This window comes from Novosphingobium sp. SG751A, from assembly GCF_013149295.1.
In the GTDB taxonomy this organism is placed as follows: domain Bacteria; phylum Pseudomonadota; class Alphaproteobacteria; order Sphingomonadales; family Sphingomonadaceae; genus Novosphingobium.
Genome location: NZ_JABGCB010000002.1, coordinates 114464 through 345149, shown reverse-complemented (window position 1 = coordinate 345149; position 230686 = coordinate 114464). Strand labels below are relative to the sequence as shown.

Sequence of the window (230686 nt, the reverse complement as noted above, 5' to 3'; positions counted from 1 at the left end):
TGCCCCCGGTGCAGCAGATGAATCTGGGCCGCGAAGAAATCATGTCGCGCGGCGGGCAGATCCCGCCTGCCGTCGCGCTGTTCTTCGGCATGGCGCCGGGCACGACCAAGCTGATCCCGATTGCGGGCAACAAGGGCTTCATGGCCGTTCAATTGAAAGCCATCACGCCAGGCAGCGTGGCCGCCAATGACCCGCTGATCGGGCAGGTCAAGGGCGAGCTGGGCAATCTGGCCGCGCGCGAACAGGCCGAAAGCCTGCGCCGCGCGATCCGCACCGAAGTCAAGGTGGAGCGCAACGAAAGCACCATCAGGACCGTCACCAGCACGCTTGCTGGCGGCAACTGACGTTCAATCCAAAAAGCGAAAGACCAATGACCGACAACACCCATCGCCCAGAAAACTGGGACGCCGCCCTTTCCTTGCTGTCTGGCGGGAATCCGGCGCTGGTGTGGCGTCGCGTCATTGCGGACACGGAGACACCCGTTGGCGCGGCGGTAAAGCTGTTCGCTGGCGAGCGGGGGGATTTCCTGCTCGAATCGGTCGAGGGCGGCGAGGTGCGCGGGCGTTACAGCCTGCTGGGTCTGGCCCCCGATCTGGTGTTCCGCGCCACGGGCCATGCCGCCGAAATCAACCGCGTCTGGGCGCAGGACCGCGAGGCCTTCGAACCGCTGGCGGGCGATGCTCTCAATGAACTGCGCGCTCTGGTGGAAAGCTGCCGGATGGATGTGCCTTCCGCGCTGCCGCCCGCGCTGGCCTGCATCGTGGGCTATTTCGGCTATGAGACCTTTGGCCTTGTCGAAAAGCTGCCCCGTGCGCCGCAAAGCGCGCTGGAATTGCCCGACATGCTGTTTGTTCGCCCGACGGTGATCCTTGTGTTCGACCGACTGGGTGATGAATTGTTTGCGGTCGCGCCGGTATGGCCTTCGGATCGGGCGCCCGACGCCGCGTTGGAAGTGGCACAGGAACGGATCGACGAGGCGCTGCGCGCTCTGGCCGCTCCCGCGCCCGAACCGGTGCGCGCAGGGCCGGACATGCCCATGCCCCAGCCCACCCCGGTGATGGCGCCGGGCGATTATGGCAACATGGTCGAGGCCGCAAAACAGTTCATCGAGGCGGGCGACATCTTTCAGGTCGTGCTGGCCCAGCGTTTCACCGCGCCCTTCACCCTGCCGCCGCTCTCGCTTTATCGCAGCTTGCGCCGGGTCAATCCCTCGCCGTTCCTCTATTTCCTCGACCTGCCCGGCTTTGCCGTGGTGGGGTCCAGCCCGGAAATTCTGGTGCGCGTGCGTGCCAAAGAAGATGGAGAGCGCGAAGTCACCATCCGCCCCATTGCGGGCACCCGCCCGCGCGGCAAGACACCGGCCGAGGACAAGGCCAATGAGATCAGCCTGCTGGAAGATCAGAAGGAGCGCGCCGAACATCTGATGCTGCTCGATCTGGGCCGCAACGATGTGGGCCGCGTGGCCGCCAAAGGCACGGTCAAGGTCACCGAAAGCTACACTATCGAGCGTTACAGCCATGTGATGCATATTGTCTCGAATGTGGTGGGCGAATTGGACACCAACCGCGCCGATGCGATCGATGCGGTCTTTGCCGGTTTCCCGGCGGGCACCGTGTCTGGCGCGCCCAAGGTGCGGGCGGGCCAGATCATTGCGGGGCTGGAACCTGAAACGCGCGGCGCCTATGCGGGCGGGGTGGGCTATTTCGGGCCGGACGGCAATCTGGACAGTTGCATCGTGCTGCGCACAGGCATCGTCAAGGATGGCGTGCTGCACGTACAGGCGGGCGCGGGCATCGTGGCCGACAGCGATCCGGTCTATGAACAGCGCGAATGCGAACATAAATCCGGCGCCCTCTTTGCCGCCGCCCGTGAGGCGGTGCGCGTGGCGCAGGAAGCGGGGTTTGGGCAATGAATAATAAAATCCTCGTCATCGACAATTATGACAGCTTCACCTGGAACCTGGTCCATTATATCATGGAACTGGGCGCCGAGGTGGAAGTGGTGCGCAACGATGCGCTGACCGCCGCGCAGGCGATTGAGACGGGCGCGGCCGGTTTCCTGCTGTCGCCCGGCCCCTGCACGCCGAACGAGGCAGGGATCAGCCTCGATCTGGTCGGCGCGGCGGCGGATGCGGGCAAGCCCTTGCTGGGCGTGTGTCTTGGCCATCAGTCCATCGGGCAATATTTCGGCGGCACGGTGCAGCGCGGCGGCTTGATGCATGGCAAGACGTCGTCTGTCACCCATGACAGCAGCGGCGTGTTTGAAGGCATCCCCTCGCCCTTCATCGCCACGCGCTATCACTCGCTGATCGTGACCGATATTCCGGCCTGCCTGCATGTGAATGCGCGCAGCGACGATGGGCATGTGATGGGCTTTCGCCATGTCAGCCTGCCGATCCACGGGGTACAGTTCCACCCCGAAAGCATCGCCACCGAGCATGGCCATGCGATGCTGGCCAATTACCTGAAGCTGTGCGGGATCGACGCCCGCCTTTCGGCATGAACGCCCTGCCCGAAGTCTCGGCCCATCCCTTTGACGAGGGTGAGGCAGAGAGCATTTTCGGCGCGATCCTTGACCGGAAAGTTTCCGACGAAGCGATTGCCGCTTTTCTTGTCGCCCTTTCGGCGCGGGGGGAAACATCGAGCGAAATCGCGGGCGCGGCGCGGGCCATGCGTGCGCGGATGATCACGGTCCATGCGCCCGAAGGCGCCATCGATGTGTGCGGCACCGGCGGCGACGGGCATCATACGCTCAACGTGTCCACCGCCGTATCGCTGGTGGTCGCGGCCTGCGGCGTGCCGGTGGCCAAGCATGGCAATCGCGCGGCTTCGTCCAAGGCGGGGGCGGCCGACACGCTGGAAGCGCTGGGCCTCAATCTGGCCCATGCCGGAGAGCGCGCAGAAAGCACACTGGGCGAGATCGGCATCGCGTTCCTGTTTGCGCAGGCACACCATCCCAGCCTCAAGCACATCGCCCCGATCCGGCGGGCGCTGGGCACCCGCACGATCTTCAATCTGATGGGACCGCTGGCCAATCCGGCCAATGTGCGCCATCAACTGGTCGGCATCGCGCGCCCGGCCTATGTGCCGATCTATGCCGAAGCGATCCGCCGTCTTGGCACCGAGCGCAGCTTTGTCATTTCGGGCGACGAGGGGCTGGACGAACTCAGCCTTGCGGGGGGCAATGAAGTGGCCGATGTGCGCGGCGACGGCGTGGCGATGAAACGGGTGGTGCCTGCCGACGCCGGCCTGCCCGAATATCCGGTCGAGGCGATCAAGGGCGGCGATCCGGCCTATAATGCCGATGCTTTGCACCGCCTGCTGATGGGCGAGCATGGGGCCTACCGCGATGCGGTGCTGCTGAATGCCGCCGGCGCGCTGATGGTGGCGGGCGAGGTTTCCGACTGGCGCGAGGGCGCCGAAGAGGCCGCAGAGGCCATTGACAAGGGGCTGGCCAAGGGCCTGCTCGATTGCTGGATCAAGGCTTGCGAATAATGGATAAATTGACTGAAATCTGTGACACCAAGCACGAAGAGGTTGCCGCGCGCAAGCCTTTGGCCAGCCTGGCCGATCTTGACGCGCGCGCCAGCGAGCAGACCCCCACGCGCGGGTTTGAAGCGGCGCTGCGCGCAAAGGCTGCGGATGGTTTCGCCCTGATCGCCGAAATCAAGAAGGCCAGCCCGTCCAAGGGGCTGATCCGGGCCGATTTCGATCCGCCAGCGCACGCCCGCGCCTATCAGGCGGGCGGGGCCGCGTGCCTGTCAATCCTGACCGATGCGCCCTATTTTCAGGGGCATGAGGATTACCTGATCGCGGCGCGCGCCGCCTGCGACCTGCCGGTCCTACGCAAGGATTTCATGGTCGATCCGTGGCAGGTGGCCGAGGCCCGCGCCATCGGTGCGGACGCGATCCTGATCATCGTGGCCGCGCTGTCGGACGCCCAGATGGCAGAAATCGAGGCCGCCGCCATCGAACGCCGGATGTCGGTTCTGGTCGAGGTGCATGACGAGGAAGAGATGGCGCGCGCCGCCAATCTCCACTCGCGTCTGATCGGGGTGAACAACCGCAATCTCAAAACTTTCAAAACCGACATCGCCACCACCGAGCGCCTTGCCCCGTTGGCGCCCGAGGGGACTTTGCTGGTGGCAGAAAGCGGGATCAACACCCATGCGGATCTGCTGCGCCTTGCCCCTTGCGGCGCGCGCACCTTCCTTGTGGGCGAAAGCCTGATGCGGCAAGATGACGTGACGGCGGCGACAAAGGCCCTGCTGTTCGGATCGGACCAGTGAAACTGCGGATATGGGGTCTGACCGCGCTGATGCTGGCTACGGGCGCGCAGGCGCAGCCGGAGTTCAAAAACTACACCGCGCCGGGCAATCTGGAATCCACCGTCAAACTCGGCTGCATCGCGCAATCCGAAATCAAGACCAGCTATAATCCCGTTGATCTCTACATCGGCGCAAGAGCCTGTATGGATGCGGACAATTATGAAAGGGCGGTCGAGCTGTTTCAGATGGCCAACATCTTTGGCCGTTATGATATGTAGCGCGTGGCCGACAAGACCGCGCATCAGGCCATCATTGTCGGACGGGTGCAGATCTTAGGCAGCCTTCCTCCTGAAAAGATTGCAAAATTCCAGTCGACCGCAAAGACCGCGGTGGAAGACGCGGCCAAAACTCAGGTCTTGTGTAAATATCTTCGTCATATCGGCCCGCCCACCTATTACCCGCGCTATATGATTCAGCACGGCATGAACGCCTTTACCGGCGGTGGTAAGGAACTTGTTCCCGACTTCTCCGCCGCCAAAGGCTGGGATGACGTGCTGAACACCTACGTACACTGTCCGGCGGACTAGACCCAGAGTTCAGGGTGGCGCAACATCAGGGCCTGCGCCAGAATCAGCGTCTTGGCATCCTCCAGCGTGCTGGCCATCACCCGGTCGCGCAGAACGTCAAGGCTGACCTCGACAACGCTGATATGCTCGTCCTCATCCTGCGCCCCGCCGCCCGCACCCACGCGGTCGGCGGCGGTATATTCGGCCAGATAGAGCATCACCCTTTCGGTCGAAACCGGCGGAATGGGCCATATATTGGCCAGCGGCTCAAGCGCGGAAAGGCGAATTCCGCCCTCCTCCATCGCTTCCTCGTGAATGCGCTCCTCCGGGCTGGCCCCATCCAGCCCGCCCGCGATCGCCTCCAGTAAGGGCGGATGGCCCGCGTCCAGCACCGCCGCGCGCGGCTGCGTCACCAGCATCGCAACCCGCCGCGCCCTGTCAAACGGCAGCACCGCCACCGCCTGACCATTGTCGAGCAGATGCCGTTCGGACACAGTGCCATCGGGCATCCGCAGTTCCAGCCGCGAAAAGCGGTACCAGCCATCATAGATCAGATGCCGGGCAATAATTTCGGCCATATTTCCCCACTTCCTCAAAATCTTGGCAACAGCCTACACTATCGCGCGCATTTCTTCGTTGCCTGATGCCTCCGCTTTGGCAAGAGAGAAGCATGAGCGAATTGACCCATCTCGATGCCCAAGGCCATGCACACATGGTCGATGTCGGCGCCAAGGCCGAAACCGCGCGCGTGGCGATTGCCGCAGGCCGCATCCGCATGAGCGCGGCGGCGCTCAGCGCAATCCGCGATGGCGATGTGCCCAAGGGCGACGTTCTGGCCGCCGCGCGCATTGCCGGGATCATGGCGGCCAAGAAAACCTCCGATCTGATCCCTTTGTGCCATCCGTTGCCGCTGCACAGCGTAAGCGTCGATTTTACCATCGAGGAAGGCGCGATTCTGGCTAGGGCCACAGCCAGCCTGACCGGCAAGACCGGGGTGGAAATGGAGGCTTTAACAGCGGTTTCGCTCGCGCTCTTGACGATTTACGACATGGCCAAAGCCATCGACAAGGGCATGGTGATCGAGGAAGTGCGTCTGATCGAAAAGCGCGGCGGCAAGTCGGGCCACTGGAAAGCGGAAGGATGAGCCGCGCGCCCCTGCCGCTGGACGAGGCGCAGGCGCGCGTCCTTGCTCTTGCCAGCCTGACGCAGGCCGAGGATACGCCCATCGAGGCCGCGCTGGGCCGCTATCTGGCCGCGCCGCTGCCGGCCCGCCGGACGCAGCCCGCTGCCGATCTGTCTGCCATGGACGGCTATGCGCTGGCGCCGGGCGATCTGGCGGGCCCTTGGGAAATTGTGGGCGAAAGCGCGGCGGGCCATCCCTTTGCGGGCGGCGTTCGCCCCGGACAGGCAGTGCGTATTTCGACCGGCGCGCTGGTGCCCGATGGCGCAGGCGTGGTGCTGTGTCAGGAGGACGCCACCCGTGATGGCGACCGCCTGACCCTGACCGGAACCCCGCCCAAGCCGGAGGGGCGGCATATCCGCCGCAGGGGTCTGGATTTCCGTGATGGCGACGCGGTTTTGCCCGCAGGCACGCGGATCGGTCCGGCGCAACTGGCGCTGGCCATCGCGGCGGGGCATGGCGCGCTGTCGGTGCATCGCCGCCCGCGTCTGGCGATCCTCGACAGCGGGGATGAGCTGATCGCGCCGGGCCTGCCCTGCCCGCCCGACCGGCTGCCCGCCAGCAACGGCGCGATGCTGGGGGCGATGGTGGCCGGATTAGCCGGAGAAATACTGCGGCTGGGGCCGGTGGCTGATGATCTGGACGCGCTGGACGCCGCGCTGGCGCGCGCGGGTGATGCCGATGTGATCGTGACCAGTGGCGGGGCCTCGGTGGGCGATCATGACCTGATCCAGCCCGCGCTGGCCCGCTGGGGGGCGCAGGTTGATTTCTGGAAGGTCGCGATCCGGCCCGGCAAACCCTTGCTGGTGGCCACGCGCGGGCCACAGGTGGTGATCGGCCTGCCCGGCAATCCGGTGTCGAGCTTTGTCACCGCCCATCTGTTCCTGCTGCCGCTGCTGCGCGCGATGCAGGGGGCGGGCAACCCGCTGCCGCGCACAGCCCTGGCGCATCTGAGCGAACCGCTGGGGCCGGGCGCGGACCGGCGCGAGTTCATTCGAGGCTGGTGGGACGGGCGCGATGTGATGCCGCGCCCGATGCGTGATTCCTCGGCACTGGCGGCAATGGCGGCCAGCAATTGCCTGATCGAACACGATGCTCATGCCTTGGCCAAGGCAGCCGGTGATCCGGTGCGCATCCATTTGATCGAAAATGGCGGAAGCGCTTGACGAAAGGGTAATGGTTGCGTAATTGTTCCGCAATTGTTCACGCAACACCCCCGTTGGGAGGTCTCTATGCTCACCCGCAAACAGCACGAATTGCTGCGCTTCATCCAATCCAGCCTCGAAGAGTCCGGCGTTTCGCCCAGCTTTGAGGAAATGAAGGAAGCGCTGGATCTCAAGTCGAAATCGGGGGTGCATCGGCTGATCTCCGCGTTGGAAGAGCGCGGGTTCATCCGCCGCCTGCCCAACCGCGCCCGCGCGCTGGAGGTTTTGCGGCAGCCTGAGGATGTGACGCCCCCGGTGGCGGCCAAGCCCGCCGCGCCGAAAAAGCCGGTTGAACTGGCAAGACCGACGGCGCCCGCACCCGCCAATGATGTGGTGGAAATCCCGCTGCATGGCCGGATCGCGGCAGGCGTGCCGATCGAGGCGCTTGAGGGGCAGACGATGCTGCCGGTGCCTGCGGCGCTGCTGGGCGCGGGCGATCATTATGCGCTGGAAGTTTCCGGCGATTCCATGGTCGAGGCCGGGATACTGGATGGCGATCTGGCTTTGATCCGCAAGACCGATGTGGCGCGCGAAGGTGAAATCGTCGTGGCGCTGGTGCGCGGCGAGGAAGCAACGCTCAAATATCTGCGGCGCGAACGCGGCATGGTGCGGCTCGATCCGGCCAATGCGGCCTATGATCCGCAATATTATCAGCCCGGAGAGGTTCAGGTGCAGGGCAAACTGGCCGGATTGCTGCGCCGCTATCACTGATCCGGGGATATGGTGGGAGGGGGCTCGATGCTCCCTTCCTGCGGTTTCAGGCTCTCTTGTGCCTTAAGACTGGGCGCGCGCCACCATGGATGCTGGCCCTGGCTTTGCGCTACGGTGACAGTCCGGCCCTGTGCCAGATAGAGCGCGATGCCCCCCGTGCGATAGAGCACAGGCTCATCGGCCCGGAGCAGGCGGGGGCGACACGAGGGCGAGAGCGCCACGCGCGACACGACAATATCGACATAAGCGCAGGCCGCCGCCATGGCCTGCTCCTCGACCATCCCCCCGCTCCGCGCGGCCAGAATGCGCCAGTCACGACCCCCTTGCCGGATCGTGATCCGGCAAAAGCTCTCGTTGCACTCCGCCCCGCGCCATTGCTCGATGGGCATGGCCTCGCCGCTGGCCCCCATCGCCTCCTGCATCATGTCGCGGGCATAGGTTGAACGGCCCTGCCCCAGTATCAGCAATTGGCGGCTTTGCGGGTCGATCAGGCCCAATTGCCGCCCATCCCCGGTGATCAGCACATCAGGCGGTGTCAACAGCGCCAACCACAGACACCCCGCCACCGCCGGAACCAATCCCAATAAGCGAACATTGCCTCGCCACAACGCCAGCCACAGCATCCCCAGCACCATGAACGCGTAGGCAGCGCCGCCCATCACCGGCAATTGCGCCACCGCATCGGGCCGCCCCGCCACCCATCGCGCCAGCGCCAACAAGGCATCAAGCGACCATCCGCACAAATGCCAAAATGGCGCCCCGACCCCGATCAGGTCGAAGGCCAACCCCGCCCCGATCAGCGGCATGGAAATAAAGGTTGTCAACGGGATGGCGACCAGATTGGCCAGCGAGCCATAGATCCCGGCGCGGTGAAAATGGAAAAAGGCCACCGGCATCAGCGCCAGTTCGATCACCAACCCAGTCAGCAACAGCATCGCCAGATCGCGCCCCAGTCGGATCCACCAACCTTCCCGACGCCGGGCGAGGAAGGCGCGCACAGGCGCAGCCTCATGCAAGGCAACAATCGCCAGCACCGAGCCAAAGCTCATCTGAAAGCTAGGGCCCACCACCGCTTCGGGCCATAGCAGCATGACAAACCCCGCCGCCAGTGCCAGCAGGCGCACAGAAAAGGGCCGCCGCCCCGCAGCGACCGCCGCCAGAGCCAGCAGCGCGCCAAGGCAGGAGCGCACCGTCGGCACCTCCGCCCCGGTCAGCAGCGTATAGCCCACCGCCGCCAGCCCCCCCATCCCGCTGGCCAGCACCGGCAGACGCACGCGCAGCACCAGCCATGGCCACAGGCCCAGCAGGCGCAGGGCGAGAAAATAGGTCGCGGCCACCACCGCGCTGACATGCAGGCCCGATACCGACAGCAGATGCGCCAGCCCCGCATCGCGCATCGCGGCCTCGTCGGCGGGCGTGATGCCGCCGCGTTCGCCGCTGGCAAAGGCCGCCGCCATGCCGCCCGCTGATCCCGGCACCGCCGCGCGCACATGGGCCGCCAGCGCATGGCGCCACGGGGCAAGGCCAGATTCCGCGCCCTGCGACTCGACCTGAACCGGGCCAAGCGCACTGCCCGTAGCGGCAAGACCATCAAACCAAGCCGCACGGGCGAAATCATAGCCCCCCGGCAGGCGCGGCGAGGCCGGAGGAAACAGGCGGGCGCGCAAGCGGACCACCGCACCTTCGCGGGCGGCCGGGGCCAAATCATTCGGTTTCAAAGAGATTCGTGCCTTGATCGCGCGATTATCCCCCGGCAGGCGCAGACCCACGACGAGACGAATCCGCGATTGGGCGGTCAATTCCTGCCGCTCGATCACCACGGCGCGCAGGTCCAGCACCATCGGGCCGGGAATCGCGGGCGTACCGACCAAGGTGGATTTGCCCCAGACCAGCGCGCAGCCCAGCCCAATCGCCAGAGCCAGCGAGACAATCGCTCGCGACAGGCACAGGAAACGCCCATCCCGGCGCGAGATGAAACCGCCCGCGAGCGCCGCCAATAAAGATAATATTATCAATAATATCCATTGCCGAGCACCGTCCAAGACGAACCACCCGGCCACCCCCGCCGCCATGCCCACCGCCAGCCATGGCGCAAGGGTCGGTCCGGCGGCCAACAGAAAATGATCTAAGACCAAAGCAAAACTTGCCAAGCGCGCGCGGCTGCGCCAAGGGCCATGTTGCGTTGCAGCGCTATCCCCCCCCAAAGAGGCGGGACGCTCTGCCGATTGGGTGTTGCTGTGGGTCACTGGAACCATGGGCCCTATAGGACAGAAAGGACAAGGGAATGACAAGTTCGGGGTTGGCTGGCAGCAATAGCACCGGCAAACGCCCTGTTGTCACCCGTTTTGCGCCTTCGCCCACAGGTTTTCTGCATATTGGCGGCGCGCGCACGGCTCTGTTCAACTGGCTCTATGCCCGCGCGACAGGCGGCCAATATCTGCTGCGCATCGAGGATACCGACCGCGCGCGTTCGACCGATGCCGCCATTGATGCGATCTTTGATGGTCTGCGCTGGTTGGGCCTTGATGGCGATCAGCCTGCGGTGATGCAGTTCGAACGCTCGCCCCGCCATGCCGAGGTCGCGCATAAGCTGCTCGACGCGGGCCATGCCTATCGCTGCTATCTGACGCAGGAAGAGCTGAGCGCGATGCGCGAGGCGGCGCAGGCCGAGAAGCGCCCGTTCCGTATTCAGTCGCCCTGGCGCGACGCTACGCCCGATCAATGGCCCGCCGATCTGCCCTATGTGGTGCGCATGAAGGCGCCCCGCGACGGCGCGACCGTGATCGACGATCTGGTTCAGGGCAGCATCACCGTGCAGAATGTCGAGCTGGATGATTTCATCATCCTGCGCAGCGACGGCACGCCGACCTATATGCTGGCCGTGGTGGTGGACGATCACGATATGGGCGTGACCCATGTGATCCGCGGCGACGACCATATCAACAATGCCTTCCGCCAGTTGGTCATCATCCGCGCGATGGGCGCCATTGAAGGTGGCTGGCCTGATCCGGAATACGGCCATATCCCGCTGATCCACGGCGCGGACGGGGCGAAGCTGTCCAAGCGTCACGGCGCGCTGGGCGTGGATGCCTATCGCGACGATATGGGCCTGCTGCCTGAGGCAGTGCTCAACTATCTGATGCGTCTTGGCTGGGGCCATGGGGATGAGGAAATCATCTCGATTGCCCAAGCCATCGAATGGTTCGACATCAAGGATGTGAACAAGGGCGCCTCGCGTTTCGACTTCGCCAAGCTGGCCAATCTCAACGGCCATTACCTGCGCGAGGCCGATGATGCGCGTCTGGCCGAACTGGTGGCTGCGCGGATCACCGATCTGCCCGTGAACCTCGACCTGCTGGCCCGCGCCATGCCGGTCTTGAAGGTTCGCGCTAAGGATCTCAATGAGTTGGCAGGAGCCGCGCGCTTCCTGTTCGTGTCGCGCCCGCTGGCGCTGGAAGAAAAGGCCGCCGCGCTGCTGAGTGATGAAGCGCGCGCCATTCTCCATAAAATACACGCAACGCTGTTGCAGGAAACGCACTGGACAATCGAGCCCCTGGAGGCCACGGTCAAATCACTGGCCGGCGAGCTTGGGCTCGGTCTTGGTAAACTGGCGCAGCCGCTTCGCGCGGCGCTGACCGGGCAAACCACGTCTCCGGGCATTTTCGACGTTTTGATCCTACTTGGGCGAGAGGAAAGCCTCGCGCGCATCGCGGAGCAAATGGAAACCACAAACATTTGAGCCCATATTTAGAGCCAAAGTACAAGGAGTGTTGCGGTGGGTGATACGGCAAAGTTCATCGTCGAGGGCAAGGAAGTTGAATCCCCGATCCTGAAGGGTAGCGTGGGTCCGGATGTTATCGACATCCGCAAGCTCTATGCCCAGACCGGCGCATTCACCTATGACCCCGGCTTCACTTCGACGGCATCGTGCGAAAGCGCGCTGACCTATATTGACGGCGACGAAGGTGTGCTGCTGCATCGCGGCTATCCCATCGGTCAGCTGGCCGAAAATTCGTCCTTCATGGAAGTGTGCTACCTCCTGCTGAACGGCGAACTGCCCAGCGGCGCCGAATTGGACACGTTCTCGCGCACGATCACGCGCCACACGATGGTCCATGAACAGCTTTCCAGCTTCTTCAAGGGCTTCCGTCGCGATGCGCACCCGATGGCCATCATGGTCGGCGTGGTCGGCGCGCTCTCGGCCTTCTATCATGACAGCACGGACATCTCCGATCCGGTGCAGCGCCGCATCTCGGCCCACCGCCTGATCGCCAAGATCCCGACCATTGCCGCCATGGCGTACAAGTATTCGGTGGGTCAGCCCTTCGTCTATCCCGACAACAAGCTGTCCTATGCCGGTAATTTCCTGCGCATGACCTTTGGCGTTCCGGCCGAAGAATATGAAGTCGTGCCCGCCGTCGAAAAGGCGATGGACCGCATCTTCATCCTGCACGCCGACCACGAGCAGAACGCCTCGACCTCGACCGTGCGTCTTGCCGGTTCGTCGGGCGCCAACCCGTTTGCCTGCGTCGCCGCCGGCATCGCCTGCCTGTGGGGCCCGGCACACGGCGGCGCGAACGAAGCCTGCCTTAACATGCTGCGCGAAATCGGCACGCCCGACAAGATCCCGCACTATATCGAGCGCGCCAAGGACAAGAACGATCCGTTCCGCCTGATGGGCTTTGGCCACCGCGTGTACAAGAACCGCGACCCGCGCGCGACCGTGATGCAGAAGACCGTGCGCGAAGTGTTCGATGCCCTGAACGTGCAGGATCCGCTGTTCGAAACCGCGCTGCGCCTTGAAGAGATCGCGCTGAACGATCCCTACTTCGTCGAAAAGAAGCTGTTCCCCAACGTCGACTTCTATTCGGGCATCATCCTTTCGGCCATCGGCTTCCCCACCACCATGTTCACCGTGCTCTTCGCCCTGGCGCGCACTGTGGGCTGGGTGGCCCAGTGGAACGAAATGATCGAAGATCCCAGCCAGAAGATCGGCCGTCCGCGCCAGCTCTACACCGGCCCGACGCAGCGCGACTACGTGCCCGTTGGCCAGCGTTAAGCCTTAGGCCTGACACTTCAGACCAGCCATTCAGGAACGCGGGGGGAAGGGAAACTTTCCCCCGCGTTTTTGTTTGCGTTTTTGGTGTGAAGAGAAGGGGGTGGATGCGAGGGTCTGGCCCCTCGCACTCCCGTTACTGCCTGCGTTGCGGATGGGGTTTAGCCTTGAGTGTCGGACGCGGCCTTGGAAAAATGAAAGCCTGCGGCGCCTTTATCAGCGCCGCAGGCTTTCATAATTATCGCGCAACACCTCAAACCCACGCCTATTATCGGGATTGCAAAGGGCCCCCGCCCTTTGCCCGCCGGAGGCATTCTTCCCCTTTAACCCTGCGGCAATTCCAGCACAAACCGCGCCCCCTGCCCCTCATGCCCCTCGACGCTGAGTTCCCCCCCCATCGCCCGCGCCAGACGCCGCGAGATATAGAGCCCCAGCCCCGATCCACCATCCCCGCTGCGCCCCAGCCGCTCGAACTTGTCGAACACGCGCGCGGTGTCCTGCGGCGAGAGGCCCGGCCCCTGATCCGCGATAGTGATCCGCGCGCGCCCCGCGCCGGCGGTCAGCAGCACCGAGATAGCCGAGTTTTCCGGGCTGTAGCGAATGGCATTGCCGACCAGATTTAGCAGCACCTGAAGCACCCGGCGAAATTCACCCACCGCGCCCAGATGCATGGTTTCGTCGGGCGCGTGGATTGTAATGTTCTTTTCACGCGCCCGCACGCCCAGAATGCCCGCCGCCCGCCGCGCCACATCGGCCAGATCGATGCGGTCCGCCGCAGGCGTAAAGCCCTCGGCCTCGATGATCTCCATATCGGACAGATCCTCGATCAGCGTCAGCAAATGCTGGCCCGCGGCCGCAATATCGCCCGCATAACCGGCATATTCCTCGGTCAACGGCCCCGCCCGGCGGGTTCGGATGGTTTCCGCGTTCGCGATGATCCGCGCGATAGGCTGGCGCAGAACAGGGGCCATCTCGCGCCCGATCACCGAACTGGCCTTGGCGGGCGGAATGTCCGCCTCCGCCTCAGGCTCCACCGGGACAGGCAAAGGCTGATCGCTGGTCAGGCACAGGTCAAAGCCCAGCGTCTCACCCTCCGGACCGGTTTGCGGCAGGATCGTCGCGCGCCACGCACGCTGCGATCCCGGCACCACCACCGTCGCGCCATCGAGCAGGCGCCAGTGCAGAGGTTGCCGCAGCCCGCTGCCGGGCAATTCGACGAAATCGGTCCATGGCCGCCCCAGCCCGCCGCGCATCGCCTGCGCCACCTGCGCCAGATCGCCCGCCGAGACATCAACCGTCATCAAACGCTGATGCGGATCTAGCCGCGCGGTCAGTTCGGCCAGTGCCCGGTCGATTTCCACCCGGCGGCGGTTGGCCAGATCGGCCGGTTCGGGCGGCAGGCTGCTGGCCTGCCAATGGCGCAGGATGATGAGGCAGCCGCCCTCTTGCGGGGTTACCTCGATCCAGGCGCGGATGGTTTCCTGCCCGTCCTGCGCGATAATCGGCCGCGCCAGTTTCAGGCCAAAGCCGCGCGCCTTGCTGACCAGTTCGCGCAGTTCGGGCACGGCAATCGCGCCCGGAATCGTCCCGCCGCAGCGGATTTGCAGCGCCGACAGCGGTTCGTCCGCCCGCAGCAGCCGATCTTCGCCATCACTTTGCGCTTCGACCTGAATGCGCTCGGGGGCGCTCATGCAAGCCGCCCCAAGGCCTGCGCCGCCTCAACCAGCAATTCGCCCGCGCGCTCGACGCTCAGCCGGGCCAAACCATCGGGGCGGATCGTTTGCGGATGCAGGATCAGCAGGTTTTCCTCGATCACGCCCAGCTTGGCCCCGCCCGCGCGCAGCGCCACCGACAGGCGCGCCTGTTGGCCATCGCGCATCGAGAGCAGCACCGATTCGCGCGACCCATCGCCCGCCAACGCCAGGGCCGAGGCAAACATCGCCACCCCGCCATGCGCCAGCGCCAGCGCCGCAACCGAACCCGCCCCCATCGCCGCCACCAGCCGAGCCAACAGGCCAAGCCGGGTGGAAGCCTCATCATAATTCTGGCGCAACGCATCGGCGGCGCGCGCGGCGGCCTCGCCGTCCTCCTCAATCGCCACATGCAGCGCGACCAACACGCCATGGAGCAATTCGGCGGGCAATTCGTTCAAGGGCAACTGCATCCGGCGCTGATTCTGGGCAAAGCGGGCCTGCGCGGCCAGCAATTTCATGCCCCGCGCCGAGGTTTCCGCCTCGCTCGATGCGATAAGCGCCTGTAACAAAGGCGAAACCACCGGGTCCACCCCCAGCCGGTCGGCCAAACGCTGAGTCATCTGCCATTCCAGCGCCAGCGCGTGCAGATGCGCCAACAGGCCCGGAACCTCGGGCAATTGTTCCATCAGCATATCGATAACGCCGCCGCGCCCGCCCGCGTCGAGCAGGGCACCTTCAAGCTGATTCGCCAGATCGTCAAGCATCGCGCGCAACCGCGCCAGCACATCGTCGCCAAACAGGCCCTGATCGCCGCAGACCAGCAAATGCCGCAAAACCGGCACCACCGATCCCACCACAGCGTCGCCCCGCGCCAGTTGCAGGCGCAGCGAGGAATCACTCGAATCCCTGCCAGGAGCTTCAGACATACGGTCGGTCATGCGCCTACCATAGTGGATAGGGAGTTAAGTTGACGTTAGCCGATTTTGCCGCCCGGCCATAATTATGCCGCCCAGCAACAGCGCGACCGCCAGCACAGCCAGCCCATTGCGCAACAAACCGAAGAGCGAAAGCAGCGAAAGCACCAGCGCCAGCAGCGCCCGGTCTTCCATCCACGCCGCTTTGCGATTCGCCACCACAGCAGGCACGAGGCGGATCAGGCCCAGCAGCATCAACGGCTCAAACAGGCCCGCGACATAGGTCCGCTCGCCATGAGCCAGCCCCAACAGGGCCAGCAACACGCCATCGACAATCCAGCGATACGTTACCGCAGGAGCCAGGCGTGGCCGGGGCAAACGCAGCGAACGCCGCTCAAAACGGCCAAACATCGAGGCGCAGGCAAAGCCCAGCCATGCCAGCGCAACAAGCAACAGGCCCAACGTCAGCGCGCCAAAGCCACCCGCAACCAGCCCCAGCGCGGCCAGCACGCCCGCCGCCATGGCCACCACCGTTCCGCCCGATCCGGCCTCAAGCAAAGCAGGTCCGGCCACACGCACAACCTGTCCAGCCAGCCATTCGGAGGGTTGGAGCAGCCCGTCCTCGAACAAATGGTGGCTGATCCAGTCCGGTTCGACCGCCTGAATTTCGCGTTCATTATGGAGCAGGTTCCACCGCCCCTGCGCGATCACCTCATCAGGCACCGAGCGCTGGGGCACACCACCCTGCAAAGCGATTCGCTGAAGGCAGGCGAAAGGTTCGACATCACCCGGCAATTCGGAAAGCCGTTCGACCAGACGCCCCGGAAAACGCATCGCCCCGGCCGAGGCATAGTTGAAATCGAGCCGCTCGAAACCGGCGGCCACCCCCTGCTCAACCGGCTGTACCAGCACGGTGGGGGTCGCCAGCAATTCCTGCGCCAGATCGGGCCATGCCAGCACGCCATCGCCCAGCGCAATCACCTCGTCCTGCGCGCTGACCAGCCCCATGACGCCATGCGCCCCCGAAACACGGTGAAACAGCGCGCCCGCGCTCTCGGCAGCATGTTGCAAGGGCAGCAAGCCATCGAGCCCGCCCGGCGCCACGACGATCACCCGGTCGCATCCCAGCGCCAGCGCAATCGCCAGTTGATGCCGCGCCAGCGTATGCCCGCCAAGCCGCATCAGACCGCGCGGCGAAATGGGAGACGCGCCGCCGAGGGCGCCGCCTGCCCCGCCACTATCGCCGGTGACGGGCGCAATCAGGGATAAAAGCGCAACGCGCAAGACCTTCTCCGGAAATGCCAATCTGGCCGAACCGGGCGAGTTGTAATCAAGGCCAACGATTATGCCAAGCCGCTATAGGCGGGATGAAGCCGGAAGGGTCAACCCAGCGGAAATTCATCCAGAAACGCCTGCAACTGGCGCAGGACGACCGGATCGCCCGGTGCGCCATCCAGTGCCTGCTCTGCCAGAGCAATCAGCGGCCACACCTGAAAACTGGCGGCAAGGCCCTTGAGGCGCATTGCGGCAACCTCCCAATTGCCATCACAGCGCGCGCGGCGCAGCAGGTCGATCTGCCGCGCGAGGCTTTCATGAAAGCTCGCGCGCAGTTCGCGCATCAATACCGGATCGTCGCCAGCGGCGGCGGCGAGGGTCGCGTCAAGGGCACCTGCTTCATAAGCCATGTCTCACACACTACACCGCAGAAGTTAAAGCAGTGTTTCCCCAAACGCGGCTTGTGCGCTATCAAGGAAGGATGGCGAGCGGAACACCCATTTACAGCATCGAGGCCCAGCTATCTTCCGAGGAAGAAGTAAATAAGGGCATACCCTTAGACGCGCTGACCGGGGGCGAGGAAGAGGCCGGCTGGGATGAAGCCGGGCCTGCGCCGCGCCGAATGCCCGAATGGCTGTCGCCCGTGGTGGCGCTGGTTTTGGTGTTGGGATGGAGTGCGCTGTTCGGTGCCGGCCGCGCCGGAGCGATAGCTGCGGCGCGCGCGCCTGAGGCGTGGAGCGCGCTGGCGCTGCAATGGTCGCCGCCGGTGTTGCTGATCGCGCTGGTCTATCTGATCGTGCAGAGGTCGAGCCGCCGCGAGGCCGGGCGTTTTGGCGATGCCGCCGCGCTGCTGCGCCGCGAATCGCAGGCGCTGGAGCATCGGCTGACCTCGCTGAACCGCGAATTGAGTCTGGCCCGCGAATTTCTGGCCGCACAGACGCGCGAACTGGATGCGCTGGGGCGCACCGCCGTCGATCGCATCGGCCAAAGCGCCGGGCGGATCGATTCACTGGTGCGCGACAACGGCGCGCAGGTCGATATGATCGGCACGGTCAGCGCCGCCGCGCTGGCCAATATGGAACAGTTGCGCGTCCATCTGCCCGTCATCACCAATGCGGCCAAGGATGTCACCAGCAACATCGGCAATGCGGGCCGAATCGCCCATGCCCATCTTCAGGACATGGTCAAAGGTCTGGAACGTTTGCAGGATTTTGGCCAGTCGAGCGAACAGCAGGTCATTGCCCTGCGCGAGCGGATCGAGAGCGGTCTGAGCGCGCTGGAGAGCCGGACGCAGCAGTTGGATGCGGTGATCACCGGGCGTTTCGAAGCGCTGGAGGCCCGCTCGACCGGCTTTGCGCTGGATCTGGAGCGGCATGAGGCCGAGGCGCGCGAAGCGCTGCATCTGCGGGCGGCGGCGATGGGCGACGAAATCGCGGCTACCCGCGCCCAGCTCGATTCCCATGAGGCCGAGGCGCTGACTTCGCTGCGCGCGCGCCTGTCGGCTCTGCGTGACGAGGCGGCGACGATTGGCCGTTCGCTGCGCGAGAATGAGGCCGTGGCGCTGGGCGACTGGCAGGCGGCAACGGCACGCCTGACCAATGACCTGTCACGCATCGACCGCGAATTGGCCCAGCGCCACGATGCCGCCATCGAGCGCGCGGGCAAGCTGGGCGTGATGAGCGAGGCGACCAGCCTGCGTCTTGCGCAGGCTGAAGCGCGGCTGGAGGCTATTGCGGCGGCCGATGCGGCAGTATCGGGCGCGATGGAGCAGCGGCTCGAGGGGCTGGAGCGCCGTCTGGGCGAGACCGACAGGAGCCTTGAAAAGCTGACCGAATCGAGTGTTCGCCTGCTCGAATTGATCCAGTCTTCGGCGCATCACAGCCGGGAAACGCTGCCCCCCGCGCTGGCGCAGAGCGAGGAGCAACTGGCCGGGTTTGAAACGCGGCTTCACGCTTTGCGCAGCATCGTGGTCGAAGCGGGGGCGCAGGGCGAGATGCTGGCCCAGCGGATGGACCAGGCGCAAGGCGTGGCCTTGGGCGTCGGCCATGCGCTGAGCGCGCAGGATACGGCCGTGGGCCTGCTGCGCGATCATCTGGCGCAGGTGGAAAGCGAGGCGCAGCGCATCGCCAGCGACGCGCAGGGCGAATTGGGCGAAGCGATCCGCCAATTGGGCGGCAGCGTAATGCAAACCCTCGCCCTGATCGAGAGCGATGGCGCGGCACGCGTCACCGCGCTGGTCGATCAATTGTCGAGCGAGAGCGGAGCGGCGCTGGAACGCGCGATGCGCCTCAAGGCTGGCGAGATCAGCGGGCAGTTGGAGCAGGCCGCCGCCCATGCATTGGGCATCAGCCGCGAAGCCGCGCATCAATTGCGCGATCAGCTGCGCGAGGTGGAAAGCGTGATCGACCATCTCGAAACCCGCGTGGCCGAGGCGCGCGACAAGGCCGAGGATCGCATGGACGGCGATTTCTCACGCCGGATGGCGATCATCACCGACACGCTGCAATCCAAGGCCGTGGACATCACCCGCGCGCTGGACAGCGAAGTGGCCGACACCGCATGGGCGGCCTATCTGCGCGGCGACCGGGGCATTTTCACCCGCCGCGCGGTACGCCTGCTCGATACGGGCGATGCGCGCCATGTGCTTAGCCTGTATGAAAGCGATGGCGCGTTTCAGGCCCATGTGAACCGCTATATCCATGATTTCGAGGCGATGCTGCGCCATCTGCTCTCGACGCGCGATGGTCATGCGATCTCGGTGACGTTGCTGTCCTCGGATATGGGCAAGCTCTATGTCGCGCTGGCGCAGGCGATCGAACGCCTGAGGGCTTAATTGTCCTGCGCCAGCGAAGCGGGCATGTGAAAGGGTGCGAGATCCTCGATCCGCACCCAATCATAGACATAATTGGCGTAAAACAGCGCGAACAGGATGGCCGAAACCACCGTTGCGCGGACCGCCACGCGGCCGGGGCGGAAATTGCCCGGCGCGCTGGTGGCCTGTCCCTTGACCAGCTCCTCGCCTGTCTCATCGGGCGTGCGGATGCCGAAGGGCAGCACCAGAAATGCCGAAATGACCCAAAAAAGCAGATAGATGGCAAGGATGGAGGCCGGTTTCACCGATCCAGCCCCTCCACCATCATCATCACCTTGACCTGCGGCTTCTTGCCGCACCAGCGCCCTGCGGCCCGTCGCGCCGCCAGACGCGCCGCCTCGGCCATCGCGCTTTCGTTGCGCTTATCAGGCCCGCGCAGCTTGCCCAGCGCCTCAATCACATCATTCTGCGCCTCGGTCACAAAGGCGTCGTAATCCTCGACCAGCGGCAGACCGAGGCCCGCCACCTGCGCGGCATATTCGTGATGCTTGGCCCGACCCGACACCGCCACCATCAACACGCCATGCCACGCCAAACGACGACGCATGGCCACCGCCTCGCCATCAGCGGGCGCAATAATATCGCCATCCAGCACAAGGCGCCCATTGGGCACTTCGGCAAATTTACCCGGACGCCCCGGCGCCAGACGCACCAGATCGCCGTTCTTCTGCACGACCTGTGTGGGAATGCCGCTTTCTTTGCCCACCTTGGCCTGCTCGCGCATATGGCGCATTTCGCCATGCACGGGCATCAGGATCTGTGGCCGCAGCCAGCCATAGATCGCCTCAAGCTCGGGCCGCCCCGGATGGCCGGAAACGTGGATGTCGGCCTGACGGTCGGTGACGACTGTGATGCCATCGCCCGCCAATTGGTTCTGGATACGCCCGATGGCAATTTCGTTGCCGGGGATCTGGCGGCTGGAGAACAGCACGACATCGCCCGCATCCAGCTTGATCGGATGGTTGCTCTCGGCAATCCGGGCCAGCGCGGCGCGGGGCTCACCCTGCCCGCCGGTCGCCACGATCAGCACCTGCCCGCGCGGCAGACTCATCGCGGTTTCCGGGTCGATAATATCGGGCAATTTGCCCAAATAACCGCAGCCCTCGGCCGCCTGAATGATCCGGTCGAGCGAGCGGCCCGAGACGCAAAGGCGCCGGTTGGTCGCCTTGGCCACCTCGCCCAGCGTGTGCAGACGCGCGACATTGCTGGCAAAGGTCGTGACCAGCACGCGCTTGCCCTTATGACGCGCGACCTCCTCTTTCATCGCGCGGGCCACTTCACCCTCGCTGCCCGAAGGTGCGGGGTTGAACACATTGGTGCTGTCACACACCAGCGCCAGCACGCCCTCATCGCCAATCGCGGTCAATTGCGCAGGCGTGGCGGGCGTGCCGATGATCGGCTCATCATCCAGCTTCCAGTCGCCGGTGTGGAACACCCTGCCATAGGGCGTATCGATCAGCAGCGCGTGCCCCTCGGCAATCGAGTGCGCCAGCGGCACATAGCGGATGCCGAAAGGCCCCAGTTCGAATTGGTCGAAATGGTCGATGACGTTCAGTTCGACGTCCCGCTCGATCCCCGCCTCGGCCAGTTTTGCCGCCACCAGCTTGGCCGTGAACGGCGTGGCATAAAGCGGCACGTCCAGATCGGCAGCGAAATAGGGCACCGCGCCGATATGATCCTCATGCGCATGGGTCAGCACGATGCCGACCAGATCCTCGCGCCGCTCCTCGATAAAGGCCAGATCGGCAAAGACCAGTTCGCTGCCCGGATATTCATTCCCGGCAAACGTCATGCCCAGATCGACCATCAGCCACTTGCCATGCGCGCCATAGAGATTGACATTCATGCCAATCTCGCCCGACCCGCCCAGCGCGCAAAACAGCAATTCCTTGCCGGGCGTGAACGGATCCTTGTTGTCAGACTTGCGCGCTATCGTACTTCTCCAATTATCGTGTGACAATTTATCGTATGCCAATTTATCGAGTGGCAGCGCGCTCGGCGAGCAACGCCAGGCCGTTAAGAGTGAGGTCGTGTTCGACCACGTCAAACAATCCGGGCTGATGATCGAACAAAACGGCCAGCCCCCCGGTGGCGATCACCGTGACCGGCCGCGCAATCTGCGCCCGCATCCGCGCGATCAACCCCTCGATCATCGCAACATAGCCCCAATAGACCCCGATCAACATCTGATCCTCGGTATTGGTGCCGATCACGCCAGGTTTTTCGGGCACTGCAATCGCGATCCGCGGCAATTTGGCCGTATTGCCCACCAGCGCGTCAAGCGAAAGATTGATGCCCGGCGCGATGATCCCGCCCTTATAGGCCCCTCGTCCATCGATATGATCGATCGTGGTGGCCGTGCCGAAATCGACGACGATCAGATCGCCGGGAAATTTCTCATGCGCGCCAATTGCATTGACGGCGCGGTCCGCGCCCAGCGATTTGGGAGAATCCACATCGACATCAATGCCGTAATCGGCCTTGCCCATGCCCGCGACCAGCAATTCGGTGTCGAAATATTTGGTGGCCAGCACCTGAAGATTATGCAGCGCGCGCGGCACCACGGTCGAAACGATCATCCCGGCAATCTGATCGCGGGTATAACCCTCAATCGTCATCAATTGCAGCAGCCAGACCGCGAATTCATCGGCCGTGCGGCGCGGATCGGTGGCAATGCGCCAACGCGTCTTCATCTCGCGCCCATCATAGAGCGCAAAGACGACATTGGTATTGCCCACATCAATGGCCAGCAGCATGCCGCCTCTCTCCGCTTGTTTTATATCAGGCGAGTTCGACATCGCCTGCGTGAATGGTTTGGACCGTGCCGCCCGAAAGCTGCAACCGCAAGGCCCCATCCTCGCTTAGCCCGCAAAAATTGCCGCTGATGACCTGCCCGCCGGCCTCGCGGACCAGCAAGGGGGTGCCGATGGGATGGGCCGCGGCCAGCCAGCGATACACCAGTGCCGAAAGGCCATATTGCCGCCAATGCGCCAGTTCCTGCGCAAAGCGCGCAGCCAGTTTCATGGCAAAGGCATCGCGGTCAGGCGCCGGGCCATAATGGCTGAGCGCCGTCGTCTCGCGGTCGGGCAATTGCGGCGCGCCAGCCAGATTGACCCCGATGCCAACGATGACAAAACCGGCCACCGCCTCCAGCAGGATCCCAGCCACCTTGGCCTGCCCCACCAGCACATCATTGGGCCATTTCAGCAAGGCGCAGCGCGGCGGCGGCACCAGATCGGCGACACAGGCCTGAACGGCAACGCCCGCCACCAGCGCGAGGCTGGGAGCAGGCGGTTGATGCGCATCGATACGGACTACGGTCGAGCCCATGAAGTTGCCAAGCCCGTCATTCCAGACCCGGCCCAACCGCCCCCGCCCTGCATTTTGGCGGTCGGCGATCAGCCAATGTCCTTCAGCAACCGGCTCGCCCGATATCAGCCTTTGCGCAAGGTCTGCATTGGTCGAGCCGGTCAGGCCGATGATTTCCATCAAAGCACAGGTTCTCAGGCCGCGTGGAACAGCGCCGCCGCCGCCGACTGAGCCAGACCGCCCAGCCAACCGGTGAACAGATAGCCGATGGGCGAGATCACGATGGCGCTGCCATAGAGCAGAACCGCATGAACGCCGTCCATCGAACCCACAACCTTGTCAGCCGGTTCGTCGAAATACAGCACCTTGACCACCTTGAGGTAGTAGAAAGCACCGATCACCGAAGCGGCGATGCCCACCGTGGCGAGCGGAACCAGACCGGCGGCGACCGCCGACTGGAACACCACGAACTTGCCCCAGAAGCCGAAGAGCGGCGGAATGCCGGCCAGGCTGAACATCACCATCGCCAACACGAAGGCCAGACCCGGCTTGCTGCGCGAAAGACCCGCAAGATCGGCGATCTTTTCCACCGAATTGCCTTCGGCGTCGCGCAGCGACAGGATCGCCACGAAACCACCAATCGACATCACGACATAGATAGACAGGTAAACCAGCATCGAAGCCGCGCCGCCCGGCGTGGCAGCAGCCAGACCGATCAGCATGAAGCCGACGTTGTTGATCGAAGAATAAGCCATCAGGCGCTTGATATTGCCTTGGCCGATGGCGCCCAGCGCGCCCACGACAATCGAGAGCAGCGAAATGGCGACAACGATCTGCTGCCATGCCTGCGCCTGCATGCCAAAAGCAAACAGCGTCACACGCATGGTCAGCGCCAGAGCGGCAACCTTGGGCGCGGTGGCGAAGAAGGTGGTCACCGGGGTCGGCGCGCCTTCATAAACGTCAGGCGTCCACATATGGAACGGCACGGCGCTGATCTTGAAGGACAGGCCGACAAGGATGAACACCAGACCAAACAACGAGCCGGTCGACATCTTGCCCACCAGCGCGGTGTGGATGGCGTCAAAGCTCGTGCTGCCGGCAAAGCCATAGGTGAGGCTGATGCCGAAAAGCAGAATGCCCGAGGCCAGCGAACCCAGCACGAAATACTTCAGACCCGCTTCAGGCGAACGATCGTCCGAGCGCGACATGGCCGCCAACACATAGGCCGCCAGCGAGTTCATTTCGAGCCCGACATAGAGCGTGAGCATGTCGGTGGCCGACACCATCAGACCCATGCCCAGCGCAGCGAACAACGCCAGCACCGGATATTCCGCCCGATAGCCGCCCTGACGTTCAAAGAAGCCGGGCGCCACCAGCAGCGATGCGCCCGCCGCGCCATAGATCAGCAGCTTGGCAAAGGAAGAGAAGCTGTCCGCTGCATACTGGCCATAAAAGGCAGAAGCCTCGGCGCCGAAAACGCCGCCGCACAGCGCAGGCGCTACCAGCACGCCCGCCACGGCCAGAGCCGCGACCGCCAACCAGGTCACCAGGCGGGCGGATTTATCACCCGCCCACGCGCAAACCAGCAGGAGCACCAGCCCGGAGACGCTGAGGAATTCCTCAGCGGCCACCAGGCGAAGGGAAGATGCCCAGTTCATTACTTTTCACTCCCTTCGCCGTTATGCTCGGCGCTTTCATGAGTCTCGGCCACAGGGTGGCCCGGCGTCACCTGCGCATCGCCTGCCGGACGGGCCGCCGCAAGGCGGGCGTCGAGATGGGCGATATCGGCACGGATCGGCGCGATGAAGCTTTCGGGATAGATGCCCATCCAAAGTGTTGCGATCACCAGCGGCGTCAGCAGCAGATATTCGCGAACGGTCAGGTCAGGCATGGCGGCGGCATCGGCATTCTTCTGCTCGCCAAAGGCAACCCGGCGATAGAGATACAGCATATAGGCCGCACCCAGAATGATGCCCGTGCCCGCAATCAGCGCGGTCCAGCTCGACGCCTTGTAGATGCCCTGAAGCGACAGGAATTCACCCACGAAGTTGGCCGTAGCGGGCAGACCCACCGAAGCCATGGTGAAGAACATGAAGAACAGAGCATAATAGGGCATGTTGATCGCAAGACCGCCGTAACGGCTGATTTCGCGGGTGTGCAGGCGGTCATAGATGACGCCAACGCAAAGGAAGAGCGCGCCCGACACCAGACCGTGGGCCAGCATCACCACCATCGAACCTTCAAGGCCCTGACGGTTGAACGCGAACAGGCCCAGCGTCACGATGGCCATATGCGCCACCGACGAATAGGCGATCAGCTTCTTCATGTCCGACTGAACCAGCGCCACCAGCGAGGTGTAAACCACCGCGACAATCGAGAGGCCCCACACCAGCGGCGCGAAATAGGCGCTGGCTTCGGGGAAGAAGGGCAGGCTGAAGCGGATGAAACCATAGCCGCCCATCTTGAGCAGCACGCCCGCCAGAATGACCGAACCAGCGGTCGGCGCCTGAACGTGCGCGTCGGGAAGCCAGGTATGCACCGGCCACATCGGCATCTTCACCGCAAACGAGGCGAAGAAGGCCAGCCACAGCAAATACTGCGCCTGCACCGGGAAGTTATATTCCATCAGCACGGGGATCGAGGTCGTACCCGTCAGGTTCACGATCCACAGCATGGCGATCAGCATCAGCACCGAGCCAAGCAGCGTATAGAGGAAGAACTTGTAGCTGGCGTAGATACGATCCGCGCCGCCCCAGATACCGATGATCAGATACATCGGGATCAGGCCTGCCTCGAACAGAATGTAGAACAGGAAGAGATCCTGCGCCGCGAAAACGCCGATCATCAGCGTTTCCATGAACAGGAACGCGGCCATATATTCAGGCACACGCTTCTCGATCGCATCCCAGCTGGCGCCGATACAGATCGGCATCAGAAAGACGGACAGGACGATCAGCACAAGTGCGATGCCGTCAATGCCAAGCGCCCAGCTGAAACCGCTGAACAATTGGGCGTGTTCGACGAATTGCCACTGGGGCCCGCCGATCTGGTAATTGGCCCAGAGATCGAGGCCCAGCGCCAGGTCGATCAACGTCGCCACCAACGCGATGGTGCGCGCGGCCCCGGCTGAGGCGAACAAAGCCGCCACAGCCGCAACCGCTGGCACCGCCAGCATCAGCGAAAGGATGGGAAAACCGGTCATTGCCATAAAACCTTTTCGCTGCCCGCCTTTATCGAGTGAGAACCCAGCTGACCGCAGCCACCAGGCCGATCAGCATCCACAGCGCATAGCTGGTGAGCAGACCAGATTGGAGACGACGAGCCAGACCCGTGCCCTGAACCACAACCCAGGCCGCACCATTGGGGCCAAAGCGGTCGATGAAGCCAACGTCGCCCACCTTCCAGAACAACCGACCCAGCGCGAAGGCAGGACGGACGAACAGGAAGTTGTAGAGCTCGTCAAAGAACCACTTGTTGTAAACGAAAGTGTGGATCGGCTTGATCGCGCGGACAAAGGCCGCCGGGAAGCCGGGATTGATGATGTAAGCGTAGATTGCGCCCAGCAGGCCGGTGACCATCACGCCGAACGGAGCCCATTTCACCCACACCGGCACTTCGTGCATGTGGTGGATGAGATGTTCGGAGAACACGAGGCTGCCCTTCCAGAACTCGCCCTCGCCTTCGGAGATGAAGGCATGGTTGAAGACGAAACCGGCAAAGATCGCGCCCATGCTCAGGATGATGAGCGGGAGCAGCATGACCAGCGGGCTTTCATGCGGATGATAGCCGGCGGTGCCGTCGTCATCATGGGCGTGACCGTGATGATGGTCATGCGCGTGATCATGGCCATGGCCGTGATCGTCATGAACGGCGTGCTGGATATGCTCCGACTGCGACCAGCGGGCCTTGCCGAAGAAGGTCAGGAACACCAGACGCCACGAGTAGAACGAGGTCAGCAAAGCGGCGGTGATGCCCATGAAGAAGGCAAAGTGGCCAACGCCCGTGCCGGTGCCATAGGCGGCTTCGAGGATCGAGTCCTTCGAATAGAAGCCTGCGAAACCGAACACGTCGACGATACCCACCCCGGTGATCGCCAGCGTGCCGGCCATCATCGCCCAATAGGTGAGCGGGATCTTCTTACGCAGCGCGCCGTAATAGCGCATGTCCTGCTCGTGATGCATCGCATGGATCACCGAGCCAGCGCCAAGGAACAACAGCGCTTTGAAGAAAGCGTGCGTGAACAGGTGGAACATGGCCGCGCCGAAAGCGCCCGAACCAGCCGCAAAGAACATATAGCCCAGCTGCGAACAGGTCGAATAAGCGATCACACGCTTGATATCCCACTGCGTCGTGCCGATCGTGGCGGCAAAGAAGCAGGTGGCCGCGCCAACGATGGTGACGAAAGTCATCGCATCGGGGCTGGCCGCGAACAGCGGCGAAAGGCGGCAGGTCATGAACACGCCTGCGGTCACCATCGTGGCCGCGTGGATCAGCGCCGACACAGGCGTCGGGCCTTCCATCGCGTCGGGGAGCCAGGTGTGGAGGCCAAGCTGCGCCGACTTACCCATCGCGCCGATGAACAGCAGGATCGAGAGGATCGTCAGCGTATCAAAGCGGTGGCCGAGGAAGCCGATCGTGCTGCCCGCATGGTTGGGAACATTGGCGAGAATTTCGGGGATCGAAACCGTGCCGAACACCAGAAACACGCCGAAAATGCCCAGCATGAAGCCAAGGTCGCCCACGCGGTTGACCACGAAAGCCTTGATCGCGGCCGCGCCGGCAGAAGGCTTGCGAAACCAGAAGCCAATCAGCAGGTACGAAGCCAGACCCACGCCTTCCCAGCCGAAGAACATCTGAACCAGATTGTTCGCGGTCACCAGCATGAGCATGGCGAAGGTGAAGAGCGAGAGATAGGCGAAGAAGCGCGGCTGATCCGGCTCCTCGTCCATATAACCCCAGCTATAGAGGTGGACCAGCGCCGATACGCTGGTGATCACCACCAGCATCACCGCCGTCAGCGTGTCGACGCGCAATTCCCAGTCAAAGCTGAGATCGCCCGACTGCACCCACTTGAGCACAGGAACGACGGTGGCTTCGGCATTACCCGTCAGGAAGCCGATGAAGATCGGCCACGACAGAGCGCAGGCTGCGAAAAGCCCGCCTGTCGTCACCACCTTGGCCGGGAACTTGCCCAGCGCCTTGTTGCCAAGCCCGGCGATAACCGAGGCCAGCAACGGCAGGAAAACAATGAAGAGGATCGAATGCACAGGTCTTACCCCTTCATCCGGTTGGCGTCGTCCACCGCGATCGTGCCGCGGCTGCGGAAGTAGATCACGAGGATGGCCAGGCCCACGGCTGCTTCACCCGCGGCCACCGTCAACACGAACATCGCGAAGATCTGACCGGCCAGGTCATGCAGGAAGGCGCTGAAGGCCACGAGGTTGATGTTCACCGAGAGCAGAATAAGCTCGATGGCCATCAACACGATGATGATGTTCTTGCGGTTGAGCACGATGCCCAGCACGCCCAGCCCGAAGAGGATCGAGCTGACAACGATATAATGTTCGATACCGATCATGGCCGCCCCCTTACAGCTTCACGCCGCCGCCCACTTCGGGACGGGTGTTGATGGTGGCATCTTCCGGACGGCGCTTGACCTGTTCGGAGATATTCTGCGGACGCACGTCATTACGCTGGCGATGGGTCAGCACGATGGCGCCGATCATGGCTACCAGCAGCACAACACCAGCCGCTTCGAACAGGAACAGGTAGTGCCCGTAAAGCACCGCACCGATCGCCTGAATATTGGGCACATTGGCCGCAGGAGCCGTCGCCGCATCGGGCGTGCCCAGCACAAGGCCACCGGCCGAATGAGCGCCAAGACCAAACAGAAGTTCGGCCAGCAGGATGCCCGCAATCGCCAGACCCAGCGGAAAGTTCTTCACAAAACCGGCCCGCAGCGTGGCAAAGTCGATGTCGAGCATCATCACCACAAAGAGGAACAGCACCGCCACCGCGCCGACATAGACGATGACAAGAAGCATCGCGATGAATTCGGCGCCGATCAGGATCATCAGACCCGCAGCGTTGAAAAATGCCAGGATCAGCCAAAGCACGGAATGCACCGGATTGCGCGCCGTGATGGTCATCACGGCCGAGGCAATCACCAGCGCGGCGAACAGATAAAAGGCAAGCGTTTGGATCATCTCTTGTCTCCGGCCCGCGCCTTAACGGTAGGGCGCGTCGGCTTCAAGGTTCGCGGCAATCGCCCGCTCCCACTTGTCCCCGTTCGCCAACAGCTTGTTCTTGTCATAGAGCAGTTCGGCACGCGTTTCGGTCGCGTATTCGAAATTCGGCCCTTCGACGACGGCGTCGACCGGACATGCTTCCTGACAAAAGCCGCAGAAGATGCACTTGGTCATGTCAATATCGTAGCGCGTCGTGCGGCGGCTGCCGTCTTCGCGCGGTTCGGCCTCGATAGTGATGGCCTGTGCGGGACAGATCGCCTCGCACAATTTACAAGCGATGCAGCGCTCTTCCCCATTGGGATAGCGGCGCAGCGCATGTTCACCACGGAAACGGGGCGAAAGCGGGTTCTTCTCATAGGGATAGTTGATGGTCGCCTTTTCCTTGAAGAAATACTTCAAGGTCAGGGCGTGAGCCTTCACGAACTCCCAGAGGGTGAAACTCTTGATGAGATGGGCGACGCTCATGCAAAATGTCCCGTAGCCATGAGGTAACCGCTGACGAGGAAAACGAACAGCAGCGAGAGCGGCAGGAAGATTTTCCAGCCCAGACGCATCAGCTGGTCATAACGATAGCGCGGCACGGTGGCCTTCACCCAGCTGAACACAAAGAAGAAGAAGAAGATCTTGAGCAGCAGCCAGATCACGCCCGGCACGGCATAAAGCACCGGAATATCCAGCGGCGGCAGATAACCGCCCCAGAACAGCGTGGCATTAAGCGCGCACATCAGGAGCACGTTGCCGTATTCGCCGAGCCAGAACAGCGCAAAGGCCATCGAGGAATATTCGGTCTGATAACCGGCAACCAGTTCGCTTTCCGCTTCGCAAAGGTCAAACGGAGCGCGCTGGGTTTCGGCCATGCCCGAGATCAGGAACAGCACCCACATCGGGAACAGCAGCGGATTGAAACCAAAGCCGTTCAGAATGCCGAACACATGGCCCTTCTGCGCCGAAACGATCGTGCCCAGATTGAACGAGCCAGCCCACAGCACCACACAGATGAGGATGAAGCCGATCGAGACTTCATAAGAAATCATCTGAGCAGAGGCGCGCATCGCACTGAAAAACGGATATTTCGAGTTCGATGCCCAACCGGCCATGATCGTGCCGTAAACGCCCAGCGACGAAATCGCCAGAACATAGAGCAGGCCCACGTTAATGTCGGCCAGGATCGCGCCCGAGTTGAACGGGATCACCGCCCAGGCCAGCAGCGTGACCGTGAAGGTCACCACCGGGCCGATCAGGAAGATGCCCTTGTTGGCGGCGGTCGGAACGATGGTTTCCTGAAGGAAAACCTTCAGACCGTCGGCAAACGACTGAAGCAGGCCCAGCGGGCCGACAACGTTCGGGCCGCGACGCAGCGCCATGGCCGCCCAGATCTTGCGGTCGACATAGATGATCATCGCGACGCTGAGCATCAGCGGCAGCGCGATCAGCAAGATCCCCGCAATGGTGGAAATCAGCCATGCCGCTTCGAACGGCAGGCCAAGCGATTGGAAGAAGGCGGTCATTCCGCAGCCTCCGCTTGGGGTTGCGACCCGTGCAGCAATTCTGCCGAGCACTTGGCAAGCGTTTCACTCGCCCGTGCAATCGGGTTCGTCAGATAGAAATCCTTGATCGGATAGGCGATTTCGCCAGCAGCCGAACCCGAAACACCGGTGGGCAGCGGACCGAAATCGATCAAACCACCATCAACCAGCAGCGCCGGATATTCAGCAAACAGCGCGCTGCGCAGTTCGTCAAAGCTGTCAAAGCCGACGTTCACGTTCAGCACCTGCGCAATGGCACGCAGGATCGCCCAGTCTTCACGCGCATCACCGGGCGCAAACACAGCCTTTTCGGCGAACTGCACGCGACCTTCGGTGTTGACGTAAATGCCGACCTTTTCGGTGAAGGCCGAAGCGGGCAGGATCACGTCGGCGGCATGCGCGCCCTTGTCGCCATGATGGCCGACATAGACGATCATGCTGTCGGCGAACTTAGTGTAATCCACCTCATCCGCGCCCAGCGAAAGCAGCAGCTTGGGCTTGGCGGCGGCGACATCACTGATACCGCCCTTTTGAGCATAGCCCAGCACCAGCCCGCCCATGCGCGAAGCAGCCATGTGCAGAACGTTGAATCCGTTCCATACCGAGCCATCTTCCAGCGTGCGCACGAACCCAAGCTGTTCGCTGATCGCCAGACCGGCTTCGAGCGCGCCCTTGGCCAGCCCTGCCCCACCGATGATCAGCGCGGGACGCTTGGCACCCTGCAAAGCCGACCAGACATGCGCGGGAAGGTTGTTCAGAACCGAGGCATCCGAACCCAGGAATTCGGCCGGATAGGTCGTTGCCCATTCGGGGCCGATGATGAACACCTTGGCGCCATGCTTGACCGCCTTGCGCAGGCGAGCGTTGAGCACAGCCGCTTCCCAGCGGACATGGCTGCCCACGATCAGGATCGCATCGGCGCTTTCAATCCCGGCAAGGCCCGAATTGAAATTGACCGCCGCCAGATTGGCTGTGTCATAGGCCAGACCCGTCTGACGCCCTTCGAGCACCGACGAGCCGAGGCCCGACAGCAGCTTCTTGGCGGCATACATGGTTTCAACGTCGACGAGATCGCCGGCCACCGCCGCAATCGAATTGCCCGGCGCGATCTTGGCGACAGCGGCAAGCGCTTCGTCCCACGACACAGCCTTGAGCTTGCCGTCGAGACGGATGAACGGGCGGTCGAGACGGCGCTTGGACAGGCCATCGACCATATAGCGGCCCTTGTCGGACAGCCATTCCTCGTTCACGTCATCATTGACGCGCGGCAGGATACGCATGGCTTCGCGGCCGCGCGCATCGACGCGGATGTTCGAGCCGATGGCGTCCGAAACGTCGATCGAGATCGTCTTCTTCAATTCCCACGGACGAGCTTCAAACGCGTAAGGACGCGAGGTCAGCGCGCCAACCGGGCACAGATCGATGACATTGGCCGACAGCTCGTGCGTCGAGGCCTTTTCCAGATAGGTGCTGATCTGCATGTTTTCGCCGCGATACAGCGCGCCGATCTCATCCACACCCGCGATTTCCTCGCTGAAACGGACGCAGCGCGTGCACTGGATGCAACGCGTCATCACCGTCTTGATCAGCGGACCCATGTACTTCTCGGTCACCGCGCGCTTATGCTCGTGATAACGCGAAGAACCGCGGCCATAGGCCACGCTTTGGTCCTGAAGGTCGCATTCGCCGCCCTGATCGCAGATCGGGCAGTCGAGCGGGTGGTTGATGAGGAGAAACTCCATCACCCCTTCACGCGCCTTCTTGACCATCTCGCTGTCGGTGCGGATTTCCTGACCTTCGGCGGCCGGAAGCGCGCAGGAAGCCTGCGGCTTGGGCGGCCCAGGCTTCACCTCGACTAGGCACATGCGGCAATTGCCTGCAATGCTCAGACGCTCGTGATAACAGAAGCGCGGAATTTCCTTCCCCGCCATCTCGCAGGCTTGCAGAACAGTGGCACCGGCAGGCACCTCAAGTTCCACGCCGTCAACTTTGACCTTAGGCATTACTCAGCGGCCTCCCGCAGCGCACCGCCCTTTTCGGCAATGCGACGCTCAATTTCGGGGCGGAAATGACGGATCAGGCCCTGAATCGGCCATGCCGCCGCATCACCCAGCGCGCAGATCGTGTGACCTTCAACCTGCTTGGTGACGTTCCAGAGCATGTCGATTTCCTGCACATCGGCATCGCCCTTGCGCAGACGCTCCATCACGCGCCACATCCAGCCGGTGCCTTCGCGGCAGGGCGTGCATTGGCCGCAGCTTTCGTGCTTGTAGAAGTACGAAAGGCGGCTGATCGCGCGCACGATGTCGGTCGACTTGTCCATGACAATCACCGCCGCCGTGCCCAGACCCGAGCCGACCGCACGCAGACCGTCAAAGTCCATCGGCGCGTCCCAGATCTGTTCGGCAGGCACCAGCGGGACCGACGAACCGCCGGGGATCACCGCCAGCAGATTGTCCTTGCCGCCGCGAATGCCGCCGCAATGCTTCTCGATCAGTTCGCTGAACGGGATCGACATTTCTTCTTCGACCACGCAGGGCTTGTTCACATGGCCCGAGATCTGGAAGAGCTTGGTGCCCTTATTGTTCTCACGCCCGAACGAAGCGAACCAGCTCGCGCCGCGACGCAGGATGGTGGGGGCCACGGCAATCGATTCGACATTGTTCACCGTGGTCGGGCAGCCATAAAGACCGGCACCGGCAGGGAACGGAGGCTTGAGGCGGGGCTGGCCCTTCTTACCTTCGATGCTCTCGATCATCGCGGTTTCTTCGCCGCAGATATAAGCGCCAGCGCCGCGGTGGACGAAGACGTCGAAATCATAGCCCGAACCGCTGGCGTTCTTGCCCACCAGACCGGCGTCATAAGCCTCGGCAACAGCGGCAAACAGCGTTTCGGCTTCGCGGATATATTCGCCGCGAATATAGATGTAGGCCGCACGGGCCCCCATCGCAAAACCGGCAACCAGCGCGCCTTCGATCAGCTTATGCGGATCGTGGCGGATGATTTCGCGGTCTTTGCACGAACCCGGTTCGGATTCGTCGGCATTGATGACCAGGAAGCTGGGACGACCGTCCTTGCTTTCCTTGGGCATGAAGCTCCATTTCATGCCTGTGGGGAAACCCGCACCGCCACGACCGCGAAGGCCCGAATCCTTGATTTCCTGAATGATCGCGTCGCGGCCGCGCTCCATCAGCGCCTTGGTGTTGTCCCAATCGCCGCGAGCGCGCGCCGCTGCCAGATTCCACGGCTGATAGCCGTAGAGGTTGGTGAAGATACGATCCTTGTCCTGAAGGGCCATGACTTACCACTCCCCCCGATAATCGTGATTTTCGCCCACCATCGCGTGCAGGTTCGAGAGCGCACCGGCCGGTTCAACCGTGTGACGACCCGGTTCCTGCGTCCCCGTCTTGGGGCTCTCGCCGCGCGCCAGAGCATCCAGAATGCCCTCGAAACGATCGGCGGTCAGGTCTTCGTAATTGTCGTCATTGATCTGCACCATCGGCGCTGACGAGCAATTGCCCATGCATTCCACCTCGGTGAAGGTCCAGAGACCATCCTCCGAGACGCCGCCGGTCGGCATCTTCTTGGCCTTGCAGACCGAGATCAGATCGTCCGAGCCACGCAGCATGCAGGGCGTAGTGCCGCAGACCTGCACATGGAACTTTCCGACCGGAACCAGATTATACATGGTATAGAAGGTGGCGACCTCGACCACGCGGATGATCGGCATGTCGAGATAATTCGCGACATATTCCATCACCGGGATCGGCAGCCAGCCCTGCGTGTTCGTTTCCGCGCCCACCTGACGCTGGGCCAGATCGAGCAGAGGCATCGAAGCAGAACGCTGACGCCCCTCGGGGTAACGCGCGACGATTTCCTTAGCCTTGGCCGCATTGGCCTCGGTCCACGCGAAATTGCCCCAACGCGCGCGCAGCTCGGGGCTATCGGGATAGATATGACGATCAGCCATTAGCGGATGAACTCCACGCGAGAGCATTTGTCGCCCTCGAACGAATAGACGGCGATGACTTCGAACGGCTCAACCAGTTCCGAACCATCGCTGGCCGGGCCGCGCGTGACATATTCGCGGAACAGCACATAATTGCCGATGGCCTGCTTTTCGCGGATCTCGGCATGGTTGTGCGGCCACTTGGCAAAAGCGGCGGCCAGACCCGTGCGGGTGCCTTCTTTGCCTTCACGCACCACAGCCCCGCGATAACCCGCTTCGCAGGCATCATCGGTCATATAGGAGACGTAAAGGTCGGCATCCTGCGCGTTATAGGCGGCAATCATCGCCTCGGCGGTTGCGAGATGGCTCACCGGTCGCACTCCCCGAACACGATATCCATCGCGCCAAGGATGGCGGTGATATCGGGCAGCATGTGGCCTTTGGTCATGAAGTCCATCGCCTGAAGGTGCGAGAACGCCGTCGGGCGGATCTTGCAGCGATAGGGCTTGTTCGAGCCGTCCGACACCAGATAGACGCCGAATTCGCCCTTGGGGCTTTCGGTCGCTACATAGACTTCGCCCGCCGGAACGTGGAAGCCTTCGGTGTAGAGCTTGAAGTGATGGATCAGGCTTTCCATGTCCTGCTTCATCTCGGCGCGCTTGGGCGGAGCCACCTTGCGGTCGCTGCTCAGCACCGGGCCGGCAGGCATCTTGGCGATGCACTGCTTGATGATGAGGGCCGACTGGCGCACTTCCTCAACACGGACCATGAAGCGATCATAGCAGTCGCCGCGCGTGCCCACGGGCACTTCGAAATCGACCTGATCATAGGCGTCATAGGGCTGCGACTTGCGCAGATCCCAGGCGATGCCGCTGCCCCGGATCATCGGGCCGGAAAAGCCCCATGCCAGCGCGTCTTCCTTGCTGACCGTGGCGATATCGACGTTGCGCTGCTTGAAGATGCGGTTGTCGCACACCAGGCTCATCGCATCCTCGAACAATTCGGGCATACGCTTGTCGAGCCAGACGCTGATGTCGTCGATCAACTTCTGCGGCACATCCTGATGGACGCCGCCGGGGCGGAACCATGCCGAGTGCATACGGGCACCCGAAGCGCGCTCGAAGAAGTTGAGGCAATCCTCGCGGATTTCAAACAGCCACAGGTTCGGCGTCATCGCGCCCACGTCCATGACGTGCGAGCCGATGTTGAGCATGTGGTTGCAGATGCGGGTCAACTCCGCAAACAGCGTGCGCAGCCACTTGGCGCGCTCGGGCACTTCGATGTTCAGCAGCTTTTCCACCGCCAGAACGTACGAATGCTCCATGCCGAGCGGCGAACAATAGTCCAGCCGGTCGAAATAGGGCAGCGCCTGCAGATAGGTCTTGTATTCGATCAGCTTCTCGGTGCCGCGATGCAGCAGGCCGATGTGCGGATCGATACGCGTGACAATTTCACCGTCCAGCTCGGTGACCATGCGCAACACGCCATGGGCGGCGGGGTGCTGAGGGCCGAAGTTGATAGTGTAATTGGTGATGATTTCATCGCCTGTGGTCGGCGATTCTTCGAGGATCAGACCGCTCATTTGCCTTCCCCAGCTTTCTCGTCGCCCGGCAGCACATAGTCTGCGCCTTCCCACGGCGAGGTGAAGTCGAACTGACGCAGATCCTGCGCCAGACGCACCGGCTCATAAACCACGCGCTTCTCTTCGTTCGAGTAGCGCAGTTCCTGATAGCCCGTCAGCGGGAAGTCCTTGCGGAAAGGATGCCCTTCAAAGCCATAGTCGGTCAGGATGCGGCGCAGGTCCGCATTGCCCGCAAAGACCACGCCATACAGGTCGAACACTTCGCGTTCGAGCCAGCCAGCCACCGGCCAAAGCGTCGTCACGGTCGGAACCGGGGCGACTTCATCGGTGGTGGTCTTGACGATGATGCGGTGATTTTTGGTCAGCGAGAGCAGCATGTAGACGACTTCAAACCGCTCGGGGCGGTTGGGATAGTCGGCGCCGGCGATTTCCACCAGCTGCTGATATTCATGCTTGTCGCGCAGGATGCGCAGCGCATCCTCGACATGCTCGCGCGTCACCGTGATGACGATTTCGCCATGCTCTTCCTTGGACGACTCAACGCGGTGGGCCAGAGCCGCCACCAGCTTGTCGAGAACGCCCTCGTTCGAGCTCCACTTGGGGGCGGAATGCAGAACAGCCATTCGTCCCTCCCTCAACGCTCGATGGTGCCGACGCGGCGGATCTTCCGCTGCAGCTGCATGATGCCATAGAGCAAGGCTTCGGCGGTCGGCGGGCAGCCGGGAACATAGATGTCGACCGGAACGATGCGGTCACAACCACGAACCACCGAATAGGAATAGTGGTAATAGCCACCACCATTTGCACATGATCCCATCGAGATCACATACTTCGGGTTCGACATCTGGTCATAGACCTTGCGCAGCGCCGGGGCCATCTTGTTGCACAGCGTGCCGGCCACGATCATCACGTCCGACTGACGCGGGGATGCACGCGGAGCAGCACCAAAGCGCTCCATGTCATAACGCGGCATATTGACGTGGATCATTTCCACGGCGCAGCAGGCCAGGCCAAAGGTCATCCACCACAGCGAGCCGGTACGGGCCCACTGAAACAGTTCCTCGGTGCTGGTTACCAGAAAGCCCTTGTCGGACACTTCGCTCGACAGGTCGTTAAAGAAACCCTGATCGGGGGCGACCAACTTGCCGTTGGCCGCCATGATCGGTTCAAAGGAGGGATTTGTACTCATTCCCAGTCCAACGCTCCCTTCTTCCACGCATAGGCAAAGCCGATCACGAGTTCGGCAAGAAACACCATCATCGTCAACCAGCCGGCCCAGCCGGTTTCCTTAAGGCTGACCGCCCAGGGAAACAGGAAAGCTGCTTCGAGATCGAAGATGATGAAGAGGATCGCCACGAGATAGAACCGCACGTCAAACTGACTGCGCGGTTCTTCAAAGGCGGGGAAGCCGCATTCATATTCCGAAAGCTTGTCAGCATCCGGCTTGTACGAACCCGTAAGGCGCGACACGAGAATGGGCAAAATGACGAAGGCCGAAGACAGACCAAGCGCGATCCCGAGAAAGATCAGGATAGGAAGGTAGTTCGACAGGTAGTGCGACAGGTCGATCAAGAGCTGACTCGCAGATAAAGTTGAGCTTTGGCGGCCCTAGTCCCCCTTTCCGGGGTGCGCAAGTCTCCTAAAGCCTCAAACTGTGCAGGAGCGAAAAGAAGCTGCCAGAATATCTGCAAGTGCTTCGCAATAGCGTATTTTTCACCTATTTGCGCCACTTCGGGCCATAGACCTATCCCTGATTGCCTTTGCTGCATGGCGACACTATCTCTTGATTCAACAGGCACGCACGCCTGTAACCTCAGGCGCCTATGCGCCTTGCAGCATCAGGCGCAGCACGCGCCTCACATACCGGAGGGTCCAAGTTTCATGGCACAGATTTCCGCTGCTGATCCGATCGTCATTCTTTCTTATGCCCGCACGCCGATGGGCGCGATGCAGGGCAGCCTCTCCGAAGTTTCCGCCACCGAACTTGGCGCCACTGCCGTCAAGGCCGCCGTCGAACGCTCCGGCATCGCTGGTGAGGAATTCGAACGTGCCTATATGGGCTGCGTCCTTCCCGCCGGTCTGGGTCAGGCGCCTGCCCGTCAGGCCGTCATCAAGGCCGGTCTGCCCAAGTCGGTTCAGGCCACCACCGTCAACAAGGTCTGCGGATCGGGCATGCAGACGGTCATCATGGCCTCCGAAGCGCTGGCTGCGGGCAGCGTCGATTTCGTCATTGCGGGCGGCATGGAAAGCATGACCAACGCGCCCTATCTGCTCAAAAAGCATCGCTCGGGCGCACGCATCGGCCATGACACCGCCTATGATCACATGTTCCTCGACGGTCTGGAAGACGCCTATGAAGGCGCCGCAATGGGCAGCTTTGCGCAGGTGACGGCCAATGATTACGGCCTGACACGCGAGGGTATGGACGCCTATTCCATCGAATCGCTGGCCCGCGCCAAGGCTGCCGTGACCGAAGGCCGCTTCATCGACGAAATCGCCCCCGTGACGATCAAGACCCGTGCGGGCGAAGTGGTGGTCGACACCGACGAAGCCCCCGGCAAAGGACGCCCGGACAAGATCCCGGCCCTGAAACCCGCCTTTGCCAAGGACGGCACGATCACGGCGGCCTCCTCGTCCTCGATCTCGGACGGCGCGGCGGCCATGGTGCTGACCCGCCAGAGCGTGGCCGACGCCAAGGGCGCCAAGCCCGTCGCCATCGTCAAGGCCGTTGCCGCCCACGCGCATGACCCCAAGCTGTTCACCACCGCCCCTGTCGGCGCGATCCAGAAAGCGCTGGATCAGGCAGGCTGGACCGTCGCCGATGTCGATCTCTTCGAAGTCAACGAAGCCTTTGCCTGCGTCGCTATGTTCGCGATCCACGACCTTGGCCTCGATCACGCCAAGGTGAACGTTAATGGCGGCGCGACCGCTCTGGGCCACCCCATCGGCTGTTCGGGCGCGCGCATTCTCGTCACGCTGATCGCGGCGCTCAAGGCGCGCGGGCTGAAGAAGGGCGTGGCCGCGCTCTGCATCGGCGGCGGCGAAGGTACGGCCGTGGCGGTTGAACTCGTTTAATTCACCGGCATTTGTTTAAGGGGAGCGCTCTGACGGGGACGTTGGGGCGCTTCTTTTTTGGGCGCTGGGTTTGAATGCCTCCGGCGGGCAAAGGGACTTGTCCCTTTGCAATCCCGATAATGGGGTGGCGCTATGATTGCGGGCGCAGTTGCGGCGGAATGGCTTGCAAGCCTGCCGCACAACGCGAACAGTATCGGGAGCGCGAGGATCTAGACCCTCGCATCTACCCGAAACCTTTAAGGCTTCCCCGCCCCCCACAAACGTCCCTCAGGCACAAACCCCACATGGCGCTCGACATCGATCTGGCACCAGCCATCCTTGCAGCCGCCCAGCCGCCCGACCAAGCCCGGCGCCAGTTTCCACAACAGCGGCGTCCCTTCGCCCGGCCCGGCGTGCATCTCCACAGGCCCCTTGCCCCGGATCAGCGCGGTGGGCGTCTTGTTGAGAAAGCGCATCATCATCCAGCCGCGCGCGCCATCGGGATCCTCAACCAGATACCAGCCCTGAAACAAGCGCAGCACCTTGATCGGCAGGAACTGGCGACGATAAACGAAACGGATCGCATAATCCTCGCCCGGCCCGGTGCGCATATTGACCACCGGATCGCGCAGCGAGCGCCACGCCGGAAATTGCGGGGTCTCGGCCCCCGCCGGACTGGCCGAAAGTGCGGCCACCATAAGGCCCGCCAGCGAGCCGGCGCGGCCAAACTTATTCCAGAATTCATGCAACATAGGTCAACTATAGCCACCTTGGCCCCGCTGCGGCAAGGTGCGCCATACGCAATCTGCCGCAAGGCCGGGCATAAGCGGGCAAGAAAAAGCCCGGCCACGCCTGCGCATGACCGGGCCATTTCGGGTTTGGGCCAATTCGGGTTTGAGCCAAAGGGCCGCCGATCAATCGCCGGTCAGGATGCGATCCACCAACTGCTTCACCGTGGGGGTGAAATTGTTCGAATAGAACGGGTCCTGCTTGAAGCGATAGGCCGCGTGGCCCGCAAACATCAGATTTTCGTTGATGTCACCGCCATGGGCGATGTTCTGCAGGCTCTTCTGGATGCAGAAGCTGCGCGGATCGGCCATGCGGCCCGTGGTCCAGTCGTCATGGTCCTTCCAGCTGGAAAAACCGCAATGCGACAGACAACCCATGCAATCGGCCTGATCCTTGCGAATTTCCTCGCGCTCGGCCTTGGTCACAAAGATCACCGTGTCGTCGGGCGTGCGCAGCGCTTCGACATAGCCCTCGTTCACCCACTGATGCGCGCGGGCGCGGTCGCAGGGCGTGACCCAGAAGTTCTTGCCCTTGACGCCCACGTCAAGCTGCACCGTATGATCGCCCGCTTCCACCTTGGAATAGGGGATCTGGCGCTCGCTGCGCGCAACCAGGCTCATCAGGAAGGGATTCTTGACCGCCGAGGAATAGAAGCCGGTGGGCGAGAACTTGTGCAACAGCACATCGCCCGGCTCGATGGTGCGCAGATGATCCTTCCACGCCTGCGGAATCGGACTTTCCTCGGTCAGCAGCGGACGAGTGCCGAACTGAAACAGGATCGCGCCAAGTTCCGGATTATCAATCCAGTTTTCCCATTCGCGCAGGAACCAGACGCCGCCCGCCATCACGATGGGAACCGTGTCGGGCACGCCCTCGGCACGCATGGTTTCGCGAAGTTGCTTAACGCGGGGATAAGGATCCTGAGGCTTGGTCGGGTCTTCCGCGTTCGACAAACCATTGTGCCCGCCCGCCAGCCAAGGGTCTTCATAGACCACCGCCGCCATCAGTTCGGCCACCTTGTGATAGGCCCGCTTCCACAGCGCGCGGAACGCGCGGCCCGACGACACGATCGGCAGGTAATGCACATTGAAGCGCGCCGCGATTTCCGACAGCTTATAGGGCATGCCCGCCCCGCAGGTCACGCCCGTCACCAGCCCCTTGGTGCGTTCGAGCACGCCTTCGAGAACCTGCTGCGCGCCACCCATTTCCCACAGGACGTTGATGTTGATCGCACCGCGGCCCGAAGCGATGTCATAGGCGCGCTTGACCTGTTCCACCGCGCCATCAATGGCATAGCGGATCAGCTCCTCATGGCGCCCCTGACGGGTCAGCTCATGATAGAGCTGGGGAACGATTTTGCCTTCAGGATCATAGCTGTCGGCGTTAACCGCGCTGACGGTGCCAATGCCGCCTGCGGCCGCCCATGCGCCCGAGCTGGCATGGTTGGTCGCCGCCACACCCTTGCCGCCTTCCACCAGCGGCCAAACCTCGCGACCACCATAAAGGATCGGCTGCAAACCCTTGAAACTCATTGCCTGTAACTTTCACCACAAACCCCGACACACCGCAGAAAGAGAAGCACCCTCCCTCCCCTCTGCGGCCCCGGACTATCCGATCGGGGCTGACCGGATCTTCCAATTGTTCAAATAGCGTTCATAAACCTTTCGGCCAAGCATGCGACTAAAATCCGCATAGCTCGATAGCATTTTGCCTCATTTCCCTTGCAACACAATGGTCTGTGCAACAATCCGCCCGACCTGCGCCAGCACCTCCTCGGCATGCGAATCACCATCGGGCGTAGGCTTGGACGGCCGATAGAAAGCGGCCATTGCAAAGGGCGCGCTCTGCGGCGGCTCCACCCAGGCCAGATCGACATAGGTGCCCGGAATATCCGCGGGCAGGCCCGTTCCGGTCTTGTCTCCGGCCCACCATTCTGCGGGCAACCCCGCGCGAAGGCGTTTGGCGCCGGTGGCGGTCTCATGCATCCAGCCTTTGAGCTTGCCTGCAACCGCAGGCGACAAGGCCCCATGCCTGAACATCTTGAGCAAATTGCCCGTCATCGCCTCGGGCGTGGTGGTATTACGCAAGCTGCCCAAGGGCACGCGATTAAGCGCGGTTTCATAATCGTCGAGCCTGCTGACCGTATCGCCAAGGCTCAACCAAAACCGGTTAACCCGATCGAACCCACCGATCCGCCGCATCAACAGATTGGCCGCGCCATTGTCGGACAGCTTCTGCACCGCCTCGGCGGCTTCTTCCATTGAGATCGCCCCCTGCCCCAGCCGCACCTGCAAGGCAGGCGAATTGGACAGAACATCATCCTTGCCAAAGCGCAGCTTCTCATCGAGCCGCCACTCGCCCTTTTCCGCCCCGCTCAGCACCAGCGCCGCAAGGCTCAGCTTGAAGGATGAGCAAAATGCAAAACGCTCGTTTCCACGCCAATTCACGATGTCGCCTGACGAGAAAGCCACAGCGAAGCCAAGACGCCCGCCATACCGCTGCTCAATATCGCCGCCGAACTGAAGGGTCCATTGCTCGGGCAAAGGTGATAGCGCCCCCGCGCGCGCGCCGGCCAAAGCCCCCGCCGCCAGAGCGCCACCCATAAAATGCCGGCGCCCCAGCACAGGGGTCATCAGTCCACGTCCTCGACGCTGACCTTTTCGCCCGTCACGCGCTGCGACAGGGCGGCGGCCATGAAGGCGTCCACATCGCCGTCCAGCACATCGGCAGGCGTCGGGCTGGTCACGCCCGTGCGCAGATCCTTCACCATCTGATAAGGCTGCAACACATAGGAGCGGATCTGGTGACCCCATCCGATGTCGCTCTTCGAGGCATGTTCTGCATTGGCCGCTTCCTCGCGGCGCTGCATTTCGGCCTCGTACAAACGCGCCTTCAGCATGTTCATCGCTGTTTCGCGGTTCTTGTGCTGGCTGCGGTCGATCTGCGACGCCACGATGATGCCGCTGGGCACGTGGGTGATACGCACGGCCGAATCGGTGGTGTTCACGTGCTGACCACCCGCGCCCGACGCGCGATACGTGTCGATCTTCAGATCCGAGGGATTGATGTCGATTGTAAAGCTGTCGTCGATCACCGGATAGACCCAGACCGAGCTGAACGAGGTATGCCGCCGCGCGCTGCTGTCATAGGGGCTGATGCGGACGAGGCGATGCACGCCGCTTTCGGTCTTGGCATAGCCATAGGCGTTCTCACCCTTGCACAGGATGGTCGCGCTCTTGATCCCGGCCGTATCGCCCGCCTGAAACTCGATCAGATCGACCTTGAAGCCCCGCTTTTCGGCCCAGCGCGTGTACATGCGCAGCAGCATCGAGGCCCAGTCCTGCGATTCGGTACCGCCCGCGCCCGCGTGGATTTCGATATAGGTGTCCATGCCGTCGGCCTCGCCGGCCAACAGCGCCTGCACCTTGTCGCGATCGGCGCGATCGGCCAGAGCGGCCAGAGTCGAGAGACCTTCCTCAACGGTGGCCTCATCGTCCTCCATCTCGCCCAGTTCGATGAACTCGATGGCGTCCTTCATTTCGGCCGAAATCTGGTTCACCGCGCCGATGGAGGCTTCCAGGCGGCGGCGCTCCTTCATCACCTTTTCGGCTTCCTTCGGATTGTCCCAGAGCTTGGGGTCCTCGACGCGCGCGTTCAGCTCGTCAAAGCGGCGCAGCGCGCGCTCCCAGTCGAGAAACTTGCGGACGAGCGCCAGCGCTGCATCGATCCGGTCAATATGGGCCTGCCCTTCGGCACGCATCGTCAATACCCTTAGCTTATATCCAAACCACGGCGCGTTAGCCGGATTGAGGGGAAAGTAAAGGGAAAGCGTCAGAGCCCCCTTGCGTTATTCGCCGCAGGCGCCCCGGCCCGCGCGACCCCATCGCGATCAATGCCTGCCCGGCGTGATCAGCGGCGCCAGCATCAACAGGGAAATCAACGAGGTGCGCAGCGTCAGATTGTTAAACACAGCTTGCATCATTGCGAGCCTCCATGGTCGGTTTCCAGAAAATCAAACGCCCGTAATCAGACGCAAAACCCTCATGACCCAAACCGGCCCGCGCGCCCATTCGCACAATGCGAAGGTCCCAAAACGGGATGGCCGGGCGAAGAAATCTTAATCCCCCCGCCCGGTTCCTGCCTCAATGCTTGGCCAGACCCTGCACGGTTGCCAGCGTCTTGGACACGTGATCCTTGTAATCCATGTCGGTGAAGGCCAGCTTGATCTTGCCATCCTTGCCGATGACATAAGAAGTGCGCTTGGTCACCGCCGCCGAGAGGCCGGGAATGGAAAGCGCTACGTCATAATTCTTGATGATGCCGGCGTCGGCAATCGCCACCGGGAATTTGTCGCGGCATTCCATCGTCGAAAACTTTTCCAGCGTGGGCAGATCGTCCGCCGACATGCCGATCACCATCGCGCCCGCCTTGGCGAAATCTTCGGTGGCCTCGGCAAAGGCATGGGCCTCCAGCGTGCAGCCCTTGGTAAAGGCCTTGGGATAGAAATAGACCACGACCGGCCCGTTCTTCAGCGCCTTTTTCAGGTCGAAAGTGAAGGGCTTGCCCGCCTTTGCCCCCTGCGTCACAAAGGCCGGGGCAGCAGCCCCCACGGCCAGTTCGGCATGGGCCGGGGCGGACAACATGGCGGCGGCGGCAAAAGCGGCCAGCGCCGGGGCGAGCAGGTTGCGGGGGTGCATCATGGCGGCGGAGAATGTCCCACATGCCCCCTTCTGTCCAGAGCACGCGCAGGATATCTTGCCAGCGGGGCGATAATCGGCAAATCCTGTACATTATGAAAAAACAAAACCTGATTGCGCTCTCGCTCGTCCCTGTACTTGGGTCCGCCCTTCTGCCTTCTGCGGCATTTGCGAGCGCCCCCTATGTCGCCATGGGCAGTTCCTATGCCGCAGGCCCCAACATCGGCCAGAGCGCCGATACGCCGCCCAACCGCTGCGCCCGCTCGGCCAGCAATGCGGCGCATATTTTCGCGCAAAAGGCCGGGCTGGCCTTGCAGGACGTTTCGTGCAGCGGGGCAACCACCGCGCATATTCTGGGTCCGTGGAATGAATTGCCCGCACAGGTCGATGCGCTGGACGCCGGCACGCGATTGGTGACGGTGACAATCGGCGGCAATGATCTGGGCTATATGACCGCCATCGGCAAATTGCGCTGTCCGGCTCTGAGCGCTGAGGAACGCGGACGTTATTTCCCCAATGGCTGCACGCCCTTTGCACCGCTGACCGAGGAGGCCAAGGCCAAGCTGGCCGGCGACATGGACCGGATGATCGCCACCATCCACCAGCGCTCGCCCAAGGCGCGCGTGCTGATCGTGCAATATTTCTCGCTGATGCCCGCCAAGGGCAATTGCCCCGCCACCGGCCTGTCGGACGAGGGAGTGGCCCAGATCCGCCCCATCGCCAAAACGCTCAGCGCCATCACTGAGGCCTCGGTACGCCCGTATCGCAGCTTTGCCCGCACCGTCGCGCTCGACCGCGCCTCGGCGGATCACGGCATTTGCGGTGCGGCGCCTTGGTCGAACGGCGGCAGCCCCGATATGGCCAAAAAGGACGGGGTCAATTATCACCCCAATCAGGCCGGAATGGCGGCCGCGGCCGCGCTGATCGGGGCGGCCTATCGCGCGCGGTAACATGCATTTCGCGGCCGTTTCCGACATTCACGGCAATCTGCCCGCGCTCGAGGCGGTGATTGCCGACATCGCCGCGCGCGGAATCGGGCAGGTCGTCAATCTGGGCGACAGTCTCTCCGGCCCGCTCTGGCCGCGCGAAACGGCGTTACTGTTGATGGCGCTGAACTGGCCCACTCTGGCGGGCAATCATGAGCGGCAATTGCTGACCATCGACCCGGCCGAAATGGGGCCGACCGACGCTGCCGCTCATGCCGCCATTGACGATGACATCCGGGCATGGATGGCCGCCATGCCCGGCACGATGGAATGGCCCGGCCCCAACCCTTCAAGCAATGTTTTGCTGTGCCATGCCACGCCTGATAGCGACGACACCTACTGGCTCCACCGTCGCCGAAAAGGCAGTCGCGGGCGGATGCGCGAATCCACACATGAGGAGATCATGCCCCATGCCAGCCATCATGCGCTGACGCTCTGCGGCCATACGCATATGCCGCGAGCCGTCACCCTGCCCGATGGCCGCCAGATCGCCAATGCGGGCAGCGTGGGCCTGCCCGCCTATGAGGACAATGTGCCATCATGGCATGTGGTGGAAACCGGCACGCCCGATGCGCGATACTTAAGCGCGCAATTGGCCGATGGGCGCTGGCACGTCACGCTGCACGCGGTCGCCTATGACCACGAAAGCGCGGCGCGGCGGGCCGAGGCGATGGGCCGCGCCGGATGGGCGCGGGCCCTGCGGACCGGCAAGATGGGCTGATTACTGCTCGACCACCACGTCCTCGCCATCGCTGTGCTGGAACACACGGCCGCCCAGAGCGTCAAACCCGCGCCGGATTGCCTCCAGCAATTCGCTGCGCTTGGCCGCGACCTGCTCCTGACGGCCCACGCGCTGCGGCTCGGTTTCCGGCTTGAAGGCCTCCCAGATGACTTCCGCCTTGGGATCATCGCCCGGCGTGCCGCCAAACACGCGCTGGCCGGTGGCGCGGCTGATCTTCATCATGCGAATGCCCGGCGGGGCCACAAAGGGCGTGTGATCCCAGCGCGTCTTGGTCAATTGCACGAATTGCTTGAAGATCGGCGCAGCATAAGTGCCGCCCTGCGCATAGCCACCCAATGACTTGGGCTGGTCATAGCCAATATAGACGCCGCCCACGATCTTGGGCGATCCGCCCACAAACCACACATTGGTAGGCCCCGTGGTCGTGCCGGTCTTGCCGAACAGGGGCAGGCCCAGATCGCGCAGCGTCACCGCCGTGCCGCGCTGAACCACGCCTTCGAGCATATGGACCGTCTGATAGGCGGTGCGCGCATCCATCACCTGATGCCCGCGCGGGGCAAAGCGCGGCATCGGCTTGCCGTCCCAGTCGGGCATGTTGCAGCCGTTGCAGGCCCGCTCGTCGGCGCGCCAGACGACCTTGCCGTTGCGGTCCTGAATAAAGTCCACAAAGGTCTGTTCGTGCTGAACCCCGTTCGAGGCCAGCGCCGAATAGGCATTGACCATCTGGGCCACGGTGGTTTCGCCCGCGCCCAGCGCAAAGCCGAAATAGGGCGGATATTTGCCGATGCCCATATTGGCAAAGGTCTTGACCACCTTGTCCATGCCCACATCATTGGCGATGTGAACCGTCATCAGGTTGCGCGACTGTTCAAGGCCCCAGCGCATCGTGTGGATGCCGCCCACGCCCCGGCTGTCAAAGTTGCGGAAGCATTTTTCGCCCAGATTGGCGCCCTGATAGACGCAGAAGGACTGGTCGGCGACCATGCTGGCGGGCGTCATGCCATTGTCGAGGCCGGTGGCATAGACGAAGGGCTTGATGGTCGAGCCGGGCTGGCGCTGGGCCTGTGTGGCGCGGTTGAAAGCGTCGAGCCCATCGTCGAACCCGCCCGCGACGGCCAGCACGCGGCCCGTGCCGGGTTGTTCGACCATCATGCCGCCGCCAACGCCGGGCAGCAGGCGCAGGCCATAGGCCCCGCCGCCAACGGGTGCGGCCGTCACGACATCGCCAACCCGCACCGGATCGAGCAGACCCGTCAGCGTTGCGGTGCTGCCGTCGGTAAAGCCGATCTGGCCATTGCCGCCCCGACGCAGGACCACGCCAACGCGCCAGTCCTTGTACGCAATCGTCTTGTTCAATCCGATCAACTGGCTCTGCCAATGTTCGGGGTCAAGCTCGATATGAGCGATCGGCCCGTGCCAACCCTTGCCGGCCGAATAGCGCAACAGGCCCCCGCGCAGGGATTCCTGCGCCGCTTTCTGCAATTCGGAATCGAGCGAGGTGCGCACCCACAGCCCGCCCGCATAGACGCTGTTGGGGCCATTTTCGGCGTTCTCGCCATATTTGGCGATCAGCTGGCGGCGCACTTCCTCGACGAAATAGCCCACAGATGGGTCATAGGTTTCCACCCGGCGCTGGATCAGGCCCAAAGGCTGCGCCTTGGCATTGGCGGCGGCGGCGGCATCGGCGGCGCCATTCTTGACCATCTGGTCCAGCACCCAGTTGCGGCGCGCAATCGCCTTTTCGGCGAATTTGGCGCGGCCATAGACTTCGGGCGCCTTGGGCAGGATGGCGAGGAAAGCGGCCTCATGCAGCTCCAGCTTGTCCACGTCTTTGCCGAAATAGGCGCGCGCGGCGGCCTGTACGCCAAAACTCTGGCGGCCCAGCGGGATTTCGTTGAGGTAAAGCTCAAGGATCTGCTGCTTGTTCAGCACGCCCTCGATGCGAAAGGCGACGATCATTTCCTTGAGCTTGCGGCTGACCGAATATTCATCGCCGATCAGGATGTTCTTGGCCACTTGCTGCGTGATGGTCGAACCGCCGCGCGCACGCTCGCCACTGCCATATTTCAGCGCGTAATCGACCACCGCCTGACCCAGGCCGATGAAATCGACCCCGCTGTGATGGAAGAAATTCTTGTCCTCGGCCGAGAGGAACGCATTCACCAATTGCTTGGGGAAATCGACATAGCGCAATTGGACGCGCCGCTCGCGGGCATAGGAATAGACGATGCCGCCATCATTACCGCGCACCATCGTGGGCAAAGGCGGCTGATAGGTCAGCAAAGTATCCGCCGAGGGCAGCGTGCGCAGCACCGTTACATAGAGCAGCAGCCAAAAAGCCACGGCCAGCCCCAGCACCAGCGCACCGATGCGAAACAGCCGCCCGCTTTGCCAGCGCGCGCCGAACCACGCGCCAAAACGCCCCGTTATCGGCCCCAGAAAAGCCAGCGCCCCCAGAAAAGACAATGGGCGCGCCAGCATGCGGCGCCATGCCCCGCCCGCCTGACGGCGGATACGCAGGTGAGAGTTTTCATTCTGATCGGGCGAATTGTTCGGATCAGAACCGGGCTGGGAAGGATCGCTGGGCGCCATAGACTTGCGCCCCTAGCATGGGCAGGCAGGGTTTTGCCAGCGGTTAAGGCGTTGCAAGCGCGCCGGGCGTTTCGCCCTGCATCGGCGCCTCGCTCGGCATTGGCCTTTCGCTTTGCGTTGGCGTTTCGCTTTGTATCGGCGTTTCACGCTGGCGGGCAAAGTAAACGCGGATGGCCTGCGCGGTGGCATGGGCGAAATCGCGCCGCCCGGCGGGCGAGGACAGGCGCGCGGCGTCCTCGGCGTTGGAAATATAGCCCGCCTCATACAGAACCGAGGGCACATCGGGCGATTTGAGCACGACAAAGGCCGCTGATTGCAGCGCGCGCTCGCGGAAATCGATTCGCGCGCCGCCCTCCTCGCCCTGCCCTTCGCGCAGGATCAGACGGGCAAGGTTGGTCGACATTTCCGCCGCATGGCGTTGCGACAAATCAACCAGAATGGCCGAAACCGAACTGCTGGTATTGGCCAGTGACACGCCATTGACCGTATCGGCGCGGTTTTCCGAGGCGGCCAGATGCTCGGCTTCCTGGCTGCTGCCCCGGTCGGACAGAGTGTAAACAGTCGCGCCGTGCGCGCCGGGCGTATCGGCGCTGTCGGCGTGGATCGAGATGAAAAGGTCCGCCTTCATCCGCCGCGCAATGTCCGAACGCTCCTCCAGCAACAGATAGCGATCATCCATCCGCGTCAGCGCCACGCGGATGCCGCCCACCTCCAGCAGACGTTGACGCAGCGCCAGAGCCAGCGAGAGGGTCAACTCCTTTTCCGCCTGATGCTCGCCATGCGCGCCCGGATCATGGCCGCCATGCCCGGCATCGATCACCACCAGCGGGCTGTGCGGATCCTTAGGCCCGGCAATTTCAGGCAAAGCCGCCAGAGCGCCTGCCGGGGGCAGATCAAAGCGCACCACATAATCGCGTGTAAAGCCCGGCGCGCCCATCCAGCCGTCCACCAGCAACATCGCCACCAACAGCAGCAGAGGCGCAAACAGCGCAAAGATCAGCAGACCAAGCCCCCAACCGCGTCGGGGGGCCTCTTGCGGCTCGATGGGGTCGACAACAGGATCGGACGGGGCTTCGGGCATTGCGTGGGGCTATGGGGTCCATCGGGGCGAAAGCGTAATCTTTGGTAAGCGCTGCCCCTTATGGGTGCAATGGGGTTAACGGCGCGTTCGCATTAATCGCGCGCAGACCGTGAAAAAAGGGTAGAATCACGCATCGCATGGAACTTGCCCGGAAAGACAAGGGGTGCTAGCAGGGAAAGACCGGGGGCAGTCTATTCCCCGCGCCCCTGCCTTTTTCACAAGGTTCGCCCGACAAGCCAACAGGTAAAGCGGCGGACCGGTTCAAGGCAATGCCGCTCGCCAGTCGCCCCGATGCGATATGGCCGGGCCAAGCAAAAGGGAAGCGCGATAAAACCTGCCCTTGGCCCCGGTCGTGTTTTCTGGCCGGACGTACAGGTTGATGCAGGTATGATGAGTTGTGTTCCGTCCCAGAATCCGCAGCCGCAAGGCGGCTTTGCGGCGTGGGCGGAAGACTTGTCGATGGCAAAATGCTTCACGACAAATTGGTCGCCTATCAAGAAGCAGCCCGCGGTTTCCATTCGGGAATCAGCGGGTTTCGTTTCGATGAAGCAACATGCCATCGCCGCGCGCAGCACTTCGCGGCGCCTCCCTTGCCTTGCAGACACGAAAAACGCCGGCGGCCCTGATGGCGCCTCCGGCCTTTCCACTCATGCCCGGCGCGCGATGAACGCGCCAGGCCTGTCGATCCTCGCGCAGACGGCCATGGCCCCAACAGGGCCATATGTCGCGCCGCCGCGCGAACCACACCACAATTGCCGCGCCCCATTGCCGGGCCTTTCGCCACTGGGCACAGCCCGGACCGCGCGCGGCTGGAGAAATCATAATGTCAACGCGCATGCTGATCGATGCGCGCCACTCGGAAGAAACCCGGGTGGCGGTGCTCAAGGGCAACCGTATTGAAGAATTCGACTTTGACTCTGCCGATCACAAGCAGATCAAGGGTAACATCTATCTGGCCAAGGTGACGCGCGTCGAGCCGTCGCTTCAGGCCGCTTTTGTCGATTTCGGGGGCAACCGCCACGGTTTCCTGGCGTTTTCCGAAATCCACCCCGATTATTATCAGATCCCCAAGGAAGACCGCGAAGCTCTTCTGGCCGAAGAGGCTGCCCACGCCGAGGAAGAAGCCGCGCTGCGCGCTGTGGCCGAAGGCGAGGAAGATTTCGTCGGTGACGATGAACTGGGCGAAGGCCTTGCCGATGATTTCGCGGGCGGTGCCGTTGAGGACGCCGGTTCGCTGATCGAGGTGGACACGTCCGAAAAGGGCAGCGTGGCCACCATCGAGGCCGGTCATATCGAAGACGGTTTCGACGGCGACCACGAAGCCGAAGAAGCATCGGAAAGCGAAGATGGCGGCGAACGCCGGGGCCGTCGCGGCCGCCGTCAGGGCGGGCGCAACGCCACCCACGCCAAGGAAGCCGAAGAACTGCGCGCCAAGCGCATGGCGCTGCGCCGCCGTTACAAGATTCAGGACGTGATCCACCGCCGTCAGGTGCTGCTGGTTCAGGTGGTGAAGGAAGAGCGCGGCAACAAGGGTGCGGCGCTGACCTCGTACCTGTCGCTTGCGGGCCGCTATTGCGTGCTGATGCCCAATTCCAGCCACGGCGGCGGTATCTCGCGCAAGATCAGCAGCTTTGCCGACCGCAAGCGTTTGAAGACCATCATCGCCGAAATGGACCTGCCCAAAAGCATGGGCTGCATCGTGCGCACCGCGGGCCTTCAGCGCACCAAGACCGAGATCAAGCGCGACTTCGACTATCTGGCCCGCCTGTGGGACGATATTCGCGAAAGCACGCTGAAGTCGGCCGCGCCCGCGCTGATCCATTCGGACAGCGATCTGATCAAGCGCGCGATCCGCGACATCTATAACCGCGACATCGAGGAAGTGATTGTCGAGGGCGACGATGGCTACCGCGCAGCGCGTGACTTCATGAAGCTGCTGATGCCCAGCCATGCGCGCCGGGTGAAGCATTATGCCGATCCGGTCCCCCTGTTCCAGCGCTTTGGCGCCGAGGATCAGTTGACCGCGATGTATGATCCGGTGGTTCAGTTGAAGTCGGGCGGCTATATCGTCATCAACCCGACCGAGGCGCTGGTGTCGATCGACATCAACTCGGGCCGCTCCACCAAGGAGCATGGCATTGAGCAGACGGCGGTTGCCACCAACCTTGAAGCCGCCCGCGAAATCGCCCGGCAGCTCCGCCTGCGCGACATGGCTGGTCTGGTCGTGATCGACTTCATCGACATGGAATATGGCTCGAACGTCCGCAAGGTCGAGAAGGCCATGAAGGAAGCGTTGAAGAACGACCGCGCTCGCATTCAGGTCGGCCGCATCAGTTCCTTCGGCCTGATGGAAATGAGCCGCCAGCGCCTGCGCACGGGCGTGCTGGAGGCCACCACGCGCGGTTGCCCGCATTGCGACGGCACGGGTCTGGTGCGTACCGCAGGCTCGGCGGGCCTGTCGGCGCTGCGCCTGATCGAGGAAGAAGCGGCCAAGGGCAAGGGCACGGTCATCACCCTGTTCGCCAGCCAGGAAGCCTCGATCTATCTGCTCAATGCCAAGCGCCTTGATCTGGGCGAGATTGAGCATCGCTATGGTGTCTCGGTCGAAGTGATCCCCGAAGGCGAGAATGAAGGCGCCAAGATGCGCGTCGTCTCGTCGGGTCCGCGCAACGAATTCGTGCCCAAGTTCGAACCGCTGGTGCTGGAGGAAGACCTCGAGGATCTGCCGGAAGAGGACTTTGAGGACGAGATCGAGGAAGAAGCCGAGGAAGCCGAAGGCGAGAGCGGCGGCGAAAACGGTGGCGAAAGCGCCGATGGCCGTCGCAAGCGTCGTAAGCGCCGCCGTGGCCGTGGCCGTGACCGCCGCGAGGATGGCGCCGCCGAGGAAGGCGTGAGCGCAGAAACCGCCGAGCCGATCGAGGCCGAAGAAGGCGATGAGGCCGAGGAAGGCGAAGCCGAAGCGCAGTCCGAAACCGCCGAAGCGGGCGAAGATGGTCCGCGCAAGCGCCGCCGTCGCAAGCGTCGCCGCAGCCGCAACCGTGGCGAAGGCGAAGAAGGCGCAAGCGAGGAACAGGCCGACGAGGACGAGGCCGAAGCGGTGGCGGAAGCCGCCCCGGCGGTCGAAGCGGTTGAGGTTGCTCCGGTTGAAGTGGTCGTCGAGGCTGCTCCGGTCGAAGCCGCTCCGGCTGAACCCGTTGCCGAGGAAGCCCCGGCCAAGCCCAAGCGCGTCCGCCGCAAAAAGGCCGACGCCGCGCCGGTCGAAGCCGCTGTGGTGGAAGCCGCTCCGGCCGAGCCCGTTGCGGAAGAAGCCCCGGCCAAGCCCAAGCGCGTCCGCCGCAAAAAGGCCGATGCCGCGCCGGTCGAAGCCGCTCCGGCTGAACCCGTTGCCGAGGAAGCCCCGGCCAAGCCCAAGCGCGTCCGCCGCAAAAAGGCCGATGCCGCGCCGGTCGAAGCCGTTCCGGCTGAAGCGGCCCCGGTTGAGGTTGCTTCGGCAGCCCCCGTCGAGGCCCCTGCCGAAGCCGCTTCGGAAGGCGAAGATGACGCTTCTGCCGCGCCGCGTCGCGGCTGGTGGCAGCGCACCTTTGGCGAATAAGCCTTTGGGCGGCCAATAAGCCGGTTGGCCTCAAGGCCGGCCAAGCATCAAGCCGGGGAGCCCAGCGCTCTCCGGCTTTTTGCATAGGAGCACTTTTCCCCCGGATAGGACGCCAAAGCCTGCGACTTTCGCCGCAGTGCAAAAATCTCTGCTTGCTCCTGACCCACAAGACACTAGACAGGCGGGCAAGCAGGGGGCTATGCGCCCCTCACAGAATCTGTTCAGAGATGGAAGCAGCGGAAAATGGCCCAGTTCTCCCTCCCCGCCAATAGCAAGATCAGCAAGAATGGCATCGTCCATAAGGCAGAGGGCGCGACCAAGGTGAAGAAATTCACCGTGTATCGCTATGATCCCGACAGCGGCGAAAACCCTCGCTATGACAGTTTCGAGATCGATCTCGACGCTTGCGGCCCGATGGTTCTGGACGCGCTGCTCAAGATCAAGAACGAGATGGACTCGACGCTGACCTTCCGCCGTTCGTGCCGTGAAGGCATTTGCGGTTCCTGCGCGATGAACATCAATGGCCGCAACGGCCTTGCCTGCACCACCGCGATCGAAGACCTTTCGGGCAATGTGCGCATCACGCCGCTGCCGCATATGGAAGTCATCAAGGACCTCGTCCCCGATTTCACGCATTTCTATGCGCAATATGCCTCGATCCGTCCTTGGCTTCAGACCGTTTCGACCACGCCTTCGGGCAAGGAACGCCTGCAGAGCCCCGAACAGCGCGAAAAGCTCGACGGTCTTTATGAGTGCATTCTGTGCGCCTGCTGCTCGACCTCATGCCCTTCGTACTGGTGGAACAGCGACAAGTTCCTTGGCCCGGCGATCCTGCTTCAGGCCTATCGCTGGCTGGCCGACAGCCGCGACGAATTCACCGGCGAGCGTCTGGACGAGCTGGAAGATCCGTTCCGCCTCTATCGCTGCCACACGATCATGAACTGCGCCAATGTGTGCCCGAAGGGCCTGAGCCCCGCCCGCGCCATTGCCGAAATCAAGAAGATGCAGGCCGAACGCCACGTTTAAGGCCAAGGCCCCGAACGCAAAAAGCACCGCCCGGTTCCCGCCCGGCGGTGCTTTTTTGTATCCGATTTCCGCGCAAACTCTTGATGCGACCCTTACGAATAGGTTAGCGACAGGTAAACGGTCGCAATCTGCGCTTGACCCTCGGGATAATACGATGCTCCGCACCTCGCTTGCCTGCCTTGTCGCCCTCGCCGCCCTTGCCACGGGGGCGCAGGATGCGCATGCGCAGGCCCGCCGCCAGATTTTTGTCCAGAACGCCTGCTCGCGCCCCTTGCGCGTCCTGCTGGATTATACCGATCACAAGGGGCTCCACGATCAGGGGTGGTATTATTTCAACCCGCGCGAAAGCTCGTATCTGCGCTCGCCCGCCGGGGACAAGCTGACCCAGATTGAAGATATCCCGCTTTACGCCTATGCCGAAACGACCGACATGGGCCGCAAACTGCATTGGCAGGGCAACGGCCCGGAAATGAAGCGTGACGGCGGCATCTATCGCTCGATGCCCTTGACCACCAAGGTCGACGGCGATGGCGATATTCTGGCCCGCATCACCTGCGATTGAGAGTTAAAAAGACGCTACGATGGTCAAGCCTGCGACTGTGATTGAACGCTATCGGGCGTTGATCAATACCCATGAATTGCGCGTCGATCGGGAACAGGCGGCGGCGGCGGAGCGGTTGAACACACTGCAACAGGAACTGGAGGCCACGCCTTCCGGGGGCGGGTTCTTTGGCCGCCTGCTCGGGCGCAAGCAGGTTCGCGCGCGCGGCGTCTATATGTGGGGCGGGGTCGGGCGCGGCAAATCCATGCTGATGGACCTGTTTCACGACACGCTGAACATCACCGAAAAGCGCCGCGTGCATTTCCATGCCTTTATGCAGGAAGTCCACGCGATCATGCGCGATGTCCGTCAGGGCGAAACGGGTGATCCCATCCCGCTGGTCGCCGCGCGCATTGCCGAGGGGCTGCGCGTGCTGGCCTTTGACGAGATGGTCGTCAACAATTCGGCCGATGCGATGATTATGAGCCGACTGTTCACCGCGTTGATCCACGACCACAATCTGACGCTGGTCACCACCAGCAATCGCGCGCCGTCCGAACTCTACAAGAACGGCCTCAACCGCGAACATTTCCTGCCCTTCATCGCGCTGATCGAGGGCGAGTTGGATGTGCTGACGCTCAACGGGCCGGTCGATTACCGACTCGAACGTCTGGCCGGTATCCGCAGTTGGCATTGCCCGTTGGGCCTGCCCGCGACCGAGCGGGTCCGCGAGGTATTCTTCCGCCTGACCGACTTTCCGCCCGAGGATGCGCGCCATGTGCCATCAGCGGATCTGGATGTGGGCGGCGGACGGATGCTGCATGTGCCCAAGAGCCTGAAAGGCGTGGCCGTGTTCAGCTTTAAAAAGCTGTGCGGCGATGCGCGAGGGGCGGCCGATTATCTGGCGGTGGCGCGGGCCTATCACACGGTCATTCTGGTGGGGATCCCGCGCCTTGGCGTGGACACGCGCAACGAGGCGGCGCGCTTCGTCACCCTGATTGACGCGCTCTATGAGCATAAGGTCAAATTGTTCGTGACGGCGGACGCCCCGCTCGACCGGCTTTATGATTCGGGCGACAAGGACACCGACACCGGCAGCTTTGAATTCGACCGCACGATCAGCCGCCTGACCGAGATGCAGAGCCAGGATTACATGGCCAAGGGGCACGGTGAAGAATAAGTGGGTGAAAGAATAATGAGGGGGCGCCCGTAAAGCGCCCCTGCCCCCTTTACGCTGCCGCCGTATGATTGCGCGATTGCGCCCCGGCCAGACGCGACATCAGCTTCAGATCGCTCTCCGACAGGCCCAGCGCAGCCTCGGCCCACAGATCGACAATGTCGTTCAATTCCTGCAATTCAAGCGGAGCGGCCCGCCGGATCGCCTTTTGCGCGGCCACCAGCCCGCCATGGCGGCGCTGATTCTTGGCGATGAAGTCCTGAACATAGGCAACGCCCTCACCCTTTTCGGCCAGATGCGTCACCACGCCCAGATCGTACATTTCCTGTGCGCTATAGGTGCGGTTCGACAGGATGATTCGCTGCGCCGCCGCCGTGCCCAGCTTGCGCGCCAAAATCGCATGCGCGCCCATGCCGGGGAACAGGCCGAACATTACCTCGGGCAGGCCAAAGGTCGCGCCCTTTTCCGCCACCAGATAATCGAACGACAGCACCGCCTCGAAGCCGCCGCCCAGCGCCTGCCCCTGAACCAGCCCGATCGTGACAATCGGCAGTTCCAGCGCACGCCGGTTGCGGTCCAGAATGGCCACACAGCGATGGCCATAGGCAGCCAGCCCTTCGCGGTCCTGTGAGCGGATCAGGCTCTGAAACAGCTCCAGATCGCCGCCAAAGCCAAACACGCCCGGCGTCCGGCTGCCCAGCACCAGATAGCGCAGGGGGATCTTGTCCGGCCCGAAATTGGCCGCGATCAGATCCTGCCAGTTTTCGAAATCGCGCAGGAACGAGGGGGTAAAGCTGGGGCGGCCCGAAGGACGCATGAAGGTCCAGATCGTGCCTGCCGCATCGTCATACAGGACGTCGAGTTGTTCAAGATCGGTCAGCGCCTCAGGAACGGCAAGCCGGTTCTTCGCCGCCTGGACAGGGTCCTCTTGCGGAAAGAAGATGCCATGATTGCCCCCGTTGTCCCCATAGGGAGGCAAATTGCCCATTTCACCGGTGATCCGGTCCATTGTCGTCACGACCCTTTCCGATCACGGGAAGTGCCGCGCGATTGCGTCATCCCGTTCTCTTGTATCGGGTAAAGTTTAGGCATGCTAAGCCACGGATTGCAAAGACTTTTTACATCAATGCGTCCCAAAATGAAACAATTTTTTTCGATTAATCCCGGCGCCGGTTGTAAAGCGTATCAGGCAATTCCCAGATGGACAAGCGACCTGTCGAGCATCAACAGCTGCCACAGGAGCCGCGAGTGGTCAGAAAGCCCGGAAATATGCGCTTCTGCGATTTCGTTGAGGTTAACGGGATTTAACCAACCCATGCGCCCCAGCGCCCCGCCGCCATCTTTGGCCTGCGCTGCGATTTTTCGCGCTTCGCCCGCCAAAGGCCCGCGCAGCCATTGCGCGATGGGGGTAACGAATCCCTGTTTGGGGCGAAACAGAATGTCATCAGGCAGATAGCGCCGCATCGAGTCTTTGAGCAGCCACTTGCCCTGCCCGCCCGCCACGCGCAGATTCTCCGGCAGGGTGGCGGCGAATTCGATCAGTCGGTGGTCGAGTAAAGGCTCGCGCGCCTCAAGGCTGACCGCCATGCTGGCCCGGTCCACCTTGGTCAGAATATCGCCGGGCAACCAGAATTTGAGATCGGCATATTGCGCCCGGTCCAGCCCGGAACGCGCAGGCGCGCGGGCCATACAGTCCAGAAAGGCCCGTTCCGCCCGGTAATCGCCGCGCAGCCGCCGATATTCCTCGGTATAGAGCCGGTCGCGCAAAGCAGGCCCCGTTACGCTGATCGCGTCTGTATAGGCCTCCTCGCTCGTCCGCGCGAGGTTGAGCAGCGTGGTCTTGGCCCGCAGCGGTCGCGGCGCCCAGTCCGCCTTGGGATAGAGCCGCCCCAGAGTGCCGAACACGCCCTGACGCAGCCCGGCCGGGATCATGCCCCTCACCCGGTCCTCGCCATGCTGAAACACATGGCGGCGGTATCCGGCGAAAGCCTCATCGGCCCCATCGCCCGACAGCGCCACGGTCACCGTTTCGCGCGCCAATTGGCACACGCGCCATGTCGGCAGGGCGCTGGCATCGGCAAAGGGTTCGTCGAACATCGCGGTCAGATGATCGACCGCCTCGAAATCATTGGGCGACACTATACGGCTTTGATGATCGGTGCCGAATTGCTCGGCGATGCGCCGGGCATAATTGCTCTCGTCCAACGCCTTGACGTCAAACCCGATGGAGCAGGTCTTGACCGGCGAATTGCTCGCCTCGGCCATCAGCGCGACCACAGAGGAGGAATCGACCCCGCCCGACAGAAACGCGCCCAAAGGCACATCGGCCACCATCCGGCTGGTGACGGCATCGCGCATCAGATGGATGAGTTCGGCCGACAGATCCGCCGCGCTGCCCTTGCGCCGCTCGGCAAAGCTGACATCCCACCATTCACGCGGAGCCGGTTTGGGCGCGCCATGCTTCAGGATCATCAGATGCCCGGCGGGCAATTTCTCCACCCCGCGCAGCATCGAGCGATGATCAGGCACATAGCCCCAGGCCAGATAATCCTCGACCGCCAGCGGGTCGATCTCGCGCCGCAAGCCGGGATGCGCCATCAGCGCCTTCAGTTCTGACCCAAAAATCAGACTGCCATCCGACAGCTCGGCCAGAAACAGCGGCTTGACCCCCAACCTGTCGCGCACCAGCAGCAGCGAGCGCGCATCGAGATCATAGATGGCAAAGGCAAACATGCCCGACAGGCGCGACACGCAATCGGCACCCCAGCGCTGATAAGCTGCAAGGATCACCTCGCTGTCGCCATCGGTATGGAATACCGCCCCCTGCGCCGCCAGTTCGGCGCGCAATTCGCGGTAATTATAGATCTCGCCGTTGAACAACAGCATGGCCCGACCATCGGTGGACGCCATCGGCTGGGGCGAACCGGCAATGTCGATGATCGAGAGGCGGCGATGCCCCATGCCGATGCCTGGTGCCGTCCACACCCCAAAGCCATCAGGCCCGCGATGGGCAATGGCATCGCACATCCGCTCAACCCGCGCCGGATCGACCGGCTTGGGGGTCTCAAGGTGAAAGATTCCAGCAAAACCACACATATGAGAACCCCTTACAAACCCTTGGCCGCCGCGTCCATCCAGTCGCCGATCGGCCCCGCGCCGGCCCTGAACGCCGCAAGCGAATCCGCCGCCCGAAACGCCCCGCCCTCTTCGGCCGAGAGAATCAGCAGCATCGTCGCGCGGCGGCGCAGCAAAAGGCGGTCGATGATATTGGCCAGTTTCAGCCGCGCATTGCTGCCCGTCACCAAGTCGCCGGTCTTATAGCTGGTCTGGGCCAACCTCTCGGTCGGGCCACCGGCGAGCAGGCGGTCGCTATGCGCGCCCGCCACATCCGGCCCCGGCGCCTGCCATGACCATCCGGTTTCGGGGCGCAGCGCACCTTCGCCAAAGCCGCCCGCCTTCTTGCCCGGCCCTTGCGAGGCGTAGAGCGCGAAGAACACGTCCACCTCATGCCCCTGCGCATCGGCATAGCGGCCCAGCAGGCGATGATCGGCCCCGCCCGCGCGCGGCTCCCACGCATGGCGCGGCGCGTAATCGACCCGGTGCCAGCCCGCCACCTCGGGCAGGGCAATGCGCGCAGGCATGGGCGCCGCCAGACGATCCGCCGCCATCACCCAACCTTGCGCGGCGAGCACCATTGCCGCCAGCGCGCCAAAGCACGCCCCCGCCGAAATCCCGCGCACCGCAGGCAGACGCAGCGCCATCACCGCGTCCGCATCGAGCATCGGCGCACCCGCCGCCCGGTCGAAAAACCGCCAGCCCAGCGCGATCACTCCGGCAATCACAGCCGCAAAGAAGAACCAGCCATAAATGATATGATCGACCCCGCCCGCCACCGCCGCGCCGTAATATTGCGCGACATAGACCGTGCCCCACGCCCGCACGCCATTGGCCAGAATGGGCGCGGCCACGCACAGCGCCATAAACGCCGCCCGTCGTCCCCATGAAACAAAGCACACATGCGCCGCCAGCGCGCCAAAGGCGATCATCGCGACAAGGAACTTCACGCCCGAACAGGCCTCGGCCACCTCGAACAGGCCCGCAGGCGTGGCGATGAACACGCCGTCGATCCGCGCCGGAATGCCGCTGATATGGACAAGAGCAATGGTGATCTTGGCGGTAATCGTCTGAAGCAGCGGGATAGCCTCATCGCCAAAGGGCACCAGAAAGCCCATATAGGCCAGCGGAAACAGCAGGCCCAGCGCAGCGCGCAGCCCCAGTACCAAAGGCACCGCCGCGATCAGCATCGCCACCGCCGCAATCTGGGTGATCTGCGCCACACTGGCCAGCGCGCCCAGCGCCCAGAGCAGCAGCGCCCCACCCATCAGCCCCAGCCCGCCGCGCCACATGCCCACCGGCAGGCGCAACAAATCGGGCAACCTTTGCGCCACCAGCCAGCCCAGAATGGCCGGAACCATCAGAATGTGATTATAGGTGGAACTGTCCCACCACTGATGCCCCATCGCGGCCCAATCGCGCCAGAACAGCGCGATCAGCCCGACCCAGACCAGCGCCAGCCTTGCCAACGCCCCGCGCCATGCCTGATCCACCGCCCATCCCAGGCGGCCCTGTTCAGACAGGCTAAGGCTCACGCCGCATCGCGCCACTTGCGCAACGGCGCCGAGAGCATATCGGCCAGCGGCGCCAGCGTGCTTTGCCAACTGGCCCGTTCGACCACAAGGCGGCGCGCATCAATGCCCATCGCCTTGCCCGCCTGCGGCCTGTCAGCCAGATTATTGACCAGCGCGATGAGCGCCTCGTCGCTGTCGGCCACGGCGAAATGATGGCCCGCCACCGCGTTGATGCCATTGGCCGCCGCGCTGGTCAGCACCACCGGCAATTCCATTGCCATGGCCTCAAGCACCTTGTTCTGAACCCCGCGCGCAATGTCGAGCGGCACCAGCGCCATATCCGCCGCCTTGAGCCATGGGCGAATGTCATCCACCCGGCCCCAGACATGCACGCCCGGAACACTGCTCAACGCCTTGACCGCATCGGTCGGGCTGCGGCCCACGATGTGGAATGTGGCGCCGGGATGGCGCTGGCGCACCTGGGGCAGGATATGGCGCGCCGCGCGAATGGCGGCGGCCACATTGGGTTGATAATCCATCTGGCCGGTAAAGATCAGGCGCGGCCCCGGCATCGTGGCCATCCGGCATTCCGGGCCGACCTGCAAAGGATCGAAATATTCCGAATCGATACCATTGCCCAAAACCTCGATCCGCACCTGACGCGCCAGCGCGCCCAGCCTTTGGGCAAAAAGATCCGCCTCGGCCCGGCTGATCAGCAGGTTGAAATCGGCGCGGGCGGCAAGGCGGGCTTCCTCGGCGGCCAGCAACCGCCCCTCGCGGCCATTGACCCAGCCCATCGGCCCACGTGATTTTTCCGCATAGGCGTCGAATTTGGCCGAATCGACATCGACGAAATCCATGATGACCCGCCCCGCGAAATCATCGGGCACATATTGGCCCATCTGGCTCGAAAACACGTAGATCGTGCCGATCCGCCCACTGGCCAGCTTTTCGCGCACATAATTGGCCATGCTGGCATCGCGAAAAGCGGTCAGGCTGATCGGCTTACCTTGTTTGAGCGCCTGAAACCCGGCCAGCACCAGAGGCTTGGTCCGGCGCGCCAGACGATAGGAATGGGCCAGCGAGGCCAGTTCGACCTCTTCGGCCAGATCGGCGTGATCGTCGGCAAAACAGCCCACATGCAGCGGCGCCATCCGCGCCAGACGGCGCAGGATATGGTGCGAGCGGATCTTGTCGCCCCTGTTGGGCGGGAAAGGGATCCGATGCGAAAGAAAGAGGATTTCCGTGCTCATTCCAGCCTTCCCCTATCCCAGCCCCCGCGCAATCCATGGCCCGATCAGATTGGCCACCGGCAAGGGCAGCTTCTTCCACAGGTCGATCCGGCGCGAATGGGTCGCGCTGGTGGGATCGGCATCGCGTTTGGGCGCGCCCGGCGCGGTCCATACGCCATAGGAAAGCGGCTGCGGATCAAAGCCCCAGTTGCGCTTGAAATCATAGGCGCCGCTGTTCGTCTTGCTGCGCCCGAAATCGAAATGGGTGCATCCCCGGCGGCGGGCATGCAGCATCAGCTCGTAATACATACGGTCATTGGCCCGCAGCCGCCGCGCGTCCCACGTGCCGCCGCCCCAATAAGGCATGACCGCGCCCTTGTGATAGACCGACAGCACGCTGGCCACCGGGGCGCCATCGTGGCGGATGGTCAGAATATCGGCATCATCGCCAAAGAGGTCCAGCACCGCATCGAACAGCGCGCGCGGAAAAACCGGCGTGCCCAGATTGCGCACGCTTTGCGCATAGACGCCGTAATGGGCCAAGCGGCTGGCGGGGCCATTGCCGGTTTCCACGGTCAGGTCGCCCGCAAGGCTCTTGCGCACCTCGGCGCGCTGCTTGCGCGGGATGGCGGTCAGTTCTGCCTCGTCGCTTTCGGCCAGCGGGCGGATGAAGCCGCAATGGCTCTCGCGCTTGATCGCCCAGCCCTTGCGGGTTTCGGGCAGCGGCCCGCCGCGCAATTCGACGGACGGGCTGGACCGACGCAGCGCCAGTTCCTCCACCGCCGCGAACAGAGGCGCAGGATCTACATCGGGCGCAACCAGCACGCCCCCACCCACGGCAAAGCCGCTCGACGCCAGCACCCGGCCAAAGATCGGGGAATGCACCTGCGTCAGCGGCAGATAGCCCTCGACCACGCCGCAGCGGGTCAGCGCCAGCGCCAGCGCATCATTGCCTGTGCCACGCGCCACGGCCTGCAACCAGACGGGGCGGTGGAAAGGCGTGGCATCGGGATGCACGGCCAGAAAAGCCTCGATCGAGCGCACCGCGTCCGGGGCATTCAGATCGACCAGCCCCACGCGCAGATCCACATCAATACGAAAGGGCGCGTTCACCGCTCGAACTCCACCACCCGCAAAGCTTCGGTTGCCGCCACGTTGTCCATACGCCCCCATGCGAATTCTTTGAGCATTCGCTGTAACTTAGCCTCCATTCCGTCAATATTTGTATAATGACGCAGGCGACTTTTCAGCGGAGCATTGGCAACGCGGGGCTGATCTGTGTCCACTTCCCACGGGTGAAAGTAAAAGATGATCGGGCGTTCGTCTTGTTCATTGACGCGGCGCATCGCCCATTGACTGAAGGCATAGGGCAGCACGCGGAAAAAGCCGCCACCGCCCGCCGCCATACGTCGCCCCATCGCCTCGACCGTGGTGACCGGGATCTCGATCAGATCGGCCCCCGCCACCGGGCGGAACGCGAAACGCGGGGCCTGCCGCCAGCCATAATGGTCATGGGCAATCGGGGCCACGCTGCTGGAATAGAGATAGCCTTGGCTGGCCAGAATTTCGTGTGCCCATGGGGTGCGTGTGTCGATGGAGAAGCTGGGCGCGCGATAGCCGATGACGCGCGCGCCCGAGGCATCCTCCAGCGCCTTGCGCGCATCGCCAATGTCGCGGGCAAAACCGGCGCCGTCCATCGTGAACACGCGGGCATGGGCCCAGCCATGGCTGGCCAGCTCATGCCCCTGCTCCACGATCCGCCGCATCAACGCCGGGTGGCGCGCAGCCACCCAGCCCAATGTGAAGAACGTGGCCTTCACGCCAAGATCCGCGCACATATCGAGCAGGCGGTTGGTATTGACATCAACCCGGCAGGCCAGACTGTCCCAATCGGCTGGGTCGATCACCTTTTCAAAGGCGCCGACCTGAAACCAATCCTCAACATCGACCGAAAACGCGTTGACCAAGCGGGCCTTTACCAGCGGCGTTGCGGCCACCATACATCTGTCTCCCGGCGAGAAGGGGATCAGGCGGCGACGCGCTGCGCCTCGTCGCGCTCGATCCATTCGATCAGCATGGTCAACGTGTGGCGGATCGTGCGGTCCTGCTCGATCAACCGGCTTTCCAGCTTGGCCAGACGTTCCTGCATCACCTCGATGGCGGCCTTATGCGCGGCATCCGCGCCTTCCAGCCCCGAGGTGTCGCCCTGATTGGCCAGTTCGATCACGGCCTGCTGCAATTCGGCAATCTGGCTGTCGCGCTGGGCCAGAGCGGCCTGAAGCTGGGTCAGGCCCTCAGCAGCAAACTGCGCCGGAATGGCCTGCGGCTGCGCCGATGTGGGCAGCGTCAGCCCCTGCGCGGCGGCCGTGGCCGGCGTAGGCTGGCTGGGCGCGGGGGCGATCTGCAAACCGCCATCCGCCGTCAGTTCGGCCAGCACCTGCGCCAGCATCACGCCGTCGATATGCTGGCGCTGTTCCACCGCGCCAAGGATCAGCAGGCGGTTGACGATCTGGTTGATCCGGCGCGGCACACCGCCCGTGGCGGTGTAAAGTTCGGCAAAGACGCGCGGATCGAATTGCGGATTACCGTTCCAGCCCACCAGACGCAGCCGGTGCATGATATAGGGCTCCATTTCGCCCGGCTCCATCGCGTCGAGGTGATGGGCCGCGATCACGCGCTGGCGCAATTGTTCAAGGCCGGGGTGGCCCTGCAGGCTGTCGCGGAATTCGGGCTGGCCCAGCAGCAGGATTTGCAGCAGCGGGTGGCTGCCCAATTGGAAATTGGACAACATGCGCAATTCTTCGAGCGCGCCCAGCGCAAGATTCTGCGATTCGTCCACCACCAGCAGACAGCGGCGGCCCGCACGGGCCTCGTCATGCAGGAATTTTTCGATCGCGCCCAGTGCGCTGGCCTTGTCCTGCCCCGGCACGCTCAGCCCAAAGGCCTGCGCCACGACATGGACCAGTTCGCCGCTGTCCAGACGGCTGGTGACGATCTGCGCCGCGGTCAGCCGGTTGCGGTCGATGGTGGCCATCAGATGGGCCACCAGCGTCGATTTGCCCGCGCCCACCTCGCCGGTGATGACAATGAAGCCTTCGCCCTGCGCCAGACCATAGCCCAGATAGGACAAAGCCTTGCGATGGGTCAGGCTCTCGAAATAAAACGCCGGATCGGGGGTGAGCTGAAACGGGCGCCCGGTGAAACCATAGAAATTATCGAACATTCTTGCTCTCCCCAATGGGATCAGAAGGTGTAACGCATACCAAGCGCGGCCGCCGTGCTCCACAGGTCATCGGCCTTTTCGCGGGTAATTCCGTCCAAAGCCAAGGATGCGGTCGCCGTCAGATGGCGCGACATGTAATACTGATAAAGGCCCACGGCGCGAATGGCGTTGATGTCGCCCTGCGCGGTGTTGAGCCCGCTGATATATTTATACCCGTCCAGCGTGGCGCCAAAGGTCGAACGCGGAGTCACGTGATAGCCCAGATAGGTCGAGACCCAGTAATACTGGTCCACCTTGCCGTTGATATTGGCCAGAATGGTGTTGGGGGCCGTGATGTACTGGCGGCGCTCATAGCCAAAGCCGATGCCGCCGCGCAGACGGCTGCGGTCAAACGAATAGCCGGCCGAGAAGCCATTGCCGCGATAGACCGTCGAGTTGACCGAACCGATGGAGCCGGCAAGGCAATTGCCCGAAGTCGCCGCCGCAACGCAGCTCGACAGATTGCCGGTGATCGCATCGCGCACCGTCGAAAATTGCGTGGGCAGGTTGAAGAGCGAATTGGTCAACGCCCCGCCAAAGCCCGTCACGCCCTGATAGACCACCAGATTGAAGCTGGAGTGATCGTCGGGCTGATAATTGATGAAACCATAGCCGCCCAGACGGCCATAGCGTTCGCCGACATGGAACTCCATGTTGGTGCGGCGGCTGGGGCGCCATACCACGCCCGCGTCCCAGATCAGGCCCTCGGTGTCGAAGGCGATCTGGCGGCCCTGCGAATAATCGGTGACATAGCGGCCATTGGCATCGACAATGACATTGCCCGCGCTGTCAAATTTGGCGTTGCGCGCCGAAACCCGCACATGTTCATAGCCTGCGCCGCCCACCAGCGACACGTCTTCGGCCACCGGGATCGTCACCGAACCGCGCACATGCTTGTCGCTGACACGCTGGGTCAGGTTCGATACGTCTTCCTGATAGATGCCCGCGTCCACGCCAAGACCAACGGGAAGCCCCTCGCCCGGACGGTTGCCGATGGCAATGCGGCCTTCCTGCACGGTCGAATGGTCCAGCCGGTCAACACCCGCCGAAACGCCGTTGGCGTTGACATTGCCCTGCGAATTGAGCGCAGTGTAACCGGCATGATAATGCGCGGTCACGGCCACATCGCCCTTTTGCGTGGCAAGGGTCGGCCCGGCATAGACCGAGTAAACCTGAGTCAGCGAATCCGCCCCCACCGCGCTGGAGCCAAAGGCCGCGCCGGTTTCGGTCACATAAGTGCGATTGGCAAAGCCGCCGTAATCGACGCGCAGCGCATTGGGCACGATCGAGGAGGACATGCGCGCAATGCCGGTCACGCCATCGGTGTTGCTCTTGCGGTTCCAGGTGAAGCGGCGCTCGTAACGGGCGGAAATCACGCCCTGATTGTTGCGTCCGTTGATCGTCGCGTCCGCGCCCGCCGCCAATGTTGAATAGGTGACGACATCGTCATTATAGGCAAGGCCGCTGCGCGAGCCGAGGTTGGCCTGCACCACCTGTGCGGCCTCGATATAGGGGCGGATCGCCAGACGGCGCTTGTCCACCGTGCCCTGATCGAACACGCCAAGACGACGCGGCTTCATCGTGGTCTTGCCGCGGGTCGAATTATAATCGTCGTCCGAATAGGCCGCCGAGGCCAGATCGCCGCTGCTGTAGGCCGCGCCGTAATAGCGGCCCGCGCGGTCCGCGGGGGTTTCGCGGCGGTTGGTGTTGCTGGTGCGCAAACCATCGGCCTGCGTATAGGTTACGTCATTGTCATAGGAGAAAGGCGTATAGGGATTGGCCCCGATCGCCTCATCCTGCTGGACCACGCCCTGCGCGCCATTGTCACGACTGTTGTCGGTGGTCTGGATAGTATTATCGGCAAGATTGGGGGCGATGGCCTGCATCGCCGCATCGTTCAGACCCTGTGTCTGGGCGGCAGTCTGGCGGGGCTGGGCGGCGGCCACCTGCGGCAAAGCCGCAAGCACCACGCCCAGAGCCAGAACAGAAATCCGATGAGGCATCGCCCGCATAATCTTTACCCGCGATAGTTGTGATAGGTGCCGAAGCGACGGCCGCTGGGGCTGAATTGCACCCCGTTGAGCAGCGCCTGCACATTGGGACAGCCCGCCGACAACAGGCCCGCGGCATCCTGTACCGCGCTGCCTGAGGTCTTTTCTGCCTTCACCACCAGCACGGTCTGGGCCGACAGCTTGGCGACCTCGACCGCAAGAGCAGCGGCCAGAACCGGCGGGGTGTCGAACACGACCACCCGGTTGGGATGCCCTTCGACAAGGCGGGCAATGACCGCCTTGGCACGGGCCGAGGCCAGATATTCGGAGTCCGAAGCCGTCGGACGGCCGCCCGGCAACACCGAAAGCCCGCCCAGATCGGTCTTGATCACCAGATCGCGCACGTCGATGCGCGGATCGGCAATCGCATCGACCAGACCGGGGCCAGAAGGCAGACCCAGCGTCGAAAGCACCGAGGAGCGCGCCATGTCGAGATCGACCAGCACGACTTCGCTGTCCTTTTCCGCCGCGATCGACATGGCAAGGTTGATCGCCACAAAGGTCTTGCCTTCCTCGGGCAAAGCCGAAGTCACAAGGATCGCCTGAGCCTCGACGCCCGCGCCCTGACGGCGCAGATCCTCGACCTGTTCGAGAAGCTGGCGCTTGACGATGCGGAATTCCTCGACCTGCGCATTGGCCGCGCCTCCCGGCACCGCGAAACCTTCCAGCGCGAGGCGCTGGTGGTTGATGCGATGGAAGGAGGGCGCCGGAGCAGCGGGCGCGACGGCAGGCTGCTGGGGCGCGAACTGGGGCGTATGGGCGGCCTGTTCGCCATACATCGGCGGCGGCGCAACCGGGGCCACGATGGGCGCCGGAGCATAAGCCTGCGCCGGAGCCTGCGGCGTCAGCGAGGGCGGCAGCAGATCGGCCGGACCCGAAGGCGGCACGAACTGGCCGCGATCGAAGGCCTGCATCGCGCGCTGGATCAGCGAGCTGTGCGATTCTTCCGGCTTTTGCGGAAAGTCCTGATTCTTGAGAGGTTCGTTCATGTCATCCTCCTCAGGCGATCGTGCCGCGCTGGATGAATTCCATCGCCAGCAACAGGGCAAACACGCCGCCCAGAGCCGCCGATGCAGCGTAGAAGTTGCGGGTACGGCGCGCCTTGCTGGCAACGCCCTCGGCGGTCAGCGTCTGCGAAATGGCGCCCAGCACCGGCAGACCCGTCGAACGCTCCAGCTTGCTCGTGGTCGAGAAGCTCGACTGGAGTTCGCCGGCGGCGAAGGCCACACCAATGCCGGCCACGATGCCACCAGCCAGAACGATCAGCAGCAACAGCGGACGGTTTGGCGCGGTGGGCGCACGGGGCAGAACCGGCGGGTCCAGCACATCGACCTTGGCGGTGCCGCGGGCCGAGACGACCTGACCCTTGAGGCGCAGGTTTTCACGGTCAGTCAGCATCTTGTCATACTGACTCTTCAGCACGTCATAGTCGCGGCTGATGTTCTGCGCTTCCTGCATCAGTTCGGGATTGGTGAACTGCTGCGAGGTGATCTGGGCGATCTCGCCTTCGGCGGCCGTACGGCGGGCCTGCAGCGATTGCAGATTGGCCTGACGTTCGGCGCGGATCGATTCGAGCGAGCTGTAGGCCGGGTTCGGCGTGCCCGAAGCCACGCCCGAATTGCCTTCCGCCTTGATCTGCTGACGCAGCGAGACGATTTGGTTGCGAGCGGTGATCACGTCAGGGTGGTTTTCGGTGAGCCCGCGAGCGCGCATCATCGCCAGATCCGACTGAACCTGAGCCAGCTGACCACGCAGGCCACCAGTGGGGCCCGAAACGGCCACGGTCTGGGGCGTGCTGGCCACCTGCGCCTGAATGGCGGCAAGCGAGCTTTGCGCGGCGGCAATGTCAGCATCCAGGCCACGGATCGAAGCGCGGCTCTGTTCCAGACGCTGGATCAGCGAAACGCCGCCCTGCGCCAGTTCAGGATGCTGCGATTCAAAGGCCAGACGGCGCTGTTCGGCGGCCTGAAGCTCGCCCTGACGATTGGCCAGTTGCTGATCGAGGAATTGAAGCGTCTGCTTCATTTCGCCCTGACCGCCGTTCTGGTTCTCCTCGCGGAAAATGTCGATCAGCTTCTGGACGACATCGCGCGACAAGCGGGCGTTTTCGCCATCGGAATAGCGCATCGAGGCCGAACGCGCGGTGATCGTGAACAGATTGTCCTGATCGGCGTTGATCTTGATCGCCTTGCCAAGGCCCGCCACGGCGCCGTCCATCTGCTTGCGCGTGGTGATGTTCTCGCCCAGACGGGTCGAGCGGATCACGCGCTCCAGATTGAGCGTGCCGGTCAGCGAATCGCGCACCTTGTCGATAGCGGCCTTGCGGTCGGTGTCGTTGATGCCGACCTGCGTTGCCAGCGGATCGTAGAGCTGAACAAAGATGCGCGCGCGCGATTCATAGGTGTTGGGCACCATCGAAACGCCCAGCCAACCCAGAACGCACACCACCCACGCTACAGCGAGCGCGAGCCAGCGGCGTTGCCAGATGCTGTGCAACGTTGCCCGGAAATCTTCCAGAAGCGTATTCATCGGATGGCCCCCTGCTTAGAAGATGCTTTCGGGGATGATGATCACATCGCCCGGCATCAGCATCACGTTGGCCTTGGAGTCGCCCTTCTTGAAAAGGTCGCCAAGACGCAGCGAAAATTCCTTCTGCTTGCCGGTGGCCTTGTCGAAGCGAACGAGCTTCGAGCGGTTACCGGCCGCAAATTCATTCATCCCGCCCACCGCAATCATCGCGTCCAGAATAGTCATGTTCGCGCGATAGGGGATGGAGGCGGGGCGCCCGGTGGCGCCGACGATGCGGATCTGTTCGGAGAACGTGCCTGCAAAGCGGTTGACGATCACCGAGACCAGCGGGTCCTGAATATACTGGCTGAGCTGAAGCTGGATGTCCTGAGCCAGCATGCTGGGCGTCTTGCCCGTGGCGGGCAGGTCGGCGATCAGCGGCGTGGTGATGCGGCCATCGGGGCGGACCTGGACGCGCGCGCCCAGTTCAGGGTTGCGCCAGACGAACACGGTCAGTTCGTCCATCGGCCCGATCACGTAATCCTCGCCCGGCCCTTCCTGAAGCGCCACAAAATTGGCGGAGGGCAAACGCGGTGCGGTTCTGGCGTCGGCGCAGCCCGCCATGGCGACGCTGGCCAGCGCAGCTCCGCCAAGCAGCGTTGCAAAACTCTTGCTCGACATGGTCCTTTTCCTCGACGGCGCCGTCCGGTTGGCCAGCAGGATGCATTCCTGATGGAAGGTACGGCAGTTCAAGGTGCGGTATGGGCAAGAAGGGTAAAGATCCGGTTAGCCATTGTGGCACACAACCGGCCAATTCCGGCCTTTTTGAAGTGTGGTCCCAGATGGGGACAATTGCCGGAAACTTCTTAACAGCCGCGATTCTTGCGGCGTCTTGGCGCGTCTTGCGCAAAACTTTGCCCGAGGCCGAACGGGCAAAGTAAAGCCATATTGGTAAAGATGAAGGAGTCTAGACTAGGTAACACGCCTTATATCAGCATCTCGCGCGCCGGCCCCTGCCCCAGAAAGGCCGAAGGGCTGGCGCTGGCACCATAGGCACCGGCGCAAAACACCGCGACCAGATCGCCCACATCGGCATGGGGAAAGCCCGCCTTGTCGGCCAGCCGGTCCAGAGGGGTGCAAAGACAGCCCACGACGCTGGCCTCCTCGACCGATTCGCGGCCGAATTTCGTGGCGATCGCAACGGGATAGTTGCGCCGCACCACCGTGCCGAAATTACCGCTGGCCGCCAGCTGGTGATGCAAACCGCCATCGGTGATCAGATAGATTTCGCCATGGCTGATCTTGCGATCGACAATACGGGTCAAGTAAACCCCCGCCTCGCCTACCAGATAGCGGCCCAGTTCGATGCAGAACTGGGTTTCGGCCAGAACGTCAGGCATCTGTTCAAATTCACGCGCCAGCGCCTCGCCCACGCGGGGGGCGTCGACCGGCGTGTCACCGGGGAAATAGGGAATGCCCATCCCCCCGCCCAGATTGCAGTGCGGCAGGCCCACGCCCGCCTCCTGCGCCAGCCGGGCGGCCAGCTTGATAGTCTGGGCCTGAGTCTCGATGATCGCGTCGGTATAGAGCGATTGCGACCCGGCGAAGATGTGAAATCCGCGCCACTCGGCCCCGGCCCCGACGATTCGTCGCGCCAGTTCAGGCACGCGCTCGGCATCCACACCAAAGGGTTTGGCCCCGCCGCCCATCTTCATGCCCGATCCCGCAAGGCCGAAATCGGGGTTTACCCGGATGGCCAGCCTAGGGACCTTACCGATTCGCTCGGCAATCTTGAGCGCGCGTTCGGCCTCGCCTTCGGATTCCAGATTGAGCGTGACGCCGCGCATGATCGCGGCCTGCAATTCCATGTCGCGTTTGCCCGGCCCGGCAAAGCTGATCCGTTCAGGGTCCAGCCCCGCCGCCAGCGCCATGCCCAACTCGCCGCCGCTGGCGATGTCGAACCCGTCCACCAATCCGCCCATCAGTCGCAGCAGGGGCGCAAAGGGGTTGGCCTTCATCGCGTAATGGATCGCCAGCCGGTCCGGCATGGCCGCGCGCAGATCGGCCACCCGCGCGCGCAGCATGGTGCCCGAATAGACGAACAGAGGCGTCGCCCCCCCGCTCTGCGCGATCAGTTCGGTGACCTTGGCTCCATCAATCGTGAGAATGCCATCGCGCGCGGCAAAACCTGCCGGTATTGGCCCCAAAGGCTTCATGCATCACGCTCCCGCGAGGTGGCCTGATCGACGGCAATCTTCCATTCCAGCATTTCCTGATACAATCCTGCTCGGTCCAATTTGCCATTGGGGCTGATGGGCATAGCCTCCTTCCAGTGGATCACCGAAGGCTGCATGAAATTGGGCAGATCGGCCTTGAGCCGCTGCGGCAGGACCTCGCGCGCCTGATCAGCCCCCGGCGCCACGCGCACCACCAGATGCACCGCCTGCCCCAGCCGGTCATCGGGCAGGCCCAGCGCCACCGCCTCGGCCACCAGCCCGGTGGCGACGGCGGCATCCTCGATCTCCTGCGGGCTGATGCGGTTGCCCGCTGTTTTAATCATCGCATCGCGCCGCCCGACGAAATAGAGCAGACCGTCCGCATCGCGCCACACGCGGTCGCCGCTCCACACCGCCATGCCGCCATAGACGCTGCCCTGCGGCGCGGGCTTGTAACGCTCGGCGGTGCGGGCCTCATCCTGCCAATAGCCTTGCGCCACCAGCGGGCCGCAATGGACCAGTTCGCCTTCTTCATCATCACCGACGATCCGTCCCGCATCATCGACCACCAGAATTTCGGCATGGGGGATCGCCTTGCCCATGCTGGTGGGATGGGTGTCGATCAGCGCGGGGTCGAGAAAGGTCGAACGAAACGCCTCGGTCAGGCCATACATGGCAAACAGCCGCGCCGCGGGAAAGATCGCGCGCAGCCGATGCACCAAATCGACCGTCAGCGCTCCTCCGCTGTTGGTCAGCCGCCGCAATTTGGCGGCCACATGGGTGGGCCATTCCAGTTCCGTCAACTGCACCCAGAGCGGCGGCACGCAGGCCAGCGTGGTCACATCATGGCGGTCGATGGCCTTTACCACATCGCGCGGCATCAGATAATCGAGCGGCACCGCGCTGGCCCCGGCGTACCAGTGCGAAAGCAACTGGTTCTGGCCATAGTCAAAGCTGAGAGGCAGCACCGCCAGGGCCCGGTCATCCTCGCGCAGATCCAGATAGGAAGCCACGCTCTGCGCTCCCAGCCACATATTGGCATGGGACAGCATCACCCCCTTGGGCCGCCCGGTCGAGCCGCTGGTATAAAGAATCGCAGCCAGAGCATCAGGACCGGCATCGCTAGGCCCCAGCGGATCATACGCTCGGCTCTCCTCAACCGCCCCGCCCTCGGCCATCACCGGGCAAGGCGCATCACCCACCTCCAGCGAAGCCAGCCGCGCGGGCGTGGCGATCAGCAGCGCCGCGCCGCTGTCAGCCAGAATATGCGCCACCTGCGCCCGCTTGAGCAGCGGATTGATCGGCACATGCACCATGCCCGCCCGCGCCGCCGCCAAAGGCATCAGGCATGTCAGCTCGCCCTTGGCCGCCCATGTGGCGATGCGCGCGCCCTTTTCCGCACGCGCGGCCAGCCATGCCGCCATCGCACCGACACGCTCTGTTAAATCCTTATAGCTAAGAACGCCTTCGCGCAGCACCAACGCAGGAGCCTCATCCCTGCCCCGGATCGCCAGATGGTCCAGCGGCAAAGGAGCGGTTTCGAGCGGAATACTGTGCTGTACCATGGATTTTCCCGATTTCGGACAGGCTTGTGACCCGGCTCAGCTATCACGCTAACCTTAACGAACTGCAAGGCGATTATGCGCTTGGCGCGCTGCTGCGTGCCCCTGTCGCGCCGGGACCTTTCGACCGGCTGGAATGGTTTGCCGCTCTAGCCGAGATGGGCGGGGTACGCCCGATGTTGGGCGTTGCGCGCGATGGGGATGATGTCGCGGTGCTGCCTCTGGCGCATCGGGATGATGGGCTGGGGCCACTGGCGAACTGGTATGCCTTTACGGTGCGCCCGCGTGTGTCGGCGGGGGCCGATGGGCTGGGGCTGCTTGTCGCGCTGGCGCGCGATCTGCGGGGGCGCACGGGGCGGGTCACGCTCTGGCCGGTGCCCGATGAGGATGGCGAGGCCGGCATGATCGAGGCCGCCTTTGCCCGCGCGGGCTGGTTTGTCGAACGCGCGCCTTGCGACACCAACCATTTCCTGCGCCTGGGCGGGCGGTCCTATGCGGAATATCTCGCCGCTCGCCCCGGCCCTTTGCGCACCACATTGAAGCGTAAGGCCAAGAAGGTGTCGATCACCCTCCATGACAGCTTCAGCGATGCGGCATGGGCGGATTACGAAGCCATCTATGCGCAAAGCTGGAAGCCGGAGGAAGGATCACCTGCCCTGCTGCGCCGTTTCGCGCAGGAAGAGGGCGCAGCGGGCCGTTTGCGCATGGGTGTGGCCCATGGCGAGATCGAGGGCGTGAACCAGCCCGTTGCTGCGCAGATGTGGACCGTCGAAAACGGCACCGCCTATATTCACAAGCTGGCCTATATCGAGGCGGCCAAGCCGATCTCGCCGGGCACCAGCCTGTCGGCGGCCCTGTTTGAACGGGTGATCGACGGCGACCATGTGCATACCGTCGATTTCGGCACGGGCGATGATCTCTATAAGCGCGACTGGATGGAGGAAGCCCGCCCGCGTTATCGAATCACCGCCTATCATCCGCTGCGCCCCGGCCAGTGGAAGCCAATCGCCAAATCGCTGCTGCGCCACTTGCTTGCCGGATTGCCTGAACGCCCTAGATAATTTGGAAACCAAATGCCGCTATGCAGCCAAGGCTTGAGGCAAACCAGTGAGGCGGCTACCGGGGCAAGGTGAATTAAACATACAGGAATGCCATGCAAGACGATACCGACCAATTGCTCCGCGCCATCCTGCGCGATGTGCTGGGGCTGAAACCGGGCCAGGCCGAGGCTTTTACCGCGCAAACCGGCCTGTTTGGCCATCTGCCAGAATTGGATTCGATGGCGGTGGCCGGGCTGTTGACGGAAATCGAGGACCGTCTGGGCATCATCGTCGAGGATGAAGATGTCGATGGCGATATGCTGTCTGATTATGGCTCGCTGCTGAATTTCGTGACGGAGCGCCGGGGCGCAGCCTGAAACGATAGGCAGAAGCAGCCTGAACCTATGTAAGGAATTGCAGGTTGCGAGAAATGACCCAATGGCCCTGCCCGCTGCCCGGCGGCGGAACGGTTGAGGAATGGGCCTTGATGGAGCGGCCAGAAGCCGCGCCCAAGGCCTGCGTCCTGATCGTCCCGGCGCTGTTTGACGAGGGCAACAAGCTGCGTCGCTTTACCGTCGAGGTAATGCGACGGCTTTCGGCCAGTGGGATCGCCTGCATACTGCCCGATCTGCCGGGGTTTAACGAAAGCATCCTGCCGCTGGAGGCGCAGACGCCCGGCGATTGGCAGGTGGCGATGGAAGGCGCGGCGCGCCATTTCGCGGCCAGCCATGTGCTGACCATTCGCGGCGGGGCGCTGGCCGCGCCGCGCGGGCTGCCGGGATGGTATTACGCCCCGGTGGCCGGGGCCAGCCAGATGCGCCAGATGCTGCGCGCGCGCATCCTTGCCGCGCGTGAGGCCGGGCGCAGCGAGACGCAGGACAGCCTGCTCGAAGCCGGGCGCGTACATGGGCTGGAATTGGCCGGATACCGGCTGGGGGCCGATTTTATCGCGGAATTTGGCGGATTGGTGGCGCGCGAGGAGCCGGCCGTGCAGGCCATCACGCAGGATAGGCTGGGCGGTCCTGGATTATGGCTGCGCCCCGAACCGGGCGAGGATACAGGCCAGGCCGATGCTTTGGCCGCGATCATTGCGGTCGCTCTGGCCCAGAAGGAGACGGCGTGATGCGCCGGATGCTGAGTTTCCCCTGCGAGGGCGCGATGCTTTGCGCCACGCTAGATCTGCCTGATCTTGGCGGGCCTGATGGCGCGCCCACGACCGGCCTGCTGATCGTTTCAGGCGGCAATGAAATCCGCAGCGGCGCATGGGGCAGCCATGCCCGCATCGCCGAAAGAGCCGTGGCGCAAGGCTATGCCGCGTTTCGTTTCGACCGGCGCGGCGTGGGCGAGAGCGAGGGGGCCAATGGCGGGTTCAAATCCTCCGCTCCCGATCTGGCCGCGGCCATTGCCGCCTTTCGCGCGGCGGTGCCGTCCATGTCTCGTGTGATCGCGCTGGGCAATTGCGATGCGGCCAGCGCGCTGATGCTGTCCTCGGGCGCGGGGGTCGATGGGCTGGTGCTGTCCAACCCATGGACGTTTGAAGAGGAGAATGCCGGGCCTTCGGTGCAGGCCCTGCGTGCGCATTATCGCAAGCGACTGGTCAATACCGATGCCTTGATGCGGCTGCTGACGGGAAAAGTCTCGCTGGCCGGCCTGTTTGGCTCACTGCTGCGCCTGGCCCGGCCCGCGCCGCCGCCAGCGCCGCTGGTGCAGCAGATGCGCGATGGGCTGGCCGCTTTTGCCGGGCCTGTGCGGCTGCTGCTGGCGGGCAATGATTCGACCGCGCAGGCCTTTGCGGGCGTGTGGGATGGGAAAGATCCGCGTCTGTCCACGTGTGACGGGGCCAGCCATTCCTTTGTCGAGCCCCATGCGCGGGAATGGCTGATGGATCAGATCATCGGGGCGTTAAAGGGCGGCGAGTAAACCCGCCGCCCCTTGCGCCATCAGGCGTCGGCCCCAGCGACATTAGCAGCGGCCTGCGCGGCAAAGTCGAGCGCGCCGACAAAGCGTTCGGCATCCAGCGCCGCCATGCAGCCCGTGCCCGCCGCCGTCACGGCCTGACGATAGGTGTGATCCATCACGTCGCCCGCCGCAAACACGCCGGGGATCGCGGTCTTGGGCGTGCCGGGCTGAACCACGATATAGCCGCTCTCGTCCAGCTCCAGCTTGCCCTTGAACAATTCGGTGGCAGGCGCATGGCCGATGGCCACGAAAGCGCCCTGCGCCGGTTCGACCGAAGCCTCGCCCGTCACCGTATCGACCAGAGCAAGGCCCGTCAGACCCGCGCCGCCGATAGCGCCGTCGCCGATGAATTCGGCCACTTCCTTGTTCCACAGCACCTTGATGTTCGGGTGCGCGAACAGGCGGTCCTGAAGGATCTTTTCCGCGCGCAGCGAATCGCGGCGGTGGATCAGCGTCACGTCCTGCGAATGGTTGGTCAGGTAAAGCGCTTCCTCGACCGCCGTATTGCCGCCGCCGATCACCACGACCTTCTTGCCGCGATAGAAAAAGCCGTCGCAGGTGGCACAGGCCGAAACGCCCTTGCCCGAAAATTCCTGCTCGCCCTTGGTGCCCAGCCACTTGGCCTGCGCGCCGGTGCAGATGACCAGCGTGTCGCCTTCATAGACATCGCCCGAATCGCCAATCGCGCGGAAAGGAGGCCCCGACAGGTCGATATCGACAATCGTGTCCCACATCATCCGCGTGCCCACATGCTCGGCCTGCGCCTGCATTTCCTGCACCAGCCAGGGGCCCTGCACCGCCTCGCGGAAACCGGGATAGTTTTCAACGTCGGTGGTGATGGTCAATTGCCCGCCGGGCTGAAGCCCCTGCACCACGATGGGGTTCAAACCCGCCCGCGCGCCATAGATCGCCGCGGTCAGCCCGGCCGGGCCGGAACCAATGATGAGCATCCGAGTAGTATGCGTTGCCATGCGATTCTCACTTTCCTAACCGCGCCGAGATAGGCAGGAGTTGCAAGGAAAGCCAGTATGGCGCTCTGTTCCTTGCCCCAATATTCGCTATAGTATGGCCAAGTCTGGATTTTGCTCGCGACCCTTTGAACCGACCATGCCCTATCGCCCCCTCCTTCTTGGGCTTTGCGCCCTGTTTCCGGCCGCCGCCATGTTTCCGGCCACCTATGCCTGCGCGCAGGATATGGCCGCGCCCACGGTCGCCGCTGTCGAATGGCCGGTGGCCTTGAATGACACCTTGGACATGCGCGAAGGCTCATCGGCCAATGAAACCGCCATGGCCGTTGCCGATGAACTGGGGCCGGAGCTGGAGCGGGCGATGGATGCGGCGCTGGCTATCAACATCGCGGCCACCGGGCATTATACCGGCTTTTCGCCCGACAGTTGGGGCGGAACTGTGAATGGCCGCGCCATCGTGGTCAACGGGGCCACGCATGGCAAAAACAACATGTTTCCCGATCCGGGCGTCCGGTTTCAGGATCTGGGCACATACAAGCTGGGCGATCCCAGTCTTCTGGCGGTGGGCGTCGAGCAACGCTTTGCCGATGCACGCAATATGGCCACCAATGTGAAGCTGCGCCATATGTCCGGCCCGGTCGATCTTCAGGTCGATGTGAAGGGCAACAAATCGCTGGCCAACCCTAATCCCATGCATTTTACCTATAATTCCAGTGCGTTTTATCGGCTCAATTCGGCGCTGGCGCTGGGTATGGTGGCGCGGGGCGATCTGGGGACGTTCGACAATTTCGCCCCTCTGGCCCGCCATGATGCGGGCGCGGTGGCCCGGCTCAAGCTGCTGGGCAAGGACAAGTCGCTCTCGGCCGAAACCGGCTATGACATGCGTCTGGGGCCGGGCAGCGCGAACCAGCCGAACCGGACCTATGTCAATCTGAACTTCAACTGGAAACTGTAAGGGGCAGGAGTTTCCCCCCGCCCCCATGAGCTTTACACCGGCCCTATCTCAAACAGGAAGCCCGACGTAATTTTCGGCAATGCTGGTCTGGGCCGCCTTGCTGGTGGCGATATAGTCCAGTTCGGCCACCTGCATCGCGCGCTCGAACGGGCCATCCTCGGGGAAGCGGTGCATCAGCTTGGTCAGCGACCAGCTAAAGCGCTCCGACTTCCACACCCGGGCCAGCGCCTTGGCCGAATAGCCGATCACCGCGTCATTATCCGCGCGGCGGAAGAAGCCGACCAGCGCGTCAGCCGCATAATGCACGTCCGATGCGGCGAGGTTCAGCCCCTTGGCACCGGTGGGCGGCACGATATGGGCGGCGTCACCGCAGAGCAGCAGGCTGCCGTGGCGCATCGGTTCGAACACATAGGAGCGCAGCGGAGCAATGCTCTTTTCGATGCTGGGGCCACGCGTGATATTGGCGGCGGCATCCGGGCCAAGGCGGATCGCCAGCTCGTCCCACACGCGATCATCCGACCAATCCTCGATCTTTTCGGTCAGCGGCACGTCGACATAATAGCGACTGCGCGTGTGCGAACGCATCGAGGCCAGCGCGAAACCGCGCTCGTGATTGGCATAGATCAGCTCATGGTTGCAGGGCGGCACATCGGCAAGAATGCCCAGCCAGCCGAAGGGATAGACCCGCTCGAACTCGCGCGCAACGCTGGTCGGAATCGCCTTGCGGCTGGGGCCGTGGAAGCCGTCGCAGCCCACGATGAAGCGCGCGTCGATCCGCTCTTCCTTGCCGTCCTTGGTATAGGTGACATAGGGCGCTTCGGATTCGATGTCGTGCAGCCCAACGTCGCCTGCCTGATAGATCACTTCCAGACCGCGCGAGGGGGCGGCATCCATCAAGTCCTTTGTGATCTCGGTCTGGCCGTAAACCACCACGGTCTTGCCCGTCAGATTGGCCACGTCGATGCGGATCAGGCGTTCGCCATCGGCCAGATTAAAGCCTTCCTCGACAAGGCCCTCGGCCTTAAGGCGCGCGTCCAGACCAAGGCGCTCCATCAGGCCAACGGTGATCTGTTCCAGCACGCCCGCACGGATACGGCCCAGCACATAATCGCCGGTCTGGCGCTCCAGCACCACGCAGTCGACGCCTTCGGATTTCAGCAAATGGCCCAGCAGCAAGCCCGCAGGCCCGGCGCCAATGATGGCGACCTGAGTTTTCATGGTTTTATTCTCCCACATTCCACCTTCAGCCTACGTTGCGGGGGCAGGCCGATTGGCGCGGATATTGACATTGGCGCGGCTTTGCGAAAAGGGATGGGTCGGTCATTCTATTGGCACTTTTCGGACATGCGAGACACATCCCCTGCCATTCCCGTCTACGGCCTGTTTGGCGAGAGCAATACGCCATCGCCCGCCGGTTTTGCCCATATCGAGACGATTGCCGAACGATCCAGCCTGCATGACTGGGAAATCTCGCCACACCGCCACGAACGCGGGATTCAGGTACTTATCGTTAGCGCAGGGCAAGCCGAGGTAACGCTGGACGGCGCGCGTTTCGCGCTGGTGCCGCCCGCCTATGTCGTGCTGCCCGCAGGCAGCGTGCATGGCTTTCGCTTCAGCCCCGGCACGCATGGCCATGTGCTGACGCTGTCGCTCGATTTTGCGGGGCGCGCGCGGGGGGCCGACGATCCGCTGCGGCGCCTGCTGGCCAAGGGCGGGCATGGCACGATGGGCGAAAGCGCGGCGCGGCGCGTGGGCCTGCTGGCAGGGGAAATGGACGCGCTGGCGCAGGAATGGCAGGCCGGCGCGCATCTGTTTCTCGCTCTGGCCGAGGCCTTGGCGCGATCCCTGCCCGATGCGGAGGAAACTGCGCAGAGCGTGGACGATCGCCGCCTCGCGCAATTCCGCCATCTGGTCGAAGTGCATCTGCGCGAACATCGCGGTCTGGAATTTTATGCCGATGCCATCGGCTGCACCCCGCGCACGCTGGGGCGGCTGTGCCATGCCCGTCTGGGGGGAAGTCCGCTGGAGGTGATCCACCGCCGTCTGGGCGTCGAGGCGCAGCGCCTGCTGCGCTATACCAATGCCAGCGTGAACCAGATCGCGCAGGAACTGGGTTTTGCCGACCCGTCCTATTTCTCACGCTTTTACCTGCGCGTGATGGGCCAGCGGCCTCAGGCGGAGCGAGATCGCTCCACCTGAGATCACCGATTATTTCACCAGCATAAGGGCATCGAGCGACACAACGCCCTCACCCACAGGATGCAGGATGACCGGGTTAAGGTCCATTTCGGCAATGCTGGGTTCGGCCAGCAAGACCGCGCTGATCTGACGGATCAGCTTGGCCAGCGCCGCCACGTCGAGCGCGGGCGACCCGCGATAGCCCTTGAGCAAAGCGGCCTGCTTCAACCCATAGAGCTTCTCGATGATCGCGTCCTCGGACAGATCGGGCGTAATCAAGGCCACGTCGGCCAGAATTTCCGCCGTCACCCCGCCAAACCCGGCCAGCACCACCGGACCCCATTCGGGATCGTTCTTGGCGCCCACGATCATTTCCAGACCGCGCTTGCCCATCTTCTCGATCAGCACACCGTCAAGCGTGATGGAGGCATCATAGGCCGCGACATTGGCCACCATCTTGGGGAAAGCCGCGCGCACCGCATCAGCATCGGCCAGATTGAGCATCACGCCGCCCGCATCCGACTTATGCCCCAAGGCGGCGGCCTGCGCCTTCATCGCCACCGGATAGCCCACAGCCTCCGCCGCCGCGACAGCGGCCTCGGCATCCGCTGCGAACTGGCCCGAGGGGAAGCTGATGCCCAGCGGGCCCAGCAGCGCCTTGGCCTGATATTCGGCCACCACGCCCGCATAATCGCCAAGCCCCGCCACCGACAGAGGCGCCGGAGCCGCATTGGTCAGATCCAGCGCCGCGCGCCGCGTCAGCGCGGCCAGAGCGCGAAACGCCCGCTCGGTGGTGGGGAACCATGGAATGCCGCGAGCGCGCAGATCCGCGATATAATGCGCGGGCATATCCGCGCCTTCATCGAGGCCTGCAAACACCAGCGGCTTGGAGATCTCACGCCCGTCCAGCGCCGCAACGATTGCGGGAACCTTGATCTTGGCGGTAATCGGATCGGACTGGATGATCCCGGCCACCACCGCGCCCACGCGCGCATCATCCATCAGCGCGCCCAGCGACTGGGTGTAGATGATCGGCTGCGACAGGCCCTGCGCGGTAATGTCCAGCGGGTTCGACACCGGCACGAAGGGCGGCAGGGCCGCGCGCAGTTCCGGGCTGTCCTCATCATGCAGATCGGCCAGCGGCAGGCCCAGTTCCTCGGCCAGATCGAGGGTCAGTGCCTTGAACGCGCCGCTCTCGCCCAGCACAGCGGCCGAAGGATGGTTCATCCCCGCGCAACGCACGAGGATCTCGGCAATATCGCCCAGTTCCTGAAGCGTTTCGGCAAAGATCACGCCGGTGCGTTCCACCTTGGCGCGCATCAGCTTGTAATCGCCCGCCATGGCGCCGGTATGGGTGGCCGCCGATTCCCGCGCCGCCGAGGACTTGCCGGGGTGCAGCAGGACAATGGGCTTGCCCGCCGCGCGCGCCCGGTCCGCCGCCGCGATGAAACGCGCCGGATCGCGGAACTGCTCGACGATCATCGCGATCACCGAGGTGTCGGCATCATCGACCAGCCAGTCGAGATAATCCTCCACGCCCGAGGCCGCCTCATTGCCGGTGCTGACGGAATAAGAACAGGCCAGTTCGCGCGCCAGCAGCGTGGTGCAAAGCACCGCCGCCATCGCGCCCGACTGCGACACCACCGAGACCGAGCGACGACCCGCGGGCGGCACAATCGCCGTTTCCACAAAGGTCAGCGGCACGCCATCGACATGGTTGACCATGCCAAGGCAGTTCGGCCCTTCAATCACCATGCCGCTCTCGGCGGCGATGCGGCCGATCTCGGCCTGTTCGGCCATGCCCGCTTCGCCATCCTCGGCAAAGCCGGCGGCAAAGATGATCGCGCTGCCCACGCCGCGCGCGGCAAGGCCCTTGATCGTATCCAGCACGAAGGCGCGGGGAATGGCGAGCACCGCCACATCCACGCCATCGGGCAAAGCATCCACCGAGGGCAGGCAGGCGCGCTCCCCGATCTTTTCCCGGTTGGGATTGATCGGGTAAATCGCGCCTGCATATCCGGCACGGTCCAGATTGCTGATCAGCGTTGCGCCCAAGGCGCCCGGCTTGTCGCTTGCGCCGACAACCGCCACGCTGCGCGGCTTGAGCAGGCGAGCAATGCTCGCCCGTTCCAGTCTTGCCATCTTAACTGCCCTCTCCGAGTGGAAGATTACTTGTTGATCTTGGTGATGTCGAACGTGCCCAGACCCGGCTTGAAGGTCTTTTCGTCAAGGAACTGCTTGGTCGCTTCCTTGCGCGCGGCCAGACCGCCAAAACCGTTCAATGCTTCCTGCGCACGGATCAGGTAATCCTCGGCATTGTCATAGGTCATTTCGACCATGCGGCGCATCGCCCACTTGGTGGCGCGCAGAGCATTGGCGTCCTTCTTGAGCAGCGCCTCGGCAATCTCGGTCACGCGGGCGACGAGCTGGTCATGCGGCACGCTCTCGGTCACCAGACCCTGCGCTTCGGCCTGCTTGCCGGTCAGGTTCTCGCCCATCATCGCGTGATACATCGCCTTGCGCAGAGGCATCAGTTCCTGAGCCACCTTCGAGGCGCCGCCGCCGGGCAGGATGCCCCAGTTGATTTCCGACAGACCGAACTTGGCATCGTCCGACGAGATCGCGATGTCCACGGCAAACAGCGGACCATAGGCGCCGCCAAAGCACCAGCCGTTGATCATGCCGATGGTCGGCTTTTCATACCAGCGCAGACGGTTCCACCAGTTATAGGCTTCGCGCTGGGCCTTGCGGGTGGCCCACAGGCCCTTCTGTTCGTTTTCGCGGAAATATTCCTGAAGATCCATGCCCGCCGAGAAAGCCGAGCCTTCGCCCGTCAGCACGACCACGCCCACGTCATCGCGGAATTCCAGATCTTCCAGCACGCGCGTCATCTGACGGTTCAGCTTGGGGCTCATGCAATTGCGCTTCTCGGGGCGGTTGTACTTCACCCAGGCGATGCGATTCTCGATGTGGACGGCAACGGTATCTTCTTCTGCGCGATCAATCGTCTGCTCGGTCATGACAGGCTCCTCTGTTCGAATGGCGTGCCCCCGTCCGGGGTGGCATATGCTATTATTCATAACATTTATCCGGGGCGCGTCAAGCCGCTCTGCAAGCCCTCTCAACATGGCCATAAAAACGGCCCGCCCCGGCATCATGCCAGAGCGGGCCACCCGGAGCCGCCATCGTCGATTGGAAAATTCAAGCTATACTATCAACCACATCCGAACGCGCATATTCCAGCAGGACCTTCATCGCGCGCCGCGCGCCGTCCGGGTCGCCCGCCGCAATGGCCTGATGCACCGCCTCATGCTCGGGCAACGAATTGCGCGGCACGGGCGAATTGCTCTGCTTGAAATGCGTGGTCCAGCGCACCGCCGCGCCCACCGATCCGATCAGCGAGGTCAGCGCATCATTGCCCGCCGCCTCCAGCATGGTGGAGTGGAAATCCTGATCCGCCGCCTGCCCCTCGCCGCAAGCCAGCCCATGGACGCGCATCCCGTCGAGCGCCTGTCGCATCAGCGCCAGATGGCCGTCATGGCGCCGCGCCGCCGCCAGCGCCGCCGCCTCCGGCTCGATAATCCCGCGCAACTCGAACAGGTCGCGCACGAAATCACGGTCGGGCTTTTCCGAAAACATCCATGCCAGAATATCCGGGTCCAGCAGGTTCCACCGCCGCCGGGGCAGTACATGCGTCCCCGCCTTAGGGCGGCTCTCGATCAGCCCCTTGGCGATCAGGATGCGGATCGCCTCGCGATAGGCGGTGCGCGATACGCCCAAACGCTCAGACGCCTCGATCTCTCCGCCCAGCGACGAACCCGGCTCATACGTACCATTGAGGATGGCAATGCCCAGCTTGCGCGCGATGGCCTGATGGATGCGCAGCCCCTCGCCCCCCTTGCGCTTGCGCGATCTGGTGGCGGGTGGCGGCGTGGCTGTAGATGACATTATGACAAAATCTCCCTGAACCTTTGTGTAAGCCCGCAGGGGCCGGGGCGCAACGCCTGCCGTACAATGCTGCGCACAAAGAACAGGGTTTTTCCTCAGGGTTTCCCGCTCTGCGGCCTGTTCTGCGCCTCACCGGAAAACAGACCTTTCTCAGCCGCAAAGGCATCGTTGAGCACATCGATCACCGCCCGGATGCGCGGCATGTGGCGCAAATCGGCATGCACCCCCAGCCATACTTCGCGCGATGGCCCCAGCCCCGCGTCCAGCCGCACCACGCCGGGGTCTCGATCGGCCAGATAGCAGGGCAGATAGACCACCCCCACCCCCGCCCGCGCCGCCGCCAGTTGTCCATCGCGGCTGTTGCTGCGCATGGCCACGCGCGCATGGGGCAGCATTTCGGCCAGCCAGCGCGCCTCGGGCTGATGGGCCTGATCCTCCAGCACGGTGATGATCGCATGATCCGCGCTGGCCAGATCCTGTCCATGCTCGGCCAGATAATCGGGGCTGGCATAAAGCGCGCCCGCCGCCGTGGTCATACGCCGGGTGATGACGTCATGGCTGTCAAACCGGGTCATGCGGATGGCAATGTCCGCCTCGCGCTTGGACAGGCTGAGCGAGCGGCTGTCGGTCAGCACGTCCAGCGTGATCGCCGGATAGCGCGCCTGCAACGCCTTGACCGCGCCGGGCAGCAGCAGGTTTGACAAAACCTCCACCGTGGTCAGCCGCACCACGCCCGAAAGCGCCACATCGCGCCCCTGCACCATGCGCTCGACCGCGATGGCCTCGGCCTCCATCCGCTCGGCATTGCCCAACACCGCCTCGCCCAGCGCGGTCAGTTCATAGCCATTGGTGGTGCGCTGCAACAGGCGGGCGCCATTGCGCGCCTCCATCGCTTCCAACCGGCGGCTCATGGTGGACTGGCGCACGCCCAGTTCGCGCGCGGCGCCCGACAGGCTGCGCGTGCGGGCAATGGCCAGAAAGCTGCGAACGTCATCCCAATCCATCTACACCTATCCGTTTTCGCATGGATGATCTGCAACATTGACCAATTGGAATGCAAAAGTCATTAGCCTATTTAGCTCTCAACGCCGAGCAAGCCTCGGCACGGAGAACACCCATGCAGCCCACCCTCTATCTCTCACACGGTTCGCCGATGCTGGCGCTGCAGGACCACCCGGCGCGCCATTTCATCGCCGGGCTTGGCGGTCAGTTGGAACGCCCCGACGCCATCGTGGTCATCTCGGCCCATTGGGAAACGGACGTTCCCGCCGTCAACGCGGTCGAGGTCAACGAGACGATCCATGATTTCTACGGCTTTCCACCCGCGCTCTATGCCTTGGACTATCCCGCCCCCGGATCGCCCGATCTGGCCGCGCGCGTGGTGGATCTGCTGGGCGACGCGGGGCTGCGCGCCGGGATCGACACGCGGCGCGGGCTGGACCATGGCGCATGGACCCCGCTGCTGCTGATGTGGCCCGAACATGATATTCCGGTGGTGCAGCTCTCGATCCAGAGCCGCCTTGGGCCGGGCCATCATGTGCAACTGGGCAGGGCGCTGAGCGAATTGCGCAAGGAGAATATCCTCGTGCTGGCCTCGGGCAGCTTTACCCATAATCTGCGCGCCATCAGCCGCCATCTGGGCGATGGACCCAGCCCGGAATGGGTAACCAGTTTTGCCGACTGGATGCACGAAGCGCTGATGAACGGGCGGACTTGCGATCTGGTATCCTATCGCCGCCTTGCTCCCTATGCGGTGGAAAATCACCCCACCGACGAACATCTGCTGCCCCTGTTTGTCGCGCTGGGCGCGGCGGGCGAAGGGGCAAAGCCGACCCGCATTCACCAATCCACCGATCTGGGCATCCTGCGCATGGATGCCTACCGTTTCGACTAAACCCCTCTCTTTCCCCCGTACTGGAGTATATCCCATGGCTAATGTTCTTGTGATCCGTTCGGCCGCCACTGGCGAAGCTTCGGTCAGCAACAAGCTGATCAACGCCTATCTGGCCGCCCACCCCGAAGCCAATGTCGTCGAGCGCGACCTCGACGCCAACCCGGTGCCGCATGTGGACTCGGCCAGCCTCGCCGGGATCGGTCGTCAGGCCCCCGAAGGCGATCAGTTCGCTGCCGCCCGCGCGCTTCAGGACGAGATCATCGGCGAAGTCTTTGCCGCCGACATCATCGTGATCGGCGTGCCGGTCTATAACTTCGGCATGCCCTCGACGCTCAAGGCCTGGTTTGACTATGTCGGCCGCGCCGGCACCACCTTCCAGTACACCGCCGAAGGCCCCGAAGGTCTGGTCAAGGGCAAGAAGGCCATTCTGGCTCAGGCCCGCGCCGGCAAGTATGACGACGCCACCGGCTTCCCCTTCGCCGTGCCCCATACCAAGAGCCTGCTCAGCTTTGTCGGCATCGATGATGTCACCGTCGTCACCGCCGAAGGTCTGGCCTTTGGCCCCGAAGCCGCAGCCGAAGCCATCTCGGGCGCGGTTGCCGAAATCAGCGCTTTGTAAGGAACCATCGCCATGTTTCGCTCTCTGATCGCCGCCGCCCTGATCGTTGCCCCGGTTGCCGCCTATGCGCAGTCGCCGGTCGCCAATCCCGCCCCTGCCGCCGTGCAGGCGGGCAATTACACGGTCGAAACCACCCACACCCGCGTACAGTTCGCCGTCAGCCATATGGGCTTTTCGGACTGGTACGGCGATTTGACCGGCGTTACCGGCACGCTCAGCCTTGATCCCAAGGCGCCCGCAGCGGCCAAGGTGGACATCACCATCCCGGTGAGCAGCGTTTCGACCACGAATGCCACACTGGACGGCGAATTGAAGAGCGAAGCATGGCTGGATGCGGGCAAATACCCCGAAATCCGCTTCACCTCGACCAGCGTGACGCCGACCGGACCGCGCACCGCCAATATCGCGGGCAACCTGACGTTCCACGGCGTGACCCGCCCGGTGGTGCTGAAGGCCGCGTTTCTGGCCAGCGGCGTGAACCCGCTGAGCAAGGGCTATACGGTGGGCTTCAACGCCACCGCCTCGCTCAAGCGGACAGATTACGGGGTCAAGACCTATATCCCGCTGATCGGTGATGAAGTGACTTTGCGCATCAGCGCGGCCTTTGAAAAGGCCAAGTAAGAGCGCCCCCACAACCCTTGCCCCCAAGGGTTGCAAACCCCCGTCCGGCATCACGCCGGGCGGGGGTTTTCGCATCAGGGGTTCAGCGCATTGGCCCAATCATGGGCGGCGCTGGCATAGACATAGTTCGCATCGCAAATCTTCAGATCGGCTTCGGTGATTGTCGCCAGGACGGGACCGGCGGCGGAGACTTCAGGAATTGCGGCAGCGTGATCTGCGGCGGAGCGGGCTGGATCGGCCGCGGATGGGCGCAGGCGGTGAGCGGCAATATAGGCAGCAAGGCGAGCATCCCCTTGCGCCAGCGCGGCGTCATGTCGGGCATCGGCATCATCGGCAAGGCTCCTGTAGCGGGTTTCGGCGGCGGTCTTGGCGGCGGCGGCGGCCTTGCGCTCGGCATCCCATGCCGATTGGGTGGCGCGGGCGGCGGCGGCCCAATGCGCCGCGCGATGGAATTGCCACCCCGCGACGCCCAGCGCGACCAATGCCACAGCCGCCCAGATCCGCAGAGCGGAGGCGCCCAGCCATCGGGCCAGCCCGCCCAACCAACGCAAGGCCCCGCTCATGCTCAGAAAAAGCGCGTTAAAGACCATGAGAACAACTCCCTGAGACCGGACATTCTCGCATTTTGCGAATCGCCCGACCCGGCAGAGTTATCAGTGCCTTGATCCTGTAGGACAGGATATTAACCCAAACGGTTAATCACAATTGCACCCGCAGCCCCACCTCAAACCGCCGCGGTGCAGCAGGGGCAAGGAATGTGCTGTGCAGCAAAGGCCGCTCGCCATCGATCACCGGCCCGCTGAACGGGCGGGCGACAAAGGCGCCATTGGTGTCGAAACCGCTGGCCCCCAATTGCGCCGCCGTGGCGTAATGGGCATTCATCAGATTGCTGACCCCGGCAGTGATGATCATCCCCTTGCGCGGCCGGACCTCGACCGAGGCATTGACCACGGCATAGGCATCGGTCCGTCCCGCGCCCAGATAATAGGCGCCGTCCGCCTGATGCAGATTGTTCTCATTGCCCCGCGCATAAACACCGCTGGCCGCAACCATTTCGGCGCGCAGGGTCAGCCATGATGCGGCCTCAAACCCAGCCTGCGCCTTGAACAGATGGCGCGGCAGGAGCGGCAGACGGTCGCCGGGGCGCACAGCGATCTCGCCGTCGAAACCTGGGGCGGCGCCATCATTGCGGCTGTTCGCATCGCCGTTCAGCGTCAAGGGTGTGCGATAGGTGGCGTCGAGCAAGGTGTAGCTGGCCCCCACCTGCCAGCCGCCCCAATGCGCCGCGCCGCTGGCCTCAATGCCCTGACGCCGCGTGGTGCCGACATTGGCGAAATAGCCAAAGCCCGAGGCGCCGCCCGCAATGAATTGAATATCATCGCGATTGTCGCTGCGAAACGCGGTCAGGCGCAGGTTCCACGCCTTGCGCTCAATCCGCACGCCCAGCGAGAAACTGCGCGCCACCACCTGTCGCAGCGGCGGATCGCCGGCCATCGCATTGGGCAGGCGGCAGGGCGAGGCCGGGTCCGAACAGCCCAGTTCCACCGCCGAGGGCGCACGCGAACTCTCACCCGCCTGCGCGGTGATGGTCAGCCCATGGGCCGCATGCCAATCAACCATGGCCGAGGGGTTGAACCGTGCGAACACCGGATCGGCGTCGAGCGAACCCGTGCCGCCGCCCGGCGTGATCTGATCGCGATTGTGCAATTGCGTGCGATCATACCGCCCCGCCAACGTCATCGTGACGCGCGACCCCAGAGCGAAGACATCGGCCGCATAGAGGCCAAGGCTGGACATCGCGCTATGCAGATCGACGCGGGCGTCAAAGGCGTTCTCGCTGTCCTGCGTGCCATCGGCAAAGGCCCCCGGCCCCGGCACGGCGACCACCGAATGATCGGGCAGCAAATAACCAAACTGGCTGCTTTGAATAAACCGCGCCCGCGCCTGCGCATAGCTGGCGCCGACGATCAGATGCTGGCCCATGCCGGTCCAGCCCAGTTCAACCGCCCCGCCCCATTCCTGCTGACGCGTCGAGGAGCGGGTCAGCAGGCCGTTGCATTTCTCATTGGGTTCGTCGTTCAGCAGGACATTGGCGATGCAGCGCCATTTGGGAAAGGCAGTGTTGGCCTGCGTCTCGCCGCTGGTGGGAAAGCCAGTATAGCCCGCCGCAGAAAGAGCCGTGCGTTCGGTCGCATTGGGCTGATACAGGCTCTCACCCAGCGCGCCTTCGTTCATGTCGCCATTGACGCTGCGCGTGACGATGCTGCGCCAGAAGGCATTGGCCGAAAGGGTGAGGTTTTCCGACAGGCGATGATGGCCCGACAGGGTGATCTGGCTGGCGATGTTGCGGGTGTTGTCGGGCGTGGTGTAGGTGCTGCGCCAGTCGCGCTCCAGCAGGCGATAATCCTGCAACCCATTGCCGTTGAGATCGGATTGCGCGCGGTTGAAACTCAGGCTCACCCCGCTGCCCGCCCCTTCCCAGCCCGCCTTGGCAAAGCCCTTCCACGCCTTGCTGGCCGAGGCATAGCGCCAGCCATCCTCCTGAAACCCTTCGAGCGCGCCATACCAGTGGAAGCCATTGCCCGCCCTGCTGCCCCCCATACTGCCGCCCGCCTCGATGCTGCCGCGCAGCCGCCCATAGGAGCCGCCCGTCAACGAGGCCGCCACCCCCGGCGCGCTGCGCCCGTCCTTGGTGCGGATGCTCAGCGCCCCGCCCAGCGCATTGCGCCCGAACTGCGGCGCGGCGCCCTCGATCAAGGCCACCTGATCCACCGCCGCCTGCGGCAACAGATCCCAGCTCACCACCTCGCCAAAGGGCTGATTGGCGCGCACGCCATCGACATAGACCGCAATCCCCTGCGGCGTGCCCAGCAGCGGCGAGGCGGTATAGCCGCGAAACGACAGATCAGCTTGCAGCGGATTGCCCTGCACCTCGTTGATGACCACGCCGGGCGCCTGACGCGCCAGCGCATCGCCCACCGTCACGGCCTGCATCGCGCGCAAGGCCTTGGCATCAACCAGCACCCGCCCATTATCCGCCGCCGCCGACAAAGGCGTGCTGGCGCTGACGACAATGGCCGCATCTTCGGCCTGTGCCACAGCGGGCATTGCCATAGCCGCAACCATCAACGTAAAACGCCCCTGCATGAACCTCTTTCCCCTGTACGCGCCCGTTGATCGGGCCGCCTGATGGGTTCTGGCTATCAGAGGTTGCGCCGGGAAAACCTTAGAAAGGCCTCAGACTGGCAAAGGTATAAGATCGAGCATCATCCCCGTGCCGCGCACCGTGCGGACCTGCACTTCCGGGGCGGCCTGGGCCAGCCTTTTGCGCAGCGAGGACAGCACCACATCGAGCGCATTATCCGTCACTGCCGCATCGCCCCACACCGCATCCATCAGCGCCCGGCGCGACACTACGCCCCCGCGCGCGCGCAGCAATTCGCCCAGCACAAGGATGCCCTTTGGCTCCAGATCCAGCCTATGCCCCGCCCATCGCGCTTCGCCCGCCAGCGGATCAACCTCGAGCGCGCCCAACACCAGCGGGTCGGGGCGGCGCTGCTGCGCATGCCGGACCATCACCCGCACGCGGGCCAGCAATTCGGCAAAGGCAAAGGGTTTGGCCAGATAATCGTCGGCCCCGGCCGCAAAGCCGTCGAGCCGGTCATCCAGCCCGCCCCGCGCGGTCAGCATCAGCACCGGCAGGCGGTGGCCCTGTTCGCGCAGGGCCCGGCACACCTCAAGCCCATCGCCATCGGGCAGGCCAAGGTCGAGCACCAGCGCCTCCACATCGCCCTGCGCCACCAGCGGGGCAACCTGTGCCCCCCGCCGCAGCCAGCGCACATTGAAACCAGCAGCGGCAAGCCCCTGCGCCAGCGTGCGGCCAATGGTCACATCATCCTCGACGATCAGGATCATCACGCCTCCTCCAATGGCAGCATCAGGACGATGCGCGCGCCGCCCATTGGCCGGTTTTCCGCGCGGATCGTGCCGCCATGCTGATCGGCCACCCACCGCGCAAGGGCAAGGCCAAGCCCGGTGCCGCCGCGATGGCGACCTTCCTCGCTCTGGTAATAGGCCTCGAAGATCAAAGGCAAATCCGCCTCGCCCATGCCGGGTCCATGGTCGGCAATGGACAGGATGGCATTGGCATCATCGCGCATGAGCATAATTTCCAGCGCCGCGCCGGGGTCGGATATTTTCAGCCCATTGTCGATGATGGCCAGCAAAGCCTGACCCAGCCAGCGCCGATCGGCCCGCACCCGCACCGGATCGGCGGGCGGATCATAGGTCAGTTCAACCTCGACCAGCCGCGCGAAAGGCTCCGCCGCAGCCAACGCCCCGGCCACAATTTCGCGCAGATCGCAAGGGGCCGGCGAGAGCACCGGCTTGCCCTCTTGCGCGCTGGCAAGGCTGAGCATTTCATCGATGCGGTGCGAGAGGAATTGTGCCTGCGCCACCACATCATGCAGCGCCGCGCCTTGATCGCCCCCGGTGGCCAGCGTCACCTCGGCCAGCGAACGCATCGCGGCAACCGGGGTGCGCAGTTCATGGCTGGCCTTGGCAAAGAACAGGCGGCGCGAGCGGTCCACGGCCTGCAATTGCGCGCTGCGGGCGGCCACTTCGCGTTCGAGCGCGCGATTGGCCCAGACCAGCCGCCACAGCCCCGCCCCCGCCGAGGCCAGCGCCAAGAGCGTGAGCATCCCGCCCAGCATGAGCATCCGGTTGCGGCTGTGATCGAGCGCAGCGCGGGCGGCGCTCACCTCGGCCCGCTCGCCCGCCATCATCGTGGCCAGCAGGGCCTCACGCCGGACCGGATCGGTCATAGTGGGCAGGCGGTTGATGCGGGCCAGTTCGTCGCTATGCGCGGGCGAACCCAGCGCGCTTTCCTGCGCCACCAAGGCGCGATATTCGGCCAGACGCGGCGGGATCTTCGCCAGAGGCTGGCCAGAAAGGCCTGCGATCAGGCCCGCCTGCCGCTCGGCCAGCAGGGCGATCTCGAATTGCCGCGCGCTGGCCCTCAGGCTGAACACAAAGCCCGCCATCAAAGCCGCCAGCGCCGCCGCCATCACCAGCCATCCGGCAAAGCCGCGCGCAATAGGCATGGAGGTGGGCGTGGGTTCAGGCGTGGGTTCAGGCATAGGCTTTGGGTTCTCACGCCTCGACCATCGCTGCAAGTCCCCCTTATGCCAAAGTCCCATTCGCCAGATCGGTGAAAAACGTGGCATAGATGCGCGATGACCAGCACGCGCCAGATCCCGATCACCCCCGCCGCCCATGCCGCACTCGACCGGCTACGAGCGCAGCACGGGCGGCTGGTGCTGCATGTGACGGGGGGCTGTTGCGACGCGGGCACGCCTCTGTGTCTGGCCGAAGGAGACATCATCCTTGGCCAGCGCGACCAGTTGCAGGGGGTGTGCGATGGTGTGCCGCTCTACCGCATGAGCGACGAGGCGGATCAATGCCCAGTCTCGCTGGAGCTGGACGTGGAGCCGGGGCGCGCGGTGGGCTTTTCGCTGGATATTGGCGACGGCACGCGGTTCGTGCTGAAAGGCTAAATCCGCAATGCGGCTTCAAAAATTGGCGGAAAGCCACCGGCGCATTTAACGCGCAACCCCATAATGGGATTGTCCCTTTGCCCGCCGGAGGCCCCCTAAATCCTTATTCCTCGCCCATCCGCAACGCAGCGATAAACGCCTCCTGCGGGATCTGCACATTGCCATATTCGCGCATCCGGGCCTTGCCCTTCTTCTGTTTGTCGAGCAGCTTCTTCTTGCGGCTGATGTCGCCGCCATAGCACTTGGCGGTCACGTCCTTGCGCATGGCGGCGATGGTTTCGCGCGCGATGACCTTGCCGCCGATGGCCGCCTGAATCGGGATCTTGAACAGGTGGCGCGGGATCAGGTCTTTCAGACGCTCGCACATATGGCGCCCGCGTTCCTCGGCCACACTGCGGTGGACGATCATCGAGAGCGCATCGACCGGCTCGTTGTTGACAAGGATGCCCATCTTGACCAGGTCGCCCTCGCGCAGGCCGATCTGTTCATAGTCGAAGGACGCATAACCGCGCGAAATCGACTTCAACCGATCATAGAAATCGAACACCACTTCGTTGAGCGGCAATTCATAATTCACCTGAGCGCGCCCGCCGACATAGGTCAGGCCCGTCTGGATACCGCGACGGTCCTGACACAGCTTCAGGATGCTGCCCAGATATTCGTCGGGCGTGTAGATGGTCGCCTTGATCCACGGCTCATCGATCTGTTCGATGCGGCTGGGATCGGGATAATCGGCGGGGTTGTGCAGCATGATTTCGCCCGCATCATCGGTGCGGCTGGCGCGCAACTGGATGCGATAGACCACCGAAGGCGACGTGGTGATCAGGTCGAGGTCATATTCGCGGCTCAGGCGTTCCTGAATGATTTCAAGGTGCAACAGGCCCAGGAACCCGCAGCGATAGCCAAAGCCCAGCGCGGCGGACGTTTCCATCTCAAAGCTGAAAGACGCATCGTTCAAACGCAGCTTGGCAATGCTCTCGCGCAGTTTTTCAAAATCGGCCGCGTCCACCGGGAAGAGGCCGCAGAACACCACCGGCTGCACTTCTTTATAGCCCGGCAGAGCCTCGGTCGCGCCGCCCTTGACCGTGGTGATCGTGTCACCGACCTTGGCCAGTTCGACTTCCTTGATCTGGGCGGTGACAAAGCCGATCTCGCCCGGCCCCAGTTCGGCCAGTTCCTCACGCTTGGGCGTAAAGCAGCCCACGCGGTCGATCAGATGTTCGGTGCCGCCCTGCATGAACTTGACGTTCAGGCCCTTGTTGATGACGCCGTCGATCACGCGCACCAGAATGACCACGCCCAGATAGGGGTCATACCAAGAGTCCACCAGCATCGCCTTCAACGGCGCATTGCGGTCGCCCTTGGGCGCGGGGATCTTGCGCACCACAGCCTCAAGGATTTCCTCGATGCCGATGCCCGACTTCGCGCTGGCCAGCACCGCCTCGCTGGCGTCCAGACCGATCACTTCCTCGATCTCGGCCTTGACCTTTTCCGGCTCGGCGGCGGGCAGGTCGATCTTGTTGATAACGGGCACGATCTCGTGGTCATGCTCGATCGACTGATAGACGTTGGCCAGCGTCTGGGCCTCCACGCCCTGCGCCGCATCGACCACCAGCAGCGCGCCCTCGCAGGCCGCCAGCGACCGGCTGACCTCATAGGCAAAGTCCACATGCCCCGGCGTGTCCATCAGGTTCAGCTCATAGACCTCGCCGTCATGCGCCTTGTAATTCAGGCGGACGGTCTGGGCCTTGATGGTGATCCCGCGCTCTTTCTCGATGTCCATATTGTCCAGCACCTGCGCGCTCATCTCGCGCTCGGTCAGCCCGCCGGTGAACTGGATCAGCCGGTCGGCCAGCGTGCTTTTGCCGTGGTCGATGTGGGCGATGATGGAGAAATTGCGGATCTTGGACTGGTCGGTCATGGAATGTCTTTATCAAAAGGCGGGCCAAAAGGGCGGCAAAACCCCACCCCACATAGAATCGCAGCCGTTAGCAGCACCGGCCCGCCCTGTCACGTTATGATGGTCGGCAAATCGCCTGCGCAATTTGCCACGGCACGGATGTATCACGCCAATATCAAAGCTCGCCGCAAGCCTTAGCCGGATCGCCAAGGCGTACCGAATAAAACCTCCTATCCCACCTGTCGGTAGATCGGCGCCTCGCCGTCGCGGTCCTGCGGGCCGAACAGACTGGCGCGGGTGATCGCGCCGCTGCCGTCAAAGGCCACGGGTTCGGCGAAAACCACGCCCGTGCGGCCATAGCGGCTCCAGCGTACCGTGGCCCCCACGCTCAATTCATCGGACAGCTCGATCAGCATTTCCATGCCCATCGGCACATCCATCAGCCCTTCGAACATCGCGCCATTTTCCGAAATGTTGCGGATCGTGGCGGGATAGCGGCGGCCCTGTGCCTCCATCATCACCTTGCGCAGCATCGTGCGGCGCGGCGCGCGGGCCGAGCGCGGCCCCCTCGCCTCGATAATGCCGCCCTCGCTCAGCCGCATGTCGGCCTCGTCGCGCGGCAGGGGCTTGGAGAAGATATAGCCCTGCACATGGCTGCAACCCAGTTCGCGCACCAGATCGAGTTCGTCGAGCGTCTCTACGCCTTCTGCCGTCGTCTCCATGCCAAGCGCATCGGCAAGGCTGACGATCGAGGCGATGATCGCACCATTGCGGCTGCCCGGCATGGTCGCGCCGCGCACAAAACTCTGGTCGATCTTGATCTTGTCGAAAGGCGCCTTTTTCAGATAGCCGAGCGAAGAATAGCCGGTGCCGAAATCATCGAGCGCCAGACGCACGCCGATCCGCTTGAGCGCGGTGAACATCGCGTCCGTATTGGCGCTGTCGTTCAAAAACACGCTTTCGGTGATTTCCAGTTCCAACCGCGCAGGATCGACGCCTGCGGCCGCCAGCGCATTGGTGATGATCGTGGGCAGCGCCGGATTTGCAAATTGCAAAGGCGAGACATTGACCGCCACCCGCACATGCTCGGGCCAGCGGGCCAGATCGTGGCAGGCCGTGCGCAGCGCCCACTCGCCGATCTGGGTGATGAGACCGGTATCCTCGGCCACCTCGACGAATTTGGCGGGCGACAGGCGCCCCATCGTCGGATGGTTCCAACGCAGCAGCGCCTCGAAACCGGTGATCTTCTGCTGGCTCAACGCCACCGAGGGCTGATAATACAATTCCAGCCCGCCATGCGAGAGCGCATCGCGCAGGTCATGTTCAAGCTGGCGGCGCTCCTCGGCGTCGGAATGCAGTTCCTCGTCATAGAAGTGATAGACCCCGCGCCCGCGATCCTTGGCGGCATAAAGCGCAAGGTCAGCATTGCGGATGATCGCCTCGCTGGTCACCCCATCGTCGGGAGCCATGGCAATACCGATGCTGGCCCCGATCACCACGCGCGCGCCGTCAATCGAATAGGGCTGAGACAGATTCTCGATGATACTGGTGGCCAGCATGGCCAGCTTGTCGCGCGCGATGCGCCCCGGCAGGATGACCTTGAACTCATCCCCGCCCAAACGGCCCACACGGCCCATCTCGCCCACGGTGCGCTGCAAACGCTGGGACACCTGTTTCAGCAGCGCATCGCCCGCCGGATGGCCCATTGTATCGTTGACCTGCTTGAACCGGTCGAGATCGAGCAGGAACACCGCGCAATCGCGATGATCGACCTTGGGCGCCGACAGGATCTTTTCCAGCGTCTGGCTCATCTGGAACCGATTGGCCAGCCCGGTCAGCGAATCGAAATGGGCCAGGCGCGTGGCATGCTGCTCGCTGCGCCGCTTTTCGGTCAGATCGCTGCCCGCGCCGCGAAAGCCCAGGAAATTGTTGAAGGCGTCATAGACCGGACGACCGTTGACCGCCCACCATTGCTCATCCCCATCCTTGGCCGCGCGCAGCGCCAGATCGGTAAAACCCGAACGCGCGTTGAGATGGAACAGCAAGGTGCGCTCGCCCACCTGCTCCTGCTCCTGCATCACGAACAGATCGGTCAGCGGGCGACCGATCAGATCACTCTCCTCGCGGCCCAGCAAGGCGATGATATTGGGCGACACATAGGTCAGCGCCCCCTTGCGGTCCGTTTCCCAGAACCAGCCCTGCCCGGTCTTTTCAAATTCGTTCAGCAATTCTTCGGCGCGCATCTGGGCATGGCGCATCTCACGCTGTTCGGCCTGTCCCGCGCGGTCGATGGCCAATTGGCGCAGCGCCGCCACCAGACCGATCGCTCCGCCTAACACCAGCGTCACCAGCGTATAGACCGAGCCCAGCGCCAGCGCGATAGGGGTCCACAGCGCCAGCTTGGCCGCCACCATCGTGAACAACCGCCCCGACAGCGTGACCGCCATCACCAGCCCCACCACCAGCAAAGCGCCGACCAGCAGGACCGGCTCGTCCATCATCCCCGATTTGATCCACAGCGCCATGCCGCCGCCATAAAGCAGCATAGGCACGACCACCCCGGCTACCATCGCGACCACGCGCAGCCCCAGCGGGCGGCGACTGGTGCGTTCAAACGAAACGAACAGGCGCGCGGCCGCCACCATCGCCACCGCCGCTCCCAGCAGACCCAGCACCACCGGCCCCGGCATCCGAAACTGATTGAGCCAGAGCATCATGGCCGCGATGCCCATCGCAATCGCGGTCATCGGCCAGCCTTCGGAAATCATGAAATAGCCCAGATAGGGCTCACTCTCGCGCCGGACCGGATCGCTTTTGCGGCGCAGATGCGTGACATCGACCGGGCTCGACTCAGGCTCTGGCGGCGGGCTGGCGCGGCGGCGCTCCATCGCCGGGGCGGGTGCAGGCGTTTCGGCTTTTCGCAGCAGGGCTTGCGCCCGATTGGACTTGGTCACGCCTGATTTGCCCCTGTGGGAATTGGTGAAGTCATGCAACCCGAACTGCCCGAAATGCTTTTAAATCGCGTTAAGGACATCTGCGGAGCCGCGCGCGCATCCGGGCTTGCAACCGGGGGCAAACAGGTATGTGATAAGAATCAACGCGAGAATGCCCGTAACGCGACAAAAGAAAGCGCCCGCTGGCGCCAGAAAGGGAGAGCATCAGACCCATGCTGCATCTTGCCATCATCGGTTCCGGCCCCGCCGGATATTACACCGCCGAAGCCGCGCTCAAGCGCTGGGGCGAGGAGGTGCATGTCGATATCTTCGATCTTCAGCCGGTGCCCTTTGGCCTGATCCGCAGCGGGGTGGCCCCCGATCACCAATCGATCAAGGGCGTTGCAAAACGCTATGATGCGGTGGCGCAGGCCCCCAATGTGCGCTTTGTCGGCAAGGTGGCGGTGGGGCGCGATATCTCGATTGCCGAATTGCAGGAATTGTATGACGCGGTGGTGCTGGCCACGGGCGCGCCATCGGATCGCACGCTGGAAATTCCCGGCAGCGATCTGGGCAATGTGTTCGGCAGCGCGGCCTTTGTCGGCTGGTATAATGGCCATCCCCATTTTGCCGATTTGGCCCCTGATTTTGCCGGAGGCCATGCGGTGGTCATCGGCAACGGCAATGTCGCGCTCGATATTGCGCGTATTCTGGCCAAGGTGCCGCAAGAGTTTGAGGGCGCCGATATTGTCGCCCACGCGCTCGATGCGCTCAGAGCGTCCAAACTGACCTCGGTCACGATCCTTGGCCGACGCGGCCCGCATCAGATCGCGATGACCCCCAAGGAACTGGGCGAACTGGGCAGTCTGGAACGCGCCCGCCCGCGCGTCGATCCCGCCGATCTGCCGCCCGAGGCCGAGGATGCCGCGCTCGATCCGGGTATGCGCAAATCGATCCAGCATCTGCGCGCTTTTGCCGCCGATACGCCCTCGGACAAGCCCTTTACCATCAACTTCGACTTCTTCGCCGCCCCGCATGCTTTGATCGGCGATGATAACGGGGGCGGCGCGGTACAGGCGATAGAGGTCGAACGCACCGCTCTGGTCGATGGCCGCGCGGGGGGCACGGGCGAGTTCTATCAGGTCCCGGCCGATCTGGTGATCTCGGCCATCGGCTATCGCACCAACCCCATCGAGGGCGTGCCTTATGACACCGCCGCCGGGCGATTCGCCAATGAGGAAGGACGCATCCTGCCCGGCCTTTATTGCGTGGGCTGGGCGCGGCGCGGGCCGTCCGGCACGATCGGCACCAACCGCCCCGACGGCTTCGCCATCGTCGACCGCATCGCAGAAGATTTCCCCGCCCCCGGCAACAAGCGGGGCCGCGCCGGCTTCGAGGCTCTGGCCGCCGCGCGCGGGGTCGATTTCGTTACTTTCCGCGATTGGCGAAAGATTGACGAAGCCGAAGTAGCCCGCGCCCGCGATGGCGCCCCGCGTGAGAAATTCGTAGCCTTCGATCAAATGCTTGCTGCTGCGGGTAAGCATTAAAAGCTTGTTAGCTTAACTCTGAATTAGTCATTTCCACTTAACTCTGGTGTCAGCAGAGATAGGGGGAGTGACAAATTGCCGGTCGATCCAAAACGGAATTTGTCAGACCGCTCTGCGCGCGGGCGATGGCCTGTCTTGCGTCGCCGCCTGTTTTGCCCTTTCACCGCCGCCGTGCCGCCCCGTGTGGCCGGCGCGATGGTGCGCCTGCAATATCAGCGCGTCAGCGCCCACCTGCCATGGCTGTGCCTGTTGCTGGGCATTCATTCGCTGGCCACGGCGCTGGCGCTGCGCGGCAATTTGCCGCAGTGGCAGCAATGGGGCCCCGCCGGGCTGATTTCGGCCATCTGTCTCTATGTCCTGATCCGCAACCGCCGCCGCAATCGCGGCCCCGGCCCCATCCCGCGCGCCCAGATCTATCGCCACCTGCGCCGCGCCAGCATGATGAGCGCGCCGGTCGGGCTGATCGCCGGGATCTGGGCCGCCAACGCGTTTACTCATGCCTCGCACCAATATTGCATGGTCGCGCCGGTTTTCATCTCCATTGCCGCGCTGACCAGCGCCTCCTGCCTGCTGGGCGTGCCGCGCGCGGCCATAGCCGGGATGGTCGGCGCGGTCGCCCCGATTGCGCTGAAACTGGCGCTCTATGATTCGCTGGGTATGCGCGCGCTGGCGCTGATGCTGGTGCTGATGACGGCGATGCAAATCCATGTCGTGCTGGCCAAATTCAACGAAACGCTGGCCATGCTGACGCAGCAGCATCAGGCGATCCGCGCCTCGCTGACCGATCCGCTGACGGGGCTGGACAACCGGCTGGCCTTTATGCGCATGCTGAAGGACAGGCTGCACCGCGACCGGCCGATGATGCTGGTGCTGGCCGATCTGGACGGGCTGAAGCAGGCCAATGACACCCACGGCCATCTGGCAGGCGACGCCATCCTGGCCGAAGTGGCCCACCGGATGCAGCGCCTCGGCGCGCGCGCGCTCTGCGTGGCCCGGTTGGGCGGCGACGAATTCGCCATGCTCTACGACATCTCACGCGGCCAGCAGCTCGCGCTGGGCGAAATCGCTGCGGTGCGCGCGGGCCTCTCGCTGCCCATCGTGTGGAACGGCATCATCGTGCCCATCGGCGCCAGCTTCGGCACCGCCATCGCCCCCCTCGAAGGCGCCGATGCCGCCGCCCTCATCCAATCCGCCGACTGCCGCCTCTATGCCGACAAGGCGGCCCGCAAGAGCGTTGCCCCCGCGCGTATGGTGGCACAGCGGGTTTGGCGGTTCTGATCCGGGTTTTCGGGGGGTTTTATGCCTCCGGCGGGCAAAGGGACTTGTCCCTTTGCAATCCCGTTACTGTCGGCGTTGCGCTCTAGATTTAGCGCGGCATTTTGGGGCGAGGTGGCAGGTTTTGTTGCCTGCGGCGCTAATAGTTTATGTCGGCAAAGTTAGGGCTAACCGATCCCATGCGCTGGGCGATTGACCTCCTCCCATTGAGCGAGAATATTGCGTTCGCTCCCTTCTTGAAGCCCCTCAATCAATATTTTAGCCCGGGCGACATAATGGTCACACCACTCTCGACCATCTTCTTGGTAGAGACGTATCGCGTTGCTCAGATGCAGCAGCGCATTGGGTGTATCGCCACCAGTTGCCGCCGCGACACCACGTTGGAAGCTCAAGTGATGGGCTGCTCCCCATTGTTCGTTGGCCAAAAGCGCCGCGAAACCTTCGATCGACCTAATTTTTTCGAAATAGGGCAGCGCCTCAACACGAATCGCTTTAAGCACTGAATCTAAAGAGTTTTCCGCCTTCTCTTTCGTATTTGAAGGCAGCCAATTACCTCCGCCATTGCTATCGTATTTCAGCCGAAAGCCGGGCTGAAGTGCCACAAATTCATTGGCGGCGACGAGGTTCGCAGAAATGTTTACACAAAAATCTCGCCCGCCCCAGCCGTTAAGCTGAAAATCCAGCCTCTGAACAATGCTGTTCTCGGCGCGGATGAACACATGCCTTCGGGCTCTGCGGAATCCCTCTGTCAGAAGGATCGGGCAAATAATTTTGGTGATCGCTTTCGCCAGTTCGTTCGCCATTCCTCTCAATTGCCGTGAATGCTCAATGTCGGCAATAGCACCGTCTCCGGACAGTCCCTTTTCTTCCCGCGAAGCGGCTTATCCACCCTTCACCCCAGCCCAAAACACATCGCCGCCCACGAACCACGACGCCGACAGTAACGGGATTGCAAAGGGGCCCGCCCTTTGCCCGCCGGAGGCAAAACAACAAAAAAGGCGGGAAAGCCCGAAAGCCCCCGCCCCTTTTCAACCAAAAATCAATCGGCCCATCACACCCGCATCGGCATCAGCACATAGAGCGCAGGGCTCTTGTCGCTCTGACGGATCAGGGTCGGCGCACCGGCATCGGCCAGATGCAGCTCCACATTATCGCCATCGATCTGGTTCAGGATGTCCTTGAGATAGGTCGCGTTAAAACCGATCTCAAAGCCGGTCGAACCGTAATCGGCAGGCAGTTCTTCGGCCGCCGTACCATTGTCGGGAGAGGTCACGGACAGCGTCACGCGGTCGGTTTCCAGCGCCATTTTCACCGCGCGGGTCTTTTCCGTGGCGATAGTGGCCACGCGGTCCACCGCTTCATAGAAGCTCTTGGGGTCCAGCCGCAGCAGCTTGTCATTGCCGGTCGGGATCACGCGGTTGTAATCGGGGAACGTGCCGTCGATCAGCTTGCTGGTCAGCACCACTCCCTCTTCGCCGCCCAGCGAGAAGCGGATCTTGCTGGCCGACAGGTCGATGCTGACGTTGCTGTCGGCATGTTCGTCGAGCAGCTTGCGCAATTCGCCCACACATTTGCGCGGCACGATCACGTCGGGCATGCCATCGGCGCCTTCCGGCTTGGCCAGCGTGAAGCGCGCCAGACGGTGGCCATCGGTGGCCGCAGCCTTCAGCTCTTCCTCGGAGACATGGAGGAAGATGCCGTTGAGATAGTAACGTGTTTCCTCGGTGCTGATGGCAAAGCGAGTACGGTCGATCAACTGCGCGAGCGTGGCGGCGGGCACTTCGAAGCTGGTCGGCAGATCGCCCTCGATAATCACGGGGAAATCGTCACGCGGCAGGGTCGGCAGTTGGAACCGGCTGCGCCCGGCCTTGATGACAAGGCGGTTCTCGGCGGTTTGCAGCGAGACCTGCGAGCCATCGGGCAGCTTGCGCGCGATGTCGAAAAGCAGATGGGCCGAAACCGTGATCGCGCCGGGCGCCTCGACGCTGACGGCGGGCAGATGCTCGACCACCTGAAGATCAAGGTCGGTGGCCATCAGGCGGACCGAACCGCTGCCGCTGGCCTCGATCAGAACGTTGGAGAGGATGGGGATGGTATTGCGCCGTTCCACCACCGATTGCACATGGCTCAAACAACGCAGCAAGGTCGCGCGTTCGATCGTGGCTTTCATGGCGTTTCTGTTCCCAAACTGTGTGGAGGTCCCCAGCGGCAATCGACAGCGGACCCCAAGCGTAAAACCGGTCCGAACCGGCGGGACAGCGCGGATTCGACCAAACATCCGCCAATTCGGATCACCTTCCTAACGCACCATCGGCGCGCAGCAAGAGTTTCATAACGTCAGGGAAGCGATTCTGGGGATAAATCCGGGGGTTTCGCGCGATTGGCCTGTTTTGCCTTCCTGTTTCACGGCTTTGCGACCCCTTAAACCCCGGACACCACCCGCCGCAGCCGCCCCTGCGCCATCCGCGCCCACACCAAAGGCCCGCCGATCCGCGCCTGCCCCTGCGCCATACGGTCCACCACCATCTCAACCGGGCAAGGCAGCCGCGTGACCGGATCGAGATAGCGCGGATAGAGGATCAGCGCGGCAGCCACCATTTCCTCAATGCTGCACCCCCGCCCCCGGCGCGGCATGGGCGGCCCCAGATCGCGCGTCAGCCCCCATCCGGCATAGAACGGCTGGCCATGGGTGATGACCTCCACCCCGCGCAGCAGCGCCTCAAACCCGGCCAGCGAGGAAATGACATGGAGTGCATCGACCTGCCCCAGCAGGCCCGCAATCGAGGCCTTGCGCTCGATCCGGTCGGCATGGCGCAGGATTTCGGCATCGGGAATCGCGCCCTTGCGATGCCCCGCCTCAACATCGGGATGAGGCTTATAGATGATCTCGGCCCCCGGCTCTTCATGCCGCGCCCGCGCCAGCAAGGCACGATTGTCGCAGCCCGCCCCGCCCAGCAGCACCGCGCGGTCATCCTCCACCTGCCCCGTCACCAGCACTCGGCGGCGCGTTTGGGGCAGCAGCGCGGCGCCCACCGCGCCCGCGCCATATTTGCAGATCCCTCCGTCAATCAGGCGGGATCGCAGATCCGCCGCGCGGGCCAGCACATCAGGCGCAAAGCCGCCCCTCGCCAGCATCGCCTCCAGCCCGTTTTCCCGCGCCGGATCGACATAGGAGCCCATCGGATCGACAATCACCGAGAGCGGCGGCACGCAATGCGCGCCAAGCCCGCTCGACCGGATAAAGCCGTCCTCGATCTCGCCCGACATCACTCCCCGCGCCGCCAGATCGCGGCCCAACCCGCCCCCGCATCGCGCCACCCAAGCCAGCACGCGATCCCCCGCGCCCAGCCCCGCACCTGTCCGCCGATAGGGCACCCCCGCCCCATCCCAGAGCAAGGCGTCCAGCGTCTCGCGCTTCCACCCGGCAATGCCGAAAATCGCAGCGGTCCGGCGATTGCCTTCGATCATCCGCCGCCATCCGCCCAGCATCCGCGCCGCCGCGACAAAGCCCATCGGCGCGCCGGTAAACGGATCGCGCGGCGCGCCCTGCGCCATTACCTTTTCCGCGCGCCCCTCGCGCAATTGCTCCACCAACGCCCGCTCGGCCGGATCGCCCTGCCCGCTCCACGGATCGCCCCCCGGCGCCCAGAACGCGCCCCCCACACGCTCCTCCACCAAGGCGCGGGCGACCTCGCGCGGATCCTCGTCGCACCGCCCCCCCGGCCTCACCAGATCTCCAGCGCGATGGCGCGGAAACGGAGGGATGCGCAGGAAAACCATTACGCGGCCGGCAATTTCACCGCATCGTCAATCGCCTGAATATCGCGCAAAAACGGCTCAAGATCGTGCAGAGGCAACGCGCAAGGCCCATCGCATTTCGCCACCGCCGGATCGGGATGCGCCTCAAGAAACAGGCCCGCTATGCCCACCGCCATGCCCGCCCGCGCCAGCGCGCCCACCTGAGAACCCCGCCCATCGGCGCTGTCGGCGCGGCCGCCGGGGCGCTGCAACGCATGGGTTACGTCAAAGACCACCGGGGCATAGTCCTTCATCAGGTCCATCCCCAGCATATCGACCACCAGATTGTTATAGCCAAAGCACGATCCTCGCTCGCACAGCAGCACACGCGCATTGCCCGCCTCCTCACATTTGGCGATGATATGGCGCATTTCGTGGGGCGCGAGGAATTGCGGCTTTTTCACATTGACCACAGCGCCCGTGGCCGCGATTGCCTCGACAAGATCGCTCTGCCGCGCGAGGAAGGCGGGCAATTGCAGAATATCGGCCACCTGAGCCACCTGCGCGGCCTGATAAGGTTCATGCACATCGGTCAGCACCGGCACGCCAAAAGTCTGCCGCACCTCCTCCAGCATGCGCAGTCCCGCCTCCAGCCCCGGCCCGCGAAACGAGCGCAGCGAGGATCGGTTGGCCTTGTCAAAGCTGGCCTTGAACACATAGGGGATGCGCAGACGCCCGGTGACTGTGACAAAGTGCTCGGCCAAGCGCATCAGTTGATCGCGGTCCTCGATCACATTCATGCCCCCGATCAGCACAAAGGGCCGGTCATTGGCAAAGACGATGCTCTCATTCAGGCGTAGCTTGCCCGCCCCGCGTTTGGGGGCATCGGCGGCGAAGGTCTGACTTTCATGCGACATACGATCTTTGTAACCGATGCGGTCCATCAGTCCATCGAACGCTGCGCCAAAATGGCCTCAATTGCCGGAACATCCTCCGGGTTGTTCAGCTCGACACAATCCCATTCGGGCGCATCATGGCTCTGCACGATCACGGGCGCGTCGCCTTCCAGAAAGCGCAATTGCTCCAGCCCCTCCAGTGCCTCCAACGGCGAAACCGGCTGGGCCGCATACCAGCGCAGGGCCTCGGGCCGATAGGCGTAAAGCCCCAGATGCAGCCGCACCGCGCGATGCGGCGCCCCATCGCCATCCGGCACAAAAGGCAGCAACCGCTTGGAAAAATACAACGCCCGCCCATCCTGCGCGCAGACCGCCGTGGTGCCCCCCACGCGCCCGGCCGCCGCATCCCCGGCCAGATGGGCATAGGCCCCCGCGCTGGCGCGAAAGGCCGCCGTGGCCATGGCCGCATCGGGCCGCGCGGCCAGTGCCTGCACCAGATCGGGGATCAGCCCGGCAGGCGTTAACGGCGCGTCCCCCTGCAAATTGACCACAACATCGACCGGCGGCAATTGCGCCATAGCCTCGGCGCAGCGCTCCGTGCCATTGCGGCAAGAGGGCGAGGTCATCACCACCTTTGCTCCAAACCCGCGCGCGGCCTCGGCGATCCGCGCATCATCAGTGGCCACCCATACGCCCGCCAGCCCCGGCGCGCGCACCGCCATAGCCGCGCGCCAGCTCCGCTCGATCAGCGACCTTGCCCGCCCCCGCCCCCCGCGCAGCATGGCCAGCGGCTTGCCCGGATAGCGCGTCGAGGCAAAGCGCGCCGGGATCACAATCGCAAAACGGATCATGCCGGTTCCAGCCCCATCGGCAACAGATCATGCATATGCACGATGCCCAAAGGCACGCCCTCGCCCCCCGCCATGGGTGCGACGACAAAGGCGGCCGTGATCTTGGCCTCGTTCATCCATTTCAGCGCATCGACCGCCACCATATCGGCGCAAAGCGAAAGCGGATCGCGCGTCATCACCTCGCCCGCTGTTCTCTCGGCCAGAGTGCTGAAATGCCGCCGCAGATCGCCGTCGGAGATCACCCCCAGCAACCGCCCCGCCCCGTCCACCACCCCGGCCAGCCCATAGCGATGATCGCTGATCACCGGCACCACATCGGACATCGGCGCATCGGGCGCCACCAGCGGCAATCCCGTACGGTGCATCACCTCGCCCACCGGGGTCAGCCGCTGGCCTATCGCGCCGCCCGGATGCAGAGCGCGGATCTGGCCCCGCCCCACCCCGCGCGCCTCCATCACCGAGAGCGCCAGCGCATCACCCAGCGCCAGCTGCATCACCGTCGAAGTCGTGGGCGCAAAACTGTCCTGGCAAGCCTCGGGCCGGTCGGGCAGCAACAGCAGCACATCGGCCATATTACCCACCATCGAGCGCGAACACGCCACCATGCCGATGATTGCCACCCCCAACGCCCGCGCATGGCGCAGCACCGACCCCAATTCGCCCGTATTGCCCGAATTGGAAAGCACCAGCAGCACGTCTCCGGCCATCATCATGCCCAGATCGCCGTGCGAGGCCTCCGCCGGATGCAGGAACAGCGCCGCCGTGCCCGTGGCGGAAAATGAGGCGGCGATCTTGCGCCCGATATGTCCCGATTTGCCCATGCCCGACACCACCAGCCGCCGCCGCGCCCCCGCGATCAGCCAGCAGGCCCGCGCGAAACTGTCATCCAGCCCCTCGCCCAGATGGCGCAGCGCCTCGGCCTCATGTGCGATGATGGCGCGGCCCCGGCCCCGGATCGTGGCGATCTGCGCCGGGCTGGGCATAGCGGCGGTCAGGGCGGGGGATAGAGCGGGGTAATTCATGCGATCCGGCAACCCTTTGGGCGGCATCCGGCCCGTTCGGGGCCGGGAGCGGACCGTTAATGCCCGCCCTTCAGATCTATGTGTTTACTCTGAGACAGGCTGGGCGACGAGCCAAAGCGCATCGCTTTCCCAGCTAATCTCCTCCAAACCGGCAGCTTTTGCGCAGGCGCCCGCCGGCACCGTCTCGCCCCTGACCATCACCAGCCCCGAGATCGGCACCACCAGCAGCGGCCCTTGCGGATAACGCGCCAGCAAATTCTGATCGGCCACGCCATTGACCCGGTCCAGCCGGAAATAGGGCCCATCGACCAGCGCCACCGTGCCCGTTTCGGGCAGGCGCTTGTGCCAGCGCGCCAGATCGTAAACCTCGCCCAGCGAAACGGCCAGACCCTCGTCCAGATGCAATTCGCGCGGGCGACCATAATCGAACAGGCGATAGGTGATATCGCTGTTCTGCTGGATTTCGATCACACTGACGCCCGCGCCGATGGCATGGACGGTGTTGGCCGGAATATAGAAGAAATCGCCCGGCGAGACCTTATGCCAGACCAGCATATCCTCGATCCGCCCATCAAGCGCGGCGGCGCGCAAGGTTTCGGTGTCGACCGCGCGGTCAAACCCGATGCCAAGGCGCGCATCCTGCTCGGCGGCGATCACCAGCCAGCATTCCTCCTTGCCCTGACGGCCCAGTCCCTTGGCCATCGTCTGGCGGTCGCTGGGGTGAACCTGAACCGAGAGCTTATCGCTGGTGAAGATATATTTCACCAGAAGTTCAGGCAGTTGTGCAGGCGGTTCGAACCAGATTTCGCCGATGCGCGCCCCTTTAGGCGCGACAAAGGGACGCGGCAGAACTTCGCAACCCCAAGGCTTTTCCACCTGTCTGATGGGCAGCAGAATCTCGCTCAAAACCGCCTCCTGCGTCATGATCGGCCGATTACTGATTCACCGCGCCCAGCAATTTGCCGACCTTCTGCACGCCCGGCACACTGGTCACCAGCACGTCGCTGCCATCGACCACCACCATGACGCCTTCAAGGCCGACCACCGAAACCTTCGGCCCGTCGCTTTCCACCAGAACGTTGCGACAGCCGACAAGTTCCGCCTCGCCGATCACGCTGTTGCCCGCTTCGTCCTTGTCGCGCGCCTCCCACAGGGCGTGCCAGTTGCCGATGTCGGACCATGCCATATTGGCAGGGACCACCGCAGCGCGGTCGGTCTTTTCCATCACCGCATAGTCGATCGAATCGCTTTCCACCGCGTTGAAGGCGGCGGCATCGGGATGGAAACGTCGGCCATCGACGGTCCCGTTGGCCACCGCCTGCGCCACGCCTTCAAGAATGGCGGGGCGATGAGTGCCCAGTTCCTTGAGGAAATCGCCCGCGCGCATCGCAAAGATGCCACCATTCCATGCATAGGAACCTTCGGCCAGAAATTCCATCGCGCGTTCCAGATGGGGCTTTTCGACAAAGCGGTCGACCTTGAAGCCATCCGCGCTGATCGCCTCGCCACGCTTGACGTAACCAAATCCGGTTTCCGGCGCGGTGGCCGTAATGCCAAATGCGACAAGCCAACCTTCCTGCGCCAGCCGCCCGGCGGCCTGCGCGGCGGTCACAAAACTGGCAGGATCACCGATATGGTGATCGCTGGGGCAGACCAGCATCACATCATCGGGGGCCATGCGCAAAGCGGCCAAAGCAATCGCCGCCGCCGTGTTGCGCGCCGAAGGTTCCACCAGAATTCGCGCATCAGGAGCGCCGCCCAACTGGCTTTCAACATGATCGAGATGTTTGGTGCCGGTCACGATCATAGGCGCATCGAAAATGGCGCGATCACTGGCCCGTGCAATGCCCTGTTCGAACAGGGTCACATTCCCCACGAGCGGCAGGAACGGCTTGGGCTTCACCGCACGGCTGCGCGGCCACAAACGGGTGCCACTACCGCCGCACAGAATAACCGGGGTAATCTTCTGCATGTTGCCCTTTCACCGCTGAATCACGAGAATTGAATTGGCGAGTGCCACAGCAAGGCACGTAAATCCACCCATATCGACCATGATCCCAGTTTATTGCATTTCGCACAGTGCCTCAAAATAAAATCCGGTTTTTGGCTGGAAGACGCCGTTTCATACGAAAACGCAGAAGTCGGAAATATGCCCGTTTGCCGGGCTGTCCGGGACGACAGACAGGGTAAAAGTCGCGCCGAAATGCCTGCTGCAAGTGGGAAATACAGCATCGGGACCGAGCCGCGAGAAATCGACGCATCAAAATGGAAGAGAGGAAATTACCTTATAGGATATTATATTTTTACATGGATGCCGATTTGGCTCAATTCTTCTGTCCCTCAGCTACGCTGGGGCCGCCCATCACACCCAAACATCATTAATTCCAATACGGAGGAGTTACTAATAGAAAAAGCGGAAAAATCGCTCTATTTTCTAGACTTACAGCCAATAAACAACCACATTACAAAAAGATCATCGTTAACTATTCCCCATAATGGGATGCCCATGTCAAACTCCGGCGTCTTTCGACTCAATGTGCAGGCAAGGCCCGCAAACTCTTTTCAGCGTGAAAGCGCGGTGGCGCTATTACCGCACCGCCCTTTCATTCCGGCGGGTCGGCAAGATCACCAGTTTGCCCAGCCCGCGGCCAAGGATGTTCGCCGCTTCCTGTTTTTACAGGGACCGCCGGGCCCGTTCTTCTATCAACTGGCTCAAACCCTTGCCAAAAACGGGCAAGAAGTGCGTCGCATCAACCTGAATGGAGGTGACGAGCATGACTGGCCCGGCGTAATTGCCGCCCCCTCCGGGGCTCATCGCGCCACAAACTATCGCGGCACGCAGGGAGGATGGCCGCTGTTCATTGACCATTATCTGCGCCGGTCAGGAATAACCGATCTGGTGCTGTTCGGCGATTGCCGCCCCATGCACATGGCGGCCCACCAGATGGCGCGCCTTATCGGGGTGCGGGTCCATGTGTTCGAAGAGGGTTATATCCGCCCCAACTGGCTGACGCTGGAGCGCGACGGGGTCAATGGCCACTCTCCCCTGCCGCGCAGCCCGCAGGATATTCTGGTCGCCGCACACAATCTGCCCAGCCCTGCGCCCCAGCCGTCTATTGGCGCTTCATTGGGGCGGCGGGTACGCGATACATGGGGCTATTTCGGCCATATGGTGCTGGGCGCGATAACCCTGCGCTATCCCTTCTACCGCTCGCACCGGCCCGGCTCGATCATGCTGGAAGGATTGGGCTGGGTCGCCAAATATCTGACACGCGGGCAACGAGCAGCACAAACGCAGACCGCGCTCAAGATGTTGAAGGAGAGCGATTATTTCCTCTTCCCCCTGCAATTATCCTCGGATTATCAAATCCGCGTCCACTCCCCCTTTTCCTCGATGCGTCAAGCCGCCGACTATGTGCTTGCCAGCTTTGCCGCCCATGCTCCGCCCGAAACCAGCCTTGTCATCAAGGAGCATCCGCTCGACGCCACGCTGGGAGGATGGGGCGCCTATGTGCGCGACCGCGCACGCGCGATGGGGCTGGGCAACCGGCTGATCCATCTGGCGGGCGGCGATCTCAATACGCTGGCGCAAGGTGCGCGGGCAATGGTCGTGGTCAATTCCACCTCGGCCACCTTTGCACTGGCGGGCGGTATCCCGGTCAAGGCGCTGGGCCGGGCGGTCTATGCCATCCCCGGCATCGTTGATGAGCAACCGCTGGCGCAATTCTGGACCGCCCCCACGCCGCCCGATGGCGTGATCTATGACGCCTTCTGCCGGGTGCTGCACCGCCACTGCCTCGTGCGCGGCGGGCTGGCCAGCGAGTCTGCCACGCGGATCCTGATCGCCAATGCGGTGGAACGGTTGATGGGGTGAGGTTCGTTTTGCCTCCGGTGGGCAAAACTCAAAACCCTACCTCACCACCCCGGTGTTCACCAAAGCCCCCTGCACCGCAATGATCGGGCTGAACAACTGGCTTACCAACTGGATCAGCTTGCCGGGCTGATTGGCGGCGGCATTGCCGATATAGAGGACATCCTTGTCGCGCATAACAAAACGCTGGGCCAAAAAGACGCTGCCAGGGTTCATCATGTTGATGTGATAGACGGTGGGCGCCTCCGCCGCCCCCGCTCCACCAGCGTCAAAGCGGAAGATGAACACCGCTTTGGCATCGCCCAGATTGGGATTGGGGCCGCCCGCCGCCGACAGCGCCTCGGCCAAGCTGACCGAGGGGGCGGAAAAAGGCAGTTGTTCTACCCGGCCCGCCGCGCCCAGAACGGCAAAGGTCTGCGGTTTCTTGATGATCTCGATCTGGTCGCCGGGGCGGATGCGCCAATCGCGCGCCGCGCCCTGCATCGCTTCGGCAAGGCGAAATTCCTGCGCCCGCGCCCCGCGCGTCACCTGCACGGCCAGATCCTTTGCCTCGCCCCGATAGCCGCCCGAAAGCGCGATCACCTCGGGCAGGGTTTCACGGTTGCTGGTCAGCACCAGTCGTCCGGGCCGCGCCACTTCGCCGCCCAGAATGACGCTGTTGGTCACCGACTGGGCAATGCCCACCACCACCTGCGGATTTTGCGACAGACCCTTCAGAGCACCCCGAATCGCCCCGGCCAGTTGCGTCGATGTCATCCCGCCCGCGCGCATCCGCCCGACAAACGGCACAAAGATCTCGCCCCTATCATCCACGCGCATCATGGGCAGCCGCTCGGCCTGCGCCGCGCCATTAATGGCGGCGGTCGCCGGGTGCGTGCCGGCAAACAGGCTGACGCCTGCCTCATAGATCTGGATATCGAGCATATCGCCCGGCCCGATCATATCGGTGGGCGGGGCCGCGCCATCATCGCCCGCCGCCCCGGCCAGAACCGGCGCCACCGGCAGAGCGGCCTGCGAATCCACCGCGACGATTCGAAAGGATTTCTCCTCCTGCCCCGCCGCATGGGCCATCACCTGCCGTCCGGTCGGCCCGCTGACCGGCAGGGTGGCGCAGGCGCCCAGCATCATGGGCAAAGCCGCCACCAATTGCCTCACGCTCATCCTGTTCATGCCGACCTCAGATCCCGCGCGCGGCCCCTTGCCCCGCTCTTTTGCGCATATCACCGGCCCGGCCCCCTCCGCACGAACAGTTGGCTCCAGATTACGGCGCAATACGGATGCATCCGCGATACTCAAGGCGGCAGAGCGGGGATAATCAACGCCCATCTGAAAACGAAAAGCCGGAGCCTATGGCCATCCCCACCAATCGCGCGATTGGCCGCATTTCCCATTTCGACGCCTTTCTGGCCGATCATGGTCGAGCGCTGGTCGGCTGGGGGCGCAAGCCTTCGGGACGGCGGGCGGAAATGGCGGCGCGGCTGTTGCGGCTGCCCTTTGCGCTGCTGGAGGATGGGTTTCTACGCTCGGTGGCGCGCAATGATCCGCCGCTCTCGCTGATCGTCGATGATCTTGGCTGTTACTACGATGCCTCGCGCCCAAGCCGGATCGAGATCGCCACCGCGCGGGGGGCAACCCCGGATCAGGCCCCGCGCGCGCGCGCGCTGATCGCGCTTTGGCGGAACAGCGGCCTGTCGAAATACAACCATGCGCGCGACTATGCCGGGCCCCTGCCCGAACGCTATGTTCTGGTGGCCGACCAATGCCATGGCGATCTGTCGGTGGCGATGGGGCTGGGCCAAGGCGCGGATTTTGCCGCCATGCTGCGCGCCGCGCTGCAAGACTGGCCCGGCCATGACGTGCTGGTCAAGGTGCATCCCGATGTACGCACCCATGGAAAGGCGGGCTGGATCCCGACGGATGCGCTCGATCATCCACGCATCCGGGTGATCGACGATGGATGCCATCCGGTGCGCCTGATCCGGGGGGCTTCGGCGGTCTATACGGTCACCTCGCTGATCGGGTTTGAAGCGTTGATGCACGGGCGGGCGGTCCATTGTTTCGGCATGCCCTTTTATGCCGGATGGGGCCTGACGCAGGACGCCATGGCCGCCCCGGCGCGGCGGCGCGCAGCAGGCATCGAGGATCTGGTCCATGCCGCGATGGTTGAGGCGGCGCGCTATGTCGATCCGCAGGGCGGGGCGATCTGGCCGGTGGAGCGCGCGATTGCCCATGCCTGCCAACAGCGCGCCCGCTGGCTTGGCGCATGAACCGCCTGCCCTCCACCGACCTCTATTTTCGCAATGCCATGGCGCCATGGGTGCGCCCATGTTTAGGATGGGGCAAGAGGCCGATCCGGGCGGCAGGGGCCAATGCCTTTATCGCGGGCGATGCCTTCGTGCTGATTCGACAGGACAGGCCGAAGGTGATGCGCATGGCGCTGAACTGGCGCGGGCCGATGGTCTATGTGATCGACGATGATGTGGCGGCGGGGGCGGTCTGCCCGCTTTTGCCGGATACCTATCGGGCGCGGCTGGCCTGGTTCCAGCAGGCGTTTCACCGCGATCTGCTGGCGCGGGCCGATATTGTGCTGGCCGCCTCGGAAGTGCTGGCGCAAAGGCTGGCTCGGAATCGCGCCGGGCCGATCATGCGGATTGATCCGGCGTGGCGGCAACCCTTGGCCGATGGCGCGCATTTTGCCCCGCTGGCGCGCGGCGCGCCTTTACAGGTCGTGCAACTGGGCAGCGGCAGCCATCGCGGCGCTCTGGCCGCCATCGCGCCGATCATGCGCGATCTGCTCGACCGGCATCAGAATCTGCGTTTCACCTATTTTTCGCCTCGCACCATCGATCAAGGGCTGGAGCGCCACAGCCGCGCCCGTAGGATCGAACCGATGACATGGCCCGAATATCAACGCTGGATGGCGCGCAACCGGTTCCACCTGGCGCTTTACCCTCTGACGCAGACCGCGTTTGACCGCGCGCGCTCGGCCAGCAAACTGACCGAACATGCGATCATGGGCGCGGCGGGGCTCTATCCGCAGGGCTGGCCCCCCGCGCAAGGGCACGAGGGCGCGTTAATGGCGCCCGACCGGCCAGAGGAATGGGGTGAAACGATCACCCAATGCATCCATCGGCGCTATGAATTGCAATGGATAGCACAGAGTTTTAGCAAAAGCCTGCCTTGCGTCCAACGTTTTGCAGTGCAACAAGAGATGTGGCAAAGGATTTTACCCATCGAGCAATGGTGAATTTTTACAAAATCTTGTTTTATACGGCCCTGCGCCGGCCCAAACTTGCCGCAGAGGCGCTTTATTGGCGCCTGACGGGTAAGAAAGCGCGCGCCCGAAATCGGCTGCGCGCCTGTCTGGAACAGGGCCCCAATGCCTATCGCGACTGGATCGCTCTGGTCGAACGGCGCCCTGAAATGCTGGCCAAGGCCGCGCTGGACTGGCCCGAATGGCCGGTGCGGCCGCGTATTTCGGTGCTGGTCTATCACGCGCCGGGCGAAACCACCGCCGATGTCGAACGCCGCATCGCCGCGCTTGAGGCGCAGACCTATGGCGAATGGGAAATGGTGCTGGCCCAATCGCGCGAGGCGATGCCCACCCGCACCCCGGTGGTGCCGCGCCTGACGCTGGTGCCCGGGCGTACCGACAATCCGGCCAAAGCGCTGATGCAGGGCATAGAAGGCGCGACCGGCGACTATGTTCTGCCGCTGGGCGCCGATACGCTGCTGGCGCCCGATGCGCTTTACCATCTGGCCAAGGCGGTGGTGGCCAATCCCGAAGCCGGTGTGCTCTATGGCGACGAGGACCGCATCAACCGCAAGGGTCTGCGCAGCCATCCATGGTTCAAACCGCGATGGAACCCGGACCTGTTTCTGGCGCATGATTACCTGTCAACGGCCTGTCTGGTCCGGCGTGAAGATGCGCTGGCGACGCCGCCGATCCATCCCGCGCTCTCGGCGGCGGGGCTTTATGCGATGCTGATCAACATCACCGCCCAGGCAGAGGTTGTCCATGTGCCCCGCGTGATCGCCCATCGCCAGGCGGTGGACGCGCATGACCCCGATGCGCTGGCTGCGCGGGCGGCGGCGGTGGCCCACCATGTCGCGCCGCTGGGCGCATCGACGCGGATCGGCGCGCATGGCACCGTGGCGATCGACTGGCCGATGCCCGAAATGCAACCGCTGATCTCGATTATCATTCCCACCCGTGATCAGGTCCAGTTTTTGCGCAAATGCGTGACCGGGGTTCTGAATGGCACGCGGTATCGCAATATCGAAATCCTGATCATCGACAATGGCAGCGTCGAGGCCGAGACGCTGGACTATTTCGCGCGCGTTTCGGGCAATCCGCGGGTGCGCGTGATCCGGCATGACGTGCCTTTCAACTGGTCGGCGCTCAACAATCTGGGCGCGCGCGAAGCGCGGGGCGAATATCTGTGCCTGCTCAATAATGATATTGAGATCATGGATGAAAACTGGCTCTCGACGATGGTGCGTCAGGTGGTGCGGCGCGGCGTCGGGGCGGTAGGGGCCAAATTGCTCTATCCCGATGGCACGATCCAGCATGCCGGCGTGGTGATCGGGCTGGGTCAGGCGGCGGGCCATGCGCATAGGTTTCAGCGCAATGGCGATCCGGGCTATTTCGCCCGCGCCCATGTGCCCCATCGCGTATCGGCGGTGACGGGGGCCTGTATGCTGGTCAGCAAGGCGCTGTTCCGGTCGGTGGGCGGGCTGGACGAATCCGGCTTTGCGGTGGCTTTCAACGATGTCGATCTGTGCATGAAGCTGCAAGCTGCGGGCTATTACAATATGTACGAGCCGCGCGCGGTGCTGGTCCATCATGAAAGCAAGAGCCGCGCGCGCGACACCCATGCCACGCAGGTCGAACGCTATCGGCGCGAGCTGGCGCTGTTGCAGGAGCGCTGGGGCACGGCAACCTATGTCGACCCGCTGCACCACCCCGCGCTGGACCCGACCTCGGAAACTTATCGCATCGCGCTATAAGATAGCCATCCCCGTCGGATCGTGATCGCGGCGCGCGGGCGGCGGCACATGGTCCAGCGAGAAAGGCTGGAAATGGCCCGGTTTACGCAGGACCACATCAAAGCTGCCCTTATAGGGGATCGTGGCCAGCGCCTCCAATATGCAGATCCCGGCCAGATGGCGATGATAGGCCCCCAGCATCACATCGGGGCATGAATTCCATTTGTGGCCGTAGAGGCTGACATCATTGCGCGCATCCCATTGATAACGCCAGTCCGGCAGCACCAGCCCGATCCCCCCGCCCGGACGCAGCAGATCCAGCCAGTAGCGGATCGTCGCCACCGGATCGTGGATATGTTCCAGCACATGCAGCGCGACGATATAATCGACCGTTCCGGCCCGAAAGGGCAGATTGTCAGGGCTGGCCAGCCATGCGTTCTGGCTGGCCATGGCATGGCCGCCATCGACCGCATCGCGCGCAATATCCACCGGGGTCAGATGGGGCGTAATCAGGCGATTGCCGCAGCCGACATTGATGCCATTAAGCGCGGCCGGTTCAAATCCGACTGGTCGCGCGCGCAGGGCAGCCTCCTCCTCGGCCTTGCGCACCTTGTCCACTTCCTCGCCCAGATAGACCACCCGCGTGCCCGTCTGGCGCGCCAGCAATTCGCGCTCGCCCAGCGTCAGGCCGCGCAATTGCGGGACCATGTCCATCACATTGCTGCGGTTGATCCGGGCTTTGATCTCTTGGTAAAATTCCATGATAACCTCGCTTACAAATTGGAATAAAGCGCGATGGCCTCTTCAATATCGCCTTTGACGCTGGCCGATCCCCGGTCGATCAGCAAAGCCATGTCGCAATATTGCCGGATCGTCTCGACACTGTGCGAGGCCAGGATCAGCGCGCGGTCGCGCCGTTTGACGAAGATTTCCTCATGGCATTTGCGCTGGAAATTCTGATCGCCCACCATGATGACCTCGTCGATCAGATAGCAGTCAAATTCGATGGCCAGACTGAGCGCAAAGGCCAGACGCGCGCGCATCCCGGAGGAATAGGTTTTGACCGGCATCGCCAATTGCCGCCCAAGCTCGGTAAAATCCTCAAGAAAATCCTGAATTTCACGATAGTCGCGGCCATAGATGCGCGCGATGAAGCGGGCATTGTCATAGCCGGTCAGGCTGCCCTGAAACCCACCGCCAAAGCCCAGCGGCCATGATACGGTCATCTTGCGCTCGATCCGCCCGGCGGTGGGCATTTCCACGCCCCCGATCATCTTGATCAGCGTGGTCTTGCCCGCGCCATTGCGCCCCAGCACGCCCAGCTTTTGCCCCCGCCCGATGGTCAAATCCACTCCGCCCAGCACGAGTTTGCGCCCATGCCCGGCCGGATAGGATTTGACGAGGCCCGAACAGCGGATCATTCGACCACCATCACCCGGCGCACATGCCGGCACAGCATCAGCCCCACCATCAGCACAGGCAAACACCATGCCGGCGTATAGGTCAGGCTGAAATGAGGATAGACCGCATCGCCGAACACGCCATAGCGCATCATCTCCATCGCATGAACCGGCGGCGACCACAGCACCGCCGCCTTGATATTGGGGGCCAGCCAATCGGCCATGAAAAAGGCGCCGGAAAAGGGCACCATCAGATAGGTCGTAACCGGCATGACCTTTTCCAGCACCTCGGACATTTCGGACAAAGGCGCGACAATCGTGGCCAGCGTCAGCGTGAAGAGCGCATAATAGGACCAGCCGAGCAGCAGATAGCCAAGATCGTGCGGCCACGGAAATTCATCCAGCGCATACAGTACCGTACCGATGAACAGATAGGCCATCATATGCCCGATCATCTCAACGAAAAAGCGCACGAGGATCAGGTCGAGGATCTTGACCTGTCGGTGATACATCAGGCTGGAATTGGCCGCGAAACTGCCCATCGCGCGCAGCACGGTGCTGCGAAACATCACCAAGGGCAGATAGCCTGTGGCGACAAAGGCGATGATGGAGACCCCATGCTCCTGCGGCCCCTTTTCAAAGCGCCAGAGCAGGCCCACCAGCACCGCAAAAAGCAAAGGCTCGGCCATCACCCAGAGGAAGCCGATATTTTCCCGCCCGAAGCGCGTGGTCAATTCGCGGATGATCAGCGCCTGTATCACCCGCGTCTGGATAGCCCAGCCCTGATGAAGTGCCGCCATGGTCAGTCCTCCGGCGCATGTTCAAGGATGCCCACGATGAACATCCACGCCACAAAATAGAGACATAGCGAGGCGCCCAGCACCGTCAGCACGATCTTGATCCGATGCGGCAGCGCCGGTTCATCGGGCAGCGCGGGATCGACCACGCGTTCAAGATAATATTGCTGGCGCAGCGTTTCCACCCGCGCCTGTTCCAGCGCGGCATTGGCGACATTGAGGTTTTGCGCGGCAAATTCCTGCTCCTGCGCCAGCCGTTCATAGCCCGCCATTTTCGAGGCAATCGCGCCGGGCGGGCCCATCACCCGGCCATTCTGTCCGGCAACCGCGCGGCCCATCGCAGCGATCTTTTCCTGAAGCGCGGGGATCATCGGATTGCGCGGCGTGGCCTCGCGGATCTGGTCCAGTTGTGCCTGCGCGGCGGCTTGTTCGGACACCAGCCGGTTGGCCACCTCGAGCGCGCCTTGCGCCTGACGCGCCGGGTCGATCAAGGCCTCGTTGTTGCGATAGACGCCCAGCGCTGCGCGCGCCTTTTGCACCCGTATCTCGGCGGCGGCCACCCGGCGCTCGGCCTCGGCCACCTGTTTTCCCTCGGCCCGAGCGTTCAGGACATTAACCAGATCCTCGCTCAACCCCAGCAATTGCTGGTTGAGACGCTGGGCATCGCCGGGATCAAACGCCTTGACCTTCAACACTACCAGCCCGGTCTCATGGTTCATCGCCACATTGATCATCGCGCTGTAATAGCGGAACAAATGCTCCCGCCCCGGACGGGCCAGCACGCCTGGATAGCGCGCCAGCGCATCCACCCCCGCCCGACCAAACATCGCCGCCACCGCCCCGCCCCGGTTCACCGCCGCCAGCGCCGAGCGCGAGCGTATATAGTCGATCACCTCATTGGCCTGTTCCTGCCCCCCCGATAGGCCGGTGGTTTGAATCAGATTGGCCAGCGTAGAGACCTGCGCCGATTTCTGCGCCGGTGCCTTGATGACGAACCGGCTTTCCGAAACATAGATGTCCGAGGCAAACAGCCCCTCATAGGCCGCCGTGGCCAGCGTGGGCAAAACCACCATCGCCGCGATCCAGCGCTGCCGCCAAAGCCATTGAATCGACAGGATTTTCATAGCACCTCTCCCGCCGTAATCAGGACCATTTGGCCCGCCATTGTTCGACCAGATCGAATTGCCCGCGATAGCGCCCGCACACGGCGGCGCGGTTCAGCACCTGCTGATGGGCCAGCACATCGGGCGCCACGCCCGCAACGGCCGCATCGCGCGTGTTCAGATAATCCACGCTGGCCTTCACGCCTTCAGGATGTTTTTCAAAGCGATAGTTGAAATAGCGCAGCCAGTAATCCCCCTCGATCCGCGAGACTTTATCCTGCGCCGCCTCGCTCAAATTGTGCGAATGGGTGACAAAGGCGTCCGGCGCATAGGCCTTCTGATAGCCCTGCTTGATCACCTCCCACGCCCAGACCTGATCCTCGCCCCATGGAATGTCGGGATAGGGAATCTTGTCCCAGACGCAGCGGCGCAGGGCCGCATTGTTGTCCGAAAAATAATGCAGCCATTGCTGCCAGTTGATCCCGCCCCATTCCATGCTCGGCGGGGTCACGCTCCATTGCGCAACATGGGGCATCGCGCCCAGATGGGCGAAATGCCCCTCCTGCCCATTGCGGACAAAGCTCGTGGCATCGGCATAGGCCAGATGGCCGCCAAACACGCCCGCGACCTGGTCCCCTTTGTCAAAAGCGCTGATCATATTGGCCAGCCAATGTGGCGTGGCGGGCGTGGCATCCTGCGTCAGCACTGCGACGAATTCGGCATCGGTCATCGAAATCGCCAGATTGCGTGTGCGCCCATGCGAAAACTCGGCATTGGGGATCTGATGCAGCCGCACGCCCCGGTGGCTGAATTCGCGGATGATCTCCAGCGTGTTGTCGCTCGATCCGCTGTCCACAACCATCACGTCAAAGGCCCAGTCGGTCTGCTGCGTCACCAGCGCCTGCAACACGCCGCGAAAAAGATCACCGCCATTCCACGTCGGGATGATAACCGCCGCCTTGTGGGCATAGTCGCGCGTAGAAAACAGCGCGCGCGGGGTCACCGGCTCATTGTTCTGACTCAGCCCCTCGATCAGCGCCCCCTCCAGCGCCCTTGCGCTCTTTTCCCAGCTCAGCCCCGCGACAAAAGCCGCGCCGCCTGCCCGCAACCTCTCCCGCTCCGCCGCGCTTTCGATCAGGCGCCGCAACACGTCGGCCATGCCATGGGGCGTTGGCGGGGCAAAGGCGACCGATCCTTCGGGAAACACAGCGCGCGTACTTTCCGCGTCCAGCTCGACCACCGGCAGGCCGCAGGCCATCATTTCCATCGGGATCAGCGAATAATTGCTGGCCGAAAAGACCATGCCGATGTCGGTCGAACGATAAAGATCGCCCAATTGCGCGGGGCTGAGCAACCCATGGTTGACATGCTCATAGGGCAGCGCGCCGCCCAAATCATCCTGACCGAACAGATCGACCCGGAAACGCACCCCCCGGTCATGCAGGATCAACAGCGCCTCGCGCCCCAGTTCGACCGCGCGGCGCGGCGTGGAGGCGCGGGCGTAAAAGGCGATGCGCGGCGGGTCATGCTCAATCTTTTCGCCGCGATAATAATACATGGGATCATAGGCCAGTTCCCAGGCCCGCGTCCAAAGCCCATACCGCTCCTCGCAGATCGACTTCAGCCAGGCCCCGGCGCAGACCGCCTTGAACCCCATGCGATAGGTCATGTCCGCCACATAGGTGAACGTGCCATGCGTGTGAAACAGAGCCTCATAATCCTGCACCAGATAGAAACGCTCCTTCATCAGCGTCATCTGCGCGGCGGGAAAGGTCGTCCACATATCGGTGGCGATCACCAGATCGCCCGAAATCCCCTCCACCTCTTCGGGCAGGAAGCGCACGATCACGCGGTCAATGAGCTGATACCATGCGCGGATATGTTCCCACGCCTGTCGCTCATCGTGATGCACGGTGGGGTTCTGGATCCAGATCGTCTGGCGATGGCCGAAACTTTCCAGATAGCGGACCATGCGAAAGATCGACATATGCCCGCCGCCGCCGGGGCCGAAATCGGGGATGATCCAATGGATGTTCATCGATTCCGGGTTAAAGCTACGCGTCAGCGGCGCCAGCGCCTGTGCCCGGTTGCGGGCGATGGCGGCGGTATTATGCACCCATCGGTTGGGCCGGTCCGGATGCACCGGCAGATCGTTCCACCCCGGTTCGCCCTTGGCCCGCGCCTGCGCAGGCACCGATGCCGCCGTATCGGCCAGCCCGCTGTCCGGACCCGACCGGCGCCCCAGCCGTCGCCCGATCCAAAGGTAATGTTGCGCCGGATCTATGCCCGACATCGCCACGTCGGCATAACGGTTGGCATACCACGCCGCGTCAAACTGCCCCGACTGGCGCAATTGCCCGATCGCCTCGGGGGAAACGCTTGTTTGCAAAACCATTTTATTCAGCCCCTCACCCGGCCCTCGGCCATGCCGAACAGGATATAATGGCGCAGCGGATCATGCCCCTGCGCAGCCACATCAGGATAGCGGGCCAGATAGGCCTCCTCATCGAACAGCCCTGCCTCCGCCAGGTTTTGCGCCATCCGCGCGCTTTGCCAGCGCCGGGGCATCGCCAGCCACCAGCGCGGCCGCCGCGCCGTCACGCGATGCACCTCGCGCAGCCATTCGATCTGCGCTGCGCTGCGCATGGCACGCTCGCTCTCGGTCGATAACAGGCCCGACATCGTGGCCAGTTCGCCAAAGCGCTCGCTCAATTGCTGCTCCAGTCGGACCTTCTCGGCCTGCAATCCCTGCGTTTGTTCGACCGCCCTGCCCCGCGCCTGCTCCAATTCGGCCGCGCGCTGTTCAAGGCGGCGCGCCTGTTCGCCCCGTGCCTGCTCGGCCTCAGCATGGCGGATGACCAGGGCGGCCCGGTTTTGCTCGCCCTCCTGCCAACGGCCTTGCCAGAGCGCGGCCTCACCCTCGGCCTCCTGCAACAGACGGGCCAGTTCGGCTATCTCGCGCGCGGTTTCTTGCTGCCGGTCCAGCGCGGCCGCTTTCGCTTCGCGTGCCTCGGCGGCCCATGCGGCCTGCGTCGCCCGCGCCGCCGCCAGTTCCTCGCCCCGATCGGCAAAATCCCCGCGCAGCACCGTCAGCATTTCGGCCATCGCAGCCACCTGCTCCATCGCGATGCGCAATTGTTCGGCCTGATCCTGCAGCAGCGCCTGCGTTTCGGCCAATTCTCCCGCCAGTTCCAGCCCGCATCGCTGCTCGATCTCCAGCTCAGCGGTCAAGCGGTCAATCCGCTCCCTTTCCTGCTCCAGTGCCTCATTCAGCCCTGCACAATGCCCGCGCTCCTGCTCCAACGCGATCCGGGTCTGCTCCACCTCATCCTGTCGGCTGGTAAGCGTTATTTCCAGTTCGCCCAGACGCTGCCGATGCTCGTCGAGAGCGGCCCGCAATGCCCCAGCCTCCTGCTCCATCATCGCCACGCGGGCCTGCGCCTCCTGCGCCCGCTGCTCCTGCACCGGGCCCTGCGCGCGCAAATGCTCGATCTCGCGGGCCATCGCCGCGCGCTCATCCCCGCCGCGCCCTTCATTCAGCGCCATTTCGTCCAGCCGCGCCTGCGCTGCCTGATAGGCCCGCGCCAGTTCGGCCAGACCATCGACCGCCTCCTGCCGCTCGCGCCCGCGCTGCGCCAATTCGCCGTTCAACGCCTCTACCCGCGCCTCCAGGCCGGCCTTTTGCGCATTCAGTTCCTCCAGCCCCCGCTGCTGCTGTGCAATCCGGCGCAGCGGCCGCGCAAACCCCGGCCCCGCCTCATCCAGCGCCGCGCGCACCGCATCCAGCTCGCCATAATCGCCCGCCCGTTCGCCACCCTCGGCCCAGCCCAGCAGTACCCCATAGGTCCGCCGCACCCATCCCGACACCAGCGGATTATCCACTACCGCCCCATCCGCCCGGCGATGATGGCGCAAATCCGGCGAGAGAAAGGCCTCCACCTCCGCGCCCACGCCCAACGGCGTGCGCGGCCACACAACGCCCAGCTCGCGCTCCGCCCGGTCGGCCACCTGCGCCCAATGGTTCAACACCTGATCATAGCTGACCACCAGCCGCGCCCGTCCGCGCGTGGCCGCCTCGGCCTCCAGCACATGGCGCAGCCACACCAGCAATGCGATCTGCGCATCCACCCCATCGCGCCGCGCCAATGAATCGGCCACCTCCAACGGGTTACGCAGCGGCATGACAATCGCCGCTTCCACCCCTTCGGCCTCCAGCACATCCAGCCAGAACCGCGCCAGCCGGCAAATCCGCGGATCTTTCAGCGCAAAGAGCGGCGCCTCGCCAAATTCGGCCCGCAGCACCGCGCGTGCGCGCTCGACATAGCCGCGATAGGCCAGAGAGCGCGACCAACCCTCATTCACCGCCAGCCAGTCGAACCAGTCGCTGCCCATCGCCGCCAGCGTGGCGTCATTAAAACCGCGCACGGCGTCCGATTCCCAATGGCCGGTGGGATTGGTCGGATTGCCCCCCAGCAAGGTTGCGGGCAATCCCGCGCCCAGCAAGGCAAACACCCGCGTCAACGCGCTTGTGCCCGAACGATGCATGCCCAGCACCAACAGCGCCATCCGCCGCGCGCCCTGCGGCTGCACTCGTTCCGTCTGCCAGATCGGCCCACCCGTTCCCGGTGCAACTTCCGGCCCAACTCCCAACAGGGGCCGCAGCTTTGTTTCCCCCATGGCTTGCGTGGCTATGTTCATCTTTGCCTGCCCCTTGCACTGGCATGTGCCTCGCGGGGGGATCATCCCCCTTGGCTCGTGCCTCATGCCAAAGGGCTAAAACCGGGGCCCGTGGCGCGCAACAAAGGCTCTATCCATTTCGGCGGCGATTACGCATTCGCCCGTGATCAACTTACGATCATCGTTTACTTTCATGGCGTTGAGGTCCGCCCCGCGCCATCCGTTCACGCAGCAATTGGCGCGTTTCAGATCGCCCCATCGGCAATATTCGTGCCCGCCAGATAGGCGCGCAGGCGCTCTCGCATCGCCTCATCCACCGGCCCGCCCCGAGCCAGATGGGCCACCGAAAATTCCGCGCCCGTGCCGATCCGCCCCTCACGGCTGATGATCCCGGCCCATCCGTCAAACACGCTGCCCATATCCAGCGCCACCGCCCCGCGCCGCGCCGCGCTCGCCACATAGGCCTTGCCCAGCACGCCCCCGCCCACCAGCACCAGATCGCCCGGCCCCAACCCCTCGATCCGCGCCATCATCCGCGCATAGCCGGTGGGCCAGTGCGGCTCGTCCACAAGGCCCGGAAATCGCGCCTCTCCGCGCAGCAGCCATTGGACCACCGGCACATCAAAATGGGCGGCAAATGACCCCGCCACATCGCGGCATCCGATCAGCACCAGCCGCCGCGCATCGCGCACAAGCGCCCCCAACGCACCCGACCATTGCAGATAGAAATGCAGCGCCATATCGCCCACCACCGGGCGCCGCGCGCCAAACACTCGCCCCAGATTGGCAAAGACCTCGTGATAGCGCGTCGAGACCTGCAACTGGGTGCGGCGGGGGATTCCCAGCACATCGGCCTCGCGCATCGCCCGTTCCAGCCCGCGCGCCATGGCCCGCCGATCATCTCCGGAAATCGCCTGATCGCCAAACCAGATGCGCAGACAAAATTCGACCTCTTCGCTCATATGTGGCGCATCATGGCTCAGCATCGCCCCCTCGCCATCGCCCAGCCGGACCAGCGAAAAGCCCCGCCCCTGCGCCAGTGCGGCCTGCGCGGCCCGCACCACCGGCAACAGGCCGACGCGGGGCCAATCGAGAGCTGTCTCCATCATGGCCCCGCCTTGACAGACAGGCCCAGCCCCCCGCCAGCACGATTGCCACGCAAATGGAGCCGATATCAGCCCTTGGGCAGCGCGCCCGCGACCTTGTCCACGGTCGCGCTCACCATCGCCTCGACGCCCTTGTCGGTGGGGTGGATGTGGTCGGGCAATTGCAGGGCGGGCTGGTTGAAAATCGCCTTGAGGAAGAAAGGCTCCAGCACGGCATGGTGCCGCGCGGCAACGGCGGGAAAGATCGCATTGAATTCCCGCGCATAATCAGGCCCCATATTGGGCGCGGCCAGCATCCCCATCACGACGGTCCTGATCTTGCGCTTTTCCAATTCGGCCAGAATGGCGTCGAGATTGTCCTTGGTCTGGGGCAGCGGCAGCCCGCGCAGCATGTCATTACCGCCCAGGCTGATGACCACCAGATCGGGCGGCGTCCCTTGCGCCAGCGTGAAATCCAGCCGCGCGCGGCCATCCTGCGTGGTGTCGCCCGAAACCCCGGCATTGACCACCTGCGCATTGATCCCGCGCGCGCGCAACGCCGCCTCCAGCCGCACCGGATAGGCCTGTTCGGGGCGCAATCCATATCCGGCAAACAGACTGTCGCCCAGGGCTATGACGCGCACCGCCGGACCTTGGGGCGCGGGCGCGGTGGTTGCCGAGGCGCTGGGCGCGGGAGCGGGCGCCTTGTCCCCACCGCATCCCGCCAGCATCAAAACCGGCGCAAAAACCGCCAGCATCCCACCCAAAGCCCTCATCAACATGCCCTTTCGACCCGGCCCTCCTTGCCGAATCCGACAGGGCCACCCATAAACATATCGTGACCCAATCCCATGACCGCAAGAGCGCGATCCTCGCCCGCAACCTCACTCTCACCTTGGGCGCCAATGGTCCTGGGGGCGATGGCGCCACCTCAATCCTCAAAGGCGTCGATCTGACCGTGCCCGATGGTCAGGTCGTGGCGCTGCTTGGCCCTTCGGGGTCGGGCAAATCCTCGCTGATGGCGGTGCTGTCCGGGCTGGAGCGCGCCAGCGGGGGCGAATTGAGCGTGGCGGGCGCGGATTTCATGGGCCTGTCCGAAGATCAACTGGCACTGGCGCGGCGGGGCCGGATCGGTGTGGTGCTTCAGGCGTTCCACCTGCTGCCCACGATGACGGCGCAGGAAAATGTGATGACCGCGCTCGAACTGGCGGGCGTTGCGGATGCGGCGGCGCGGGCGGCACAGGAACTGGCCGCGGTAGGCCTTGGGCACCGACTGCACCATTATCCCAGCCAGCTTTCGGGCGGCGAGCAGCAGCGCGTGGCCATCGCCCGCGCTCTGGCCCCGCGCCCCGCGCTGCTGTTTGCCGATGAACCGACCGGCAATCTGGACGGCGCGACCGGGGCGGCGATCATCGATCTCATTCTGACCCGCCGCGCCGAGACCGGGGCCACGCTGGTCATCATCACCCATGACGAGGCTCTGGCGCAAAAGGCGGAGCGGATCATTCGCATTGCCGACGGGCGCATCGCTTCGGATGAAATGGCGTGAACTGGGCAACAGCGTGGCGCATTGCGCGGCGGGAATTGTCGGCGCGTTTTCGCGGGCTTCGCCTGTTGCTCGCCTGCCTGTTTCTGGGCGTGGGGGCGCTGGCGGCCATCGGTTCGCTGACGCGGGCGATCAATGACGGGCTGGCCGCCAAGGGGCGCCAGATTCTGGGCGGCGATGTGCAGATCACGGTCTGGCAACGCCCGATTTCGGCGGATGAACGCGCCGTGCTGGCCCGCTATGGTCGCCTCTCCGATGGTCAGCGATTGCAGGCGATGGCCTCGAATGGGGACACCACCGCCCCGGTGCAGTTGAAGGCGGTCGATGCGCTCTGGCCGCTGGTCGGGCGGCTGGAGCTGGCCGATGGGCGGCATGTAGGCGCCCCGGCAACGGGTACGGCATGGATCGCGCGCGGGGCGGCCGAAAGGCTGGGCATCAAACCCGGCGACACATTCACCATCGCGGGCAAACCGCTGCGCGTGGGCGGGATCATCGCGGCCGAACCCGATGGGCTTGGCGAAGGTTTCGCGCTGGGGCCGACGGTGATCGTGCCGCTGGGCTTTCCCGATGGCGCGGGCCTGACTGCGCCGGGAGCCATGTATCGCAGCCGCTTGCGCATGGATTGTGCCGGGGCCTGCGACGCCGCCGCGATTGCCGATGGGCTGACCAAGCGCTTTCCCGAAAACGGGCTAGATGTGCGCACCCGCGACAAGGCCTCGCCGGGCACCGAGACTTTCATTGCGCGCATGGGCGATTTCCTCGTGCTGGTGGGGCTGGCCGCGCTGCTGATCGCCGGGATCGGGATTGGCGGGGGCACGGCCTCCTATCTTGAGGCGCGGCGCGGAGTGATCGCCACGTTAAAAGTCATGGGCGCGACCAGCGGCGATATTGCGCGGATCTATGTGCTGCAGATTGCGGCGGCGGCGGCGGTTGGCGCCTTTGCGGGCCTGATTGCCGGGGTGGCGATGCTGCCTCTGGTGGTAAAGGCATTGGCGGGTGTGTTGCCGGTGGTGGACGGTTTTGTGCTGGCACCATGGGCGCTGGCGCGGGCGGCGCTGTGGGGCTTGCTGGTGGCGCTGGTCTTTGCGGCGGGGCCCTTGCTGGCGGCGCGGACTTATCCGGCCATGGCGCTGCTGCGCGCGCGGGTTGCCCCTGTGTCGGCGCGGCAGAGCTGGCGCTGGGTGGGCGCGGGGCTGGCCGGGATTATCGCTCTGGCGTTCCTCGGCGATGGTTCGGCGCGCACGACCGCGATTTTCCTTGGCGGGGCGGCGGGAGCCTTTGTGCTGCTCTCGGGCCTTGGCTGGGGCTTGGCGCGCATGGCCGCGCATCTGCCCCGCCCGCGCAGCCCGATCCTGCGCCTTGCGCTGGGCAATATTCACCGCCCCGGCAATCAGACCGCACGGCTGGTAACGGCGCTGGGCTTTGGCCTGACGGCCTTTGTCGTGCTGGCCGTGGTGCAGACCAGTCTGGACGCGAACATCGCCGCGCGCGTGCCGCAAAAGGCGCCCGACTATTTCGCCATCGACCTGCAGCCGGGCGATGAGGCCGGTTTCCGCGCCACCGTGGCCGGGGCCGCGCCGGGGGCCAAAGTGCGCACGGTGCCGACGCTGCGCGGCGCAATTCTGGCCTATGGGCCTGCCAATGCGCAGACCCGCGTGGCCGACATGAAGGATATTCCCGAGGACGCCTGGCAATTAAAGGGCGAGCGCGGGCTGACCTTTGCCGATGATGTGCCCGATGGCAATGTGGTCACCGATGGCGCATGGTGGCCGCATGATTATCAGGGCGAACCGCTGGTTTCGGTCGATGAGAAACTGGCCAAGGTCACGGGCCTGAAGGTGGGCGACAGCGTGACGGTGGGCCTGCTGGGCGTGGAGCGGACGGCCAAGGTGGCATCTTTGCGGCGGATCGATTGGGATTCGTTCGGGTTCAATTATGTGCTGGTATTTTCGCCCAATGCGCTGGCGGGAGCGCCCTTCAAGCTGGCCGCCACGATCAACCTTGCCGGCAAGCGCGAGCATGGCTTGCTGCGCGCGGTGACGCGGGCCTATCCCACCGCCTCGGTGGTCGAGGTGGGGCCGCTGCTGCGCGATGCGCGGGGGCTGTTGGGGCAGATGAGCGCGGCGATCCTGTCGGCGGCGGGCGTGGCCGTGCTGGCGGGCGTGGCGGTCTTGCTGGGCGCGATTGCGGCGGCGCGGGCCTCGCGCGCTTATGACAACACGATCCTGCGCGTCCTGGGCGCGGGACAGCGGCAGTTGCTGGGCCTGCTATTGGCCGAATATGGCGTGCTGGCGGGCCTTTTGGCGCTGGTCGCGCTGGCGCTTGGCACGGGGCTTGGCTGGCTGATCGTGGTGCAGCTTTTCAGCTTCGATTTTCTGCCGTCATGGACCTATGTGCTGGGTGTGCTGGGCGGCGGGCTGGCGCTGGTGCTGGCCTTTGCGCTGGGCGGGTCGCTGCCTTTGCTGCGTACCCGCCCGGCTGAAGCGCTCAGAGAGCTTTAACGGAACACCTCCGCCATGCCGCGGCCGCGTGGGTCATTGCCATAGCGGTTGCGGCCATAGGTTCCGTCGAGACAGAAGAAGATCAGCAGGACGAACCAGCCGACAAAGGGCACCAGCCACACCAGCAACCACCAGCCCGACCGGTCGATGTCATGCAGACGGCGGACAGAGAGCGTATAGGACGGGATCAGGGTAAACAGGCCGATGAGACCGACCAGAAACTGGCCCGTCAGGCTGGTCTGGGTGGCCCAATAGAAATTCATGCCGTTGGTATAGGAGACAGGCGAGCCGAAGAGCGCCATGATCGCCCCGTTCACCACCCACAGGCCGATGAAGAACAGCCAGAACTCACGCCTTTGCGAACGGCCCGAAATCTCGAAATAGCGCCGCAGCGGCAGGAACATCCAATTCATCGGCCAAACCTTTTTCCCTTGTGCCTGACCTGATTAACGCCTGCCCGCAAAAAAGGCGCCATGAAAAAAGCGAGGCGCATCACACGCCCCGCTCCTTCATCATCCGCTGCGCTAAAAATTTCGCGCCTCAGAACTTGGCCAGCGCCGCCGCGCCAAAGGTGCGCGGCGTGTTGACATAGCCCGAAATCGAGCCCGATTGCGCCGGGCTGTCGAAGATCACCGTGATATAGCGATTGTCGGTCAGATTGCGGCCCCACAGGCTCAGCTCGAATTTCTTCGAGATCTGCCATGTGGCCGAAGCGTCCACTTCGGACACCGTGCGCTTGAACGGGCGCGCCGCGTCCAGCCCGGTCTGATAGGAAATGATCGCCCCGGTCAGCGGGTTCTTGGTGATGAAGCCGGGCATGCCGTCCTGATTTTGCACCGGCGATTCGTAATGCCAGTTGCCGCGCAGGATGATGTGCTGCTCGCCCCCGATCGGCTTGTCCCACGTGGCCGACATGGTGGTGGAGAGCGGGGCGATGCCCGCAGGCGTCGCGCCCGAAATGTCGCCAAAACTGGAATTGGTGAAGCGATTATACTTGGGCACCAGATAGGTGACGGCGGCGGCCAGCGTCAGTTCCGGGGTGGGCCGCACCGATCCTTCGAACTCGAAACCATAGACCGATTCCTTATCCGCATTGAGCAGGTCGAAACCGATGCCGGTAAAGATGTTCGACTGGAAGTCCTTGATCGACTGATAGAAGGCCGCAACATTGAGCGTGGCCACCGACCAGTTGGCCTTCATGCCCACTTCATAGACGGTGGACTTTTCCGGCCGGGCAAAACGCCCGCCATAGCGCAGGTTGGTTGTGGCCAGACCGCTGGCGGCAATCGCGGCCGCATCGCTCAAGGCCGGGCGACTGTCGCGTGACAGGTTGATCGAACTGGCCTTGAAGCCGGTACCGATGCTGGCATAAAAATTCATATGCTTGCTGGCCTCATAGGCCACGCGCGCGGTAAAGGACAGGTTGCCGTCATTGGTCCGCCCGCTCTCCACCCCATTGGGAACATTGAGGAAAGGCGGCATGAATTGCAGCGCGCGCAGCGCCAGCAATTGCGCGGTCTGGTTCGACACGCCCGTCACCACCGAATTATAGGCGGTGGGGTTGGCGCTGGCAAAACCGGCAATCTGGGCCGGCGAGGCAAAGCCGCCCGGAACGGAAAGCAGCCCGCCGATGGTTTGCGAAATGCCCGCATTGGTGGCCGCCGTGCGCATCGCATTCAGGTCGATGCCTGAAAACACATCGCTCGACACCACACCCGTGGCATAATGCTTATTGTCCTTGGTGTAATTCAGCCCGCCCGTCAGCGTCACGCGCGGCGCGATTTTCCAGTCCATCTGGCCAAAGATCGAAATCGCCTCATTGGCCAGATGATAGGCTTCCGACAGGCCGCTGCCCTGTTTGAAGAACTGGCCGGTATATTTGGCCGGATTGCCCTGAAGCGTGCCGAACGTGCCCTCGAGCGAGGCGACGTTGAGCGTGTTGGCGCTGGCGCCGCGGATCAGCAGGTCGGCATAGGAGCGCATCTGCGAACCATAGAGCAGCGCACCGGTCTGGTTGATCTTCTCATTGAAATAATAGGCGCCCAGCAACAGGTTGACCTTATCCCCCAGCTTGGCGGCGGCGCGCAATTCCTGGGTAAAGGTGTTGATCGTCACATTGGCGCTGTTTTGCCCCAACAGGTCGGCGCTGGTGAAGTCGCTGTCCTGATTGTTGTAATTGGTATTGTGGCGATAGGCGGTGATCGAGGTCAGTTTCACCCCGTGGATCTCATGGTCGATCTGGGCCGAAAAGCCATAGTCGCGGATGCGGTTGGTCGAGGCGAAATTGTTATAGACATCACTATAAGGATTGCCGGGCGCATTGACCTTGCCCCCCACCGCCTGAATGGCCGCCGTGCTGGATGAAGACAACAGGTTGACCACCGCGCAACAGGTTTCATCGATGCGCGAATAATCGGCGATGATCCGCACGCGCGGCCCATTGTCGGGCACCCAGAGCAATTGCCCGCGCGCGAACCAGCGGTTGCGGTTGTTGGTGTTGCCCCCCGTGGCGCCGTCATGGACAAAGCCGTCGCGCCGGTTGTATCCGCCCGCAACGCTGACGGCCACCGTGTCGCTCAAAGGCGTGGTATACATGCCCTTGACCACCAGGGCGTTGTAATTGCCATAGGAAATTTCCGCGCTGCCGCCCGGCTTGAACTGCGGCTCCAGCGTGGAAATCGAGACGACGCCCGCGCTGGCATTCTTGCCGAACAGGGTCGATTGCGGGCCGCGCAGCACTTCCACGCGCTTTACATCGGGAAAGTCGGCGATCTGCGCCGCGCTGCGCGAACGATAGACGCTGTCGATGAACACGCCCACGCTGGGCTCGATGCCCGCATTGTTGGCGCCATTGCCAAAACCGCGGATGAGAAAATCGGTCTGCGCGCTCGATTGATGCTCCGACACGCGCAGGGAAGGCACCACGCTGGTCAGATCCTTGATGTCGCGGATCTTGGCGCGGTTGATGACATCGGCGGTGGTCACCGTCACGGCCACGGGCACCTGCTGCAAGGTCTGCTCGCGCTTGGTGGCGGTGACCACGATCTCATTGTTGACCTGATCATCGCCCCCTGCATCCGATGCAGCCAGCGCAGGCGTTGCCCATGCCGTTGCGACCGCCAGGGCCAGTCCTGCCCCGCCCGCCGCCAACGCCATACGGCGGCCAAAAGAGAAAATGTGACCCGCGCGCGATGCCCCCGCACGCGATGTCGACGGGCCATACGCGCGCAAAACCGATGTCTGGTTCATGAAAACCTCATCCTTCCCACGAACCGGCATGCCAACAAGCCCCCCGCCTGTCGTACCCCCGGTTTCCTTTTTATCGTGCCCTGTGTTATGCCCTGTCGGCATGAGGCTCAATCCTTTAACGATCCATGCCTCGGTTTATCCCACAAAATCTTATCAAAAACGCAAAGACCGCCTCAAATTCCCATAAATGGCCAACGCCCTTCGCACAGCAACTCTCCTGTCGAGTCTTGCCCAAAGCCGCTGTGTAAGCTAGGGGCGCGCGCATGTTGCGGCGCAAACAAGCGCCACCCCCAAAACGGGCCTTGCCGCCCGCTGTTGCAGAAAGCCCTTTTGATGTCCGGCCCGCTTCCGCTTCGCAATATCGCGATTATCGCCCACGTTGACCATGGCAAAACCACGCTGGTCGACCAGCTCTTCCGCCAGTCCGGCACGTTCCGCGACAACCAGCGCGTCGAAGAACGCGCGATGGACAGCAACGATCTGGAAAAGGAACGCGGGATCACCATCCTTGCCAAGCCGACCAGCATCGAATGGAACGGCACGCGCATCAACATCGTCGATACCCCCGGCCACGCCGACTTCGGCGGCGAGGTGGAGCGTATCCTCTCGATGGTCGATGGCGTTGTGCTGCTGGTTGACTCGTCGGAAGGCGCGATGCCGCAGACCAAGTTCGTGACCGGCAAGGCGCTGGCGCTGGGCCTCAAGCCTATCGTCGTCGTCAACAAGGTCGACCGTCCCGACGAGCGCATTCAGGAAGTGCTGGACGAAGTGTTCGACCTCTTCGTCAGCCTCGAAGCCGACGACGAACAGCTTGATTTCCCCGTGCTTTACGCCTCGGGCCGCAATGGCTACGCTTCGGACGACCCAACCCGCCGCGAAGGCACGCTCGAGCCGCTGTTCCAGAAGATCGTCGACCACGTGCCGCCCCCGGCGCTGGAAGTCGATGCCCCCTTCACCTTCCTCGTCACCCTGCTCGACCGCGACAACTTCCTTGGCCGCGTGCTGACCGGCCGCGTCACTTCGGGCGTGGTCAAGGTCAATCAGGCGATCCACGCGCTGGACGCCGATGGCAAGGTGATCGAAACCGGCCGCGCCTCCAAGATCATGTCGTTCCAGGGCCTGGACCGCGTGCCTGTAGACGAAGCCAAGGCGGGCGACATCATCAGCCTGGCGGGCCTTTCGGTCGCCACGGTGGCCAACACCATCGCCGACACCTCGGTTTCCGTTCCGATCAAGGCTCAGCCGATCGATCCGCCGACCCTGTCGATGCGCTTTGCCGTGAACGATTCGCCCATGGCCGGCCGCGAAGGCACCAAGGTGACCAGCCGCATGATCCGCGACCGTCTGGAGCGCGAAGCCGAATCGAACGTGGCCATCAAGATCACCGAATCGGCCGACAAGGACAGCTTCGAAGTCGCCGGTCGCGGTGAACTTCAGTTGGGCGTTCTGATCGAAACCATGCGCCGCGAAGGCTTCGAACTGGGCATCAGCCGCCCGCGCGTGCTGTTCGGCACCGATGAAAACGGCAACCGCACCGAGCCCTACGAAACCGTTCTGGTCGATGTGGACGAAGAATTTTCGGGCACGGTCGTGGAAAAGATGGCCAACCGTAAGGGCGAAATGACCGACATGCGCCCCTCGGGCGGCGGCAAGACCCGCATCAGCTTCATCGCGCCCTCGCGCGGGCTGATCGGCTATCACGGCGAATTCCTGTCCGACACGCGCGGCACGGGCATCATGAACCGCCTGTTCGACAAGTATGGCCCCTACAAGGGCAAGATCGAAGGCCGCAAGAACGGCGTGCTGATCTCGAACGGCGCGGGCGAAGCCAACTCCTATGCTCTGGGCCCGCTCGAAGAACGCGGCATCCTGTTCGTGGGCGTGGGCGAGGCGTTGTATGAAGGCATGATCGTTGGCGAAAACGCCAAGCCCGAAGACCTCGAAGTCAACCCGATGAAGTCCAAGCAGCTCACCAACTTCCGCGCCAGCGGAAAGGATGACGCTGTACGCCTGACCCCGCCCAAGGTCATGACGCTGGAACAGGCCATCGCCTATATCGACGAAGACGAAATGGTCGAAGTCACCCCCAAGAACATCCGTCTCCGTAAGGCGATCCTCGATCCCAACGAGCGCAAGAAAGCCTCGCGCAAGAAGGATTGATCTTTCGGATTGATCGGACATGAAAAAGGCCGGGGGTTATGCCCTCGGCCTTTTTGTTTGGCGGGTTTGGTGGTTGTGCATGCCTACGGCGGGCAAAGGGTCTCGACCCTTTACAATCCCATTGATGGGGTGATGAGGCGCGTGGCGATCTGGCCCATCGCACCTATCCCCCTCCAAACACCGCCTTCTTCATCAGCAGCCCGGCATAATCATTGCTCCCGCCCGGCCCCAGACTGCGCAATTCCAGATCGACGAAACACCGCCCCATGATCGGGGCAAAGCGCAAGGCGATGGGCACGCTGGCCTTGCGCGAGACGCGGGTGGTGAAACCGGCCACGACACGCTCACCCTCGCGGATGGTCATCGACAATTCGACATCGGGCGCGGCGGCATGTTCAAGCGCCAGTTCGGTGGAAAATCCCGCCTGCCCCTGCGCCAGAAAATCGGCCGAAGCGATCCGCAAAGCCCCCTCGCGGCCATGGGGCGGGTGCAGAAACAGGCCGTCCTCCTGCATCTTGACCGTGTCGCCCACCGTGCCGCCCTCGATCCTCTGGGCATTGGACGTGCGCAGCACATCGGCCAGCAGCACCGGCGCCGCAGACTCGGCCGACGCAACAGGGCCCGCCACCCCCTCCATCGCCGCCATTCGGCCGCACCAATGGGTGCTGATCACATCATAGAGCACCGCGTCATAGCGGGTCAGCGCCATCATCGCCTGCAATTCGGGCCGCGACAGCGTCAGCACGCTTTGCCCCTTGGCCGGATTGGTCATCAGCCGGGGCAGCCCCCCGCCCCTGTTCAACCCCAGCGCCCCCATCACCGCCGCCACCGATTCGCCCAACCGCTCAAACAGGATCACCCCGTCGAACCGCCCCATGACCGCAATCGCCTCCCGCGCATCGGCCAGCGTGACCGGCCCTTCTTTCTTGTTCAGGATCATGCGGATCTGGGGATTGTCGAACAGCACATCAAACCCGTCGAGGCCCCGCGCTCGCCCGCTCATCCATTCCAGCAGGCTCATGCCGCCCGCTGCATCCTTCAACGCCTGCATCCGCTGGTCGCCCGCCAGCGCGGCCCCGGCAAAGGCCTGAATATGGTAATACTGGCTCAGCACATGATCGACCGGATTGCGCAGGCTGGTCAGCTTATAGGCCTCCAGCCCGGTCCGCTCGATCGCCCCCAGCACGCTGGCATGGCTCAGATGCCCGGCCAGCATCGCGCAATCGCGGATCGCGCCGGCCAGATCGGTCCGCCCATCCTCCTGCTCATAGACATCAAGCGCGTGTGGCCCCGGCCAATTGTCGCGCAACAGCCGCGTTACCGAGGAACCAGCGGTTTTCGGCACATGGCAAAAGACCAGCCGTGAAGCATGCATTTTCATCTGTCGTCTTTGACCCCGAGAGCCAGACACGGCCCTTGATGTATCCCCAGCCACGCCGGGCTAATCCATCCCCCCGCCCGCGCCCAGCCCGATAACCTCCAATTATGATCCAGTTGGCCGGGGCGATATTTCAGACAAGCCGATCAATTCTGAACAACACCTGCAAAACACATCCCGATTCCGTTCAGCAAGCAAGGCGTAGAAAACGAATCAACGGTGACACGGAGTTTCCCGAAGCTTTCCGTAAAACCCAAAAATTCAGCGAGGTGTACCATGAGCCAGTTCACGAAAAAGACGATCACTGCGGTGGCCCTGGCCGCCAGCGCTTTTGCCAGCTTTGCCGCCACCCCTGCCATGGCCGATCCTTACGGGCGCGGCGGTTATTACGGCGGCGGTCGTCGCGGCGGCGGCGGCGATGCGGTTGCGGCCGGTGTTATCGGCGGCGTGATCGGACTGGCCCTTGGCGCCGCCATCGCTTCGGACCGCCCGCGCCGCCAGGTCTATGCTCCGGTCTATGCCCCGCCTCCGCCGCCGGTGGCCTACGCGCCCGCTTATGCGCCCGCCTATGCCCCGGCCCCGGTCTATGTGGTGGATCGCAGCTGGGCCTGGCGCGATGGCTATTACTGGGATCATCGCGGCAATCGCTATTACCGTGATGGGCGCCCTTGCGATGATTACGGCCGTCGCGGCTATTACGAAGGCCCCCGTGGCTTTTACGAAGGCCGCCGCGGTTGGTAAGATCTGACTGAATTGGCGGGGTGCCGACCTTCCCCCCTTACGTAATCGGCATCCCGCCATACATCCTCTCCCAGAGCCCCGCCGGCAATCCTCTGCAGCATGGCGGGGCCAACCTTGGGGGCGCATGGCTGGGCATCCTCGACCCCCGACAGGACGGTCGCCCACCATGCGCCCTTTTTGTCGAGCCTTTTTGTCGAGAACGCCCCTTTTGGCCCTTAACTGCGCAGCCTCTCGCCAAAACCCGCAGGCTTCGCTATGGCGCGCTCAATGACACTCCCTTCCAAAACCAGTGACCTGCGCGTTGCCCTGTTCAGCGGCAATTACAACATGGTCACCGATGGCGCGAACAAGGCGCTCAACCGTCTGGTCGGCTATCTGCTGGCGCAGGGCGCGCAGGTGCGCGTCTATTCGCCTACCGTTGATGCGCCCGCTTTCGAACCCGCCGGCGATCTCATCAGCCTGCCCAGTTTCGCCATTCCCGGCCGCGCCGAATATCGGGTGGCCACCGGCCTGCCGCGCGCCGTGCGCCGCGATCTTGAGGCTTTTGCCCCCAATATCGTCCATGTCTCCAGCCCCGACCCATCGGCCCACCGCGCCGTGACATGGGCCCGGGCAAAAGGCCTGCCGGTGCTGGGCAGCGTCCATACGCGCTTTGACACCTATCCGCGCTATTACAATCTGGCATGGGTCGAACCGATCCTGACGGCCATCCTGCGCCGGTTCTATCGCCGCTGCGACGGGCTGGTCGCGCCTTCGGAATCCATGGCGCAGGTGCTGCGCGAACAGCGGATGAATTACGACATCTCGCTGTGGAGCCGAGGCGTCGATCGCTATATCTTCGACGCCTCGCGCCGCGATATGGCATGGCGGCGCAGCCTTGGCATCGAGGATCATGAAGTGGTCGTGGGCCTGTTCTCGCGCCTCGTCATGGAAAAGGGCCTTGATGTCTTTGCCGACACCATTGACCAACTGGTGGCGCGCGGCGTGCCGCATCGCGTGCTGATCGTGGGCGATGGCCCGGCGCGCGAATGGTTCGAAAACCGCCTGCCCGCCAATGCCGTCTTTGCCGGATATCAGGCCGGGACCGACCTTGGCCGCGCGGTGGCCAGCATGGACGTACTGTTCTTCCCCTCGATCACCGAAACCTTCGGCAATGTCACGCTCGAGGCCATGGCCTGCTCGCTGCCGGTGGTCTGCGCCGAGGCGACCGGATCGGAAAGCCTTGTGGACAACGGTAATTCGGGCCGCCTGATCCGCCCCGGCCATGTCCACGCCTTTGCCCAGGCCGTGCGCGCCTATATCGAGGACCCCGCCCTGCGCGCCGCCCATGGCGCAGCGGGCGAGGCGCGCAGCCGCGATTTCTCGTGGGATCGGATCAATCAATCCGTGGCGGATACTTATCTGCGCCTGATCCGGCAGAAGGCGCGGGTGGGGAAGTAAGGTTTCAGGGATTTCAGAAGGAAGATGATGCGAGGGACTCGTCCCTCGCGCTCCCATTATTGTCTTTGTTGCGCCACAGGCTCGGCCAACAGGTGTCGGACGCAGCGTTTGAGATTTTAAAGCCTGCGGCGCTAATTTACTTGAGCCGCAGGCTTTCAAACATCTGACCACAGCGCAAGCTATCGCCCCCCATTATCGGGATTGCAAAGGGCCCCCGCCCTTTGCCCGCCGGAGGCAAACCTTCCTTTTCCTTTCATTCCCTCCTACATACCCTCCATGCCCGACCTCTTCGCCGCCGACGAACCCGCGCCAACGCCCCGCGCCATTCCGGCGGGCGCGATTCCTCTGGCCGAACGCCTGCGCCCGACCGAGTTGAGCGAGGTGATCGGGCAAGAACATTTGACAGGCGCGAATGGCGCGATCGGGCGGATGGTGGCGGCGGGCAGCCTGTCGAGCATGATCCTGTGGGGTCCGCCCGGCACCGGCAAGACGAGCATCGCCCGCCTGCTGGCCGCCGCTGTGGGGATGCGTTACGCAGCGATCAGCGCAGTGTTTTCCGGCGTTGCCGACCTCAAACGCATGTTTGCCGAGGCCGAGGGCGCTCTATCGCTGTCTGGCCGCCGCACGCTGTTGTTCGTGGACGAGATCCACCGTTTCAATCGGGCGCAGCAGGACGGCTTCCTGCCCTATGTCGAACAGGGCGTGGTAACGCTGGTGGGGGCGACGACCGAGAATCCTTCCTTCGCGCTCAACGCCGCTTTGCTCTCGCGGGCGCAGGTCTTGATCCTGCATCGCCTCTCGCCCGAAGCTCTGGCCCATCTGCTGGCCCGCGCCGAGGAGGCCGAGGGCGTGCCCCTGCCTCTGACGCCGCCTGCGCGTGAGGCGCTGATCGCCAGCGCGGATGGCGATGGCCGGTTCCTGCTGGGTCAGGCCGAGACGCTGTATAACGCGCAAGTTCCCGCCCCGCTCGATCCTGCCGAACTGGGCCAGTTTCTGCAGCGCCGCGTGGCCGTTTATGACAAGGACCGCGATGGCCATTACAATCTGATTTCCGCGCTGCATAAATCGGTGCGCGGCTCCGATCCGCAGGCCGCGCTCTATTATCTGGCCCGGATGCTGACGGCGGGTGAAGATCCGCTGTTCCTGCTGCGCCGCCTTGTCCGCATGGCGTCCGAGGACATCGGTTTGGCCGATCCGATGGCGCTGCAGCAATGCCTTGCCGCCAAAGATGCCTATGAATTCCTCGGCAGCCCGGAGGGCGAGTTGGCCATCGCGCAGGCCTGTTTGTATGTGGCCAGCGCGCCCAAATCAAACGCGGCTTACAAGGGCTGGAAAGAGGCCGCCGCCAGCGCCAAGGCCACAGGGTCGCTGATTCCCCCTGCCAATATCCTGAACGCGCCGACCAAGCTGATGAAAGACATCGGTTATGGCGCCAATTACGCCTATGACCACGACGCGCCCGATGCCTTTTCCGGCGCGAATTACTGGCCCGAGGGCATGGCGCCCCAGCAATTCTACCGCCCGGTCGAGCGCGGTTTCGAGCGCGAGATCCTCAAGCGTCTGGAATGGTGGGAGCGCAAAAGGCGCGAACGCTCCGAGTGATCCCCCGCTTCACCCATTTCGCCGCCATCGACTGGTCCGGCGCGGCGGGCGAGCGCCATCGCGGCATTGCCGTGGCGATGATGGCGGCGAATGATCGCGCCCCTCATCTGGTGCGCCCCAGCCATGTCTGGTCGCGCGGCGAGGTGCTGGAATGGCTGGTCGAGGAAGCGCCCGCGCAAACGATCTTCGGCTTCGATATGGGCCAGTCACTGCCCTTTGCCGATGCCGGGGCCTTCTTTCCCGGCTGGGCCGACAGCCCGCCGGACGCCCGCACCCTCTGGGCAATGGTCGATGCGATCTGCGCCGATGATCCGCATCTGGGCGTTTCATCCTTCGTCGATCACCCCGAGATCGCCCGCCATTTCCGCCGGCCCCGAACAAAACTGGAGGGCGCGCGCGAGGGCGATCTGTTCGGCGGCGGGCGCGGCCGTTTCCGCGTGACCGAGGCGGCGCAGGCCACAATGGGCTGCAGCCCCACCAGCAATTTCAACCTCGTGGGCGCGGCGCAAGTGGGCAAGGGTTCGCTTTCGGGCATGCGCCTGCTGCACCGCCTGCCGCGCGAAATTGCGGTCTGGCCGATGGACCCTTTGCCCGCATCCGGCAAGGTTGTGGTCGAAATCTATACCACCATCGCCGCTCTTGCCGCCGGACGCACCGCCCGCGCCAGCAAGATTCGCGATAGCCTCGCTTTGGCGCAGGCTCTGGCTGGGCTCGACTGCGCGCCATCGCTACTGCCCGAAGTCATCACCGATCACGCGGCCGACGCCCTGATCACCGCCGCTTGGCTGCGCAACCACGCCGGGCGGGGCGAATTGTGGCATCCAACCGGCATGAAACCGAAAATTGCCCAAACCGAGGGCTGGACCTTCGGCGCTTTTTAGGGCTATGGGGCTTTCGCGCCCGATGCGGCGCCATCCATGGGCCGGATTAGCACAGCGGTAGTGCAGCGGTTTTGTAAACCGAAGGTCGGGGGTTCGATCCCCTCATCCGGCACCATTTTACAAACCAGTGACGTTCATTCACGGTTGCAGAAACCCCAGAAAACCGGCATATTTTACCCATAACGAGGCCAGAGGCGTTCACTCCTGTTCGCTGCCAGCCACCTCGCATTGGGGGTATGTTCGGGGGTATGTCGATATACCCCCACCCAAGATACCCCCAATCTAGCAGAATGGGGAATCAGCCATGGCGCTTACCGAAGTTTCAGTTCGCAATGCCAAGCCAAAGGACAAACCCTATAAGCTGGGCGATGCGGGCGGCCTTTTCCTCTATGTGACCCCGGCAGGCGGCAGGCTTTGGCGCGTCAAATTCCGGGTAAACGGCAAAGAGAAACTGCTATCGCTGGGCGCATGGCCCGAAATCAGCTTGGCCAACGCGCGCAAGGAGCGGGACAAGGCCAAGGAAGCGCTGGCAACCGGCATTGATCCGGCGCGCGACAAGCAACAGGCCAAGCATCGCGCCAAAGTGGCGGCGGCCAACACCTTTGCCGAAATCGGCGCCGAATATCTCGACAAGCGCAAACGCGAGGGGCTTTCAGACAGCACCAGCGGCAAGGCTGACTATTACCTTTCGCGCCTTACCCCTGCCCTTGGCCGCCTGCCCATTGGCGAAGTCACCGCATCGGACGTTCTGGCTGTGCTGCGCGCCTTTGAAAAACAGGGCAAGCACGAGACAGCCAACCGCCTGCTGCAACTGGCAAGCCGCATCTTTCGCTATGCAGTGGCAACCGCCCGCCTAACCTCCGACCCTACCCGCGACCTGCGCGGGGCGATCACCACGCCCAAGGTAACGCATTATGGCGCGATCACCGATGCCGTGGGCGCGGGCAAATTGCTGCGCGCGATAGACGGCTATGAAGGCGGCGGCATTACCCGGCTGGCGATGCAGATTGCCCCGCATGTTTTCGTGCGCCCCGGCGAATTGCGTCATGCCGAATGGGGCGAGATTGATCTGGAGGGCGCGCTCTGGATCATCCCGGCGGAAAAGATGAAAATGCGCAAGGCCCACCACGTCCCCCTGTCCCGCCAAGCCGTGGACCTGTTCAAAGAGGTGCGCGCGGTGACTGGCCCGGCTGGCTATGTTTTCCCATCCGTTCGCACCCGCGCCCGCCCGATGAGCGAAAACACCATCAATGCCGGTTTGCGGCGGCTGGGCTATGCCAGCGATGAAATGACCGCCCATGGTTTCCGCTCAATGGCATCAACCTTGCTCAATGAAAGCGGAAAATTCTCGCCCGATGCGATTGAGCGCGCCCTCGCCCATGCCGATACAGACAGTGTGCGGGCGGCTTATCATCGCGGCGCCCATTGGAAAGAGCGCGTGGAAATGGCGCAATGGTGGAGCGATTATCTGGATGCCTTGCGCAAGGGGGCGCAGGTGGTGCCCTTTCCCGATCGCGCGGCGGGGTGAAAACCCTCTTGGGGGTAACTGACAAAACTGACGAAACCAACGTAGGGCGTGACTAGACGTTACCCCGCGTCAACATGCGTCAAGTCGCCCTGTTTCCACCGTCAAGCGACAGCAGCCCTTGGCGCCCGTCTGCGAACGGGTTAAGCCCATACCTTGCAAGAAGTTGGGCGGGGCTTTCCATGGATATTACGGGCTATTTGAACGAAATCCGCAAACTCTATGCCAGCGGCCAATCCACCGAACACAGCTTTCGCCCGGCACTGTTCACGCTGTTTCAATCCATCGGTTCTGATCTGACCATCATCAATGAACCCAAGCATCTGACCGATGTTGGCGCGCCCGATTTCGTGTTCAACCGTGGAGAGGTGGCCATTGGCTGGTGTGAAGCCAAGGACATTGGCAAGGACATCAAGAAATTCGCGGCCAATGATTACAGCAAGGCGCAAAAAGAGCGCTACAAAAAGGGTCTGCCCAATCTGATCTACACCAACGGGCTGGACTTTGAATTTCTGCGCGATGGCGAGGTGGTCGATTTCATCACCATCGCCGAGCTTGTCCCGACTATGCCCGCGCGCACGGAAAACTTCGCAGCGCTGGAGAACCGGCTGCGCGATTTTGTCAGTGTCACACCGCTTAGTATCACCTCATCATCCAAGCTGGCGGCGATGATGGCGGGCAAGGCGGCCATCATCAAGGACATCATGGGCAATGCTCTGGTGGCCGATATGAAGGCGCGCGAGGCCACAGGGCGGGCCACCGATCTCATCGGCCAATATGAGGCGTTCAAGGCCAGCCTCATCCATGACATCACCGTGGCCGACTTTGCCGATATCTATGCCGAAACCATTGCCTATGGTCTGTTTGCCGCGCGGCTGCATGACGAGACGCCCGACACGTTCAGCCGTGCCGAAGCGCTGGACCTTTTGCCCAAGACCAACCCGTTCCTGCGCGAATTGTTCATCTACATCGCTGGCCCCAATCTGGATGAGCGCCTGCGCCGGGTGATTGACGAATTGTGCAACGTTTTCTGCGCCACGAATATGGAGCGGGTGCTGCGCAATTTTGGCAGGATCACCGCGCGCCAAGACCCCTTTTTGCATTTCTACGAGGACTTTCTGGCCGAATATAACCCCGCCAAGCGCAAGGCGCGCGGGGTTTGGTACACGCCCGAGCCGGTGGTGAATTTCATTGTGCGCGCGGTGGATGAGGTATTGAAATCCGAATTTGGTTTGGCCGATGGCTTGGCCGACACCAGCAAGATCACGATTGATTGGGACACCGGCCAGAATGACGCCAAGGGCAAGGCGGCCACGGTCAAGAAAGAGGTTCACCGGGTTCAGATTCTTGACCCTGCCACCGGCACCGGCACATTCCTTACCGAGGTGGTCAAGCTGGTTTCAGAGCGCATCAAGGGCGTGGCGCCGGGGCAATTGTCGGCCTATATCGAGCGCGATCTGATCCCGCGCCTGCATGGGTTCGAGCTGTTGATGGCTTCCTATGCCATGTGCCATATGAAGCTGGATATGATCCTCACCCGGCTTGGCTATAAGCCATCGGCCAACCCGCCGCGCCTTGGGGTCTATCTCACCAACAGCCTTGAGGAAGGCGAGCGGGTGGAGCAGACGCTGTTTGGCCTTTCGCGCGCCATTGCCGAGGAAGCCAAGGCCGCCAGCGACATCAAGCGTCAGACGCCGATCATGTGCGTGATTGGCAACCCGCCTTATTCTGGCGAAAGCGCCAATAAGGGCGATTGGATCATGGGCCTGATGGAGGCTTATAAGAAAGAGCCGGGCGGCAAGCAGAAGTTGCAGGAGCGCAACCCCAAGTGGATCAATGATGACTATGTGAAGTTCATCCGCCTTGCCGAACATATGATCGACAAGACCGGCGAGGGCGTGCTGGGCTTCATCACCAACCACGGCTATCTCGACAACCCCACCTTTCGGGGCATGCGCTGGCAGTTGATGAGCAGCTTTGACCGCATCCATGTGCTGGATCTGCATGGCAATGCCAAAAAGAAAGAGGTTTGCCCGGACGGTTCGCCCGACAAGAATGTGTTTGATATTCAGCAGGGCGTAGCGATCATCGTGGCGGTGAAACATCGGCGCGATGGCAAGGAGGCCAAGGGGCTGGCGCAAGTCTATCACGGCGAATTGTGGGGCAACCGCGAGGCCAAGAGCGAGGCTTTATGGGAGAGCCCCTTGCCCGCGCTGTCTGGCACGTTGCTGCCGCATAAGGCGCCGCAATATCCCTTTGTGGCCCGCGATTATGATGTGGAAGAGGTCTATTCCAAGGGCTTTTCGGTGGCGGAGTTGATGCCGGTTAATTCGGTGGGCATTGTCACCGCACGCGATGAACTGACGATTGATATGAACCGCGAGGCGCTTTGGAAGCGGGTTGAGGATTTCACCCAGACTGATCCAGAGACGCTGCGCAATCGATATGCTTTAGGCAAGGATGTGCGCGACTGGACTGTGGCGGGTGCCAAGGCCGATGTGATTGCTCATTTCACACAATCACGCCTCGTTCCCGTTGCTTATCGGCCATTCGATACGCGCTGGACATTCTACACCGGCAAGTCGCGGGGGTTTCATTGCTATCCGCGTAATGAGGTGATGAAGCACTTCATGGCCGGGCCAAATTTTGGCGGGTGCTACACTCGCACCGTAGAAGGAGATCGGCACTTCGCGGACTTCCTTGTTTCAGCTCTGCCGATTACGCACCACACCTTGAGTATCAAAGAGGTGAACGCAACAGCCCCCCTCTACCTCTACCCAGAGGAAGACACGTTAGACCAATCCATCCGCGTCAATTTCGACCCCAAACTTTATGCCCGGATCCGCGAAGCGGCTGGCCTCACCGGCGCCCAAACCGCGCCCGATGGCACAGATGCTTTCCGCCGTGCCAAGGGCGATGCCCGCCCCGATGAGGTGAAACTGTTCGACTATATCTATGGCGTGCTGCATTGCCCCGCCTATCGGGAAACCTATGCCGAGTTTCTGAAAATCGACTTCCCGCGCATCCCCTTCCCCGCCAGCCCGGACGCCTTCCGCGCCATCAGCGAAAAGGGCGAGGCCCTGCGCCGCCTGCATCTGATGGAGGACGCCGCCATCGGCGCCACGCCCTATCCATTTCATGGGGACGGCAACAGCGAGGTGGACAAGCCCCGCTTGGAAGGCGGGCCGGAAACCGGAAAGGTCTGGATCAATGCCGACCAATATTTTGACGGCGTGCCCCTGCTGGCTTGGGAGTTCCATATCGGCGGCTATCAGCCAGCGCAAAAATGGCTCAAAGACCGCAAGGGCCGCCAACTGACCTATGATGACATTCGCCACTATCAGAAGATCATCAAAATCCTGACCGAAACAGGCCGCATCATGGCCGAAATCACCATGCCGATGGAGCAGGCCCAATGACAAAAGTATGGGGCGTTCACATGCCCGTATGGGTGGGCGATGAGCCGGTGGAAAGAGGCTATGCCGCCATCGGCTGGCCCCGCCTTGGCGACATCCGCCAAATCGCCCCCAGCCGCGAGGCTTTCAAGGAAGCGCTCTTGGCCGCCTATCCCGGCAAAAAGCCCGGCGCGATTCCGGTGGACGCGGGCACGCTTTATCGCTTTGTCCATGAGGTAAAGGCGGGCGATCTGATCGCTTATCCTTCCAAGCACAACCGCATGGTGAACATCGGGCGCGCGAACGGCAAGAGGTGGTTTGAGCGAAGCGCCGAGGCGGGTGAGGACGATATTCCCAATTGCCTTGGCGTGGACTGGCTGGGCGCCTTTCCGCGCAACGAGTTTTCACAATCGGCGCTCAATGAACTTGGCGCCTATATCACGCTGTTTCTGCTGCGGGCCTCGGCGGTGGAATATGCCGCCAAGGTGGATTTGGGGCAGACCACGCCCGCCATGCCAGCCGATGAACCCGCGCAGGACGATGACGGGGCTTCCGTGGCCGCATCGCAAGTGGCGCAGGAAAGCGCCGCCGATTTCGTCATCCGCCGTCTGCACAGCGAATTGACCGGCTATGATTTTGAGCATTTCGTGGCCCATCTCATGGAGTGCATGGGCTATACCGCCCGCGTGACGCAAATGTCGGGCGATGGCGGCGTGGATGTCATCGCCCATACCGACCCCATGGGCTTTCAGCCGCCGATCATCAAAATCCAATGCAAGCGCCAGACCGGCCAGATTGGCGAACCCGAAGTGAGCCAATTATTGGGCACGCTGGGCGATGGGGAATATGCGCTGTTTGTCACGCTAGGCTCATACAGCCGCCAAGCCAGAATCCGCGAGCGCAACAACCCCCGCCTGCGCCTGATTGATGGCGAGCAACTGGTGGAGATGGTACAGGCCAACTATGCCCAGTTATCGCCGCGCTACAGGCATACGCTGCCTTTGAAGCAGATTTATGTCCCTGATCTTTGATCGCGGTTTTTGGGATTTCGGGCGGGGCGCCGGGCAGGCCAGTCGCGATGATCTCCGCTCCTTTCCAATCGTGGCGCCGCCCGCTGGGGCCGCCATCCCACCCGCGAACCGGCCCTTGCATGGATCAACGCCCTGATGGCCGGAAAGCCTGATGCGGAGGTGGCGGGGTGAACACCCGCCTAAATTGATAAAGTGCTCGCGAACGCCATTGACCGTTCCCGAATTGTTCCCAATCTAAGCCGACTTGATTGATGACGCAGCTTTTAACGGTGCTGCGTTTGCTTTGATGGTGCAACCTATTACCCTAGGGCAGGCTTATGTCAGACGGTGAAATTCAGGATTGGGAAATAGCCAGAGACAATTATCGATATATTATTAACAAAAGCAATATAAACTATAAGAAATTAATTCAGAAAAATCCATCAATATTGATTATGACGGTAAATTTATTTTTATTACCATTAATTATATTACTCCATAATATTTTCTATGAAAGAAATGAATTTTACGGTAAATTTTATTATTATTCTCTAAATATCGTTTTTTGCGATTTTTATGGAATTTTTTCCTGTGCTTTTGGTACATGGAGTTATTTCAAATATATGAGAGTTTCTCAATGCGAAGCTCAGGCATGGAAATATGCTGTATATTTTCGGTCAAAATTGGCAAAAGATGAGGGTCAATCAACCCAAGATAACGGGGAGGAAACCCTGCCAAAAATTAGGCGCAAGGTTGGCAAGCCGCGTGAGTGGGATTGGGATGGTGCACTACTTCATCTTGCAGCTTTGTCGCATGGTTCAAATGATGGCCTTTTTAGGCAAGACGGCAGCGATCCAAACCAATCCGACATCGCTCGGATTTTGAGCAATTGGTTCATAGATCAAACGGATGATTCTCCGTCTGATAGTCAACTTCGCGCGTATGGTGCAAGATTTTGGCAAGCGCTTGATGGTGTACGAAAGGCCTCTGCCGAAAATACCAATGGCAGCTAGAGGGGATTGCTGACAATTCTTGCCAATTATCGGCAGCATGAATGGCAAGGGAAATCAACAATCGGCCCCGGACCAAATCGTACGGAGCCGAACTCATGAATCCCCATTCTCCCACCCCTCTCGCCTATTCCGTGGCGGACGCCTGCCGCGCTTTGAGCCTCGGAAAAACCCGCATTTACCAGCTTATCAATGAGGGCAAACTTCAATCCCGCAAGGTGGGCAAGCGTAGGCTGATCCCTGCCGAGAGCCTGCGCCGCCTGATCGCGGGGGAGGTTTGATCCCCATGCAACAGGCAAACAAAACCCCGGCTGGCATTGCGGGCCAGACCGGGGCTTCGCGCGATAGCTTGGCTGGCGTGTCGCAACTTCCCCTTAACTTGGATGCCCATCGGGCGCAATTTCTGATGCTGGCTTATGCCGTGCGCCCGGAGATTGCCGCCATGCTGGCCGCCGCTGCCTTTGGGGGTGGCCATGGCTGATTGGCTCGATGCAGAAATGCAGGTGGCGGCGGGTAACATTCGCCAGCCGCATCTTGATCGCCTGCGCGCGCTGGGCTGCACCCATGGCGCTTTGGCCAAGGTGACGCGGGATTACCCAGCCTTTGGCGCCATGAGGGTGCAGCGCCGATCTGGCGGCCTTTATGAGCCTTGCGAGGCGGGCCATCCCGCGTTGATCCTGCCGGTGTGCTACCCGTCCCACCATGCCGGGCTTGTCACCCCCACCATTACGCTTTGGCATACGCTGGACCTGATCGCCTTTCGGGCGGACAATCCGGCCAACTGGTTTTGGCGTACCGGCCAAGGCTGGGCGCTGGGCGCGGCTGCTTTGGAGAATTGGGAGGGCCAGCCGGTGCCGGTGGTGGCAACCCCGCTTGATTGGCTGCGCGCCGGGGGCGATGCGGTTTGTGTTCTCGATTGGCAGGACGATAGCCCGGTGTGGCCGCTGCTGCGCTGCGTGTCCGAAATCGTGGCCAGCGATGATCTGTTGGCGCGCAAGCTGGCGCAGGCAATCGCGCGCAACACCCCGCGCCCGCGTATCATGGTGGAGGCGCTGCGCCATGCCGCGTAATCTGGCCGCCATGGGAGGCGATGAAACCGGGGCCGCTTGGCCCGACCCGCTGCCATTTAATGATGAATTGCTGCCGGTGCAGCCTTTTGCGCCCGAATTGCTGCCCTCTCAATTGTGCCCATGGGTGCAGGACATTGCCGAAAGGATGAATTACCCGCTTGATCTGGTGGCCATCCCGGCGATGGTGGCAGCGGCTGGACTGTTGGGGCGGCGCATCGGCATTCGTCCGCAACAGTACACCACTTGGCTGGAGGTGTCGAACCTCTGGGGCGCGGTGGTGGCCAATCCGGGGCAATTGAAAAGCCCGGCGGCGGCTGAAGCGTTGGCGCCGATCAAGCGGCTAGAGGCCATCGCAGCCAAGGCCAATGCCGAGGCGCAGGAGCGGTTCAAGGCTCAGGAGGCTTTGCACAAGCTTCAGGCGCGCGAGGCCGAGGGCGAGGCCAAGAAGATTCTCAAGACAGGAGGCGCAAAGGCGGCGCTTGCCACGCTGGAGGCCGCCCAAGCGCCTGAACCGCCCATGGAGCGCCGCTATCTGACCAATGATGCCACCGTGGAGAAACTGGGCGAGATTTGCCGGGCAAACCCCTTTGGCCTGATGGTTCACCGCGATGAACTGCTGACCTTGTTTGCCGATCTGGACCAACCGGACAAAGCGCCCGCGCGCGGCTTTTTTATGGCCGGATGGGGAGGACAGGAAAGCTACACCTTCGACCGCATCGGACGCGGGACGGTTCGCATTCCGGCGGTCAATTTCTCGCTGTTTGGCACGACCCAACCGCATCGGCTGGCGGGCTATATGCGCGAAAGTTTGCGCCGCCATGATGATGGGATGGTGCAGCGGATTCAGCTTTTGGCTTGGCCGGATATGTCGGCCAACTTTGCGGAGGTGGACCGCTACCCCAACAGCGCGGCGCGGCAAGAGGCTTTCGCCTGCTATGAAGAATTGGCCCGTTTGAACGTTAACGAGATTGGCGCGCAGCGCGATGATTTCGGTGGGGATGACGCCGTGCCTTTCCTGCGCTTTGCGCCCGATGCCCAAGAGGTGTTCAGCCATTGGTGGGCAGGGCTGGAAGGCAAGGTTAGGGGCGGCGATCTGGCGCCTGTCTTGGCGGCGCATCTTGCCAAATATCGCGGGCTGATCCCCCGGCTGGCGCTGATGTGTCATTTGGCCAGCAATGGTTTGGGGGCGGTGACGATTGAGGCGACCATGCAAGCCCTGCGCTGGGCGGACTATCTGGAGAGCCATGCGCGGCGGGTTTATGCCAGCATGGGGCTGGATAATGCCGAGGCGGCGCGGGCGATCTGGCGGCGCATCCGCAAGGGCGATCTGGCCGATGGTTTCACCGCGCGCGACATTCGCCGAAAGGGCTGGGCCGGACTGGGCGACAGGGGGCGCATCACGGCGGGGCTGGAAAGGCTGGTGGACGCCGATTGGCTGGCCGCCAATGAAACGCCCGCCGGGCCGCAAGGGGGCAGGCCATCGGCGCCCTATCGTATCAACCCCAAAGCCCTTTCCCGATTTGGCCCGTGATGAGCGACTGACAAAACTGCCGAAACGTGGGTTTTGTCGGTTTTGTCAGTGACCCTTGGGGGCATTTAAGCATTTTTGAACAGGCCAAAGGATATTGCCATGCCGCGAGCCAAGAAGGCCAAACCTGCCGCCAGTGAGCCGCGCAATGATACAATGACCGTGGCCAAGGAAAAGGACGAGAAAGACAGGATTGCTACCGCCAAGACCTTGCTTGGGCCGGGCTTTCGCCATGCCTCTGCCCTTGCTGGCCTGCATGGCAAGCAATTTGGGCAGGCAGATTTTATGCCGGGGCTGGGCGATTATGCCGATGCCTTGCGCGATCTGGGCGAAAAGGCGGCCAAGGGTGATCTGGCTTTGGCCAGCCGATTGCTGGCGGCGCAGGCTTTGACGCTGGATTCCATCTTTGCCGAAACCGCACGGCGAATGGCCAGCAATATGGGGGAGCATTTGCCCGCCATGGAAATTTATGCCCGCATCGCCATGAAGGCGCAGGCCAACAGCCGGGCGACGCTGGAGGCTTTGGCCAAGCTGCACGCCCCGCGCGAGCAGACCGTGCGCCACGTTCACGTCAATGAAGGCGGCCAAGCGGTGATTGCCGATCAATTCCACCATCACGCAGGCCAGCCGACAGGGGGACAAGAGAATGGACAGCCAAGCGAACAACCCCATGCACCCGATCATCACGCCAGAGCCATTGGAGGCGCGTCTGGCCAAGGCGCCGCGCTGCCATGCCCGGACGCGGGCGGGCGAGCCTTGCCAATCGCCAGCGGTGAACGGGGCGAAGCGGTGCCGGATGCACGGCGGGGGCAGGAATAAGCAAGGCCGGGGCAGCGGCGCCCCGGCTGGCAATAGCAATGCGCTCAAACATGGTGCCCGATCTGCCGAGACGCGCGAACTGATGGCGATGGTAAGGGCATGGGGCAGGCTGGCGGACAAGGGCTGAACCGCCGGAGGATCGCAGGACAGACCGGATCGCCTCTTTAAGGACGGGCGGACAAGCTACCCCGTCCCGGCGGCGAGGTGGATAATAGGCGGCAAAAGCCTTTAATCCAAGAATAGGATTTGTCGCCCTGCCCGCTGCCGTTCGCCTGCAACCGGGGTATTTGGGGGTATAATTGGGGGTACATCCCAAAATGGAAATGACAGGAATGGCGTAAAACGGCCATTTTTCGACCATTTTTCGATCCCCTCATCGACCATATTCCCGATATTGCGCCTGCGCCGCCTTACGGCAGGCCCGTTTCCCCTATCGTATCATTATCGGCATAATCGGGGACTTTATTGCCTCGAAACCGCACATATCGCATCCAATGGATGCAGCATCGGTTGATATATTCAGCGAATGAATTCAAACATTCGGGGCAATGATCTCCGGTATGGGAGATCAGCTTATTATCGCCAGGGTCTATGAACTCCCACCCGTCGGGAAGTCCATCTTCATATAGGTCGTGAAATGGATTGTAATTTGCCCGGCAGTATACTGTCTTGCCGCAGAAATCACAAATACATGCCACTAACATGTGCCTAACCATATGGCTCTCCAAACCCATTATTGGTTATGCAGATTCAGTATGGCTCCTGAATCGCTATGGTATCATATGGCGACCACACCCAAAACGTAAGACTTCTGTCATTCTTTGGAAAAATATTCAGAATAAAATATAAGCTCTATTTTTCCAAAACTTGCATCCCGTCATTAATTAACTCTTACAATATTTCCAACAGAACCGAATTTTTCTCTAAAAACACAAATTCATAACGGAAAAGCCCGCCCCGCAAGATGCGGGACGGGCTTTTCCAAACCGATCCTGTCGGATCAGAAATTGATCGCAGCGTCGATACCGAAGGTGCGCGGCGCGTTGAAGTTGCCGTAGTCACCCAGGACGTTGTTGATGCTGCCCGTGGTGGTGCTGGTGGTCGGCGTGCCCGGCAGGCTGTTCGAGGGATCGCGACGGAACACATACTGGGTGTTGAACAGGTTGCGCGACCAGATCGTCACAGTCAGCTTCTGACCGGTGTCGCTGACCGGGATGTCGGCCAGAGCGAGGCGACCGTTGAACACCAGCGAGGCGTCATTGTGGGTGGCGAACTGGTCGAAAGCCTGCGTCGACTGCGAGTAGTTCGCATCGATATGCAGCTTGGCCAGAGCGCCCGCGCCGCCCAGCGGAACTTCATAGTCAGCCGAAGCCGAAGCCGCGTTGCGGGGCGTATAGACGATGTAGAACTTCTGATAGACCTGCGTTTCCGGGATCAGGATCGAAGGAATATCGGTGTACGTATAGGCATAAGAAGCGTTCAGCGTCAGACCCTGCGCCACGCGGGCGGTGATGTCGGCCTCGATACCGCGGATCTTGGTGATCCCCGGCGCGTTCAGCGTCTTGAGGATGTTGATGCTGGTGCCGGTCGAGGTGTCGGTCTGGATCGAGCTGACGTCAACCTGGCTGTTCTTGCGGTCCATGATGTAACCGGCGATGTTCAGGCGAACCTTGCGGTCGAACAGGTCGGTCTTGAGGCCCAGTTCATAGGCGGTCACGTCTTCCGGGTTGAAGGGAAGATAGTTGGCGGTACGCGACGAGGCGCCGCCGGCGCGGTAACCGGTCGAGAACTTGGCATAGGCGTGAGCGTTCGAAGTCACGTCCCAGGCCAGCGTTGCCATCGGGTTGAAACGGTTCCAGCTCTTGTTGAGCGGGGTATAGCCATTGTTGGTGGCAACCGTGGTGTTCAGGTCATAATTGACGTTGCGGAACGTGTGGAGCACGCCGCGCTTCTTGTCATTGGTATAGCGACCGCCAACCGTAAGGTGCAGCGCGTCGGTCAGGTGATAGGTGCCCTGGCCATAGACGGCGTAGCTCTTCGACCAGACTTCCGAAGCGCGGTCGATCGAAGCGAAGGGGTTGGTGAAGATGTTCGAGTTGACGGTGTAGCCGGTCACATTGCCCGAGCTGTCCGTGGTCCAGGTGTTCGAGTTGGGCGTGGCGGCATTGTCGCTCACGTGCTCGTTAAAGTAGAACAGGCCACCCACGTAATCGAGCTTGCCGACATTACCCACAGCCTGGAATTCCTGGCTGAACTGGGCCTGCCACAGGTTGGCAAGGCTGTAGCGGCTGAAGCCGCCATTGGCGGTGTAAACCGGAACGCGGTGGGCGCCGCCCGAGTTGTCCCACTGGGTTGCCGTCACCTGGCGCCATGCGGTGATCGAGCGGATTTCCAGATCCGGCGAAACCTTCCACTTGAGCGAGTTGGTGTAGCCGCGCGTGGTGTCGACCGAGGCCTGCTGCGGCACGCCGATGTCGGCGGTGCTCATGCGGCTGGTGCCGTTGACGGTGACGAGGCTGGGCAGAGCCTTAACCGTGCCGGACAGCGTGGTGTAGGCGGTGCCGGGCAGCGAGCAGGCGGCCGTGGCAGCACCGGCAACGCAACCGTTGGGGTTGTAGTTCAGCAGCTGGCTGTAGAACGGGGTGTTCTTGTCCTGGCTGACATCGAACGAGAAATCGTTGGTGATGTTGGCGGCCGGCTTCCAGCGCACGGCAGCGCGCAGACCCTTGCGGTCATAATAGCCCCAGCCAAGCTGACCCGGCATCGGGTTCTTGGTGATCGGCTCCTGATACTGCATCACGCCGTCGAGCTTGACCGAGAAATTGTGATATTCAGGCAGGTCGAGGTGGAGTTCGGCATTGTGCGAACCATAATTGCCGATGCCGCCCTGAATGCGACCGCCGAACTTGCCCGAGGGGGCCTTGGCCACGATCGAAAGCGCGCCGCCTTCGGTGTTGCGGCCGAACAGCGTGCCCTGCGGACCCTTGAGCACTTCGATGCGCTCCAGATCGAACAGCGCGGCGTTCACGCCATGCTGACGGCCAAGGTACACGCCGTCGATGTAGATGCCCACGCCCTGTTCACGGGCGGGCTGGTTGGCGTCGAGGGGAACGATGCCGCGGATACCGATGGTCAGCGCCGAAACGCGCGCTTCGAAGGGAGCCACGCGCAGCGAAGGCACCGCACCGTCGCCCAGGTCGAACAGGCTCTGGACGTGACGCTTCTTGATTTCTTCAGCGTTCACCACGCTGATCGAGATCGGCGTCTTTTGCAGGTTGGTTTCGCGCTTGGTCGCGGTCACCACGATGTCGGTCAGGCCCGAGGTGTCACCCGTGGGCGGAGCGGCGTCTTCGGCGGCGAAGGCCGGAGCGGACAACGCAAGCAGGCTCGCCGCAGCGAGGAAACGAGAAGCAGAGAACATATAACCCCCATCAAAGGTAGACCGGCGGGAGGGAAGGGAGAGGAATTCCCATCCGGTCTTAGGTAATCGGTGCAGACTTGAAGCCGCCAATAGGTTGAGGGGGTTGCACTTTTTTGACGGGATTATGACACATCCATGACAGCGCGAAGTGATGCCCAAATGACACACAATGATCGGTGCAGGGCCGACGAATCGCCGGAAATCCGCGATTTGCGCTTGGCATCGCGGCCTGTTTCAGCATCCTTTCCGGCCGATTTTCTTACCTCGAAGATAGAAAAATGACGGCGGGTTAATCGCAAAACCGGCCCCGCCCCGGTCCAACGGGACGATTCCGTGGCGTCTTTTCCACGGCTTGGCGCGATAAAAAGATGACCGGGCGTAAAACCTGTCGCGGTATTAACCAGGGCATGTAACCAAAGGCGCAAAACACTATCTTCAGTCCGTGTGAAGTAAATATCGTCGCGCCGGGAACCAAGCGCTGATTCTGCGGTATTGCGGATCACATGGTCCACGGGGGAGGATTGCCATGCGCCGCCTTGCTTGTGCTGCAACTTTTGGGCTGGTCGCAATGCTCGCTTGCGGGCTGGCGCCGGTCTGCGTTCATGCGGGCATTTTGCATCGGGCGCTGCACGGCGCCCGCCTGTCGACCGATATCATCAGCGAAACCGCAATGACCGCGCTGGCCCATGACGGCACGGAAACGCCGCTCAACCGGCGGATGGACGTGGCGGTCATCACGCTCGAACGCCCGGTCCTGCCCCCCACGATGCAGGGGCGCGCGCTGTTAGGGCTGGATTTTCAACATGCCGGGGTCAAGCTGATCGACGCCAATGACGGTGCCAACAACTGGGCAGGCAATCCGCAGGACCATTTCAGCATGGCCCTCACCCGTGAGATCTTTGTGGGCGCGCATCTGGCCTATCCGCTGGCGCTGGCGGCCTTGCCGATGGGCACGCGGCTGTTTGCGGGCGCCGGCGCCTTGCGCACCGAATTGTATGACCGCGCGGTCATCGGCCCTGCCCTGCGCAACCGCGACCGGGTGATGGAGGGCTGGCGCCTGTCGGCCGGGGCCGATGCGCCGATGGGGCCGGGCCATCTGCGGCTGGAATACCGCCTTGCGCGCAGCAGCGACACCGCGCCGGGCGAGGCCGCCGCGCTGGCCGGCAGCGCGCGCGACCGTCTCATGCTTAGCTATAGCGCCAATTTTTAAGCCACTTTCGCGCTGTCCTGCCGGATCACGCTTTCGATCCCTGCCGGGATAGCCGGATCATCGATCGTGGGCGGACAGGTCCATGCCTCGCCATTGGCGATCTTGCGCAGCAGATTGCGCAGGATCTTGCCCGAACGCGTCTTGGGCAGCGCGCCCACCACATAGGCGGTCTTGAGCGCGGCCACCGCGCCCAGCTCGCCGCGCACCCCGCCGATCACCCGCGCGGGCAGGCTGGCATCGGCGTCAAACCCAGCGCGCGGCACGACAAAGGCGATGGGCACCATGCCCTTGATCGCATCATCAGCGCCTATCACCGCGCATTCGGCCACGCCGTCCTGCGCCGCCACGATCTGCTCCATCTGGCCGGTGGAAAGGCGATGGCCCGCGACATTGATGATGTCATCGGTGCGGCCCATGATATGCACAAAGCCGTCCGCGTCGATATAGCCCGCGTCCCCCGTCTCATACCATCCGGGGAAAGCGGCAAAGTTCTTTTCCCAGCCCGCCTTGTTGTTCCACAACGTGCGGAAAGCGCCCGGCGGCAAAGGCTCACGCACCGCGACAAAGCCCGACTGATCGCGCCCCAGTTCCCTGCCGTCATCGCCCAGAATCGCGAACTCATAGCCCGGCACGGGGAAGCCCGCGCTGCCCGCGCGCCGCCGCGTATCGCCCAGCGCATGACAGGTGGCCACACCGGGCCAGCCCAATTCGGTCTGCCACCAATGGTCGATCACCGGCAGAGCGGAGTGTTCCTCAAGCCAGTGGATCGTATCGGGATCGGCGCGCTCGCCCGCAAGGAACACCGCCTCCAGCGGCCCGGTGCCGATCTCGCGCAGGAAGGAGGCCGAAGGGTCCTCCTTGCGGATGGCGCGGATGGCGGTGGGGGCGGTGAAGAAGATCTTGACCCCGTGGCGCTGGATGGTGCGCCAGAAGGTGCCCGCGTCGGGCGTGCCCACCGGCTTGCCCTCGAACAGGACCGTCGTGGCCCCCACCAGCAGGGGCGCATAGACGATATAGGAATGGCCCACCACCCAGCCCACATCGCTGGCCGCCCAGAACACATCGCCCGGCCCCACGCCATAGATGTTGGCCATGCTCCATGTGAGAGCAACCGCATGGCCGCCATGCTCGCGCACCACGCCCTTGGGGGTGCCGGTGGTGCCGCTGGTGTAGAGGATGTAGAGCGGATCGTCGGCCGCCATATCGGCAGGCTGCGGCACGGGATCGGCGCTTGTTTCCTCGATCATCGCGGCCCAGTCAATGTCACGCGGGGCGACCAGATCGGCGGCCAGCACATCGCGCTGAAACAGCACCACATGATCGGGCTGATGGCTGGATGTGCGCAGCGCCTCGTCCACCATCGGCTTATAGGCGATCTTGCGGCTGCCTTCGACGCCTGCACTGGCGGTCAGGATCAGGCGCGGGGTGGCGTCATCAATCCGCTTGGCTAGTTCATGCGCGGCAAAGCCGCCAAACACCACCGAATGCACCGCGCCCAATCGCGCGCAGGCCAGCATGGCAAACATCGTCTGGGGGATCATCGGCATATAGAGGATCACGCGATCCCCCCGCCCTACGCCAAGGCGCGCCAGCATCGCGGCCACGCGGCCCACCTCGTCGGCAAGGCGGGCATAGCTGTAGGTTTCAACTGTATCAGTGACCGGGCTGTCATAGATGATGGCAGCGGCCTCGCCGCGCCCGGCGGCAATGTGGCGGTCAATCGCGTTGACGGCGGTGTTCAAGGATCCATCAGGAAACCAGCCGCGCGCATCATCCCATGCGCGCGACGGCTTCTTGTTCCATTCAACAGATCCGGCAGCCCGGCTCCAGAAGCTTTCGCGGTTCTCGATGCTTTCTTGCCAGGCTGAAGTATAGAGTTCGCTCACGGCCATCCTCACCTTTATGGTTTCTGGCCATGACTATCGCCTTATCGGAAGGTTTTCGATAGAACGACCAAAGTCGGATCGCCCTCGAAAGCTTCGGGGGTAAAGCCCTTGTCGCGCTCCACCTCGATGGCGGCATGGTTGTCGCGGCTCTCGATCGAGATCACGCGGCGCACGCCCCGGCGCTCGCCTTCGCGCGCCAGCAGGTCGAGCAAAGCCCAGCCCACGCCGCGCCCGCGATAATCGGCATGGACCGAGACAGCCACTTCGCCCGTGTCCATCTTGCCGTCGCAGGCCAGCAGGCCCGAGCCGACCAGTTCGCCCGTGGCATGGTCAAAGGCGATATAGCTTTCGCTGCGAAAATGATCGGCGTGGATCAAAGGGTCGAGCTGATCATGGCTGACATGCTCGCCCGCGGCAAAGAAGCGGAAACGGCGGTCGTCCTCGGACACCGCATCGAAAAATGCGGAGAGCGCGGCCTCGTCGGCCTCGGTGGCGGGACGCACGTCCAGCACCACGCCATCGCGGGTGGTGAGCTGTTGGCTGGTAGCGGCTTGGGTGGTCATCGGGAATCTCCGTGAGAGGAAGAATGCAGCCCCCTTGGGCGCAAAAGAAAAGTCGCGCCTTGATTTGGGCCAAATAGGCCAGATCAGGGCGCGACATTCAAGGGAGTAAGACTTAAGTATCAGCCATCGATGTTACGGCGGAAAGTCTCGGGCAGGAAGAACAGGCCAAAGAAGAAGGTGGCCGCCGCCACGATCACCGGATACCAGAAGCCATAGTAGATATCCCCATTGGCCGCGACCATGGCAAAGCCGATCGCGGGCAGCAGGCCGCCCAGCCAGCCATTGCCGATATGATAGGGCAGCGACATGGACGAGTAGCGGATACGGCTGGGGAAGAGTTCGACCAACATGGCCGCAATCGGACCATAGACCATGGTGACCAGCAGCACGAGATAGAACAGGATCGCCACGACCTTGGGCTTGTCAATCTGGTCCGGGTCGGCCTTGGTGGGATAGCCCACCTTGGTCAGTTCGCCCACCACGGCGGGCTTGGCTTCGACCGCAGGCTTGTCACCCTCTGCCGCCTTGGCGAGCGTTGCCGGTTTGCCGACCAGCGCGGTGGTGAATTCGGCAATCGCCTTCTTCTTGTCCTCGCCCGAAATCTGGGCCGGATCGGGGGCGATGATGGTCTTGCCGCCGATCGAAACGCTGGCCACCGAGCCGGAAGGTGCGGCCACGTTTTCGTAATTGATCGCCGCCTTGGCCAGAGCGTTCTTCACGATGTCGCAACTGGTGGTGTCAAACTTGTTGGCGCCCACAGGGTCGAATTGCGAGGAACATTCGCCCGGATAGGCCATGACCTTGACCGGGGCATTGGCCTGCGCATGGGCCAGAGCCGGATTGGCCGCCTCGGTCAGCGCATGGAACACCGGGAACATGGTGAGAGCGGCCAGCGCGCAACCGGTCAGGATGATGGGCTTGCGGCCGATCTTGTCCGACAGGGCGCCGAAGAAGAGGAAGAAAGGCGTGGCCAGCAGCAGCGCGGTGATGATCAGCGTGTTGGCGGTCAGACCGTCAACCTTGAGCATCTTTTCAAGGAAATACATCGCATAGAGCTGGCCCGTGTACCACACGACAGCCTGACCCGCGATGGCGCCGAAGAAGGCGATCAGCACGATCTTCAGGTTCGACCACTTGCCGAAGGCGTCCTTCAGAGGAGCCTTAGAGCCGCTGCCTTCCGACTTGATCTTCTGGAACACCGGGCTTTCATGCAGCTTCAGGCGCAGCCACAGGCCCAGCACCAGAAACAGGCCTGACACCAGATAAGGAATGCGCCAGCCCCATTGCTTGAAGGCTTCCTCGCCAACGCCGGTAATGGGCGAGCGCACCGCAATCACGATCAGCAGCGCCATGGCAAGCCCGGCGGTGGCCGTGATCTGGATCCAGCTGGTGTAAAGCCCGCGCTTACCCGCAGGCGCATGTTCGGCAACATAGGTGGCAGCGCCCCCATATTCGCCGCCCAGCGCCAGCCCCTGAAACATGCGCAGCACCACCAGCATGATGGGCGCAGCAACGCCCACCTGCTTATAGGTGGGCAGGCAGCCGACGAGGAAAGTTGACAGGCCCATCACCGTGAGCGTGATGATGAACGTATAGCGGCGCCCGAACAGATCGCCGATATGGCCGAACACCAGCGCGCCGAAGGGCCGCACGATGAACCCCGCCGCAAACACCAGCAGCGCCATGATAAAGGACGTGGTCTGATTAAGCCCGGTCAGGAATTGCGCCGCGATGATCGCGGTCAGCAGGCCGTAGAGATAGAAATCATACCATTCGAACACCGTGCCCAGCGAGCTGGCGGTAATCACCAGTTTCTCGTCATGGGTGGCGACATGATGCTTTGGCAGTCTGGCTAGATCCTCTGCCGTTTCATGCAATACAGACATGACAGGCGCTCCCGTTATGGGTCGTTTTCGACCCGTTATGATTTGATTAGATCAGAAATTATAGCGTGCGGCAAATTCGACCCGGTCGATGTTGCCCTTCTGGCCATTGACCAGTTCGCGCTGGCCGTGGCGATATTCGATGCCAAGGTCGATGGCCTTGACCGGCGAATAGAACAGGTTGACCGCGCCCGACCACGCCTTCTTGTTATAGGCGGCAATCGCGGCGGGGCTGAGCGAGCCATCATAGTCGGCGCTTTGCATCGAACCGATGACATTGACGCGCAGAGTCGGCGTGATCGCGATTCGTGCAGCGGCCAAAGCGGCAAACACCCGGACATCAGCCAAAGCGTTGCCGGCCGCGACATAGACCGCATCGGGGGCAAAGTTCAGGCCGACATAGCGCCCGATGTTCTGGCCATAGGTGGCCGAGAAACGCAGGTCGCTGGTGCGCTTTTCATTGAGGAAGATCTTGCCCGCAACCGATCCGCCAAAGCCCGCGCGGGTGATCCCCGCTCCGGCCGTTTCAGTGCGCACCTGACGGCCCAGCGCGGCAAAGCTGATCTCGCCCCGCCGTGTCACATAGTTCAGGCGGGCGGCAAAATCAGGCAGATGATCGGTGCCGTTTTCCACCAGCGCGGCAGACCCTGCATTGGCCGTCGCGCTCTCCGGGTTTTCAACCGAGATATGCAGCGTAGCCGCCTTGGACAGCGGGGTGGAATAGCGCACCAAAGGCTGGCGCACGAAAACGGTGCCTTCGGTCGCGCCGACGAAATCGGTCGATTCGGGCAGGACGGCGGTGTTCTGGAACGTGGTCCAGTCCTGCCCAAAGGTCCATTTGTCGAGCTGAACAAAGGCGCGGCGCAGCGCAAGCGTATAGCCATTGGTGGTGCGCTGGCTGCCCCCGCCCGTGACATTGGCCGCCGCGCTGGCTGTGGTCTGGAAATCGGTCTCCAGATAGCCGCGCAGCGTATGGCCCGCCACGGTCGTGTCGAGGTTGAGCCAGATCCGCGTCTGCTTGGCCGAGAAATCGGTGTCGGTGCTCGACCGGCTGGTGGGCGTCACCACCGGGATCGCCTGAGGCAGATAGAAATCACGGCCCAGCGTGTTGGTGGCCACGGTGCCGCCGTCGAAATGGCTGTAATCGGCGTTGAATTTCAGGAAGCCGCCGATGCGGATGTTCGTTGCGCCAACCCGCATCCCCTCAGGCGTCGGCTTCTTTTCCACCGCGGCCACGCGCTCACCGGTGGCCTTGGTCTCCTTGGCGGCGCTCTGGGCGATCTGTGCGGCGGCGTTGGCCTGGGTGGCCACGGCCTGCACGGCCTCGCCCTGCTGCTGGCGGGCGCTGGCGGCATCGGCGCGCAACTGGCTCACCTCAGCCTCCAGCTTCTCCAGCCGTTCGAGCAGGGCCGCCTCACGCGCGCTCAGCGCAGGGGCGGCCTTGGCCATCGCGCCCCCCGGCGCCGCCAGCGCCGACGCGCCCAGCAACACCGCCATGGCGCGCGCCTTTCCCCGAAAAAGCGTCATCAAACCTCTCCATCCTGTTGGCCATCCCTTCTTGCGGGGGACAGTCCGATCCGTGATGGAAACATCACTCGTAACAGCCGTTACGATCCATCCCGACCAAGGTTTATTTCCCGACCTTGCATGTACGACCTTGGTAAGGGCTACGACTTGCACCATATTGGCCTAGTATTGTTCCAAAGAATGGGCTGCGCGAGGGGCTCCCTCACGTTACGTCCATCGGTAACGAATTTTGAGAGGAGTGCTGAAACGTGGGCGAAGCCATCTATCCCGTCCCCGCCGAATGGGCCGAGAATGCCCTGATCGACGATGCGCGTTATACCGCCATGTATCAGCAGTCGGTGAGCGATCCCGATGCTTTCTGGGCGCAGGAAGCCAAGCGCATCGACTGGATCAAGCCGTTCACCAAGGTCAAGAACACCTCTTATCACGCGGACGATTTCGGCATCCGCTGGTTCGAGGATGGCACGCTCAACCTTTCGGCCAATGCGCTGGATCGCCATCTGGCCACGCGCGGCGACCAGATTGCCATCCTGTGGGAACCCGACAGCCCGGACGAGGCCGAGCGCCGCATCACCTATCGCGAGCTGCACGAAATGGTCTGCCGCTTTGCCAATGTCCTGAAGGATCAGGGCGTTGCCCGCGGCGACCGGGTGACGATCTATCTGCCCATGGTGCCCGAAGCGGCCGTGGCCATGCTGGCCTGCGCCCGCGTGGGTGCGATCCACTCGATCGTGTTCGCCGGTTTCAGCCCTGAGGCGCTGGCAGGCCGGGTCGAGGATTGCGGCAGCCGCATCGTCATCACCGCCGACGAAGGTCTGCGCGGGGGCAAGAAGGTTCCGCTCAAGAAAAACGTCGATGCTGCCGCCGCTCAGGCGCCGGGCATTGAAAAGGTCATCGTGCTGGCCCGCACCGGGGCCGATGTCGGCATGGTGCCGGGGCGTGACATCGACTGGCATGCCGCCTGCGCCGCCGTATCGCCCGAAAACAGCCCTGAGGAAATGAACGCCGAAGACCCGCTGTTCATCCTCTACACCTCCGGTTCGACCGGCAAGCCCAAGGGCGTGCTGCACACCACCGGCGGATACAGCGTTTGGGTGTCGGCCACACATCAATATGTCTTCGATTATCGTCCCGGCCAGATTTACTGGTGCGCGGCGGATGTGGGCTGGGTGACGGGCCATTCCTATCTCATCTATGGCCCTCTGCTCAACGGCGGCACCACGCTGATGTTTGAAGGCGTGCCCAATTATCCCGATCCTTCGCGCTTCTGGCAGGTGGTGGACAAGTATCAGGTCGAGATCTTCTATGGCGCCCCCACGGCCCTGCGCGCGCTGATGCGCGAAGGCGATGAGTGGGTAAAAAAGACCAGCCGCCAGTCGCTGCGCGTCCTTGGCTCGGTTGGCGAACCGATCAACCCCGAGGCGTGGGAATGGTATCACAAGGTAGTGGGCGAAGGCCGCTGCCCCATCGTCGACACATGGTGGCAGACCGAGACGGGCGGCACGATGATCACCCCCCTGCCCGGCGCCACGGCGTTGAAGCCCGGCTCGGCCTCGCGCCCGTTCTTTGGCGTGCAACCGCTGCTGCTCGACAATGACGGCACGATCATGGAAGGCCCCGGCGACGGCTGTCTGGTCATCGCCGACTCGTGGCCCGGCCAGATGCGCGGCGTGTGGGGCGATGCGGATCGCTTCTTCCAAACCTATTTCACCACCTTTGCCGGTTACTACTTCACCGGCGACGGCTGCCGCCGCGACGAGGACGGCTATTACTGGATCACCGGCCGCATCGACGACGTCATCAACGTCTCGGGCCACCGCATGGGCACGGCGGAGATCGAATCCGCGCTGGTTGCCCATGAGCATGTGGCCGAGGCCGCCGTGGTCGGCATGCCCCATGAGATCAAGGGTCAGGGCATCTATGCCTATGTCACCTGCAACGCGGACGTCGAACCCGACGAGGCGCTGCGCAAGGAACTGATCGCATGGGTGCGCCGCGAAATCGGCCCCATCGCCACGCCGGACGTCATCCAGTTCGCCCCCGGCCTGCCCAAGACCCGTTCGGGCAAGATCATGCGCCGCATCCTGCGCAAGATCGCGGAAAATGACGTGGGCAGTCTGGGCGACACCAGCACGCTGGCCGACCCCTCGGTGGTCGATCATCTGCTGGCCAACCGTCCGCAACTGGCCAACGCATAAGAAAAACAGCTGTGATTAAAGACGGGCCGCCAACGAAAGTTGACGGCCCGTTCATTTTGCTCCGCGCAAACGCCCGGAAGGGGTTGCCGCATGGGCCTGCGGGTCTATCATAAGGCGCAGAACCGACAGCCCGGCCAAGGCGGCGAGTCGGCAGCATCATTGCCTGAAAGCCTGCCTCACGTGACCCAGACCGTCCTTATTGCCGATGACCACCCGCTCTTCCGCCAGGCGCTCAGCCTCGCCGTCAACCGGGTCCTGCCGCAGGCGCGCATCGTCGAGGCCGGAACACTGACCGCCGCCGCCCGCGCCGCAGCCGATGCGGCCGATCTTGCACTCATCACGCTAGACCTGAAAATGCCGGGCGCGGTGGGCTATTCGGGCATCGCGCTGCTCCACGCCGAAAAGCCCGATGTGCCGATCCTCGTCGTTTCCAGCGCCGAGGGCAGCGCCGCGCCGCAAGAAGCCCGCGCGTTTGGCGCCATCGGCTTCCTGTCCAAAGACAGCGACCTGTCCGCCATCGAGGCGGTGATTGCGCAGACGCTGGGCGCCGCCGCGCCCGCCGCGCCCGATGCCCATGGCGAGCTCGACACCATCCGCCGCGAGGTCGCAGGCCTGACGCCAACGCAGTTGAAAGTGCTGCTGGCCGTGCTGGACGGGCAATTGAACAAACAGATCGCCCATAATCTCGGCATCGCCGAAGCCACTGTAAAGGCTCATATGACCGCGATCATGCGCAAGCTGGACGTGCGCAACCGGACGCAGGCGGCGCTGGTGGCGCGGTCCTTGGGGCTGGATTTGAAGGGGTAGGGTTTAGAAGGTGCCTCCGGCGGGTTAAGGGCGGGGGCCCTTAACAATCCCGTTAATGGGGGTGAGATTTGACAGCTGGCGTTGTCTGGGTTTGCAAAGCCTGCGGCGCGGCAAACTCAGATCTTTCCGCGCCGCAGGCTTTCATATTCTAAACGGCGCGTCCAACACCCATTTGCCGAACCCATGGCGCTACGCAGACAGTAACGGGAGCGCGAGGGACAAGTCCCTCGCATCTATCCCTTAAACCCTAAACCCCCGCCAAAAACCCTTCAATCCCGGTGGCATTGGCAGGCTTGGCCATCATCACCACGCCCATCGCCAAAGCCCGCTCGCGAATCACCGGATTCGTCTCGGCTGTGATCAGCATCGCAGGCAGGCCCGGCTGCTCGGCGCGCAGGCTCTCCACCACGCTCAACCCATCCTCGTCCGTGTCCAGCCGATAATCGGCCAATACGGCATCGACCTCCCCTTTGCGCAGGATCGCGCGGGCGGCATCGCCATCCTCGGCGCCGTGCGGATGATGGCCCAGAGCGGTCAGCAGCGCGGCCGTCGCCTCCACGGTCAACGGGTCATTGTCGAGCACCAGCACGTTGAGCGCGCGCGCATGGGCGGCCACGCTGCCGGGCGGCGGAGCGCTAATGGGCAGGCTCATCGTCACCGCATCCTGCGCGGCGGGCAGGGTCAGGCTGAAGCGGCTGCCGCGGCCAACATTGGACACCACCTCGATCCGCGCGCCCAGCAAGCGCGCGATCCGCCGCGAGAGCGCCAGCCCCAGCCCCAGCCCCTCGGCCTCGACCTCGCCAAGGCGGGTGAATTCGCCAAAGATCGCCTCGCGCTGCTGCGGCGGGATGCCGACGCCGGTGTCGATGACATCGATGCGCAATTCCTCACCCTGCGCCGCATTCCGCCAACGCGCCCCCACCAGCACCCCGCCATCAAGCGTATAACGCAGCGCATTGGTAAGGAAATTCTGGAGCAGCGAGCGCAGCAGCCCCGGATCGGTGCGCAGCACCATGGGCCGCGCACCCATCCGCGCCAGCCTCAGTTCCAGCCCCTTCTGTTCCGCCATAGGGCGGAAATTTTCGACCAGATCGCTCAGGAAAGGCCCCAAAAGCAGCGGCTCCGGCCGCGCCTGCACTCCGCCTGCATCCAGCTTGGAAATATCGAGCAGCGCGCGCAGGAGATCCTCGGCGGCCACAATCGCATTATCCACCCGCCCCACCAACACCCGCGAATGCTCGGGCACATCGCGCGCCAAAGCCGCCGTAAACAGGCGGGCGGCATGCAGCGGCTGCAACAGATCATGGCTGGCCGCGGCCAGAAACCGCGTCTTGTCCCGATCCGCCTGCGCCAGACGCTGGTTCGCCTCGGACAATTCATGCGTCCGCTCGGCCACGCGGGTTTCCATCCCCGCCAGCGTGCGTTTCAATTCCGCGCGCACCTGCGCCTCGGCGGTGATGTCGATAAAGCTGGTGACATAGCCCCCGCCCGGCATCGGCCCGCCCACCATCTTGATGACCTGACCATCAGGACGATAGCGCTCGAACGTATATTCCTGCGCGCGGCGCAGATGGCGCAGGCGCTTTTCCACCTCATGTTCGACATCGGCCCCCGCGCCAAAATCGCCGCGTCGCGCATTGTGGCGGATCAGATCGGCCACCGGCGCGCCCACATAGAGCAGCCCCACCGGATAATCGAACAATTGCTCATAGCGCGTGTTCCACGCCACCAGCTTCTGCTCGCCATCGACCACGCTGATGCCTGCCTCGATGTTCTCAAAGGTCGCGGCCAGCAATTGTCGGGAAAATGTCAGCGATTGCCCGCGCTCGTCGAGCAGGCGCGTCACGGCGGCAAGGCTCATCGTGCCCCCCGCCATGGCGCTGGCCACAAGGGCGCGCGCGCTGCTGGCCCCCACCACGGCCGCGATCAGCTTGCGCGCGCGCTGGGCCGAGCGCCCGTCGATGGCCATGCCGCGCCGCGCCTCGGCAAATTCGCGCTCTGCACGTTCGTGGCCGATGAAGCTGGCGGTCAGGTCTTTCAGATCCGACAGATCCGACACCTGCCGCTGCCACCCCATCAGCGAGGGCAGCGGATTGCCCGCCCCCCGCCGCGCCGACACGGCAAGGAACATCGCCAGATTAACCCCCAGCGACCACAGCACCCCATGCACCAGCGGCGTGGCATGGCCGATGCCCAACAGACGCAGCGGATCGAGCGGCCCCGCCGCCAGCCACGCCCGCCAGCCCTCGGGCAGGATCGGCGGCAGCGCCAGCGTATAGAGCCACAGCACCAGCCCCGCGCCAAGGCTGGCCCGCGCGGCCATGCCATCGCGGTTGCCGCCAAACACGGCCAGGATCATATGCGGCGTGAATTGCGCCATCGCGGCAAAGGCCACCAGCCCGATCGAGGCCAAAGTCTGGCGCGGCGAAACCAGTTCGGCCCATGTCAGCGCCAGCGCAATCACCCCGACGATCGAGGCCCGCCGCACCAGCAGCATCCGCCGCCCCAGCACGCCCGCCTCGGCCCCCGCACCGCTGCGCAGCACCGAGGGGAAAATGAGATCATTCGACACCATCGCCGAAAGCGCCGTGGCATCGGTAATCACCATGGCCGCCGCCGCGCTGATCCCGCCGATCAGGGCGGCGGCGGCAATAAACCCGTGGCCCGAGGCCAGCGGCAGGTAAAGCACATAGAAATCGGGCGCCACCCCATGCCCCAGCGCGATGATCCCCGCCCATGCAATCGGCACGATCAGCAGCACCATCGCCAGCACATAGGCCACCACGCCCCAGCGCGCGCGCGGCAGATCGTCCACATCGCGCGCCTCGACCAGCGCCATATAGAACTGGCGCGGCAAGACGAGGATCGCGCAGGCCGAAATCAGCGCAATCACCCAAGTTTCGAGCGAAATATCCTCGGCGCGGAAATGGCGGGCCAGTTGGACCACGCCGCGCTCGGCGCTGGGCCCATCGGCATGCATGACAATGCCCACCGCCAGCGCCGCCACCAGAAACAACGCCAGCAGCTTGATCCCCGATTCGAGCGCGATGGCATAGACCATGCCCTCGGACCGGCCCGAACGTTCAAACCGCCGCGCGCCGAACAGGATCGCAAACAGCGCCAAGAGCCCCGCCGCCCCCAGCATCGTGGGCGCCACAACCGCATCGCCGTTGCCGGTGATGATCGCCATCGCCGTACCGATCGATCGCAATTGCAACGCCATATAGGGTACGCTGCCCGCCAGCGCGATCACCGTGACCAGCCGCGCCACCACCACATCATGGCCGAAACGCGCGGCGATAAAGTCGGACGGGGTGGTCGCCTGCGTTTCGCGCAAGGTGGCCGAAAGGCGGCGCAGAAAGCCCGGCGCCAGCGCCAGCAAAGTAATCGGCGCGAGATAGATGGGCAGGAAATTCCATCCCTCGCGCACCACGCTGCCCACCGCGCCATAGATGGTCCAGCTGGAGCAATAGACCCCCAGCGCCAGCGTATAGGCCCCAAGCCGCAGACGTTTTAGCCCCGGTTGCGCCAGTCGCAGCCGCCCGCGCGGCCTTTCGCCATAGGCCTCGGCCAGCGCGGCCACCGCAAAGAGCAGGCCGATCCAGCCCAATGCAAACAGCGCCGCCGTGCCCAAACCCATGAACAATCCCCTTATGGGCCGGTGTTAGCCCATCGGGACAGGACAAGCCAAGCGCCGATCAGGCCGCCTGCGTCATCTCCAGCGCGCTGGCAATCGCGGCAAGAAACTGGTCGGTGGCATTTTCCCATGTAAAGCCCGCGCCGAACGCCGCAGCCCCGGCCCGCGACAGGGCCAGCGCGCGCGCCACCGCCGTGTCCAAATCATCGTCCAACGCGGCGACAGGCTCGGGCGCAATCCCGCCCTCGCCCCGCCCGTCTACGCCCAAAATGTCGAGCGGCCCCGCCACCGGATAGGCCGCCACAGGCACCCCGCAGGCCAGCGCCTCGATGATGACCAGCCCGAATGTGTCGGTGCGGCTGGGAAAGACAAAGCAATCGGCGGCGCGATAAGCCTCGGCCAGCGCCGCGCCGCTCTTGGGGCCAAGGAAATGCACATGCGGGTATCGCCGCTGCATCTCGGCCAGCGCGGGGCCATCACCCACCACCACCTTGCTGCCGGCTGTGCGCAGTTCGCAAAAAGCCTCAAGGTTCTTTTCGGGCGCCACCCGGCCCACGTTCAGCAGGATCGGGCGCGGCAGACCGGCCATGTCCGCCGCCACCGACCCATCGGGGGTGAACAGCGCATGGTCGATCCCCCGGCTCCAGCGCCGCGTCTGGGCCAATCCGCGCGCGGCCAGTTCGGCGTCAAGGCTGGGCGTGGCCACCATGATCGCGCGCGATGCGCCGTGGAAACGCTGCATCACCGGCCAGAACCATTCCGCCGAAAGCCCCGAGCGCAACGCCAGATATTCCGGGAAACGCGTGTGGAAAGCGCTGGTATAGGGCACCCCGCGCGACCGGCACCATCCGCGCGCGGCCCAGCCGATCGGCCCTTCGGTGGCGATATGCACAATGTCGGGGCGATAGGCGTCGAGCATCCGCCGCGCATTGAAACGCGGCGCCACGGCCAGCCGGATCTGGGCATAGCCGGGCATGGGCATGGTCAGGAACCGGTCGGGCGTGATCATCTCGACCTGCGCCCCGCGCGCGCCCAATTGCTCGACCGTGGCGGCCAGTGTGCGCACCACGCCATTGACCTGCGGAAACCACGCATCGCTGGCGATAGCAATCCGGGGAGCAGTCACGCAGGCACGCCCATCGGCATCGCCTCATGAGCAACCGGGGCCTTGTCGGCGGCATTCTTTTTCAATTCGGCCAGCCAGTCGATGATGCTCATCTGGCCCGCGAAATCCTCGACCAGCGCGGTGCAGCTTTCCACCCAGTCGCCATCATTATAATAGGTGATCGCGCCGAACTGGCGGATTTCGGCCGAATGGATATGGCCGCACACCACGCCATCGACGCCCCGCTCGGCGGCGGCATGGGCCACGGCTTCCTCATAGCGGCCGATGAACTGCACCGCGTTCTTCACCCGTTTTTTCAGGTAAGCCGAGAGCGACCAATAGGGCAGATGCATTTTCCGTCGCACCGCGTTGAACGTGGTGTTGACCCGCAGCATCAGCTCGTAGGCCTTGTCGCCAAGGAAGGCGAGCCAGCGGTGATACAGCACGATGGCGTCAAACGCATCGCCATGCACCACCAGCAACCGGCGTCCGTCGGCGGTGGTGTGGATCGCGTCGAGCAGCAGTTCGACCCCGCCAAAGGTCAGGCCGGCATAGGGGCGCAGCATCTCGTCATGATTGCCGCAGATGAACACCACCCGCGTGCCGCGATGCGCCATCTTCAAAATGCGGCGCAGCACTTCATTATGCGCGTCCGGCCAGTACCAACCCTTTTTCAGCCGCCAGCCGTCGATAATGTCGCCCACCAGATAGAGCGTCTCGGTTTCGATCGAGCGCAGGAAGCTGACCAACATATCGGCATTGCAGCCGCGCGTGCCCAAATGGACATCGGAAATCCAAACCGTGCGATAGCGCCGCTTGGGCCGCAGCCCCTTGGGATCGGGCGTTTCGGGCAGATCGAGCCATGAGGCGATCCCGCCCTTGGCCGAAACGACCGCCGCGTCGCCATCCAGCGCCACGCGATTGACCCCTTCGCCGAACAGAAAAGCCGTCTGAGCCGGATCGAGCCCCGAAGCAAAAGCAGCGCGCGCCATGACATATCCCCGATAGAACCCGTTGCGCGCGGATTATCTCAGGCAAATTGCACCGCCATGACGGGGCCAAGTCAAAACTGTGACAGAACCACGATCAGGGCAGATCAGCCGCGGTTTCAACGCTGAGCCGGTGCGGGGTCAGACCCATCATCTCGGCCAGCACGCGCAGATCCTTGGCGCAGGCATCGGTATAGAGCGGCGCCATCGCGTGAGTCGTCGCCAGCACCAGCTTGCGCCCGGAAATCGTCAGCGAGGAAGCCTCCAGCACCTCGCCCGCGCCCGCGCAGAAGCGCCGCGCCAGCCGCGTGGCCATGCCCCAGATCACCGCCTCGCGCAGATCCTGCAATGGGGCCAGCCGGGGCAGCTCGGTCGGAATCTCGGCCTGACCGCTGTTGGCCAGCACGGCCATGGCAATCATCGCGCGCCCGGCCTCGTCCACGCCCAGCCAACGTTTGCGCAGCGCCCATTGCGCGGCCTGTTCAGCGCGCAGATTGGGTTCCGAGCGCAAGGAGGCCAGCGCCAGCATCACCGCCGCGCGGCGCAGATTGTCCGGCCCGGCATAGCCCAGCCGCCCACTCCAGCGCGCCACCAGATCCGCCGCCGAGGACAGGCCCGGCTGCTGCATTTCAACAAAGGCGACAACGCCCGCCAGCAAGGGGTCCTGCACCGCGGTTTTCGCGCCCATCGTGCCCGCCAGCAAGCCTTCGCGCAGGCCCCAGCCCGAGAACACCACGCGCGAAGGGTGCAATTCCTTGACCAATTGGCCCAGCAAAGCCCCCGCATCGGCAAGGCTGGCCAGACGCGAGGCCGAAACCCCGTTGATCGGCGCCAGCGCGGCCCCGCGCGCGGTCTTGGACTGCAAAGCCCGCACCGCCGAAAGCACTTCCTCGGGCGAAAGCTCATAGGCATGGGGATCGTCGATCGGCCAATTCACCTGCTCCATGGCGAAGCGGGCAAAGGCGCGCAGCGAACCGCCCACCAGATAAAGCACCTGACCTGAATGGGCGTCCCAGTCCTGCCCCTTCAGCATACGATGGATGCGGCGGGCAAATTTCTCGCTGCCATCCACCCGCATCGCCGCCAGACGCAGCGTGCCCAGCGGCAGAGAAATGCCATGGGTGCAGCGCCCGCCGCCCTTGGCATCGCCCTCGATATCGATCAGTTCGAGCGAACCGCCGCCCAGATCCGCCACGATCCCGCAGGCCCCCGGAAAGGCCGAGAGCACGCCGCGCGCGCTGGCCACGGCCTCTTCCTCGCCCGAGAGCAGCCGGGGCTCCAGACCAAGGGCGGCAACCTGTTCGAGAAATTCGCCGCCATTGGCCGCATCGCGCGCTGCCGCCGTCGCCACGGTCTGAACATCGTCAACCCCGCGCAATTTCAGGATGATGGCAAAACGCGCCAGCGCGCCCAGCGCCGAGGCCATGCCCTTGGCCGACAGCATCCCGCTTTCGGCCACGCCCTTGCCCAGGCGCGCGGTCACCTTTTCATTGAACAGCACCACCGGCGCGCGCACCGGCCCGCCATAGATGACCAGACGCACGGTATTGGAACCAATGTCGATAATCGCGCGCTGATCCTGCGCGGACGGAAAAGAAGCGGGGAGGCGAATCATAGTTTTCCGCTTTACGCCCGGCCTCGGCGCAGCGCCAGTTTGGGCACCTTGCGCCCCGAACCCAGCGATGCCCCGCGCCCCGACAGCGAAGGATTGGTCATGAAATAGCGATGCGCGTTGAAGGGCTGTTCGCCGATTTCCGCGCGTTTGTAATGGCCATCGGCGCCCAGCAGCCAGCTTTGCTCGCTGTCCAGCAGATTGGCCATCATCACCTGATCCAGCACCTGATCGTGAACGGTTTTGTTGCGGATCGGCACCAGCACCTCGACCCGGCGGTCAAGGTTGCGGCTCATGCCGTCAGCGCTGGAAATGAACACGCGCGCGCGCGGATTGGGCAGCGCCGCCCCGCCCGCAAAGGCCCACACGCGGGTGTGCTCAAGAAAGCGCCCGATGATCGATTTGACGGTGATATTTTCCGACAGGCCCGGAATGCCGGGGCGCAGACAGCAGATGCCGCGCACCACCAGCCGCACCTCAACGCCTGCACAACTGGCCTCATAGAGCCGGTCGATGAGCTGGCTGTCGGTCAACGAATTGAGCTTGCCCCAGATCTGGGCAGGCTTGCCCGCCTTGGCGTTGGCGATCTCGCGCTCGATGCTGCCATAGATCCGCTCGCGCAAGGACACCGGCGCGACCGCCAGCAGCGCCGTGCGGCGCGGTTCGACATAGCCGGTGATGAAGTTGAAGATCTGATTCGCATCGCGGCCAATCGCCTGATCGGCGGTGAAATAGGACAGGTCGGTATAGATGCGCGCGGTGATCGGGTGGTAATTGCCGGTGCCGAAGTGGCAATAGGTGCGATAGGCGTCGGCCCCTTCGCTGTCCTTTTCGCTGCGCACGACCATGCTGATCTTGGCGTGGGTCTTCCAGTCCACAAAGCCATAGATCACCTGAACCCCGGCATTTTCCAGCTGGCTGGCCCAGTGCAGGTTCTGCTCCTCGTCGAAGCGTGCCTTCAATTCCACCACAGCGGTGACCGACTTGCCCGCCTCGGCTGCGGCGCACAGGGCATTGATGATCGAGGATTGCTTGCCCGCGCGATAGAGCGTCTGCTTGATCGCCACCACATCCGGGTCGGCGGCGGCCTGACGCAGAAAGTCGATGACGACTTCAAAGCTCTCATAGGGGTGGTGAACCACCAGATCCTTTTCGCGGATGGCCGAGAAAATATCGCCGTCATGCTCAAGAATGCGTTCGGGATAGCGCGGCGAATAGGGCGCGAATTTCAGCTCGGGGCGCTTTTCGTCCACAATGGCCGACAGGCCCGCCATGTCGATAGGCCCATGGCTGCGGATGATGATCGCATGATCGAGCCGCAACTGATCGCGCAGCAATTGCTCGGCCTCGGGCAGGAAATCGCCCTGAAGCTGAAGCATGATAACGCTGCCCCGGCGGCGGCGCTGGATCGCGGTGCGGAAATAGCGCACCAGATCCTCGGCATCTTCCTCGATTTCAATGTCGCTGTCGCGCAGCACGCGAAACACGCCGTGGCCCAGCACCTGAAAACCGGGAAACAGGCTTTCGGCATTCAGCCAGATGACATCGGCAATCGAGACATAGGCCGCCTCATCGTCGCCCGGAATACGCACATAGCGCGGCAGAGCGGCCGGGATCAGCACCATTTCCATCACCTGCGCGCCATCGGCAATGCGCGTCAGGCTCATCATCACGCCCATGCCGCCATTGGTGACAAAGGGGAAAGGATGGGCCGGATCAATCGCCTGCGGTGTGATGACGGGCAGGATGCGATCGAGAAAGTAATCTTTGAGCCAGCGCGATTGCACCGCATCGAGGCTGCGTCCGCCCCGGTCGCCCACGACATGGATGCCCTCGCCCTCCAGCGCCTCGCGCAGTTCGAGCCAGATCTGCTGCTGCATCGCCTCCAGCCGCATCACCTCGTCGCGGATCGCGGCCAACTGGCGCGGCGGGGCAAGGCCGTCGATGGAAACCTCAGCAATATGGCGGCGCACCTGTCCGGCAAGCCCGGCCACACGCACCATCAGGAATTCATCCAGATTGTTGCCCGAGATCGAAAGGAACCGCAGCCTTTCAAGCAGCGGATATTCCATTCGCCGCGCCTCTTCCAGCACGCGCTGGTTAAAGGTCAGCCACGAGAGTTCGCGGTTGAAGAAGCGGTCGGGAATGGCCTTGATCGCGGCCAGATCGCTGCTGATGGGCGGAGTTTCGGCAACAGAAGCGGCAAGAGCGTCCATGATATTCCTCGACAAGGTGGGCAAGCACAGGCCCGCCCTCCCGACATAAGGTTACACTAGGATGACAGGGGAATGCCGCAAGGGCAATAATGCCCTTTTATCCCCGCCCGCGATAGGAAGCCACGCCCTGATCGGGCACCCACAGCCCTTCGGGCGCGGCGCCCGATTGCCAGAACACGTCGATGGGGATGCCGCCGCGCGGATACCAATAGCCCCCGATGCGCAACCATTTTGGACGCATCTCGTCAAACAGGCGCTGGCCGATGCCCACTGTCACATCCTCGTGGAAACCGGCATGATTGCGGAACGAACCGAGGAAGAGTTTCAAAGACTTGCTCTCTACAATCGTCTGATCGGGGGCATAATCGATGACGATATGGGCAAAGTCGGGCTGGCCCGTAACGGGGCACAGCGAGGTGAATTCCGGCGCGGCAAAACGCGTCAGATACAGGCTGCCCACGCGCGGATTGGGCACATAATCCAGCACCGCTTCGTCCGGCGAAGCAGGCAGGCCGGTGTTCTGGCCAAGGAATTTGGGGGCAAGCGGCGCGTCATGGGAATTGCTCATGCCATCCCCATGCCACCGCCGCCCGTCCGATACAACCCGATACCGGCCAACAGAAAAAGCGCAGGGTTAAGGCTTCGGGCACCTCCGGATAGGTGCAAGTCACAACTAGGATTAGCCCGCGCCGCAGATTATTTCTCGGATAACCAGTAGGGAGCGACAAGGGCGCGATGCGCAAATTGTTCAAATCCGGCAAAAGTGAGCGGGACGCGCCGGTCGCCGCGCCGCACCGTCCGGCGGGGCTCGTGGTCTTGCGCCGCGCGGCCGCAGCGCTGATGCTGGGCGGGGCGATGGCCGCCGGGACGGTGCTGGGGGCGCCGCCCACGGGCGCGCAATCCATCGACATTTTCGGCCCTCCCCCCGGCGCCGCGCCCTCGGCGCCCGCAACCGGAACGCCCAGTGTCAAGAATCCTGTGGCCAAGGAGAGCTCGGCGCTAAAGCCCGCCCCGCGCCAAGACATTGGCCAGGGAAAGGAAAACCGCCCTGCCGAAAGCACCCGGCCGCCCCGTCGCCGCCATACCAGCCACCCCCTAGTCGCGCAGACGACCCCTTTGCCGCCCACAGCCGCCCCCTCCTCGGCCGCGCCCACCTACGCAACGCCGGTTGCGCCTGCTCCAGCTCACGCGCCCGGCGGGGCGGCCGAGCGCGCGGCGACCTCGGCAGGCGTCCGTCCTCTGGCGCGCGATATGCTTTATCCGCTGGGCATCGGGTTCGGGCTGGCCTCGGAACTGGGGGTTCTGTGGCTGATCCTGCGCTGGCGCGCGCGGCGGGCCAAACGGGCTCTGGATGGGGCCCAGTCCGAACCCACCCCATTTCTGCGTAAAGCGCCCGAGACCGCGCGCCCGTCGGCATCCTCCATCTCTGATGCCGCTGCATCGCACGAAGAGGATCATCCCTCCACCATCGCCCGGCTGCTTGATCGTGCCAATGCAGTGGATCATGGCGATGCAGACGATGCGGTTGATCATCGCGATGCGCCCCCAGCCGCCGCCCGTCCTGCCGCCGCCTTTGCCAATTTTGCCTATGTCGGCGCGCAGGTGGAGAGCACGCCCGAAGCATCTCCAGCCGCAGACGTCGCGCTCAGGGCGCCCGCCCACAGCCCGAATCCCGCCCATAACTTTGCCCCCGAACCGGCCCCCGCCCCGCACGCGGAGCCTGAAGAGGAGGCGCCCGCGCGCGGAGTGTTCAAGCCGTCGCCCCTGTTCAACCGGATCCAGCCCGCCGAACCGGCCCCGCCCGCGCCCATCGCCCCGCCCGATCCACTGGCCATCCGTTTTGAGGCTTTGCGGCTGAGCACCAGCGCGTCGCGCATCGAATTGCGGTTCCGCGTGACGCTGCGCAACAATGGCGCCGGGGCGCTGGGCCCGATTCGGGTGGACAGTTGCATGACCACGCCCGAGGGCGATCTGCCCGACACCGCGCTGGCGCATAGTCTGGCCACGCTGATGCCGGGCGAGGAAGCCGCGATTGCCGAGGAATGGCGCGTGCCCATGGCCATGCTGCCCACATTGCGGCTGGGGACGATGCGCTTGCTGGTCGGCGCAGCGCGTATCTTCGTTATGGTCGAGGGCGCCTCGGCCCATCGTTTTCAGGACCGCAGCTTTCTGATCGGCCTGCCTGAGGAAGGGGGGCGATTGGTGCCGATTCCGCTGGATGGCGGGGCGCATCTGTATGACAATCTGCTGGTGCAAAGCATTGCGCACGAGCAGGGGTAGAACATACCTTCGCACTTGCAATATAATACTTTAGGTCAATATAAAGTTCATAGCAGCCCGTTTCTCGACAAAACTGTTTGCGTCGATCACAATTCGGGCCTAGATTTTTCGCTTTCGCAGCGAAGGAGGAGCGCCGGCGAATGGAAAGCCTGGTGACAACCCAGTGGCTGGCTGATGATATGGAGGCGTGCGATCTGCGCATCGTCGACGCCAGCAGCCACTTGCCCGACGCGGGTCGCAACGCGAAGGACGAATATGAAACCGGGCATATCCCCGGTGCGGTGTTCATGGATCTGGCCGATCTGGCCGATCCGGGGGCGCCGGTTGAAAACACCCTGCCCGGGCCTGAGCGTTTCGCCAGCCGGATGCAGTCGCTCGGCCTTGGCGATGGCAGCCGCATCGTGCTTTACGACGATTCAGCCATTCACAGTGCGGCGCGCGCATGGTTCATGCTCAAGCTGTTCGGGGCGCAAAATGTGGCGATCCTGGATGGCGGCCTTGCCAAATGGCATGCCGAAGCGCGCAAGATGGAGGAAGGCGACAAGAAATTGCGCCATCGCCATTACACCGCATGGCAGGCGTCCGAAAAGCTGCGCGACAAACTGTCCGTGCTGGCCAATATCGGCACGCGGGCGGAACAGGTGGTCGATGCGCGCGGCGCCGCACGTTTTGCCGGCAGCGCGCCCGAGCCGCGCCCCGGCATGGCCGCGGGCCACATCCCCGGCGCTTTCAACGTGCCCTATACGCAGATGTATCGCGCCGACGGCACGTTCAAGGACGCCAAGGGCATCCGCGAGGCGTTTGAGAGCGTGGGCGTCGACCTGTCCCGCCCGATCATCACCTCCTGCGGCAGCGGCGTCACCGCCTGCGTGCTGATTTTCGCGCTGCATCTGATCGGCAAGGAAGATGTCTCGCTCTATGACGGCAGTTGGGCCGAATGGGGCGCCGACCCCTCCATGCCCAAGGAAAGCGGCCCGGCGCAATATAACGCCGCCAGAGTTTGAAAACCGGGGTCTGACGGTTTGGCCGCACCGGGCGTTTCGGTGCGGCAAATTGTCCCTATTTGCAAACTCAACTTTTCGCGGGCGCCAAAAACGGCCAAAGCATCGCCATGACCAAGAACATCGACACATCCGCCCTTCATGCCGACACGCAACTGACGCTGGCAGGCCGCCGTCCGGAATGGACCGGCATCGAAAATCACCCCTCCGCGGTGGTGACGCCCGCCGTGTGGCGCGCCTCGACGCATTTGTATCCCGATATGGCGGCGCTGCGCGCGGGCCATGGCTATAATGAGGATGGGCGCTTTTATTACGGCCGCCGCGGCGCGCCGACACAATGGTCCCTGGCCGAGGCGCTGACTCAGATCGAGCCGGGCGCGGCGGGCACAGTGCTTTACCCCAGCGGTCTCGCGGCGATTTCGGGCGTGTTGCTGGCGGTGTTGAAGCCGGGCGATGTGCTGCTGATGACCGACAATGCCTATGAACCCAGCCGGACGCTGGGCAATGGCATCTTGAAAACCATCGGCGTGGAAACGCGCTGGTTCGACCCGACCGACCTTGCCGGTTTCGAGGCCGCGATTTGCGAGCGCACCGCCGCCGTCCTGCTCGAATCGCCCGGCAGCCTGACCATTGACGTGCAGGACGTGCCCGCCATCGCCGCCATCTGCCGTGATCGAGGCATTATCAGCATCATCGACAACACATGGGCCAGCCCGCTCGGCTTTGCCCCCCTGCCCCACGGTGTGGACATCACGCTGATGGCGCTGACAAAACATGCCGGCGGCCACAGCGACGTGATGATGGGCAGCGCCAGCGCCGGCCCCGAATGGTACGATCGCCTGCGCCGCCATGCCCAGCAGATGGGCACCGTGGTCAGTCCTGATGACGCCGCGCTGGTGCTGCGCGGATTGCGCACGCTCTCGATCCGGCTGGAGCGCGAGACGGCAAGCGCGCTGACGATTGCGCAATGGTTGCAAGGGCGACCAGAGGTGGCGAAAGTGCTCTGCCCCATGCTGCCGGGCGCGCCGGGGCATGATCTGTGGCAGCGCGATTTCACCGGCGGCTGCGGGCTGTTCAGCTTTGTCCTGCGCGGGGGCAGCGGCGCGGCGCGCGATGCGCTGATCGATGCGCTCGCGCTGTTCGGCATCGGCTATTCATGGGGCGGCTTTGAAAGCCTCGCCACCCCGCTCGACCCCGCCCGCGTGCGCACGGCCAGCGTTTGGCCCTTGGCGGGGATGAAGGCGGAGGATCGCTTCGGCGTGCGCCTGTCTATCGGGCTGGAGGATCCGCATGATCTGATTGCGGATCTGGAGCAGGCTTTGGGGGTTTGGGCTGGAGGGGCTTGAGAATTAGGTGCCTCCGGCGGGCAAAGGGACTCGTCCCTATGCAACCCCGTTAATGGGAGTGGATCCGAGATGGCAGCGCCGCAGGCGATGCGATAAAGCCTGCGGCGCGGCGACCTTGCACTGATAGGCGCCGCAGGCTTTGAAATTTCAACGCTGCGTCGATCAGCTTTGGCCGAACCCATAGCGCAACATCGACAGTAACGGGATTGCAAAGGGCCCCCGCCCTTTGCCCGCCGGAGGCAAATCCTCCCTTTACTCCACCCACTCCCGCGCCAGAAACCGCCCGCCCGCCATCATCAAAACGGCGGCCAACAGATAGAAGCCCAGCCCCAGCAGGATCGCATGGCGCAGCGCATCTTCGCCATAGGTGGGGGTGAGCCAATCCGACAGCCTGCCGATGGTCAGCGAGCCCAGCCCCGCGCCGATGAGGTTGTTGATGAGCAGAAAGCTGGCCGATGCGGTGGCGCGCATCGGGGCGGGCACAAGGTGCTGCACCGCCGTCAGCACCGGGCTGAGCCAGAGATAGACCAGCGCCTGAGGCAGAAGGAAGAGCCAAAAGGTGATCTGGGCCGATCCGGTATAGAGCCCGGCGGCGAACAGCGGCACGCCCAGCAGGAAGGATATCGCGGGCAAAAGGGCATAGGCCGAGCGGCTGCGTCCCCCCAGCCAATCGGCGAAGATGCCGCCCGCCATCACCCCCACCGTGCCGCCGATCAGCAGCAGCAGGCCAAAGAAATGCGAGGTTTCCACCAGCCCCAAGCCAAACGAGCGCCGCATCAGCGAGGGCAGCCAGAAGGCCAGCCCATAGCCCATCATCGAACTTGAACTCGCGCCAAAGGCCAACAGCCAGAAGCTGCGCTTGACCGCAAGGATGCGCAGCACCTCGATCATGGCCGGTGCCTTGACCGTATCGGGCCGGGGCGGATCGCGCACCAGCAGGGCGAAGAGCGGCGTGAACACCAGCCCCGCCAACCCCACGCCCAGAAAGGCAGCGCGCCAGTTGACCACCGCCGCCACATAGCCGCCCAGCAATATGCCCGCCGCCGAGCCCAGCGGGATGCCCAGCGAATAGACCGCCATCGCCCGCGCCCTTTGATGGGGCGGAAAAGCGTCGGAAATCAGCGCATAGGATGGCGCCACCCCGCCCGCCTCTCCCACGCCCACGCCAAGGCGGCACACGAACATCGACCAGAACCCCGAGACCACGCCGCAAAGCGCGGTAAAGGCGCTCCACACCGCCAGCGAGGCGGCGATCACCGGCGTGCGCCCCCGCTTGTCGGCCAGCCAGGCCAGCGGCAGGCCCATCGTCGAATAGAGCAGCGCAAAGGCAAAGCCGCCCAGCAAGCCCAGTTCGGTATCGTTCAGATGAAGATCCGCCTTGATCGGTCCGGCCAGAATGCCAAAGATCTGACGGTCGATGAAATTGAATGTGTAAACCACCAGCAGCATGGCCAGCACAAATATCGGCTTTTTTGTGACTGGCTTTCGCCCGGTTGCGGGTTCGGACATGTTTCTCTCCCAAGGGGCCTTGCGCCTGTCCGGTAAACCTTGCGGGGTAAACCTTGCGCTTTGGGCCTGCTTGGGCATAATAGTGAAAAATGAATCACGCTTCAAATTAGAAAGCGGCAAGAGCGATGTCTGACACGAAAAACACCCCTGCGCCCGCCGCCGTCCCCGGCGGCAACAAGGTGCCCAAGACCGAGCGCGGGCGGCGCACCTTGCGCGCGCTGCTCAATGCCGCGGCCGAGGAATTTGGCGAAAAGGGCTTTCACGACGCCGCGATCAGCCAGATCACCGCGCGCGCAGGCGTGGCCACAGGCAGCTTTTACGTCTATTTCGACAGCAAGGAAGCGATTTTTCAGGCCCTTGTCCGCGATCTTTCGGGGCAGGTGAAGGATTTCGTAGCCCCCCGCATCGCCGCCGCCCCGGACCAGATCGCCGCCGAACAGGCAGGCCAGCTTGCCTATCTGGAATTCGTGCGCCAGCACAAAGAGATCTATCGCATCATCGATGAATCCGAATTCGTCGATCCGGCCGCCTACCGCGAACATTACACCAAATCGGCCACCCGCATCGCCGCCCGCCTGCAATCGGCGATGGAGCGCGGCGAAATCAGCGATGGCGATTGCGAGGTGCGGGCATGGGCGCTGATGGGCATCAACGTGTTCCTCGGCCTGCGATACGGCGTGTGGGGCGATGAGGCGCCCGAGGATATCGTGCGCGAGGCGGGGCGCTTCATCACCGATGGCCTCGCCCGGCGGGAGGAAAAGCCATGAGCGAATGGGTCGCCCGCCATTGGCGCAGCGCCGAAGGGCTGAACCTGTTTGCCCGCGATTATGCCGGCGCGGGCGGCGAGGCGCATCTGCCGGTGGTATGCCTGCATGGCCTGACCCGCAATTCGCGCGATTTCGAAAATGTCTCGCCGTGGATCGCGGCGCGGCAAAGGCGGGTGCTGGCGCTGGACATGCGCGGGCGCGGCCACTCCGAGCGCGACCCGGCGGAAAATTATGACATTGCCACCTATGTGGCCGATATTACCGCATTGTTGGCGCAATTGGGCATCGGCCGGGCGATCTTTGTCGGCACCTCGATGGGCGGGCTGATTACGGTGGAGCTGGGCACGCTCTATCCCGAACTGGTGGCGGGGGCTGTCATCAATGACATCGGGCCGCAGCTCTCGATGGTCGGGCTGGGCCGGATCGCGGGCTATGTGGGTCAGGGCAAGCCCCTGCCCGACTGGCAGGCCGCAGCGGACGCCTGCGCGGTGATGAACGCCGATGTGTTTGCCCATTACGGCCCCGCCGACTGGATGGCCATGGCCCGCCGCCTGTTCCGCGAGGAAGGCGGCCAGGTCATCGCCGATTACGACCCCGGCATCGCCCGCGCGCTGGCCCGCATCGTGGCCGACCCCGATCCGTGGGGCAAATGGCACCGCTTTGCCGATGCGCGCCCGGTGCTGGTGCTGCGCGGGACGGTGACCGATCTGCTGGACGAGGATGTGGCGCAGGCGATGGTGGCGGGCAAGCCGCGCGCGGTTTTGGCTCCGGTGGCGGGAGTGGGCCATGCACCGATGATGGATGAGCCGGATGCGCGCGAGGCAATGGGGCGGTTTTTTGATCAGGCGGATTAAGGGATAGATGCGAGGGACTCGTCCCTCGCCCTCCCGTTACTGTCTTTGTTGCGCTATGGGGTCGGCGTTTTGTGTCGGACGCGGCGTTGAAAAAATGAAAGCCTGCGGCGCGATCAAGAAGCGCCGCAGGCTTTTCATATCATGCCCCAAACACCGGGCGGACCTATCCGCCCCCCCATTATCGGGATTGCAAAGGGCTTTCGCCCTTTGCCCGCCGGAGGCATCCCCTCCCTTCTCGTTAAAAATTCACCGTAGCCGTCGCAAACACCTGCCGTGGATTGCCCCAATAGGTGGTCAGCACGCCTTCCTTGCCCAGCGTGGGGATCAGATTACCCGCCCCGGTATAGGTCAGCGCGCCGGTGGTGGCATTGGCCGCGACATAGGTATAGCCCGAGGTCTTGTAGCGCTTGTCGGCCAGATTCTTGCCATAGACGCCCAGCGTCCAGCGCCCGCCGGGCGCGCGATAGACGAGGCTGGCGTCAAAAAGCGCATAGGCGGGCTGGTCAAGATAGGGGTTGGGAATTTCGAACTGATAGGTCGTGCTTTTCCACGAAACGCCTCCCGACAGGTCGAGCGAGCCGACCGGCACGGGGATCGCATAGGAGGCCGAGGCATTGCCGGTCCATGCGGGCGTGTTCTGGACCTTGCGGTTGGCGGCCACATCGGTGGGCGCCCCGGCAATCAACGTGATATATTGCAGATACTTGGCGTCGATATAGCCCAGCGAACCATTGAGAGAGAGCGCCCCTAGCTTGAGCTTGCCCTCAGCCTCCACGCCCTGCATCCGCGCCTTGCCCGCATTGGACACCACGCCGCAGAAGCTGGGCAGACCGCCCACCGTGCAGGCCACCGAGCCGGGGATCTGCACATCGGTGTAATCCATGCGGAACGCGGCCAGATTGAGCGCCAGTTTCCGGTCGAACAGTCGGGTTTTCAGGCCGATTTCATAGCTGTCCACCTTTTCCGGGCGGAAGCTGAGATATTGCCCCTGTGTCACCCCGGCAGGTGCATTCACGCCCACACCGCGCGGGTCAAACCCGCCGCCCTTGAAGCCCTGGCTGAAGCTGGCATAGATCGTGTTGTTGGGGTCCGGCTTCCAGTTGAGCGAGACGCGCGGGGTGAATTTGGTATAGCTGGCGCTGCCAAGAAAATTGGTGCTGGGGGCGCCAAAGGGTGTGCCCGCCCCGCCAAACGTGGGCGAACCGCCGCCCAGATAGTTCTGGCGCAGGATCTGGGCATAGCGCTTGTCCCATGTATAGCGCCCGCCCGCTTCGATGCTGATCTGGTCGGTGATGTCATAGGACATGTTGACGAAACCGGCCATCGTGTCGGTGCGGATGTTGGCGTCGGTATAGGCCGTCAGGCCCGCAACGGTGGTGAACAGGCGCACGTCAAATTGCGTCAGCGCCGTGGCATAGAGGTAATAGAAACCCGCCATGCCGTTGAACCGCCCCTTGCTGTAAAGCACCTGAAGCTCCTGACTCCATTGCTTGTTGCGGTAATAGGCGGGCACGTCCACGTCCTGCGAAGCGGTCGCGTCGAAATCGATGGGCGAGGCCGAATCGTCCTTGCGGAAGGCGGTGATCGAACGCAGCGTCAGCGCCTCGGTGGGTTTCGCCTCAAGGAACAGCGACCAGCCCCATGCCTTCACATCCTGCTTGGGGCTGTTCAGGCCCGCCTGCGTGTCAAACACATTGGCCAGCACCGGGGCGCCGCTGTATTGCCCCGGAATTTCGCGATGGCCGCCGCGCGGGTTCGACATATCATGGGTGTAATCGCCGGTCAGGCGGGCGAAGATCTTGTCGCCATGCACCTCCAGAGTGCCGCGCCCGGCCCAGATATCCTTGTTGTAATTCGACAGGCCCGTGGTCAGGTTGCGCCCAAAACCCCCGCGCGTCAGGCGGGCCAGCGTGCCGCTGGCGCGGATCAGCCCGTCCTTGGTGATGGGGCTGCTGATCGTGGCCACGCCATCGGCCTGATCGTAACTGCCATAGGTGCCGCGCAGGCCCAGATGCAGCTTGTCGTCAATCTTCTTGGTGACATATTTGATCGCGCCGCCAATCGTGTTGCGACCATACAGCGTACCTTGCGGCCCGCGCAGCACTTCAACGCGTTCGACATCATAGATGTCCAGCACGGCGGCCTGCGGGCGGTTGAGATAGACATCGTCCAGATAGATGCCCACGCCTTGTTCAAAGCCCGAAACGGGGTCTTGCTGCCCCACGCCGCGGATAAAGGCCGAGAGGGTCGAATTGGTCCCGCGCGAGGGCTCCAGCGTGACGTTGGGCACTTCATCGGCCAGCGAGGTGATATCGGCAAAGCCCTTGGCGGCCAATTGGTCCCCGGTCAGCGCGGTCATGGTGATCGGCACGCTGTTCAAGGATTCGTTGCGGCGGCGGGCAGTGACGATGATGTCGCCATTGCCGGCGCCCTGCTGCGCCAAAGCGGGCTGGGGCAGCGCGCCGATCGCCACGCTGGCAAACAGGGTTGCGGCAAACGGACGAAGGCTGTTGCGGGCGTTTATGGCCATGTTCCTCTCCTTGCGCGGCGACTTGTTGCGCCAGCGTCTGAAGGGGACAATATTGAAAGGTGAACCGGCTTTCAACTTTGAATATTGGGCGCGCCGAAAAACCCCGCAAAAGCGTTGCCAAGGCGCAACATGAAACGCGGTTCAGGTGGGCTCGCGCGGTCCGGCAGGCCGCTTGGGGCTGCGGCCCAGCATCGCGCCAATGTAGAGATGCTGGACCAGAATATAGCCGACAATCGTCATCGGCGCGGCCAGCAACACGCCCGGAGGCCCAAACAGCGTCCCCGTGGCGATCACCGTGAAGAGCAGCACGACCGGGGGCAGATCGACCGAGCTTTTCTGCACCATCGGTTGCACCACATGGCCCTGAATCTGCTGCACCAGCACGAACAGGCCGATGGTCCACAGGCCGGTGGTGGGGCTGGCCGAAAAGCCGACCAGCACACCGGGGATCGCGGCCAGCACCGGCCCCAGATAAGGAATGAAATCAAAGGCCCCGGCCAGAATCGCCAAAGCATAGGCCGAGGGCACATCAAGCAGCAGCAGCCCCGCCAGCGTCAGCGCGGCGATGAACAGGCTGGAGACCATCTGCCCCTTGAGCCACAACTGCAGCCCGCGCCCGCAATCATCGAGCGCGTCAGCCATCAGACTTTCGACCGAGCGCGGCAGCAGGCGCAGCACCCCGCCGCGATAGAAGGCGGGATCGGCGGCAAAGAAGATGCCCCCCACAAACACCACCGCCACATCGGCCACCACCCCGCCAACGGAGATCACGAAACCGCTGGCGCGCTGAAAGATCGAGGACAATTGCTCGCGCGCCACCTTGGCCATTTCGGACAGGTTATAGTCGATATGCCAATGGTCGAGATAGGCCTGCGCGGCGTCCACCGCGCGGGGCAGTTGATGGCCCAATTCGGCAAACTGGCCCGAAACCAGCCCGCCGAACATTGCGCCCAGCCCCGCAAAAATCGCCAGCAAGGACAGAACCGCCAGCCCCACCGCAGCCCCGTTGCCCAGCCGCAACCGCAGAAAATGCCCCGCCAGCGAGCGCAGAACGACCGCCACCACCACCGAGGCAAACACCAGTATCAGCAGATAGGACAATTCCACCACCAGCGCCGCCAGCGCCACGATGAAGAGCAAAGCCAGCGCCTTGCGGGTAAAGGCAATCAAATCGTCGTCGCGCATGGGGCCCCGTTACTATTGGCGTATTTCCCGATGCTTATGCCACAGCGTCCGGCCAAGGCACGAGATTTATCAGGCCCCGCAGCGCAAATGATCGACCAGCGCCTCGGCAGCGGCGGCGATTTCGCTCCATGCGGCGGCGAAATCCTCGACGCCGCCATAATAGGGATCGGCTACCGAATGGCCCTCGCGCCCGGGCAAATGGTCGAGCAGCAGCGTCAGCCGGGCGGGCGCGTCCGCCGGGGCCAGACGGCGCAGATCGGCCAGATTGGCCTCGTCCAGCGCGACGATATGGCTGAAATGCTGGAAATCGGCGCGTTCGACCTGACGCGCGCGCAATCGGGTGATGTCGACGCCATGCCGCGCGGCCTCGGCGCGAGCGCGCGGATCGGGCGCCTCGCCAATGTGCCAGCCCCCGGTGCCGGCCGAATCCACATGCACGGCAAAACCCGCCCGCGAGGCAGCGGCGCGAAAAGCGCCCTCCGCCAAAGGCGAGCGGCAAATATTGCCCAAACAGACAAAAAGGACTGAGGCTTCCGACACCATCGGCGCGCAGATTAACCGCGATTCCCGCCCTTGTCACTTGCCGCGAGGCGCAGAATCGCGCGATTTGTTAAATTGTGATCCCAATCCGGGACAGACGCGGCAGGCATTACCTAAAAGGTTGGATACGCGTTTTACGAAAAACCAGACAGGCGAAACCTCGCACCCATGCGCCTGATGCAAGATTTCGCCCATCGAGCATTGCGAACATCGCCCCGCCTGCTTCAGGACGACTCTGGCATTCATATCTCAATTCACGAAGTAGACAATAGCCCCGCGACAAAGCGCACAGCACTTTCGACGAATGGAGTGGCCTGTAAAAAAGCCCCGGTGTGCCGGGGCGAGACGCGATGCAAACAGACTCTTTCCATCGCGGCCAACCCGGTCTAGGCCCGCCAATTGTGACCCAATCCGCCCCCCTTCATCCGGCGCAGATCCGCCACCCCGATTTGGCCCGGCTGGTCGAACATTTCTATGATCGGGCGCGTCAGGATGCGCTGCTGGCCCCGGTCTTTGCGCGGATCACCGACTGGCCGCACCATTTCCGCGCGCTGACCGCTTTTTGGGTCACGCAATTGCGCGGGCGCGGCCTCTATCGCGGCGCGCCGATCGCGGTGCATCGCGCGATGAAGGACCAGTTGACCCCCGCAATGTTCGAGCGCTGGCTGGCCTTGTGGGATGTCTCCACCGAGCAGGTGATGGGAGCCGATGATGCCGCCGCCCTGCAGGCCCACGCGCGCCGCATCGGCGCCGTGATGCAGAAAGCGATTTTCGAGTGAACGCCGCCTTATGGGCCATGTTGGGCTGCTTTCTGGCCGGGATCGGCGCGCGTGATCAGATGCTGGTGGCGGCGCTGACAGCGCGGCTGGGGCGGCACGGCGGGTTGTTGTTGATGGGGGCGATTACGGGCGCGCTGGCCTGTGCATTTGCAGCATGGTTTTCGGGCGAAATGGCGGCGCAGATGACCTATCCCGCGCGGCTGGTGCTGGCCTGTTTCGCGCTCATCGCGGCCGGAGGCGAGGCTTTGATCTTCCGCCCCGGTTTCAAGGCCAAGGAGCCGACCCGCTCGCTCTTCGCCGCCGCGCTGGTTTTGCTGATGCATCAGGCCGCTGATGCGGCGCGCTTTATTGTGCTGGCCGTGGCGCTGGCGGGCGATGCGCCGATCCCGGCTGCGGCGGGCGGCGCGATGGGCACGGGCTTTGCGCTATTGCTGGGCTGGCTGGCCTCGGAGGCGATGCTGGACGCGCAGGGCGGAATTGTTCAGATCCGGCGCTGGGCGGGCGCGGTGCTGCTGGGGCTCGGATTGGGGCTTTCCGGGTGGATCTGGCTGGGATTTAACGGATAGTGCGATTTCGGAGACGGCGAACAAATCGCCATATCCAATTACACTTCCCGTATTGATCTGTTTTTCCAATTGAACCAAACGCGCTAGACATCCCTTAACACAGCAAGGCCGCGATGCTGCGAGGCCTGCAATTCAGCAAGGGATGCGCAAGATGAACGATCACAACGCCAAGACCGCCCTCACCCACAGCCTCAACGGCCTGCTGGCCGATCTCTTCACGCTCTATCTGAAAACCAAGAATTTTCATTGGCATGTCAAAGGGCCGCAATTTCACGATCTGCATCTGCTGTTCGATCAGCAGGCGGGCGAAATTTTTGCCCTGACCGATATTGTGGCCGAGAGGGTCCGCAAGAATGGCGGCGTAACGCTGACCGGGATCGGCGCGATCACCTCGGCCTCGCGCATTGCCGATCAGCCGCGCGCGGATCTTGCCGCCTCCGAAATGATTGCCGAATTGCGCGACGATAACGGCCGCCTTGTTGAGGCAATCCGCGAGGTCAAGTCCGCCGCCGGAGCGGCAGGCGACAATGCCACCGAAGGACTTGCCGATGACTGGACCGATCAGGCCGAGACCCGCGTGTGGTTTCTTTCCAGCCTGCTGGGGTAAAAAACCGGCTCTGCCCGCCGCCCCGCGGGCAGAGCCGTTCTTGAGAAAAATCAGATCTTCTTGACAATGCGACGCAGAGACTGCGTCATCATATGGATCTTGTCCTTCTTGGTGATATATTTCCACGCGCCATTCTTGCCCGCGCGAAACACATCCATTTCCGCATGCGATGATGTCAGCACCACCGAGGGGAAATCAACCTGAATCCGCGCCTTCAGCTCGGCCAGCAGGGCAAAGCCGTTCTTGCGCGGCATCGAAAGATCAACCAGCGCCAGATGCGGCACAAAATTGCGCGCATCGACGATTTCCAAAGCCTCAACCCCGTCAATCGCCCTCACGACCGATTTGACCTTGGGGATGTTCTTGAGCGCCTCAAGGATGATATAGGCATCAGCGTCGTCGTCTTCGACCAGAAGAATATCGACCCGTGCCTCATCCTTGTCGACGATCTTTTCCTGAACAGGATTGGGGCTTGCTTTGGGATTAGGCTCCTTTTCGGCGATATCAGAAAGACGATCGTTCAAAACATGCTCAACCAGCATTACTTCCTCCATAAGCCCCCGATTAGATCAGGTGCGAAACAAGGGTCCGGGGTTTCATTGCCGGACCGAAATTCCGCATGAAGAAAATCTATCGCTTTCTGATTTTTATGATCTTATGCTGGTCATAGTAAAAGATACGGAGTTTACATTTTGTTCAATAGACGCTGCCGGCGTTAACACAATCAATTGCATGGATTTACCATTATGAACACCGGTCAGACCGCCATCGCCGGTTTCCGGGGCAAACCTTAGCAAAATCTGGCTCGCCTACTTAGGCATGTTCACCGATTTATGCGCAGATGCATAGGATTGCATCGCTTTGTCCCCGCTTTGCCCTTGCCGCCCGCGTTTGCTATTCAACCTCGATGGCCGACATCACCATCAACCAAGGCGCCAGCGACAGCGCCATCGCCGACTGGCTAGCCCAGCATCTGTTGAACGCACTTGCAGCACACACTGGCGAAATTGCCATTTCGCTGCCCGGTGGATCGACTCCATTTCCGATCCTTGCCGAACTGGCGCGGCAAGGCGTGCCCTTTGATCGAATCGCGATTTGGCCCGGCGATGATCGCGTTGTGCCCGAGGATCATCCGGCCTCGAATGTCGGCCGCATCCGCGCCGCACTCGAACCTTTGGGCGCGCGCATCGTGCCGCTGGTCGAAGATGCTGCGCCGCCGCATTTCGCGCTGGTCTGGCTGGGCATGGGCCTTGATGGGCATATCGCCAGCCTTTTCCCCAACACCGATCCCCGGCCCGACGCTCCGGCGCGCGTGCTGCGCCTGACCCCCGATCCCCTGCCGCCCGAAGCGCCCTTCGACCGCCTCTCGCTGACCATCCCCAGCCTTGTCGCCACCGAAGCCCTGCTGTTCGTGGCGCGCGGGGCCGAAAAAGAAGCGATCCTGAGCGCCGCCATCGCGGGCGAACACGATCTGCCGGTGGCCCGTCTGTTAAAGGCCGCGCAATCGCCCGCCACATGCTTTACATGAGGCCATGCTTTATCTGATCGCCGAAGCCATCCTCGCACGCCTGCCCGCCCCGCTGCACCGCATCGCGCTGCGCGGGGCTCATCGGGTGCGCAAGGCATGGTGGCGGGTCCGGCGGCCCAGCCTCGAAGGCTGCCGTATCCTTGCCCTCGACAAGGCCGGGCGCGTGCTGCTGGTGCGCCACTCCTATGGCTCGCCCGACTGGATGCCGCCGGGCGGCGGCATGAAACGCGGCGAGGACCCGATCCAGGCCGCCTTGCGCGAATTCTCCGAAGAACTGGGCTGCGGCCTGACAAATCCGCGTTTGGCCGATGTCGCGCAGGACACACTGCATGGCGCGGGCAACAAGGTGCATATCGTGATCGGCCAATGCCTCGGCGTGCCCCGACCCGACCTTCGCGAAATCACCCATGCGGTGTTCTTTGCCCCTGATGATCTGCCAGAGGATCTGTTGCCCGCCTTGCGGGGGCGGATTGAGGTTTGGGTGTTGGGAGAAGGGCAGGAAGGATAGATGCGGGGGTCATAACCCTCGCGCTCCCGTTACTGTCTATGCAGTGCATGGGGTTCGGCGTTTTGTGTCGAACGCACCATCAGAATTTTAAAAGCCTGCTACGCTTTTTGTATAAGCTAACCTCGCCGCAGGCATTAAATTCTACGAGGCCGCGTCCGACACATACAGTAACGGCAGTGCGAGGAACGAGTCCCTCGTATTCAATCTTCCTCTTAAAACAACACCATCTGCCCACCACCCTCAACCGGCGGCGGCGCCTCGACGACCTCGAACCCCGATAGCGTCAACCCCATCAACCGCACCGCCAAAGGCAGCGGCAACAGATCATCGAGCAATTCTCTCGCAATCGCGGCAAATTCCTCGCGCCCCTCGACAAAGCGGTCGAGCGTGCGCGAATGGGTGCGGATCGAGAAATCGGAGAGACGCAGCTTGAGCGTCACCGTCCGCCCTTGGGCCTTTGCCTTTTCAATGTCTTGCCAGACCATCTCGATGATCCCCTCCAGCACTTGCCGCAGGCCCGGCCCGGTGGAAATGTCGCGGTCAAAGGTCCGTTCGCCGCCAAGGGATTTGCGCGGCCGATTGGGCTTGACCGCGCGCAGGTCGATCGCCCGCGCCGCGCGATAAAGGTAATCGGCCAGCGATCCGAAATGTTCGCGCAAAAACGCAATGTCGCGCCCGCGCAGATCCGCACCCGTCTCAATCCCCAGCGCAGCCATTTTCTCCGCCCCGCGCGGCCCCACGCCATGGAACCGCCGCACCGGCAGAGAAGCGACAAATTCGGCCCCCTCGCCGGGACGGATCACGCATAATCCGTCGGGCTTGTTCTGATCGCTGGCGATTTTGGCGAGGAATTTGTTGTAGCTGACCCCCGCGCTGGCGGTGAGGCCCGTTTCGCCGCGGATGCGCGCGCGGATCAGCTCGGCAATACGCGTGGCGCTGCCGATGCCCTTGATGTCCTGCGTCACGTCCAGATAGGCCTCGTCCATCGCCAAGGGTTCGACCAGCGGGGTATATTCGCGGAAAATCGCCCGGATCTGTTGCGACACGGCGCGATAGGCCTCGAAACGCGGCGGTTTGAAAATCAGCGCCGGGCACAATCGCGCCGCCACCACGCTGGGCTGGGCCGAGCGGACGCCGAATTTGCGCGCCTCATAGCTGGCCGCGGCCACAACGCCGCGCTCGCGGCTGCCGCCCACGGCCACGGGTTTGCCGCGCAGCGACGGGTCATCGCGCTGCTCGACGCTGGCAAAGAAGGCATCCATATCGACATGGATGATCTTGCGCAGGCCCGGAGCGCTGATCTCTTCATCCTGTGTCGCGTTCGATTCCATGGGCGACACGATAATGCCCCGGCGCGCATTTGGCACCGGGGCATCGCAGGATTTGAACATAAAAAGAACAAATCTTATCAACGCTGGGCCAGCTTCTTTTCCTTCAGCTTGGCCGCGAAATGGGTGGTGGCCTTGTCCAGCGCCTCTTCGCGGCAGGTCTCATAAAGGGCGCGGGCCTTGAGCCGGTCGGGCAGATCGCTCATTTCATCGCACACCATATGCGCGGCGGCTGCCAGACGCTTGCGCATCACATAACGGCCCTGTTCGGTCGACAGGTTGAGATCGGCATAGGAAACGCGGATTGCCGGTGCATCGCCTTCCAGCTTTTCGAACGTGGTCGGAGCAACCGGGGTGGCGGCATGGGCGGGCATGACGAAGGTGAAAGTGGCAAGGCCCAGCGCGGCGGTCGTGGCAAAGCTGTAGGCGGCGGTGCGGAAGATGGACATGGTCGGTATCCTTCTGGTGGTTCGATGTTGTGGTTCAAACCGGCTCGGGCCGGATGCCAGAAGGATTGCAGGGGGCGTGCCAATTTTATAAAATGACTTTAATTCTGATGCTTATGAATTACCAGCCGATAGCACCCCTTGAAATAGCCCAATTCGTAAGCATATATCACCATTTATAGGTGTAATTTTTGCTACATCATTTGTTCACGTCGGGGGCTAGCCATTTTGGCGCCATGCGGCCATGGTGAATTCATGACTTCTTCCTCCCCCGGGCCTGCCGACAAGAAGATCGGCGGGCTGGAATTTATTCTCCTCATGGGTCTGGTACAGGCGCTTCAAGCGCTGGCGGTGGACTCGATGCTGCCCGCACTTGGCGAAATGGCGCGTGAACTGGGCTCGCATGACCCCAATGAGCGCCAGCTTGTCGTGGGCGTCTTTCTGATTTTCAGCGGCTTCGGCTGTCTGGTTCCCGGCGCGCTGGCTGATCGTTTCGGGCGGCGGCCGGTGCTGCTGGGCTGCATCGGGGCCTATGTGGCCTGTTCGGCAGCCTGCGGGCTGGTGGAAAATTTCCAGCAACTGCTTGTACTGCGCGCGATGGTGGGCTTTGCCTGCGCGGGGCTGGCGGTGCTGCCCGCCGCGATCATCCGCGATCTGCACGAAGGCGACCGCATGGCGCGGATGCAATCGACCGTCTCGATGGTCTTCATGATCGTGCCGATGATCGCGCCCAGCGTGGGTCAGGCGATCCTGCTGATGGCCAGTTGGCGCTGGATCTTTGGCGTGATGGCGCTGATGGGCACGGCGCTGGCGATCTGGATTTCGCTGCGCCTGCCCGAAACGCTGCGCCGCGAATATCGCCAGCCGATCAGCCTGCCCAACATCGGCCGCTCCATGATCGAGGTGACGACCACCCGCGCGGCGCTGGGCTATGTGTTCGGCATGGCGCTGATCCAATCGGCGATGTTCGGCTATATCAACTCGTGCCAACAGCTTGTGGGCGAGCATTTCGGGGCCGGAACGCGCTTTCCGCTGATCTTTGCGGGCATGGCGATGGTGATGGCCTGCACCAATTTCATCAATTCGCGCATCGTCATGCGTTTCGGCGCCCGCCGGGTCAGCCATACCGCGCTGGTCGTCTATATCGCCACCAGCGCGCTGCAATTCTATATGGCCACGCGCCCGGATGAGACGCTGTGGCAATTCGTGCCGATGATGACGCTGAATATGTGCCTGCTGGGCTTTCTTGGGGCCAATTTTTCCTCCATCGCGCTCCAGCCCTTTGCCCGCAAGGCGGGGGCGGCCTCTTCGGCGCAGGCGTTTATCCGCATGGTGCTGGCCAGCTGGCTGGGCGCGATGATCGGACAGGCGTTTGACGGCACGGCACGGCCTTTGGCGGCGGCTCTGCTGACAGCGGGCTGCGGCTGTCTGGCGTTGATTCTCTACAGCGAGAAGGGCGAATTGTTCCGCCGCCGCAATCCTCCGGGCACAACCTATCCCATTGCGTGACGTTGATGCCGAATTGCATTTTGCAAAAGCCCGTCGATCCCCCCAATCGTCAGGCTGAGCGGACGCGTACCATATTGGATGCAAGAAAGATGGTTGATTTCAACTTAACCCGCAGCCTTAAATAATAAATAACGCAAAATTCCAGATATTTAACCTCTGTTTAAACGGCATTTTCGCCCAAAACAGAACAGGGGTCACAGGTATGAGCGCTAATATTATCCTGATTCTGGCTGCTTCAGGACTGATCGCGACACCGGCAACCGATACGGTTCGCTCGACACAGGCATTGCCCAAGGCCGAGGGGAAGGCCAGTTCGTCGAATACCGGTCCGGCCGGAAGGAATCATCCGGTCGGAACCGAATGGGCACGCGAAAAGTTCTACAGCAACGCTTCGCACGTCCTGCGCCATCTACCTCACCCGGATCCGCATGCCTGCGGATCACATGGCGTGGCCATTTCGGCCTGCTGATAAATATAATATCGGGTCAAAAAAACACGAAAGCCCCGTCGGAAACGGCGGGGCTTTTTTCGCATCGACGCAGACCGTTCCGGTCAAATTCGTTCGACCGCCTGCGCCAATTCACCCCGACGATAGGGCACCAAAGGCACCTGCTCAGGCGCCCCGGCCATTGCCCCGATCAGGCCACCGCCCAGAAAGCGCAATTTTTCCAAGCCACTGGTGGACACCCGGCTCTCCCACGCGCGCGGCCCGCGCGCGGCCACCTTGCGCGCAATCGCCCCATAGATTCCCGCCGCCGCCAGCACAGCCCAGCGGCAACGAAACGGCAAACGCGCCGCCCCTGCCCGCGCGCTGGCCTCATAGACCTGCGCCATGCCCGCCATGCGCCCCGCCATCGCGGCCAGAGCAGGCAGGTTCCGGGGGGCCAGCAGCTCACCTTCCTCCACCCCCGCCTGCGTCAGCCAGTCAGCGGGCAGATAGCACCGCCCCGCCGCATGATCCTCAGCTACGTCGCGGGCAATATTGCCCAATTGGAATGCAATCCCCAGATCGCAGGCCCGATTGAGCGTATCGCCATCCTCCGGATCAACACCCATCACCAGCGCCATCAGCACGCCCACCGCGCCCGCCACGTGATAGCAATAGCCCAACATATCCAGCTCGGTCCGGGGCCGCCATCCGGCCGCATCCAGCGCAAATCCGGCAATCACATCGCCGGTATGCACCGCATTGATCCCGCATTCCGCCGCCACCACGCCCAGCGCGTCAAAAGCGAAATGCCCGGTTGCATCCCCGCCCAGCGCCCGCGCGGTCAGCCGGCGGATCTGCTCCAGCCGCTCGGCCGCGCCGGCCTGCGCCCCTAACGCCCCACCATGATCCTGATCATCGGCCAGATCATCGCAAGCCCGACACCAGGCATAGAGCAGCCAGACCCGTTCCCGCGTGGCCGCATCGAACAGTTTCGAGGCGGCGGCAAAGCTCTTCGACCCGCGCGCGATGCTCTCGCGCGCGGCCTCCACCAATGCCCCCCGGTCAAGGGTCACAGCGTCTTGGGGTCCATACGGATGATCTGCTCGCCCGGCTCATGCGCGGCCATGCGGTCCAGCAACAGGTCCAGCTCACGCTCGGCCAGAATGATGCCCTGATGCGCGGGGCGGATAAAGCCGACCTCGCCCATATGGCGGTTGAACGCCAGCAATCCGTCGTAAAATCCATAAGCGTTGAGCAGGCCCACCGGCTTCTGGTGATAGCCAAGCTGCGCCCAACTCACCGCTTCCCACAGCTCGTCCATCGTGCCCACCCCGCCCGGCAGGGTCAGGAAACCGTCCGAAAGCCGCTCGAACTGCGCCTTGCGCTCATGCATCGTCTCAACCGTGATCAGCTCGGTCAGGCCCGTATGCTCGACCTCGACATGGGCCAGCGCCACCGGGATCACCCCGATCACCTCGCCGCCCGCCGCCATCGCCGCATCGGCCACCGCCCCCATCAGGCCAAGCCGCCCGCCGCCATACACAAGGCCGATCCCGCGCCTTGCCAGCTCGGTGCCCACTTCCTGGGCCAGTTCGATGTAACGGGGATCGGCGGGAGTGGCAGAGCCACAATAGACTGCAATGCGTTTCATACCCCCACTTTAGCGAATGCTCCGCCATTGGCCAGACGGTTGATGGAGGGCGGAGGCGGGTTTTTTAGAAGGGGGAAAGTTAAGATGCCTCCGACGGGGAAAGGGACTCGTCCCTTTCCCCGTCGGAGGCAAAACCCCGCAAACCTCTAAAAACCCCCCTACCCCGCCTGCTTCAACCGATAGGCCTGCAACCCGGCCGCCACTGCCTTCAACTCGGCGTCCAGTTCACCCAGCAGCCGCTTTGCCATCGGCCCTTCGTTGCGGCCCAGCGCGGTTTCGGCCCTTTGCGCCATGATGCGGATACGCTGCATGCCCAAAAGGCCCGCGTTCCCCTTCATCCTGTGCAACCGCTTCATCATCGGCGAGGCAGATTCTTCAACCGCCGCGATCTGTTCGTTTTCGTCCAGAAAGCGTTGCAGCGAGTTAAGGAACAGCGCCTTGTTATCGGCCAGCCTTTCGCGCGCATCGTCAACATCGATGCCGTCGATCACCGGCCATTCGTCGGCATGGCCGACCGCATCGCCTGGGCGGCCGATCTCGGGTTCGGGGTGCCCTACGGCCACCTTTTGCCGGATCACCTCGATCAACGTCTTGGCATCAAAGGGTTTCGTAATCAGCCCGTCCATCCGCACCAGCGTGGCGTCACGGTCGTCGCAATGGGCGGCCCCGGCCGTCAGCGCCACCACCGCAGGCCGCGCCGGGCCCAACGTCCATTCGATCTGGCGAAAGGCCTCATAGCCATCCATGATCGGCATCTGGATATCCATCAGGATAACATCGAAGCCGCCCCTTTCGGCGATCACCTTTTCCACCGCCCGCGCGCCATTTTCGGCCGTGGTGACAATCGCGCTTTCCAGTTCCAGCACATGGCGGGCCACTTCCAGATTGATCTCGCTGTCGTCCACAATCAGCACGCGCACGCCCTTGAGCCGGGGCGCGCCGATTTCATCGCCCGTTTCGCCGGCCACGATCAGATCGCCGGGCGCCAATTCAAAGGGCAGATCGACCCAGAAATGGCTGCCCTTGCCCGGCTCGCTGGCGGCATCGATATGGCCGCCCATCAGAACGGCCAGATCGCGCGAAATCGACAGGCCCAGCCCCGTTCCACCAAACCGCCGGGTGGTGGACACATCGCCCTGTTCAAAGGGGTGAAACAGGCGGCTCATATGTTCCGGCTCGATGCCTATCCCGGTATCATCGACCTGAAAACGCAGATGCGCCATCTCGTCATTGCGGTTCTTGACCGAGACGCTCAGGCTGACCTCGCCCGTCTCGGTGAACTTGATCGCATTGGTGACCAGATTGAGCAGAATCTGATGCAGCCGCCCGCCATCGCCCACGATCATATCGGGCATGCTGCTCCCGCGCCGCATGGAAAAGCGCAATTTGCGGCTGCCGATCTGGACCAGCGCCAGCCCCTCGATGCTGCGCAACACATCGCCCAGATTGAACGGCGCGATGGCCAGGTCGATCTGGTTCGCCTCAATCTTGGATATATCCAGCACATCGTTGACAATGCCGAGCAAGGCCCGGCTGGCCGCCTTGATCTTGCCCAGCAGATCGCCCTGCTGCTGGTCCAGCTTGGTGCGTTCCAGCAGATAACTCAGCCCGATGATGGCGTTGAGCGGCGTGCGGATCTCGTGGCTCATATTGGCCACAAACATGCTCTTGGCACGATTGGCCGATTGCGCCTCGTCCAGCGCGCGCTGCAAGGATCGCTCGTGTTCATCACGCAGCGCCTCGGTGGCCTGACGCAGGCGTTCATCGGCCAGCCGCGTGGCATGTTCCAGCTCGGCCCGACGGATCGCGCTGATGATCACCTCACGCAATCGTTCCGGGCTGACCGTGGCCTTGGCCACATAATCGGAAACCCCGCGCCGCATCGAATCGGCCAGCACCTCTTCGGCATCGCGCAAAGTGACCAGAATGACCGGGCACGGCTCCTCGCGGTGGGCGTGAATATCGGGCACCAGATCGGTGCCAAGCTCTGTGCCCAGATGATAGTCGAGCAGCACACAGTCGAACTTGTGCCTGCGCAATTGCTCGCGCGCCGAATCCAGACAATTGGCCTCGACTATCGTCGAAAACATCCCCATCCGGTCCAGCGCGCGGATGAACACCTCGCGGTCCACATCATCGTCATCGACCAACAGGATGGCTTGGGGGGTGATCTCGCTCATCGCGCACCGCCATCAAAGCGGCAACCGGACCGACTGCGCATAATCATGCAGCAGCGCGGTCAGGCGCACCATTTGCGGGCCAATCGCCGATTTCAGCATATAGCCGGCCACCTGATCCTTATAGGCGCGGGTGCGGTCGGCATCGGAATCGGACGTGGACAGGACAAAGATCACCGAACTGGCCAGCGTCGGATCGCTGCGTACGGCTTCGAGAAATTCAAACCCGTTCATCCGCGGCATGTTCAGGTCGAGCAGCGTGATATAGGGTCGGCTCAGCCGCTTGTCCGAACACCCCTTGAGGATATCGAGCCCTTCCCGGCCATCCACGGCCTCGACCACGCGGAAATTGCTGCCCACCTTGCTGAGCGAGCGACGCACGGTTTCGGCCGTCACATCGTCATCGTCGACCACCAGAATATTGACGATCTCAGTCATCGCGGTCACTCCGGGCAAAGCGCGGCCAATAGACGCGAAAATGGCATCCGCGCCGACCATCATCGCTCATCAGTTCGATATTGCCGCCATGGGCCTCGACCAGCCGTTTCGCCACGGCCAGCCCCAGCCCCGAATTGTTGCGCCCCGAACTCGACACCGTTTGAAACAGGCGAAAGGCGCGCGCCTGCGCGGCCTCGGCAATGCCGGGGCCATCGTCGCGCACGTCGATCACGCACATGTCGCCTTCGGCGCGGGCGCGGATCGCTATATTGATCTCTTCGCGGTCATGGTGCTTGATCGCGTTGGAAAGCAGATTGCGCAAAACCGTGCTGATCGGCACGCGCACGCCGTCGAAATTCTCCACATCAATATCGGTTTCGATCCGCACGCCCGGCCCCGGCGCCTCCATCTCAATCGCCTCGGCCACGATACCGCCAAGGTCGATCGCCTCGGTTTTCAGCGTCCGCCGCCCGGCGCGGGCATAGGTCAGCAGGTCATCGATCAGCCGCTCCATCGCACTGATTCTTTCGGCCATCCGGCCAAGATTGCGGCGCACCTCGGGCGGAGCGCTCTCGCCATAATCCTCCTCAATGAATTCGATCAGATTGGCGATCCCGCGCAGCGGACTGCGCAGATCGTGCGAGGCCACATGGGTAAATTCCTCAAGCTGCACATTGGCCTCGCGCAGGCGCAGTTCGGCCCGTTTGCGCAGCGTAATGTCGATGACCAGCGCGCAGGTCATCCGCCCCTGGGGCAGATCGACAAAGGTCAGCGCGATTTCGACCGGGATTTCCATCCCGTCCTTGCGCCGCCCCGACAGATCGCGCCCCAACCCCATCGGCCGCACCGCCGGGCTTTTGATAAAGCCATCGCGCAGGCCCACATGCTGGGCCCGGTCGCGATGGGGCAGCAGGATTTCGACGGGCTGGCCCAGCAATTCGGACGCGTCATAGTCGAAAATGTCCTGAAGCCGCTGGTTCACAAGAACGATCCGCCCGGTTTCATCCAGCAGGATCAATCCGCATGGCGAGGAGTCGAACAGGGCGCGAAACGCGCTGTCCATATCGGCCGCCTGAAAAGGCATGGTTGCGGGCTGTTCCATCACGGCCGCGTGGCCTCCGACACCGGTTGCGCGGTATTGCGCGCGATGTTGCACAAGGCGCAGACGGCCCAAAGCGCGGGCCGCACTCCCCATGTAGAATTCTTGTTATTCATGTCGAAATCTTCCTTCGATCAATTCGCGTTCTTCATCCTCCGTCCCAGTTGAACCCTCCTCATCGGCCCTCACTCTCAACAGTCGCCATGGAATTTATCTTAAAGGCCAATAAGTATTCGCGTCAAACCGGCGATTAACCCAAAGTCCCCGAACAATAATCCACTATGGTTCTTTTAGACGCTTGTCAGGCCGCTGCATCCTGTGCCGACGCGGTTTTCAATTTCAGCGAGAAAGTGCTGCCGACGCCGGGGGTGGATTCACACTTTATATCGCCGCGCATCGCCGAAATCGCCTTGCGCGCCAGCGTCAGCCCCAACCCCGACCCTTCATATTCCGAGCGATTGTGCAGACGAGCCAGCGGTTTAAAGACATGTTCGAGATATTGTTTCTCGATGCCGATGCCATTGTCGGTAACATTGATCAGCGCAATATCGCCATTCTGCACCGCCGATACATCAATCACCGGCTGCTCGCTTTTGTTATACTTGATACCGTTGATGATCAGGTTCTGCAGAACTTGTGACAGAAAAGAGGCATTAACCAGAACCAGCGCATCGCCGGTAAAATTCACTGTGGCGTTTCTTGAGGTGATGTAGTCCTGAAGAGATGCAATCGTTTCCTTCAAGATGGCGGAAAAAACACAGAGCTTCAGTTCAGGCGTCTGTTGCAGCAAAGTATATTGCACCATCACATCGACCAGCGAGTCGAGCCTGCGTGCGGCGTCACCCATGAATTTGAGCATCTGGGGCAGACGGTCGCCTTTCAGCCTTTTCGTCTCCTGCGCGATCATGTCGGAAAAGGTGATGATCTGGCGCACGGGCTGTTTGAAATCATGGGCCAGCGCAAAGCCAAAGGCTTCGATGTCGAGCTGCTGGTCATGGATGGTTTTCATCCGCTCGTTAATCTCGATGGCATTATTGACCGCGCGGCGCAGCGCCACAGGCGACATGCGGTTTTTCGGGAAATAGTCGGTCGCCCCGCTTTTCAGCGTTTCGGCGGCCAGCAATTCATCGCCCGCCCCGGTGCAAAGAATAATCGGCAAAAACGGATATTGTTCACGCAGCAGACGCACCAACGTCAGTCCGTCCATATCGGGCATTTCATAATCGACCAGCACACAGTCGATTTCCTGTTCGCGGCAAATCTCCAGCGCCTGATGACCATTGGCGGCGATGATGCTGCGCGAATTGGGCTTGGCCGCCGCGATGATCCCGCAAACAAGCCCCTGCGAGAGAACATCATCATCCACGACCAGAATAAGGTGATGCTTCAAATCCGCCTCCGCCCCTGATAATTATGTACGAAAATTAGCCAATCGTCGTTAATTCCCCATCTCGCCGCAATTACGGATTTGTCCTTGGCTAAACGGCGAAAACCCCCGATTGAGCGGGCCAGGACGGCGGTCAAAAGTTTCCCTTCCCCCAGCCAAAGCCATTCTGCCTTTCATCCTTGCGCCCATGGGCCCATGGGGGCGACCATGAATCAAACCACCTCTTCTGGCGCATCCGGCCCGAATGCCCCTGCGGGCAAAGTCTGGCTGGTCGGCGCGGGGCCGGGCGATCCGGATCTGCTGACGCTGCGTGCGGCGCGGCTGATCATGTCGGCGCGGCTGGTCGTGCATGACGGGCTGGTCGATCCGCGCATTCTGGCCATGGCGCCTGCGGGTGCGCGTCTGATCAGCGTGGCCAAACGCCGCAGCCGCCATTCGATGCCGCAGGACGAAATCAACGCCCTGCTGGTGCGCGAAGCGTTGGCCGGGGGCGACGTGCTGCGCCTGAAGGGCGGCGATCCGTTCATTTTCGGGCGCGGCGGCGAAGAGGCCGAGGCCTGCCTCGCGGCGGGCGTAACGGTCGAGGTCGTGCCTGGCATTTCGGCGGCCGTGGGCGCGGGGGCTGCGGCCCTCCTCCCCCTGACCCACCGCGACGCGGCCAGCGTGGTCAGCTTTGTTTCGGGCCAGTGCAAGGGCCTGTCCGATCAGAACTGGGTCGGGCTGGCCGGTGTCGGCCGCACTTTGGTCATCTATATGGGTCTGGCCACGGCGGCGCAGATTGCCGAAAAGCTGATCGCGGACGGGCTTTCCCCCGAAACCCCGCTGGCGGTGGTTGAAAATGCCACGCGGCCCGATATGCGCGTGCTGCGCTCTCCGCTGGCGGCTCTGGCCGATCTGGTGGAGCGTGAGAGGGTGCAAAGCCCTGCCCTTATCATCATCGGCGCCGTGACCGCGCGCGCCCCGTCCGAAATACGCCAAGTGGCGCTGGAGGCAATAAAGTGAAGATTATCACGGGCAATGACCTGAAATCCGGGGCGGTGACCTGGTGGAATGGGGCGGCATGGTCGCTTCATGTCAACGATGCGGCGGATATGGGCGATGAAGCCGCCGACGTGATCGCTGCCGAGGAAGCCGCCCGCCGCGTCAATGGCGCCTATGTCATCGAGGCGGAACAGACCGCCGATGGCATCCGTCCTGCTCACATCAAGGAGCGCATCCGCGCGCTGGGCCCCACGGTCCGCCTTGATCTCAGCCTCGATCCCACCGCGACCCCCGACAAGGTGCTCTGATGTATCTGTACGACCATTATGATCAGGCGATGGTGGATGCCCGCGTCGCCAAATTCCGCGACCAGACCCGCCGCCGCATCGAAGGCACGCTGAGCGAGGAAAAGTTCCGCCCGCTGCGCCTGCAGAACGGCCTCTATCTCCAGCTTCACGCCTATATGCTGCGCGTGGCGGTGCCCTATGGCACGCTCTCGGGCGCACAGATGAAGATGCTGGGCGATATCGCGGACAAGTATGACCGCGGTTACGGCCACTTCACCACGCGCCAGAACATCCAGTACAACTGGATCAAGCTGGAAGACACGCCCGACATTCTGGCCGATCTGGCCAGCGTGGAAATGCATGCGATCCAGACGAGCGGCAATTGCATCCGCAACATCTCGGCCGACCAGTATGCGGGCGCCACCGCCGACGAACTGATCGACCCGCGCCCCTATGCCGAACTGCTGCGCCAGTGGTCGAGCTTCCACCCCGAATTCCTGGCCCTGCCGCGCAAGTTCAAGATCTGCGTGATCGCCAGCGACACCGACCGCGCGGCCATGCGCCTGCACGACATCGGCATCCAGATCGTGAAGAACGAAGCGGGCGAAATCGGCGCGGCCTTCTACGTGGGCGGCGGCATGGGCCGCACCCCGTTCATCGCGCCGCTGGTCAAGGCTTTCGTGCCGCTCGACGAACTGATCACCTATTCCGAGGCCTGCCTTCGCGTTTACAACCGCTATGGCCGCCGCGACAACAAGTACAAGGCGCGCATCAAGATCCTCGTCCATGAACTGGGCGTCGAGGAATACAGCCGCCAGGTCGAGGAAGAGTTTGCCCATCTGCAAACTCTGGCCATCGAACCGCCGCTGGCCGAGCTGGAGCGGATCAAGACCTTCTTTGCCGATCCGGCCTATGAAGCGGACCTGTCGGACGATCTGGACCTGTCGAATCCGGCTTTTGCCGCGTGGGTCAAGAACAACACCGCCGCGCACAAGACCCCCGGTTACGCCATCGTCAACATCAGCCTCAAGCCCATCAAGGTGCTGGCCGATGGGACCAAGGAAGCGGGCATTCCGGGCGACGCCACGGGCGAGCAGATCCGCGTGATGGCTGACCTTGCCAAGACCTACAGCTTTGACGAGCTGCGCGTGACCCACACCCAGAACATCGTCCTGCCCCATGTGCGCAAGGCCGACCTGTTCACGGTTTGGGAAAAGCTGGTCGCCGCTGATCTCGCCGAAGCCAATCTCGACAAGATCACCGATATCATCGCCTGCCCCGGCCTTGATTACTGCACGCTGGCCAATGCCCGCTCGATTCCCGTCGCGCAAAAGATTGCCGAGCGCATGGCCGACAAGGCCGAGGAAATCGGTGAGCTCAAGCTCAAGATTTCCGGCTGCATCAACGCCTGCGGCCATCACCACGCGGGCCACATCGGCATTCTGGGCGTCGACCGCAAGGGTCTGGAGAACTACCAGCTCCTGCTCGGCGGCTGCGAAGGCGCGGATACCTCGCTTGGCAAGATCATCGGCCCCGGCTTTGACGAAGACGGCATCGTGGGCGCGGTCGAAAAGGCCACGCAGGTCTATCTGGCCAACAAGGAAGGCGAGGAACGCTTCCTCGACACCTATCGCCGCATCGGCATGAACCCGTTCAAGGAAGCGATCTATGGCTGACGTCCAGTTCCTGTTCCGCGAAGGTGAAGAGGCCGTTTCGGCCCCCACCGTCGCCCTCTCGGCCTTTGCCGAAGACACCAATGCCACCGCCGTGGTGATCCAGCCGGGCGAGGACGCGCGCGCGCTGATCCCCCATCTCGATCGCCTGTCGCTGGTTGAAGTGACCTTCCCCGCCTTCACCGATGGGCGCGGCTTCTCCTCGGCCCGCATCCTGCGCGAGGCGGGCTATACCGGCGAACTGCGCGCCAGCGGCGACATTGGCGTCGATATGCTCAGCCACCTGCACCGCTGCGGCTTTGACGCCATCGCGCCCAACGCTCCGCTCGATCTGGCGCAGGCCGAAACTGCGCTCAAGGTCTGGCCGCAGGTCTATCAGGCCACTGTGGTCGATGGTCGCAAGCCGATTTGGGCCTTAAGGCACGGTCTGTAACATGGCCGCACGCCCCATCGACCGCATCGACACTTCGGCTGCCTTCACCGCTAAAGACGTTGCCGGGCTTAACACCCGCTATGCCGATGCCAGCACGGCGGATGTGCTGCGCGCGGTGCTGGTCGAGGGCGTGGCGGGCCGCGCCGCGCTGGTTTCCAGCTTTGGCGCGGAAAGCGCGGTGCTGCTCCATCTGGTGTCGGGCATTGCGCCCGACGCCCCGGTGCTGTTCCTCGAAACCGGCAAGCATTTCCCCGAAACGCTGGCCTATCGCGACACGCTGATCGCGCATCTGGGCCTGACGGGCGTCATCAACCTGACGCCGGACGCCGAAGTGCTGGCCAAGAAGGATGATGCCGGGCTGCGCTGGTCCTATGACCCGGACGGCTGCTGCGAAATCCGCAAGGTGATCCCGCTGGCCAAGGCTCTGGCCGGGTTTGACGCATCGGTGACAGGCCGCAAAGGGTTTCAGGCCGAAACCCGCGCGGGCCTGCCGATCTTTGAACTGGACACCACCGATGCGGCCGGGCGGCTCAAGATCAACCCGCTGATCGACTGGAACGCAGGCCGTCTGTCGGCCTATATGGACGAGCATGACCTGCCCCGCCATCCGCTGGTGGCGCAGGGTTATCCCTCGATCGGCTGCATGCCCTGCACCAGCAAGGTCGCGCCGGGCGAAGACCCGCGCTCGGGCCGCTGGCGCGGTTGGGACAAGACCGAATGCGGCATCCATGTCGAGGGCGCCGCCAGCAATATCAGCGACCTGCCGCCGGGGTATGAACCGGCGTTTTAACCGGACCAATAGCGGGCGGCGGGGCCTTGTTCCCCCGCCCGCTTTGCCCTATCCGCTGGCGCCATGTCTTTAATAGCCCAGCTCTCCGACCTTGCCGATCCCGCGCTGACCCCTCGCCTTGTGCTCAAAGTGGGCTCATCCCTGCTGGTTGATGATGCAGGCGCGCGGCGCGAATGGCTGACCGCGCTGGTGTCGGAAATCGCCGCGGCCAAGGCACGCGGTCAAGATGTGATCGTGGTGTCCTCGGGCGCGATTGCGCTGGGGGCGCGGCGGCTGGGGCTGGAAAAGGGCGGGCGCGGGTCGCTGGCCGATGCCCAGGCCGCCGCTGCGGTGGGCCAGATCGCGCTGTCGGGCCTGTGGGCCGAACTGTTGGGCGCGCATGGTCTGACGGCCGCGCAATTGCTGCTCACGCTGGAGGATCTGGAGGATCGCCGCCGGTATCTGAACGCCACGGCCACGCTGACGCGCCTGCTGGACGCGGGCGCGGTGCCGGTCATCAATGAAAACGATTCGGTCGCCACGCAGGAAATCCGCTTTGGCGACAATGACCGCCTTGCCGCCCGTGTGGCGCAGGCCGCGCGCGCCGATGCGGTGCTGCTGCTCTCCGATATCGACGGACTTTATGATCGCCACCCGCGCGAGCCGGGCGCGCAATTGCTCCCTCTCGTCAAGGGCATCACGCCGGAGATCCGAGCCATGGCCAGCCCCCTTTCGGGCAGCGGCATGGGTTCGGGCGGCATGATCTCGAAATTGCAGGCGGTGGAAATCGCCGAAATGGCGGGCATCGCGCTGGTCATCGGCAACGGCACGGTGGAAAGCCCGCTGCGCCGGATCATGGAACAGGGCGTGGGCACGCTGTTCCTCCCCCGCTCGCGCAAGCCTGCGCGCAAGGCATGGCTGGGCGGACGGCTGCGGCTCAAAGGCTCGCTGACCGTGGATGCGGGCGCGGTCAAGGCCCTGCGCGGAGGGGCCAGCCTGCTGGCCGCCGGGATCACGGCGGTCGATGGCCATTTCACGCGCGGCGATGCGGTGACCATCCGCGATGATGCGGGCGCAGTGCTGGCGCATGGGCTGGTCGAATATGACGCGGGCGAATGCGCCTCGCTGATGGGGCGTCAGTCGGCCGATCATGCCGAAATCCTAGGCTATGCCCCCCGCCCCGCCGTGGTCCACCGCGATCAGCTGGTGATGGTCTGATGGTGCGCAAGGATCGAGCGCTGATCGCGCTGACCGGCGGCACGGGTTTTGTGGGACAGATGGTGCTGGAACTGGCCCGTTCGCGCGGGATTGCGGTTCAGGCGCTGGCCCGCCGTGCGCAGGCGCCGCAGGACCATGTGGCATGGGTGGCGGGCGACCTGTCCACCCGTGGCGCTCTGGACGCTCTGGTGCGCGGGACCGAAGCGGTGATCCATGTCGCGGGCCTCGTCAACGCCGCCGATCCGCAGGAATTCGAGCGCGCGAATGTCCTTGGGACGATGAACATGATCGAGGCCGCGCGCGCCGCAGGCGTGCCGCGCTTCATCTTCGTCTCGTCGCTTTCGGCGCGCGAGCCCGACCTGTCGGCCTATGGCGCCAGCAAGGCGCGGGCCGAAATGCTGGTCAAGGCCAGCGGGCTGGACTGGACGATCGTCCGCCCGCCCGCCGTCTATGGCCCGCGCGACGCCGAAATGTTCGAGCTGTTCCGCGCGGCCAAATGGGGCGTGGTGCCCGTGCCCGCCGGGGGCCGCGCCAGCATGATCCATGTCGAGGATCTGGCCCGGCTGCTGCTTGCGCTGATTCCGCGCAGTATGGCGGTCAATGGCCATACGTTCGAGCCGGACGATGGCGTACCCGGGGGATGGAGCCATGTTGATATGGCCCGCGCGATCGGCGCGGCGCTGGGCAAGCGGCCTTGGGTGATTTCGCTGAGGCCCGGCTTTTTGCGGCTGGGCGCGCGGATCGATGGAATGCTGCGTGGGAGCCGAGCCAAGCTGACGCCCGACCGTGTGGGCTATATGACTCATCCCGACTGGGTGGTCAGCCCCGAGGCCGCGCCGCCGCCCGAATTGTGGCGCGCCTTGATCGAAACGCGCGGCGGACTGACGGGAACGGCAGAATGGTATCGGCGCGAGGGCTGGCTTTAACGGCCAGCCCTTTCGGGCCTCAATTACCTCAAAGGTGACCTTACCCCAAAGGCGACCAGGGCGTGTCGTCGATCTCTTCGCGCTCGCCCACTGGGCGTTCGGTGATGGTTGCGGCGGGCAGATAGGAAATCACCGCGTCGAGCAGCTTGTCGATGCCCGCACCGCTGACGCCCGAAATGGCGAAAACTTCATCAGCACCCGCTTCGAGCAATTCCTCGCGATAGGCCGCGACCAGCTCGTCATCGGCCTGATCGATCTTGTTGAGCACGACCAGACGCGCCTTCTCGTCCAGACCAGCGCCGTAAGCTTCCAGTTCGTCCTCGACGATATGCATCGCCTCTACCGGTTCGACAGGTTTGCCGTCCTTATCAACCCCGGCAATATCGATCAGATGGATCAGTACGCGGCAACGCTCGACATGGCCCAGAAAGCGATCGCCGATCCCCGCGCCCTCGGCCGCGCCCGCGATCAGACCGGGAATATCGGCCAACACGAATTCGCGATTCTTGTGCCGCACCACGCCCAATTGCGGGCGCAAGGTGGTGAAGGCATAAGCGCCGACCTTGGCATTGGTGTTCGACACGGCGTTGATGAAGGTCGATTTGCCCGCATTGGGCAGGCCCAGCAGCCCCACATCCGCCAGCAGCTTGAGCCGCAGCCAGACATACATTTCCTCGCCCGGCCAGCCCGGACCATGCTGGCGCGGGGCGCGGTTGGTCGAGGACTTGTACGAGGCATTGCCCCGCCCCCCATCGCCGCCGCGCAGGAACACCTCGCGCTGGCCGGCATACGTCATATCCAGCAGCACCGTCTCGCGGGTATCGTCAAGGATCTGCGTGCCCACCGGCACCTTGATGACCAGATCCTCGCCGCCCGCGCCGGTGCGGTTGCTGCCCGCGCCGCCGCCGCCGCGCTGGGCCTTGAAATGCTGAGTATAGCGGAAATCGATCAGCGTGTTGAGGCCCGGCACCGCTTCGAAAATGATGTCGCCGCCCTTGCCGCCATTGCCGCCGTTGGGGCCGCCATATTCCTCATACTTTTCGCGGCGAAAGCTGACCGCACCGCCGCCACCGCTGCCTGAACGGACGAAGATCTTGGCCTGGTCGAGAAAATGCATGAGACGGTTTCCGGCGTAAACAACATGTGAAATTTCAATGCGAAAAGGGCCGTCTGGCACCAAAGCCGACGGCCCATTTCGCTTAAACCCTGCATCTGGTGGAGCCGAGGGGGATCGAACCCCTGACCTCGTCATTGCGAACGACGCGCTCTCCCATCTGAGCTACGGCCCCGTTCCAGTGCAAATCCTTAGGAGAAATTCCCCTTGGGAGGCGTCCCCTTAGCGAATGCTTTTCGGGGTGGGAAGCGGAAATTTCATATCCGATGAAATTTTCCGGCCATGGATTTCTCCGCGCCGCGCTTCCCCTTCCCTTGCCCGGTTTACTGGGTGCCGGCGGGCTGCTGGGGCGCGCCCGGCGTGCCATACTTGGCTTCCCATTCGGCCAGTTCGACCCGGTAGGTCTCATAGGCGCGATAGAAATCCTCATAGACCCGCGCAAAGTTGGCAAAGCTGCGCTTGGAAAAATCGGGCAGATCGGCCGCTTTCACGCCCGCGCTCTCGCGGCTCATGACCAGAGCGGCATCGCAGAAATGGGTCAACGTGGGCGGATAGGCGAAGTAATTATAGACCTGCGTCATATAGGTTTCGCGGGTGCGGATGAAATCCTTGGCGCCATACTTGGCCTTGAACGTGGCATCCACGCCCGCATTGGCGCGGGCCAGCGGCTTGGCATGGCTTTTCAGGAAGGCGCGGTAATTGTCGGCAATCTCGACATAGGCCGGACCGTTGCAGTTGAGCGCGGCAACATTATAGGCCGCGCGCAAATTCCACACCAGCTGCGCATCGACCGAATCGACCAGGATCGTGTGGCGCACGCCATCGGCCCCGATTGCCGGAATCGCCACATTGCCCGCGGCCCCCAAAGGCGCGCGCGGCCGGGGCGGAATCACCACCACCTTGGGCGGCGGCGGGGGCGGAGGCGGCGGCGGAGGCGGCGGGGGAGGCGCAGCGCAGGCCCCCAGAACGGCCAGACCCAGACCCATCAATGCCAACCGGATACGATTCACCTGCCACCTCATTCTACACACCGCGTCCCATAGCGCGGCGCCCTGTCGCGCCTGTTTAACCGATACGGGATGCAAAGAAAATGCCCGAGGCGCCAAATGGCACCCCGGACACGATAGTCCGCCCGTCTTTCGAGCCTTTCGGAGCCTGCCGTTTAGCGGCGGTCACCCAGAAAGCTGAGCAGGAACTGGAACATGTTGATAAAGTCGAGATACAGCGTCAGCGCGCCCATGATCGCCACGCGCTCGGCATAGGGCGTACCCGCAACCTGCACATAGCTCATCTTGAGCTGCTGGGTGTCATAGGCGGTCAGACCCGCAAAGATCAGCACGCCCAGCACCGAGATCGCAAAAGCCATGCCCGGCACGTGGAAGAACATCGAGATCAGCGAGGCGATGATCAGGCCGAACAGGCCCATGATCAGAAAGCTGCCCATGCCCGACAGGTTCTTCTTGGTGGTGTAGCCCACAAGGCTCAGGCCCGCGAAGGAACCGGCCGTGGCAAAGAAGGTCAGCGCGATAGACGCCCCGGTGTAAACCAGAAAGATCGACGAGATCGACAGACCCATCGCCACCGCAAAGCCCCAGAAACAGGCCTTGAGCGTGCTGCTCTGCATCCGGCTCATGCCCGCGCTCATCGCGAAAACAAAACCCAGAGGCGCCAGCACCACCAGCCAGCGCAGCGGTGTCACAAACACCTGCGCGGCCAGCCCGCTCTGCACGAACAACAGCGCGACAATGCCCGAAAGCAGCACGGCCGAAGTCATGTAATTGTAAATCGACAGCATATATTTGCGCAGGCCCGTATCGAGGGCGGCTGCGTCAACATACCCAGCATTCATCCTCGAAGACGCGCCGAAGCCCGTCTGCGTGGGCTGGGGGTCATTCCAGATGGCCATGTCATTCACTCCATAAAGCGCCAATCAGCAAAACCTGCGGCGCATAAAGGGAATATCGCCCCTATGCCCCCGGCTTTCAAGCGGGGTATGGGCTAAATTTGGTATCAAAGTGTTGCTCTGGGGCAAAAAGTGTAAAATTTGCCATCGGTGGGCGCCTTGGAAATGCCTCCGGCGGGCAAAGGGGCTCGTCCCTTTGCAATCCCAATTTTGGGGTGGCGGGTGGTTTGCAAGGGTACGCCTGAAGAATTGAAATGCCTGCGGCGCGGCAATGTCAGGCAAAAACCGCCATTTCAGACATCGCGCCCGACACCTGACGCCGAATCAGAGACGCTACGCAGGCAGTAACGAGAGCGTGAGGGACGAGTCCCTCACTTCTTCTCCGCCGCCCGCGCCATCGCGCCCAGCTCCACGTTCCGGTCCCGCGCCGCGCTCAGCGTGCCCAGCACCAGCGCGCCAAGCGCATCGCCCGCATCCAGCACCGACAGACCCGCCAGCGTCGATCCGCCCGGCGAAGACACACGCCGCGCCAATTCGCCCGGCCCCACATCGGATGCCGAGGCCAAAGCCGCCGCCCCATCCACCGTGGCCAACGCCAGACGCAGCGACTGTTCCGGATCAAGCCCCAGCGCCGCGCCGCCCTGCGCCAGCGCGTCGATAAAGCGATAGACATAGGCCGGACCCGAACCCGCCAGCGCCGTCACCGCATCAAACAGGCTCTCATCCACCCATTCGGGCGTGCCCAGCGGGGCCAGCCATGCCATCACGCATTCGCGCGCCTCATGATCCAGCCCCATCGCCGCCACGCCCATCGGCGATTTGCCCAGCGCCGCCGAAAGGTTGGGCATCACCCGCACCAGCCCACGCGCATCGGGAAAGCGCAGCGACAGGCTGGCCATTTCCACGCCCGCCAGCATGGACAGCACCACGGTATCGCGCCCGGCCAGCGCCGTCAGCGCGCCCGCCACACCATCAAGCATCTGCGGCTTAACACCCAGAATCAGCAGGTCGAACACCCGCCCTCCCGGCAATTCACGCAGCAGTTCAACGCCCTCTGGCGCAGCCTCAAGAAAAGGATCGTAAACGGTGAAACGCTCGGCCGCCACGCCGCCGCGCAGCCATCCGGCCAGCATCGCCCCGCCCATATTGCCGCAGCCGATGAACAGCACATTGGCAGGCCACATGATCACGCCTCCCCCGCCGCATCGACCAGCGCGCTGGCCAGAGCATCCGCCGGGCTCTTGTCGCCCCACAGGATGAACTGGAACGCCGGATAGAACCGATCGCATTCCTCGACCGCCACCTCGACCAGCATCTGCGCCTGAGACAGGCTGAGCAGCCCATCGTCGCTAAGCAGCAGGCCATGGCGATAGAGCAGCATCGTATTGTTCGACCAGATGTCGAAATGGCCCAGCCAGAGCTGTTCGTTGATCAGACCCAGCACCTCGAACATCGCGGGGCGCTTGTCATCGGGCACGCGAATGTCGGGCAGGCACAGCAACTGCAGGACATTGTCCTCCGCCCGCCAGACCGCGCGCAACTGGTAGGTCGCCCAACTGCCCTGTACCTCGCCGGTGATTTCGTCATCGCTGACGAATTCGTAATGCCACCCGCGCGCTTCGAACAATTGTCCGAGCATCTCGACCGGCGCGCAATCGTCGTGCCGCCCCAAATCGCCCTCGCCAGTCCTCATCATGCTCATTCCAGTCTCAAGAACCCGATGCGGCGCGCCCCAGACCCAAGCATCAGACAAGGAGCGCGGGAGGCCTAGTGATACGCAGCTTGCATGGGGCACTCTTCACCCCAAGCACAAGCCGCCATTCGATCAAGCCCTGCGCATAACTCCATAAGCCTGTTCACAGCTTGTGGAAAAGACGCTTTCTTCGGCTCATTTTGAAACAGTACAGTTCCGCTTTACAGAGAATCAACAACTTGGCCCGCAGGACTGATCCAGACGAAACTGCCGTCATGGCCAGCCTTATGTGCCTTTTCATTAAACGCTTTGGCCGCCGCTTCGGTTTCAAACGGGCCTACCAATACGCGGCCGGTGCGCCCCCAGTCCGAAATCGAGGGCTTCTGCCCCTTGAACAACTCAGCCTCGGCGCGCTGCAATTTGCGCCAGTCGTAAAGAATGCGCTCATTGTCGCGCCCGGCGGCGATCTGCACCCAGATGCGGCTGGGGTGCTGTGGCGGCGCCACCTCCTTGACCTTTTCGGCCTTTTCGACCTTCTCCGCCTTGTCGGCCAGCTTCTTTTCCCTGGTCTTCTCTGCGGCCTTTTCCTTGGCGCTCAACACCACCGGGGCGGGCGTCGGCGTCGCCGTAGGGGTCGGCGCAGGGGCAGGCGCACTATGCGCAGGCTGGATCTTGCGAATGTCCACTGCGCCGCTGGCCGGGGTTGTCGCGGTCGAAACCTTGCCGAAATCCTCAAACAATTCGGCAAAGCTGGGCTTTTTGCCCGGCGCAGACTTAGCCGCCACCTTAGCCACGGCCAGCTTGACGGGTGCGGGGGCAACAGGCTGCGCCTTGACCGGCGCGGGCGCAACGGGTTGGGTTTTGACCGGCTGAGGTCTGGTTTCTGCGACAACCACCGCCGGCCTTGGCGCGGGATCAAGATCGCCATCGACCGTTGCCACCTGCGGCGCGCGGGCGGCGCTGCGCGACAGGTCAAAGCTCGACACGGCCGCAGGCGTGCTGGCCAAAGTCGCCGCAGGCCGGGCTTCAACCACACGCGGCGCCGGGCGCGGCACAGACGTGGCCGCCGCCAGTTCAACCGGCACGGCGGGCGCATCGACCCGCGAAGGCATCGGTTCGGGCGGCGCCGGCTCGCCGCGCGGCGGCAATTCCTCGCTCGCCCCGCGCCGGGCGGCCTTGGGCGCGGCTTCCGCCTGCGCCAGTCGCGTCCCCAAAGGCGCGCCTGCCGGAACCAGCCCCTGATCCACCGCGCCCTGTCCGGCAAAGCTGGGGCGCTTCAAATGCTGTCCGGCGATATAATCGGCGATGCGGGCGTTTTCCTGCCCGATCTGCGAAGGCTGCGGGAAAAAGCCCAGATTGGCCGCCGCCGCCTGCTGTGCCGGGGTCAGCTTACGCATATAGCGCAGATAGGGCGCCATCGCGCTGGCCATTTCGGGTGGCATGGTCGAATTGGTGATCGCCACCGCTTCTTCCTCGCGGCCCATGATCGCAAAGGCAAAGGCCCGGATGCGCCACGCCCCGCGATCCTGCTTTTGCAGCAAGGGCGCCAGCACGGTTTCCACCGCGCGCCGGTCGCCCATGATCGCCAGACTCAGCGCCAGACGCCGCGCTGCTTCATCCCCCGCGCCTGCGGCCAGAGCCTCGCGGTAATAGCGCTGCGCCGTCACATTGTCGGACACCAGATCATAGGCCAGCCCGCGATCGGCGATCTGCTCGCCGGTCAGCTGCCCCGCCTTGGCCGCATCCTCGAACAGACCAAGCGCAGTCACCGGGTCCTGCATCCGCATGCGCGCCGAGGCCAGACTGGCCATCACACGCGGCTGATAGGGCTGCAAACGGTCTGCGCGGCTGAGGAAACCAATGGCCGCCTGCGTATCACCCAGCGCCAGCGCCGATTCGCCCGCCTGCAGCAAAGCCTCGATATCGCGCGGATTACGCCCCAGCCGGGCCAGCGCCGCCGACATGGCGCGATTGGCGTCCATGCCCTCGCCCTGAACCACGGGGGTGCTTGTTGATGGGCTCTGCGCCCATGCGCCCGGCGCGGCCAGCCCCGAGGCTCCGGCCAGCAACACACAGGCCAATCCCGCCCGCAACTTTCGCGGCTCAGGCCAAACTGCGCTCATCTCGCCGCGCCCTATCCACCGGACAGACAAAGCCTGCCCGGTGCCTTTCATCACTGGTTGTTCTGACGCCCAAGGAAGCGCGGAATGTTGATCGAACCGCCTTCGTCGCCGCCATCTTCATTGTCATCGCGGCGGCGGGCCGACAGATTGGCCATACGCTCGAACAAGGTCCCGGCCGAACGCGGCGCAGGGGTTGGTTCGGGCGCTTCGGGCACGATCTGACGGCGGCGGGCCACCGGTGCTTCGTCCTCATCGACCAGACGGCTCGCGTCCAGCAACAGTTCGTCGCGCTTGGGCGCAGCCGGAGCCTGACCCGGAACCTCCGCATTGCCCAGCGCGCCCAGATCAAGCGGCTCCTGCGACGGGGCAGACGCGAAGGGAACCGGATCCTGAACCAGCGGGGCAAAGTTCACCGAATCGGCGGGCGCGGCCACCGGGGCGGGCGCAATCGGGGTGAACACGGCGGGCTGCGCCGGTGCGGCATAAGTTGCGGGCTGCGCCTGATGCACCGGCTGGGCCTGAACCGGAACGGCCTGCGTCGGGGCAAAGCCGGGCCGCGCCGGGCCGCGTGCGGCCTGAAGGCTGAACGGGCGCGAGGCTTCCTCGGCCTGAGTCGCAGTCTGTTCGATGCCGGTGGCCACCACCGAGACGCGGATCTTGCCCTGAAGATCGGGGTTGAACGCGCTGCCCCAGATAATGTTGGCATTGGGATCGACCAGCTCGCGGATGTGGTTGGCCGCCTCGTCCACTTCGAGCAGCTTCATATCGTCGCCGCCGATGATCGAGATGATGACGCCCTTGGCACCCTGCATCGACACGCCGTCGAGCAGCGGGTTGGCAATCGCCTTTTCGGCTGCTTCCAGAGCGCGGTTCGGGCCTTCGCCCTCGCCCGTGCCCATCATCGCCTTGCCCATTTCGGCCATCACCGAACGCACGTCGGCAAAGTCGAGGTTGATCAGGCCCGGCATCACCATCAGGTCGGTGATCGAGCGCACGCCCTGCTGCAGCACTTCGTCGGCCAGCTGGAACGCTTCCTTGAAGGTCGTCTCGGCCTTGGCAACCAGGAACAGGTTCTGGTTGGGAATGACGATCAGCGTATCGACATGCTTTTGCAGCTCTTCGATGCCGCTGTCGGCGCTGCGCATGCGGCGCGTGCCTTCAAACAGGAACGGCTTGGTCACCACGCCCACGGTCAGCACGCCCTTCTTGCGCGCCGCCTCGGCAATGACGGGGGCCGCCCCGGTGCCGGTGCCGCCGCCCATGCCCGCCGCGATAAAGACCATATGCACGCCGTCGAGCAGGCGGTCGATTTCCGCCAGCGTTTCCTCAGCCGCCGCGCGGCCCACTTCGGGGCGCGAGCCCGCGCCAAGCCCCTGCGTGATTTCCGGGCCAAGCTGGATGCGATGCTCGGCGATGGAATTGTTCAACGCCTGCGCGTCCGTGTTGGCCACCACAAAGTCCACGCCTTCGATTTCGGCGCGGATCATGTTGGCGATGGCGTTGCCACCGGCGCCGCCCACCCCGATCACAGTGATCCGGGGACGCAGTTCCTCAACGGTGGCGGGGCCAATATTGATGCTCATTGCCTTCTCCTGCCGGGTGCGTAATCCGATTTAAAGGATCGGCACCGTATCGAGCGAAATTGCACATATCCAAGCCGCGAAGCAAAGCGTTTGCGCCATTTGTCCACAGAACTGCGACGTTTTGCGGCGCCCTTCTATCAGAAATAATCCCGCATCGCGTGGAAAAACCGGGTCAGCACGCCCAGACCCGCGCCCCCGCCCCGTCCCCCGCGCGCGGGGCCGATGGTGCGGATGTCCTGCGGGTCGGACGCGGCGTAGAGCGCAAGGCCCGCCAGCGTCGAAAAACCGGGCGTGGCATGGGCCTCGGGCAGGCCCTTGAGCAGGCCGTTGGCGGGCCGCCCGATGCGCACCGGCCGCCCCAGCGCCCCTTGGGCAAAGTCAGCCAGCCCCGCCAGTTCGGCACCCCCGCCGGTAAAGACCACCTGCGCGCCCTTTACTCCGGAAAATCCCATTTGTTTGAGGACTTTGGAAATCTCGTCCATCAATGTCGAAAGCTGGGCGGTGATGATGCTGATGAGTTCGGCGCGCGGGATGCGGTTTTTCTCATCGGCGTGGCGCGCCAGTTGGCCGGTGAATTCCTCGCCCGGACCGTGAACGGGAATCATCTCGCGGTGGTCGGCCGGGCTGGCGATGGCCGAACCGTTGACGCATTTGAGGCGCTCGGCCTGGAACCGGCGAATGCCCAAAGCCCCGGCGATGGCATCGGTAATATCGCCCGAACCCATGGGAATCGTGCGCAGTTCGAGCAGCATTCCGGCGATATGGACCGAAACGGTGGTAACTTCCCCGCCGAATTCGACCAAGGCCACCCCCAACTCGCGCTCTTCGGGCGACAGACAGGCCAGCGCGGTCGCCATCGGGCTGGCCACCACCGCCTCCACGTCCAGATGCGCGTTCTGCACCGACTCGGTCAAATTGCGCACCGGCGCGCCATCGGCCAGCATCACATGAATATCCACGCCCAGCCGCTCGGCATGCAGGCCCTTGGGGTTGGTCACGCCATGCGCCCCGTCCAGCGTGTAATGCGCCGGGCTGGCATGCAGCACCATCCGCCCCTCGGGCTGGATCACCTCGCGCGCGCCGATCAACAGCGACTGAATATCATCCGCCTCGATCCGCCGCCCGCCGATCTCGTTTTCGACATGGGCGATCCTGCTGGCCAGCCCGGCGCCCGAACAGCCGACCCACACGCCCGAAACGCTGGTATTGGCCATTTTCTCAGCCCGCTCGATGGCGTCGCGCACGGCATAGGTGGCCGCAGGCATATCGACGACATAGCCGCGCTTCACCCCCTGCGCCGCGCGATGCGCGCTGCCCAGCACCATCAGGTCGCCATTTTCCGCGCGGCCCGCGATCAGCGCCGAAATGCGGAAAGAACCGATATTGACCGCGCCAAACACGCGGGCGATGCGCGGACCGGGCATCAGTGCTTCTCCCCGGTCTTGGCGTGTGGTTTGGCGGCAGTTTTGGCCGTTTCCTTGTGAACCGCTTTCGTCGGCTCTTTATGCACGGGCTTAGCGGTTTCCTTATGGGCCACTTCCTTATGGGCCGCCCCCTTGATGATCGCTTTCACCGGATCCTTATGCGCTTCCCTGGCCGCAGGCTTGGCGGCGGGTTTGGCGGCAGGCTTTGCCGCTTCCTTATGCACCGCCGCAGGCTTGGCCGCCTCCTTGTGCAGCAAAGCCTTGGGCTCGGCTTTGGCCGCAGGCTTCGAGGTCGGTTTAGCCACCGGTTTGACAGGCTCTTTCACAGGCTCTTTGGCGGCCTCCACCTTGGGCGTCTCGCTCTTCACCGCCACCGCCTTGGCCGCCACCGCGCCTGCAACGCCTGCGGCAACAACGCCCGCCACCGGCGCGCCACCCGTGGCCAGGGAGGCGCCCGGATTGGCCGGGTCCACATCGCCGCGCATCCGCATATACATCCGGTCGCCCGTGCGCATGTCAAAAGCCAGCACGCGGCCCCCGATCAGCTGATTCGTGCCGTCCATCCGGGCAAAGGCCTGAAGCGCCTTGGCCCCCGCCTCCACGCCCTCGGGCAGAGCCAACGTCTGGCCGCTCTTGAAGGTCAGGTTCCAGCGGCGATGACCGACCCATTCGGCCTCGGCCACCTGTCCGCGCAGCGCGGGCGCTGCCTCCAAAAGGCTTTCGAGCGCCGCCATCTGCCCCTCGGCCCCCGCGCCCGCCAGCACCAGCAGGCCGCCGATGCGCCCCGGACTGATACCCTGCAATTCATGGCCGGTGGCATCGATCAGCACGAAACTGTCGCTGCCATCCTCATTATGCTGCTTCAACACCGCCTGCGCCTTGCGCTCGGTGATGTCCACGATCAGCGTATCGGGCAATTGCCGCGAGATCCGCGCATCTTCCACCCAGCTGAGCGTCATCAGATCCTGGCGGATGCCCTCAAGGTCGATCCGCGTCATCGACTGACGCCCCTGTGAGCCCAGCACGCGCTCGTAAACCTTCTGCTCGTTCAGCTTCTTGACGCCGTGGATTTCCACCCGGCGCACCGCAAACCCGGCCTGCGTGGCCAGACTGGCCGCGCGCTGTTCGGCCAGCGAGGGCACGCCCGCCAACCCCGCCACCACCCAGAGCAACACCCCCGCTGCCGCCAGAATCAGCACGAGAAAGATCTTGTGCAGCTGCGCCTCGGAAATGGGCAGCATCGCCATCACCTGATCCATCAGCGATCCGGTGCGCGCACGGGCAGCCTCCACCTTGCGGGCGGATTGGGCCTTGGCGGCCACCTTGCGGGCGCTGGCGCCGCCCCGGCGGATGGTCTGGCTCATGACTTAAAGCTTCCCGGCGTCCTTCAAGGCTTCCTCAATAATCGCCTCGACCAAGGTTTCATAATTCATGCCCAGGTAGCGCGCCTGTTCGGGCACGAGGGAGAGCGGCGTCATCCCCGGCTGGGTGTTGATTTCGAGCAGATAGAGGCCGTCCAGCCCCTTCTCATCGTCCCAGCGGAAATCGGACCGGCTGGTGCCCTTGCAGCCAAGGATCTGATGCGCGCGCAGCGCCAGTTCCTTGCACTTTGCCGCGATTTCGTCCGGGATCTGCGCGGGGCAGACATGCTCGGTCAGGCCATCGGTATATTTGGCGTCGAAATCATAGAAGCCGGTCTTGGGCTTCAATTCGGTCACGCACAGCGCCTGATTGCCCATCACGGCGGTCGTCAATTCCAGCCCGCGAATGAATGGCTCGGCCATCAATTCGTCGAAATGCTGCCACGGGCCTTCAACATCGCGCGCAATCGGGTTGCCGTAATTGCCGGTGTCGGTGACGATCGCCACGCCCACGCTCGACCCCTCGGCGGCAGGTTTGAGCACATAGGGGCGCGGCAGAGGGTCGGCCTCGTGCAGTTCCTCCGACTTCACAATCCGCCCGCCCGGCATCGGAATGCCATGCGGCACGAGGAACTGCTTGGTCAGCTCCTTGTCGATCGCAATCGCCGAAGTGGTCAGCCCCGAATGCGTATAGGTCAGACCCAGCAGGTCCATCATCCCCTGCACCGTGCCATCCTCGCCCGGCGTGCCGTGGAGAGCGTTGAACACCACATCGGGCGCCGCGGCGGTCAGAACCTGCGCCACATCGCGGCCCATATCCACGCGCGTCACCTTGTGCCCGCGCGCCTCCAGCGCCTTGGCCACACCCTCGCCGCTCATCAGCGAGACGGGGCGTTCCGACGACCAGCCGCCCATCAGGACCGCGACATGAAGTTTGGGGATGCTCACTTTTCGTTACCCACTCGCTTGATTTCCCATTCAAGGCTCACGCCCGACTGTTCCTTGACCCGGCGGCGCACTTCCTCGCCAAGCGCTTCAATCTCCGCGCTGGTAGCCTCGCCGGTGTTGATCAGGAAATTGGTGTGCTTTTCCGACACCTGCGCCCCGCCAAGGGTCAGCCCCCGGCAACCGGCCCTATCGACCAGTTCCCACGCTTTTCCGCCATCGGGGTTCTTGAACGTGCTGCCCCCGGTCTTGCTGCGCAGGGGTTGGCTGGCCTCGCGCGAGGCGCTGATGCGGTCCATCTCGGCCTGAATGGCCTGCGGATCGCCCGCAACCCCGCGAAACCGCGCCGCCACCACGATGCAGCCATCGACCAGATCGGAATGGCGATAGGTATAGCCCAGCTCGCTCAACGGCAGCGTGGCAATCTCGCCGCTGCGGATCACCACGTCGCAATCGATCAAAATATCCTTGACCTCGCGCCCATAGGCCCCGCCGTTCATCCGCACGAAACCGCCCACCGTGCCGGGGATGCTGCGCAGGAACTCCATCCCTGCGATGCCGCAATCGCGCGCGGTGGAGGACACGAGGATTCCGCTGGCCCCGCCGCCGCATTCCAGCGTCAAGGGTTCAACTTCGCGCACCTGCGCAAAGGCCTTGCCCAGCCGGATCACCACGCCCGGCACCCCGCCATCGCGCACGATCAGGTTCGACCCCAGCCCCAGCGCCATGACCGGCACCGGCGGCGGCAATTGCTCCAGAAAAGCGCAGAGATCGGCGGTATCTTTCGGCTCAAACAGCCATTCAGCCCGCCCGCCGCTCTTGAACCACACCAAAGGGGCCAACGGCGCATTGGCCGTCAGCTTGCCGGAAACCTTGATCTGGCCGACCTGTGGAAACATCAGCGCGCCTTTGCAATCGCATCGGCAAGGCCCGCCGCCCATTTGGTGATATCGCCCGCGCCAAGGCACACGACCATATCGCCCGGCTGCACCTGCGCGGCCAGAGCCTGCGCCAGCGCGTCGGCCCCGCCGATCAGATGGGCGCTGCGATGCCCGCGATCCTTGATCCCCGCCACCAGCGCGCCCGAATCGACGCCCTCAATCGGCGCCTCGCCCGCCGGATAGACCGGGGCGGCATAGACAATATCGGCATCGTTAAAAGCGGCCGCAAAATCATCCATATGGTCGCGCAGGCGCGTAAAGCGATGCGGCTGAACCACGGCAATCACGCGGTTCTGCACGCCTTCGCGCGCGGCGGCCAGAACGGCGCGGATTTCGACCGGATGATGGCCGTAATCGTCGATGATGGTCACGCTCCCGCCATCAAGGGCCACCTCGCCCACCTTGGTGAAGCGCCGCTTGACCCCGCCAAACTTGGCGAAACCGGTGCGGATGATCTCTTCCGACACGCCCATTTCCACCGCCACGGCCACCGCCGCCAGCGCGTTCTGGACATTGTGGCGCCCCGGCATCGGCAATTCGATGCCCTCGATCCGGCGGAACGAACCATCGCGCTGGCGCAGCACGGCGGTAAAGCGGTTGCCGCCAGGATAGGGTGTGACGGCTTCGCCGCGCACATCGGCCTGAGCGCTAAAACCATAGGTGATCACCCGGCGGTCGCGCACCTTGGGGATGATCGCCTGCACCACCGGATGGTCGATGCACAGCACAGCCGCACCATAAAATGGCACGTTTTCAATAAATTCGACAAAGCTGCTCTTCACCCGGTCGAACGAGCCGTAATGGTCGAGATGCTCGGGATCGATGTTGGTGACCACCGCAATCGTGCCGTCCAGACGCAGGAACGAACCGTCGCTCTCGTCCGCCTCGACCACCATCCAGTCGGATGCCCCCAGACGCGCATTCGAACCGTAGCTGTTGATGATCCCGCCGTTGATGACCGTGGGGTCCACCCCGCCCGCATCGAGCAAGGCCGCCACCATCGAGGTCGTCGTCGTCTTGCCATGCGTGCCGGCAATCGCCACCGTGCTTTTCAAACGCATCAGTTCGGCCAGCATTTCGGCGCGCCGGACCACCGGAATGCGCGCCTCAAGGGCGGCCACCACTTCCGGGTTCTCACGCTTCACCGCCGTGGATGTCACCACCACCGCCGCATCGCCGACGTTTTGCGCCGCGTGGCCGATCATCACCTTGATGCCGCGCTTGCGCAAACCTTCGACGACATAGCTTTCGGCAATGTCCGAACCTTGGACGCTATAGCCCAGATTGGCCATCACCTCGGCAATGCCCGACATGCCGATGCCGCCAATGCCGACAAAGTGAATCGTACCAATATCGGTGGCTACACCCTTCACGCAGTCTGCTCCTTAAAACTCACTTCGGCACCGTGTCCTACGCGGATCACATCCATCAAGGGGGCCTGCCCGAATCCTTCGACCAGATCGGCCAGATCGGTCGCGGCATGCGGCCGTCCGCAATTCCACGCCGCATGGGCGGCATTGGCCAACGCCTCGGGGCTCTTGGCAATCGCCTGAATTTGCTTGGCCAATTCGACGGCGGTGAATTTGTCCTGCCGGATCGAGCGGGCGCCGCCCGCGGCCACCATCTCGCGCGTGTTGGCGGCCTGATGATCGTCGGTGGCGATGGGCAGCGGAATGAGGATCGCGGGGCGTCCCACCGCCGTCAGTTCGGCAATCGTGCTGGCCCCGGCGCGCCCGATGAACAGATGCGCATCGGCCAGACGCTCGGCCATATTCTCGAAATAGGTGGCAAGATCGGCGGGAATGTCATGGCCGCGATAGCGCTCGCGCACCGCGTCAATATCCTCAGGCCGACATTGCTGGATCACCTGAAGCCGCGTGCGCAGCGCCGTGGGCAGCATCGCCAGACCATCGGGCACCACCTCGGAGAGCACCCGCGCGCCCTGCGACCCGCCGGTCACCAGCACGCGCAGCAAGCCGTCCTCGCCAAAGGCCGGGAAAGGCTGATCGCGCAGGGTCAGCACCTCCTCGCGCACCGGATTGCCCACCAGCGCCACCTTGTCGGCATATTTGGGGTCCAGCCGGTCCACCTCGGGACAGGCCGTGGCAATCGCCTGAACCCGGCCCGCAAGGAACCGGTTGACCCGGCCCAGCACCGCATTCTGTTCATGGATCACCGCCGGAATGCCCGCCGATGTGGCGGCCATCAGCGCGGGCAGCGCCGGATAGCCGCCAAAGCCAATCACGCAGGCCGGCGCAAAGCTGTCGAACAAGCGCAAAGCCATTGCCCGCCCGGCCCAGATCGCGCGCAGGCCCTTGATCCAGCCGATCGGATTCTTGCCCTGCAACCGCCCGGCGGGCAGCACATGCGCGGTCAGGTAATCGGGCTTGCCCGGAATCGCGGCCCCGCGCTCATCCGTAATCAGCGCCACATGATGGCCGCGCGCGTGCAGTTCGGCCGCCAGCGCAAAGGCCGGGATCAGATGCCCCCCGGTTCCCCCGGCGGCCAGCACATAGTGACGCGAAACTCTCGGTTCGTTCTGATGGGTCATTTAAACAGGCTCAGGATCGCAGGATGCCCTTTAGGAGCAAAGGGATCGCGTTTCAGATAGGGGTTGCGCCTTGTAATGGCCAGCAGGAAGCCGACATTAAGACACAGCGCCAAGGTGGACGACCCGCCATAGGAGATCAACGGCAGGGTCATGCCCTTGGACGGGAAAAGCTGGAGATTGACGAGGATATTGATGAAGGCCTGCCCGCCCAGCTGCGCGACAAGGCCGCTGGCCGCCAGCACGGTGAACAGATCCTCTTCATCCCACAGCCGCAGCAGCACTCGCGCCACCACCGCAAAATACAGCACCACCACCAGCGCGCACATCAGCAGACCGAATTCCTCGCCGATCACCGAAAATATATAATCGGTATGCGCTTCGGGCAGGCCCAGTTTCTTGGTGCCCAGCCACAATCCGCTGCCCGTCCATCCGCCCGCCACCAGCGTGTGGCGCGCAAGGTCCACCTGGTCAAAGGCCGTGCCGCCGCCAAGGAAGGCGTCGATGCGATGGCGTCCGTTCTCGTAAAACGCATAGGCCGCGCCCAGCAAGGCCACGCCGCCGCCGATCACCCCCAGCACCCAGCGCACCGGCAGGCCAGCAATCAGCATCATCACAAACCACACCGCGCCAAACAGCACCGCCGAACCGAAATCGGGCTGAAGCATCAGCAGCGCGCCCACCAGCCCCATGATCCCGGTACAGATCAGCATCACCGGCATACGCGGATCGCGCAGCTTCCACGAGATCACCCAGGCCAGCGTGATGGCAAAGGCGGGCTTGAGAAATTCGGAAGGCTGCAAGGAAATGCCCAGATTGAGCCAGCGCTTCGCGCCGTTCACGCTCGTGCCCACAATCGGCACCAGCATCAGCCCCACCATCATCGCCACGCCCAGCACGATGCCGCAGCGCCGCGCCATCTCGCGGTTCAACCGCGATGCGCCCAGCATCGCCACCAGCCCCAGCATCTGCCAGCGGATATGCTGAACAAAGAAGTGGAGATCATCCAGCTTGACCTTGGCCGTCGACAGGCGCCGCGCGCTGGCCGGGCTGGCCGCCGCCACCGCCAGCGTGCCCAGCGCCATCAGCGCCAGCACCAGAACCAGCAGCACCCGGTCGATCTCGCGCCACCATACGATCCAGTCGGTGCGCCGTGTCTTGCGCTGTTTGGCCCCGCCCCGCGAACCGGGGACATAGCGGGCCGGATCTTCATGGGGCAGGCTGGCCATCAACCGTCTCCATTTTCAGGGGCCGTCAACACCTCGACAATCTGGCGGAAGGCCTCGCCGCGCGCCTCGTAATCGCGGAACTGATCGAAACTGGCGCAGGCAGGCGAGAGCAGCACAACGTCGCCCGGCTGCGCGGCCTCGCGCGCCAGACGAATCGCCTCGCACATCATTTCTGCGCGGGCCACCGGCATATAGGGATCGAGGATCTCGGCAAAGCGCGCGCCCGCATCGCCAATCGTATAGGCCGCGGCAATATTGCCGAACCACGGCGCGCATTCGTCCAGATCGTCGCCCTTGGGCAATCCGCCGCAGATCCAGTGGATGCGCTTATGCCCATCGGCAGGCGGGAAAGCGGCCAGCGCGGGCGCGGTCGAGGCCGGGTTGGTGGCCTTGGAATCGTTGATGAACAGCACACCGCCCGCCTGCCCCACCCGCTCCATGCGATGCGGCAGGCCGACAAAGCTCTTCAGCCCCGCCTCGATGGTGGCGTCATCCACGCCCAGCGCGCGCACGGCGGCCACGGCGGCCTGCGCATTGGCGCGGTTATGCGGGCCCTGCAGGCTTGGCCAGTCGGCCTGCTGGCCCGGCAGATCCACCCCGTCGATAAACTGGAAAGGCTGACTCTCGGGCGCGAAACGCAGGATGTCATCCTCCATCTCGGCGGCATAATCGATGATCGCCAGATGGCCCATCGCCTGCATCCCGAACAGCCGCGCCTTGGAGGCGACATAGCCGGCATAGCCTTCATAGCGATCAAGATGATCGGGCGAGAGATTGAGGCACATGGCCACCTCGCAATCGAGGCTCTGCGTCAGGTCGATCTGATAGGAGGACAGTTCCAGCACATAGACGCCCCCGGATGCCAACGGGTCCTGCCCCAGAATCGGCAGGCCGATATTGCCCCCCATCAATACGGGAATGCCCGCCGCCTCGATCAGATGGCGCGTCAGGGCCGTGGTGGTCGATTTGCCGTTGGTGCCGGTGATGCCCACCACCTTATGCGCGGGCAGCCATGCGCGGCATTGCGCAAACAATTCGATGTCGCAGACCAGCGGCGCCCCGCCCGCGCGCGCCGCATCGGCAATCGGATGGCGGTTGATCGGCACGCCGGGCGATACGACCACGCCGTCATAGCCCTTCAGATCCGCCGCAACCGGATCGGCAAAACTCAGCCGCCCCTGCTCCACGGCATCGGGATGGGCGGCGGCGGCGGCGGCGCGCGGCTCCTCCTTGGCGTCCCACGCCGTCACGGCGGCCCCGCCCGCCAGCAGCGAGGCCAAAGCCGCCTGCCCGCTGCGCGCCAGCCCCAGCAAGGCATAGCGTCTGCCCGCAAAGGCGCCGGTCGAGGCGGGCGCGGTAATCATCGCACCTTCAGCGTCGAAAGGCCGATCAGCGCCAGAATGATCGACACGATCCAGAAGCGGATCACCACGGTGGGTTCGGCCCAGCCTTTTTGTTCAAAGTGATGGTGGATGGGCGCCATGCGGAAAACCCTCTTGCCGGTGCGCTTGTACCAGAACACCTGCACGATCACCGAGACAGCCTCCAGCACGAAAAGGCCACCCACAATGCCCAGCACGATCTCGTGATGGCTGGCCACGGCAATCGCACCCAGCGCCCCGCCCAGAGCCAGCGATCCGGTATCACCCATGAACACGGCGGCCGGCGGCGCGTTAAACCACAGGAAAGCCAGCCCGCCCCCCATGATCGCGGCACAGAAAATGGCCAGATCGCCCGCGCGCGGCACATGGGGAATGCCCAGATATCCGGCATAGTCCACGCGGCCAACCAGATAGGCGATGATCGCAAAGGTGCCCGCCGCGATGATGACCGGCATCGTGGCCAGCCCGTCCAGCCCGTCGGTCAGGTTCACCGCATTGCCCGCGCCCACGATGACAAAGGCGGAAAACAGGAAATAGATCGGCCCCAGCGGCACATAGACCTTGCTGAAGAAGGGCAGATAGAGGTCGGTCTTGCCGATATGGGCAACCATGATCCAGCTGGCCACGCCCGCCACCAGAAATTCGCCGATCAGCCGCGCCTTGCTCGAAACGCCCGCCGTCGAACGCTTCGTCACCTTGTCATAATCGTCAAGGAAACCGATCAGGCCAAAGCCCGCCGTCACCGCGATGCAGGCCCAGACCAGCGGGTTGGACAGATCCATCCACAAAAAGACCGAGCCCATCAGCGCGATCAGGATCATCAGGCCGCCCATCGTGGGCGTGCCGCGCTTGGCCAGATGGGTCTTGGGCCCGTCCTCGCGGATCGGTTGCCCCTTGCCCTGCTTCATGCGCAGCATGTCGATGAAACGCGGGCCGATCACCAGACCGATCAGCAGCGCCGTGGCCAGAGCCGCGCCCGCGCGAAAGGTCTGATAGCGGATAAGGTTCGCCAGACCGGGAAAATGAAACCATTGGGCAAGCAGATAGAGCATGGCGACCCGTCAATTCGTGGTTTGGCACAGCGTGGCGACCAGCGACCCCAGCCCCACCGAGTTTGATCCTTTGACAAGCACCGCATCGCCCTGCGCCAACCCAAAGTCAGCCAGAGCCTTGCCGGCCTCTTGCGCGTTCCTGCAATGGGCGAAGGGGATGGGCTTGCCAAGCGCGCCGGGGCCGGATTTCCCCAGTTCCTGCGCCAAAGCGGCCATTTCATCGCCCACCAGCACCGCATAATCGACTTTGGCCGCCACCATCGGTTCGACCAGCGCGGCATGAAGCGCCGGGCCAAAATCGCCCAGTTCCTTCATCGCACCCAGCACCGCGATCCGCCGCTTGGCCGGTTCGCCCCCCAGCACTGAGAGCGAGGCGCGCATCGAGGCCGGATTGGCATTATAGCTTTCATCGATCAGCAGCGCCTTGCCGCCATCGGCCAGCTCGATCCCGCTGCGCATGCCGCGCCCGGCCAGCCCCTGCATCTCGGCCAGCGCGAGGCCCGTCGCGCCCAGATCGCCGCCCACCGCGCGCACCGCCGCCACCACGGCCAGCGAGTTCAGCACCCAATGGTCGCCCGGCATCGAGACCGAATAGCACAGCCGCGAATCGCCAAGATCCACCGTCACCAGCGTGCCGCCCAGCATGCCCGACAAGGCATCGAGCAGGCGGATGTCCGAATGCGGCGCCCGGCCATAGGACATGACCTGCGCCCCGCAGGCGATGGCGGCGGCGCGCAGGCGTTCGTAATGGGGAATATCGGCCGGGATGATGGCAATCCCGCCCTCATGCCCTTCAAAACCCTGCAGGCCTTCAAAGATCTCGGCCTTGGCGTCGGCAATCGCCTCCTCGCTGCCCAGATTTTCGATATGGGCGGGCGCGATCGTGGTGATCACCGCCACATGCGGGCGGGCCAGCGCGGTCAGTTCGCGGATCTCGCCCGCATGGTTCATGCCCATTTCGAAAATGCCGTAGAGCGTGCGCTGCGGCATCCGCGTCATGCTCAAAGGCACGCCGACATGGTTGTTATAGCTTTTGACGCTGCGATGGGCGCGGCCATGGCTGGAACGCTCCAGCGCGGCAAAGATCGCCTCTTTCACGCTGGTCTTGCCCACAGAGCCGGTCACGCCGATCACGCGGGCTTCGGGCAGGATGCGATTGCGGGCGGCGCGGGCCAGCGCCTGAAGCGCGGCAAAGCTGTCCTTGACCAGCACGTGAGGCCGGTCAATCGGCTGCTCCACCACAGCCGCCACCGCGCCCAGTTCGAACGCCTTGTCGAGGAACTTGTGCCCGTCCATCGCCTCGCCGCGCATGGCAAAGAACAGGCCGCCTTCCACGATTTCACGCGAATCGGTGGCGACATTGGAAATCTGCGCCTCGCCAAAGGCCTCGCCGCCCGTGGCTGCGGCCACCTCGGCCAAAGTCCAGAGCGCCAAAGGCTGTCCGTCCTCTGCCGTCACCGGCCATTCCCGCAGTTTCGCTTTTGCCGCCATTATACTTTCTCCCCGGCCGCTTCACGCGCCACGGTCACATCATCAAAAGGCAGGACACGCACATCAGGCCCGCGCCCGATGATCTGTCCCTGCTCATGCCCTTTGCCCGCGATGAGCAGGATGTCATCCCTTTTCGCCCGGGCTGTCCCCTGAAAAATCGCCTCGCGCCGGTCGCCGATCTCGATCAGGCGCTGCGGCGCCCCCGCGATCACGGCCCTGCGGATGGCCGCCGGGTCCTCGCCGCGCGGGTTGTCGTCGGTGACGATGGCGATGTCGGCCTGCTCGCCCACGATGGTTCCCATCGGTGCGCGCTTGCCCGCATCGCGGTCGCCCCCGGCGCCGAATACCACGATCAGCCGCCCCTTCGTATGCGGGCGCAGCGCAGCAATCGCGGCCTCCAGCGCATCGGGCGTATGGGCATAATCGACATAGGCCGGTGCGCCCGCCGCATTGATCGCCGCGCGCTCCAGCCGCCCGCGCACCGGGGTCAGACGACCCAACGCGTCAAACACCTGCGCCGGGTTCAAACCGCCGGCCAAAGCCAGTCCGGCGGCCACCAGCGCATTGGCCGCCTGATAGGCCCCGATCAGCGGCAGGTTGATCCGCCGCTCGACGCCCTCATGCACAACCGTCAACACCTGCCCCAAAGGCCCCGGCTCGCGGCGGATCAGACGGATCACATCCCCTTCCTCGCCCACCGTGATCAGGCGCAGACCGCGCGCGCGGACATGGGCGATGGCCCGCTCGCTCCAGGCATCATCGGCCCAGACCACCGCCGATCCGCCATCAACCACAACCTCGTCGAACAGGCGCATCTTGGCGGCGAAATAGTCCTCCATCGTCGCGTGATAATCGAGATGGTCGCGCGAAAGGTTGGTAAAGGCCCCCGCCATCACGCGCGGCCCCTCGCTGCGATATTGCGACAGACCGTGGCTCGAGGCCTCATAGGCGACATGGCTGACGCCTTCGCGCGCAAGACCCGCCAGATTGGCAAGGAAGGTCACGATGTCGGGTGTGGTGAGGCCCGTATAGGTCGTCTCATCCGCCGTGGTGATGCCCAGCGTGCCGATGCTGGCCGCGCTGTGCCCGGCCATGCGCCAGATCTGGCGCAGCATTTCCACGGTGCTGGTCTTGCCGTTGGTGCCCGTTACGGCCATCAGAGTTTCGGGCAGCGGCGCATAGAAAGGCGCGGCCAGACGCGCAAAGGCCCGGCGCGGATTATCATCGACCAGCGCCACCGCGCCCGCCGCCTCGATCGCGCCGCGCGCCTCGGGCCGGGCCACCACGGCCACCGCCCCAGCCTTGACCGCCTGCGCGATAAAATCCTCGCCATTGACGGTGGCGCCAACAAATGCGCCGAACACATTGCCCGGCGCAACCTTGCGATTATCAATGGCAAAGCCGGTGACGTCTATGTCACCGGCTTCCACCTTGTTTCCACCTTGGATCAGGTCGGCTAATCTCATTCGCCGTCTCCATTGGCGATCAGCGGGGCAATGTCGCTGATATCAATGTCGCGCGTGGCATCGGGCATCACGCCCAGCAAGGGGCCGATGCGCGGAATCACCCGGCCCACGATGGGCGCTGCATTCCATGCGGCGGTTCGTTGAAAACTGGTGGCGGCGTTGGCCTTGGGCTGGTCCAGCGTGGCGATCACCACATAGCGCGGGCGGTCCATCGGAAAGGCGGCGGCAAAGGTGGCCACCACGCGGTCGTGGTGATAGCCCTGCGCGTCGCCGATTTCGGCGGTGCCGGTCTTGCCGCCGACCCGGTATCCCACGGCATTGGCGCTGCGCCCGGTGCCCACATCCACGATCGAGCGCAGCAACTGGCGCATGCGCGCGCTGGTCGATGCCTGCCATACGCGGCGGCCGGCGGCGGCCTGACCCGGCGCGATCTTCTGCAAGGTGGCCGGGCGCCAGATCCCGCCATTGACCATCGCGGCATAGGCGCTGGCCAGATGGATCGGAGTGATTGAAAAGCCATGGCCATAAGAGGCCGTGACCGTGGTGACGCGCGACCACACGCCGTTGCGGTCGCCGCGCGGCCAGCTGGGCCGTCCGCGCGCGGGCAGCTCGATATAGGGCCGCTCGGAAAAGCCCAGCGCCTTGAGCGTGGTCTGCATCCTTTGCGCGCCCAACTGGTCACCCACCTGCGCCAGCACGATGTTGCTCGAATGGATCAGCGCCTCGATGATGTTCAGGCTGGCGCCGTAATTCTCGTGGTCATGCACGGTGATCCCGGCGATTTCCAGCGGATGGTCCGCCGGATAGCGCCGCGCCAGATTGGTGATGATCCCCGCATCAATCGCGCTGGCCACGGTGA

195 protein-coding genes, 2 tRNA genes and 1 pseudogene (2 of these 198 cut by a window edge) are annotated in these 230686 nt (G+C 63.4%); 76 read left to right on the top strand and 122 right to left on the bottom strand.

Annotated elements, in window-relative coordinates; translation table 11 throughout:
* The 7 genes in view from FHW96_RS03945 to FHW96_RS03915 are tightly spaced (at most 26 nt apart) and all read left to right on the top strand, a layout consistent with a single transcriptional unit that may run on beyond the window.
* Positions 1-344: the final stretch of a peptidyl-prolyl cis-trans isomerase gene (locus FHW96_RS03945; RefSeq protein ID WP_172339243.1), read on the top strand. The gene continues 1582 nt to the left of window position 1, outside the view; 344 of the gene's 1926 nt are visible here — the last part of the coding sequence; its start codon lies off the left edge, out of view; the stop codon is at positions 342-344.
* 26 nt (positions 345-370) lie between these two features.
* Positions 371-1912 (top strand): anthranilate synthase component I family protein, encoded by a 1542-nt coding sequence (locus tag FHW96_RS03940; protein ID WP_172339242.1) that lies wholly within the window; start codon positions 371-373, stop codon positions 1910-1912.
* Positions 1909-2502, top strand: a complete 594-nt coding sequence (locus FHW96_RS03935; protein ID WP_172339241.1) for an aminodeoxychorismate/anthranilate synthase component II — start codon at positions 1909-1911, stop codon at positions 2500-2502. The genes FHW96_RS03940 and FHW96_RS03935 overlap by 4 nt, the downstream gene beginning before the upstream one ends.
* Complete coding sequence (gene trpD / locus FHW96_RS03930) at positions 2499-3494, top strand: anthranilate phosphoribosyltransferase (RefSeq protein ID WP_172339240.1); 996 nt, start codon at positions 2499-2501, stop codon at positions 3492-3494. Before FHW96_RS03935 ends, trpD begins: the two co-directional genes overlap by 4 nt.
* On the top strand, positions 3491-4288 hold the full coding sequence (gene trpC / locus FHW96_RS03925; protein WP_172339348.1) for an indole-3-glycerol phosphate synthase TrpC: 798 nt from the start codon (positions 3491-3493) through the stop codon (positions 4286-4288). Before trpD ends, trpC begins: the two co-directional genes overlap by 4 nt.
* On the top strand, positions 4285-4545 hold the full coding sequence (locus FHW96_RS03920; RefSeq protein ID WP_172339239.1) for a hypothetical protein: 261 nt from the start codon (positions 4285-4287) through the stop codon (positions 4543-4545). The genes trpC and FHW96_RS03920 overlap by 4 nt, the downstream gene beginning before the upstream one ends.
* Positions 4546-4548: 3 nt before the next feature.
* A complete protein-coding gene (locus FHW96_RS03915) occupies positions 4549-4854 on the top strand; it encodes a hypothetical protein (protein ID WP_172339238.1) in 306 nt (101 codons plus the stop codon).
* On the opposite strand, the gene FHW96_RS03910 is transcribed toward FHW96_RS03915, so the two are convergent.
* The gene (locus FHW96_RS03910; protein WP_172339237.1) at positions 4851-5411 is read right to left on the bottom strand and encodes an NUDIX domain-containing protein; all 561 of its coding nucleotides are present in this window, start codon (positions 5409-5411) and stop codon (positions 4851-4853) included. The two genes, FHW96_RS03915 and FHW96_RS03910, sit on opposite strands and share 4 nt — an antisense overlap.
* A 92-nt stretch (positions 5412-5503) precedes the next feature.
* Between FHW96_RS03910 and moaC the strand changes: the two genes are divergently transcribed.
* The 3 genes from moaC (at position 5504) to lexA (ending at position 7929) form a co-directional block, all read left to right on the top strand.
* Positions 5504-5977, top strand: coding sequence for a cyclic pyranopterin monophosphate synthase MoaC (gene moaC, locus FHW96_RS03905; RefSeq protein ID WP_172339236.1), 474 nt, complete (start codon positions 5504-5506; stop codon positions 5975-5977).
* The gene (locus FHW96_RS03900) at positions 5974-7179 is read left to right on the top strand and encodes a molybdopterin molybdotransferase MoeA (RefSeq protein ID WP_172339235.1); all 1206 of its coding nucleotides are present in this window, start codon (positions 5974-5976) and stop codon (positions 7177-7179) included. The genes moaC and FHW96_RS03900 overlap by 4 nt, the downstream gene beginning before the upstream one ends.
* 66 nt (positions 7180-7245) lie before the next feature.
* Positions 7246-7929 (top strand): transcriptional repressor LexA, encoded by a 684-nt coding sequence (gene lexA / locus FHW96_RS03895; RefSeq protein ID WP_172339234.1) that lies wholly within the window; start codon positions 7246-7248, stop codon positions 7927-7929.
* Here lexA and FHW96_RS03890 read toward each other — a convergent pair.
* Positions 7923-10043, bottom strand: coding sequence for a ComEC/Rec2 family competence protein (locus tag FHW96_RS03890; RefSeq protein ID WP_253950716.1), 2121 nt, complete (start codon positions 10041-10043; stop codon positions 7923-7925). The two genes, lexA and FHW96_RS03890, sit on opposite strands and share 7 nt — an antisense overlap.
* Positions 10044-10213: 170 nt before the next feature.
* On the opposite strand from FHW96_RS03890, the gene gltX reads away from it, so the two are divergent.
* On the top strand, positions 10214-11668 hold the full coding sequence (gene gltX / locus FHW96_RS03885; RefSeq protein WP_172339232.1) for a glutamate--tRNA ligase: 1455 nt from the start codon (positions 10214-10216) through the stop codon (positions 11666-11668).
* A 36-nt stretch (positions 11669-11704) separates the two neighbouring features.
* The gene (gene gltA / locus FHW96_RS03880) at positions 11705-12988 is read left to right on the top strand and encodes a citrate synthase (protein WP_172339231.1); all 1284 of its coding nucleotides are present in this window, start codon (positions 11705-11707) and stop codon (positions 12986-12988) included.
* 320 nt (positions 12989-13308) lie between these two features.
* Here gltA and FHW96_RS03875 read toward each other — a convergent pair whose 3' ends face one another.
* The 4 genes from FHW96_RS03875 to FHW96_RS03860 form a co-directional block, all read right to left on the bottom strand.
* On the bottom strand, positions 13309-14676 hold the full coding sequence (locus FHW96_RS03875; protein ID WP_172339230.1) for a sensor histidine kinase KdpD: 1368 nt from the start codon (positions 14674-14676) through the stop codon (positions 13309-13311).
* Positions 14673-15605: a hypothetical protein gene (locus FHW96_RS03870; protein WP_172339229.1), complete on the bottom strand. Its 933-nt coding sequence runs from the start codon at positions 15603-15605 to the stop codon at positions 14673-14675. The genes FHW96_RS03875 and FHW96_RS03870 overlap by 4 nt, the downstream gene beginning before the upstream one ends.
* Positions 15606-15641: 36 nt before the next feature.
* Positions 15642-16877: a hypothetical protein gene (locus tag FHW96_RS03865; RefSeq protein WP_172339228.1), complete on the bottom strand. Its 1236-nt coding sequence runs from the start codon at positions 16875-16877 to the stop codon at positions 15642-15644.
* A 98-nt stretch (positions 16878-16975) separates the two neighbouring features.
* Complete coding sequence (locus FHW96_RS03860; protein WP_172339227.1) at positions 16976-17278, bottom strand: Hpt domain-containing protein; 303 nt, start codon at positions 17276-17278, stop codon at positions 16976-16978.
* A gap of 71 nt (positions 17279-17349) precedes the next feature.
* Between FHW96_RS03860 and FHW96_RS03855 the strand changes: the two genes are divergently transcribed.
* The gene (locus FHW96_RS03855; RefSeq protein ID WP_172339226.1) at positions 17350-19701 is read left to right on the top strand and encodes an ATPase; all 2352 of its coding nucleotides are present in this window, start codon (positions 17350-17352) and stop codon (positions 19699-19701) included.
* Here the strand turns inward: FHW96_RS03855 and FHW96_RS03850 are convergent.
* From FHW96_RS03850 to FHW96_RS03760, 19 genes and pseudogenes are all read right to left on the bottom strand, one after another.
* A complete protein-coding gene (locus FHW96_RS03850; protein WP_172339225.1) occupies positions 19698-19985 on the bottom strand; it encodes a DUF1467 family protein in 288 nt (95 codons plus the stop codon). The two genes, FHW96_RS03855 and FHW96_RS03850, sit on opposite strands and share 4 nt — an antisense overlap.
* Complete coding sequence (locus FHW96_RS03845) at positions 19982-21586, bottom strand: ribonuclease J (RefSeq protein WP_172339347.1); 1605 nt, start codon at positions 21584-21586, stop codon at positions 19982-19984. The genes FHW96_RS03850 and FHW96_RS03845 overlap by 4 nt, the downstream gene beginning before the upstream one ends.
* A gap of 130 nt (positions 21587-21716) precedes the next feature.
* The gene (locus FHW96_RS03840; protein ID WP_172339224.1) at positions 21717-22496 is read right to left on the bottom strand and encodes a type III pantothenate kinase; all 780 of its coding nucleotides are present in this window, start codon (positions 22494-22496) and stop codon (positions 21717-21719) included.
* Positions 22497-22521: 25 nt separating this feature from the next.
* The gene (locus FHW96_RS03835; RefSeq protein ID WP_172339223.1) at positions 22522-23229 is read right to left on the bottom strand and encodes a biotin--[acetyl-CoA-carboxylase] ligase; all 708 of its coding nucleotides are present in this window, start codon (positions 23227-23229) and stop codon (positions 22522-22524) included.
* A 14-nt stretch (positions 23230-23243) separates the two neighbouring features.
* Complete coding sequence (gene nuoN / locus FHW96_RS03830; RefSeq protein WP_172339222.1) at positions 23244-24707, bottom strand: NADH-quinone oxidoreductase subunit NuoN; 1464 nt, start codon at positions 24705-24707, stop codon at positions 23244-23246.
* Positions 24707-26251 carry an NADH-quinone oxidoreductase subunit M gene (locus FHW96_RS03825; RefSeq protein WP_172339221.1) on the bottom strand — a complete coding sequence of 515 codons (1545 nt, stop codon included), beginning with the start codon at positions 26249-26251 and terminating at the stop codon, positions 24707-24709. The genes nuoN and FHW96_RS03825 overlap by 1 nt, the downstream gene beginning before the upstream one ends.
* A 28-nt stretch (positions 26252-26279) precedes the next feature.
* Positions 26280-28316, bottom strand: a complete 2037-nt coding sequence (nuoL, locus tag FHW96_RS03820) for an NADH-quinone oxidoreductase subunit L (RefSeq protein WP_172339220.1) — start codon at positions 28314-28316, stop codon at positions 26280-26282.
* A gap of 5 nt (positions 28317-28321) precedes the next feature.
* Positions 28322-28627: an NADH-quinone oxidoreductase subunit NuoK gene (nuoK, locus tag FHW96_RS03815; RefSeq protein ID WP_168602395.1), complete on the bottom strand. Its 306-nt coding sequence runs from the start codon at positions 28625-28627 to the stop codon at positions 28322-28324.
* A 10-nt stretch (positions 28628-28637) separates the two neighbouring features.
* A complete protein-coding gene (locus tag FHW96_RS03810; protein WP_168602394.1) occupies positions 28638-29255 on the bottom strand; it encodes an NADH-quinone oxidoreductase subunit J in 618 nt (205 codons plus the stop codon).
* Between the two features lie 21 nt (positions 29256-29276).
* Positions 29277-29762, bottom strand: a complete 486-nt coding sequence (gene nuoI, locus FHW96_RS03805; RefSeq protein WP_172339219.1) for an NADH-quinone oxidoreductase subunit NuoI — start codon at positions 29760-29762, stop codon at positions 29277-29279.
* Positions 29759-30805 (bottom strand): NADH-quinone oxidoreductase subunit NuoH, encoded by a 1047-nt coding sequence (gene nuoH / locus FHW96_RS03800; protein WP_172339218.1) that lies wholly within the window; start codon positions 30803-30805, stop codon positions 29759-29761. Before nuoH ends, nuoI begins: the two co-directional genes overlap by 4 nt.
* Positions 30802-32826, bottom strand: a complete 2025-nt coding sequence (gene nuoG, locus FHW96_RS03795; protein ID WP_172339217.1) for an NADH-quinone oxidoreductase subunit NuoG — start codon at positions 32824-32826, stop codon at positions 30802-30804. The genes nuoH and nuoG overlap by 4 nt, the downstream gene beginning before the upstream one ends.
* On the bottom strand, positions 32826-34121 hold the full coding sequence (gene nuoF, locus FHW96_RS03790; RefSeq protein WP_172339216.1) for an NADH-quinone oxidoreductase subunit NuoF: 1296 nt from the start codon (positions 34119-34121) through the stop codon (positions 32826-32828). The genes nuoG and nuoF overlap by 1 nt, the downstream gene beginning before the upstream one ends.
* A gap of 3 nt (positions 34122-34124) precedes the next feature.
* Entirely contained in the window at positions 34125-34793 is a 669-nt protein-coding gene (gene nuoE, locus FHW96_RS03785; RefSeq protein ID WP_172339215.1) for an NADH-quinone oxidoreductase subunit NuoE, read from the bottom strand.
* Positions 34793-35143, bottom strand: coding sequence for a nuclear transport factor 2 family protein (locus FHW96_RS03780; RefSeq protein WP_371815623.1), 351 nt, complete (start codon positions 35141-35143; stop codon positions 34793-34795). Before FHW96_RS03780 ends, nuoE begins: the two co-directional genes overlap by 1 nt.
* Positions 35140-36354: an NADH-quinone oxidoreductase subunit D gene (locus tag FHW96_RS03775; RefSeq protein ID WP_172339214.1), complete on the bottom strand. Its 1215-nt coding sequence runs from the start codon at positions 36352-36354 to the stop codon at positions 35140-35142. The genes FHW96_RS03780 and FHW96_RS03775 overlap by 4 nt, the downstream gene beginning before the upstream one ends.
* An 11-nt stretch (positions 36355-36365) precedes the next feature.
* Positions 36366-36977 (bottom strand): annotated as a pseudogene (locus tag FHW96_RS03770) (NADH-quinone oxidoreductase subunit C); the annotation flags it as partial.
* A gap of 11 nt (positions 36978-36988) precedes the next feature.
* On the bottom strand, positions 36989-37543 hold the full coding sequence (locus tag FHW96_RS03765; RefSeq protein ID WP_274173942.1) for an NADH-quinone oxidoreductase subunit B family protein: 555 nt from the start codon (positions 37541-37543) through the stop codon (positions 36989-36991).
* Positions 37540-37926, bottom strand: coding sequence for an NADH-quinone oxidoreductase subunit A (locus tag FHW96_RS03760; protein ID WP_168602385.1), 387 nt, complete (start codon positions 37924-37926; stop codon positions 37540-37542). Before FHW96_RS03760 ends, FHW96_RS03765 begins: the two co-directional genes overlap by 4 nt.
* A gap of 309 nt (positions 37927-38235) precedes the next feature.
* Here FHW96_RS03760 and FHW96_RS03755 point away from each other — a divergent pair, with 309 nt between their 5' ends.
* Complete coding sequence (locus FHW96_RS03755; RefSeq protein ID WP_172339212.1) at positions 38236-39429, top strand: acetyl-CoA C-acyltransferase; 1194 nt, start codon at positions 38236-38238, stop codon at positions 39427-39429.
* A gap of 236 nt (positions 39430-39665) precedes the next feature.
* On the opposite strand, the gene FHW96_RS03750 is transcribed toward FHW96_RS03755, so the two are convergent.
* The 5 genes from FHW96_RS03750 to FHW96_RS03730 form a co-directional block, all read right to left on the bottom strand.
* Positions 39666-40160, bottom strand: coding sequence for an SH3 domain-containing protein (locus tag FHW96_RS03750; protein WP_172339211.1), 495 nt, complete (start codon positions 40158-40160; stop codon positions 39666-39668).
* Between the two features lie 162 nt (positions 40161-40322).
* Positions 40323-41729: a nitronate monooxygenase family protein gene (locus FHW96_RS03745; protein ID WP_172339210.1), complete on the bottom strand. Its 1407-nt coding sequence runs from the start codon at positions 41727-41729 to the stop codon at positions 40323-40325.
* Between the two features lie 180 nt (positions 41730-41909).
* Complete coding sequence (bla, locus tag FHW96_RS03740) at positions 41910-42830, bottom strand: class A beta-lactamase (RefSeq protein WP_172339209.1); 921 nt, start codon at positions 42828-42830, stop codon at positions 41910-41912.
* A complete protein-coding gene (gene prfB, locus FHW96_RS03735; protein ID WP_172339208.1) occupies positions 42830-43957 on the bottom strand; it encodes a peptide chain release factor 2 in 1128 nt (375 codons plus the stop codon). The genes bla and prfB overlap by 1 nt, the downstream gene beginning before the upstream one ends.
* A gap of 382 nt (positions 43958-44339) precedes the next feature.
* The gene (locus FHW96_RS03730; RefSeq protein ID WP_172339344.1) at positions 44340-44894 is read right to left on the bottom strand and encodes a peroxiredoxin; all 555 of its coding nucleotides are present in this window, start codon (positions 44892-44894) and stop codon (positions 44340-44342) included.
* Positions 44895-44989: 95 nt separating this feature from the next.
* On the opposite strand from FHW96_RS03730, the gene FHW96_RS03725 reads away from it, so the two are divergent.
* Entirely contained in the window at positions 44990-45844 is an 855-nt protein-coding gene (locus FHW96_RS03725; protein WP_172339207.1) for an SGNH/GDSL hydrolase family protein, read from the top strand.
* 1 nt (position 45845) lies between these two features.
* Positions 45846-46601, top strand: a complete 756-nt coding sequence (locus FHW96_RS03720; RefSeq protein ID WP_172339206.1) for a metallophosphoesterase — start codon at positions 45846-45848, stop codon at positions 46599-46601.
* On the opposite strand, the gene FHW96_RS03715 is transcribed toward FHW96_RS03720, so the two are convergent.
* Complete coding sequence (locus tag FHW96_RS03715; RefSeq protein ID WP_253950715.1) at positions 46602-49214, bottom strand: penicillin-binding protein 1A; 2613 nt, start codon at positions 49212-49214, stop codon at positions 46602-46604.
* A gap of 43 nt (positions 49215-49257) precedes the next feature.
* A complete protein-coding gene (locus FHW96_RS03710) occupies positions 49258-50295 on the bottom strand; it encodes an N-acetylmuramoyl-L-alanine amidase (protein WP_172339205.1) in 1038 nt (345 codons plus the stop codon).
* A gap of 823 nt (positions 50296-51118) precedes the next feature.
* Here FHW96_RS03710 and FHW96_RS03705 point away from each other — a divergent pair.
* From FHW96_RS03705 to zapE, 4 genes are all read left to right on the top strand, one after another.
* Positions 51119-53887 (top strand): Rne/Rng family ribonuclease, encoded by a 2769-nt coding sequence (locus tag FHW96_RS03705; RefSeq protein WP_172339204.1) that lies wholly within the window; start codon positions 51119-51121, stop codon positions 53885-53887.
* Positions 53888-54130: 243 nt separating this feature from the next.
* Positions 54131-54913 carry a succinate dehydrogenase iron-sulfur subunit gene (locus tag FHW96_RS03700; RefSeq protein ID WP_172339203.1) on the top strand — a complete coding sequence of 261 codons (783 nt, stop codon included), beginning with the start codon at positions 54131-54133 and terminating at the stop codon, positions 54911-54913.
* A gap of 154 nt (positions 54914-55067) precedes the next feature.
* Entirely contained in the window at positions 55068-55475 is a 408-nt protein-coding gene (locus FHW96_RS03695) for a hypothetical protein (RefSeq protein WP_172339202.1), read from the top strand.
* A 19-nt stretch (positions 55476-55494) separates the two neighbouring features.
* Entirely contained in the window at positions 55495-56634 is a 1140-nt protein-coding gene (zapE, locus tag FHW96_RS03690; protein ID WP_172339201.1) for a cell division protein ZapE, read from the top strand.
* Positions 56635-56683: 49 nt separating this feature from the next.
* Here the strand turns inward: zapE and FHW96_RS03685 are convergent, their stop codons facing one another.
* The 13 genes from FHW96_RS03685 to FHW96_RS03625 form a co-directional block, all read right to left on the bottom strand.
* Positions 56684-57640, bottom strand: a complete 957-nt coding sequence (locus tag FHW96_RS03685; protein WP_253950714.1) for a crotonase/enoyl-CoA hydratase family protein — start codon at positions 57638-57640, stop codon at positions 56684-56686.
* Positions 57641-57816: 176 nt separating this feature from the next.
* On the bottom strand, positions 57817-59727 hold the full coding sequence (locus FHW96_RS03680) for an XrtA/PEP-CTERM system amidotransferase (RefSeq protein WP_172339200.1): 1911 nt from the start codon (positions 59725-59727) through the stop codon (positions 57817-57819).
* Between the two features lie 11 nt (positions 59728-59738).
* Positions 59739-61280 carry an exosortase A gene (xrtA, locus tag FHW96_RS03675; protein WP_371815622.1) on the bottom strand — a complete coding sequence of 514 codons (1542 nt, stop codon included), beginning with the start codon at positions 61278-61280 and terminating at the stop codon, positions 59739-59741.
* Positions 61277-62512, bottom strand: a complete 1236-nt coding sequence (locus FHW96_RS03670) for a TIGR03087 family PEP-CTERM/XrtA system glycosyltransferase (RefSeq protein WP_172339199.1) — start codon at positions 62510-62512, stop codon at positions 61277-61279. The genes xrtA and FHW96_RS03670 overlap by 4 nt, the downstream gene beginning before the upstream one ends.
* A gap of 12 nt (positions 62513-62524) precedes the next feature.
* Complete coding sequence (locus FHW96_RS03665) at positions 62525-63604, bottom strand: FemAB family XrtA/PEP-CTERM system-associated protein (RefSeq protein ID WP_371815621.1); 1080 nt, start codon at positions 63602-63604, stop codon at positions 62525-62527.
* The gene (locus FHW96_RS03660; protein ID WP_172339197.1) at positions 63601-64491 is read right to left on the bottom strand and encodes an XrtA system polysaccharide deacetylase; all 891 of its coding nucleotides are present in this window, start codon (positions 64489-64491) and stop codon (positions 63601-63603) included. The genes FHW96_RS03665 and FHW96_RS03660 overlap by 4 nt, the downstream gene beginning before the upstream one ends.
* Before the next feature lie 26 nt (positions 64492-64517).
* On the bottom strand, positions 64518-65714 hold the full coding sequence (locus FHW96_RS03655; protein WP_172339196.1) for an XrtA/PEP-CTERM system-associated ATPase: 1197 nt from the start codon (positions 65712-65714) through the stop codon (positions 64518-64520).
* Between the two features lie 20 nt (positions 65715-65734).
* A complete protein-coding gene (locus tag FHW96_RS03650) occupies positions 65735-67756 on the bottom strand; it encodes a preprotein translocase subunit YajC (RefSeq protein ID WP_172339195.1) in 2022 nt (673 codons plus the stop codon).
* Positions 67757-67770: 14 nt separating this feature from the next.
* Positions 67771-68793 (bottom strand): AAA family ATPase, encoded by a 1023-nt coding sequence (locus FHW96_RS03645; RefSeq protein ID WP_172339194.1) that lies wholly within the window; start codon positions 68791-68793, stop codon positions 67771-67773.
* A 10-nt stretch (positions 68794-68803) separates the two neighbouring features.
* Positions 68804-70333 carry an XrtA system polysaccharide chain length determinant gene (locus FHW96_RS03640; protein ID WP_172339193.1) on the bottom strand — a complete coding sequence of 510 codons (1530 nt, stop codon included), beginning with the start codon at positions 70331-70333 and terminating at the stop codon, positions 68804-68806.
* 15 nt (positions 70334-70348) lie between these two features.
* Positions 70349-70993 carry an XrtA/PEP-CTERM system exopolysaccharide export protein gene (locus FHW96_RS03635; RefSeq protein WP_168602364.1) on the bottom strand — a complete coding sequence of 215 codons (645 nt, stop codon included), beginning with the start codon at positions 70991-70993 and terminating at the stop codon, positions 70349-70351.
* A gap of 305 nt (positions 70994-71298) precedes the next feature.
* On the bottom strand, positions 71299-72528 hold the full coding sequence (locus tag FHW96_RS03630) for a pyridoxal-dependent decarboxylase, exosortase A system-associated (protein ID WP_172339192.1): 1230 nt from the start codon (positions 72526-72528) through the stop codon (positions 71299-71301).
* Entirely contained in the window at positions 72525-74093 is a 1569-nt protein-coding gene (locus tag FHW96_RS03625; protein WP_172339191.1) for an acyl-CoA ligase (AMP-forming), exosortase A system-associated, read from the bottom strand. The genes FHW96_RS03630 and FHW96_RS03625 overlap by 4 nt, the downstream gene beginning before the upstream one ends.
* A 26-nt stretch (positions 74094-74119) precedes the next feature.
* Here FHW96_RS03625 and FHW96_RS03620 point away from each other — a divergent pair, with 26 nt between their 5' ends.
* The 4 genes from FHW96_RS03620 to FHW96_RS03605 all read left to right on the top strand — a co-directional run bounded on the left by FHW96_RS03620 (position 74120) and on the right by FHW96_RS03605 (position 77050).
* Positions 74120-75151 (top strand): GNAT family N-acetyltransferase, encoded by a 1032-nt coding sequence (locus FHW96_RS03620; protein ID WP_371815620.1) that lies wholly within the window; start codon positions 74120-74122, stop codon positions 75149-75151.
* Positions 75152-75243: 92 nt separating this feature from the next.
* Positions 75244-75507 (top strand): acyl carrier protein, encoded by a 264-nt coding sequence (locus FHW96_RS03615; RefSeq protein ID WP_172339190.1) that lies wholly within the window; start codon positions 75244-75246, stop codon positions 75505-75507.
* Positions 75508-75560: 53 nt separating this feature from the next.
* On the top strand, positions 75561-76253 hold the full coding sequence (locus FHW96_RS03610) for a hypothetical protein (RefSeq protein WP_172339189.1): 693 nt from the start codon (positions 75561-75563) through the stop codon (positions 76251-76253).
* Positions 76253-77050 carry a hydrolase 1, exosortase A system-associated gene (locus FHW96_RS03605; protein WP_216650754.1) on the top strand — a complete coding sequence of 266 codons (798 nt, stop codon included), beginning with the start codon at positions 76253-76255 and terminating at the stop codon, positions 77048-77050. Before FHW96_RS03610 ends, FHW96_RS03605 begins: the two co-directional genes overlap by 1 nt.
* Positions 77051-77070: 20 nt before the next feature.
* Here FHW96_RS03605 and trxB read toward each other — a convergent pair whose 3' ends face one another.
* Entirely contained in the window at positions 77071-78060 is a 990-nt protein-coding gene (gene trxB, locus FHW96_RS03600) for a thioredoxin-disulfide reductase (protein WP_172339187.1), read from the bottom strand.
* A gap of 94 nt (positions 78061-78154) precedes the next feature.
* Between trxB and FHW96_RS03595 the strand changes: the two genes are divergently transcribed.
* The gene (locus tag FHW96_RS03595) at positions 78155-79012 is read left to right on the top strand and encodes a hypothetical protein (RefSeq protein ID WP_172339186.1); all 858 of its coding nucleotides are present in this window, start codon (positions 78155-78157) and stop codon (positions 79010-79012) included.
* A gap of 48 nt (positions 79013-79060) precedes the next feature.
* Here FHW96_RS03595 and pobA read toward each other — a convergent pair whose 3' ends face one another.
* The gene (gene pobA, locus FHW96_RS03590; RefSeq protein WP_172339185.1) at positions 79061-80230 is read right to left on the bottom strand and encodes a 4-hydroxybenzoate 3-monooxygenase; all 1170 of its coding nucleotides are present in this window, start codon (positions 80228-80230) and stop codon (positions 79061-79063) included.
* A 126-nt stretch (positions 80231-80356) separates the two neighbouring features.
* Here pobA and FHW96_RS03585 point away from each other — a divergent pair, with 126 nt between their 5' ends.
* The gene (locus FHW96_RS03585) at positions 80357-81211 is read left to right on the top strand and encodes a helix-turn-helix domain-containing protein (RefSeq protein ID WP_172339184.1); all 855 of its coding nucleotides are present in this window, start codon (positions 80357-80359) and stop codon (positions 81209-81211) included.
* Between the two features lie 9 nt (positions 81212-81220).
* Here FHW96_RS03585 and FHW96_RS03580 read toward each other — a convergent pair whose 3' ends face one another.
* The 4 genes from FHW96_RS03580 to FHW96_RS03565 form a co-directional block, all read right to left on the bottom strand.
* On the bottom strand, positions 81221-83332 hold the full coding sequence (locus tag FHW96_RS03580; protein ID WP_172339183.1) for an acetate--CoA ligase family protein: 2112 nt from the start codon (positions 83330-83332) through the stop codon (positions 81221-81223).
* A 26-nt stretch (positions 83333-83358) separates the two neighbouring features.
* On the bottom strand, positions 83359-84210 hold the full coding sequence (locus FHW96_RS03575; RefSeq protein WP_172339182.1) for a p-hydroxycinnamoyl CoA hydratase/lyase: 852 nt from the start codon (positions 84208-84210) through the stop codon (positions 83359-83361).
* 181 nt (positions 84211-84391) lie between these two features.
* Positions 84392-85138 (bottom strand): FadR/GntR family transcriptional regulator, encoded by a 747-nt coding sequence (locus tag FHW96_RS03570; RefSeq protein ID WP_172339181.1) that lies wholly within the window; start codon positions 85136-85138, stop codon positions 84392-84394.
* Between the two features lie 95 nt (positions 85139-85233).
* Positions 85234-86142, bottom strand: coding sequence for a LysR family transcriptional regulator (locus FHW96_RS03565; protein ID WP_172339180.1), 909 nt, complete (start codon positions 86140-86142; stop codon positions 85234-85236).
* A 113-nt stretch (positions 86143-86255) separates the two neighbouring features.
* Between FHW96_RS03565 and FHW96_RS03560 the strand changes: the two genes are divergently transcribed.
* From FHW96_RS03560 to FHW96_RS03550, 3 genes are read left to right on the top strand one after another with little or no spacing between them, the layout of a single operon-like run.
* A complete protein-coding gene (locus FHW96_RS03560) occupies positions 86256-87032 on the top strand; it encodes a class III extradiol ring-cleavage dioxygenase (protein ID WP_172339179.1) in 777 nt (258 codons plus the stop codon).
* A gap of 34 nt (positions 87033-87066) precedes the next feature.
* A complete protein-coding gene (locus FHW96_RS03555) occupies positions 87067-87651 on the top strand; it encodes an FMN-dependent NADH-azoreductase (RefSeq protein ID WP_172339178.1) in 585 nt (194 codons plus the stop codon).
* A gap of 12 nt (positions 87652-87663) precedes the next feature.
* A complete protein-coding gene (locus FHW96_RS03550) occupies positions 87664-88272 on the top strand; it encodes a YceI family protein (RefSeq protein WP_172339177.1) in 609 nt (202 codons plus the stop codon).
* 74 nt (positions 88273-88346) lie between these two features.
* Here FHW96_RS03550 and FHW96_RS03545 read toward each other — a convergent pair whose 3' ends face one another.
* The 4 genes from FHW96_RS03545 to FHW96_RS03530 all read right to left on the bottom strand — a co-directional run bounded on the left by FHW96_RS03545 (position 88347) and on the right by FHW96_RS03530 (position 93410).
* Positions 88347-88862 carry a hypothetical protein gene (locus tag FHW96_RS03545; RefSeq protein WP_172339176.1) on the bottom strand — a complete coding sequence of 172 codons (516 nt, stop codon included), beginning with the start codon at positions 88860-88862 and terminating at the stop codon, positions 88347-88349.
* A 109-nt stretch (positions 88863-88971) separates the two neighbouring features.
* Positions 88972-91386 carry a TonB-dependent receptor gene (locus FHW96_RS03540; RefSeq protein ID WP_253950713.1) on the bottom strand — a complete coding sequence of 805 codons (2415 nt, stop codon included), beginning with the start codon at positions 91384-91386 and terminating at the stop codon, positions 88972-88974.
* Positions 91387-91509: 123 nt separating this feature from the next.
* Positions 91510-92187 carry a response regulator transcription factor gene (locus FHW96_RS03535; protein WP_172339174.1) on the bottom strand — a complete coding sequence of 226 codons (678 nt, stop codon included), beginning with the start codon at positions 92185-92187 and terminating at the stop codon, positions 91510-91512.
* Complete coding sequence (locus FHW96_RS03530; RefSeq protein ID WP_172339173.1) at positions 92187-93410, bottom strand: cell wall metabolism sensor histidine kinase WalK; 1224 nt, start codon at positions 93408-93410, stop codon at positions 92187-92189. Before FHW96_RS03530 ends, FHW96_RS03535 begins: the two co-directional genes overlap by 1 nt.
* A gap of 96 nt (positions 93411-93506) precedes the next feature.
* On the opposite strand from FHW96_RS03530, the gene FHW96_RS03525 reads away from it, so the two are divergent.
* Positions 93507-93827: a DUF779 domain-containing protein gene (locus tag FHW96_RS03525; RefSeq protein WP_172339172.1), complete on the top strand. Its 321-nt coding sequence runs from the start codon at positions 93507-93509 to the stop codon at positions 93825-93827.
* 103 nt (positions 93828-93930) lie between these two features.
* On the opposite strand, the gene lepA is transcribed toward FHW96_RS03525, so the two are convergent.
* Together lepA and FHW96_RS03515 are read right to left on the bottom strand one after the other, a co-directional pair.
* Complete coding sequence (lepA, locus tag FHW96_RS03520) at positions 93931-95748, bottom strand: translation elongation factor 4 (RefSeq protein ID WP_172339171.1); 1818 nt, start codon at positions 95746-95748, stop codon at positions 93931-93933.
* A 209-nt stretch (positions 95749-95957) separates the two neighbouring features.
* Complete coding sequence (locus FHW96_RS03515; RefSeq protein WP_371815619.1) at positions 95958-98681, bottom strand: EAL domain-containing protein; 2724 nt, start codon at positions 98679-98681, stop codon at positions 95958-95960.
* A 212-nt stretch (positions 98682-98893) separates the two neighbouring features.
* On the opposite strand from FHW96_RS03515, the gene FHW96_RS03510 reads away from it, so the two are divergent.
* Together FHW96_RS03510 and FHW96_RS26645 are read left to right on the top strand one after the other, a co-directional pair.
* Positions 98894-100207 carry an FAD-dependent oxidoreductase gene (locus tag FHW96_RS03510; RefSeq protein ID WP_172339170.1) on the top strand — a complete coding sequence of 438 codons (1314 nt, stop codon included), beginning with the start codon at positions 98894-98896 and terminating at the stop codon, positions 100205-100207.
* Between the two features lie 171 nt (positions 100208-100378).
* Positions 100379-101485, top strand: coding sequence for a diguanylate cyclase (locus tag FHW96_RS26645; RefSeq protein WP_172339169.1), 1107 nt, complete (start codon positions 100379-100381; stop codon positions 101483-101485).
* A gap of 164 nt (positions 101486-101649) precedes the next feature.
* On the opposite strand, the gene FHW96_RS03500 is transcribed toward FHW96_RS26645, so the two are convergent.
* From FHW96_RS03500 to FHW96_RS03465, 8 genes are all read right to left on the bottom strand, one after another.
* On the bottom strand, positions 101650-102285 hold the full coding sequence (locus FHW96_RS03500; protein WP_172339168.1) for a DUF4304 domain-containing protein: 636 nt from the start codon (positions 102283-102285) through the stop codon (positions 101650-101652).
* A 248-nt stretch (positions 102286-102533) separates the two neighbouring features.
* A complete protein-coding gene (gene dnaN, locus FHW96_RS03495; protein ID WP_172339167.1) occupies positions 102534-103652 on the bottom strand; it encodes a DNA polymerase III subunit beta in 1119 nt (372 codons plus the stop codon).
* A 251-nt stretch (positions 103653-103903) separates the two neighbouring features.
* Complete coding sequence (locus tag FHW96_RS03490; RefSeq protein WP_172339166.1) at positions 103904-105262, bottom strand: beta-3-deoxy-D-manno-oct-2-ulosonic acid transferase; 1359 nt, start codon at positions 105260-105262, stop codon at positions 103904-103906.
* Positions 105262-106164: a 3-deoxy-8-phosphooctulonate synthase gene (gene kdsA / locus FHW96_RS03485; protein WP_253950712.1), complete on the bottom strand. Its 903-nt coding sequence runs from the start codon at positions 106162-106164 to the stop codon at positions 105262-105264. Before kdsA ends, FHW96_RS03490 begins: the two co-directional genes overlap by 1 nt.
* Positions 106164-106967, bottom strand: coding sequence for a 3-deoxy-manno-octulosonate cytidylyltransferase (locus FHW96_RS03480; RefSeq protein ID WP_216650753.1), 804 nt, complete (start codon positions 106965-106967; stop codon positions 106164-106166). The genes kdsA and FHW96_RS03480 overlap by 1 nt, the downstream gene beginning before the upstream one ends.
* A complete protein-coding gene (locus tag FHW96_RS03475; protein WP_253950711.1) occupies positions 106964-107989 on the bottom strand; it encodes an SIS domain-containing protein in 1026 nt (341 codons plus the stop codon). The genes FHW96_RS03480 and FHW96_RS03475 overlap by 4 nt, the downstream gene beginning before the upstream one ends.
* A gap of 84 nt (positions 107990-108073) precedes the next feature.
* A complete protein-coding gene (locus FHW96_RS03470; protein ID WP_172339165.1) occupies positions 108074-108913 on the bottom strand; it encodes a class I mannose-6-phosphate isomerase in 840 nt (279 codons plus the stop codon).
* A gap of 10 nt (positions 108914-108923) precedes the next feature.
* Positions 108924-109961, bottom strand: a complete 1038-nt coding sequence (locus FHW96_RS03465) for a mannose-1-phosphate guanylyltransferase (RefSeq protein ID WP_172339164.1) — start codon at positions 109959-109961, stop codon at positions 108924-108926.
* 768 nt (positions 109962-110729) lie between these two features.
* Here FHW96_RS03465 and FHW96_RS03460 point away from each other — a divergent pair.
* Positions 110730-111863: a capsule biosynthesis protein gene (locus tag FHW96_RS03460; RefSeq protein WP_371815618.1), complete on the top strand. Its 1134-nt coding sequence runs from the start codon at positions 110730-110732 to the stop codon at positions 111861-111863.
* 36 nt (positions 111864-111899) lie between these two features.
* Here the strand turns inward: FHW96_RS03460 and FHW96_RS03455 are convergent, their stop codons facing one another.
* A complete protein-coding gene (locus FHW96_RS03455) occupies positions 111900-113030 on the bottom strand; it encodes a polysaccharide biosynthesis/export family protein (RefSeq protein ID WP_253950709.1) in 1131 nt (376 codons plus the stop codon).
* 179 nt (positions 113031-113209) lie between these two features.
* Here FHW96_RS03455 and FHW96_RS03450 point away from each other — a divergent pair, with 179 nt between their 5' ends.
* From FHW96_RS03450 to FHW96_RS03440, 3 genes are read left to right on the top strand one after another with little or no spacing between them, the layout of a single operon-like run.
* Entirely contained in the window at positions 113210-114127 is a 918-nt protein-coding gene (locus FHW96_RS03450; protein ID WP_172339162.1) for a hypothetical protein, read from the top strand.
* On the top strand, positions 114124-115107 hold the full coding sequence (locus tag FHW96_RS03445; RefSeq protein ID WP_172339161.1) for a hypothetical protein: 984 nt from the start codon (positions 114124-114126) through the stop codon (positions 115105-115107). Before FHW96_RS03450 ends, FHW96_RS03445 begins: the two co-directional genes overlap by 4 nt.
* A 14-nt stretch (positions 115108-115121) precedes the next feature.
* Entirely contained in the window at positions 115122-116870 is a 1749-nt protein-coding gene (locus FHW96_RS03440; RefSeq protein ID WP_172339160.1) for a glycosyltransferase family 2 protein, read from the top strand.
* Here FHW96_RS03440 and FHW96_RS03435 read toward each other — a convergent pair.
* From FHW96_RS03435 to FHW96_RS03400, 8 genes are all read right to left on the bottom strand, one after another.
* The gene (locus FHW96_RS03435; protein WP_172339159.1) at positions 116865-117611 is read right to left on the bottom strand and encodes a methyltransferase domain-containing protein; all 747 of its coding nucleotides are present in this window, start codon (positions 117609-117611) and stop codon (positions 116865-116867) included. The genes FHW96_RS03440 and FHW96_RS03435 overlap by 6 nt on opposite strands.
* A gap of 11 nt (positions 117612-117622) precedes the next feature.
* Complete coding sequence (locus FHW96_RS03430; protein ID WP_172339158.1) at positions 117623-118270, bottom strand: ABC transporter ATP-binding protein; 648 nt, start codon at positions 118268-118270, stop codon at positions 117623-117625.
* Positions 118267-119049, bottom strand: a complete 783-nt coding sequence (locus tag FHW96_RS03425) for an ABC transporter permease (RefSeq protein WP_172339157.1) — start codon at positions 119047-119049, stop codon at positions 118267-118269. Before FHW96_RS03425 ends, FHW96_RS03430 begins: the two co-directional genes overlap by 4 nt.
* 2 nt (positions 119050-119051) lie before the next feature.
* On the bottom strand, positions 119052-120170 hold the full coding sequence (locus FHW96_RS03420) for a capsule biosynthesis protein (protein ID WP_172339156.1): 1119 nt from the start codon (positions 120168-120170) through the stop codon (positions 119052-119054).
* A gap of 19 nt (positions 120171-120189) precedes the next feature.
* A complete protein-coding gene (locus FHW96_RS03415; protein WP_172339155.1) occupies positions 120190-122544 on the bottom strand; it encodes a glycosyltransferase in 2355 nt (784 codons plus the stop codon).
* A 5-nt stretch (positions 122545-122549) separates the two neighbouring features.
* A complete protein-coding gene (locus tag FHW96_RS03410; RefSeq protein WP_172339154.1) occupies positions 122550-124847 on the bottom strand; it encodes a hypothetical protein in 2298 nt (765 codons plus the stop codon).
* Between the two features lie 224 nt (positions 124848-125071).
* On the bottom strand, positions 125072-125935 hold the full coding sequence (locus FHW96_RS03405) for a hypothetical protein (protein ID WP_172339153.1): 864 nt from the start codon (positions 125933-125935) through the stop codon (positions 125072-125074).
* Positions 125936-126000: 65 nt separating this feature from the next.
* Positions 126001-126687, bottom strand: a complete 687-nt coding sequence (locus FHW96_RS03400) for an arylesterase (protein ID WP_172339152.1) — start codon at positions 126685-126687, stop codon at positions 126001-126003.
* 62 nt (positions 126688-126749) lie between these two features.
* Here FHW96_RS03400 and FHW96_RS03395 point away from each other — a divergent pair, with 62 nt between their 5' ends.
* On the top strand, positions 126750-127460 hold the full coding sequence (locus FHW96_RS03395; protein WP_371815617.1) for an ABC transporter ATP-binding protein: 711 nt from the start codon (positions 126750-126752) through the stop codon (positions 127458-127460).
* Positions 127457-129958, top strand: coding sequence for an FtsX-like permease family protein (locus FHW96_RS03390; protein ID WP_172339151.1), 2502 nt, complete (start codon positions 127457-127459; stop codon positions 129956-129958). The genes FHW96_RS03395 and FHW96_RS03390 overlap by 4 nt, the downstream gene beginning before the upstream one ends.
* On the opposite strand, the gene FHW96_RS03385 is transcribed toward FHW96_RS03390, so the two are convergent.
* Both FHW96_RS03385 and FHW96_RS03380 read right to left on the bottom strand, forming a co-directional pair.
* A complete protein-coding gene (locus tag FHW96_RS03385; RefSeq protein ID WP_172339150.1) occupies positions 129955-130371 on the bottom strand; it encodes a DUF805 domain-containing protein in 417 nt (138 codons plus the stop codon). The two genes, FHW96_RS03390 and FHW96_RS03385, sit on opposite strands and share 4 nt — an antisense overlap.
* A gap of 127 nt (positions 130372-130498) precedes the next feature.
* Entirely contained in the window at positions 130499-133207 is a 2709-nt protein-coding gene (locus FHW96_RS03380) for a TonB-dependent receptor (RefSeq protein ID WP_172339149.1), read from the bottom strand.
* A 333-nt stretch (positions 133208-133540) separates the two neighbouring features.
* Here FHW96_RS03380 and typA point away from each other — a divergent pair, with 333 nt between their 5' ends.
* Positions 133541-135367: a translational GTPase TypA gene (gene typA / locus FHW96_RS03375; RefSeq protein WP_172339148.1), complete on the top strand. Its 1827-nt coding sequence runs from the start codon at positions 133541-133543 to the stop codon at positions 135365-135367.
* 163 nt (positions 135368-135530) lie between these two features.
* Here typA and FHW96_RS03370 read toward each other — a convergent pair whose 3' ends face one another.
* Positions 135531-136748: a sulfotransferase family 2 domain-containing protein gene (locus tag FHW96_RS03370; RefSeq protein WP_172339147.1), complete on the bottom strand. Its 1218-nt coding sequence runs from the start codon at positions 136746-136748 to the stop codon at positions 135531-135533.
* 273 nt (positions 136749-137021) lie between these two features.
* Here FHW96_RS03370 and FHW96_RS03365 point away from each other — a divergent pair, with 273 nt between their 5' ends.
* The 14 genes from FHW96_RS03365 to FHW96_RS26640 all read left to right on the top strand — a co-directional run bounded on the left by FHW96_RS03365 (position 137022) and on the right by FHW96_RS26640 (position 151893).
* Entirely contained in the window at positions 137022-137486 is a 465-nt protein-coding gene (locus FHW96_RS03365) for a hypothetical protein (protein ID WP_172339146.1), read from the top strand.
* A gap of 267 nt (positions 137487-137753) precedes the next feature.
* Positions 137754-138926 (top strand): glycosyltransferase family 1 protein, encoded by a 1173-nt coding sequence (locus FHW96_RS03360; protein ID WP_172339145.1) that lies wholly within the window; start codon positions 137754-137756, stop codon positions 138924-138926.
* Positions 138927-139202: 276 nt separating this feature from the next.
* A complete protein-coding gene (locus tag FHW96_RS03355; RefSeq protein ID WP_172339144.1) occupies positions 139203-140528 on the top strand; it encodes a replication-associated recombination protein A in 1326 nt (441 codons plus the stop codon).
* Complete coding sequence (locus tag FHW96_RS03350; RefSeq protein ID WP_172339143.1) at positions 140492-141409, top strand: hypothetical protein; 918 nt, start codon at positions 140492-140494, stop codon at positions 141407-141409. The genes FHW96_RS03355 and FHW96_RS03350 overlap by 37 nt, the downstream gene beginning before the upstream one ends.
* Before the next feature lie 40 nt (positions 141410-141449).
* Positions 141450-141524: transfer RNA gene (locus FHW96_RS03345), tRNA-Thr, on the top strand.
* 189 nt (positions 141525-141713) lie between these two features.
* Positions 141714-142937, top strand: a complete 1224-nt coding sequence (locus tag FHW96_RS03340) for an integrase arm-type DNA-binding domain-containing protein (RefSeq protein WP_172339142.1) — start codon at positions 141714-141716, stop codon at positions 142935-142937.
* Positions 142938-143116: 179 nt separating this feature from the next.
* Entirely contained in the window at positions 143117-146353 is a 3237-nt protein-coding gene (locus tag FHW96_RS03335) for a type ISP restriction/modification enzyme (protein WP_172339141.1), read from the top strand.
* Positions 146350-147360, top strand: a complete 1011-nt coding sequence (locus FHW96_RS03330; protein WP_172339140.1) for a restriction endonuclease — start codon at positions 146350-146352, stop codon at positions 147358-147360. The genes FHW96_RS03335 and FHW96_RS03330 overlap by 4 nt, the downstream gene beginning before the upstream one ends.
* Positions 147361-147677: 317 nt before the next feature.
* Positions 147678-148352: a hypothetical protein gene (locus tag FHW96_RS03325; protein WP_172339139.1), complete on the top strand. Its 675-nt coding sequence runs from the start codon at positions 147678-147680 to the stop codon at positions 148350-148352.
* Positions 148353-148393: 41 nt separating this feature from the next.
* Positions 148394-148630: a helix-turn-helix domain-containing protein gene (locus tag FHW96_RS03320; RefSeq protein ID WP_253950708.1), complete on the top strand. Its 237-nt coding sequence runs from the start codon at positions 148394-148396 to the stop codon at positions 148628-148630.
* Between the two features lie 192 nt (positions 148631-148822).
* On the top strand, positions 148823-149419 hold the full coding sequence (locus FHW96_RS03315) for a hypothetical protein (RefSeq protein ID WP_172339138.1): 597 nt from the start codon (positions 148823-148825) through the stop codon (positions 149417-149419).
* The gene (locus tag FHW96_RS03310) at positions 149409-150950 is read left to right on the top strand and encodes a YfjI family protein (RefSeq protein WP_172339137.1); all 1542 of its coding nucleotides are present in this window, start codon (positions 149409-149411) and stop codon (positions 150948-150950) included. The genes FHW96_RS03315 and FHW96_RS03310 overlap by 11 nt, the downstream gene beginning before the upstream one ends.
* Before the next feature lie 99 nt (positions 150951-151049).
* A complete protein-coding gene (locus FHW96_RS03305) occupies positions 151050-151766 on the top strand; it encodes a hypothetical protein (protein WP_172339136.1) in 717 nt (238 codons plus the stop codon).
* On the top strand, positions 151657-151893 hold the full coding sequence (locus FHW96_RS26640) for an HGGxSTG domain-containing protein (RefSeq protein WP_371815626.1): 237 nt from the start codon (positions 151657-151659) through the stop codon (positions 151891-151893). The genes FHW96_RS03305 and FHW96_RS26640 overlap by 110 nt, the downstream gene beginning before the upstream one ends.
* Positions 151894-152766: 873 nt before the next feature.
* Here FHW96_RS26640 and FHW96_RS03300 read toward each other — a convergent pair.
* Together FHW96_RS03300 and FHW96_RS03295 are read right to left on the bottom strand one after the other, a co-directional pair.
* Positions 152767-155187 carry a TonB-dependent receptor gene (locus tag FHW96_RS03300; protein ID WP_172339135.1) on the bottom strand — a complete coding sequence of 807 codons (2421 nt, stop codon included), beginning with the start codon at positions 155185-155187 and terminating at the stop codon, positions 152767-152769.
* A 122-nt stretch (positions 155188-155309) separates the two neighbouring features.
* Complete coding sequence (locus tag FHW96_RS03295) at positions 155310-155699, bottom strand: hypothetical protein (protein WP_172339134.1); 390 nt, start codon at positions 155697-155699, stop codon at positions 155310-155312.
* A 14-nt stretch (positions 155700-155713) separates the two neighbouring features.
* On the opposite strand from FHW96_RS03295, the gene FHW96_RS03290 reads away from it, so the two are divergent.
* A complete protein-coding gene (locus tag FHW96_RS03290) occupies positions 155714-156397 on the top strand; it encodes a hypothetical protein (protein ID WP_172339133.1) in 684 nt (227 codons plus the stop codon).
* Here FHW96_RS03290 and FHW96_RS03285 read toward each other — a convergent pair.
* The 4 genes from FHW96_RS03285 to FHW96_RS03270 form a co-directional block, all read right to left on the bottom strand.
* Positions 156394-158283 carry an AMP-binding protein gene (locus FHW96_RS03285; RefSeq protein WP_371815616.1) on the bottom strand — a complete coding sequence of 630 codons (1890 nt, stop codon included), beginning with the start codon at positions 158281-158283 and terminating at the stop codon, positions 156394-156396. The genes FHW96_RS03290 and FHW96_RS03285 overlap by 4 nt on opposite strands.
* Positions 158284-158324: 41 nt before the next feature.
* The gene (locus FHW96_RS03280) at positions 158325-158846 is read right to left on the bottom strand and encodes a GNAT family N-acetyltransferase (RefSeq protein ID WP_172339131.1); all 522 of its coding nucleotides are present in this window, start codon (positions 158844-158846) and stop codon (positions 158325-158327) included.
* A 119-nt stretch (positions 158847-158965) separates the two neighbouring features.
* On the bottom strand, positions 158966-160732 hold the full coding sequence (locus FHW96_RS03275) for an MFS transporter (RefSeq protein ID WP_172339130.1): 1767 nt from the start codon (positions 160730-160732) through the stop codon (positions 158966-158968).
* A 51-nt stretch (positions 160733-160783) separates the two neighbouring features.
* On the bottom strand, positions 160784-162256 hold the full coding sequence (locus FHW96_RS03270; protein ID WP_253950707.1) for a DcaP family trimeric outer membrane transporter: 1473 nt from the start codon (positions 162254-162256) through the stop codon (positions 160784-160786).
* A gap of 248 nt (positions 162257-162504) precedes the next feature.
* Here FHW96_RS03270 and acs point away from each other — a divergent pair, with 248 nt between their 5' ends.
* Together acs and FHW96_RS03260 are read left to right on the top strand one after the other, a co-directional pair.
* Positions 162505-164454, top strand: a complete 1950-nt coding sequence (gene acs / locus FHW96_RS03265; protein ID WP_172339129.1) for an acetate--CoA ligase — start codon at positions 162505-162507, stop codon at positions 164452-164454.
* Between the two features lie 180 nt (positions 164455-164634).
* A complete protein-coding gene (locus tag FHW96_RS03260; protein WP_172339128.1) occupies positions 164635-165261 on the top strand; it encodes a LuxR C-terminal-related transcriptional regulator in 627 nt (208 codons plus the stop codon).
* Between the two features lie 247 nt (positions 165262-165508).
* Here the strand turns inward: FHW96_RS03260 and FHW96_RS03255 are convergent, their stop codons facing one another.
* From FHW96_RS03255 to queF, 6 genes are all read right to left on the bottom strand, one after another.
* Positions 165509-168901, bottom strand: coding sequence for a PAS domain-containing hybrid sensor histidine kinase/response regulator (locus tag FHW96_RS03255; RefSeq protein WP_172339127.1), 3393 nt, complete (start codon positions 168899-168901; stop codon positions 165509-165511).
* Between the two features lie 58 nt (positions 168902-168959).
* Complete coding sequence (locus tag FHW96_RS03250; protein ID WP_172339126.1) at positions 168960-170024, bottom strand: glycosyltransferase family 1 protein; 1065 nt, start codon at positions 170022-170024, stop codon at positions 168960-168962.
* Positions 170021-170995, bottom strand: a complete 975-nt coding sequence (locus FHW96_RS03245) for a UDP-2,3-diacylglucosamine diphosphatase (protein WP_172339125.1) — start codon at positions 170993-170995, stop codon at positions 170021-170023. The genes FHW96_RS03250 and FHW96_RS03245 overlap by 4 nt, the downstream gene beginning before the upstream one ends.
* 94 nt (positions 170996-171089) lie before the next feature.
* Complete coding sequence (locus tag FHW96_RS03240; protein ID WP_172339124.1) at positions 171090-172607, bottom strand: exopolyphosphatase; 1518 nt, start codon at positions 172605-172607, stop codon at positions 171090-171092.
* 11 nt (positions 172608-172618) lie between these two features.
* Positions 172619-174820: an RNA degradosome polyphosphate kinase gene (locus tag FHW96_RS03235; RefSeq protein WP_172339123.1), complete on the bottom strand. Its 2202-nt coding sequence runs from the start codon at positions 174818-174820 to the stop codon at positions 172619-172621.
* 97 nt (positions 174821-174917) lie between these two features.
* The gene (queF, locus tag FHW96_RS03230; protein WP_172339122.1) at positions 174918-175388 is read right to left on the bottom strand and encodes a preQ(1) synthase; all 471 of its coding nucleotides are present in this window, start codon (positions 175386-175388) and stop codon (positions 174918-174920) included.
* A 167-nt stretch (positions 175389-175555) separates the two neighbouring features.
* On the opposite strand from queF, the gene FHW96_RS03225 reads away from it, so the two are divergent.
* The 3 genes from FHW96_RS03225 (at position 175556) to metC (ending at position 179447) form a co-directional block, all read left to right on the top strand.
* The gene (locus tag FHW96_RS03225; protein ID WP_172339121.1) at positions 175556-177100 is read left to right on the top strand and encodes a hypothetical protein; all 1545 of its coding nucleotides are present in this window, start codon (positions 175556-175558) and stop codon (positions 177098-177100) included.
* 140 nt (positions 177101-177240) lie between these two features.
* Entirely contained in the window at positions 177241-178104 is an 864-nt protein-coding gene (gene sseA / locus FHW96_RS03220; protein WP_172339120.1) for a 3-mercaptopyruvate sulfurtransferase, read from the top strand.
* A 107-nt stretch (positions 178105-178211) separates the two neighbouring features.
* The gene (metC, locus tag FHW96_RS03215) at positions 178212-179447 is read left to right on the top strand and encodes a cystathionine beta-lyase (protein ID WP_172339119.1); all 1236 of its coding nucleotides are present in this window, start codon (positions 178212-178214) and stop codon (positions 179445-179447) included.
* A 252-nt stretch (positions 179448-179699) separates the two neighbouring features.
* Here the strand turns inward: metC and FHW96_RS03210 are convergent, their stop codons facing one another.
* Positions 179700-180956 (bottom strand): MFS transporter, encoded by a 1257-nt coding sequence (locus FHW96_RS03210; RefSeq protein ID WP_172339118.1) that lies wholly within the window; start codon positions 180954-180956, stop codon positions 179700-179702.
* A gap of 125 nt (positions 180957-181081) precedes the next feature.
* On the opposite strand from FHW96_RS03210, the gene FHW96_RS03205 reads away from it, so the two are divergent.
* Both FHW96_RS03205 and FHW96_RS03200 read left to right on the top strand, forming a co-directional pair.
* Complete coding sequence (locus FHW96_RS03205) at positions 181082-181723, top strand: TetR/AcrR family transcriptional regulator (RefSeq protein ID WP_172339117.1); 642 nt, start codon at positions 181082-181084, stop codon at positions 181721-181723.
* Positions 181720-182577 (top strand): alpha/beta fold hydrolase, encoded by an 858-nt coding sequence (locus FHW96_RS03200; protein WP_172339116.1) that lies wholly within the window; start codon positions 181720-181722, stop codon positions 182575-182577. The genes FHW96_RS03205 and FHW96_RS03200 overlap by 4 nt, the downstream gene beginning before the upstream one ends.
* 238 nt (positions 182578-182815) lie before the next feature.
* On the opposite strand, the gene FHW96_RS03195 is transcribed toward FHW96_RS03200, so the two are convergent.
* A complete protein-coding gene (locus tag FHW96_RS03195; RefSeq protein ID WP_172339331.1) occupies positions 182816-185101 on the bottom strand; it encodes a TonB-dependent receptor domain-containing protein in 2286 nt (761 codons plus the stop codon).
* On the opposite strand from FHW96_RS03195, the gene FHW96_RS03190 reads away from it, so the two are divergent.
* Positions 185100-185240, top strand: a complete 141-nt coding sequence (locus FHW96_RS03190) for a hypothetical protein (RefSeq protein ID WP_172339115.1) — start codon at positions 185100-185102, stop codon at positions 185238-185240. The two genes, FHW96_RS03195 and FHW96_RS03190, sit on opposite strands and share 2 nt — an antisense overlap.
* Before the next feature lie 8 nt (positions 185241-185248).
* Here the strand turns inward: FHW96_RS03190 and FHW96_RS03185 are convergent, their stop codons facing one another.
* Entirely contained in the window at positions 185249-186292 is a 1044-nt protein-coding gene (locus tag FHW96_RS03185) for an AI-2E family transporter (protein WP_172339114.1), read from the bottom strand.
* Between the two features lie 69 nt (positions 186293-186361).
* Positions 186362-186835: a low molecular weight protein-tyrosine-phosphatase gene (locus FHW96_RS03180; RefSeq protein ID WP_172339113.1), complete on the bottom strand. Its 474-nt coding sequence runs from the start codon at positions 186833-186835 to the stop codon at positions 186362-186364.
* Positions 186836-187233: 398 nt separating this feature from the next.
* Here FHW96_RS03180 and FHW96_RS03175 point away from each other — a divergent pair, with 398 nt between their 5' ends.
* The 3 genes from FHW96_RS03175 (at position 187234) to FHW96_RS03165 (ending at position 188784) form a co-directional block, all read left to right on the top strand.
* Positions 187234-187611, top strand: coding sequence for a group III truncated hemoglobin (locus FHW96_RS03175; RefSeq protein WP_172339112.1), 378 nt, complete (start codon positions 187234-187236; stop codon positions 187609-187611).
* Positions 187608-188177 carry a hypothetical protein gene (locus FHW96_RS03170; protein ID WP_172339111.1) on the top strand — a complete coding sequence of 190 codons (570 nt, stop codon included), beginning with the start codon at positions 187608-187610 and terminating at the stop codon, positions 188175-188177. Before FHW96_RS03175 ends, FHW96_RS03170 begins: the two co-directional genes overlap by 4 nt.
* 151 nt (positions 188178-188328) lie before the next feature.
* Positions 188329-188784, top strand: a complete 456-nt coding sequence (locus tag FHW96_RS03165; protein ID WP_172339110.1) for a Dps family protein — start codon at positions 188329-188331, stop codon at positions 188782-188784.
* A 50-nt stretch (positions 188785-188834) separates the two neighbouring features.
* Here the strand turns inward: FHW96_RS03165 and FHW96_RS03160 are convergent, their stop codons facing one another.
* Positions 188835-189326, bottom strand: coding sequence for a response regulator (locus tag FHW96_RS03160; protein ID WP_172339109.1), 492 nt, complete (start codon positions 189324-189326; stop codon positions 188835-188837).
* A 365-nt stretch (positions 189327-189691) separates the two neighbouring features.
* On the opposite strand from FHW96_RS03160, the gene FHW96_RS03155 reads away from it, so the two are divergent.
* Both FHW96_RS03155 and FHW96_RS03150 read left to right on the top strand, forming a co-directional pair.
* Positions 189692-190312, top strand: coding sequence for a 6-phosphogluconolactonase (locus tag FHW96_RS03155; protein ID WP_172339108.1), 621 nt, complete (start codon positions 189692-189694; stop codon positions 190310-190312).
* Positions 190313-190316: 4 nt separating this feature from the next.
* Positions 190317-190820, top strand: coding sequence for an NUDIX domain-containing protein (locus FHW96_RS03150; protein WP_172339107.1), 504 nt, complete (start codon positions 190317-190319; stop codon positions 190818-190820).
* 212 nt (positions 190821-191032) lie between these two features.
* Here the strand turns inward: FHW96_RS03150 and dinB are convergent, their stop codons facing one another.
* Positions 191033-192151, bottom strand: coding sequence for a DNA polymerase IV (dinB, locus tag FHW96_RS03145; protein ID WP_172339106.1), 1119 nt, complete (start codon positions 192149-192151; stop codon positions 191033-191035).
* Positions 192152-192228: 77 nt separating this feature from the next.
* Positions 192229-192597: a UrcA family protein gene (locus FHW96_RS03140; RefSeq protein WP_172339105.1), complete on the bottom strand. Its 369-nt coding sequence runs from the start codon at positions 192595-192597 to the stop codon at positions 192229-192231.
* Positions 192598-192849: 252 nt separating this feature from the next.
* On the opposite strand from FHW96_RS03140, the gene FHW96_RS03135 reads away from it, so the two are divergent.
* Positions 192850-194103, top strand: a complete 1254-nt coding sequence (locus tag FHW96_RS03135; protein ID WP_172339104.1) for a multidrug effflux MFS transporter — start codon at positions 192850-192852, stop codon at positions 194101-194103.
* Positions 194104-194305: 202 nt separating this feature from the next.
* Positions 194306-194572 carry a hypothetical protein gene (locus tag FHW96_RS03130; protein ID WP_172339103.1) on the top strand — a complete coding sequence of 89 codons (267 nt, stop codon included), beginning with the start codon at positions 194306-194308 and terminating at the stop codon, positions 194570-194572.
* Between the two features lie 83 nt (positions 194573-194655).
* On the opposite strand, the gene FHW96_RS03125 is transcribed toward FHW96_RS03130, so the two are convergent.
* The 6 genes from FHW96_RS03125 to FHW96_RS03100 all read right to left on the bottom strand — a co-directional run bounded on the left by FHW96_RS03125 (position 194656) and on the right by FHW96_RS03100 (position 201288).
* Positions 194656-195606, bottom strand: coding sequence for a squalene/phytoene synthase family protein (locus tag FHW96_RS03125; RefSeq protein WP_172339102.1), 951 nt, complete (start codon positions 195604-195606; stop codon positions 194656-194658).
* Complete coding sequence (locus FHW96_RS03120; RefSeq protein ID WP_168602281.1) at positions 195603-196184, bottom strand: TIGR00730 family Rossman fold protein; 582 nt, start codon at positions 196182-196184, stop codon at positions 195603-195605. Before FHW96_RS03120 ends, FHW96_RS03125 begins: the two co-directional genes overlap by 4 nt.
* Positions 196185-196342: 158 nt before the next feature.
* Positions 196343-198364, bottom strand: coding sequence for a response regulator (locus FHW96_RS03115; RefSeq protein ID WP_172339101.1), 2022 nt, complete (start codon positions 198362-198364; stop codon positions 196343-196345).
* Positions 198365-198376: 12 nt separating this feature from the next.
* Positions 198377-198799: a response regulator gene (locus tag FHW96_RS03110; RefSeq protein WP_172339100.1), complete on the bottom strand. Its 423-nt coding sequence runs from the start codon at positions 198797-198799 to the stop codon at positions 198377-198379.
* A complete protein-coding gene (locus FHW96_RS03105) occupies positions 198792-199901 on the bottom strand; it encodes an ATP-binding protein (protein WP_172339099.1) in 1110 nt (369 codons plus the stop codon). Before FHW96_RS03105 ends, FHW96_RS03110 begins: the two co-directional genes overlap by 8 nt.
* A 298-nt stretch (positions 199902-200199) precedes the next feature.
* Positions 200200-201288, bottom strand: a complete 1089-nt coding sequence (locus tag FHW96_RS03100) for a hybrid sensor histidine kinase/response regulator (protein ID WP_172339098.1) — start codon at positions 201286-201288, stop codon at positions 200200-200202.
* 204 nt (positions 201289-201492) lie between these two features.
* Here FHW96_RS03100 and cobA point away from each other — a divergent pair, with 204 nt between their 5' ends.
* The 7 genes from cobA (at position 201493) to FHW96_RS03065 (ending at position 207572) form a co-directional block, all read left to right on the top strand.
* The gene (gene cobA, locus FHW96_RS03095) at positions 201493-202287 is read left to right on the top strand and encodes a uroporphyrinogen-III C-methyltransferase (protein ID WP_172339097.1); all 795 of its coding nucleotides are present in this window, start codon (positions 201493-201495) and stop codon (positions 202285-202287) included.
* On the top strand, positions 202284-202574 hold the full coding sequence (locus FHW96_RS03090) for a DUF2849 domain-containing protein (RefSeq protein WP_172339096.1): 291 nt from the start codon (positions 202284-202286) through the stop codon (positions 202572-202574). Before cobA ends, FHW96_RS03090 begins: the two co-directional genes overlap by 4 nt.
* Entirely contained in the window at positions 202574-204229 is a 1656-nt protein-coding gene (locus FHW96_RS03085) for a nitrite/sulfite reductase (protein ID WP_172339095.1), read from the top strand. Before FHW96_RS03090 ends, FHW96_RS03085 begins: the two co-directional genes overlap by 1 nt.
* Entirely contained in the window at positions 204222-204659 is a 438-nt protein-coding gene (locus FHW96_RS03080) for a DUF934 domain-containing protein (protein ID WP_172339094.1), read from the top strand. Before FHW96_RS03085 ends, FHW96_RS03080 begins: the two co-directional genes overlap by 8 nt.
* A 1-nt stretch (position 204660) precedes the next feature.
* Positions 204661-205449, top strand: coding sequence for a phosphoadenylyl-sulfate reductase (locus FHW96_RS03075; protein ID WP_172339093.1), 789 nt, complete (start codon positions 204661-204663; stop codon positions 205447-205449).
* Positions 205450-205512: 63 nt separating this feature from the next.
* Positions 205513-206646 carry a glutamate 5-kinase gene (proB, locus tag FHW96_RS03070; protein ID WP_172339092.1) on the top strand — a complete coding sequence of 378 codons (1134 nt, stop codon included), beginning with the start codon at positions 205513-205515 and terminating at the stop codon, positions 206644-206646.
* Complete coding sequence (locus FHW96_RS03065) at positions 206646-207572, top strand: NAD(P)-dependent oxidoreductase (RefSeq protein WP_172339091.1); 927 nt, start codon at positions 206646-206648, stop codon at positions 207570-207572. Before proB ends, FHW96_RS03065 begins: the two co-directional genes overlap by 1 nt.
* A gap of 40 nt (positions 207573-207612) precedes the next feature.
* Here FHW96_RS03065 and obgE read toward each other — a convergent pair whose 3' ends face one another.
* The 20 genes from obgE to FHW96_RS02960 all read right to left on the bottom strand — a co-directional run.
* A complete protein-coding gene (gene obgE / locus FHW96_RS03060) occupies positions 207613-208689 on the bottom strand; it encodes a GTPase ObgE (RefSeq protein ID WP_172339090.1) in 1077 nt (358 codons plus the stop codon).
* 96 nt (positions 208690-208785) lie between these two features.
* Positions 208786-208861: transfer RNA gene (locus FHW96_RS03055), tRNA-Ala, on the bottom strand.
* Positions 208862-209009: 148 nt separating this feature from the next.
* Entirely contained in the window at positions 209010-209696 is a 687-nt protein-coding gene (locus FHW96_RS03050) for a hypothetical protein (RefSeq protein WP_172339089.1), read from the bottom strand.
* A gap of 152 nt (positions 209697-209848) precedes the next feature.
* Positions 209849-210592, bottom strand: a complete 744-nt coding sequence (locus FHW96_RS03045) for a Bax inhibitor-1/YccA family protein (RefSeq protein ID WP_172339088.1) — start codon at positions 210590-210592, stop codon at positions 209849-209851.
* 368 nt (positions 210593-210960) lie between these two features.
* Positions 210961-211773: a pyrroline-5-carboxylate reductase gene (locus FHW96_RS03040; protein WP_172339087.1), complete on the bottom strand. Its 813-nt coding sequence runs from the start codon at positions 211771-211773 to the stop codon at positions 210961-210963.
* Positions 211774-211775: 2 nt separating this feature from the next.
* Positions 211776-212282, bottom strand: coding sequence for a YbjN domain-containing protein (locus FHW96_RS03035; protein WP_371815625.1), 507 nt, complete (start codon positions 212280-212282; stop codon positions 211776-211778).
* Between the two features lie 221 nt (positions 212283-212503).
* Positions 212504-214405 (bottom strand): SPOR domain-containing protein, encoded by a 1902-nt coding sequence (locus FHW96_RS03030; RefSeq protein ID WP_172339085.1) that lies wholly within the window; start codon positions 214403-214405, stop codon positions 212504-212506.
* 50 nt (positions 214406-214455) lie between these two features.
* Positions 214456-215988: a cell division protein FtsZ gene (ftsZ, locus tag FHW96_RS03025; protein ID WP_172339084.1), complete on the bottom strand. Its 1533-nt coding sequence runs from the start codon at positions 215986-215988 to the stop codon at positions 214456-214458.
* A gap of 137 nt (positions 215989-216125) precedes the next feature.
* Positions 216126-217412, bottom strand: coding sequence for a cell division protein FtsA (gene ftsA / locus FHW96_RS03020; RefSeq protein ID WP_172339083.1), 1287 nt, complete (start codon positions 217410-217412; stop codon positions 216126-216128).
* Positions 217412-218776: a cell division protein FtsQ/DivIB gene (locus tag FHW96_RS26580; protein WP_216650750.1), complete on the bottom strand. Its 1365-nt coding sequence runs from the start codon at positions 218774-218776 to the stop codon at positions 217412-217414. Before FHW96_RS26580 ends, ftsA begins: the two co-directional genes overlap by 1 nt.
* 3 nt (positions 218777-218779) lie before the next feature.
* Positions 218780-219721 carry a D-alanine--D-alanine ligase gene (locus FHW96_RS03005; protein WP_172339082.1) on the bottom strand — a complete coding sequence of 314 codons (942 nt, stop codon included), beginning with the start codon at positions 219719-219721 and terminating at the stop codon, positions 218780-218782.
* Positions 219718-220617, bottom strand: coding sequence for a UDP-N-acetylmuramate dehydrogenase (gene murB / locus FHW96_RS03000; protein ID WP_172339081.1), 900 nt, complete (start codon positions 220615-220617; stop codon positions 219718-219720). The genes FHW96_RS03005 and murB overlap by 4 nt, the downstream gene beginning before the upstream one ends.
* Positions 220617-222032 (bottom strand): UDP-N-acetylmuramate--L-alanine ligase, encoded by a 1416-nt coding sequence (gene murC / locus FHW96_RS02995; protein ID WP_172339080.1) that lies wholly within the window; start codon positions 222030-222032, stop codon positions 220617-220619. Before murC ends, murB begins: the two co-directional genes overlap by 1 nt.
* Positions 222029-223210 (bottom strand): undecaprenyldiphospho-muramoylpentapeptide beta-N-acetylglucosaminyltransferase, encoded by a 1182-nt coding sequence (murG, locus tag FHW96_RS02990; RefSeq protein WP_172339079.1) that lies wholly within the window; start codon positions 223208-223210, stop codon positions 222029-222031. The genes murC and murG overlap by 4 nt, the downstream gene beginning before the upstream one ends.
* The gene (locus tag FHW96_RS02985; protein WP_172339078.1) at positions 223207-224436 is read right to left on the bottom strand and encodes an FtsW/RodA/SpoVE family cell cycle protein; all 1230 of its coding nucleotides are present in this window, start codon (positions 224434-224436) and stop codon (positions 223207-223209) included. The genes murG and FHW96_RS02985 overlap by 4 nt, the downstream gene beginning before the upstream one ends.
* Entirely contained in the window at positions 224436-225800 is a 1365-nt protein-coding gene (murD, locus tag FHW96_RS02980; RefSeq protein WP_172339077.1) for a UDP-N-acetylmuramoyl-L-alanine--D-glutamate ligase, read from the bottom strand. The genes FHW96_RS02985 and murD overlap by 1 nt, the downstream gene beginning before the upstream one ends.
* The gene (gene mraY / locus FHW96_RS02975; RefSeq protein WP_172339076.1) at positions 225797-226870 is read right to left on the bottom strand and encodes a phospho-N-acetylmuramoyl-pentapeptide-transferase; all 1074 of its coding nucleotides are present in this window, start codon (positions 226868-226870) and stop codon (positions 225797-225799) included. Before mraY ends, murD begins: the two co-directional genes overlap by 4 nt.
* Before the next feature lie 9 nt (positions 226871-226879).
* The gene (murF, locus tag FHW96_RS02970; RefSeq protein ID WP_172339075.1) at positions 226880-228361 is read right to left on the bottom strand and encodes a UDP-N-acetylmuramoyl-tripeptide--D-alanyl-D-alanine ligase; all 1482 of its coding nucleotides are present in this window, start codon (positions 228359-228361) and stop codon (positions 226880-226882) included.
* Positions 228361-229827 (bottom strand): UDP-N-acetylmuramoyl-L-alanyl-D-glutamate--2,6-diaminopimelate ligase, encoded by a 1467-nt coding sequence (locus FHW96_RS02965; RefSeq protein WP_172339074.1) that lies wholly within the window; start codon positions 229825-229827, stop codon positions 228361-228363. Before FHW96_RS02965 ends, murF begins: the two co-directional genes overlap by 1 nt.
* Positions 229824-230686, bottom strand: partial view of a penicillin-binding protein 2 gene (locus FHW96_RS02960; RefSeq protein ID WP_172339330.1) — the 3' end only. It continues 901 nt past the right edge of the window; the window shows 863 of its 1764 coding nt (coding positions 902-1764); the start codon falls outside the window, past its right edge; the stop codon is at positions 229824-229826. Before FHW96_RS02960 ends, FHW96_RS02965 begins: the two co-directional genes overlap by 4 nt.

Excerpts from the sequence above, each read along its gene's own strand:
- FHW96_RS03135 (WP_172339104.1), top strand. The coding sequence starts at position 192,850 with ATGACTTCTTCCTCCCCCGGGCCTGCCGACAAGAAGATCGGCGGGCTG.
- murF (WP_172339075.1), bottom strand. The coding sequence starts at position 228,361 with ATGGCGGCAAAAGCGAAACTGCGGGAATGGCCGGTGACGGCAGAGGAC.
- nuoI (WP_172339219.1), bottom strand. The coding sequence starts at position 29,762 with ATGAGCGTCGCCCATCTCATCAAGAGTTTCACCCTCTGGGAGTTCGTG.
- FHW96_RS03410 (WP_172339154.1), bottom strand. The coding sequence starts at position 124,847 with ATGAACATAGCCACGCAAGCCATGGGGGAAACAAAGCTGCGGCCCCTG.
- FHW96_RS03650 (WP_172339195.1), bottom strand. The coding sequence starts at position 67,756 with ATGCCTCATCGGATTTCTGTTCTGGCTCTGGGCGTGGTGCTTGCGGCT.
- nuoE (WP_172339215.1), bottom strand. The coding sequence starts at position 34,793 with ATGGCTGATCGTCATATCTATCCCGATAGCCCCGAGCTGCGCGCGCGT.
- FHW96_RS03940 (WP_172339242.1), top strand. The coding sequence starts at position 371 with ATGACCGACAACACCCATCGCCCAGAAAACTGGGACGCCGCCCTTTCC.
- FHW96_RS03630 (WP_172339192.1), bottom strand. The coding sequence starts at position 72,528 with ATGAAGCCTTTGGGGCCAATACCGGCAGGTTTTGCCGCGCGCGATGGC.
- FHW96_RS03365 (WP_172339146.1), top strand. The coding sequence starts at position 137,022 with ATGAGCCAGTTCACGAAAAAGACGATCACTGCGGTGGCCCTGGCCGCC.
- FHW96_RS03450 (WP_172339162.1), top strand. The coding sequence starts at position 113,210 with ATGGCCATCCCCACCAATCGCGCGATTGGCCGCATTTCCCATTTCGAC.
- nuoK (WP_168602395.1), bottom strand. The coding sequence starts at position 28,627 with ATGATCGGTATCGAACATTATATCGTTGTCAGCTCGATCCTCTTCGGG.
- FHW96_RS03150 (WP_172339107.1), top strand. The coding sequence starts at position 190,317 with ATGCTTTATCTGATCGCCGAAGCCATCCTCGCACGCCTGCCCGCCCCG.
- FHW96_RS03335 (WP_172339141.1), top strand. The coding sequence starts at position 143,117 with ATGGATATTACGGGCTATTTGAACGAAATCCGCAAACTCTATGCCAGC.
- FHW96_RS03435 (WP_172339159.1), bottom strand. The coding sequence starts at position 117,611 with ATGGAATTTTACCAAGAGATCAAAGCCCGGATCAACCGCAGCAATGTG.
- kdsA (WP_253950712.1), bottom strand. The coding sequence starts at position 106,164 with ATGGACCGCATCGGTTACAAAGATCGTATGTCGCATGAAAGTCAGACC.
- FHW96_RS03300 (WP_172339135.1), bottom strand. The coding sequence starts at position 155,187 with ATGTTCTCTGCTTCTCGTTTCCTCGCTGCGGCGAGCCTGCTTGCGTTG.
- FHW96_RS03700 (WP_172339203.1), top strand. The coding sequence starts at position 54,131 with ATGGCCCAGTTCTCCCTCCCCGCCAATAGCAAGATCAGCAAGAATGGC.
- FHW96_RS03730 (WP_172339344.1), bottom strand. The coding sequence starts at position 44,894 with ATGCACCCCCGCAACCTGCTCGCCCCGGCGCTGGCCGCTTTTGCCGCC.
- FHW96_RS03030 (WP_172339085.1), bottom strand. The coding sequence starts at position 214,405 with ATGAGCGCAGTTTGGCCTGAGCCGCGAAAGTTGCGGGCGGGATTGGCC.
- FHW96_RS03565 (WP_172339180.1), bottom strand. The coding sequence starts at position 86,142 with ATGGATTGGGATGACGTTCGCAGCTTTCTGGCCATTGCCCGCACGCGC.
- FHW96_RS03035 (WP_371815625.1), bottom strand. The coding sequence starts at position 212,282 with ATGAGGACTGGCGAGGGCGATTTGGGGCGGCACGACGATTGCGCGCCG.
- FHW96_RS03185 (WP_172339114.1), bottom strand. The coding sequence starts at position 186,292 with ATGCGCGACGACGATTTGATTGCCTTTACCCGCAAGGCGCTGGCTTTG.
- FHW96_RS03875 (WP_172339230.1), bottom strand. The coding sequence starts at position 14,676 with ATGAGCGCCCCCGAGCGCATTCAGGTCGAAGCGCAAAGTGATGGCGAA.
- sseA (WP_172339120.1), top strand. The coding sequence starts at position 177,241 with ATGGAAAGCCTGGTGACAACCCAGTGGCTGGCTGATGATATGGAGGCG.
- FHW96_RS03480 (WP_216650753.1), bottom strand. The coding sequence starts at position 106,967 with ATGATCCGTTTTGCGATTGTGATCCCGGCGCGCTTTGCCTCGACGCGC.
- FHW96_RS03750 (WP_172339211.1), bottom strand. The coding sequence starts at position 40,160 with ATGTTGCATGAATTCTGGAATAAGTTTGGCCGCGCCGGCTCGCTGGCG.
- FHW96_RS03715 (WP_253950715.1), bottom strand. The coding sequence starts at position 49,214 with ATGGCGCCCAGCGATCCTTCCCAGCCCGGTTCTGATCCGAACAATTCG.
- bla (WP_172339209.1), bottom strand. The coding sequence starts at position 42,830 with ATGACCCCTGTGCTGGGGCGCCGGCATTTTATGGGTGGCGCTCTGGCG.
- FHW96_RS03160 (WP_172339109.1), bottom strand. The coding sequence starts at position 189,326 with ATGCTGGTTGAGCATGTTTTGAACGATCGTCTTTCTGATATCGCCGAA.
- FHW96_RS03290 (WP_172339133.1), top strand. The coding sequence starts at position 155,714 with ATGCGCCGCCTTGCTTGTGCTGCAACTTTTGGGCTGGTCGCAATGCTC.
- ftsA (WP_172339083.1), bottom strand. The coding sequence starts at position 217,412 with ATGCCCGGTCCGCGCATCGCCCGCGTGTTTGGCGCGGTCAATATCGGT.
- lexA (WP_172339234.1), top strand. The coding sequence starts at position 7,246 with ATGCTCACCCGCAAACAGCACGAATTGCTGCGCTTCATCCAATCCAGC.
- FHW96_RS03935 (WP_172339241.1), top strand. The coding sequence starts at position 1,909 with ATGAATAATAAAATCCTCGTCATCGACAATTATGACAGCTTCACCTGG.
- FHW96_RS03385 (WP_172339150.1), bottom strand. The coding sequence starts at position 130,371 with ATGAATTGGATGTTCCTGCCGCTGCGGCGCTATTTCGAGATTTCGGGC.
- FHW96_RS03280 (WP_172339131.1), bottom strand. The coding sequence starts at position 158,846 with ATGACCACCCAAGCCGCTACCAGCCAACAGCTCACCACCCGCGATGGC.
- FHW96_RS03140 (WP_172339105.1), bottom strand. The coding sequence starts at position 192,597 with ATGTCCATCTTCCGCACCGCCGCCTACAGCTTTGCCACGACCGCCGCG.
- FHW96_RS03840 (WP_172339224.1), bottom strand. The coding sequence starts at position 22,496 with ATGCTGCTGGCCATTGATGTGGGCAATACCAATGTCGTCTTTGCGCTC.
- FHW96_RS03560 (WP_172339179.1), top strand. The coding sequence starts at position 86,256 with ATGCAGCCCACCCTCTATCTCTCACACGGTTCGCCGATGCTGGCGCTG.
- FHW96_RS03340 (WP_172339142.1), top strand. The coding sequence starts at position 141,714 with ATGGCGCTTACCGAAGTTTCAGTTCGCAATGCCAAGCCAAAGGACAAA.
- FHW96_RS03105 (WP_172339099.1), bottom strand. The coding sequence starts at position 199,901 with ATGGAACAGCCCGCAACCATGCCTTTTCAGGCGGCCGATATGGACAGC.
- FHW96_RS03065 (WP_172339091.1), top strand. The coding sequence starts at position 206,646 with ATGGTGCGCAAGGATCGAGCGCTGATCGCGCTGACCGGCGGCACGGGT.
- FHW96_RS03085 (WP_172339095.1), top strand. The coding sequence starts at position 202,574 with ATGTATCTGTACGACCATTATGATCAGGCGATGGTGGATGCCCGCGTC.
- FHW96_RS03575 (WP_172339182.1), bottom strand. The coding sequence starts at position 84,210 with ATGACCGAGCAGACGATTGATCGCGCAGAAGAAGATACCGTTGCCGTC.
- FHW96_RS03310 (WP_172339137.1), top strand. The coding sequence starts at position 149,409 with ATGCCGCGTAATCTGGCCGCCATGGGAGGCGATGAAACCGGGGCCGCT.
- FHW96_RS03210 (WP_172339118.1), bottom strand. The coding sequence starts at position 180,956 with ATGTCCGAACCCGCAACCGGGCGAAAGCCAGTCACAAAAAAGCCGATA.
- lepA (WP_172339171.1), bottom strand. The coding sequence starts at position 95,748 with ATGACCGACCAGTCCAAGATCCGCAATTTCTCCATCATCGCCCACATC.
- FHW96_RS03585 (WP_172339184.1), top strand. The coding sequence starts at position 80,357 with ATGCGAGACACATCCCCTGCCATTCCCGTCTACGGCCTGTTTGGCGAG.
- FHW96_RS03725 (WP_172339207.1), top strand. The coding sequence starts at position 44,990 with ATGAAAAAACAAAACCTGATTGCGCTCTCGCTCGTCCCTGTACTTGGG.
- FHW96_RS03635 (WP_168602364.1), bottom strand. The coding sequence starts at position 70,993 with ATGTCGAGCAAGAGTTTTGCAACGCTGCTTGGCGGAGCTGCGCTGGCC.
- FHW96_RS03380 (WP_172339149.1), bottom strand. The coding sequence starts at position 133,207 with ATGAACCAGACATCGGTTTTGCGCGCGTATGGCCCGTCGACATCGCGT.
- FHW96_RS03640 (WP_172339193.1), bottom strand. The coding sequence starts at position 70,333 with ATGAATACGCTTCTGGAAGATTTCCGGGCAACGTTGCACAGCATCTGG.
- typA (WP_172339148.1), top strand. The coding sequence starts at position 133,541 with ATGTCCGGCCCGCTTCCGCTTCGCAATATCGCGATTATCGCCCACGTT.
- obgE (WP_172339090.1), bottom strand. The coding sequence starts at position 208,689 with ATGCATTTTCTCGACCAGGCCAAGATCTTCGTCCGTTCAGGCAGCGGT.
- FHW96_RS03835 (WP_172339223.1), bottom strand. The coding sequence starts at position 23,229 with ATGGAAATCATCGGCCTGACCGGCTCGACCAATGCAGACCTTGCGCAA.
- FHW96_RS03275 (WP_172339130.1), bottom strand. The coding sequence starts at position 160,732 with ATGTCTGTATTGCATGAAACGGCAGAGGATCTAGCCAGACTGCCAAAG.
- FHW96_RS03695 (WP_172339202.1), top strand. The coding sequence starts at position 55,068 with ATGCTCCGCACCTCGCTTGCCTGCCTTGTCGCCCTCGCCGCCCTTGCC.
- trxB (WP_172339187.1), bottom strand. The coding sequence starts at position 78,060 with ATGGCAACGCATACTACTCGGATGCTCATCATTGGTTCCGGCCCGGCC.
- FHW96_RS03845 (WP_172339347.1), bottom strand. The coding sequence starts at position 21,586 with ATGAATGTCAATCTCTATGGCGCGCATGGCAAGTGGCTGATGGTCGAT.
- FHW96_RS03745 (WP_172339210.1), bottom strand. The coding sequence starts at position 41,729 with ATGAGTTTCAAGGGTTTGCAGCCGATCCTTTATGGTGGTCGCGAGGTT.
- FHW96_RS03045 (WP_172339088.1), bottom strand. The coding sequence starts at position 210,592 with ATGGCCATCTGGAATGACCCCCAGCCCACGCAGACGGGCTTCGGCGCG.
- FHW96_RS03500 (WP_172339168.1), bottom strand. The coding sequence starts at position 102,285 with ATGGCGAACGAACTGGCGAAAGCGATCACCAAAATTATTTGCCCGATC.
- murD (WP_172339077.1), bottom strand. The coding sequence starts at position 225,800 with ATGATTACCGCGCCCGCCTCGACCGGCGCCTTTGCGGGCAGACGCTAT.
- FHW96_RS03415 (WP_172339155.1), bottom strand. The coding sequence starts at position 122,544 with ATGGTTTTGCAAACAAGCGTTTCCCCCGAGGCGATCGGGCAATTGCGC.
- cobA (WP_172339097.1), top strand. The coding sequence starts at position 201,493 with ATGAATCAAACCACCTCTTCTGGCGCATCCGGCCCGAATGCCCCTGCG.
- trpD (WP_172339240.1), top strand. The coding sequence starts at position 2,499 with ATGAACGCCCTGCCCGAAGTCTCGGCCCATCCCTTTGACGAGGGTGAG.
- FHW96_RS03530 (WP_172339173.1), bottom strand. The coding sequence starts at position 93,410 with ATGCCTGAACCCACGCCTGAACCCACGCCCACCTCCATGCCTATTGCG.
- FHW96_RS03190 (WP_172339115.1), top strand. The coding sequence starts at position 185,100 with ATGGCCATGTTCCTCTCCTTGCGCGGCGACTTGTTGCGCCAGCGTCTG.
- nuoG (WP_172339217.1), bottom strand. The coding sequence starts at position 32,826 with ATGCCTAAGGTCAAAGTTGACGGCGTGGAACTTGAGGTGCCTGCCGGT.
- FHW96_RS03580 (WP_172339183.1), bottom strand. The coding sequence starts at position 83,332 with ATGGCAAGACTGGAACGGGCGAGCATTGCTCGCCTGCTCAAGCCGCGC.
- FHW96_RS26580 (WP_216650750.1), bottom strand. The coding sequence starts at position 218,776 with ATGAGCCAGACCATCCGCCGGGGCGGCGCCAGCGCCCGCAAGGTGGCC.
- FHW96_RS03900 (WP_172339235.1), top strand. The coding sequence starts at position 5,974 with ATGAGCCGCGCGCCCCTGCCGCTGGACGAGGCGCAGGCGCGCGTCCTT.
- FHW96_RS03205 (WP_172339117.1), top strand. The coding sequence starts at position 181,082 with ATGTCTGACACGAAAAACACCCCTGCGCCCGCCGCCGTCCCCGGCGGC.
- FHW96_RS03860 (WP_172339227.1), bottom strand. The coding sequence starts at position 17,278 with ATGGCTTATGAAGCAGGTGCCCTTGACGCGACCCTCGCCGCCGCCGCT.
- FHW96_RS03455 (WP_253950709.1), bottom strand. The coding sequence starts at position 113,030 with ATGAACAGGATGAGCGTGAGGCAATTGGTGGCGGCTTTGCCCATGATG.
- FHW96_RS03540 (WP_253950713.1), bottom strand. The coding sequence starts at position 91,386 with ATGGCAATGCCCGCTGTGGCACAGGCCGAAGATGCGGCCATTGTCGTC.
- moaC (WP_172339236.1), top strand. The coding sequence starts at position 5,504 with ATGAGCGAATTGACCCATCTCGATGCCCAAGGCCATGCACACATGGTC.
- FHW96_RS02965 (WP_172339074.1), bottom strand. The coding sequence starts at position 229,827 with ATGAGATTAGCCGACCTGATCCAAGGTGGAAACAAGGTGGAAGCCGGT.
- FHW96_RS03110 (WP_172339100.1), bottom strand. The coding sequence starts at position 198,799 with ATGACTGAGATCGTCAATATTCTGGTGGTCGACGATGACGATGTGACG.
- FHW96_RS03870 (WP_172339229.1), bottom strand. The coding sequence starts at position 15,605 with ATGTCTGAAGCTCCTGGCAGGGATTCGAGTGATTCCTCGCTGCGCCTG.
- FHW96_RS03165 (WP_172339110.1), top strand. The coding sequence starts at position 188,329 with ATGAACGATCACAACGCCAAGACCGCCCTCACCCACAGCCTCAACGGC.
- FHW96_RS03405 (WP_172339153.1), bottom strand. The coding sequence starts at position 125,935 with ATGATGGAGACAGCTCTCGATTGGCCCCGCGTCGGCCTGTTGCCGGTG.
- FHW96_RS03535 (WP_172339174.1), bottom strand. The coding sequence starts at position 92,187 with ATGATCCTGATCGTCGAGGATGATGTGACCATTGGCCGCACGCTGGCG.
- FHW96_RS03810 (WP_168602394.1), bottom strand. The coding sequence starts at position 29,255 with ATGATCCAAACGCTTGCCTTTTATCTGTTCGCCGCGCTGGTGATTGCC.
- nuoH (WP_172339218.1), bottom strand. The coding sequence starts at position 30,805 with ATGACCGCCTTCTTCCAATCGCTTGGCCTGCCGTTCGAAGCGGCATGG.
- FHW96_RS03245 (WP_172339125.1), bottom strand. The coding sequence starts at position 170,995 with ATGGCGCGCGCTGCTTTTGCTTCGGGGCTCGATCCGGCTCAGACGGCT.
- nuoF (WP_172339216.1), bottom strand. The coding sequence starts at position 34,121 with ATGGCCCTTCAGGACAAGGATCGTATCTTCACCAACCTCTACGGCTAT.
- FHW96_RS03120 (WP_168602281.1), bottom strand. The coding sequence starts at position 196,184 with ATGAAACGCATTGCAGTCTATTGTGGCTCTGCCACTCCCGCCGATCCC.
- nuoN (WP_172339222.1), bottom strand. The coding sequence starts at position 24,707 with ATGAACTGGGCATCTTCCCTTCGCCTGGTGGCCGCTGAGGAATTCCTC.
- FHW96_RS03475 (WP_253950711.1), bottom strand. The coding sequence starts at position 107,989 with ATGAATTACCCCGCTCTATCCCCCGCCCTGACCGCCGCTATGCCCAGC.
- FHW96_RS03615 (WP_172339190.1), top strand. The coding sequence starts at position 75,244 with ATGCAAGACGATACCGACCAATTGCTCCGCGCCATCCTGCGCGATGTG.
- FHW96_RS03360 (WP_172339145.1), top strand. The coding sequence starts at position 137,754 with ATGACACTCCCTTCCAAAACCAGTGACCTGCGCGTTGCCCTGTTCAGC.
- FHW96_RS03625 (WP_172339191.1), bottom strand. The coding sequence starts at position 74,093 with ATGGTACAGCACAGTATTCCGCTCGAAACCGCTCCTTTGCCGCTGGAC.
- FHW96_RS03270 (WP_253950707.1), bottom strand. The coding sequence starts at position 162,256 with ATGACGCTTTTTCGGGGAAAGGCGCGCGCCATGGCGGTGTTGCTGGGC.
- FHW96_RS03325 (WP_172339139.1), top strand. The coding sequence starts at position 147,678 with ATGTCAGACGGTGAAATTCAGGATTGGGAAATAGCCAGAGACAATTAT.
- FHW96_RS03200 (WP_172339116.1), top strand. The coding sequence starts at position 181,720 with ATGAGCGAATGGGTCGCCCGCCATTGGCGCAGCGCCGAAGGGCTGAAC.
- mraY (WP_172339076.1), bottom strand. The coding sequence starts at position 226,870 with ATGCTCTATCTGCTTGCCCAATGGTTTCATTTTCCCGGTCTGGCGAAC.
- prfB (WP_172339208.1), bottom strand. The coding sequence starts at position 43,957 with ATGCGTGCCGAAGGGCAGGCCCATATTGACCGGATCGATGCAGCGCTG.
- FHW96_RS03610 (WP_172339189.1), top strand. The coding sequence starts at position 75,561 with ATGACCCAATGGCCCTGCCCGCTGCCCGGCGGCGGAACGGTTGAGGAA.
- FHW96_RS03225 (WP_172339121.1), top strand. The coding sequence starts at position 175,556 with ATGCGCAAATTGTTCAAATCCGGCAAAAGTGAGCGGGACGCGCCGGTC.
- FHW96_RS03305 (WP_172339136.1), top strand. The coding sequence starts at position 151,050 with ATGCCGCGAGCCAAGAAGGCCAAACCTGCCGCCAGTGAGCCGCGCAAT.
- ftsZ (WP_172339084.1), bottom strand. The coding sequence starts at position 215,988 with ATGAGCATCAATATTGGCCCCGCCACCGTTGAGGAACTGCGTCCCCGG.
- FHW96_RS03240 (WP_172339124.1), bottom strand. The coding sequence starts at position 172,607 with ATGATTCGCCTCCCCGCTTCTTTTCCGTCCGCGCAGGATCAGCGCGCG.
- FHW96_RS03545 (WP_172339176.1), bottom strand. The coding sequence starts at position 88,862 with ATGGTCTTTAACGCGCTTTTTCTGAGCATGAGCGGGGCCTTGCGTTGG.
- FHW96_RS03490 (WP_172339166.1), bottom strand. The coding sequence starts at position 105,262 with ATGGTTTTCCTGCGCATCCCTCCGTTTCCGCGCCATCGCGCTGGAGAT.
- FHW96_RS03400 (WP_172339152.1), bottom strand. The coding sequence starts at position 126,687 with ATGAGGGCTTTGGGTGGGATGCTGGCGGTTTTTGCGCCGGTTTTGATG.
- dinB (WP_172339106.1), bottom strand. The coding sequence starts at position 192,151 with ATGGAATCGAACGCGACACAGGATGAAGAGATCAGCGCTCCGGGCCTG.
- FHW96_RS03180 (WP_172339113.1), bottom strand. The coding sequence starts at position 186,835 with ATGGTGTCGGAAGCCTCAGTCCTTTTTGTCTGTTTGGGCAATATTTGC.
- FHW96_RS03115 (WP_172339101.1), bottom strand. The coding sequence starts at position 198,364 with ATGAGCGAGATCACCCCCCAAGCCATCCTGTTGGTCGATGACGATGAT.
- FHW96_RS03075 (WP_172339093.1), top strand. The coding sequence starts at position 204,661 with ATGGCCGCACGCCCCATCGACCGCATCGACACTTCGGCTGCCTTCACC.
- pobA (WP_172339185.1), bottom strand. The coding sequence starts at position 80,230 with ATGAAAACTCAGGTCGCCATCATTGGCGCCGGGCCTGCGGGCTTGCTG.
- murB (WP_172339081.1), bottom strand. The coding sequence starts at position 220,617 with ATGTTTCCACAGGTCGGCCAGATCAAGGTTTCCGGCAAGCTGACGGCC.
- FHW96_RS03855 (WP_172339226.1), top strand. The coding sequence starts at position 17,350 with ATGGCGAGCGGAACACCCATTTACAGCATCGAGGCCCAGCTATCTTCC.
- FHW96_RS03130 (WP_172339103.1), top strand. The coding sequence starts at position 194,306 with ATGAGCGCTAATATTATCCTGATTCTGGCTGCTTCAGGACTGATCGCG.
- zapE (WP_172339201.1), top strand. The coding sequence starts at position 55,495 with ATGGTCAAGCCTGCGACTGTGATTGAACGCTATCGGGCGTTGATCAAT.
- FHW96_RS03330 (WP_172339140.1), top strand. The coding sequence starts at position 146,350 with ATGACAAAAGTATGGGGCGTTCACATGCCCGTATGGGTGGGCGATGAG.
- FHW96_RS03765 (WP_274173942.1), bottom strand. The coding sequence starts at position 37,543 with ATGAGTACAAATCCCTCCTTTGAACCGATCATGGCGGCCAACGGCAAG.
- FHW96_RS03825 (WP_172339221.1), bottom strand. The coding sequence starts at position 26,251 with ATGACCGGTTTTCCCATCCTTTCGCTGATGCTGGCGGTGCCAGCGGTT.
- FHW96_RS03445 (WP_172339161.1), top strand. The coding sequence starts at position 114,124 with ATGAACCGCCTGCCCTCCACCGACCTCTATTTTCGCAATGCCATGGCG.
- FHW96_RS03685 (WP_253950714.1), bottom strand. The coding sequence starts at position 57,640 with ATGGACCGGATCACCGGTGAAATGGGCAATTTGCCTCCCTATGGGGAC.
- FHW96_RS03660 (WP_172339197.1), bottom strand. The coding sequence starts at position 64,491 with ATGGTGGCCGCAACGCCGCTGGTAAAGGCCCGCTTGGTCAACGCGTTT.
- FHW96_RS02985 (WP_172339078.1), bottom strand. The coding sequence starts at position 224,436 with ATGGCCAGCCTGCCCCATGAAGATCCGGCCCGCTATGTCCCCGGTTCG.
- FHW96_RS03420 (WP_172339156.1), bottom strand. The coding sequence starts at position 120,170 with ATGAAAATCCTGTCGATTCAATGGCTTTGGCGGCAGCGCTGGATCGCG.
- FHW96_RS03315 (WP_172339138.1), top strand. The coding sequence starts at position 148,823 with ATGGCTGATTGGCTCGATGCAGAAATGCAGGTGGCGGCGGGTAACATT.
- queF (WP_172339122.1), bottom strand. The coding sequence starts at position 175,388 with ATGAGCAATTCCCATGACGCGCCGCTTGCCCCCAAATTCCTTGGCCAG.
- FHW96_RS03425 (WP_172339157.1), bottom strand. The coding sequence starts at position 119,049 with ATGGCGGCACTTCATCAGGGCTGGGCTATCCAGACGCGGGTGATACAG.
- FHW96_RS03235 (WP_172339123.1), bottom strand. The coding sequence starts at position 174,820 with ATGGACGCTCTTGCCGCTTCTGTTGCCGAAACTCCGCCCATCAGCAGC.
- murG (WP_172339079.1), bottom strand. The coding sequence starts at position 223,210 with ATGACCCATCAGAACGAACCGAGAGTTTCGCGTCACTATGTGCTGGCC.
- FHW96_RS03775 (WP_172339214.1), bottom strand. The coding sequence starts at position 36,354 with ATGAGCGGTCTGATCCTCGAAGAATCGCCGACCACAGGCGATGAAATC.
- FHW96_RS03710 (WP_172339205.1), bottom strand. The coding sequence starts at position 50,295 with ATGCCCGAAGCCCCGTCCGATCCTGTTGTCGACCCCATCGAGCCGCAA.
- FHW96_RS03470 (WP_172339165.1), bottom strand. The coding sequence starts at position 108,913 with ATGACGCAGGAGGCGGTTTTGAGCGAGATTCTGCTGCCCATCAGACAG.
- FHW96_RS03550 (WP_172339177.1), top strand. The coding sequence starts at position 87,664 with ATGTTTCGCTCTCTGATCGCCGCCGCCCTGATCGTTGCCCCGGTTGCC.
- FHW96_RS03320 (WP_253950708.1), top strand. The coding sequence starts at position 148,394 with ATGGCAAGGGAAATCAACAATCGGCCCCGGACCAAATCGTACGGAGCC.
- FHW96_RS03705 (WP_172339204.1), top strand. The coding sequence starts at position 51,119 with ATGTCAACGCGCATGCTGATCGATGCGCGCCACTCGGAAGAAACCCGG.
- FHW96_RS03645 (WP_172339194.1), bottom strand. The coding sequence starts at position 68,793 with ATGAACGAACCTCTCAAGAATCAGGACTTTCCGCAAAAGCCGGAAGAA.
- FHW96_RS03555 (WP_172339178.1), top strand. The coding sequence starts at position 87,067 with ATGGCTAATGTTCTTGTGATCCGTTCGGCCGCCACTGGCGAAGCTTCG.
- FHW96_RS03430 (WP_172339158.1), bottom strand. The coding sequence starts at position 118,270 with ATGATCCGCTGTTCGGGCCTCGTCAAATCCTATCCGGCCGGGCATGGG.
- gltX (WP_172339232.1), top strand. The coding sequence starts at position 10,214 with ATGACAAGTTCGGGGTTGGCTGGCAGCAATAGCACCGGCAAACGCCCT.
- FHW96_RS03370 (WP_172339147.1), bottom strand. The coding sequence starts at position 136,748 with ATGAAAATGCATGCTTCACGGCTGGTCTTTTGCCATGTGCCGAAAACC.
- FHW96_RS03605 (WP_216650754.1), top strand. The coding sequence starts at position 76,253 with ATGCGCCGGATGCTGAGTTTCCCCTGCGAGGGCGCGATGCTTTGCGCC.
- FHW96_RS03465 (WP_172339164.1), bottom strand. The coding sequence starts at position 109,961 with ATGCAGAAGATTACCCCGGTTATTCTGTGCGGCGGTAGTGGCACCCGT.
- proB (WP_172339092.1), top strand. The coding sequence starts at position 205,513 with ATGTCTTTAATAGCCCAGCTCTCCGACCTTGCCGATCCCGCGCTGACC.
- FHW96_RS03510 (WP_172339170.1), top strand. The coding sequence starts at position 98,894 with ATGCTGCATCTTGCCATCATCGGTTCCGGCCCCGCCGGATATTACACC.
- FHW96_RS03570 (WP_172339181.1), bottom strand. The coding sequence starts at position 85,138 with ATGTCATCTACAGCCACGCCGCCACCCGCCACCAGATCGCGCAAGCGC.
- FHW96_RS03040 (WP_172339087.1), bottom strand. The coding sequence starts at position 211,773 with ATGTGGCCTGCCAATGTGCTGTTCATCGGCTGCGGCAATATGGGCGGG.
- metC (WP_172339119.1), top strand. The coding sequence starts at position 178,212 with ATGACCAAGAACATCGACACATCCGCCCTTCATGCCGACACGCAACTG.
- FHW96_RS03155 (WP_172339108.1), top strand. The coding sequence starts at position 189,692 with ATGGCCGACATCACCATCAACCAAGGCGCCAGCGACAGCGCCATCGCC.
- FHW96_RS03350 (WP_172339143.1), top strand. The coding sequence starts at position 140,492 with ATGGTGGGAGCGCAAAAGGCGCGAACGCTCCGAGTGATCCCCCGCTTC.
- dnaN (WP_172339167.1), bottom strand. The coding sequence starts at position 103,652 with ATGAAAGCCACGATCGAACGCGCGACCTTGCTGCGTTGTTTGAGCCAT.
- FHW96_RS03355 (WP_172339144.1), top strand. The coding sequence starts at position 139,203 with ATGCCCGACCTCTTCGCCGCCGACGAACCCGCGCCAACGCCCCGCGCC.
- FHW96_RS03680 (WP_172339200.1), bottom strand. The coding sequence starts at position 59,727 with ATGTGTGGTTTTGCTGGAATCTTTCACCTTGAGACCCCCAAGCCGGTC.
- FHW96_RS03525 (WP_172339172.1), top strand. The coding sequence starts at position 93,507 with ATGACCAGCACGCGCCAGATCCCGATCACCCCCGCCGCCCATGCCGCA.
- FHW96_RS03670 (WP_172339199.1), bottom strand. The coding sequence starts at position 62,512 with ATGAGCACGGAAATCCTCTTTCTTTCGCATCGGATCCCTTTCCCGCCC.
- FHW96_RS03655 (WP_172339196.1), bottom strand. The coding sequence starts at position 65,714 with ATGTTCGATAATTTCTATGGTTTCACCGGGCGCCCGTTTCAGCTCACC.
- FHW96_RS03755 (WP_172339212.1), top strand. The coding sequence starts at position 38,236 with ATGGCACAGATTTCCGCTGCTGATCCGATCGTCATTCTTTCTTATGCC.
- FHW96_RS03595 (WP_172339186.1), top strand. The coding sequence starts at position 78,155 with ATGGCCAAGTCTGGATTTTGCTCGCGACCCTTTGAACCGACCATGCCC.
- FHW96_RS03255 (WP_172339127.1), bottom strand. The coding sequence starts at position 168,901 with ATGGGTTTGGGCACGGCGGCGCTGTTTGCATTGGGCTGGATCGGCCTG.
- FHW96_RS03080 (WP_172339094.1), top strand. The coding sequence starts at position 204,222 with ATGGCTGACGTCCAGTTCCTGTTCCGCGAAGGTGAAGAGGCCGTTTCG.
- FHW96_RS03910 (WP_172339237.1), bottom strand. The coding sequence starts at position 5,411 with ATGGCCGAAATTATTGCCCGGCATCTGATCTATGATGGCTGGTACCGC.
- FHW96_RS03720 (WP_172339206.1), top strand. The coding sequence starts at position 45,846 with ATGCATTTCGCGGCCGTTTCCGACATTCACGGCAATCTGCCCGCGCTC.